230 protein-coding genes, 7 tRNA genes, 3 pseudogenes and 1 riboswitch (2 of these 241 running past the window's edge) are annotated in these 229,518 nt (G+C 43.4%); of the genes and pseudogenes, 121 read left to right on the forward strand and 119 right to left on the reverse strand.

Annotated elements, in window-relative coordinates:
- On the reverse strand, positions 1-463 hold the 5' portion of the coding sequence (gene dcd, locus UCH003_RS00615) for a dCTP deaminase (protein ID WP_039675336.1). It extends 98 nt beyond the left edge of the window; 463 of the gene's 561 nt are visible here — the first part of the coding sequence; it begins with the start codon at positions 461-463; the stop codon falls past the left edge of the window.
- A gap of 101 nt (positions 464-564) precedes the next feature.
- Here dcd and accB point away from each other — a divergent pair, with 101 nt between their 5' ends.
- Positions 565-1,047, forward strand: coding sequence for an acetyl-CoA carboxylase biotin carboxyl carrier protein (gene accB / locus UCH003_RS00620; RefSeq protein WP_060825008.1), 483 nt, complete (start codon positions 565-567; stop codon positions 1,045-1,047).
- Positions 1,047-2,378 carry an acetyl-CoA carboxylase biotin carboxylase subunit gene (locus UCH003_RS00625; protein WP_039675332.1) on the forward strand — a complete coding sequence of 444 codons (1,332 nt, stop codon included), beginning with the start codon at positions 1,047-1,049 and terminating at the stop codon, positions 2,376-2,378. Before accB ends, UCH003_RS00625 begins: the two co-directional genes overlap by 1 nt.
- A gap of 95 nt (positions 2,379-2,473) precedes the next feature.
- Here UCH003_RS00625 and UCH003_RS00630 read toward each other — a convergent pair whose 3' ends face one another.
- A complete protein-coding gene (locus tag UCH003_RS00630; RefSeq protein ID WP_060825009.1) occupies positions 2,474-3,331 on the reverse strand; it encodes a peptidylprolyl isomerase in 858 nt (285 codons plus the stop codon).
- 200 nt (positions 3,332-3,531) lie between these two features.
- Between UCH003_RS00630 and gltX the strand changes: the two genes are divergently transcribed.
- The 3 genes from gltX to upp are packed head-to-tail and all read left to right on the forward strand — an operon-like array spanning position 3,532 to position 6,846.
- Positions 3,532-4,926, forward strand: coding sequence for a glutamate--tRNA ligase (gltX, locus tag UCH003_RS00635; protein WP_060825010.1), 1,395 nt, complete (start codon positions 3,532-3,534; stop codon positions 4,924-4,926).
- Entirely contained in the window at positions 4,927-6,204 is a 1,278-nt protein-coding gene (locus UCH003_RS00640) for a malic enzyme-like NAD(P)-binding protein (protein ID WP_173636946.1), read from the forward strand.
- Complete coding sequence (gene upp / locus UCH003_RS00645) at positions 6,205-6,846, forward strand: uracil phosphoribosyltransferase (protein WP_039675326.1); 642 nt, start codon at positions 6,205-6,207, stop codon at positions 6,844-6,846.
- 32 nt (positions 6,847-6,878) lie between these two features.
- Here upp and gdhA read toward each other — a convergent pair whose 3' ends face one another.
- Together gdhA and UCH003_RS00655 are read right to left on the reverse strand one after the other, a co-directional pair.
- On the reverse strand, positions 6,879-8,240 hold the full coding sequence (gdhA, locus tag UCH003_RS00650; RefSeq protein WP_060825011.1) for an NADP-specific glutamate dehydrogenase: 1,362 nt from the start codon (positions 8,238-8,240) through the stop codon (positions 6,879-6,881).
- Positions 8,230-8,922, reverse strand: a complete 693-nt coding sequence (locus UCH003_RS00655; protein WP_060825012.1) for an MqnA/MqnD/SBP family protein — start codon at positions 8,920-8,922, stop codon at positions 8,230-8,232. The genes gdhA and UCH003_RS00655 overlap by 11 nt, the downstream gene beginning before the upstream one ends.
- A 199-nt stretch (positions 8,923-9,121) precedes the next feature.
- On the opposite strand from UCH003_RS00655, the gene UCH003_RS00660 reads away from it, so the two are divergent.
- The 8 genes and pseudogenes from UCH003_RS00660 to UCH003_RS00690 all read left to right on the forward strand — a co-directional run bounded on the left by UCH003_RS00660 (position 9,122) and on the right by UCH003_RS00690 (position 15,181).
- Entirely contained in the window at positions 9,122-9,877 is a 756-nt protein-coding gene (locus tag UCH003_RS00660) for a TerC family protein (RefSeq protein WP_060825013.1), read from the forward strand.
- Positions 9,878-9,879: 2 nt separating this feature from the next.
- On the forward strand, positions 9,880-10,887 hold the full coding sequence (locus tag UCH003_RS00665) for a rod shape-determining protein (RefSeq protein WP_060825014.1): 1,008 nt from the start codon (positions 9,880-9,882) through the stop codon (positions 10,885-10,887).
- A 182-nt stretch (positions 10,888-11,069) separates the two neighbouring features.
- A pseudogene (locus UCH003_RS13610) lies at positions 11,070-11,462 on the forward strand (arsenate reductase ArsC); the annotation flags it as partial.
- 15 nt (positions 11,463-11,477) lie between these two features.
- The gene (locus tag UCH003_RS13615) at positions 11,478-11,711 is read left to right on the forward strand and encodes a thioredoxin family protein (protein WP_144441021.1); all 234 of its coding nucleotides are present in this window, start codon (positions 11,478-11,480) and stop codon (positions 11,709-11,711) included.
- Positions 11,712-11,720: 9 nt separating this feature from the next.
- Complete coding sequence (locus UCH003_RS00675) at positions 11,721-12,680, forward strand: permease (RefSeq protein ID WP_060825015.1); 960 nt, start codon at positions 11,721-11,723, stop codon at positions 12,678-12,680.
- A 9-nt stretch (positions 12,681-12,689) separates the two neighbouring features.
- A complete protein-coding gene (locus UCH003_RS00680; protein ID WP_060825016.1) occupies positions 12,690-13,154 on the forward strand; it encodes a rhodanese-like domain-containing protein in 465 nt (154 codons plus the stop codon).
- A 122-nt stretch (positions 13,155-13,276) separates the two neighbouring features.
- On the forward strand, positions 13,277-14,713 hold the full coding sequence (locus tag UCH003_RS00685) for a sensor domain-containing diguanylate cyclase (RefSeq protein WP_039675306.1): 1,437 nt from the start codon (positions 13,277-13,279) through the stop codon (positions 14,711-14,713).
- Positions 14,714-14,728: 15 nt separating this feature from the next.
- Positions 14,729-15,181, forward strand: coding sequence for a C-GCAxxG-C-C family protein (locus UCH003_RS00690; protein ID WP_060825017.1), 453 nt, complete (start codon positions 14,729-14,731; stop codon positions 15,179-15,181).
- A gap of 6 nt (positions 15,182-15,187) precedes the next feature.
- Here UCH003_RS00690 and mnmA read toward each other — a convergent pair.
- From mnmA to UCH003_RS00760, 14 genes and pseudogenes are all read right to left on the reverse strand, one after another.
- Positions 15,188-16,234, reverse strand: a pseudogene (gene mnmA, locus UCH003_RS00695) (tRNA 2-thiouridine(34) synthase MnmA); the annotation flags it as partial.
- Between the two features lie 240 nt (positions 16,235-16,474).
- Positions 16,475-16,550, reverse strand: a tRNA-Thr gene (locus UCH003_RS00700).
- Positions 16,551-16,662: 112 nt separating this feature from the next.
- Positions 16,663-17,889 (reverse strand): aminotransferase class V-fold PLP-dependent enzyme, encoded by a 1,227-nt coding sequence (locus UCH003_RS00705; protein WP_060825019.1) that lies wholly within the window; start codon positions 17,887-17,889, stop codon positions 16,663-16,665.
- Positions 17,890-18,039: 150 nt separating this feature from the next.
- Entirely contained in the window at positions 18,040-19,308 is a 1,269-nt protein-coding gene (locus UCH003_RS00710) for a siroheme synthase (RefSeq protein ID WP_060825020.1), read from the reverse strand.
- Positions 19,305-21,587 (reverse strand): sulfurtransferase TusA family protein, encoded by a 2,283-nt coding sequence (locus tag UCH003_RS00715; RefSeq protein ID WP_060825021.1) that lies wholly within the window; start codon positions 21,585-21,587, stop codon positions 19,305-19,307. The genes UCH003_RS00710 and UCH003_RS00715 overlap by 4 nt, the downstream gene beginning before the upstream one ends.
- A 204-nt stretch (positions 21,588-21,791) precedes the next feature.
- Positions 21,792-22,193, reverse strand: coding sequence for a M67 family metallopeptidase (locus UCH003_RS00720; protein WP_060825022.1), 402 nt, complete (start codon positions 22,191-22,193; stop codon positions 21,792-21,794).
- Entirely contained in the window at positions 22,190-22,996 is an 807-nt protein-coding gene (locus UCH003_RS00725) for a HesA/MoeB/ThiF family protein (RefSeq protein ID WP_060825023.1), read from the reverse strand. Before UCH003_RS00725 ends, UCH003_RS00720 begins: the two co-directional genes overlap by 4 nt.
- Complete coding sequence (gene thiS / locus UCH003_RS00730; RefSeq protein WP_060825024.1) at positions 22,993-23,199, reverse strand: sulfur carrier protein ThiS; 207 nt, start codon at positions 23,197-23,199, stop codon at positions 22,993-22,995. Before thiS ends, UCH003_RS00725 begins: the two co-directional genes overlap by 4 nt.
- Before the next feature lie 131 nt (positions 23,200-23,330).
- A complete protein-coding gene (locus UCH003_RS00735) occupies positions 23,331-24,704 on the reverse strand; it encodes a sulfate adenylyltransferase subunit 1 (protein ID WP_060825025.1) in 1,374 nt (457 codons plus the stop codon).
- Positions 24,704-25,582, reverse strand: a complete 879-nt coding sequence (gene cysD, locus UCH003_RS00740) for a sulfate adenylyltransferase subunit CysD (protein WP_060825026.1) — start codon at positions 25,580-25,582, stop codon at positions 24,704-24,706. Before cysD ends, UCH003_RS00735 begins: the two co-directional genes overlap by 1 nt.
- A 3-nt stretch (positions 25,583-25,585) precedes the next feature.
- A complete protein-coding gene (locus tag UCH003_RS00745) occupies positions 25,586-26,281 on the reverse strand; it encodes a phosphoadenylyl-sulfate reductase (protein ID WP_060825027.1) in 696 nt (231 codons plus the stop codon).
- Positions 26,278-26,502 (reverse strand): DUF2061 domain-containing protein, encoded by a 225-nt coding sequence (locus UCH003_RS00750; RefSeq protein ID WP_060825028.1) that lies wholly within the window; start codon positions 26,500-26,502, stop codon positions 26,278-26,280. The genes UCH003_RS00745 and UCH003_RS00750 overlap by 4 nt, the downstream gene beginning before the upstream one ends.
- A gap of 136 nt (positions 26,503-26,638) precedes the next feature.
- On the reverse strand, positions 26,639-27,814 hold the full coding sequence (locus tag UCH003_RS00755; protein WP_060825029.1) for a sensor histidine kinase: 1,176 nt from the start codon (positions 27,812-27,814) through the stop codon (positions 26,639-26,641).
- Positions 27,795-28,457, reverse strand: coding sequence for a response regulator transcription factor (locus UCH003_RS00760; protein ID WP_060826903.1), 663 nt, complete (start codon positions 28,455-28,457; stop codon positions 27,795-27,797). Before UCH003_RS00760 ends, UCH003_RS00755 begins: the two co-directional genes overlap by 20 nt.
- A 79-nt stretch (positions 28,458-28,536) precedes the next feature.
- Here UCH003_RS00760 and UCH003_RS00765 point away from each other — a divergent pair, with 79 nt between their 5' ends.
- Genes UCH003_RS00765 through UCH003_RS00780 form a run of 4 tightly spaced genes read left to right on the forward strand, consistent with a single transcriptional unit; the run spans position 28,537 to position 34,164 of the window.
- Complete coding sequence (locus tag UCH003_RS00765) at positions 28,537-28,923, forward strand: FixH family protein (RefSeq protein ID WP_060825030.1); 387 nt, start codon at positions 28,537-28,539, stop codon at positions 28,921-28,923.
- Positions 28,923-30,107, forward strand: a complete 1,185-nt coding sequence (locus UCH003_RS00770) for a TolC family protein (RefSeq protein ID WP_060825031.1) — start codon at positions 28,923-28,925, stop codon at positions 30,105-30,107. The genes UCH003_RS00765 and UCH003_RS00770 overlap by 1 nt, the downstream gene beginning before the upstream one ends.
- Positions 30,104-31,090, forward strand: coding sequence for an efflux RND transporter periplasmic adaptor subunit (locus UCH003_RS00775; protein ID WP_060825032.1), 987 nt, complete (start codon positions 30,104-30,106; stop codon positions 31,088-31,090). Before UCH003_RS00770 ends, UCH003_RS00775 begins: the two co-directional genes overlap by 4 nt.
- A complete protein-coding gene (locus UCH003_RS00780; RefSeq protein WP_060825033.1) occupies positions 31,087-34,164 on the forward strand; it encodes an efflux RND transporter permease subunit in 3,078 nt (1,025 codons plus the stop codon). The genes UCH003_RS00775 and UCH003_RS00780 overlap by 4 nt, the downstream gene beginning before the upstream one ends.
- 69 nt (positions 34,165-34,233) lie before the next feature.
- Here the strand turns inward: UCH003_RS00780 and UCH003_RS00785 are convergent, their stop codons facing one another.
- The 3 genes from UCH003_RS00785 to UCH003_RS00795 all read right to left on the reverse strand — a co-directional run bounded on the left by UCH003_RS00785 (position 34,234) and on the right by UCH003_RS00795 (position 35,834).
- Positions 34,234-34,689, reverse strand: a complete 456-nt coding sequence (locus UCH003_RS00785; RefSeq protein WP_060825034.1) for a hypothetical protein — start codon at positions 34,687-34,689, stop codon at positions 34,234-34,236.
- Between the two features lie 95 nt (positions 34,690-34,784).
- Positions 34,785-35,288, reverse strand: coding sequence for an NADPH-dependent FMN reductase (locus tag UCH003_RS00790; RefSeq protein WP_060825035.1), 504 nt, complete (start codon positions 35,286-35,288; stop codon positions 34,785-34,787).
- Positions 35,289-35,387: 99 nt separating this feature from the next.
- A complete protein-coding gene (locus UCH003_RS00795; protein ID WP_060825036.1) occupies positions 35,388-35,834 on the reverse strand; it encodes a YccF domain-containing protein in 447 nt (148 codons plus the stop codon).
- Positions 35,835-35,954: 120 nt separating this feature from the next.
- Between UCH003_RS00795 and UCH003_RS00800 the strand changes: the two genes are divergently transcribed.
- On the forward strand, positions 35,955-36,584 hold the full coding sequence (locus UCH003_RS00800; protein ID WP_144440964.1) for a LysE family translocator: 630 nt from the start codon (positions 35,955-35,957) through the stop codon (positions 36,582-36,584).
- A 4-nt stretch (positions 36,585-36,588) separates the two neighbouring features.
- Here UCH003_RS00800 and UCH003_RS00805 read toward each other — a convergent pair whose 3' ends face one another.
- Together UCH003_RS00805 and UCH003_RS00810 are read right to left on the reverse strand one after the other, a co-directional pair.
- Complete coding sequence (locus UCH003_RS00805; RefSeq protein ID WP_060825037.1) at positions 36,589-38,298, reverse strand: thiamine pyrophosphate-binding protein; 1,710 nt, start codon at positions 38,296-38,298, stop codon at positions 36,589-36,591.
- Positions 38,295-38,909, reverse strand: coding sequence for a TetR/AcrR family transcriptional regulator (locus tag UCH003_RS00810; RefSeq protein ID WP_060825038.1), 615 nt, complete (start codon positions 38,907-38,909; stop codon positions 38,295-38,297). The genes UCH003_RS00805 and UCH003_RS00810 overlap by 4 nt, the downstream gene beginning before the upstream one ends.
- 161 nt (positions 38,910-39,070) lie before the next feature.
- Here UCH003_RS00810 and UCH003_RS00815 point away from each other — a divergent pair, with 161 nt between their 5' ends.
- Entirely contained in the window at positions 39,071-39,568 is a 498-nt protein-coding gene (locus UCH003_RS00815) for a hypothetical protein (protein ID WP_060825039.1), read from the forward strand.
- 25 nt (positions 39,569-39,593) lie between these two features.
- On the opposite strand, the gene UCH003_RS00820 is transcribed toward UCH003_RS00815, so the two are convergent.
- The 8 genes from UCH003_RS00820 to UCH003_RS00855 all read right to left on the reverse strand — a co-directional run bounded on the left by UCH003_RS00820 (position 39,594) and on the right by UCH003_RS00855 (position 45,763).
- Positions 39,594-39,848 (reverse strand): DTW domain-containing protein, encoded by a 255-nt coding sequence (locus tag UCH003_RS00820; protein ID WP_082709114.1) that lies wholly within the window; start codon positions 39,846-39,848, stop codon positions 39,594-39,596.
- Positions 39,838-40,227 (reverse strand): hypothetical protein, encoded by a 390-nt coding sequence (locus UCH003_RS00825; RefSeq protein WP_060825041.1) that lies wholly within the window; start codon positions 40,225-40,227, stop codon positions 39,838-39,840. The genes UCH003_RS00820 and UCH003_RS00825 overlap by 11 nt, the downstream gene beginning before the upstream one ends.
- A 169-nt stretch (positions 40,228-40,396) precedes the next feature.
- On the reverse strand, positions 40,397-41,101 hold the full coding sequence (locus UCH003_RS00830; RefSeq protein WP_060825042.1) for an ABC transporter ATP-binding protein: 705 nt from the start codon (positions 41,099-41,101) through the stop codon (positions 40,397-40,399).
- Between the two features lies 1 nt (position 41,102).
- Complete coding sequence (locus UCH003_RS00835) at positions 41,103-42,239, reverse strand: ABC transporter permease (RefSeq protein ID WP_060825043.1); 1,137 nt, start codon at positions 42,237-42,239, stop codon at positions 41,103-41,105.
- On the reverse strand, positions 42,236-43,366 hold the full coding sequence (locus tag UCH003_RS00840; protein WP_060825044.1) for an efflux RND transporter periplasmic adaptor subunit: 1,131 nt from the start codon (positions 43,364-43,366) through the stop codon (positions 42,236-42,238). Before UCH003_RS00840 ends, UCH003_RS00835 begins: the two co-directional genes overlap by 4 nt.
- Before the next feature lie 14 nt (positions 43,367-43,380).
- Positions 43,381-44,655, reverse strand: a complete 1,275-nt coding sequence (locus UCH003_RS00845; RefSeq protein WP_060825045.1) for a TolC family protein — start codon at positions 44,653-44,655, stop codon at positions 43,381-43,383.
- Between the two features lie 68 nt (positions 44,656-44,723).
- Entirely contained in the window at positions 44,724-45,383 is a 660-nt protein-coding gene (locus UCH003_RS00850) for a Crp/Fnr family transcriptional regulator (protein WP_060825046.1), read from the reverse strand.
- An 83-nt stretch (positions 45,384-45,466) separates the two neighbouring features.
- A complete protein-coding gene (locus UCH003_RS00855; protein ID WP_025346110.1) occupies positions 45,467-45,763 on the reverse strand; it encodes a c-type cytochrome in 297 nt (98 codons plus the stop codon).
- 137 nt (positions 45,764-45,900) lie between these two features.
- Here UCH003_RS00855 and UCH003_RS00860 point away from each other — a divergent pair, with 137 nt between their 5' ends.
- A complete protein-coding gene (locus tag UCH003_RS00860) occupies positions 45,901-46,476 on the forward strand; it encodes a hypothetical protein (RefSeq protein ID WP_060825047.1) in 576 nt (191 codons plus the stop codon).
- A 100-nt stretch (positions 46,477-46,576) separates the two neighbouring features.
- The gene (locus UCH003_RS00865; protein ID WP_082709117.1) at positions 46,577-47,332 is read left to right on the forward strand and encodes a winged helix-turn-helix domain-containing protein; all 756 of its coding nucleotides are present in this window, start codon (positions 46,577-46,579) and stop codon (positions 47,330-47,332) included.
- Between the two features lie 71 nt (positions 47,333-47,403).
- On the opposite strand, the gene UCH003_RS00870 is transcribed toward UCH003_RS00865, so the two are convergent.
- Together UCH003_RS00870 and UCH003_RS00875 are read right to left on the reverse strand one after the other, a co-directional pair.
- Positions 47,404-48,507: a GTP pyrophosphokinase gene (locus UCH003_RS00870; RefSeq protein ID WP_060825048.1), complete on the reverse strand. Its 1,104-nt coding sequence runs from the start codon at positions 48,505-48,507 to the stop codon at positions 47,404-47,406.
- Positions 48,508-48,527: 20 nt separating this feature from the next.
- The gene (locus UCH003_RS00875; protein ID WP_060825049.1) at positions 48,528-48,911 is read right to left on the reverse strand and encodes a winged helix-turn-helix transcriptional regulator; all 384 of its coding nucleotides are present in this window, start codon (positions 48,909-48,911) and stop codon (positions 48,528-48,530) included.
- Between the two features lie 221 nt (positions 48,912-49,132).
- Here UCH003_RS00875 and UCH003_RS00880 point away from each other — a divergent pair, with 221 nt between their 5' ends.
- The 5 genes from UCH003_RS00880 (at position 49,133) to UCH003_RS00900 (ending at position 53,831) form a co-directional block, all read left to right on the forward strand.
- Positions 49,133-49,726: an NAD(P)H-dependent oxidoreductase gene (locus tag UCH003_RS00880; protein WP_060825050.1), complete on the forward strand. Its 594-nt coding sequence runs from the start codon at positions 49,133-49,135 to the stop codon at positions 49,724-49,726.
- Positions 49,727-49,729: 3 nt separating this feature from the next.
- Positions 49,730-50,485 (forward strand): nitroreductase family protein, encoded by a 756-nt coding sequence (locus UCH003_RS00885; protein WP_060825051.1) that lies wholly within the window; start codon positions 49,730-49,732, stop codon positions 50,483-50,485.
- Between the two features lie 177 nt (positions 50,486-50,662).
- Positions 50,663-51,160, forward strand: a complete 498-nt coding sequence (locus UCH003_RS00890; protein WP_060825052.1) for a hypothetical protein — start codon at positions 50,663-50,665, stop codon at positions 51,158-51,160.
- Positions 51,157-51,600, forward strand: a complete 444-nt coding sequence (locus tag UCH003_RS00895; RefSeq protein ID WP_060825053.1) for a hypothetical protein — start codon at positions 51,157-51,159, stop codon at positions 51,598-51,600. Before UCH003_RS00890 ends, UCH003_RS00895 begins: the two co-directional genes overlap by 4 nt.
- 116 nt (positions 51,601-51,716) lie before the next feature.
- A complete protein-coding gene (locus UCH003_RS00900; protein WP_060825054.1) occupies positions 51,717-53,831 on the forward strand; it encodes a helix-hairpin-helix domain-containing protein in 2,115 nt (704 codons plus the stop codon).
- Here UCH003_RS00900 and UCH003_RS00905 read toward each other — a convergent pair.
- Positions 53,818-54,741, reverse strand: coding sequence for a phosphoglycerate dehydrogenase (locus UCH003_RS00905; protein ID WP_060825055.1), 924 nt, complete (start codon positions 54,739-54,741; stop codon positions 53,818-53,820). The genes UCH003_RS00900 and UCH003_RS00905 overlap by 14 nt on opposite strands.
- A gap of 119 nt (positions 54,742-54,860) precedes the next feature.
- Here UCH003_RS00905 and UCH003_RS00910 point away from each other — a divergent pair, with 119 nt between their 5' ends.
- Positions 54,861-55,295, forward strand: a complete 435-nt coding sequence (locus UCH003_RS00910) for a hypothetical protein (protein WP_060825056.1) — start codon at positions 54,861-54,863, stop codon at positions 55,293-55,295.
- Positions 55,296-55,305: 10 nt separating this feature from the next.
- On the opposite strand, the gene UCH003_RS00915 is transcribed toward UCH003_RS00910, so the two are convergent.
- Both UCH003_RS00915 and UCH003_RS00920 read right to left on the reverse strand, forming a co-directional pair.
- Positions 55,306-55,686, reverse strand: coding sequence for a DUF779 domain-containing protein (locus UCH003_RS00915; RefSeq protein WP_060825057.1), 381 nt, complete (start codon positions 55,684-55,686; stop codon positions 55,306-55,308).
- 51 nt (positions 55,687-55,737) lie between these two features.
- The gene (locus UCH003_RS00920; protein WP_060825058.1) at positions 55,738-57,234 is read right to left on the reverse strand and encodes an aldehyde dehydrogenase family protein; all 1,497 of its coding nucleotides are present in this window, start codon (positions 57,232-57,234) and stop codon (positions 55,738-55,740) included.
- Between the two features lie 341 nt (positions 57,235-57,575).
- Between UCH003_RS00920 and UCH003_RS00925 the strand changes: the two genes are divergently transcribed.
- Positions 57,576-58,862, forward strand: coding sequence for a DNA polymerase Y family protein (locus UCH003_RS00925; RefSeq protein WP_060825059.1), 1,287 nt, complete (start codon positions 57,576-57,578; stop codon positions 58,860-58,862).
- A gap of 929 nt (positions 58,863-59,791) precedes the next feature.
- Positions 59,792-60,514 carry a hypothetical protein gene (locus UCH003_RS00930; RefSeq protein ID WP_060825060.1) on the forward strand — a complete coding sequence of 241 codons (723 nt, stop codon included), beginning with the start codon at positions 59,792-59,794 and terminating at the stop codon, positions 60,512-60,514.
- Between the two features lie 48 nt (positions 60,515-60,562).
- Here the strand turns inward: UCH003_RS00930 and UCH003_RS00935 are convergent, their stop codons facing one another.
- The gene (locus tag UCH003_RS00935; RefSeq protein WP_060825061.1) at positions 60,563-61,057 is read right to left on the reverse strand and encodes a hypothetical protein; all 495 of its coding nucleotides are present in this window, start codon (positions 61,055-61,057) and stop codon (positions 60,563-60,565) included.
- Positions 61,058-61,248: 191 nt separating this feature from the next.
- A protein-coding gene (locus tag UCH003_RS00940) for an IS3 family transposase (RefSeq protein ID WP_144440965.1) occupies positions 61,249-62,435 on the reverse strand; the annotation gives its coding sequence in 2 pieces (ribosomal slippage) (positions 61,249-62,144 and positions 62,144-62,435; 1,188 coding nt in all).
- Between the two features lie 152 nt (positions 62,436-62,587).
- On the opposite strand from UCH003_RS00940, the gene UCH003_RS00950 reads away from it, so the two are divergent.
- The 4 genes from UCH003_RS00950 to UCH003_RS00965 all read left to right on the forward strand — a co-directional run bounded on the left by UCH003_RS00950 (position 62,588) and on the right by UCH003_RS00965 (position 65,918).
- A complete protein-coding gene (locus UCH003_RS00950) occupies positions 62,588-63,136 on the forward strand; it encodes a hypothetical protein (RefSeq protein ID WP_060825063.1) in 549 nt (182 codons plus the stop codon).
- 23 nt (positions 63,137-63,159) lie between these two features.
- A complete protein-coding gene (locus tag UCH003_RS00955; protein ID WP_060825064.1) occupies positions 63,160-63,861 on the forward strand; it encodes a hypothetical protein in 702 nt (233 codons plus the stop codon).
- A gap of 318 nt (positions 63,862-64,179) precedes the next feature.
- A complete protein-coding gene (locus UCH003_RS00960; protein ID WP_060825065.1) occupies positions 64,180-64,413 on the forward strand; it encodes a hypothetical protein in 234 nt (77 codons plus the stop codon).
- A 1,124-nt stretch (positions 64,414-65,537) separates the two neighbouring features.
- Positions 65,538-65,918 carry a hypothetical protein gene (locus tag UCH003_RS00965; protein ID WP_060825066.1) on the forward strand — a complete coding sequence of 127 codons (381 nt, stop codon included), beginning with the start codon at positions 65,538-65,540 and terminating at the stop codon, positions 65,916-65,918.
- A 52-nt stretch (positions 65,919-65,970) separates the two neighbouring features.
- On the opposite strand, the gene UCH003_RS00970 is transcribed toward UCH003_RS00965, so the two are convergent.
- Genes UCH003_RS00970 through UCH003_RS00980 form a run of 3 tightly spaced genes read right to left on the reverse strand, consistent with a single transcriptional unit; the run spans position 65,971 to position 67,548 of the window.
- Positions 65,971-66,525: a hypothetical protein gene (locus UCH003_RS00970; protein ID WP_060825067.1), complete on the reverse strand. Its 555-nt coding sequence runs from the start codon at positions 66,523-66,525 to the stop codon at positions 65,971-65,973.
- Position 66,526: 1 nt separating this feature from the next.
- A complete protein-coding gene (locus tag UCH003_RS00975; RefSeq protein WP_060825068.1) occupies positions 66,527-67,012 on the reverse strand; it encodes a hypothetical protein in 486 nt (161 codons plus the stop codon).
- A gap of 17 nt (positions 67,013-67,029) precedes the next feature.
- Positions 67,030-67,548, reverse strand: coding sequence for a hypothetical protein (locus UCH003_RS00980; RefSeq protein ID WP_060825069.1), 519 nt, complete (start codon positions 67,546-67,548; stop codon positions 67,030-67,032).
- A gap of 200 nt (positions 67,549-67,748) precedes the next feature.
- On the opposite strand from UCH003_RS00980, the gene UCH003_RS00985 reads away from it, so the two are divergent.
- The 4 genes from UCH003_RS00985 (at position 67,749) to UCH003_RS01000 (ending at position 70,892) form a co-directional block, all read left to right on the forward strand.
- A complete protein-coding gene (locus tag UCH003_RS00985) occupies positions 67,749-68,864 on the forward strand; it encodes a replication endonuclease (RefSeq protein ID WP_060825070.1) in 1,116 nt (371 codons plus the stop codon).
- A 46-nt stretch (positions 68,865-68,910) separates the two neighbouring features.
- Positions 68,911-69,147: a hypothetical protein gene (locus tag UCH003_RS00990; RefSeq protein WP_144440966.1), complete on the forward strand. Its 237-nt coding sequence runs from the start codon at positions 68,911-68,913 to the stop codon at positions 69,145-69,147.
- On the forward strand, positions 69,144-70,379 hold the full coding sequence (locus tag UCH003_RS00995; protein WP_060825072.1) for an FtsK/SpoIIIE domain-containing protein: 1,236 nt from the start codon (positions 69,144-69,146) through the stop codon (positions 70,377-70,379). The genes UCH003_RS00990 and UCH003_RS00995 overlap by 4 nt, the downstream gene beginning before the upstream one ends.
- A gap of 156 nt (positions 70,380-70,535) precedes the next feature.
- Complete coding sequence (locus UCH003_RS01000; protein WP_144440967.1) at positions 70,536-70,892, forward strand: hypothetical protein; 357 nt, start codon at positions 70,536-70,538, stop codon at positions 70,890-70,892.
- On the opposite strand, the gene UCH003_RS01005 is transcribed toward UCH003_RS01000, so the two are convergent.
- From UCH003_RS01005 to tig, 14 genes are all read right to left on the reverse strand, one after another.
- Positions 70,883-72,619: a site-specific integrase gene (locus UCH003_RS01005; RefSeq protein WP_144440968.1), complete on the reverse strand. Its 1,737-nt coding sequence runs from the start codon at positions 72,617-72,619 to the stop codon at positions 70,883-70,885. The genes UCH003_RS01000 and UCH003_RS01005 overlap by 10 nt on opposite strands.
- A gap of 95 nt (positions 72,620-72,714) precedes the next feature.
- Positions 72,715-72,799, reverse strand: a tRNA-Leu gene (locus UCH003_RS01010).
- Positions 72,800-72,814: 15 nt separating this feature from the next.
- A tRNA-Arg gene (locus UCH003_RS01015) sits at positions 72,815-72,891 on the reverse strand.
- Positions 72,892-72,909: 18 nt separating this feature from the next.
- Positions 72,910-72,986 (reverse strand) — tRNA-Arg (locus UCH003_RS01020).
- 22 nt (positions 72,987-73,008) lie between these two features.
- Positions 73,009-73,085: transfer RNA gene (locus tag UCH003_RS01025), tRNA-His, on the reverse strand.
- Between the two features lie 24 nt (positions 73,086-73,109).
- Positions 73,110-73,186: transfer RNA gene (locus UCH003_RS01030), tRNA-Pro, on the reverse strand.
- A 75-nt stretch (positions 73,187-73,261) separates the two neighbouring features.
- Positions 73,262-74,056, reverse strand: coding sequence for a thiazole synthase (locus tag UCH003_RS01035; RefSeq protein WP_060825075.1), 795 nt, complete (start codon positions 74,054-74,056; stop codon positions 73,262-73,264).
- Complete coding sequence (gene purN / locus UCH003_RS01040) at positions 74,046-74,636, reverse strand: phosphoribosylglycinamide formyltransferase (protein WP_060825076.1); 591 nt, start codon at positions 74,634-74,636, stop codon at positions 74,046-74,048. Before purN ends, UCH003_RS01035 begins: the two co-directional genes overlap by 11 nt.
- Positions 74,627-76,021 (reverse strand): bifunctional ADP-dependent NAD(P)H-hydrate dehydratase/NAD(P)H-hydrate epimerase, encoded by a 1,395-nt coding sequence (locus UCH003_RS01045; RefSeq protein WP_039673947.1) that lies wholly within the window; start codon positions 76,019-76,021, stop codon positions 74,627-74,629. Before UCH003_RS01045 ends, purN begins: the two co-directional genes overlap by 10 nt.
- Before the next feature lie 8 nt (positions 76,022-76,029).
- Positions 76,030-77,568, reverse strand: a complete 1,539-nt coding sequence (locus UCH003_RS01050; protein ID WP_039673945.1) for a YifB family Mg chelatase-like AAA ATPase — start codon at positions 77,566-77,568, stop codon at positions 76,030-76,032.
- 2 nt (positions 77,569-77,570) lie between these two features.
- Positions 77,571-78,086 carry a peptide deformylase gene (gene def / locus UCH003_RS01055; protein WP_041963775.1) on the reverse strand — a complete coding sequence of 172 codons (516 nt, stop codon included), beginning with the start codon at positions 78,084-78,086 and terminating at the stop codon, positions 77,571-77,573.
- The gene (locus UCH003_RS01060; RefSeq protein WP_060825077.1) at positions 78,083-79,165 is read right to left on the reverse strand and encodes a GGDEF domain-containing protein; all 1,083 of its coding nucleotides are present in this window, start codon (positions 79,163-79,165) and stop codon (positions 78,083-78,085) included. The genes def and UCH003_RS01060 overlap by 4 nt, the downstream gene beginning before the upstream one ends.
- 21 nt (positions 79,166-79,186) lie before the next feature.
- Positions 79,187-79,777 carry an ATP-dependent Clp endopeptidase proteolytic subunit ClpP gene (gene clpP / locus UCH003_RS01065; protein ID WP_039673939.1) on the reverse strand — a complete coding sequence of 197 codons (591 nt, stop codon included), beginning with the start codon at positions 79,775-79,777 and terminating at the stop codon, positions 79,187-79,189.
- Complete coding sequence (gene tig / locus UCH003_RS01070) at positions 79,777-81,072, reverse strand: trigger factor (protein WP_060825078.1); 1,296 nt, start codon at positions 81,070-81,072, stop codon at positions 79,777-79,779. The genes clpP and tig overlap by 1 nt, the downstream gene beginning before the upstream one ends.
- Positions 81,073-81,201: 129 nt before the next feature.
- On the opposite strand from tig, the gene folE reads away from it, so the two are divergent.
- From folE to UCH003_RS01115, 9 genes are all read left to right on the forward strand, one after another.
- Positions 81,202-81,777, forward strand: a complete 576-nt coding sequence (gene folE / locus UCH003_RS01075) for a GTP cyclohydrolase I FolE (RefSeq protein ID WP_039673935.1) — start codon at positions 81,202-81,204, stop codon at positions 81,775-81,777.
- Positions 81,777-83,081: a flagellar protein export ATPase FliI gene (gene fliI, locus UCH003_RS01080; protein ID WP_060825079.1), complete on the forward strand. Its 1,305-nt coding sequence runs from the start codon at positions 81,777-81,779 to the stop codon at positions 83,079-83,081. The genes folE and fliI overlap by 1 nt, the downstream gene beginning before the upstream one ends.
- A gap of 95 nt (positions 83,082-83,176) precedes the next feature.
- A complete protein-coding gene (locus UCH003_RS01085) occupies positions 83,177-84,367 on the forward strand; it encodes a NifS family cysteine desulfurase (protein WP_060825080.1) in 1,191 nt (396 codons plus the stop codon).
- A gap of 33 nt (positions 84,368-84,400) precedes the next feature.
- Complete coding sequence (locus UCH003_RS01090) at positions 84,401-85,387, forward strand: iron-sulfur cluster assembly scaffold protein (RefSeq protein ID WP_060825081.1); 987 nt, start codon at positions 84,401-84,403, stop codon at positions 85,385-85,387.
- A 50-nt stretch (positions 85,388-85,437) separates the two neighbouring features.
- Positions 85,438-85,659 (forward strand): MoaD/ThiS family protein, encoded by a 222-nt coding sequence (locus UCH003_RS01095; RefSeq protein WP_060825082.1) that lies wholly within the window; start codon positions 85,438-85,440, stop codon positions 85,657-85,659.
- Between the two features lie 3 nt (positions 85,660-85,662).
- On the forward strand, positions 85,663-86,109 hold the full coding sequence (locus UCH003_RS01100; protein WP_060825083.1) for a molybdopterin synthase catalytic subunit: 447 nt from the start codon (positions 85,663-85,665) through the stop codon (positions 86,107-86,109).
- Positions 86,106-87,323 (forward strand): molybdopterin molybdotransferase MoeA, encoded by a 1,218-nt coding sequence (locus tag UCH003_RS01105; protein ID WP_060825084.1) that lies wholly within the window; start codon positions 86,106-86,108, stop codon positions 87,321-87,323. Before UCH003_RS01100 ends, UCH003_RS01105 begins: the two co-directional genes overlap by 4 nt.
- A 51-nt stretch (positions 87,324-87,374) precedes the next feature.
- A complete protein-coding gene (locus UCH003_RS01110; protein ID WP_060825085.1) occupies positions 87,375-87,854 on the forward strand; it encodes a L,D-transpeptidase family protein in 480 nt (159 codons plus the stop codon).
- Positions 87,855-87,885: 31 nt separating this feature from the next.
- Positions 87,886-88,950 carry an ABC transporter substrate-binding protein gene (locus tag UCH003_RS01115; protein ID WP_082709118.1) on the forward strand — a complete coding sequence of 355 codons (1,065 nt, stop codon included), beginning with the start codon at positions 87,886-87,888 and terminating at the stop codon, positions 88,948-88,950.
- A gap of 249 nt (positions 88,951-89,199) precedes the next feature.
- On the opposite strand, the pseudogene UCH003_RS14000 reads toward UCH003_RS01115, so the two are convergent.
- Positions 89,200-89,496, reverse strand: a pseudogene (locus UCH003_RS14000) (methyl-accepting chemotaxis protein); the annotation flags it as partial.
- 1,277 nt (positions 89,497-90,773) lie between these two features.
- Between UCH003_RS14000 and UCH003_RS01125 the strand changes: the two are divergent.
- The 3 genes from UCH003_RS01125 to UCH003_RS01135 all read left to right on the forward strand — a co-directional run bounded on the left by UCH003_RS01125 (position 90,774) and on the right by UCH003_RS01135 (position 93,055).
- Positions 90,774-91,385: a Crp/Fnr family transcriptional regulator gene (locus UCH003_RS01125; protein WP_231964824.1), complete on the forward strand. Its 612-nt coding sequence runs from the start codon at positions 90,774-90,776 to the stop codon at positions 91,383-91,385.
- Between the two features lie 59 nt (positions 91,386-91,444).
- Positions 91,445-92,005: a GNAT family N-acetyltransferase gene (locus UCH003_RS13660; RefSeq protein WP_060825088.1), complete on the forward strand. Its 561-nt coding sequence runs from the start codon at positions 91,445-91,447 to the stop codon at positions 92,003-92,005.
- 210 nt (positions 92,006-92,215) lie between these two features.
- Complete coding sequence (locus UCH003_RS01135; protein ID WP_060825089.1) at positions 92,216-93,055, forward strand: universal stress protein; 840 nt, start codon at positions 92,216-92,218, stop codon at positions 93,053-93,055.
- 6 nt (positions 93,056-93,061) lie between these two features.
- On the opposite strand, the gene ybaL is transcribed toward UCH003_RS01135, so the two are convergent.
- The 5 genes from ybaL to UCH003_RS01160 form a co-directional block, all read right to left on the reverse strand.
- Positions 93,062-94,765: a YbaL family putative K(+) efflux transporter gene (gene ybaL / locus UCH003_RS01140; protein WP_060825090.1), complete on the reverse strand. Its 1,704-nt coding sequence runs from the start codon at positions 94,763-94,765 to the stop codon at positions 93,062-93,064.
- Positions 94,766-94,969: 204 nt separating this feature from the next.
- Positions 94,970-95,962 (reverse strand): ABC transporter substrate-binding protein, encoded by a 993-nt coding sequence (locus tag UCH003_RS01145; RefSeq protein ID WP_060825091.1) that lies wholly within the window; start codon positions 95,960-95,962, stop codon positions 94,970-94,972.
- Positions 95,963-95,965: 3 nt separating this feature from the next.
- Positions 95,966-98,188 (reverse strand): TonB-dependent receptor, encoded by a 2,223-nt coding sequence (locus UCH003_RS01150; protein WP_060825092.1) that lies wholly within the window; start codon positions 98,186-98,188, stop codon positions 95,966-95,968.
- A gap of 222 nt (positions 98,189-98,410) precedes the next feature.
- Positions 98,411-98,872, reverse strand: a complete 462-nt coding sequence (locus UCH003_RS01155; RefSeq protein ID WP_082709120.1) for a YqaA family protein — start codon at positions 98,870-98,872, stop codon at positions 98,411-98,413.
- Positions 98,841-100,157: an MFS transporter gene (locus UCH003_RS01160; protein ID WP_060825093.1), complete on the reverse strand. Its 1,317-nt coding sequence runs from the start codon at positions 100,155-100,157 to the stop codon at positions 98,841-98,843. The genes UCH003_RS01155 and UCH003_RS01160 overlap by 32 nt, the downstream gene beginning before the upstream one ends.
- A gap of 134 nt (positions 100,158-100,291) precedes the next feature.
- On the opposite strand from UCH003_RS01160, the gene UCH003_RS13700 reads away from it, so the two are divergent.
- The 6 genes from UCH003_RS13700 to UCH003_RS01185 all read left to right on the forward strand — a co-directional run bounded on the left by UCH003_RS13700 (position 100,292) and on the right by UCH003_RS01185 (position 104,822).
- Positions 100,292-100,462, forward strand: a complete 171-nt coding sequence (locus tag UCH003_RS13700) for a hypothetical protein (protein WP_173636947.1) — start codon at positions 100,292-100,294, stop codon at positions 100,460-100,462.
- A 36-nt stretch (positions 100,463-100,498) separates the two neighbouring features.
- Complete coding sequence (gene mltA / locus UCH003_RS01165) at positions 100,499-101,569, forward strand: murein transglycosylase A (RefSeq protein WP_060825094.1); 1,071 nt, start codon at positions 100,499-100,501, stop codon at positions 101,567-101,569.
- A 106-nt stretch (positions 101,570-101,675) separates the two neighbouring features.
- Positions 101,676-102,266 (forward strand): RdgB/HAM1 family non-canonical purine NTP pyrophosphatase, encoded by a 591-nt coding sequence (rdgB, locus tag UCH003_RS01170; protein WP_060825095.1) that lies wholly within the window; start codon positions 101,676-101,678, stop codon positions 102,264-102,266.
- Between the two features lie 104 nt (positions 102,267-102,370).
- A complete protein-coding gene (locus UCH003_RS01175; RefSeq protein WP_060825096.1) occupies positions 102,371-103,585 on the forward strand; it encodes a saccharopine dehydrogenase family protein in 1,215 nt (404 codons plus the stop codon).
- 71 nt (positions 103,586-103,656) lie between these two features.
- Positions 103,657-103,995 carry a hypothetical protein gene (locus tag UCH003_RS01180; RefSeq protein WP_060825097.1) on the forward strand — a complete coding sequence of 113 codons (339 nt, stop codon included), beginning with the start codon at positions 103,657-103,659 and terminating at the stop codon, positions 103,993-103,995.
- Positions 103,995-104,822, forward strand: coding sequence for an SDR family NAD(P)-dependent oxidoreductase (locus tag UCH003_RS01185; protein ID WP_197653524.1), 828 nt, complete (start codon positions 103,995-103,997; stop codon positions 104,820-104,822). Before UCH003_RS01180 ends, UCH003_RS01185 begins: the two co-directional genes overlap by 1 nt.
- Before the next feature lie 22 nt (positions 104,823-104,844).
- Here the strand turns inward: UCH003_RS01185 and UCH003_RS13875 are convergent, their stop codons facing one another.
- Positions 104,845-106,971 carry a methyl-accepting chemotaxis protein gene (locus UCH003_RS13875; protein ID WP_060825099.1) on the reverse strand — a complete coding sequence of 709 codons (2,127 nt, stop codon included), beginning with the start codon at positions 106,969-106,971 and terminating at the stop codon, positions 104,845-104,847.
- Positions 106,972-107,120: 149 nt separating this feature from the next.
- On the opposite strand from UCH003_RS13875, the gene nspC reads away from it, so the two are divergent.
- Positions 107,121-108,248, forward strand: coding sequence for a carboxynorspermidine decarboxylase (gene nspC / locus UCH003_RS01195; RefSeq protein ID WP_432416384.1), 1,128 nt, complete (start codon positions 107,121-107,123; stop codon positions 108,246-108,248).
- Here the strand turns inward: nspC and UCH003_RS01200 are convergent.
- The 6 genes from UCH003_RS01200 to phnX form a co-directional block, all read right to left on the reverse strand.
- Complete coding sequence (locus tag UCH003_RS01200; protein ID WP_060825100.1) at positions 108,245-109,918, reverse strand: putative 2-aminoethylphosphonate ABC transporter permease subunit; 1,674 nt, start codon at positions 109,916-109,918, stop codon at positions 108,245-108,247. The two genes, nspC and UCH003_RS01200, sit on opposite strands and share 4 nt — an antisense overlap.
- Positions 109,911-110,999 (reverse strand): putative 2-aminoethylphosphonate ABC transporter ATP-binding protein, encoded by a 1,089-nt coding sequence (locus UCH003_RS01205; RefSeq protein WP_060825101.1) that lies wholly within the window; start codon positions 110,997-110,999, stop codon positions 109,911-109,913. Before UCH003_RS01205 ends, UCH003_RS01200 begins: the two co-directional genes overlap by 8 nt.
- A 44-nt stretch (positions 111,000-111,043) precedes the next feature.
- Positions 111,044-112,063, reverse strand: coding sequence for a putative 2-aminoethylphosphonate ABC transporter substrate-binding protein (locus UCH003_RS01210; RefSeq protein WP_039673900.1), 1,020 nt, complete (start codon positions 112,061-112,063; stop codon positions 111,044-111,046).
- A gap of 62 nt (positions 112,064-112,125) precedes the next feature.
- Positions 112,126-112,659 (reverse strand): hypothetical protein, encoded by a 534-nt coding sequence (locus tag UCH003_RS01215; RefSeq protein WP_039673898.1) that lies wholly within the window; start codon positions 112,657-112,659, stop codon positions 112,126-112,128.
- Positions 112,653-113,789, reverse strand: coding sequence for a 2-aminoethylphosphonate--pyruvate transaminase (gene phnW, locus UCH003_RS01220; protein WP_060825102.1), 1,137 nt, complete (start codon positions 113,787-113,789; stop codon positions 112,653-112,655). Before phnW ends, UCH003_RS01215 begins: the two co-directional genes overlap by 7 nt.
- Complete coding sequence (phnX, locus tag UCH003_RS01225) at positions 113,771-114,586, reverse strand: phosphonoacetaldehyde hydrolase (RefSeq protein WP_060825103.1); 816 nt, start codon at positions 114,584-114,586, stop codon at positions 113,771-113,773. Before phnX ends, phnW begins: the two co-directional genes overlap by 19 nt.
- Positions 114,587-114,763: 177 nt before the next feature.
- Here phnX and UCH003_RS01230 point away from each other — a divergent pair, with 177 nt between their 5' ends.
- The 9 genes from UCH003_RS01230 (at position 114,764) to UCH003_RS01265 (ending at position 126,387) form a co-directional block, all read left to right on the forward strand.
- Entirely contained in the window at positions 114,764-117,718 is a 2,955-nt protein-coding gene (locus UCH003_RS01230; protein ID WP_060825104.1) for a type I restriction endonuclease subunit R, read from the forward strand.
- A 4-nt stretch (positions 117,719-117,722) separates the two neighbouring features.
- The gene (locus tag UCH003_RS01235; protein WP_158509025.1) at positions 117,723-118,973 is read left to right on the forward strand and encodes a restriction endonuclease subunit S; all 1,251 of its coding nucleotides are present in this window, start codon (positions 117,723-117,725) and stop codon (positions 118,971-118,973) included.
- Positions 118,970-119,107 (forward strand): hypothetical protein, encoded by a 138-nt coding sequence (locus tag UCH003_RS13665; RefSeq protein ID WP_158509026.1) that lies wholly within the window; start codon positions 118,970-118,972, stop codon positions 119,105-119,107. The genes UCH003_RS01235 and UCH003_RS13665 overlap by 4 nt, the downstream gene beginning before the upstream one ends.
- Positions 119,094-120,563 carry an ATP-binding protein gene (locus tag UCH003_RS01240; protein WP_060825106.1) on the forward strand — a complete coding sequence of 490 codons (1,470 nt, stop codon included), beginning with the start codon at positions 119,094-119,096 and terminating at the stop codon, positions 120,561-120,563. The genes UCH003_RS13665 and UCH003_RS01240 overlap by 14 nt, the downstream gene beginning before the upstream one ends.
- A gap of 158 nt (positions 120,564-120,721) precedes the next feature.
- Positions 120,722-121,732 carry a virulence RhuM family protein gene (locus UCH003_RS01245; RefSeq protein ID WP_060825107.1) on the forward strand — a complete coding sequence of 337 codons (1,011 nt, stop codon included), beginning with the start codon at positions 120,722-120,724 and terminating at the stop codon, positions 121,730-121,732.
- Positions 121,729-123,336 (forward strand): type I restriction-modification system subunit M, encoded by a 1,608-nt coding sequence (locus UCH003_RS01250; RefSeq protein ID WP_060825108.1) that lies wholly within the window; start codon positions 121,729-121,731, stop codon positions 123,334-123,336. Before UCH003_RS01245 ends, UCH003_RS01250 begins: the two co-directional genes overlap by 4 nt.
- Positions 123,337-123,439: 103 nt before the next feature.
- Positions 123,440-124,378: an EF-hand domain-containing protein gene (locus UCH003_RS01255; RefSeq protein ID WP_060825109.1), complete on the forward strand. Its 939-nt coding sequence runs from the start codon at positions 123,440-123,442 to the stop codon at positions 124,376-124,378.
- 91 nt (positions 124,379-124,469) lie between these two features.
- Positions 124,470-125,135: a response regulator transcription factor gene (locus UCH003_RS01260; RefSeq protein WP_231964791.1), complete on the forward strand. Its 666-nt coding sequence runs from the start codon at positions 124,470-124,472 to the stop codon at positions 125,133-125,135.
- Complete coding sequence (locus tag UCH003_RS01265) at positions 125,128-126,387, forward strand: ArsS family sensor histidine kinase (RefSeq protein ID WP_060825111.1); 1,260 nt, start codon at positions 125,128-125,130, stop codon at positions 126,385-126,387. The genes UCH003_RS01260 and UCH003_RS01265 overlap by 8 nt, the downstream gene beginning before the upstream one ends.
- 17 nt (positions 126,388-126,404) lie before the next feature.
- Here UCH003_RS01265 and UCH003_RS01270 read toward each other — a convergent pair whose 3' ends face one another.
- Positions 126,405-126,761: a response regulator gene (locus UCH003_RS01270; RefSeq protein ID WP_039673882.1), complete on the reverse strand. Its 357-nt coding sequence runs from the start codon at positions 126,759-126,761 to the stop codon at positions 126,405-126,407.
- Positions 126,762-126,972: 211 nt separating this feature from the next.
- Between UCH003_RS01270 and UCH003_RS01275 the strand changes: the two genes are divergently transcribed.
- The 4 genes from UCH003_RS01275 (at position 126,973) to UCH003_RS01285 (ending at position 129,145) form a co-directional block, all read left to right on the forward strand.
- Positions 126,973-127,263, forward strand: a complete 291-nt coding sequence (locus UCH003_RS01275) for a hypothetical protein (protein WP_060825112.1) — start codon at positions 126,973-126,975, stop codon at positions 127,261-127,263.
- Positions 127,264-127,451: 188 nt separating this feature from the next.
- Positions 127,452-128,540 carry a transglutaminase-like domain-containing protein gene (locus tag UCH003_RS01280; protein ID WP_060825113.1) on the forward strand — a complete coding sequence of 363 codons (1,089 nt, stop codon included), beginning with the start codon at positions 127,452-127,454 and terminating at the stop codon, positions 128,538-128,540.
- Between the two features lie 3 nt (positions 128,541-128,543).
- A complete protein-coding gene (locus tag UCH003_RS13575; protein ID WP_082709121.1) occupies positions 128,544-128,876 on the forward strand; it encodes a mercuric transporter MerT family protein in 333 nt (110 codons plus the stop codon).
- Entirely contained in the window at positions 128,873-129,145 is a 273-nt protein-coding gene (locus UCH003_RS01285; protein WP_060825114.1) for a heavy-metal-associated domain-containing protein, read from the forward strand. Before UCH003_RS13575 ends, UCH003_RS01285 begins: the two co-directional genes overlap by 4 nt.
- 5 nt (positions 129,146-129,150) lie before the next feature.
- Here the strand turns inward: UCH003_RS01285 and UCH003_RS01290 are convergent, their stop codons facing one another.
- Positions 129,151-129,489: a hypothetical protein gene (locus UCH003_RS01290; RefSeq protein ID WP_060825115.1), complete on the reverse strand. Its 339-nt coding sequence runs from the start codon at positions 129,487-129,489 to the stop codon at positions 129,151-129,153.
- Between the two features lie 274 nt (positions 129,490-129,763).
- On the opposite strand from UCH003_RS01290, the gene UCH003_RS01295 reads away from it, so the two are divergent.
- Positions 129,764-130,390, forward strand: a complete 627-nt coding sequence (locus UCH003_RS01295) for a LysE family translocator (protein ID WP_060825116.1) — start codon at positions 129,764-129,766, stop codon at positions 130,388-130,390.
- A 54-nt stretch (positions 130,391-130,444) separates the two neighbouring features.
- The gene (locus UCH003_RS01300; RefSeq protein ID WP_060825117.1) at positions 130,445-130,972 is read left to right on the forward strand and encodes a hypothetical protein; all 528 of its coding nucleotides are present in this window, start codon (positions 130,445-130,447) and stop codon (positions 130,970-130,972) included.
- Between the two features lie 49 nt (positions 130,973-131,021).
- Here UCH003_RS01300 and UCH003_RS01305 read toward each other — a convergent pair whose 3' ends face one another.
- Complete coding sequence (locus tag UCH003_RS01305; RefSeq protein ID WP_060825118.1) at positions 131,022-132,713, reverse strand: DEAD/DEAH box helicase; 1,692 nt, start codon at positions 132,711-132,713, stop codon at positions 131,022-131,024.
- Positions 132,714-133,049: 336 nt separating this feature from the next.
- Positions 133,050-135,113: a molybdopterin oxidoreductase family protein gene (locus UCH003_RS01310; RefSeq protein ID WP_060825119.1), complete on the reverse strand. Its 2,064-nt coding sequence runs from the start codon at positions 135,111-135,113 to the stop codon at positions 133,050-133,052.
- Between the two features lie 129 nt (positions 135,114-135,242).
- Between UCH003_RS01310 and UCH003_RS01315 the strand changes: the two genes are divergently transcribed.
- The gene (locus UCH003_RS01315; protein WP_060825120.1) at positions 135,243-135,815 is read left to right on the forward strand and encodes a YqiA/YcfP family alpha/beta fold hydrolase; all 573 of its coding nucleotides are present in this window, start codon (positions 135,243-135,245) and stop codon (positions 135,813-135,815) included.
- Here UCH003_RS01315 and UCH003_RS01320 read toward each other — a convergent pair.
- The 3 genes from UCH003_RS01320 to UCH003_RS01330 are packed head-to-tail and all read right to left on the reverse strand — an operon-like array spanning position 135,778 to position 137,965.
- Positions 135,778-136,677 (reverse strand): DMT family transporter, encoded by a 900-nt coding sequence (locus tag UCH003_RS01320; protein WP_041963105.1) that lies wholly within the window; start codon positions 136,675-136,677, stop codon positions 135,778-135,780. The two genes, UCH003_RS01315 and UCH003_RS01320, sit on opposite strands and share 38 nt — an antisense overlap.
- Before the next feature lie 43 nt (positions 136,678-136,720).
- On the reverse strand, positions 136,721-137,512 hold the full coding sequence (locus UCH003_RS01325) for an AraC family transcriptional regulator (protein WP_060825121.1): 792 nt from the start codon (positions 137,510-137,512) through the stop codon (positions 136,721-136,723).
- Positions 137,513-137,566: 54 nt separating this feature from the next.
- Complete coding sequence (locus tag UCH003_RS01330; protein WP_060825122.1) at positions 137,567-137,965, reverse strand: hypothetical protein; 399 nt, start codon at positions 137,963-137,965, stop codon at positions 137,567-137,569.
- A gap of 103 nt (positions 137,966-138,068) precedes the next feature.
- Between UCH003_RS01330 and amrA the strand changes: the two genes are divergently transcribed.
- From amrA to amrB, 3 genes are read left to right on the forward strand one after another with little or no spacing between them, the layout of a single operon-like run.
- Positions 138,069-138,611: an AmmeMemoRadiSam system protein A gene (gene amrA / locus UCH003_RS01335; protein ID WP_060825123.1), complete on the forward strand. Its 543-nt coding sequence runs from the start codon at positions 138,069-138,071 to the stop codon at positions 138,609-138,611.
- Positions 138,611-139,600, forward strand: a complete 990-nt coding sequence (amrS, locus tag UCH003_RS01340; RefSeq protein WP_060825124.1) for an AmmeMemoRadiSam system radical SAM enzyme — start codon at positions 138,611-138,613, stop codon at positions 139,598-139,600. The genes amrA and amrS overlap by 1 nt, the downstream gene beginning before the upstream one ends.
- Complete coding sequence (amrB, locus tag UCH003_RS01345) at positions 139,593-140,384, forward strand: AmmeMemoRadiSam system protein B (protein WP_060825125.1); 792 nt, start codon at positions 139,593-139,595, stop codon at positions 140,382-140,384. Before amrS ends, amrB begins: the two co-directional genes overlap by 8 nt.
- Here the strand turns inward: amrB and UCH003_RS01350 are convergent, their stop codons facing one another.
- The 3 genes from UCH003_RS01350 to UCH003_RS01360 all read right to left on the reverse strand — a co-directional run bounded on the left by UCH003_RS01350 (position 140,385) and on the right by UCH003_RS01360 (position 142,299).
- A complete protein-coding gene (locus UCH003_RS01350) occupies positions 140,385-141,230 on the reverse strand; it encodes an AraC family transcriptional regulator (RefSeq protein WP_060825126.1) in 846 nt (281 codons plus the stop codon).
- A 68-nt stretch (positions 141,231-141,298) separates the two neighbouring features.
- Positions 141,299-141,736: a GNAT family N-acetyltransferase gene (locus UCH003_RS01355; RefSeq protein WP_060825127.1), complete on the reverse strand. Its 438-nt coding sequence runs from the start codon at positions 141,734-141,736 to the stop codon at positions 141,299-141,301.
- Entirely contained in the window at positions 141,733-142,299 is a 567-nt protein-coding gene (locus UCH003_RS01360) for a TetR/AcrR family transcriptional regulator (RefSeq protein ID WP_060825128.1), read from the reverse strand. Before UCH003_RS01360 ends, UCH003_RS01355 begins: the two co-directional genes overlap by 4 nt.
- 155 nt (positions 142,300-142,454) lie before the next feature.
- Here UCH003_RS01360 and UCH003_RS01365 point away from each other — a divergent pair, with 155 nt between their 5' ends.
- From UCH003_RS01365 to UCH003_RS01390, 6 genes are all read left to right on the forward strand, one after another.
- Positions 142,455-142,991 carry a carboxymuconolactone decarboxylase family protein gene (locus UCH003_RS01365; protein ID WP_060825129.1) on the forward strand — a complete coding sequence of 179 codons (537 nt, stop codon included), beginning with the start codon at positions 142,455-142,457 and terminating at the stop codon, positions 142,989-142,991.
- 70 nt (positions 142,992-143,061) lie between these two features.
- Complete coding sequence (locus tag UCH003_RS01370) at positions 143,062-144,645, forward strand: aspartate:alanine exchanger family transporter (protein ID WP_041963086.1); 1,584 nt, start codon at positions 143,062-143,064, stop codon at positions 144,643-144,645.
- Between the two features lies 1 nt (position 144,646).
- Positions 144,647-145,123 carry a hypothetical protein gene (locus UCH003_RS01375; RefSeq protein ID WP_041963085.1) on the forward strand — a complete coding sequence of 159 codons (477 nt, stop codon included), beginning with the start codon at positions 144,647-144,649 and terminating at the stop codon, positions 145,121-145,123.
- A gap of 67 nt (positions 145,124-145,190) precedes the next feature.
- The gene (locus UCH003_RS01380; RefSeq protein WP_060825130.1) at positions 145,191-146,267 is read left to right on the forward strand and encodes a methyl-accepting chemotaxis protein; all 1,077 of its coding nucleotides are present in this window, start codon (positions 145,191-145,193) and stop codon (positions 146,265-146,267) included.
- Positions 146,268-146,352: 85 nt separating this feature from the next.
- Positions 146,353-146,440 (forward strand) — tRNA-Ser (locus tag UCH003_RS01385).
- Positions 146,441-146,677: 237 nt separating this feature from the next.
- Positions 146,678-147,910, forward strand: a complete 1,233-nt coding sequence (locus UCH003_RS01390) for a tyrosine-type recombinase/integrase (RefSeq protein WP_060825131.1) — start codon at positions 146,678-146,680, stop codon at positions 147,908-147,910.
- A 937-nt stretch (positions 147,911-148,847) separates the two neighbouring features.
- On the opposite strand, the gene UCH003_RS01395 is transcribed toward UCH003_RS01390, so the two are convergent.
- The 4 genes from UCH003_RS01395 to UCH003_RS01410 all read right to left on the reverse strand — a co-directional run bounded on the left by UCH003_RS01395 (position 148,848) and on the right by UCH003_RS01410 (position 151,685).
- Positions 148,848-149,087, reverse strand: a complete 240-nt coding sequence (locus tag UCH003_RS01395; RefSeq protein ID WP_060825132.1) for a hypothetical protein — start codon at positions 149,085-149,087, stop codon at positions 148,848-148,850.
- A gap of 203 nt (positions 149,088-149,290) precedes the next feature.
- Entirely contained in the window at positions 149,291-150,415 is a 1,125-nt protein-coding gene (locus tag UCH003_RS01400) for a hypothetical protein (protein ID WP_060825133.1), read from the reverse strand.
- A gap of 148 nt (positions 150,416-150,563) precedes the next feature.
- On the reverse strand, positions 150,564-151,013 hold the full coding sequence (locus tag UCH003_RS01405; protein ID WP_060825134.1) for a hypothetical protein: 450 nt from the start codon (positions 151,011-151,013) through the stop codon (positions 150,564-150,566).
- 276 nt (positions 151,014-151,289) lie between these two features.
- Positions 151,290-151,685 (reverse strand): DUF6232 family protein, encoded by a 396-nt coding sequence (locus UCH003_RS01410; RefSeq protein WP_060825135.1) that lies wholly within the window; start codon positions 151,683-151,685, stop codon positions 151,290-151,292.
- Positions 151,686-152,208: 523 nt separating this feature from the next.
- Here UCH003_RS01410 and UCH003_RS01415 point away from each other — a divergent pair.
- Complete coding sequence (locus UCH003_RS01415; RefSeq protein WP_231964792.1) at positions 152,209-152,484, forward strand: EexN family lipoprotein; 276 nt, start codon at positions 152,209-152,211, stop codon at positions 152,482-152,484.
- Positions 152,484-152,774 carry an EexN family lipoprotein gene (locus UCH003_RS01420; protein WP_060825137.1) on the forward strand — a complete coding sequence of 97 codons (291 nt, stop codon included), beginning with the start codon at positions 152,484-152,486 and terminating at the stop codon, positions 152,772-152,774. The genes UCH003_RS01415 and UCH003_RS01420 overlap by 1 nt, the downstream gene beginning before the upstream one ends.
- A 232-nt stretch (positions 152,775-153,006) precedes the next feature.
- Here UCH003_RS01420 and UCH003_RS13670 read toward each other — a convergent pair whose 3' ends face one another.
- A complete protein-coding gene (locus UCH003_RS13670; protein WP_060825138.1) occupies positions 153,007-153,255 on the reverse strand; it encodes a hypothetical protein in 249 nt (82 codons plus the stop codon).
- Positions 153,256-153,456: 201 nt separating this feature from the next.
- On the opposite strand from UCH003_RS13670, the gene UCH003_RS01430 reads away from it, so the two are divergent.
- Both UCH003_RS01430 and UCH003_RS01435 read left to right on the forward strand, forming a co-directional pair.
- Positions 153,457-153,696 (forward strand): hypothetical protein, encoded by a 240-nt coding sequence (locus UCH003_RS01430; RefSeq protein WP_060825139.1) that lies wholly within the window; start codon positions 153,457-153,459, stop codon positions 153,694-153,696.
- A 265-nt stretch (positions 153,697-153,961) separates the two neighbouring features.
- Positions 153,962-154,969 carry a DNA adenine methylase gene (locus UCH003_RS01435; protein WP_060825140.1) on the forward strand — a complete coding sequence of 336 codons (1,008 nt, stop codon included), beginning with the start codon at positions 153,962-153,964 and terminating at the stop codon, positions 154,967-154,969.
- Here the strand turns inward: UCH003_RS01435 and UCH003_RS01440 are convergent.
- From UCH003_RS01440 to UCH003_RS01455, 4 genes are all read right to left on the reverse strand, one after another.
- Positions 154,966-156,219: an ArsS family sensor histidine kinase gene (locus UCH003_RS01440; protein WP_060825141.1), complete on the reverse strand. Its 1,254-nt coding sequence runs from the start codon at positions 156,217-156,219 to the stop codon at positions 154,966-154,968. The two genes, UCH003_RS01435 and UCH003_RS01440, sit on opposite strands and share 4 nt — an antisense overlap.
- Positions 156,216-156,896 (reverse strand): response regulator transcription factor, encoded by a 681-nt coding sequence (locus UCH003_RS01445; RefSeq protein WP_060825142.1) that lies wholly within the window; start codon positions 156,894-156,896, stop codon positions 156,216-156,218. The genes UCH003_RS01440 and UCH003_RS01445 overlap by 4 nt, the downstream gene beginning before the upstream one ends.
- A 38-nt stretch (positions 156,897-156,934) precedes the next feature.
- On the reverse strand, positions 156,935-158,074 hold the full coding sequence (locus UCH003_RS01450; RefSeq protein ID WP_060825143.1) for a PAS domain-containing protein: 1,140 nt from the start codon (positions 158,072-158,074) through the stop codon (positions 156,935-156,937).
- An 83-nt stretch (positions 158,075-158,157) separates the two neighbouring features.
- Positions 158,158-158,877 (reverse strand): thioredoxin domain-containing protein, encoded by a 720-nt coding sequence (locus UCH003_RS01455; RefSeq protein ID WP_060825144.1) that lies wholly within the window; start codon positions 158,875-158,877, stop codon positions 158,158-158,160.
- Positions 158,878-158,971: 94 nt separating this feature from the next.
- Here UCH003_RS01455 and UCH003_RS01460 point away from each other — a divergent pair, with 94 nt between their 5' ends.
- Both UCH003_RS01460 and UCH003_RS01465 read left to right on the forward strand, forming a co-directional pair.
- Positions 158,972-159,178 (forward strand): hypothetical protein, encoded by a 207-nt coding sequence (locus UCH003_RS01460; RefSeq protein ID WP_039673819.1) that lies wholly within the window; start codon positions 158,972-158,974, stop codon positions 159,176-159,178.
- A 16-nt stretch (positions 159,179-159,194) separates the two neighbouring features.
- A complete protein-coding gene (locus UCH003_RS01465) occupies positions 159,195-160,169 on the forward strand; it encodes an HD domain-containing protein (protein ID WP_060825145.1) in 975 nt (324 codons plus the stop codon).
- 140 nt (positions 160,170-160,309) lie between these two features.
- On the opposite strand, the gene UCH003_RS13760 is transcribed toward UCH003_RS01465, so the two are convergent.
- The 4 genes from UCH003_RS13760 to UCH003_RS01480 all read right to left on the reverse strand — a co-directional run bounded on the left by UCH003_RS13760 (position 160,310) and on the right by UCH003_RS01480 (position 162,243).
- A complete protein-coding gene (locus UCH003_RS13760; RefSeq protein ID WP_231964793.1) occupies positions 160,310-160,528 on the reverse strand; it encodes a hypothetical protein in 219 nt (72 codons plus the stop codon).
- Positions 160,529-160,581: 53 nt separating this feature from the next.
- Entirely contained in the window at positions 160,582-161,016 is a 435-nt protein-coding gene (locus tag UCH003_RS13765; protein WP_231964794.1) for a pirin family protein, read from the reverse strand.
- A gap of 142 nt (positions 161,017-161,158) precedes the next feature.
- Entirely contained in the window at positions 161,159-161,725 is a 567-nt protein-coding gene (locus UCH003_RS01475) for a YceI family protein (RefSeq protein ID WP_060825146.1), read from the reverse strand.
- 62 nt (positions 161,726-161,787) lie between these two features.
- Complete coding sequence (locus UCH003_RS01480; protein ID WP_060825147.1) at positions 161,788-162,243, reverse strand: MarR family winged helix-turn-helix transcriptional regulator; 456 nt, start codon at positions 162,241-162,243, stop codon at positions 161,788-161,790.
- A gap of 155 nt (positions 162,244-162,398) precedes the next feature.
- On the opposite strand from UCH003_RS01480, the gene UCH003_RS01485 reads away from it, so the two are divergent.
- On the forward strand, positions 162,399-162,917 hold the full coding sequence (locus tag UCH003_RS01485; protein ID WP_060825148.1) for a hypothetical protein: 519 nt from the start codon (positions 162,399-162,401) through the stop codon (positions 162,915-162,917).
- Positions 162,918-162,925: 8 nt separating this feature from the next.
- On the opposite strand, the gene UCH003_RS01490 is transcribed toward UCH003_RS01485, so the two are convergent.
- Genes UCH003_RS01490 through UCH003_RS01515 form a run of 6 tightly spaced genes read right to left on the reverse strand, consistent with a single transcriptional unit; the run spans position 162,926 to position 171,581 of the window.
- A complete protein-coding gene (locus UCH003_RS01490; protein WP_060825149.1) occupies positions 162,926-164,908 on the reverse strand; it encodes a bifunctional diguanylate cyclase/phosphodiesterase in 1,983 nt (660 codons plus the stop codon).
- 15 nt (positions 164,909-164,923) lie between these two features.
- The gene (gene selB / locus UCH003_RS01495; RefSeq protein WP_060825150.1) at positions 164,924-166,759 is read right to left on the reverse strand and encodes a selenocysteine-specific translation elongation factor; all 1,836 of its coding nucleotides are present in this window, start codon (positions 166,757-166,759) and stop codon (positions 164,924-164,926) included.
- Entirely contained in the window at positions 166,760-168,097 is a 1,338-nt protein-coding gene (gene selA, locus UCH003_RS01500; RefSeq protein WP_060825151.1) for an L-seryl-tRNA(Sec) selenium transferase, read from the reverse strand.
- Entirely contained in the window at positions 168,094-168,768 is a 675-nt protein-coding gene (locus tag UCH003_RS01505; protein ID WP_060825152.1) for a response regulator, read from the reverse strand. Before UCH003_RS01505 ends, selA begins: the two co-directional genes overlap by 4 nt.
- Positions 168,761-170,377 (reverse strand): sensor histidine kinase, encoded by a 1,617-nt coding sequence (locus tag UCH003_RS01510; protein ID WP_060825153.1) that lies wholly within the window; start codon positions 170,375-170,377, stop codon positions 168,761-168,763. Before UCH003_RS01510 ends, UCH003_RS01505 begins: the two co-directional genes overlap by 8 nt.
- A gap of 1 nt (position 170,378) precedes the next feature.
- Positions 170,379-171,581 (reverse strand): ABC transporter substrate-binding protein, encoded by a 1,203-nt coding sequence (locus tag UCH003_RS01515; RefSeq protein ID WP_231964795.1) that lies wholly within the window; start codon positions 171,579-171,581, stop codon positions 170,379-170,381.
- Positions 171,582-171,744: 163 nt separating this feature from the next.
- On the opposite strand from UCH003_RS01515, the gene UCH003_RS01520 reads away from it, so the two are divergent.
- From UCH003_RS01520 to UCH003_RS01550, 6 genes are all read left to right on the forward strand, one after another.
- Positions 171,745-173,427: a 4Fe-4S dicluster domain-containing protein gene (locus UCH003_RS01520; RefSeq protein WP_060825155.1), complete on the forward strand. Its 1,683-nt coding sequence runs from the start codon at positions 171,745-171,747 to the stop codon at positions 173,425-173,427.
- 5 nt (positions 173,428-173,432) lie between these two features.
- Entirely contained in the window at positions 173,433-174,152 is a 720-nt protein-coding gene (locus tag UCH003_RS01525; protein WP_060825156.1) for a TorD/DmsD family molecular chaperone, read from the forward strand.
- A 129-nt stretch (positions 174,153-174,281) separates the two neighbouring features.
- Positions 174,282-174,485, forward strand: coding sequence for a twin-arginine translocation signal domain-containing protein (locus UCH003_RS01530; RefSeq protein ID WP_060825157.1), 204 nt, complete (start codon positions 174,282-174,284; stop codon positions 174,483-174,485).
- A gap of 14 nt (positions 174,486-174,499) precedes the next feature.
- A complete protein-coding gene (locus tag UCH003_RS01540) occupies positions 174,500-177,364 on the forward strand; it encodes a formate dehydrogenase subunit alpha (protein ID WP_082709156.1) in 2,865 nt (954 codons plus the stop codon).
- Positions 177,365-177,373: 9 nt separating this feature from the next.
- Positions 177,374-178,006 (forward strand): formate dehydrogenase FDH3 subunit beta, encoded by a 633-nt coding sequence (gene fdh3B, locus UCH003_RS01545; RefSeq protein ID WP_041961705.1) that lies wholly within the window; start codon positions 177,374-177,376, stop codon positions 178,004-178,006.
- A complete protein-coding gene (locus tag UCH003_RS01550) occupies positions 178,003-178,902 on the forward strand; it encodes a formate dehydrogenase subunit gamma (RefSeq protein ID WP_060825160.1) in 900 nt (299 codons plus the stop codon). The genes fdh3B and UCH003_RS01550 overlap by 4 nt, the downstream gene beginning before the upstream one ends.
- A 62-nt stretch (positions 178,903-178,964) precedes the next feature.
- Here UCH003_RS01550 and UCH003_RS01555 read toward each other — a convergent pair whose 3' ends face one another.
- From UCH003_RS01555 to UCH003_RS01570, 4 genes are read right to left on the reverse strand one after another with little or no spacing between them, the layout of a single operon-like run.
- Positions 178,965-179,276, reverse strand: a complete 312-nt coding sequence (locus UCH003_RS01555; RefSeq protein ID WP_060825161.1) for a DUF190 domain-containing protein — start codon at positions 179,274-179,276, stop codon at positions 178,965-178,967.
- A complete protein-coding gene (gene crcB / locus UCH003_RS01560; protein WP_060825162.1) occupies positions 179,273-179,662 on the reverse strand; it encodes a fluoride efflux transporter CrcB in 390 nt (129 codons plus the stop codon). Before crcB ends, UCH003_RS01555 begins: the two co-directional genes overlap by 4 nt.
- A 16-nt stretch (positions 179,663-179,678) precedes the next feature.
- Positions 179,679-180,239 (reverse strand): DUF4276 family protein, encoded by a 561-nt coding sequence (locus UCH003_RS01565; RefSeq protein WP_060825163.1) that lies wholly within the window; start codon positions 180,237-180,239, stop codon positions 179,679-179,681.
- Positions 180,236-181,423, reverse strand: coding sequence for an AAA family ATPase (locus tag UCH003_RS01570; RefSeq protein WP_060825164.1), 1,188 nt, complete (start codon positions 181,421-181,423; stop codon positions 180,236-180,238). Before UCH003_RS01570 ends, UCH003_RS01565 begins: the two co-directional genes overlap by 4 nt.
- Positions 181,424-181,628: 205 nt before the next feature.
- Here UCH003_RS01570 and UCH003_RS01575 point away from each other — a divergent pair, with 205 nt between their 5' ends.
- A complete protein-coding gene (locus UCH003_RS01575; RefSeq protein WP_060825165.1) occupies positions 181,629-181,838 on the forward strand; it encodes a TOBE domain-containing protein in 210 nt (69 codons plus the stop codon).
- 30 nt (positions 181,839-181,868) lie between these two features.
- Here UCH003_RS01575 and UCH003_RS01580 read toward each other — a convergent pair whose 3' ends face one another.
- From UCH003_RS01580 to UCH003_RS01605, 6 genes are all read right to left on the reverse strand, one after another.
- The gene (locus UCH003_RS01580; RefSeq protein WP_060825166.1) at positions 181,869-182,630 is read right to left on the reverse strand and encodes a methyltransferase domain-containing protein; all 762 of its coding nucleotides are present in this window, start codon (positions 182,628-182,630) and stop codon (positions 181,869-181,871) included.
- Positions 182,631-182,679: 49 nt separating this feature from the next.
- Positions 182,680-184,458 carry a radical SAM protein gene (locus UCH003_RS01585; protein WP_060825167.1) on the reverse strand — a complete coding sequence of 593 codons (1,779 nt, stop codon included), beginning with the start codon at positions 184,456-184,458 and terminating at the stop codon, positions 182,680-182,682.
- Positions 184,459-184,469: 11 nt separating this feature from the next.
- A complete protein-coding gene (locus UCH003_RS01590; protein WP_060825168.1) occupies positions 184,470-185,252 on the reverse strand; it encodes a class I SAM-dependent methyltransferase in 783 nt (260 codons plus the stop codon).
- Between the two features lie 89 nt (positions 185,253-185,341).
- Positions 185,342-186,364: an ABC transporter substrate-binding protein gene (locus tag UCH003_RS01595; RefSeq protein WP_060825169.1), complete on the reverse strand. Its 1,023-nt coding sequence runs from the start codon at positions 186,362-186,364 to the stop codon at positions 185,342-185,344.
- A gap of 1 nt (position 186,365) precedes the next feature.
- Positions 186,366-186,941: a hypothetical protein gene (locus tag UCH003_RS01600; protein WP_060825170.1), complete on the reverse strand. Its 576-nt coding sequence runs from the start codon at positions 186,939-186,941 to the stop codon at positions 186,366-186,368.
- 191 nt (positions 186,942-187,132) lie between these two features.
- The gene (locus UCH003_RS01605) at positions 187,133-187,906 is read right to left on the reverse strand and encodes a TOBE domain-containing protein (protein ID WP_060825171.1); all 774 of its coding nucleotides are present in this window, start codon (positions 187,904-187,906) and stop codon (positions 187,133-187,135) included.
- 264 nt (positions 187,907-188,170) lie between these two features.
- On the opposite strand from UCH003_RS01605, the gene UCH003_RS01610 reads away from it, so the two are divergent.
- The 12 genes from UCH003_RS01610 to UCH003_RS01665 all read left to right on the forward strand — a co-directional run bounded on the left by UCH003_RS01610 (position 188,171) and on the right by UCH003_RS01665 (position 200,511).
- A complete protein-coding gene (locus UCH003_RS01610; protein WP_041963049.1) occupies positions 188,171-188,617 on the forward strand; it encodes a MotA/TolQ/ExbB proton channel family protein in 447 nt (148 codons plus the stop codon).
- On the forward strand, positions 188,607-189,011 hold the full coding sequence (locus tag UCH003_RS01615; RefSeq protein WP_039673769.1) for an ExbD/TolR family protein: 405 nt from the start codon (positions 188,607-188,609) through the stop codon (positions 189,009-189,011). The genes UCH003_RS01610 and UCH003_RS01615 overlap by 11 nt, the downstream gene beginning before the upstream one ends.
- A gap of 156 nt (positions 189,012-189,167) precedes the next feature.
- Positions 189,168-189,716, forward strand: coding sequence for a hypothetical protein (locus UCH003_RS01620; RefSeq protein WP_060825172.1), 549 nt, complete (start codon positions 189,168-189,170; stop codon positions 189,714-189,716).
- Positions 189,710-190,750, forward strand: coding sequence for an ABC transporter substrate-binding protein (locus tag UCH003_RS01625; protein ID WP_060825173.1), 1,041 nt, complete (start codon positions 189,710-189,712; stop codon positions 190,748-190,750). Before UCH003_RS01620 ends, UCH003_RS01625 begins: the two co-directional genes overlap by 7 nt.
- Positions 190,751-191,069: 319 nt before the next feature.
- Positions 191,070-192,110, forward strand: coding sequence for an ABC transporter substrate-binding protein (locus UCH003_RS01630; protein ID WP_060825174.1), 1,041 nt, complete (start codon positions 191,070-191,072; stop codon positions 192,108-192,110).
- A gap of 1 nt (position 192,111) precedes the next feature.
- The gene (locus tag UCH003_RS01635) at positions 192,112-194,172 is read left to right on the forward strand and encodes a TonB-dependent receptor plug domain-containing protein (RefSeq protein WP_060825175.1); all 2,061 of its coding nucleotides are present in this window, start codon (positions 192,112-192,114) and stop codon (positions 194,170-194,172) included.
- A 73-nt stretch (positions 194,173-194,245) separates the two neighbouring features.
- Entirely contained in the window at positions 194,246-194,857 is a 612-nt protein-coding gene (locus UCH003_RS01640) for a class I SAM-dependent methyltransferase (protein WP_060825176.1), read from the forward strand.
- On the forward strand, positions 194,848-195,561 hold the full coding sequence (locus UCH003_RS01645; RefSeq protein ID WP_039673763.1) for an energy transducer TonB: 714 nt from the start codon (positions 194,848-194,850) through the stop codon (positions 195,559-195,561). Before UCH003_RS01640 ends, UCH003_RS01645 begins: the two co-directional genes overlap by 10 nt.
- A 14-nt stretch (positions 195,562-195,575) precedes the next feature.
- Entirely contained in the window at positions 195,576-196,607 is a 1,032-nt protein-coding gene (locus UCH003_RS01650; RefSeq protein ID WP_060825177.1) for an LLM class flavin-dependent oxidoreductase, read from the forward strand.
- Positions 196,600-197,619: a FecCD family ABC transporter permease gene (locus UCH003_RS01655; RefSeq protein ID WP_060825178.1), complete on the forward strand. Its 1,020-nt coding sequence runs from the start codon at positions 196,600-196,602 to the stop codon at positions 197,617-197,619. The genes UCH003_RS01650 and UCH003_RS01655 overlap by 8 nt, the downstream gene beginning before the upstream one ends.
- Positions 197,616-198,404, forward strand: coding sequence for an ABC transporter ATP-binding protein (locus UCH003_RS01660; protein WP_060825179.1), 789 nt, complete (start codon positions 197,616-197,618; stop codon positions 198,402-198,404). The genes UCH003_RS01655 and UCH003_RS01660 overlap by 4 nt, the downstream gene beginning before the upstream one ends.
- An 88-nt stretch (positions 198,405-198,492) precedes the next feature.
- Positions 198,493-200,511, forward strand: a complete 2,019-nt coding sequence (locus UCH003_RS01665) for a TonB-dependent receptor plug domain-containing protein (RefSeq protein ID WP_060825180.1) — start codon at positions 198,493-198,495, stop codon at positions 200,509-200,511.
- Positions 200,512-200,555: 44 nt separating this feature from the next.
- Here UCH003_RS01665 and UCH003_RS01670 read toward each other — a convergent pair whose 3' ends face one another.
- The 5 genes from UCH003_RS01670 to UCH003_RS01690 form a co-directional block, all read right to left on the reverse strand.
- Positions 200,556-201,497, reverse strand: coding sequence for a DMT family transporter (locus UCH003_RS01670; protein WP_060825181.1), 942 nt, complete (start codon positions 201,495-201,497; stop codon positions 200,556-200,558).
- A gap of 9 nt (positions 201,498-201,506) precedes the next feature.
- Positions 201,507-202,640 carry an MFS transporter gene (locus UCH003_RS01675; protein ID WP_039674033.1) on the reverse strand — a complete coding sequence of 378 codons (1,134 nt, stop codon included), beginning with the start codon at positions 202,638-202,640 and terminating at the stop codon, positions 201,507-201,509.
- Positions 202,641-202,654: 14 nt separating this feature from the next.
- Entirely contained in the window at positions 202,655-203,068 is a 414-nt protein-coding gene (locus UCH003_RS01680) for a MarR family winged helix-turn-helix transcriptional regulator (protein WP_060825183.1), read from the reverse strand.
- 83 nt (positions 203,069-203,151) lie between these two features.
- Positions 203,152-205,401, reverse strand: a complete 2,250-nt coding sequence (locus UCH003_RS01685) for a diguanylate cyclase domain-containing protein (RefSeq protein WP_060825184.1) — start codon at positions 205,399-205,401, stop codon at positions 203,152-203,154.
- Complete coding sequence (locus UCH003_RS01690) at positions 205,398-206,186, reverse strand: ABC transporter substrate-binding protein (protein WP_060825185.1); 789 nt, start codon at positions 206,184-206,186, stop codon at positions 205,398-205,400. The genes UCH003_RS01685 and UCH003_RS01690 overlap by 4 nt, the downstream gene beginning before the upstream one ends.
- Before the next feature lie 126 nt (positions 206,187-206,312).
- On the opposite strand from UCH003_RS01690, the gene UCH003_RS01695 reads away from it, so the two are divergent.
- The 13 genes from UCH003_RS01695 (at position 206,313) to UCH003_RS01755 (ending at position 219,495) form a co-directional block, all read left to right on the forward strand.
- Positions 206,313-206,501 carry a hypothetical protein gene (locus tag UCH003_RS01695; protein WP_039673749.1) on the forward strand — a complete coding sequence of 63 codons (189 nt, stop codon included), beginning with the start codon at positions 206,313-206,315 and terminating at the stop codon, positions 206,499-206,501.
- An 81-nt stretch (positions 206,502-206,582) separates the two neighbouring features.
- On the forward strand, positions 206,583-207,173 hold the full coding sequence (yedF, locus tag UCH003_RS01700) for a sulfurtransferase-like selenium metabolism protein YedF (RefSeq protein WP_060825186.1): 591 nt from the start codon (positions 206,583-206,585) through the stop codon (positions 207,171-207,173).
- 7 nt (positions 207,174-207,180) lie between these two features.
- Positions 207,181-208,212, forward strand: coding sequence for a selenide, water dikinase SelD (gene selD / locus UCH003_RS01705; protein WP_060825187.1), 1,032 nt, complete (start codon positions 207,181-207,183; stop codon positions 208,210-208,212).
- 131 nt (positions 208,213-208,343) lie between these two features.
- Positions 208,344-208,955 carry a YkgJ family cysteine cluster protein gene (locus UCH003_RS01710; RefSeq protein ID WP_060825188.1) on the forward strand — a complete coding sequence of 204 codons (612 nt, stop codon included), beginning with the start codon at positions 208,344-208,346 and terminating at the stop codon, positions 208,953-208,955.
- Positions 208,956-209,086: 131 nt separating this feature from the next.
- Positions 209,087-209,182: riboswitch (guanidine-I (ykkC/yxkD leader) on the forward strand.
- Between the two features lie 46 nt (positions 209,183-209,228).
- Positions 209,229-210,296 carry a putative urea ABC transporter substrate-binding protein gene (locus tag UCH003_RS01715; protein ID WP_060825189.1) on the forward strand — a complete coding sequence of 356 codons (1,068 nt, stop codon included), beginning with the start codon at positions 209,229-209,231 and terminating at the stop codon, positions 210,294-210,296.
- A gap of 24 nt (positions 210,297-210,320) precedes the next feature.
- Positions 210,321-211,142, forward strand: coding sequence for an ABC transporter permease (locus UCH003_RS01720; RefSeq protein ID WP_060825190.1), 822 nt, complete (start codon positions 210,321-210,323; stop codon positions 211,140-211,142).
- On the forward strand, positions 211,139-211,885 hold the full coding sequence (locus UCH003_RS01725; RefSeq protein WP_060825191.1) for an ABC transporter ATP-binding protein: 747 nt from the start codon (positions 211,139-211,141) through the stop codon (positions 211,883-211,885). The genes UCH003_RS01720 and UCH003_RS01725 overlap by 4 nt, the downstream gene beginning before the upstream one ends.
- On the forward strand, positions 211,875-212,594 hold the full coding sequence (locus tag UCH003_RS01730) for an urea amidolyase associated protein UAAP1 (protein ID WP_060825192.1): 720 nt from the start codon (positions 211,875-211,877) through the stop codon (positions 212,592-212,594). Before UCH003_RS01725 ends, UCH003_RS01730 begins: the two co-directional genes overlap by 11 nt.
- 10 nt (positions 212,595-212,604) lie before the next feature.
- Positions 212,605-213,216, forward strand: a complete 612-nt coding sequence (locus tag UCH003_RS01735; RefSeq protein WP_173636948.1) for an urea amidolyase associated protein UAAP2 — start codon at positions 212,605-212,607, stop codon at positions 213,214-213,216.
- Positions 213,217-213,300: 84 nt separating this feature from the next.
- A complete protein-coding gene (uca, locus tag UCH003_RS01740; RefSeq protein ID WP_060825193.1) occupies positions 213,301-216,903 on the forward strand; it encodes an urea carboxylase in 3,603 nt (1,200 codons plus the stop codon).
- A gap of 1 nt (position 216,904) precedes the next feature.
- Positions 216,905-217,762, forward strand: coding sequence for a DMT family transporter (locus tag UCH003_RS01745; protein WP_060825194.1), 858 nt, complete (start codon positions 216,905-216,907; stop codon positions 217,760-217,762).
- A 9-nt stretch (positions 217,763-217,771) separates the two neighbouring features.
- Positions 217,772-219,097: an allophanate hydrolase gene (gene atzF, locus UCH003_RS01750; protein ID WP_060825195.1), complete on the forward strand. Its 1,326-nt coding sequence runs from the start codon at positions 217,772-217,774 to the stop codon at positions 219,095-219,097.
- On the forward strand, positions 219,094-219,495 hold the full coding sequence (locus tag UCH003_RS01755) for an allophanate hydrolase-related protein (RefSeq protein WP_039673729.1): 402 nt from the start codon (positions 219,094-219,096) through the stop codon (positions 219,493-219,495). Before atzF ends, UCH003_RS01755 begins: the two co-directional genes overlap by 4 nt.
- 233 nt (positions 219,496-219,728) lie before the next feature.
- On the opposite strand, the gene UCH003_RS01760 is transcribed toward UCH003_RS01755, so the two are convergent.
- From UCH003_RS01760 to UCH003_RS01780, 6 genes are all read right to left on the reverse strand, one after another.
- Positions 219,729-221,777 carry an AIPR family protein gene (locus UCH003_RS01760; protein ID WP_060825196.1) on the reverse strand — a complete coding sequence of 683 codons (2,049 nt, stop codon included), beginning with the start codon at positions 221,775-221,777 and terminating at the stop codon, positions 219,729-219,731.
- Between the two features lie 4 nt (positions 221,778-221,781).
- Positions 221,782-222,732 (reverse strand): PD-(D/E)XK motif protein, encoded by a 951-nt coding sequence (locus tag UCH003_RS01765; RefSeq protein ID WP_060825197.1) that lies wholly within the window; start codon positions 222,730-222,732, stop codon positions 221,782-221,784.
- Positions 222,725-225,358 (reverse strand): Z1 domain-containing protein, encoded by a 2,634-nt coding sequence (locus UCH003_RS01770; protein WP_197653527.1) that lies wholly within the window; start codon positions 225,356-225,358, stop codon positions 222,725-222,727. The genes UCH003_RS01765 and UCH003_RS01770 overlap by 8 nt, the downstream gene beginning before the upstream one ends.
- Complete coding sequence (locus UCH003_RS13880) at positions 225,355-225,477, reverse strand: hypothetical protein (RefSeq protein ID WP_280937210.1); 123 nt, start codon at positions 225,475-225,477, stop codon at positions 225,355-225,357. Before UCH003_RS13880 ends, UCH003_RS01770 begins: the two co-directional genes overlap by 4 nt.
- Before the next feature lie 363 nt (positions 225,478-225,840).
- Complete coding sequence (locus UCH003_RS01775; RefSeq protein ID WP_197653529.1) at positions 225,841-226,767, reverse strand: ATP-binding protein; 927 nt, start codon at positions 226,765-226,767, stop codon at positions 225,841-225,843.
- Entirely contained in the window at positions 226,733-227,779 is a 1,047-nt protein-coding gene (locus UCH003_RS01780) for a DNA cytosine methyltransferase (protein WP_060825199.1), read from the reverse strand. Before UCH003_RS01780 ends, UCH003_RS01775 begins: the two co-directional genes overlap by 35 nt.
- A 584-nt stretch (positions 227,780-228,363) precedes the next feature.
- Between UCH003_RS01780 and UCH003_RS01785 the strand changes: the two genes are divergently transcribed.
- Positions 228,364-228,987: a lytic transglycosylase domain-containing protein gene (locus UCH003_RS01785; protein ID WP_060825200.1), complete on the forward strand. Its 624-nt coding sequence runs from the start codon at positions 228,364-228,366 to the stop codon at positions 228,985-228,987.
- 5 nt (positions 228,988-228,992) lie between these two features.
- Here UCH003_RS01785 and UCH003_RS01790 read toward each other — a convergent pair whose 3' ends face one another.
- On the reverse strand, positions 228,993-229,518 hold the 3' portion of the coding sequence (locus UCH003_RS01790; protein WP_039673726.1) for a response regulator transcription factor. 122 nt of this gene lie beyond the right edge of the window; only the last 526 of its 648 coding nucleotides appear in the window; its start codon lies off the right edge, out of view; the stop codon is at positions 228,993-228,995.

The following is a 229,518-nucleotide window of genomic DNA, read 5'->3' on the forward strand; positions in this document are numbered from 1 at the left end:
ACAGCACTTGCGCGATGCCTTCGTTGGCATAGATTTTTGCCGGAAGCGGCGTGGTATTTGAGATTTCGATGGTAATGTGACCTTCAAACTCCGGTTCGAACGGCGTCACGTTTACAATGATGCCGCAACGTGCATACGTGCTTTTTCCGAGGCAAATCGCCAAGACGTTTTTGGGGATGCGAAAGTATTCGACCGTGCGTGCCAACGCAAACGAATTAGGCGGAACAATGCAAATATCACCTTCAAAATCAATCACATTTTTATCGTCAAATTCTTTAGGATCGACCACGGTCGAATTGACGTTCGTGAAAATTTTAAATTCACGCCCGACGCGGATGTCGTATCCGTAACTGCTCACGCCGTAACTGACGACGTCGCGCCCGACTTGGTCTTCGCAAAAAGGCTCTATCATGCGCTCTTTGAGTGATTTTTCTCGTATCCAACTGTCTGCTTTTAAGCCCATAAAAGTACCTTTATCGTATTAAGTGAGTGTATATCTTTAGTATGGTATTATAACACATTTTATGTCATGCCGAAAAACGGCAAAATTTGAGGAGAAACCGAATGGACAAAAATGAAATTAGAGAGTTAATGCGAATTTTTGATAAAAGCGATATTACGAAATTAAAAATCAAAGAAGGCGATTTTAGCATTGAGCTTCAAAAGGGATTTGAAAGCAACGTCAGTTATGCAAGTGCTCCCGCGCCTATGATGTCGATGCCTACGGCAATGCCTCAAGTTGCACCGGTTGCGGCAGCCTCCGCTCCGGTTATGGGCGGAGAAGCGAGCATCAACGCCGCTCCTTCGGGGCTAAATATCAAATCGCCGATGGTCGGTACGTTTTACAAATCTCCGTCTCCCGGAGCCGCACCGTTTGCCAAAATCGGCGATGTTATCCGTAAAGGTCAACCGATCGCGATCATCGAAGCGATGAAAATTATGAACGAATTGGAAGCGGAATTTGATTGTAAGATTTTAGATATTCTCGTTGAAGACGGTCAGCCGGTCGAGTTTGACATGCCGATCTTCTTGGTGGAGAAAGTGTAATGAAAATTGAAAGAATTCTTATTGCCAATCGCGGCGAAATCGCTCTTCGTGCAATAAGAACCATCAAAGAAATGGGCAAACAAGCCATTGCCGTTTACTCCACGGCGGACAAAGATGCGCTCTATCTCCAACATGCGGATGCGAGCATTTGCATCGGCGGGGCAAAATCAAGCGAGAGCTATTTGAGCATTCCTTCCATCATTAGTGCCGCGGAGATTAGTGGATGCGACGCTATTTTCCCCGGATACGGCTTTTTGAGTGAAAACCAAACGTTTGTCGAGGTATGCCAACACCATAACATCAAATTTATCGGACCTTCTGTGGATTCGATGGTTTTGATGAGCGACAAATCCAAAGCCAAAGAAGTGATGAAAAAAGCAGGTGTTCCCGTTATTTTAGGAAGCGACGGTGCGCTCAAAGACGTGCAAGAAGCAAAAGATCTCGCAACGCAAATCGGACTTCCCGTCATCATCAAAGCCAGTGCGGGCGGTGGCGGACGCGGTATGCGTGTGGTTGAAAAAATGGAAGATTTGGAAAAATCCTATCTTGCCGCAGAAAGCGAAGCACTCAGTGCCTTTGGCGACGGTACGCTTTACATGGAAAAATACATCAAAAATCCGCGTCATATCGAAGTGCAAGTCATCGGCGATAGCCACGGAAACGTTGTGCATATCGGTGAGCGCGACTGTTCCATGCAGCGACGCCACCAAAAACTAATCGAAGAGTCACCTGCCATCGCGCTGGATGATAAAACCAGAGCGCGCCTTCACGAAGTGGCGGTTAAAGCCACTAAATACATCGGCTATGAAAATGCAGGAACGTTTGAGTTTCTCTTGGATGCGGATAAAAACTTCTACTTTATGGAAATGAACACGCGTTTGCAAGTCGAACACTGTGTCAGCGAAATGGTCAGCGGTATCGATATTATCGAATGGATGATTCGCGTTGCCGAGGGTGAAAAACTTTTTGATCAAAGCGCGCTTCATTTTAAAGGGCATGCTATCGAATGCCGAATTACCGCGGAAGACCCCGTGAAGTTTATCCCAAGCCCCGGAAAAATTACGAAGTACATCGTTCCCGGAGGGCGCAATGTCCGTATGGATTCGCATGCGTATCAAGGCTATACCGTGCCGCCGCATTACGACTCGATGATCGGTAAATTGATCGTGTGGGGCGAGAACCGAGAACGTGCCATCGCAAAGATGAAACAAGCACTCAGCGAGTTACAAATCGAAGGTATTAAAACCGTCCGCGATTTTCATCTAGCAATGATGAACAATCAAGATTTTATCGATAACCGCTTCGACACGAACTATCTTTCCCATCATTAACATCTGAACTACTCAATTCCCATAAAAAAAGGGGAGTTTGCGTTAAACCGCAAACTCCCCTTTTGGGGTACTTCTCTTTTAAACGTTTAAGAGTGTTAAGGTGCTCGTACCACTTGTATATTGGCGGAAGATTTGAGTTTTTCAAAATAATCGTCGATCGATTGTTTCTCTTTGCCGTCGGCTAATTTTCCATAAATATAATTTTTAGCGTTGTCGAACGAAATGGCTTTAACGTCATGTTTGTTTTTGACAAAAAACATCACGTAGCCTTGATCGGTTTTAACAACGGACGAAAATTTTCCGACCGGCGTTTTATTCAACAATCCGGCTAAGTTTTGATCCATTTTCGTTGCTTCAAACGTCGTATCTTTGAGCTCAACGTCGCTCATAGCACTCATAGGGTTGTTTTGAATCGTCGTTAAGCTTTGTTGATTGGCACTCGAATAAATAGAAACGTCAAAGGAAGCGGCTTGCGAAAATTCGTTTTGGTTTTCGTTGTAATACGCCAGCAATTCACCGTCGCTTAGTTGTTTCATCTTATCGCGTACGATTTTTTGATACAGTTTATCGCGTTGCAATTTTTTCTTAATCTCTTCTTTGTACTCTAAAGTATCGATATTTTTGGAACGAAGCATATTTAAAAAGTCGTAAGTGCTCATTTGGTTGTTAATCGCCAGTTTATCGATATGTTGATCGACTTCAAAACCGTCGACGCTAATGCCTTGTTTTTTAATTTCGGAATCTTCGAGTTTTTGACGAACTAAAATATCTAAAGCTTCTTTTTTGGAAATTTGAAAACGTTGAGAATATTTGAAAACGTCGAAAAGCGTAATCGGTTCTTTATTGATAATAACCGAAACACCGTCTAAGGTAGCGGCGGTCACTATCGATGGCGTTAAAAATAGGGTCACCCCTAAAGTTACCAAAGTTAACATTGTGCGTTTAAGCTTCATCCATAATCCTTTTTTTTAAGAAAAATCGCTATATAATCGTAACTGTATTAAAAATAAGAGGCCACGAATGATAACATTTTTTTTGACAAAAAAAATTAAAAAAACGGTTATTAAGCTCCTCGCGTAGAATTTTTGTGCTTCTCGTAACAAAATGATACATAATTTTTACATAATTCCACTTCAATTGATAAAGGTTAGTCATGATCGTGACACGTTTTGCCCCGAGTCCTACGGGATATTTGCATATCGGCGGGCTAAGAACGGCACTGTACAGTTATTTATGGGCAAAGAGAAACAACGGTAAATTTTTACTTCGCATCGAAGATACCGATTTGGCACGCAACTCGAAAGAGGCGGCGGAAGCGATAAAAGAGGCATTTCAATGGGTCGGGTTGGATTTTGAAGGCGAAATCGTCTATCAATCCGAGCGTTTCGATCTTTACAAACGCTACGTACAAGAGCTGCTTGATGCGGGGAAAGCGTATCGATGCTATATGAGCAAAGAAGAGCTTGATGCCCTTCGCGAAGAGCAAACGGCTCGCAAAGAACGTCCCCATTACGACGGTCGATACCGTGATTTTACGGGTACGCCTCCGAAGGGCGTTGAGCCCGTCATTCGTATTAAAGCACCGACAAGCGGAGTGATTTCGTTTGTGGACGGCGTTAAAGGCGAAGTGAGTTTTAATGCCAGCGATATGTTAGACGATTTTATTATTGCACGAAGCGACGGTACACCGACGTATAACTTCGTCGTCGTTATCGACGATGCGCTCATGGGCGTGAACGAAGTCATCCGAGGCGACGATCACCTCTCCAATACGCCCAAACAGATTATTTTATACGAGGCGTTAGGATTTGACGTTCCGAAATTCTATCATGTTCCGATGATCCTCAATCCCGAAGGGAAAAAGCTCTCCAAACGCGACGGTGCGATGGACGTTATGGCATATCAAAAAGAGGGATATTTGCCCGAAACGCTACTGAACTTTTTGATTCGTTTAGGGTGGAGCCACGGAGATCAAGAGATCTTTTCGATGGAAGAGATGATCGCCTTTTTTGATCCTTCCCATATCAATAAATCGGCTTCGGCGTACAATCAAGAAAAATTGCTATGGCTGAATTCTCATTATATTAAAGAGGCAAGCTATGAGCGTTTAATCGAAGCATTGCGCTTTTTTGACGTTGATCTTGCGCCGCATCCCAAAAAAGAGCTTTTGATCGATGCCGTGCGCGATCGTGCTAAAACCTTGGTCGAGTTTGCAACGATGATTCGACAGATCGTCGATGCTCCGAAAACCTATGACGAGAAGGCAATTGAGAAATTTTTGGACACAAAAGCCGTAGAAATTTTGAGCGAATACAAAAATACGCTTAAAAACGCTCCCACTCTTGAAAAAGCGAGTGAATTTGAAACACTGACAAAAAACTTTTTGGAAGAACGCGGCTTAAAGCTGAAAGATTTAGCGCAAGCCATACGCATTGCCATGGTCGGTAATTCCGTCAGCCCTTCGATTTTTGAAGTTTTGGAAATTATCGGCTTTGTACATGTTATCGAGAGAATTGAAGCATTAATCATTTACAAAAAAGGAGTTTAGGTGAGTAGTAAAGGTAAAGTGACGAAAGAAGAAGCATTAGAGTACCACGTCGGCGGTAAAATCGCAATTAACGTTAAAACACGTTGCGACAGTGCAAGAGATCTTTCTATGGCGTATACTCCGGGTGTTGCACATCCGTGCTTGGAAATCGAAAAAGACAACGAGTTGGCGTATACGTATACCAATAAAGGGAATCTGGTTGCGGTCATTACGGACGGTACGGCGGTTCTCGGACTCGGTGATATCGGTGCGGTTGCCGGAAAACCCGTTATGGAAGGTAAATCGGTTTTATTTAAAAAATTTGCCGACGTTGATGCTTTCGATATTGAGTTAGACGAAAAAGATACCGATAAAATTATTGCGATTTGTAAAGCCCTTGCTCCGACGTTCGGCGGTATTAACTTGGAAGATATTAAAGCACCGAAATGTTTTGAAATCGAGCAAAAACTTCAAGCAAGCGTGAATATTCCCGTTATGCACGACGATCAGCACGGTACGGCGATGATTACTTCCGCGGGATTGATTAACGCGCTTGAAATCAGCGGTAAAAAAATCGAAGAGATGAAAATCGTCGTTTCGGGCGCAGGAGCCGCAGGGATTGCGTGCGCTAAAATGTACAAACTTTTAGGTGCGAAAAATATCGTTATGATCGACTCTAAAGGCGTGATCCATAAAGGAAGAACGGACTTAAACGCGTATAAAGCGGAATTTGCGCTTGAGACAAGCGACCGAACGCTTGAAGATGCGATGAAGGGCTCGGATATGTTTTTAGGACTTTCCGCTCCGGGCGTCGTAACGGCCGAAATGGTCAAATCGATGAATCCGCATCCGATCATTTTCGCCCTTGCCAACCCGACGCCGGAAATTTTACCCGAAGAAGTACATGCCGTTAGAAACGACGTTATGATGGGGACGGGCAGAAGTGATTATCCGAACCAAGTGAACAACGTTTTAGGTTTTCCGTTTATCTTCAGAGGCGCATTGGACGTAAAAGCGACGAAAGTGACCGAAGGCATGAAAATGGCGGCGGCGGTTGCTTTGGCAAAATTGGCGAAAGAGGACGTTCCCGCCTACGTGAAAGCGGCGTATAACGGTGAAGAGTTAAAATTCGGCTACAACTATATTATCCCTAAACCGTTTGACAGACGCGTTTTGGTATGGGTTTCCGTTGCCGTTGCCGAAGCTGCAATTAAAGACGGCGTCGCACGCGTCGAAAATTTTGATCTTAACGCGTACAAAGCAAAACTTCAAGCCATCATCGATGCGGAGCAAAAATAAGTGAAAAACGTCCATGTCATCAAACATCCGTTGATTGAGCACAAGCTTTCGATCTTACGCGATGAACGAACGGAACCGTTTCAGTTTCGACTTTTGGTCGACGAAATCTCTTATTTGATGCTCTTTGAAGCGACGCGCGATTTGCCTTTGCGCGACGTGAGCGTCAAAACGCCCGTAGCAACCGCACAAACGAAAAAGCTTGACGCGAAGATCATGATCTGCCCGATTCTTCGGGCGGCTCTTGGTATGCTTGATAGCGTTTTCAAGTTAATTCCCGATGCGAGTGTGGGCTTTTTGGGATTTCAACGCAATGAGCAAACCTTGGAGGCGGAATTTTATTATGCGAAACTTCCTTCAGATCATACCGAGCGTACCGCGATTATCATCGATCCGATGTTTGCCACGGGCGGAACCGCCATCGATGCGGTGAATTTCTTAAAGTCCAAAGGGGTTAAAGATATTCGCTTTTTATCGCTTGTCTCGGCACCCGAAGGCTTGAAACGTTTTTACGAAGTTCATCCGGATGTTCCGGTATTTACGACATGTATCGATGAAGGATTGAACCAACACGGGTACATCGTTCCCGGTCTTGGAGATGCGGGAGATCGTGTTTTCAATACGCAAGGTGCTTCGGTTAAATAACCGCGTATGAGCCCTTTAAAGGGCTCATCTTCTTACACCGCCCCTTGGTCGATCATGGAGTCGGCTACTTTTCGAAATCCCGCGATATTGGCTCCGAGCATAAGGTTTCCTTCTTCGTTGAACTCTTTTGACGTGGCGTACGCAAGATCGAAGATCGACTTCATAATCGCGTGAAGCTTGGTATCGACTTCGGAAAAACTCCATTTTTGCATGCTGGCGTTTTGACTCATTTCCAATTGACTGGTCGCAACACCGCCTGCGTTTGCGGCTTTTGCAGGTCCGTAGAGGATACGGTTGGCTAACATGTAAGCGATGGCTTCGGGCGTACTTGGCATATTGGCACCTTCGTTGACCAAACGGCATCCGTTGTGATGCAAGGTTTGAATATCGCGAAGGTTAAGTTCGTTTTGCGTCGCACTCGGAAATGCCGCAAAACACGGAATCGACCAAACGCCGTTCGTTCCTTTTTCATACGCGTCGACCGGAATGTAGCGAGCGTTCGGATAGTGTTTGAGGTATTCGCTCAGTTCTTGGCGTTTGATCTCTTTAATCGTTTTAAGGGTGTTAAAATCGATACCGTCTTTATCGTAAAGCATCCCTTTGGAATCGCTACATGTAACGGGTGTCGCTCCCATTTCGTAGAGTTTTTGAATCGTATATAACGCGACGTTTCCGGCACCCGAGACCGTACAAATTTTACCTTTGAGCGAATCGCCTTGTTTGTTGAGAATATTTTCCGCAAAATAGACCGAGCCGTATCCCGTTGCTTCCGTGCGTGCTAACGAGCCTCCCCAATTCAATCCTTTACCGGTTAATACGCCGTCGAAACGTCCCGTGAGGCGTTTGTATTCGCCGTACATGTAGCCGATTTCTCTGCCTCCTACGCCGATATCGCCTGCGGGAATATCTTTGGTTTCGCCGACGTATTTGGCAAGTTCGGACATAAATGCCTGACAAAAACGCATAATTTCACCTTCGCTTTTGCCCTTAGGATCGAAATTGCTCCCGCCTTTCGCGCCGCCGATCGCCAGTCCCGTAAGGGAGTTTTTGAAAATTTGTTCAAACCCTAAAAACTTGACGATTCCCAAATTAACGCTCGGATGGAAGCGAAGGCCGCCTTTGTACGGTCCTATGGCGGAGTTAAACTGAACGCGGTAACCGATATTGGTTTGAATTTTTCCGCTATCGTCCATCCAAACGACGCGGAAAATAATTTGCCGCTCGGGAATCACGAGACGCTCTAAAACATTATTGTGAAGGTATTTCGGTTCGGATGCTAAAAGAGGTTCTAAGGATACAAGTACCTCTTCGACGGCTTGATAAAACTCGGCTTGTCCGGGCGTGCTTTGTCGCGTAGAGTGTAAAAGACGTTCGATCACGTGTTTAATCGGCATGAGACTCCTTTGAAACAAAATGGGTGTCGAGGAAGCGAGATTTTTTCAAAAATAGCGAAAGGGCTTTTTGCTCTTTCGTTGCAATCGTATAGCTGATGAGCTTTAGATATTCACGAATGTCGCGCGCGGATATGGCGCGCTCGTTTGCGTAAGTCTCCAAAACGTAGCGGGGAATTTTAATCGGAGCTTTGATAAAACGTTGGGCAAGTTTTTTATAAAACGTTTGGTGACGATTAACGCAAAAGCGTGCAAAAACAAACGGTAAATGCGTGCGCGTATGCCAAACTTCCGCCAAATCGACGTATGCGGTAGGGTTTTGCAAGTAGAGTTTGAGCGCTCTATCTCCGATAAACACTTCGCCCTCTAGACCCAAGACGCGACAGAGCATATTGGACGTTGCCGAAGCGGGGTCTGTTTTACACATACCTTGCGAAATGATCACGCTTTTAACGTTTTTTTGTGCAACGATGCCGACGTTAAGCGGCGTAACGGTTTTGCGTTTGCTCTCGATGCTGGAGATAAAAGCGGCATCGACTTTGCGTTTGCGTAATTTGCGGTTGATAACGGAAGGAACGTCTTTTTGGTGTTCGCATGAGCGTTTAAAAGCGTTAGGCAAAGAAGATCTTTTGAGAAAAACGTGAAACGGAAGAAGATTGATGTAATCTATCTTTCCAAAGACCATAACGACTCCTTTGGAATTAAAGTCAAGGGACTATTATAGCCAACCTTGAGCGGACTTCGTACGTATGGCGGCGAAATTCTTTTTCTAAGAGGCTTTATAGAACTATCTTGATACAATAGAGCTCGTAAGAACGTGTTTGTTAAAAAGTAAAAGCGTAAATGCTCAGTAAAAGATTAAAAATCGTGAGGAATCAAAAGAGATGATCGAATCGTTATTAAACGCCGAAGCGTTGATGGCATTGGTGACGCTAACGGCGTTGGAAATCGTTTTGGGTATCGACAATATTATTTTTATCGCCATTTTGGTCGGGCGTTTGCCTGCACATCAGCGCGACCGCGCACGTATTTTCGGTTTGGCATTGGCGATGTTGACGCGTATTATGCTGTTGTTGTCGCTTTTTTGGATTATGAAACTGACCGCTCCTTTGTTTACGGTGTTTGCGCAAGAGATTTCCGGCCGCGATCTTATTTTGATTATCGGAGGATTATTCTTGCTTGCCAAATCGACGATGGAGATTCACCACGACGTCGAAGAAGATCCCGAAACGGAGACCAAGGAGTTGAAAAAAAGTGCTCGAGGGTTTTTGAATACACTGATTCAAATTGCGGTTTTAGACATCGTTTTTTCGCTTGATTCGGTTATTACCGCCGTGGGAATGGCCAATAATATTATTATTATGATTTTAGCCGTCGTGATTGCCGTAGGCGTGATGATGTTCGCTTCCAAAGCCATTTCGGATTTTATCGATGCCAACCCGACGATTAAAATGCTGGCACTTTCATTCTTAATTTTAGTCGGCGTTACGTTGATTGCCGAAGGACTTGACCTGCATATTTCAAAAGCCTATGTCTATTTTGCGATGGCGTTTTCGTTGGCGGTCGAATCGATCAATATCTACAGTCGCAAGAAAAAAGCTAAGCGATCTATAAGCAGAGCAGTCAAAAAAGAGGCGTAACGATGCTATTTTCAGGGCGTTTTTCACAAGGGTTTGCGATCGATTTGGGAACCAACAATACGCTTGTGTACCAACCAAATCGCGGTATTATTTTAGAAGAACCCACGTCGATCGCGTACGATCAAAGGCGTCGCTCGTTTTTCGATTGCGGCGAGAGTTCAAAAAGAATGTTCGGAAAAAACCCAGAGCATATCGAAGTGATGCATCCGCTTTCAAAGGGTGCTATCTCCAATTTAACCGTAGCAAAGGCATATATCAAAGAGGTGATCAGACGTATGACGCCGCGTCGCTTGTTTCGACCGAATGTCGTGGTAAGCGTACCGAGCGATCTAAACGCCATGGAGCGCAATGCCGTGACCGAAGCGTGCAAAGAAGGCGGTGCACGCGATGTATTTTTGATTAAAGACCCTTTCTCGGCGGCATTGGGTTCGTTTCAAGCGATCGAGCAACCGCAGGGTGTTTTAGTTCTCGATATCGGAGCGGGCGTGAGCGATATATCGTTACTTTCGTGCAACGGTATCGTGATGAATAAATCGCTACGTATGGCGGGAAACGATTTTGATGAAGCGATCATCGAGTATTTTAAAACGCACCATCGTCTTTTGATGTCACAGCGCGACGCGGAAATGCTCAAAAAAACCTTGGGAAATCTTTGTTTGACGGAAGAAAAGCACCTTCGTATCAGCGTCAAAAATATGATAACGCGCATGCCGCAAAGCGTTGAAATCAGCTCGTACGACATTCACAAAGCCATAGTGCCCTTAGCCGACAAGATCGTCGGGTTAACGCATAAAATGCTCTCGGAACTACCGCCGATGTTCGCGCAAGATATTTACGATCAGGGCATTTTGCTCACGGGCGGCTCTTCGATGCTTCAGGGGTTGGATCGCTACATCGGCGAAAAGCTCAAAATCGATCTTCATTGCGTGGAAAATCCTCTGCACAATATTATCTTAGGTGCGGGGCGTGCGCTGGAAGATACGCGTTATGCGGTACTGTTTCATACGTAAACGATAGAATAAAGCATGAGCAGCCCGCGCACGCGATCTTAGAGGGGTTTCTCAAAAGACCGATTTTTCGGTAGCGAAACGCTATACGGGAGGCGAAAGCCCCTTCTTTATATCAATATATCTTGATATAAAGATAATTTTATGCTACCATTCTTCCGATGGTTTACATGTAAGGTTTTCTCATGAAAAAAGTTCTGATTTTATGTACGGGAAACAGTTGCCGAAGCATTATCGCCGAAGCGTTGGTCAATGCCAAGTTAGAAGGTGTTGAAGCCTACAGTGCGGGGGTAAGAGCAAGCAAAAAAGTGAACGCTTATGCAAAAAGAGTTTTAGAAGAAGAGGGTATTTGGAAGGATTCGTATCGCTCTAAAGCCTTGGATGAAGTCTTACATGTCGACTTTGATTTGGTGGTTACGGTGTGCGACCATGCCAACGAAACCTGCCCGATGTTTCCCCGTCCCTTACCTAAAATCCACGTAGGATTTTCTGATCCCGACGGTAAAGATTACGGTGCGTTTATTTTGACATATCAAGCGATCGAAGCCGAGCTTTTACCCATCATACAAGCCGAATTGAACAAGGAGAAAGCGATGAAAATCGAAGTTTTGGGAATGGGGTGTTCCAAATGCCAAGCACTCATGCAAGCTGTTAAAGAGGCGGTTGCCAAAAGCGGAAAATTTGCGCAAATCGACAAAGTAGAAGATAGTATCGCGATTATGAATTACGGCGTGATGAGCACGCCGGCGTTGGTTATCGACGGTGTCGTAAAAAGCAGCGGTAAAGTGTTAAGCGTCGATGAAATCGTCGCTTTACTCAACGTATAAGCTTAAGAGATGTTTACCTATTGGGAAAAAACGGTCGACCTTTTGGTTTACGGCTACGGAGGGCTCGATAAGACTTCGGCATTGGGAAACGCGTTGCATTTTTTTATTTACGATACCCTCAAAATCTACATGTTACTCGTTTTGATCATTTTTGCGGTTAGTTTTCTGCGAACCTATTTCAATACCGAAAAGGTTCGGGTTTATTTGCAGGGCAAAAGTGAAGTGACGGGCAATGTTTTGGCGTCGCTTTTTGGCGTCATCACCCCTTTTTGCAGCTGTTCGGCGATTCCTCTGTTTTTGGGGTTTATGCAAGCGCGCATTCCTATCGGCATTACGTTTAGTTTTTTAATCTCTTCTCCGATGAACAATGAAGTAGCGATTGCCCTTTTATTCGGGCTTTTCGGCTGGAAAATTACGGCACTTTACATCGGTTTTGGACTGTTGGTCGCGATTATCGGCGGTTTTATCGTGGGAAAACTCGGTATGGAAAAATACGTTTTGATTCCCGTCGTGCCGATGAGCGGCGATTTGGCAGAGGTTGAGATTAGGATGACGCTGCGCACAAGGCTCAAGGAGTCGTGGGCGTATACGATGGATATCGTGAAAAAAATCTATCTCTACGTGATGGTAGGTGTGGGCATCGGGGCGTTTATTCACGGTTACGTACCGACGGAATTTATCGTAAAATATGCCGGAAGCGATGCGTGGTACAGCGTGCCTTTAGCGGTTTTATTGGGGGTGCCGATGTATTCCAATGCCGCCGGCGTTATGCCGTTGATCGAGGTTTTAACCGGCAAAGGGATGTTACTCGGTACGGCTTTGAGCTTTATGATGGCGATTACCGCACTCTCCTTGCCCGAAGCGATGATTTTAAAACGCATCTTACATGTAAAGCTTATCGCGACGTTTTTCGGTATCGTGGCAGTGGGAATTATGGGGATCGGGTATCTTTTCAACGCTATTTTATAGGAAACGACTATGATAAAAACGATGCTTATTCTTTGTGCGGCGGTTGGGCTTATGTATGCGACAGAGCCCAAAAAAATAGACTTTGAAGCGTATTTACGTTCGTTTGATTATCAAGAACGCGAAACTATGAAGATCAAAACACCTGACATGTTAGTCCTTGTCGAAGAGGGGGAAGCGATTTTAGTGGATGTTCGCTTTCCTGAAGAATTTGAAGTATGGCATATGAATTTTGCTAAAAATATTCCGCTGAACGAATTACCCCAACGTTTACAAGAACTTCCCAAAGATAAGCTCATCATTACCGCTTGCCCGCATTATGACCGATCGAGTATGGCGAGGCTTTTTCTAACGCTCAACGGATATAACGCCAAATACCTCAATGACGGGCTTTTGAAAACGGCGGATTTTTTACGCGGCGACAATGCGAAAGAGTTTTTGGAAGTGTACAAGGCAACGCACACGGTAACGCCGTAGATTTTCTAAAATACCGGCACGGTTTTGGCGTCGATTGCCCTTGACTTCTGGGAAAATCCGTCAAGCGTTTTACCGTCGCGTCGATGATTTTGTGTTATAATCGCACTCTTTAAGGAGATACGATGCGATTAAAAACCAAAGTAGTTTTGATTATTTCGAGCTTATTACTTTGCGTTTCGATCGTAGGCTCGTTGATCAACTACGTCAAAAGCGTCGATGCGACGCAAGAACAGTTGCTTCACACCTCCTTACCGCTTTCGGTGGACAATATCTACACCGAAATCCAACAACGTATGATCGAGCCGCTGCTCGTATCGTCTTTAATGTCGCACGATACCTTTTTGCGCGATTGGATTATGGACGGAGAGAGCGATATGGACGGCATTGTGCGTTACCTCACCGAAATTCAGCAAAAATACGATATTTTCACGACTTTTCTCGTTTCCGAAAAAACCAAAAATTACTACCACCCGCGCGGTTTGATTGATACGATTAACGAGCAAAACAGTGCCGACGCGTGGTACTTTCGCTTTAGCAAACAAAGCGAGCCTTACGAAATCAACCTCGATCATAACGCCAATCTTAGCGATACGCTTATTATGTTCATCAACTATAAAGTGATGGATTATCAAAAGAGATTGATCGGCGTGACGGGTGTGGGCGTCAAACTCATTAACATTGAAGCCATGCTCGGTTCGTTTAAAACGAAGTATAAATACGATGTTTATTTCGTCGATCAGCGCGGAGAAATTACGCTTTTTTCCAAAGGCTTGAACAAGCGCGGCAATATCGCTTCGATCGAAGGGCTTCAAAAGATTCAAGAAGCGATTTTCAAAGGTGAGCAAAATCAATTCGAGTATAAAAACAAAGACGGCGAATACCTGCTCAATACCAAATACATCGACAAACTCAAACTCCATCTTTTTGTCGAGATCAACAAAAAAGAGTATATGGACGAATTGACCAAAACGTTTTACTTAAATCTCTTTTTATCGCTTTTGGTGACGTTGGCGGTGACGCTGATTATTGTTTATACGATCAATTTATACCAAAACCAATTGATTCAACTTGCCAGCGAAGACGTACTGACGGGGCTTGCGAATCGAAGAAAATTTAACGAAGTGTTTGAACTGTACTACAAACGCTATCCCAAAGAGATTCGCTCGCTCACGCTTTTGCTGATCGACATCGACGACTTTAAATCGGTCAACGATACGTTCGGGCACTTGGTCGGCGACCAAACGTTAGTGCATACGGCACGGATTTTGAAAGAGCAGTTACGCCAATCGGATACGATTGCGCGTTGGGGAGGCGAAGAGTTTGCGATTTTACTGAGCGATATCGAAGAAAAACATGCACTTGAAGTCGCTCAAAAGATATGCAATGCCGTTCAAAACGATGCCGCATTGATCGCATTGTTGCAAAGACCGCTCAGTGTAAGCGTAGGCGTGGGAATGCTCAGTGCTTTAGAGAGCCAAGACGGATTGGTTCATAAAGTCGATCATGCCCTTTACGAAGCGAAAAAAGCGGGCAAAAATCAAGTGATTGCGGCGTCATAAAGGAAATAAAACGTTATGAAACACGATATTGTACAAAAAGCCTTGGATTATTTCTCAAGCGGATATACCTGTAGCGAAGCGGTGCTCAAAAGCGTCGCCGAAGCCAAAGGGATCGACGGCAATACCGTCTTACCGATAGCATCGGCATTCGGAAGCGGTATGGCTCGTACGAACGGCGGCTTTTGCGGGGCATTTAGCGGCGGCGTTATGGCACTATCGCTTTTACAGGGACGTCAGGTTCCGGATGTTCCTTTGGACCGTCTGTATCGAAGTGTTGCCGACTTTAAGGAACGTTTCGAAACCCTTTTCGAGAGTTGCGAATGTGCAACGCTTTTAGGTTTTTCCCTGAGCGACGAACATGCCGGAGAGATGTTTAAAGCCCAAAATTGCAAGGTGTGTAAATGCGACCGTTTCGTGGCATTCGCCGCGGAAGAGGTGGAGAGGATTTTAACGCGTAAAGAGCCTTAAAGCCCTTTACGCTTCGATCCAACCGCCGCCAAGCACGAGATCGTCTTGATAAACAACCAAGGCTTGACCGCTTGCAATGCCGTACGCTCCTTCTTCCAACTCGGCGATAATGGTGTTGTTTTCGAGCTTAACATGTGCTTTGGCTTGCGGACTTCGGTAACGGACTTTAACGCCGTAGATGCCTTCTATAAAATCGTCCGGCAAAGAAAAGTTTTGTGCGACGACGCGTTTTTGAAGGAGCTCTTCTTTTTTTCCGGCGATGACGGTATTGGTTTTGGCATCGATCCCGACGACGAAATGGGGTTCATGCGCGCCGCCTATCGTTAAGCCTTTACGCTTGCCGATGGTATAGTGCATGTAGCCTTTGTGCTCGCCGATCACGTTTCCTTTGGTATCTTTAATGAGTCCTTTTTGATCGACGTTGAGATGTTGTTTCAAAATATCGATATAGGTATCGGTGACGAAACAGATCTCTTGCGACTCTTTGTAACTCTCAAGCGTGCCGAGCCACGGGAGTTTTTCCAAAGCCACGGGTTTAATAGCCTCTTTTTTCATCGTGCCGAGCGGAAAAACGATCTTTTCGATGACCTCTTTTTTGAGTCCGAATAAAAAATAACTTTGGTCTTTTGACATGTCAAAGGCTTCTTGGATACGACCGTTTTTAACCCTCGCGTAATGTCCCGTCGCGATCTTTTCGCAACCGAGCTCCATCGCTTTTTCAAACGCGAAGCCAAATTTCATCCGTGGATTACAAAAGGCGCAAGGATTGGGTGTGCGACCTTGTTCATACGAGCGCACGAAATAGTCGTACACATGCTCTTTAAAGAGTGCTTTGGCATCGATAACGTGCGTTTCAATGCCCAAATGGCGGGATACTTTTTCGATGTTGGCGATGTTGATCGTATGTTTGCTTTCATCGTCGTGCAATTTAAGATAAATGCCGACGACCTCGTGCCCTTCGTTTTTGAGTAAATACGCGGAGTAACTAGAGTCAATGCCGCCGCTCATAAGGAGTGCAATTTTCATAGGTGTGTTCTCTTTTATTTTATTTGATACGCTTTTAAAGCAAAGCTCTAAAAGCTACGCTAACGCTGAGTTTTCTTCGGCAGAAAGCCCACGCTACGCTTATCGACGTCTAAAGAGTAAAAGTCTTTACGTTTCGTTTGACCCGAAATTGGGCACCGTTGGTTGAAAAACACGATTTTATTTTGAAAAATACCTTGAAAACAAAACGATACGGTTCAAAATAGGCGATTTGAGACGGGAAACATGTGAGTAAAAAGTAAGAAGAGATGGAGCTGGTGAAGGGGCTCGAACCCCCGACCTGTTGATTACGGATCAACTGCTCTACCAGCTGAGCTACACCAGCAACGGTAAAATTCTACTACATGTTTACTTGTTTTATTTTAAAAAAATGCCTTTTTGAGTGAATTTTTGTTTTTTTTATTCAAATTCACTCATTTTTGAGGGCATAGCTCGTTTTAATGCACGTCAAATGCCTGATCGATGTCCAAAAGTAAGTCTTCCATGTCCTCGATGCCCACCGAAAGACGAATCATTCCCTCGTTCAAATAAAACCTCTTCTTTTGTTCGTCGGAGTATTCGGCGTAGATCGTATGGTAGGGGGCAATCGCTAAGGATTTATTGTCTTGGATGTTGGTTCCGCGACGAATCAGTTTAAGCGCGTTTAAAAAGGCATAGGTTTTCTCTTTGCTTGCTAGGCTAAACGTGACGATAGCACCGCCGCCGCTAAATTGTTTCGAAGAAGCGGCAAACGAAGCGGAACTCTCAAGCAGAGGATAATCCACGCGGATTACTTCGTTTTTAGCGTGCAAATGTTTGGCAACGGCCAGTGCATTGTGACAGCTTCTTTGCACTCTGAGGTCGAGCGTTTCCAGTCCCAAACAGAGCAGGTACGCACTTTGTGCAGTCAAAGAAGCGCCTAAATTGCGAAAGGTCTCTTTGCGAAGGCGCGCAAGAAAAGCATTGGAACCGAATTTTTTATAATAAGGTGCTAAAGTCGCATGGTTTTTCCATTCAAACGTGCCGTTATCGACGATCAATCCGCCTAAGACGTGACCGCCGCCGCTGAGGTATTTGGTTGCGGAGACGATTTCGATATCCACGCCGTGCTTTTTCGCATCGAAGATATTCCACGGCGTCATGGTCGTATCGACGATGAAAGGGACGTTACGCTCTTTAAGGATGTTTTTGAGGGCTAGAAAATCGGGCACGATCAGTTGCGGATTGCTGATACTTTCGCAAAAGAGTAAACGCGTCTTGTCGTCGATCGCGGCTTGGACGGCGATAAGGTCGTTAACGTCCACATAACGTACTTCCACGCCAAAGTCGCTCAACAGGGTCTCGAAAAAAGAAAGGGTATTGCCGAAGAGATAGTTGGTCGTGATGATGTTGTCGCCGCTTTTCAAAAGCGCGAAAAAGGTATTGGCAATCGCCGCCATTCCCGTTGCCGTAGCGATAACCCCGAAAGCACCGCTGATCGCTTTGACTTTGAGTTCAAACTCTTCAATCGTTGGGTTTGAGGAGCGCGTATAGACGTGCCCCATTTTTTGCCCTTTAAAAACAGCTTCAAGGTCTTCAGATTTTTCAAACTCAAAGGCTGAACTTTGGTAGATCGGAAAACGCATTGCACCGTGTTGGTCCTTATGTGCAGGTTTGGCGTGCAATGCTTTGGTCGTAAATCCCATACAATATCCTTCTTTAACTTTTGTAAATCAGCTTCCGAAATAAATCTTTTCAGGGCACGGTTAAGACACGACGGGAACCCCGAAACGCTCCGCTTATTCGTCCCATCGGCTTAAAGTGTTTCGTGCAGATTTTTTCTACGCGGTTTACGTTTACATGTAAATGATTTTGCCGCTATTTTCAGCGGGTACAATATTCTCTTTTGCCACACATTCACCGATGATTAAGACCGCCGGTGTGGCACATAACGCCGCCATTTTAGCCAAATTTCCCACAGTTCCTACTATCGTGATCTGATCAGGTAGGTCGATCTTTGAGACAAATGCCGCAGGAAGATAGGGGTCGATGCCTTCTTTGGCTATGGCATCTTCGATCTTTTTGGCAAAACTGTGTGCCATCAAAACAATGACCGTATGCAACGGCTGTTTTAAAATGCCCACCCAATCATCGTTAAACAGCGTTTCCCTCAGGTGTGCTGAGACAATGGTCACCCCTTTGGAAATGTCTCGAATGGTCGGCACAATGCCAGAAACGGTGCAGGAGCGAAATGCGGAGCTGACGCCGTTGATGACCTCAAAAGCGATGCCATGCTGAGCCAACACCTGTTTTTCTTCGCCCAAGCGCCCAAACAGAAGTGCTTCGCCCCCTTTAAGGCGTCCGACGACGAGTCCTTGTTTGGCGTATTCGACCAAAAGCGCGTTGATTTCGTCTTGACTTTTGGAGTGAAAGCCTTTCTTTTTACTCACGTCGACCACTTTACATGTAAGGGGAATGAGAGAGCGAATCTCCTCAGAAACCAGCGCGTCCACCAAAGCAACATCGAGCAGTTCAAAGGCGTTTAAGGCGTCTAACGTAAGGTTGCCCACATAGCCTGTGCCACAGCTGATGAGAAAAACTTTTCCCACACCCGCTTCAGCCATGCCGCGCAGTTTTTCGAGGTCACGGTCTGGTTTTTGACGTTCATTTTTAAGACGCTCAATCAGAGATGTGAGATCGCGCGGTAAAATTTTCTCGATTTTGTCACGAATGACTTGCGCCAACGTGGGCGAACTGCCACCACTGCTGACAGCGACTTGAATGTCCCCACGACGCGTCAACGCGCTGAAGTAAAAATCACACAGTTCGGGCACATCGACGACATTGAGCCAAAAGCGCAGGCGAGGCTTCAAAGCCACGAGACAGTTGGTTACCGCTTCATTGCCCGTTGCGTCGATAATCACCTCAAAACCCTCAGCATCAGCATCTTCAAACGCTTTACATGTAAACGTTTTGGACGCAAAATAGTCGTCCAAAACCTCAGTTGCTACAATCTCATAGGCAAAATCAAGGCTATCGAGCACGCGCGCTTTCTGGGCGGCGACTTTGCCAGCACCAATGAGAAGCGTTTTTTTGGGCGTTAGCGCGATGCCTAAGGTACTCATTTTTTCACGATCCTAACGCGCCAGCCGTTACCCTCTTTGGTGGTGGCTTCGACTTTGTGACCTTCTCCTGCGACGGATTTGGGTACGTTGTCGATCGGTGCGCCATCATCAAGTAAAATCTCCAAAACTTCGCCGCTTCCGATTTTGGAGAGCTCCATCTTGGTTTTCACAAAGTTCATCGGACACGCCACACCGCTGAGGTCTTTAAAATGCACCGCTTTTTCTTCTTTGACTTCGGCAGCGGCCGCAAGCTCTTTTTCTTTCGCAAATTTAAGTGTGTGATCCATGCTCGCATAAAGCTTCATCACCTCTTCGGCAAGCTCAATCGATTTCTCATCGGCATCACCCTCTAGCATCGTGCCAAAGTAGGCATTCAACAGTGTGGTGTCGATAAAATGCGTTTTAAACGCTTTCAAAACGCCCGCTTTATCGCGCGCATCTTCCCCACGTGTCACAAGAAGCATACGAGCGGAGAGTAAACGAATGAGTTCAAAATCTTTCTCTTCTTTCTCAAGCGCCTCTTTCAGGGCTTTTTTATCGGCTTCGATGAGGTCGTACATACCCGCACTACATTCGCCCACGCCTCTTCCTTTTAAGGAGAAGAGCTCGACCGCGTTGTAGTCAAAGTACGGATTTTTGTCGTCATTAAATGAAGGAATTTCCACGTATTTTTTAGAAATCTCTTCGACGATTTTCAGTCCGCCATCGTCAATCCAGTCAGCAAAACTCTCGTATTTTTTTACATGCTTAAGCCATGTATCTAACACTTCTTCGACAAAAGCAGGGAGGTGGAATGCCGCAACATCGCCCGCTTTTTGCGCAAACACTGTGCCTTCCCCAGATGTCCTTGTGCCTGCTACGACGTTGTAGGCTGGGTAGGAGTAGCCCTCGTTGCGTTGCACTTTGCCAAAAAAGCCAAGATCGCCGATAAGGTGTTTACCACAACTGTTTGGACAACCCGATAAATGGATTTTAAAACCTTGAAGTGCGTCATAATCGCGTTCGTCTAAGAGTTTGCTCAAACGCTTCTGAATCGCATCAACGGCACCTCTGGGACGAGCAATGCCAAGCTGACATGTCGCCGCTCCCGTACACGCAACCATATCGCCAAAGAGCGTTGGGCGCACGACGTCTTTAGAGAAGTGTTGCAAGATGTCATGCAAGCTTGCCATTTGTGGAGCTGTTAGGTTACGAATGTAGAGGTTTTGATCGCCTGTAAAACGAAGCACATCTTCACCAAAAGGAAGCAGTGCGTTGGCAAGGGCGCGTGCATGGTTAAAATGAATATCGCCCAAATGCACTGGCACTTTGCATCCGTAAAGTCCTGCTTGTTTTTGCGCGTAAACGTAGCGATTCCACCATTTTGAGATAGATGCAGGCACGTTAAAAGGCTCACTTTCTGTGTTGCCAATGGTTCGCTCAATCTCTACAATCGGCAATTCCCAGTCACCTTTGGCTTTAATTGCTTCGATCTCAACATTGACGAGCCTTCTAAACTCGTCCATGCCCAACTCTTCGATCAAGAAGCGAAGGCGTGCGGCGTGTTTGTTTTTGCGGTTACCGTTTTGGTCAAATACCTGTTTGATCGCTTGAGCGTACAAAAAGACTTCAGTGTCGGGTACAAAATCAAGAAATTTGCTTCCCACGCGAGACTTCGCACCCATGCCGCCTGCGACAAAGAGTTTAAAGCCCTTCACACCGTTTTCGATCTTGGCAATAAAACCGACATCATGGATGGTTGCATAACCACGATCGGCCTCGGAGCCGCTAAAGGTGATTTTGAATTTGCGTGGCAATGCAAATGAATCTTTTTGCTCCAACATTTTGGTCGTCAAAGCAAGCGCGTAAGGTGAAACGTCAAAGACTTCATCGGGCGCAGTGCCTGCTAGAGGGTCTGCTGTGATATTGCGCACGGTGTTACCGCCGCCGCCACGACCGCTCAGACCAATGCTGTGCAAGGTTGTGATGATGTCGATGATGTCTTCGATCTTAACGTAGTGAAGCTGTGCGCCACCGCGTGTAGTGATGTGAATCGCCTCATGTGCGTATTTTTCCGCCAGATCAGCCAAAGTCAAAAGCTGTGTGGGGGTCAAAATACCGCCAGCGAGTTTGATGCGCACCATAAAAGTGTTGGCTTCGCGTTGCTCGTACACGCCAAAAGGCACGCGCATCGTTTTAAAGGTCAGCTCATCCAGTGTGCCTGCTAAAAAATCGGCATGGTTTTTTTTGAAAACTTCGAGGTCATCGTAGACAAGTTGGGGGATAATATAATGGCTCATAATCGTAACTCCTTTGATGTTACATGTAAACGTTTTGATGAAGAAGATGCGTAGAAAAAATATAAAACAGCTTTCAAAACAAACCTTCATGCAACACGGTTGAGACACGACGGGAACCCCGAAACGCTCCGCTTATTCGTCCCATCGGCTCAAAGTGTTTTATTCAGGTTGTTTCTTCGCGTTTTATAGACGCGTTTTCATTAATCAATCTTTTATTATTTCAATTTCTTCTTTTTCAACCGTTTTATTTTTAATGATAAATGACTTCATATCAGGCGTTTCACCTGCGAGTGAGACGATGATATAGCTAACATTTGGGTCATACGCCAAACGAATATCTTCTTCACTTGGGCGTGCGGGTGTTTCGGGGTGCGAATGGTACACCGAAATCAGTCTAAGACCCTCTTTTTGCGTCTTTTTAAACGCGTCAAACTGCTCTTGCGGATCAAAGCTGAAGTGCTCGTTGCTTGCGTCCCTGTTTTTCATAGGGATGGCATACTTCACTTCGCCATTGATCCCCGCAAGATAACCGCACGCTTCAATGGGTGTATCTTTTAAGGCGTGTGCGACGATCTCATCGTACACACTTTGAGGAATTTTAATCATAGCTTTGCCTCACACACAACCGCTTCATAATCTCGTATCTCTTTGATGCCTTCCCCTCCGCATACACGGCATTTAGGATTTTTCTTGAAATTGACATTTCTAAAGTTCATGCTTTTCGCATCAAAGGTTAAGAGTCTGTTGTAGAGTGGCTCACCTACTCCTACGATGTATTTGAGCGCTTCCGCGGCTTGAATGGTTCCAAGCATACCCGCAACCGCACCTAAAATGCCCGCACTTGAGCAGGTCGGGATAGCGTTTGCTGGAGGTGGGCTGTCAAACACACACGCGTAACATGCGCTCTCATTGGGTTTGATCGTCATTGTTTGTCCACCAAAACGCAAAATACCACCGTGAGAGTAGGGAACATTGGCTAAAACACACGCGTCGTTGATGAGAAATTTGGACGAGAAATTGTCTGTTCCATCGATGACAAAGTCATAGCCTTTCACGATGTCCAAGATGTTCGACGCGTCTAAAAATTTTTGATAGACGGTCACTTTGACATTGGGGTTGATCGCTTCCATCTTCGCTTTGGCTGAGAGCACTTTGGGTACGTTTACATCTACTGTTGTGTGAATAACTTGACGTTGAAGGTTTGAAAGATCGACCACATCGCCATCCACAATCCCGATCTCACCCACACCCGCCGCGGCTAAGTAAAGGGCTACGGGAGAACCAAGTCCGCCCGCTCCGATGACCAAAACTTTAGAATTTGCGATCTTCTCTTGACCCTCAATACCTACATCTTGGAGGATGATATGGCGTGAATAACGCTCTAATTCCTCATCGCTAAAATCTCTCACGCGCCACCTCCCATAAAGTATAAAAAGTTGATTTCATCGCCTTCTTTAAGCGTTGTTGTTGCATAGGTGTCTTTGGTTAAAAACTCGTCGTTAAGTTGTACCGAAACCATGTCAGGTTGCTCCACATCTTCAATGACCAACAATTCTGAAAGAACGATACCGTCCTTAATCTCTTTTACATCGCCGTTAATGGTTAATTTCATAGTTGTCCTTTTATATCAAATTTAAAAGCACCAAGGGTGCGCGGGCATTCCGCCGAGGAAAACCCAGTGTTAACGTAGCTTTGAGAGCTTTGCCCTCAAAGCGTGTTAAGAGTTCTTATTAGGACTCGCCTTTAATGGAACTGATGGGGAAAATGTTTTCTTAAAAGCGCAAAAAGCTCTTCTTCAAATTCCGCATTGCTACTTGCTTTGTCGACTAAAACATCATTTACATGTAAAGATTTCGTGCGACGGTTGGTGTACTGCTCCAACACTTCGGTGATGATACCACCTCCTGCGATGTCAAACTCATCGACGATGACAAAACGACCGAGTTTTTGGTTCTCCGCGAAAAGCTCCATCGCTAAAAGATCATGCACTCTAAAAACCACGCACGCTGCTTCGTGACGTCCCACACTTGGTTCATCGGCACGATCTAGGGTATCGCCATCGATGACACGTTTGATCTCTTCAAGATAGATCGTGCTTTGCGCTGAGCCGATCTTGATTTTATACGGTTTATCGAGCTCCAAAGGTTTTGCGCCCAACCAAAAAAGATTGGCTTCAAAACGATTACTCACCTTTGGCGCACTTTGATCGGCACGTGCGACCACTTCGCCGTTGCGCACGTAAATTTGCGTTTGAAGCGTAAAGCCAACGGCTTCGCTCTCTTTGACACTGCTTTTCACAGGCGTGTTAAAACTCTCGATACTCGCGACACGTGAACGTTTCAAAGAGGGGTAAAAGATGACTTCATCGTTTACATGTAACTCGCCGCTCGTCACCGTTCCCGCATAAATGCGTCGGTCATCGTTGTCGCGTGTAAATTTGTACACGTCTTGCAGAGGCATTCTAAAGTCTTCGTTCGCTTTTTCTTCCACACTGGTGAAACTATCCAAAACCTCTAAAACGGTTGGTCCTTTGTACCACGCTGTCTGTGTGGAATGCTCGATGAGGTTCACACCCTCACGCGCGCTGATAGGGATAAACACATCGGCTTTCACGCCCAGCGTTGCGAGGTATTCGCTGTACTCGATTCTGAGCTTATTAAAAGCGACTTCGCTAAAGTTCACCAAGTCCATTTTATTGACCACGATCGCGACTTGTTTGATGCCCAAAAGGGAAAGCAACATACCGTGACGTTTGGAGTTTTCGGCTACACCCTCTTTCGCGTCGATAAGCAAAAGTGCCGCCTCAGCACGTGACGCCCCACTGATCATGTTTTTCAAAAATTCGATGTGACCGGGTGCATCGATAATGATGTACTCACGTTTTTTACTCTGGAAAAAGACACGCGCGCTGTCAATGGTAATGCCTTGCTTTTGCTCATCGGCAAGTGCGTCAAGCAAGAAGGCGTACTCAAAAGGACGTGCATTGTTTTCGCACATCTTTTTCACACTCTCTAGTTTTCCTTGTGGCAATGAGTCAGTGTCGGCAAGTAGACGCCCGATGAGCGTACTTTTACCGTGATCGACGTGCCCTGTGATGACAATATTGAGTCTTTGCATTACATGTATCCTTCTTTTCTTAGTGCCTCTAACGTTCCGCCGCCGTCTTTATCTTGAGCGCGACCTGAGCGTTCCGCGATGTCTTTGAACTTCCCAGAGGTCAGCTCTGTGATGATCTCTTGAGGATTTTTCGCTTCCGAATCGACAGGCGCCGTACACGGATAACATCCCAAAGAGCGGTAACGTTTGCCATTTCCTTGGTTAAAATAGAGATTGATGATAGGAATGTTCTCCCGCTCAATGTACTCCCAAATATTGAGCTCCGTCCACTCCAAAAGCGGGTGAATGCGCACATGCGTTCCTGGGGCAAAGTCCGTTTTGTACTGGTTCCACAGCTCTGGCGGTTGCGTACTGGCATCCCATTCGCTCTTTTCATCACGCGCTGAAAAGACGCGCTCTTTGGAGCGGCTTCCCTCTTCATCCGCTCTTACGCCTACGATAACACCCGTGTAAGGGGCTCCGTTTAACTCATCTTCCCAGACTTTTTTGTAAGGGTTCCATTTGCGGCGCGCCCATGTACCATCAAGTGTGTACTTGAGTGCGTCGCTTTTAAGCTTTTTACAACAACTAAGCCTGTCCAGTCCATTGACAAACGTTTCACCCTTGGCTAGCGCTTCTTTGTTTTGTCCAACCACCAGGTTTAAGTCCCATTGAATCGCTATTTCATCGCGGTAGCGAATCATCTCTGGAATTTTAAACGCTGTATCAATATGTACCAATGGGTAAGGTACATGGGAAAAAAATGCTTTTCGTGTGAGCCACAAGAGTACCGTGCTATCTTTTCCGATGCTCCAAAGCATGGCAAGATTTGGGAAGCTACGGTAAGCTTCTCGCAAAATGTAAATACTCTGAGCTTCGAGTCTGTCTAAATGATCCATTAGTTACTTCTCCTTATGCAGATGCAATCCGCACTCTTTGTGTTCAGGGTTTTCCCACCACCATCTGCCTGCTCGTATATCTTCGCCCTCTTTTATGGCGCGTGTGCAGGGCTTACAGCCAATACTTTTAAAGCCTTTGGCGTACAAGGCATTGCTTGGAATCGCGCTTTCGCGCATGTAACGTTCCACCTCTTCATCGCTAAAGTGCGCAAGTGGGTTGAATTTTAAAAGTTCAAATTTTCCGTCAAACTCAACTAATTTTGTTTCGCTCCTTGTCACAGACTGCGCGATGCGAATTCCGCTGATCCAACCGTCATACCCATCAAGTGCCTGCGCCAAAGGAATCAGCTTGCGTACATGGCAACACTCTTTGCGTAGCTTAATATCATCGAAGATGCCGTACTCGCCGACTTTGTCTTCCAAGGCTTTGATCGCTTCATCGTTGGCACTAAAGCGTTTGATCGTGATGCCAAAAAAAGCTTCGACCTCTTTTTCATAGGCGATGGATTCATCAAAAAGCTTATGCGTTTCAAGTGTAAAGACATCAAAATCGATGCCTGCTTTTTGTGCCAAAGCGATGTTGATGGCATCTTCGTTTTGATGACTAAACGCCAACGTCACCTTGAGCGATTTGCCACCGATGAGTTCTTGCAAAAGATGAATAGACTCTGCGATTTTTGTTTCGTATGCGAGGCTCATATCTGATACTCCAACTCTTTTTGGCGACCAAAATTGATCTTGTTCCATGCCCGCTCATGAAAATAATAAAGCAAGGTTTTAGTGATGAGCTCAAATCCACCGATAGAGACAGCCGCAAGCGGACTTCCCGTGACGATAAAACTAATTAACATGGTATCAACAGTGCCAAGTGTTCTCCACGAGATTGCTTTTGCAACACTTCTTTTTTTATGTTCTACCATGTCGACTCCTTTTAAATTTTCAGAATAATATCGGGTTTTTTAAATAATGTCAAGTAATATTATTAAAAAAGTCAAGATTAAAATCAGAGCAAAATTTTTTATACATATCTAAACCATAAGTGACGAAAAAAATAGTTTAAAAAGAGATGCTAAACGTTGAACCTTCGCCTTTGGTGGAGCTGATTTCAAGCCTGAAACCATTGGTTTTGCAGATGGTATTCACGATGTCCAAACCGATGCCAAAGCCGCCTTTATCGCTGTTAGCGCGTTTATAACGCTTGGTGATGTCGCCTAGTTTTGAGCTTTCGATGCCGATGCCATTGTCTTTGACACGTAATTTTTCAGAGTCAAGCGTCACTTCGATGCTCCCCTCAAAGCGATTGTATTTGATGGCATTTGAAAGTAGGTTGTCGATGAGTTTACTCAGGCTCTCTTCGTTTACATGTAACGTTTTCTCTTCCAATTTGAGCGTTAAGTTGATCTGTTTGCTCGACATTAAATCCGCAAAGTATTCGAGGCGTTCAACGATTAGTTTTTTCACATCGACATCGCTTTTTTCCTCGTTTTGTTTGTCGTGAAGAAGCATGTAGCTGAGATTTCCGTACAAGGTTGCGATGCGTTTGGCACTCATTTCAATGCGTTTGCGCTTCTTTTCGTCCACGTTTTTGAGCGTGCTAATGCTCATCAAAATCGCCGTAATGGGTGTGTTAAGCTCATGCGTTGAGTCTTTGATGAAGGTGTCGAGCGTTTCGATCTCCGCTTTGATGGGCTTAAGAAACTGTTTGGCGAGCACGTAGCCTAAGAGTGTTGCAAAGGCAAGGCTCAAAAGAAGGTAAAGCACAACCTCTTGCTTGATCGCGCTGATAACACCCGAGACGTGAGCTTTTTTGATGACAATGTCATGGACGCCAAGATGGTGTTCTGCGCTACCGTCCACATAAAAAAAACTGTCATCTTTGAGGTAAAATTTTTGCGAAAAATCGACATCGTCATTGAAGGTTACATGTAAAGGTTTGTGCTTTGCTCCAAAGAGCGCTACTTGGTAGCCTTCATCGATGCTAAAGCACTGTTCGATGGGCTTTTGATTAAAACAGCTCTCAAGCGTGTTGTCTTCCATCATGTGCGCGGAGATGATTTTGTGCGAGATAGAAGAGGCGGTAGCACGCATTTTAAGCGCGTCATTTTCACGCATATTTTTCATCTCAATGGTGTAAAACATACCCGCTAAGATGAAGATAAACGTGTAGATGGAGAGCAGGTAAATGAGTAAAAAACGAATGAGGGAGCGTTTTTCATAGTGACTTAAAGACATACCCGACCCCTTTTGTGTTCTCAATCAACGCTTCAAGCCCGTAACTGCGCAGGTTTTTGATGTAAGTACGCACCGTCGCATACGTCGGCACTTCTTCAAAGCGCCACACCTCTTCGATGATCTCTTCAAAACTGAGCACACGGTTTTTGTTGTGTAAAAAATACTCCAAAAGTTGCGCCTCTTTTTTGCGAAGTTTATACGCTGTCTCAGGCGTGATAATCTCGTAATTAGCAGAGTCAAAAAAAAGCTCAGGGGTAAGTGTGATGCGCTCGTTTGTATCGATATTGTGCAGTTTTTTCGTACGCTCAATGCGCACTAAAAGCTCTTCAAGGTCAAACGGTTTTTTGAGGTAATCCTCCGCACCCAAAGCAAAGCCTTTTTTCACATCGCTGATCTGGTCAAGTGAGGTTATGAAGATGACAGGCGTGCTAATGTGGGCGTTTTTGATCTCGCTTAGAAGCTCAAAACCGTTCAGGCTTGGGACGTTGATGTCAAGAAGCAAGAGGTCAAACTTGTCCTCAAAAATGGCATGAAGTGCCTCTTTGCCATCAAAAAAGAGTTTTACATGTAAACCATGTTCACACAAGAACTCTTCGATAATTTCGCTAAGAACGGGGTCATCTTCTAAGAGTAAGATTTTCATAAGAAGCATTATACACGCATTCCACAAATATTCCACACACACTTTTTATACTGCTTGCATTATTTCACAAGGAGTATGAATGAAAAAGCTATTCGTAGCGATTTTTGCGGTGTTGTTAGGACTAAGCGGGGCATTTGCCGCTGAAGCGTTGTCTAAAAAGGGTATGGCAGGTCCATTGGAAGTGGAGTACAGCAGTGAGAAGCCTCTAACGCAGGGCATGAATATGATCAACATCAAAGTCAAAGAGAACGGCAAAGAGATCAAAGATGCGAAAGTAAGCGTTACCGCTTCGATGCCAGCGATGCCGGGTATGCCAGCGATGGAGCAAAGTTCTGAGGCGATGTTTATGAATGGTGCGTATATGGCGCATGTGGTCTTTTCAATGAACGGAACGTGGCAGCTTAGCATTGTCATCGAAACCGCTGATGGCAAAAAACAACGCTTAAAATCAAGCGTTAACCTCTAATGAAACGCGTCATTTTAACGCTCGTAGCCCTTGCGGGCTACGCTTTGGCGCAGAGTGAGCTGACTTCGTTAGCCTTTAGTCACAACCATGAGCTCAAAGCCCTTGAAGATGAGGTGAGCGCGCTAGAATATGAGGTTGATCTAAGCAAGATTTGGGAAAACCCTATGCTCTCTCTTGGGGTCAACGACATCTTTTTAAATGAGCCGCTTGTTCGAAATAAAGATGCCCAAAATGAGGCGATCTCTCTTTCTCAGAAGATTCCAACGGGTGGAAAGCTCGACATCAAAGAGTCGATTGCCATGCAAGATGTGGCGATCAAAAAGCTAGAACTCAAAGCCAAAAAACTGGAGATGCAACAAGAGATCGGTGTATTGGAGCAAAACTACATTCGTATCAACCAAGACTTAGCATTAGTTGCAAAGTATGAGAAAATCTTGGAAGATCTCAAAAACGCCCACCTTGCTTACAATACCACAGCCGCGCACTATGTCGATACGCTGAACAATACGATTTTGCAAAAAAATCTAGCCATCGAGAAAAAGACATTGCTTCGTGACAAATCGTCCATAGAGCGAAAGTTAGAGAGCATCATCATCGTTCCTGTGCCAAAAATGAGCGGAAATGAGGGCTTGTTGCCTTACACGCTGAGCGATGAAGAGAAACTTTTGGAAAAGACGCCAAAGCTTCAGATACAGACGTTGCAAAGTGCGAAAGAGTTACTCAATCTACGCTATGAAAAAGCAAATAAAACGCCTGATGTCACGGTAACTTTGGGCTACAACCGACGTGAAAGCAGAGATGACTATGCGTTTATCGGGTTTTCCATACCGCTTCCGATTTATGGCAAAGAGAACGCTTCCATTCAAAAAGCCACACTCACGCATTCTGCTTCGGAGCAAAGTGTGCTTAACACGCACAAACAGCTGCTATTTGAGCTAAAAGACGAGCTTTTGAACAAAGAGCTTCAGTACGACAAACTCTCGCTTGCCAAAGAGGTGTTGCATGAAAACGAGAAGATGTACGAAGTGCTTCAAAGCACCGCACTGTCTCAAAACGACGCACTTTTGAGCCTTTTAAATGTCCTCACTCAGATGCTTGAAGCGCAAAAACAGATCAACGCTTATAGCTTCGCGTATAACGAGTCTATCATCAAAATCTACACGCTTTTAGGAGAGCCGCTATGAAATTGACCACTCTTTTTTTAACCGCACTTTTGTGTTTAAGCGCGCCGCTAAGCGCCAAGCAGGCTTTCAATGTCAAAACCGTCGAAGTGAAAAAAGTCCTTGAAGGCTCCGCGAAAGAGTTTTACGGCTACACCAAAGCCAATGAAGAGAGTGTGAAAGAGATCGCGCTTCGTTATGACGCGTTTATTGAGCAACTCTATGTGAACAAAAACTTTTTACATGTAAAGAAAGGCGAACCGCTTGCGAAGCTCTATTCGCAAGAGATTTACACCGCGGAGTTGGAGCTTGTAAACGCTGGACGCATCAAAAGTGAGAGCATGGTACAAAGCATCGCGCAAAAGCTTAAGCTCTTAGGGGTCGATGAAAAAACCATCTCGAAGATTATGGCAGATAAAAATGTGCCTGAGTCCATCACCATCGTTTCGCCTTATAGCGGCATCGTCACCCAAAAAGCAGTCAATCAAGGCGCGTTCGTTCCCAAAGGAATGAAACTTTACGAGATCAGCGACTATACGAGCTTATGGCTCATCGTCAAAGTCTATGAAAAAGACCTAGAATTCGTCAAACGTGCACAAAATGCGGACATATTTTTTGATATGAGCTCCAAGCCTTATAAAGCCAAAATCGATTTTATCTACCCTAAGGTTGATCCGCAAACCAAAAGCGTGGATGTGCGTTTGGTGATAGAGAATAAAGAGCTTGAAATCTACGAAAACGCGTTTGCTAAAGCACGTTTTGGAACCGCCAAGCGCGAGTACCTAGCCCTTCCAAAAAGTGCGGTGATGACCAAAGGGGCTAAGACGAGTGTATTTGTCAAAGGCGAATTTGAAGGCGAGTATGAGCCTAGAGAGATCGAAGCCAAACGGCTGAACAATGACACTTTTGAGATTCTCTCAGGACTCAAAGAGGGCGATGTGGTAGTTGCCAACGCGCTTTTCATGTTTGATGCCGACGCGCAAAACAACGGTGGAGCAATGCAATGATAGAGTCTATCATTGAAAAAAGCGTCAAAAACAAAGCGCTTTTACTGATCGCTTTGCTCATTGCCGCATTTGTGTCGTTTTGGGCGATCAAACAAACCCCACTCGATGCCTTGCCAGACCTCACACCACCGCAAGTCATCGTCAACGTCAAGTATTTGGGGCAATCCCCCAAAATCATCGAAGATCAGATCATTTATGAGCTGACCAATGCTCTTTTGGCGACTGCCAAAACCAAAACGGTGCGCGCGTTTACCTCGTATGAAAATGCCATCGTTTACATCATCTTTGAAGAGGGAACCGACCTTTACTGGGCTCGGGATCGGGTCAATGAAGTCATCCAAAATGTCTCCAAAAATGCCCCTAAAAACGCGACCATCAAGCTAGGTCCTGATGCGACGGGCATTGGGTGGGCGTTTGAGTATGCGCTTACGTCTAAAAACAGAAGTCTAGATGATCTACGAAGCATTCAAGACTACCTTTACCGCTACGCGCTTTTAGGCGTTGAGGGCGTGAGTGAAGTGGCGAGTGTGGGCGGATATGTCAAAGACTATGAAGTCACCTTGCGTCAAGAAGCGCTTTACAAGTACGACCTGAGCATTGACGATCTGATGAACGCACTGTCTAAAAACAACAATGACCTCGGCGGGCGCGTGGTGCTTGAAAACGGCTTTGAGCAGATCGTTCAAGCCCGTGGTTTTGCACGCTCATTGGACGAGATAGCAGGCATTACCATCAAAACGGTGAATGGCATTCCACTCAAACTCTCCGACATCGCCGATGTGCGTGTAGTTCCAACTTATCGCAGCGGCATGGCAGAACTCAACGGCGAGGGTGAAGTGGTCGGCGGTGTCGTCGTCGTGCGTTACAAAGAGAACGCGTACAAGGTCATTCAAGCGGTCAAAGAGAAGCTCGCTTCGTTACATGTAAACGATGTGGAAGTGGTCACGACGTACGACAGGAGCGATCTCATCACCAAAGCGATCAACAACCTCAAACGTGCCCTTTTTGAGGAGAGCATCGTGGTTTTGGCGGTGGTGATGCTTTTCTTATTGCACTTTAGAAGCGCACTGGTCGCCATCATTGTTCTGCCCCTTACCATTGCTTTGACCTTTTTGTGTATGAAGCTTTTTGGGCTGGAGTCAAACATTATGAGTTTGGGTGGCATTGCCATTGCCATTGGTGCGATGGTCGATGCGTGCATTGTGATGATCGAAAATGTCCATAAAAAACTCTCGCACGGCGAGATCAACGATGAGGCGGAGCGTAAAGCTATCATCATCGCTTCGTCGAAGCAAGTGGGTCGCCCGATCTTTTTTGCACTTTTGCTTATCGTGGTGAGTTTCTTGCCCATCTTTGCTCTGAGTGGTCAAGAAGGAGCGCTTTTTAAACCGTTGGCGTACACGAAAACCTTTGCGATGCTCATCGGTGCGGTGCTTTCCATCACCTTGGTTCCGCTTTTGATGCTCTTTTTTGTCAAAGGAAAAATCCTTGAAGAGCATAAAAATCCGCTCAATCGTCTGTTTATCTGGCTGTACGCACCGCTTTTAAAACTGCACATGCGTTTTTGGTACGTGGCGATAGTGGCGTTTGTTGGCTTTTTGGTGCTGGGTTATCACACCTACACCAAACAGCGTTGGGAGTTTATGCCCCCACTCAACGAGCAGACATTTATGTATATGCCGGTCACTCCTTTTGGCATCAGCGTTGAGCTTGCCAAAGAGTACGCACAACAAAGCAATGCGATTATCAAAAGTTTTCCAGAGGTGGAGAGTACCTTTGCCAAATCAGGGCGCGCCGAGAGTGCGACAGACCCTGCGCCGCTTTCGATGATCGAGACGATCATACAGCTTAAGCCCAAAGAGCAGTGGAGGGCGGGTATGACGTACGAAAAGCTTCGAGACGAGATGAATGAAGCACTGCAACTGCGAGGGCTGACCAACTCATGGACGTATCCGATCCGCGGGCGCATCGACATGCTCATCACAGGCATACGCACACCGCTTGGCATCAAACTCTACGGCGATAATGACCAAGCCTTAGAAGAGAGTGCGAACAAGATCGCTAGTGTGTTGGCGAACTATGCGGGAACGAAAAGCGTTTTTGCCGACAAAGCCAACAGTGGTTACTACTTGAATTTAACGCTGAAACCTGAAAACATTGCCGCGTACGGTCTTACGAAAGAGGAAATTCTAAATTTTGTCGACAACGCCATCGGCGGCTCAAAGATGAGCACGTTTTACCAAGGCATTGAGCGTTATGCGATCACGCTAAGGCTGGAAGAGCAGAGTCGTAAAGACCTGAATGCCATCAGCGATTTGACCATTAAAACAGCGTATGGTTTCCAACGCTTAGGGCATTTTGTAGAGCTTAGTTACGATGTGGGGGCGAGTGAGCTCAAGTCCGAAATGGGCAAAAAGGTCAACTACATCTACATCACGCTTCAAGAGGGTTTTTCGTCCAAAACCTATAAAGATGAAGCCAGTAAGCTCTTAAAAGAGAGTGTGGAGCTTCCAACAGGTTTTTACATCGGTTGGGCAGGCGAGAGCGAGTACCTAGAGAGTGCGATGGAGCGTTTGCAGTTCATTCTTCCTTTGACACTGCTCATCACATTTATGCTCATCTACTTAGGGCTTGGTTCGTTTAAAAACGCGCTTTTGGTCTTTTTGACCTTGCCACTCGCGGCGGTGGGTGGGTTTTTGTATGTGGACTACCTAAACTTTAACCTCTCCATTGCCGTCATCGTAGGCTTTTTAGCGCTCATTGGCATCGCGGTGGAAACGGCAATCGTGATGATCATCTACCTTGAAGAAGCGATGTTACATGTAAAAGAAAGAACGGCAAAAAACATTCAAGAAGCCATCTTTGAAGGTGCTGTTTTAAGGGTACGCCCGAAACTAATGACCGTTTTCGCCATCCTTGGAGGACTTTTACCCATTATGTGGCTGGATGGTGTTGGAAGCGAAGTCATGCAACGCATCGCCGCCCCGATGATCGGCGGCGTGGTCAGTTCGGCGATACTCACGCTTTTGGTGATTCCCGTTTTGTATTATAAGATGCAGAAAATCGAGGAGTGAAAGGGGTTTACATGTAAGGATTTTTCCTTACATGTAAAGAATTAGTTCAAAGATAAACTTTTATATTTTCTATTGCTTTTGTTCTTCTTTCCGCTTAAAGTATTCTGCCAATGTATCTAATTTCTTTACAGTTTTATTTTTACAAAAAAGTTGTGCAACACTATAGAGAAAAACGACATAAATAATGATTGGGATCATTAGTAAAAAAGCTGAAAAAAGCATTAATGCGTAAAGTACATCAGTCACATTTTTTAAAAATGGCACATAGTAATGAGACCCTTGCATATTACCTTCATTCCATCCAATGGCATTAAAAAAAAGCAGAAAATTAATCGCAAGAATAATAGTAAAGGTGTATTTGCAAACTTTTGGTTTGTATTTTGCAATGAGAAAAGTTATAAAGGCTATAAAAATATCTATGATTAATAATGTCAATAATCCAATAGAATCTTTTCCAAAGTTGTCTAACCTAACGATAATGATAGATCCTATGAGGCATAATATAACGACTACTAAATTTTTCATCTAAATTTACTCCTTAGATAAAGAATAAAAAAAGCATGTTTAAATTTTTGTATGTTTAAGATTTATTCCTTTCTTCCAACGAACAAAAACCACCCTTACCTCTGTGAAATCCCCACAAATTGGCTTAAAATTCTTCTCAAGCTTTCCTCTTCGATGGGTTTGTCGTAGGTGGCAATGATCTCTCTGGGGGCTACGATGGCGCCGAGTTTGGAAAATTGCGTGCGCATCGCGTTGCACACGTCGTTACCGCCGCTTCCCGAATGTGTGGCGAGTTGAACGTATTTGAGCGCAAAGAGTTCGCGAAAACTCTCGCCGCTTCTAGAGAGCCATGCGACGATGTTGGTTAAAACGGGCGGGATGGAGTAGTTGTATTCGGGTGCGACGATGATGTAGCCGGTCGCTTTTTTCATTGTCTCGGATAGGGTAAGGACGGCACTTGGAATCCCCTGTGCGGCTTCTTTGTCGGTGTCGTACATCGTCACGTTCAAATCGACCACGTTAATGATCTCGCTTTTGAGGTGCATCGTTTCTAGCGTTTGTCGGATTTTGCGTGCTAAGTTCATATTTTCATTTAAACTTGCGACTAAAATGGTATACATGTTCAATCCTTCTTCGTAAAATAGAATACGTACATTGTACTCCCGCTAGGTCATGGCGCAACTAAACTTTGTGCGTAATCGTTTTTTTAAAGGTTTCTTTTAGCGGCTTTGCCTTTCATTGACGTCTCTTTGACGAAGGATTTCCGCCGTTTGTGTATCGATGACGCTCATACCGATGGGTGCTAACGAGATGATTGCAAGCTTTACATGTTGGATGGCAAAAGGAATGCCGATGATCGTAATCGCACACGCAAACGCGGACATGATGTGACCGATAGCCAGCCAAAAACCCGCAAAAATGAACCAAAGTACATTGCCGATAAGCCCCCACGTTCCGGTTCCGATATCCTCTTTTTGATGGAGCGTTTTACGGCTGATCGCCTCTTTGCCGAAAGGGAAAAAGGTAAACTGAGCGATGACGAAGCAGGCTTTCGCCCACGGTATACCCACAATGCTCACAAGTGCGAAAAGTCCGAAAAAACACCATGCCAGTCCCATAAAAACGCCGCCGAATAAAAACCAGATGATATTGCCTAAAAGTCGCATAGGATTGCCTTTTGTTTTTGCGTATTGTAGCAAAACTCAAACCTAACATGTCGGTACGTTTTTTAAACGTTTTTTCGCGTCGATCTGGGGTATAATGCCCTTTTGATTAAAGGATTTTACGTGATTTTCGCAGTTGATTTTTCGATTATGGCACTTTTTCTTCCCACCTTCTTTTTTGTCTCGATCACGCCTGGGATGTGCATGACGCTTGCGATGAGCCTTGGCATGAGCATCGGTCTTAAGCGCACGTTTTACATGATGGCGGGTGAACTCATCGGCGTGGCGATCGTAGCACTCTCTTCGGTTATCGGCGTGGCGGCGATCATGATCAACCATCCTGATATTTTTACGATTTTTAAGTACGCGGGCGGGCTTTACCTTGGCTATTTGGGTGTACAACTCTGGCTCAATCGCGGTAAGATGGCACTCACGGAGATGCACTGTACGCCGAGCATTTCCGCTTTTTCGCTTGCGACGCAAGGTTTTATCACCGCTATCGCCAACCCCAAAGGCTGGGCGTTTTTCATCGCACTTTTACCGCCGTTTATCAACCAAGCCAAACCCCTCATTCCACAAGTGTCGGTGCTTTTAGCGATTATTTTGGTCTTGGAATTTATCTGTTTGATCATCTATGCGAGTGGTGGCTCTACCATGCGCAAATTCTTGCAAAAGAGCAACAACGTGCGGCTCATGAATCGCGTTGCGGGCACGTTGATGCTCGGTGTTGGGGTGTGGTTGGCGTTTGGTTAAGTCGCTATGCGTCTTCGTATCGCATGTAAGGTCCTACGTCCATATCTTTGTACGACGTGCCGGGGCGAACGACCGGATAGAGGACTTCTTCTTGGTCGGTTATAACTTCCAAAAAAGCCGAACCGGGAGTCGCTAGAAACGTACGAAGAGATGTTAGAAGTTCGCTACGTATAGCGATGCGCCGCGCGTACGTAAAATTGCAACAGCGTGCAAGGGCAGAGAAATCGACGTCGTAAATTCTTCGCGAGGCGAAGTGTCGCCCTTCACATGTAACATTTTCCAGATTGTACACCATACCGTCGCTTCGGTTATTGAGCAGGAGAATCTTGATCGGTAAGGCTCTTGAGCCGATGGTGTAGAGTTCCGCCATATTCATTTTAAAGCTTCCGTCTCCATCAATGACCAAAACGGTAGCATGCGGGTTGGCGTAGTGCGCACCTATCGCATTTGGCATCGCAAAGCCCATTGTACCGAAGCTTCCCGAAGTTAAAAAGTGTTTAGGGTTTTTCATTTTGAGGTATTGCGCCGCTAAAAGCTGGTGATTGCCCACGCCGGTCGTGATAATCGTCTCTTCGTCGATCAAGGTATTGAGCATTTCCGTTACTTCGGCTTGCTGAAGAAGCGGGGCATGTTTCTTGTAATTGAGCGGACGATCTCGTTTGAGACGTTTGGCTTCGTCTTGCCACGCTTGAATATGAAGCGTAAGGGCATGCGTTTTGGCATAACGCGTCAAATCGTTGAGAGCGATGCTCGCATCGCCGATAAACGAGAAATCCACACGGCGTTCATTGCGTATTTGGCGTACTTTCTCCGCATTAATATCAATGTAGGCAATTTTTGCATCGATGGCAAATCCGACTTTATCGGCAACTCGATCGTCCCATCTCACGCCGATAGCAAAGAAAAAATCGTTGGATTGGATGATCGTATTGGCATAAGGCGTACCGAACATACCGAGCAATCCCATACATAAATCGTCGTTTTCGTCGATGACGCCTTTCGCCATCAGCGTGTTGACCGAAGGAAGGTTGAAGAGGGCATTAAACGCTCGAATTGCTTCACTTCCTTGCTTGGAATTCAGCCCACCGCCCAAATACAAAAGCGGACGTTTTGCCTCTTGGAGTAAACGAAAAAAGCTCTCGCATTGCGTGTCCGATAGGTGCGCTTCGTGCGTATAAACAGCTTGATGCGCTTCAATCGGCGTCGCATGATACGTCGCGTCGTTTTGGAGAAGATTGACGGGTATGTCGATGACGATGGGACCTGGCTTTCCCGATAATGCAAGGAAATACGCATCTTTGATCGCAGGTTCGATGTGTTCGATTTTATCGATAGCGATGACTTTTTTCGCCGTCGCTCCGAAAACGGCGGCAACGTCGATATGTTGAAACGAGTCCGTACCTATTTTATGCTCGGGCACTTGCCCTGAGATAACGATGAGCGGAATACTGTCGGCATACGAGTCGGCGACCGCCGTGAGGGTATTGGTAATCGCAGGACCGGAGGTGACGACCGCAACACCGACGCAACGGCTTGATCGCGAATAGCCCGCCGCGCTAAAAGCGGCCGATTGTTCGTTGGAGTTGACGACCATCGTAATGCTACTACGTGCAATGGCGTCGATAGCCGGTAAAATCGCCGCTCCCGTATAGCCGAAAACGTAGCGAACGCCAAGGTCTTCTAAACTTTTAACGACGATGTCCGCTCCTTTCATAAGACCTCCTTGGTACCGAGTCCTGCCAAAAGCAGTTGCATAATTTCGTTTGCAACCTCTTTGGCGTTCAAATCCAATCCATCGATGGAACTTTGTGCATGCATATTTTTGCGTAACTTGGAGGTCGCCGTGTACATGTTCATCGTTCCGACGATCGTCAAATAGATGACAAAAACGGGATGATCTTTAAAAATCCCTTGCGCCTTTCCGAGCTCTAAAATGCTCTGAAGCAGCGTCATATTGCGCAGTAAAATCGCTTTAACGTCCATAGAAAGATTGACGCCGTTTGAGGCTAATTCGCGCAACATCAAAGGTGCCATATGGTGGTTGTTTTTAAAATTTTCTCCAAAAGCGTAGATAAACGCATAGAGTTTAGCATGAGGCGTCGTCTCTTTGTCGACGGCACTCGAGACTCTCGCATAAAAATTTTTCAAAATGCCTTTAATAACCTCTGCATAGAGCCCTTCTTTATTTGGAAAATGGTAGTAAAGCGAGGCTTTATTGACGTTAGCTTCTTTGGCGATATCGTTCATACTGCACGACTCGAAGCCTTTGAGCGCAAAAAGCGCGTAGGCGGTCGTTAGGATTTTTTCTTTCGTGTCTTCTTTCATCGATCCCTCTTTTTCTCTCGATATTTAACCAACCGGTCGGTTAAAAAATTAAAGCAATAGTAGAGCATAATCGATTAATTTAAGATTAAAAACGATGGAATTTGCACACGCAAGCAGGCGAGCTTACTGTATAATGACAGATCCATTTCACAGGAGTTTTTATGCAAGATCACCGTTTTCAAGACGCAAAAGCACTCAATACGTTAAAAATCCTTTGGTTTACGATGTTAAATGCCCTTTTCGTTTACGGGGCGATTTGCTATTTTTTGATGGCGTACGCCGCCTACAAGCCGCGTTATATGCCTGAAGTTTTGCACGCGCCCGCCTTTTTAGGATTGACGTGGCTTACGGTGATTTATGCTCTTTCCGTGACGGTTTTGGCAATCGGTATGTTACACTTCAACCGTGTTTATAAAGCGTTGGTTGCTTCCATGAAAACACAAACGTTTGAGAGTGAAGAAGCGGCATTGACGTTTTTTAGAAAAGCTTATACGACGCAGATGTTCGTGCACTTGGCGATTTTTGACGCCGTCGCGATTGTAGGGCTCGTCGTTTTTATGCTGACGCTCGATTTTTCGACCTTGGTCAATCTCCTCATCATCGCTTCGGTCGGTTTTTTCTTCGTGATGCCCAGCCAAGCCAAATTTGCCTACCGTTAAACGAGACATCGCTATGCTACGTTTTTCAGGTACGAAGGTGCGCGATACGCTTTAGTTGATACTCGACCATCGCGTGAAAAGGCGTTAGAAACGCTTCACGTTGTGCGGGCGTGATCGTTTCGATTTGCCATTGCGTCAAAAGTTCCAAAACCCTTAACGCGGATTCGATCGTCGAGAGACAATAGGGCGAGGGTTGCTCTTTGATCTTAAATTCCGAACGTTTCGCGGCATCAAAACTGATGTGCGAAAGCCCATGTAAATTTTGGCTCTCACGCATCATTTACCGTGCTTGAATCAGATTCGACGTATTGTTTTAAGGTCACAAAGAGCTGTTTCTCTTTTTTAAAATAGACAAACGTACAATTCACGGCTCGATTGTCATTGTAGATCGTGACATCGCAAATTTGAGTATCGCTAGTTTTGATTTTCGAAGTCTCTCCCGTAGCGTTTGTCGTCCAATGGGCAGACCAATTTTGAACAAAAAAGTCACTGAGCTTGTCATAAAGTATTTTTTTTGTACTTTCATTGCTCGGTAGATTGAGCGCTTTAATAATGGAGTCGATAACATTTTTTTGCTCCGCGGGCATTGAACTCACAGAATCTAATGCAAGAACATTGCAGAAAAATCCCACTAAAAGTGACATCAACAATTTAAGCATACTTTTTTCTCCTTTCGTTTAGATTTTTATTATAATAAATGCGTTTTGATAAAACAAGTTCAAAAATGAAGCGAAAACAGGAGGTTTTGTGTCAGAAAAGTTTTTACATGTAAAGATGTTTCTCTCTTCTTTTCATGCTCTTCTACTCGCTAAAGTGTCATCGCTAACGTCACGATTTAGCCTCTTCGCTCACATATCCATCATTTACACGAATAATTCTGTCAAACAAGGGAATCATACGCTCATCATGCGTGACGACCAAAATGGCAACGTCTTGTTCGGTGGCAAGTTTTTTGAGTAAACGCATAACGGAAAGGGCACGTTCTGCGTCCAATGCGGCTGTTGGTTCATCGGCTAAGATGATTTTGGGATTATTGGCGAGCGATCTTGCGATGGCGACACGTTGACTTTGGCCGCCTGAAAGCTGTGAGGGCATAGCGGCAAGTTTGTTTTCCACCCCCAAATACTCCAGCAGCTCTTTCGCTTTGAGCGTTGCTTCTTTGGGATTGGTATTATTCATCAGCGGAACGAGTGTTATGTTCTCTTCGACGTTTAAAAAGGGGATGAGATTGTGCGATTGGAAGATAAAGCCGATTTTTTGACGTCGTAATTTTCGTGTATCATTGATGCGCCAGTGTTGATCAAAAATGAGTTCTCCATCCAGATATAACTTTCCCTGTGTCGGTTCCGTGATGCACCCTATCATGGTGATAAGGGTTGTCTTTCCCGACCCGCTTGGTCCTAAAAGCGCAACGGTTTCTCCCTTGAAAATTTCAAATGAGCATTCTTTGATGGCCATAACGGCATTTTCGCCTTTGCCATAGGTTTTGGCAAGCTGTTCCACTTTAATGACACTTTGATGTGATGATGGCATATTACCCTCCTATAGCGCTAGCAGGATCGATTTTGAGTGCTGAACGCACACCAACAAGTGAACCTAGGATACTCACAATAATGACAATCACCAAAAGGCTGAACGCATCTGTGCTTATCAAAATAGTTCGTTTGGGAAATAAGTCCATTAAGCTGTGGGAAAAGAGCATGCCGGCGATAAACGATAAGATACCTAAAAGAACGGATTGTTGCACAATCATTTTGATAATCTCTCCATTGGAAGCGCCGATGAGTTTCAAAATGGCGATTTCTTTGATTTTTCCCATAGTCATCGTATAAATAATGAGTGAGATAATCACGGAAGCTACGAGCAATAAAATCACGGTAAACATACCGATCTGTTTGGCGGAACGCTCGATGAGATTTTTGGTTAAGAGCGAGGATTGTTCCTCTTGAGTAAAGACCTTGACGTGTTTCCATCGTTCGATTTCTTGCCCGATTGTCTTAAGATCAGCACCTGCTTCTACGGTTGCAATGATTGCATTAATGGTTGTTGTGTCGGTTGTTTTAATGCCTCTGGCACGGTCATTGCGAATTTGTTCATTACTCGATAAAAATTGAAGTTTTTGTGCGTCAGGCAGTGAAAAATAGACCATCAAATCGCCGCTGGATGAGACCGCGTCTTTCGTAATGCCGACGACGTTGAAAACATCTCGTCCAATGACAATTTCATCATGCAATTTAAATCCTGTTTTTTGATCGACAATCATTTCAAAATGATTCGCCAGAATCGGTCTGCCTTCGATGAGGAGATGAGGCGTGTAAAAAGAATGAATGTCGTACCCCATCGCAAAAACCCGTATGGGCTGATTGTTGCGGTAAAGTTGAAGGTTTTGAAAGGTCAGGGCTGAGACATCTTTGATGCCTTCAAAAGCTTTGATTTGGTATTTGACGTCTTCATGCAGACGCGAATTTTCAGCAAAAGGACCTAAGGTGTCTTGTTGCACAATCCATAATTTGGCTTGGGTGTCTTTGAGTAAAATATTGGCATCATCCACCAATCCTCGATAAACTCCAATCATAATTAAAACAACCCCTAAAAGCATTCCAATGCCCGCAGATGTTGTGAGAAATTTACCCAGAGAATGGGCGATGTCTCTTTGTGCTAAACTAATCATAATTGAATCCGCATACCCTCAGTCATGTCGCGCCCCGCGGGGATAAGAATGGTATCTTTCTCCGTGACGCCTTCGGTGATAATGATGAGACCATTGGCACTAACCGCCTGAAAACTTAGCGGTTTAAAATGCGCATGTCCTTCGTTGGCAAGCCAAACGCCTTTGACACCTTGGTGTGTTGTAAGCGCTAAGAGGGGAAGCGTTAAAACACGGGTGTGTTGCGCCAGCTCAATCGTCGCTTCCGCTCGTTCTCCCACGTAAAGAGGTTGTTGTGGTTGATCAAATGCAATGTCGACCTCTCGCTCTTCCGTGGTTCGATCACTCTCCAGCCCAATGCGAGCGATGTGCCCGCGATAAGGTGTTGAAGGGTGTGAACGCAACATAATCGACGCAGACTGGCCTACATGTAACGTTCCGCTTTGTCGTTCATTGATATAGATTTTGACCCAAATGGAGTTTGGATTGATCAGTCGAAAGACAGGTGCGCCCGAAAGAACGGTGCTACCCACTTCAGCATCACGCGAAAGAACGACCATCGTCTCAGGGGCTTTGAGCGTCAGATCTTCAATTTTAGCGTTGCTGTTTTTCACCAGAGCTTCATTGCGCGCGATATCGGCTTGCATAAGGTTTACTTGCCACGTTGCATTTTCCATTTGAGCTTTGGCGCTTTGTTCGGCTGAAAACGCTGTATCTAACTCAGCTTGTGCTACAAAACCTTCTGAAATGAGGTGCTGATAGCGTATCAGCGTTGTATGCGCTAGCGTATATTTGGCTTCCAAATCTTTTAGGAGACTTTGTTGAGAAAGCAGTGACATCTGGCTTTTTTTCATTGCCATCAAGGCTTCTTCCTTGGACGCAAGCAGATCAGAGGGATCCATTACCGCAAGAACTTTTCCTTTCACAACGATTTCGCCTTGATCCGCAGAAAGTGATAGCACTTTAGCCGTTGTTTTAGGCGCTAATACAATCGTCTCTTTCGCTTCAATCGTTCCGACTCCAAATGCCGTTTCATTGACATCTTGAACTATGGGCGAGATCGAAGCAAAGGTGATTTTGGGTAGATACACTTTAAAATAAAAAAAGCTTCCGATCGCCATTATCGCCACTAAAATCAATGTATTTTTCATAACAGACGCCCTGTTCATAGCGAAGCTCCTTTGGGAATAAGTCTTTTAATATGGGCTAAAGAGGCTATTTTTTGCAACATGGCTGCACTTTGAGCAACCGTGGCATTGTCATAGGCGCGTTGGGCTTCGAGCACTTCAATGTACGTGGCCAATCCCTCTTTGTAACGCCCTTTGGTAATGGCGACCGTTTTGGAAAGTGCCTGTGCTGCCATTTGTTTGGCTTCAATGGTTGTGTCTAAGCGCTTTGTATCTAAAATGGCTTCATATAACTCTTGCCAAAGCGTTAATTCACGCGCTCGCAATGTTTCTTCAGCCACTAAAATACCGACTCTATCTTTTTCGATTTGATGGGAAATCCTCCCGCCGGTTAAAAGAGGAATGGAGGCTTTAATGCCAATTTGATTGCTTGAATAAGAGGAGATGGATGTATCACTTCCTAAAGAACCCGCGGAAAGGATGGTTCCATAATGTTCTGCTTTTGATGATTCATAGAGGGATTGACTTTGCTTGATTTTAGCGCCTAAGGCTTCAAGTTCAGCATTATACTCTTTGAGCATTTTTCGCCATTGTGCATCAGGAAAAGAGGGTAAAGTGGTGTGCGAAAGTGCTGTAAAATCATCTTCAATACAAATGTCTTGTTCTAAAAAGCCGGTGAGCATGCTCAGTAAATGGGTATATTTACGCTCTTCATTGCGGCTGGTTTCCAGTAAATCTTTGGCGTCCAGTACGGAAGCATAAAAGCGTTCACTATCGGCTTCGGTTTTGAGTCCCACATTTTTCATTTGACGGGATTGATCGTACAGTGCTTGGTAAAAGGCCAGAGAGAGGGCATTGGCCGTGTTGACGCGTTGAAGGTATGCCAGCGAATAGTACGCTTGCCAGACTTTTTCACCGAGCAATGCTTTGGCGTTTTCATTCAGCGCTAAAGCAGACTCTGCATCTTGCTGTGCCGCATCAATGCGTTTTTGCGTACGCCCAAAATCCCACAACGTATAGGTCATCGTCACATCTAAATGCGTTGCAAAATGATCTCTGGTTACAAAGTTGCCATTGTTTTGCGAAACGAGCGTTTTGGTGGGATAATATTCTGCATTTACGCTGAGCTCAGGATAGGTGGCTGCTTTGGTGATGCCAAGCGTTTCATACGCCATGTTTAATTGATACAGTGCAAGCTTAGCATCGGGATGCGTTAAAAGCGTAGCGTCAATCGCTTCTTGCAATGAAAGTGTTTTCCCAAACAGTGTTTGCAGTGCCAAAAGAATTACAACAACGGTTCGCAGTAGTGTCATGATAAGCGCTCCTCTCATTTACTCTAAGGCATTGTACACCATACCATGTGTCCTTGACTTGATATGAATCAATTTTGCATAATGGTATGATAATAGGTTTGAAGAGCTTCTTTTTTTTGTAAAGTGATGATGTGCTTGGTGTCAATATGAATCAATCCTAAAGATTTGAATTTTGAAAGCATGCGCGAGAGTGTTTCAGGCGTTGTATTGAGGATGGAAGCTATTTCGATTTGTTTAAGTGTTTGAACAAGGGGTTCGTTATCGAGTAAAAATTTTGCAACTTCCGCTTCTGTATTGGTACTAATTTCATTATGGATGACATTTAAAAAAACTCTTTGTTTTTTTGTGAGAGATTGGATGATATGGAAGTTTAAAATAGCATTGTTGAACATCTCTTTTTGGATAGGGAAAAAATTTATCTTAAGCACTTCTCCTTCGGTGACAAATTGTGCAGTGTTAGGATAAGGACTCTTGGCATACAAAGCGTAATCTCCGATGATTTCACCCGGTTGTGTCAAAAAAAGAATGAAAATATGATTTGCTTTGGCGGTTGTTTGATACACTTTAAGCGTACCTTTTAAAAGAATGTAAAGATACTGTGGTGTTTCGCCTTCGTAAAAAAGTATATCATCAGAGGTATATTTTTTAAGCGTGCAACATTTTTTTATTTTTTCAAGTTCAGTGCGATTGAGATGCGAGAAATAAGGAAGATTTTCAATACAAATCATTGTAGGTTTTTGTCGAGAAACAATCAGTGAATCTGCGCAGATAAGAAGAAGTAAAATCTACTTCTCCCTTATCCGTCAAGCGACTATTTGTAAGAAGCGATGGTTGCAGCAACTGCTTTTAAATCATCATCACTGAGACCTGAAGCGATAGGTTTCATAACGCCTTTCATTGCGCCACCTTCGCCATTTTTATAACCATTGACAGAAGCGATGATTTTTTCTGCATCCCATCCCGCAATAATTTGAGATTTGTTGAGTGCTGCTTTAGATGCTTTATCCCCGTGACAGGAGAGACACTTTGCTTTATAAATTTCAGCACCGTCTGCCGCAAATAGAGTTGAAACAGAAGCGAGGAGTAAACCTAAAAGAACTTTTTTCATAATGTTTCCCTTTTTGGATGAACTTTTAAAAATATATAATAAATAGAAAATTATGTCCTTGACAGATGTCAAGAGTGCTACCAAGAGTTTTGCGACAGAGCATCTCTTTAAGCATAACCTTTGTACACTAAGCTTATGTGAATAAACTTCCGATCGATTTTCCGCTCTCTTTAGCGATGACGTACGCCGGCGCGCACTACGATACCCCGAGCGTTGCGGGTAACGACGATGCGACGTTGTACGGATTTAAAGTCTCAACGGCACTCAGCGGCGTGAAGTTCAATCTTGCCTATACGACGATGGACGATGAAGCCAATTTCCCCGGAACCTTCGGACATGTTCCCGATACGATCGCGTATACCGACATGTTAACCAATAACGCTATTTTTGCGGGTGTCGACGCTTATTCGATCGAAGCACTTTACGGTTTCGGTATTGCCGGCTTTAACTCGGGACTCAAGTTTGCGCACTATACCCAAAGCGAAAAAGGGTATATGAACAGCGGTACGACCGGAACGATTGCAACGTCGGGCAGGGTAGGCAATCGTATGTACCTTGACGATGCCGACGAAGTCAATATCGATTTGACGTACGCCTTCAGCGGAGCACTCAAAGGACTTTCGACGCGCCTTTGGGCAGGATACGGCACGTATGACGTTCCGGGCGAAGACAGCTTTACGTACGCCCGTTTTTACCTGTCGTATAAGTTCTAAAATAATATTTTTACACAAGGAGTATGATATACTTTCGTACTCCTTGGCATCATCATGAACGTGCCGTGCATCAAAATACACTTACTGTGAAAGGAGAAAAATGAAAGTTCTTTTTCTTGAACCGGATCGAGTATTGGCAAATAGCATTGATATTTTTATGAATCGATTGCGTCTGAAAATGAGCATAAAAAAGATATATCAAGAGGAAGATATTTTCAAAGAAGGGTTTGATCTCTTAAGTTACTCTTTGTTTATTCTGAACCTTAAAAATCCTACCGATCCTTCGATTATGAAATTTATCAGGCAAGCGGGCAACGAAGCGCCTATCTTATTGATTTTGGAAAAAGAGACCGATCCTACCATTATGAAGACGCTTTATTATCTCTCTTACGGCGATCTTATCGTCAAAGATTTTGCTTTTGACGAGATCGCGTTTCGTATTTATAAGTTGTGTCATATTTGGAACGATGACGTGTTTTGTTTTACGAAAGACGTCTGTTTTGATTTTAAAAACGCTTTATTCCTGTTCCACGAGGAGAAGATTTTTTTAGGCAAAAAAGAGGCACTGTTTCTCAAGTACCTTCTTGCCAAATCACCGCATGTCGTTACGTTCGACGAAATCGAATGCTACGTGTATCATAACGAAGTCATCAGCCAAGAAAGAGTGCGATCTCTTGTTCGACAATTGCGTGCCAAACTTCTGCCGCTTCATCTGATCGAAACGGTCAAAGGCGAGGGCTATAAAATCGTCAAAACTAAAATCGAAGAAGAGGTAGACGAAGGCGGCGGAGTTGATCTTGTGAAATTTTGCTTGCCATTACTACCTTTAGGCGAGTACGGACTCTCGCTTTTGTAAGGCTTGGCTTTCAAAAGACTCAAAGTTACGTTTTTGCACTTTGAGTCTTTTTGACATGTCAATCATTGCTCTTAGTTTGCGTGCGTAATTTCTCTGTAGAGTTTCATCGCTAATGCGACGGCTTCGCTTTTTGCTTGAAGGGAAGCGCTTGGAAAAAATGCGGCAAGCCCTTCGGTATGGTTGGTTTCTAAAAACTCGAGCATCAGTGCATAACCGATGATAAATCCGTCTTTTTGCTCAAAATTTTCGCGAAAGCGTTCCAACAATACGCCTCTGGCATGCGCCCAAGAGACAATAAACTTTTTGATGCGCTCTTTGTTTTTTTGAAGAGAGTTTTGAATCTCTAAAACCTCTTTAAACGTGGTAAACGTGTTGATGATATTTAAAAAAAGGCTGATGTTCGCCGATTGCATCTGCTCCGAAAAGGAGAGGTTTTTCAGTGCCAACGCGTCGATGACATACGCTTCGATCTCTTCAAGGTCGTTTGATTGTTCGATGAAAAGCTTGAGACTCTCGGCGTTAATGTCGATGTTTTCAAATCCTTGTTTGGAGATGGTCTCTACGTAGTCGTGGATGTCTCGTTTCAGTTGGCTAAATTCGTCGTCGGCAATTTCTAAAATGCTCGCAATACGTGAAAACTTTCTACGAAATTCACGTGGAACGGCGATGTTAGACTTGTACCCGATGTCGTGCTCTATCTCCGCCCATGCGTGCTGCAAAATGGTACGTACCTGAATTTCAAATTTGAGGTCTTTGTAGTTTTGATACTCCCGAAGTGTAGCCCGCTCATCGCTGATGGAGCAGATGATGTGGTACGAGAGATACCCGAAACGGTCGGGGTCTAGCATTTTCTTTTTGTCGATGGAGTTTTCTTCGTCGATTTTGAACTCTTTGGAAAGAAGCGCTACGATTTTTTCGACGTCGATTTCGAAATAACTGATGATACGGCACCCCACGATGTCGGTGATTTCGCTTAGATTTTGGTACTTGTTTTTACCGTCGATTTTTTTGGAAAGACTGTTTTTCTCTTTGACTCGATTTTCGATGGAGTGGTAGGAGATATGTTCTTGCCTCAGAAGCTCTTTGAGCAAAAGATGCATTTTATCGCTGAAACTTTCATAGTGTTTGAGGTCTCTTTCAAACTCGGAAATGAGGCGGTGTTTGTTGTTTTCCAAAGCAGTTCCTTATCGTCGTATTAAAGCTCTTTGGGATCGGATAATTTGGCTTCGCATACGTTTTCTTCGCTAAACGATCCGCACTCTTTGACATACTCGATCCCCCATTCGAACATCGCTTTAAGCACGGGACGAAGTTTTTCTCCGACGGGCGTTAAGGAGTAAACGACGCGCGGAGGAATTTCGGCGAAAACAACGCGTTTGATCAATTTTTTTTCTTCCAAATCGCGCAGTTTAACCGTGAGCGTTTTTTGCGTGATGTCGCGCACTTCCTCAAAAAGGTCTTTGTAACGTTTTTCGCCTTCGAGTAAATGCCAAATAATCCCTAGTTTCCATTTGTCGTTGAAAATATCTTGGGCAATAGCGACGGAGCAGACGTACTCCTTGCCGTTAACGCGGTACATGGCATTCCTTTGGTCATTGTTTTGTTATCGGAATTATAGCATAGTATAAAATATTTATCCTTACATTACTAAAGTATCGTAAGGATATTTTAAGTGCAAGCTTTTTATACTTTTATCGTTACATGTCAAAAAAAAGCACAAAGCGTTTGCCGAACAAAATTCGGCGTTAGGGTCATTGAGCAACGCAGAGTCTTTACTAAAATACCCTCAAAAGGAATACCGTGAAAAACGTACTCATCATCAACGGACACCAATACTATCCGCATGTCGCGGAGGGAAAACTGACGCAAATCTTTATCGATACGGCGGAGGACTTTTTAAAAAGCCGAGGCTTTAACGTGAAGCATTCCAAAGCCCAAAGCGACTACGACGCGCTTGAAGAGGTTGAAAAATTTAAGTGGGCGGATTATTTCATCATTCAATATCCGGTCTATTGGATGGGCGTTCCGTGGATGATGAAAAAGTACATCGACGAAGTCTTCTCCGCAGGCGCGAATAACGGCATTTACGCCAATGACGGACGTAGCAGAAGCGATGCGAGCAAGCGTTACGGTAGCGGCGGCTTGATGCAAGGCAAACGCTATATGCTCTCCTTGACGTATAATTGTCCCATCTCTGAGTTTAGCGACAAAGAGGGCTTTTTTGACGGCTTGAGCTTGGATGAAGCCCATATCGCGACACACAAAACATGGCAGTTTTGCGGCGCGACACCGATGAAAACGTTTTCCGTTCACGATATTTTCAAAGGCGATCTTAACATCGAAGCGGAGAAAAAACGACTGATCGAAGTGTTGAGCGAAAATTTTAAAGGATAAATTATGGAAAATGCGATGTTGAGTCTTTTACAAAATCGAAAATCGATCCGCCATTTTACGGGTGAGCACGTGAGCGAAGAGGATTTGCAAACTATCTTCAAAACCGCACAACGTGCCCCCACCTCTATCAACGGGCAGCAAATTAGCCTTGTTTATACACGCAATAAAGAGAAACTCAAAACCATCGCAGAACTTTGCGGCGGGCAAGCGCACATCGCCGAGGCGGACGTGTTTGTGGGCATCGTCATCGACTTTAACCGCACGAGTGCTATCGTCGAGAGCGTAGGGCGTAAACACGTTATCGAGCAGAGTGCTGAAGGTATTATGGTGGGCGCGATTGATGCGGGCATTATGATAGACCATCTTCAAAGTGCCGCAGGTGCGTTAGGATACGGCACAACGTGCATCGGAGCGGTACGCAAAAATTCGCCGGCGTTTACCAAGCTTTTTAACCTTCCTCAAAAAACCTTTTTAGCCTTAGGATGTACCATCGGCGTACCGAGCGAGCGCGCCAAGAGTGCTCCTTTAAAACCGCGCGTCGCTCTCGATACGTTTGCCATGGAAGACGTGTATGACAGCGATAAAGTCAAAAAAGGCGCATTGGCATACGAGCACACGCTTAAAGCATTTCGCGATAAAACCGGTAGTGGCTCGATGCCGACCTACGCCGAGATCACGACCAGTTACTACGCCGATGTCTATTATCGTAGCACGGCAAAAGACCTCGAAGCGCAAGGATTTGCGTTTAAGGATGAGTAGCTTTGAAATGGACTGTGATATCGATTATTTAATATATGAAGTGTGAAGGAGTAGCTTCATTTGATATAAAAATACATATGATAAGATAAACATATCGAAATAAATGTATAAATCGTAATCTTTTTAGCTACAATAAGAAGTATCTTAAATATTAAATTTTATTTAAAGGTATTAATTGTGTTAAAAAGATTCTTGTTTTTGACTATAGTTATATTTTTACAAGGGTGTGCCGAACACGCAATGCGTGTAACGCCAGAGGTTCCTTTTACGGAGAGTTTAACAAATTCTATCGAATGTAACGTTCACTACGATGGAAATACTGCGTATCTTCCTTCTTTATTAGTTCAAAATTCAAATAATGATTGCCAAGTCATATATTCTTATACTATTCACTACATCAACGGTAGTACGGATTGGGATGGATTAAATCTTTTTAATCCATTACTCATAGTTGGATTTCCCATGAGCCAAGAAAGTGTCATAGTTGAAGGAAAATTAGAATGGACAAGTCCCAATAAAGAAAGTCAAATCTTTACAGCATCTTGCATTGCAACAAAAACGAGAAACTTATTTCAAACGGGTGGAAGTAGCGAGCCTCGAAAAGAGTGCTTATTTGCAGTTCGAGATAATATTAATAAGCAGTTAACGTATTTTAATAAAGGAGTAAGTCAATGAATAAAGCTAAAATTTTTAGCATCATTGTTGCTATGGGGGGAGCAATATTTTTAAGTGGCTGTGGGGCATCTGGACAACAATTCACACAATTTGCAAAACCACAGCCCGATCTAGGGCTTGTGTATGTTTATAGACCAAGTGCTTTTTTGGGTAGTGGTGTTTATTATGATGTTCATGTTACAAACTCATCAACACAAGATTATGTAGCCGGTGAGTTGGTGAATGGAAGTTATGTACAAGTAGCTGTACCTGTCGGTGAAAATGAAGTTTGGGGTCAAACCGAATCTAAAAGTTCTGTAACGTTAGATGTCAAACAAGGCGAAACGTATTGTGTTAGAGGAAGTGTCGGAATTGGATTTATTGTTGGCAGACCAAATCTTGAAATCGTAGATATGGCAACATGTCAAGCACAAATTGTCGAAACAAAAGCTACTAAATAAACAAAATTCTAAGGCATATATTCGTGTGTGCCTTAGATAATACGAGTTTCTCAAATATTTTTTACTACAATACCCTCTCCAAAAATCTTTACATGTAAAACCAAAAAAGAGACATTATGAACCCACTTATTCCCATTTTAGTGCAAAAAACTGGCATTACCAAAGAGCATATTATCAACATTTTAAAGCTGTTAGACGAGGGTTCGACCATCCCATTTATCGCGAGGTATCGCAAGGAGATGACGGGTGGGGCGAGTGATGAGCAGTTACGCGAGTTTGAGAGCATCTATGCGTATGCGAAAAAACTGCATGAACGAAAAGAGGAGGTTTTACGCCTTGTTGCTGAAAAAGCCCAGTTGAGCGATGAGGTGAAAAAAGCGGTTGAAAAAGCACAGAGCCTACAAGAACTTGAAGATATTTACCGACCCTATAAAGAGAAGAAAAACACCCGTGCGGCGGTGGCAATAGCCGCGGGTTTAACGCCTCTGGCAGACATCTTGGAGCGCGCTGAGTTAGAACAAGAGGCGTTTGAGAAGAGGGCGCAGAGTTTTGTCAATGAAAAGGTCGGAAGCGTAAAAGAGGTGATAGCAGGAGCGCAAGACATTATCGCGGAGCGCTATTCCGATGAGCCTAAAGAGCGGGAGTATTGGAGGGCACAACTGCATGATTACGCTTCGTTTGAGATCAAAGCGAGTAAAACGCTCAAACCCGATGGACTCTATGCCAAACTTGCAGGCAAAAGCGAGCGCATCGCGTCCATTCCCTCTCACCGCTACCTTGCAATGATGCGAGGTGTGAGCGAAAAAGAGTTACATGTAAAGATTTCCGTTGAGATGGAAAGAGTGGAGAGTGCGATAGAGCGCTACCGCATTCCGCGTAATGCAAGAAGTTCCAAAAGCTACCTTTTAGAAGCGTATTTGGATGGATTTAAACGCCTTTTGTTTCCTTCGTTAGAGCGCGAGATTCATGCCATTGTGAAAGAAAAAGCGGATACGCAGGCGATTGCCACCTTTGGAAAAAATCTCTCTCAGCTTTTAAACACACCACCCGTTACTAAGCGCGTGATTTTGGGCGTTGATCCGGCGTATCGCACGGGATGTAAACTCGCCGTTGTGGATGAACACGGCACGTATTTGAGCCACGCAGTCATCTACCCGACACCGCCGCAAAGCGACTATGCGAGTTCTTCTAAAGTCATTAAAGAGCTAGCGCAGAAGTACCGCATCACCGCCGTGGCGATTGGCAACGGGACGGGCTCGCGCGAGAGCCAAGAGTTTTTTGCGCGCCTGAACCGTGAAGAGGGGCTGAATCTTGCCTATACGGTTGTGAGCGAAGCGGGTGCTTCCATCTACTCGGCATCGAAAATCGCCACCGAAGAGTACCCCAATTTGGACGTGACAATTAGGGGCGCGATCTCCATCGCGCAACGTCTGCGCGACCCGATGGCAGCGCTTGTGAAGATCGACCCAAAATCCTTAGGCATCGGGCAATACCAACACGATGTCGATCAAAAACAGTTGGAAAAGAAACTGAGCGAAGTGACCGAAGACTTGGTCAATCGCATTGGGGTTGACCCTAACAGTGCGTCCATTTCGCTACTTTCGTACGTCGCGGGCGTGGGTGCAAAAATCGCTAAGGCGATTGTGGAATATCGTGAGAGCAAAGGGGCGTTTACATGTAAGTCTGAACTTTTACATGTAAAAGGTTTAGGTGCGAAAGCGTATGAGCAATGCGCAGGGTTTTTCCGAATTCGTGAGGGAAAAAGCGTGCTTGATAACACGGGTGTTCACCCTGAAAGTTATACGATCGCACAAAAGCTTTTAGCGCGTGCTGATTTAGCAACACTTTCCAAAGAGCAGATTATCACTTTGGCCAAAGAGCAGGGCATTGGCGAAGCAACATTTCAAGACATTATCGTCGAGCTTCTCAAGCCGGGATTTGACCCCAGAGAGAGTTTGCCACCGATTGCCTTTCGTTCCGACTTAACGGATATTAGTGAACTTAGCGAAGGAAGCATCGTCTCGGGCGTGGTGCGCAATATCGCCGATTTTGGCGCATTTGTGGACATTGGGCTTAAAAATGACGGACTGATTCACATCTCGCAAATGAGTGACAAGCGCATCGCACATCCCTTGGAAGTTCTCAGCATCAACCAGCAGTTAAGCCGCATTCGTGTCATCGAAGTGGACAAAGAAAAAGGCAAAGTGAGCCTTAGTCTTAAAGAAGGTTGACATAATCTTCGATATGCGCGATACAGGCCTCTCCCATCGCTAAAATACTCTCTTTTGAGTTACCTCCGACGTGGGGCAGGCACATAAGGTTAGGCAGGTCGATCAGCTCCCAATCGGAAGTCGGTTCTTCCAAAAATGCTTCCAAGCCGGCTCCGGCGATTTGTCCTGTTTTTAAAGCGACTTTGAGTGCTTCCTCATCGATGATGCCTCCGCGCGCCGTGTTGATAATGTAGCTTGTCGGCTTCATCGCCTCAAATTCGGCCGTGGAAAAAAGGTTTCGGCTCTCGTCGGTTAAGGGCAGATGAATCGAAACAATGTCCGCTTCACGTAAAATTTGAGCTTTGCTCGCAAACGTAATGCCGTAACGCTTTGCCTCGTCTTCATCGTGCGTTCGGTTGTAAACGAGAATCGTACATGAAAAAGGTTTGAGCAGTTCGATGACACGCTTGGCGATATTTCCGAAGCCGAAAAGTCCGATCGTTTTGCCGCTGAGTTCCATGCCGCCGTTTACTTTCCACGTATGCTTTTTAAGCAGCGTCGAGGCGATGTAGGTGTTGCGTATTAATGCCAACATAAAGTACAAGGTGATCTCGGCGACCGAATTGCGATTCGTTCCGCCCGTCCAACCGAGTTTGACGCCGTATTGTTGCATCGCTTCGAGGTCCAAATTGTCCAGCCCGACACCGTATCGCGAGAGCATTTTAAGCGCGGGACATGCTCTCAAAACTTCCGCGTCGATCTCTTCTCGTCCGACGATAGCAACTTCAATGCCGTCTAAAAATGCGATGAGATCGGCTTTGGTTTTAAGAGCGTTGTCGGCATTATGTTTGACGTTTCCAAATCGTTCGCGCATCTGCTCCATCAATTCGGGCGATCGCGAAAACAAAGGCGAGATAACGGCGATTTGCATACGAGTCCTTTTACGGGGAATTTAAACGAAGTATAACACGCTTTTTTACTCTCAATGATTTAAATTTTATTAACGTATAAAAGATATAATAAAATAATAATTATCGATAAGGACAAATCATGACGATTAAAAAATGGCTTTTCGCGATGCTGTTACCCGTGTCGCTTCTTGCGGACGTTTTGCAGGAAAACGGCATCTTCCCAACCCTAAAACTGAAAGATCAGTTTGAAAAAGAGGTCGTAATTAATGTCCAAACCAAGCAGATTATTATCGCGTTTACCAAAGCGCAAGGCGAAACGATGAAGGCATTTTTAGAAGCAAATCCAAACTATTTAAGCGACCATAACGCACTTTATATGATGGATGCTACGGAAGTCCCGAGTGTGATTATGAGCATGTTTATGATGCCGAAGTTTAAAAAATACGGCTATTCGGTAGGGCTGGTCGAGGATAAGCAAACGGCACAAACGCTTCCGAAACAAAACGATAAACTCACCGTTTTATCGTTAGATAACCTTCGTATAACGCAAATTGACTTTAAAGAAGCTCTTTAACAAGAGGGGATCAGTTTTCCTCTTGTTCTTTTAACAGGCGATTTTCTTCATCGCTAAAGATGCGCGAACGTGTGATAAATTGATACCCCTCGTCGATTTCAAGCGAAAACGAGTTACCAAAAGCACTCTTTTCTTCCTTGACGTCCAAAATAATCTGCGAGTAACGAAAATACTCAAACTGATCCGGATCGATAAAAAAATCGCAACCACCCACCGTACCTAATTTGACGTTACGGGAAGGAACGTGAAAATCTTTTTTTTCGTAACACATCGGCGCGGTGCCGTCGCAACAGCCGCCGCTTTGGTTGAAAACCAGTTCACCGTATTCGTTTTTGAGCATTTCGATAACTTTGAGCGCTTCGGAAGTCGCGCTCAGACGATGAATCGTCATAAAGGACTCCTTGAAAAAAAGGCATGGGCAAAAGCCCATGCATCAAACAATTTAAAAAAATCCGAGTTTATTTTTGTTGTATGACGTCAAAATGTTTTTCGTATGGCGATACGCATTGAGCATCATCATATGCGTTTCACGACCGATACCCGATTTTTTGTAGCCGCCGAAAGAGGCATGAGACGGATAGAGGTGGTAGCAGTTGACCCATACGCGTCCGGCTTCGATGCCGCGTGACATTTTGTGGAGTTGATGTGCGTCTCTAGACCAAACGCCTGAACCTAAACCGTAGATCGTATCATTCGCGATGGCAAGGGCTTCATCTTCGTCTTTAAAGGTTGTGACGCATAAAACGGGCCCAAAAATTTCTTCTTGGAAAATGCGCATTTTGTTGTGACCTTTGAAGATCGTCGGTTGGATGTAGTTACCTTTCGGGAATGTTTTGTTCTCGTACGCTTCACCGCCGATAAGGCACTGCGCACCTTCTTCTTTGCCGATGCGGATATAATCTAAGATTTTCTCTTTTTGATTGACGGAGGCTTGCGCACCCATTTTCGTGGTCGGATCGAGCGGGTTTTCCTGCGTGATGGCTTTGACACGCTCTAAGACACGTTTCATAAACGGCTCATAGATGGACTCTTGAATCAATGCGCGAGACGGGCACGTGCAAACCTCGCCGCTGTTAAAGGCAAAGAGTACGAGACCTTCGATTGCTTTGTCGAAAAATTCATCGTCTTTTTCCATGATGGATTCAAAGAAGATATTGGGGGATTTTCCGCCGAGTTCCAAGGTTGAGGGGATGATATTTTCGGTAGCGTACTGCATAATGAGCTGACCGGTTGTCGTCTCGCCCGTAAAACCGACTTTTTTAATATCCGGATGCGTGGAGAGGTGTTTACCGATTTTCCCGCCTGCACCGTTAATGACGTTGACGACGCCTTTGGGTAATACGTCTTGAATGGTTTCCATCAAGAGTAAAATAGACATCGGCGTCGCACTTGCCGGTTTGATTACGACGCAGTTTCCTGCGGCAATGGCGGGAGCGATTTTCCATGCCGCCATCAAAAGCGGAAAGTTCCATGGAATAATTTGTGCAACCACACCGAGAGGCTCATGGATCTCTTGAGAGACTGTGGTTTCGTCAAGATCGGCAACCGTACCAGCTTCGCTTCTAATGACGGAAGCAAAATAGCGGAAATGATCGACGACAAGCGGAATATCGGCCGCGAGGGTTTCGCGTACGGCTTTACCGTTGTCTAGCGTTTCGGAGATAGCGAGAAATTCTAAATTTGCTTCGATTTTGTCGGCAATTTTATTGAGCATATCGCTTCGTTGAACGACCGACATGTGTTTAAAAGATTCAAATGCTTTTTTAGCCGCCGCAACCGCCATATCGACGTCTGCCGTGGAAGAGCGCGGTATCTTGGTGAGAAGTTCACCGTCAACCGGAGAAAGATTGTCAAAATACTCGCCGCTTAAGGGTGGAACCCATTCGCCGCCGATAAAATTTTCGTAACGAGGCTTATACGTTGGTTTTGAATATGCCATTTTTGCACCTTTCTAATTAAAGTAAAAGATAAAAATATCTTTAGAAAAAACTCTAGTGCAGATCTCTTTAATCGCCCATTAAAAATTATATTAATTTGTAGATAACGTTTTCGCTTTATATGACGTTTGCTTTTTATTTACAAACGATTAAGAGGTCGTTTATGCTATTGTCCTATACTTTCACTACCAAGACACCTCCTTTTTAAAAATCACTCAACCTTTTTTCCTTGAACGCTCGAATTTGCCCGATTCGAGCGTTTTATTTCATTTTGAAATAGTTCCCAGCTCTTTTTTTCGTTTAGCCTATAATCCTTTTGAATGTTTAAAGACAAGGACGGCGCGTGATTATTCATTTGGATTTGGATTGTTTTTTTGTTTCGGCGGAGCGTACCCGTACCCCTTTTTTGAAAAATAAACCCGTAGTAGTGTGTAAAAGTAGTGATACGAAGATTTTTTCGCGTGAAGACACCGAATGCGTTATGACCGAATCGGTCGGTGGATTTAACGGGCTTTTTCAACATAAAAAAGCGTTTAACGGTTTTGATAAAACGGCATGGAAAAAAGAATTTATCAATGAAGAAGGGCATATACACGGTATCGTCATTGCCAAAAGCTATGAAGCCAAAGCCTACGGAATTAAAACGGGAACGCCTTTGCGCGACGCTTTGGCGATGTGTCCGAATTTACTTGTCGTTTCGAGCGACCATCTTTTCTATCAACTCCTCTCTACGCAATTAAAAGCGTTTTTAAAGACGAAAATTCCTGTCTTGGAACAGTACAGTATCGATGAGTTTTGGGGAGATTTACACGGTTGGGTGTGCGAAGAAAAAACGTATGATTTTATCCATACGTTACGACAAGAAATAATGGATACGTTTGATTTGCCCGTCTCCATAGGTGCATCGACGTCTAAGTGGATTGCTAAACTTGCGACCGATTTTGCAAAACCTTTTGGTCTTAAAATCGTTCCCAAAGAGCAGATCGTCGCTTTCGTATCGCCGCAACCGATCGAAAATTTTCCGGGTATCGGGAAAGTCTTATCTCGAAAATTACACGAATACCGCATCGAAACTTTGGGCGATTTGATTGCGTATCGTCGGCTGGTCAGCGGTTGGGGAAAAATAGGAAAAGAGTTGTATGCTAAAGTGGTCGGAGAAGACAACGAACCCGTTTGTACCGATCGTGCGAGAAGTTCCATCGGCATCGCACGCAATTTTGCACCGATTAAAGATCGAGAAGAACTCAAACGGCGTATGATTATTTTGGCGCGCCATCTTTCGCATACGATGATGAAGCTAAGCCTTCACCCTACAACCTATTTTTTCAAGATTCGTTATGAAAACGGAGTCAAATCTCAAGGTTCGCTGAGCGTCGATCGTGCTTTTAGCGAGTCTTTTTATCGTAACTTGGCGATAGACTTTCTCGTCAAGCTCGATACCCTACCCAATGAACGCGTCCATCATCTCGCACTCCATGCTTCCAACTTCGTATCGCGTTCACATGTCAAAATATTTTCACTTTTTTCGTCCGATGAAGATAGCAAAGCAAAACGCTTAAGTGAAAAACTGACGCAATTGCGTGATAAATACGGTGTTGATATTGTCAGAACGGGCATTGAAAAATTATGATTTAGCGACTTAAAGCTTGTAAACACGCTTCAAACGTTGATGCGAAATTGTTTAAAACAGTAATCTATAATTTCATTACCAAGACAACCTCCTCTTTGTAAAGAATCTAACCTCTTTAAAACACTTCGATTGCCCGGTCGGAGTGTTGCTTTTTTTCAGATACCATTTAATACCCTTTGGTCTAAACACTACCTATTTTTCCTTGTATTCTTTTAGATCTTACGTTAGAATAAATGACGGTTTTGGGGTCATACTGGGCAAGGGAGTTGTTAAACAGTGGGCTAGGCTATTTTCTACAACAATCACGACTTTGATCCAAAAATCATTTTATACAATCATGCTTTAACACATTAACTGATATTTTCTTTTATATTTTTCATTTTCTATTCATTACTGCTTTTGTCGGCGTGCTTACTTTGAGAAAAATCCAACATAAAATCCATAAAACTGTTTAAAATCTAATAATTTTTAGTTGATATAAAACAAATATTTAACTATATTCATGTCTTCCATGAGGGCTTTTCGCACAAGTTCCCTGATTAGCACTTAAACTTGAATGTCCACAAAATTTACATTTATAACTACCACTATGTTTACTGATATAGAGATGCTTTTTATGTGGGCTATATGTACATGATCCTGAACTGGCACTTATACTTGTATGACCGCAATATTGACAAAGATAGCCACTAGAATTTTCATTCATATAAATATGATTTTTACTTGGTGAAGATGCACAGCTACCACTGCTTGCCCCCGCACTTTTATGTCCGCAACATTGACAAATATATCCCATATTAATACCTTCTATTCATAATATTAAGTAAATTATACTTCTTTTCCATTATAATCTTAGCCTAGAAAAAAGACAGAATATTGTCTTTTTAATATGTTATAGTAAGCTTATAAATGACAGGTAGGTTTAAAGAATGAACCCTAAACAACAGCAATTAGAAGTATTGTATGAAAAAAAATTTTATAAAAACGATGTGATTACAAGTCTTTCATCACCATACTTAATAAGCTTAGAGGTGCAAAACCAAAATCCTAATGTAATGATTGTTGGACAAGAGACAAATGAATGGTTTTATGATTGGGAAGTGTTTAAAAGAATTGGCATTCAAGCGCAAATGAAAGTCTATAAAGACTACCATGATAACCATAAAGAACATAATCGATTGTATTTTGCATATGTCAAGCACGTTATGGGATCAGACGAGATGGTACCAGTCTTTAATAATATGTTCAAATTCGACCTAGGCGATAAGAGTAAAACGAAAAACATCTCTAATGCCAGTGATGAGCAACTCAAAGAACTCCTTGCGTTTCACAAAGGCATCTTAGCCAAAGAGATCGAGATCATTCAGCCTAAAATCATTCTTTTTTTCACCGGACATGTCTATGATAAGCTCTTCATTGATCCGATTATCAAACAAGAAGGTGATTACCGAAAGCTTTATAAAAAAATTGATGCATTAAACGTGGATGAATGGAAATGCTGCCACTTAGATCTAAAACAGTTTCCAGGATTTGAAAACTTTAATGGCATTGCCTTTAGAACCTATCATCCAATGTACCTTAATCGTAAAGCCAATACTTATGGAAAAGAAATCCTTGATTATTTAAAGCAACAAGTTGCCAGCGTTATCTAAAGCTCTCTACACAAGAGCTTTAATTCTTTTTTGGACAGATTATATCAGCTATTTTCTCAATACTGAGTTCAAATAAGACGTAAAAATATACTTGATACTAGGAAAAAGCATACTACTCTTATCCTCAAAATCAATGATATTTCTATAAAACTGCTCTTTTGAAGCGGGTCTGTCAACATAACTTTGAAATGAATCAAGTTCAATGACTTTGCCATAGTTCATCCATGTATAAAGCACTTTAAAAAATGTTTTTTTTTGAAGCGGTTCATGATCTTCGTCTTCTTCACACTGATCGGTATCTTCTTTATAAAAATCATCCAACGCTTCTGGTCTATAGTGCTCTAGTATCTCATGAAATGTGTCAGATATACCGTAAATACTAAGCTCCCCTTTCACAAAATGCTCTTCTATAACATCAGCATATTCATCATAGAGCATTGCGATGGTATAAAGCACGGCATCCCGTCCAGGAAAAGGAATGTTGTCTGTTGGTGTAAACAATGTGATGATCTCATCATCACTATACCGTCTTTTTAAAAACATCAATATATCATACAGATGCCAATAGGTCAGCTCAAAATCTACATGTCGCGTGATAAGCGAAGTGTCCAATAATGCTGATTGCAAATAGCTGTTATTGTTAAAGCATCTCAGGATCAGATGAATCATCCCTATAGAGATTTCTAGTGAGGTTTGATCTGTCAACAGTTTATGATACACAGAAAAGAAAATGTCTAAGCACTGATGTTGTTTTGTAACAAGTATCTATTTTCAAAATCTACCGGAGATAAATAGCCATTACTTGAGTGTAACCTCTGTCTATTGTAAAACACTTCAATATATTCAAATATTGCTTGATTGGCTTGGCTCCTTGTTTCAAATTTCATGTGATGTGTCAGTTCGGTTTTTAGCGAGTGAAAAAAACTCTCAGCAACAGCATTATCGTAACAGTTTCCCTTAGCACTCATACTCTGAACGATGCCATATTCCTTAAGTAAGGCTTTGTGAGCATCAGAAGCATATTGACTGCCGCGATCGGTATGCCAGATAACACCATGAGGAGGATTACGCTTTTTAAGTGCCATAAATAAAGCATCATTGACAAGCATGGAACTCATATGTGTATCCATAGACCACCCGATGACTCTTCTCGAATATAAATCAATTACAACCGCTAAATACAGCCACCCTTCTTGTGTCGGAATATAGGTGATATCGCCCACATACATTTGATCGGGCGTTGATGTATAAAAGTCTTGTTGTATTCGATTAGGGGCAATGGCATACGTATGATTGGAATTGGTGGTAAGCACTCTAAAACGACGTTTATTGCGACAACTGAGTCCTAATTTTTTCATAATCCTTGCAATTCGTCTACGAGAAACGATCAAGCCATAGAGTTGCTCAAGTCTTTTTTTTAGACGACGCGTGCCATAGGTTTGATAGGTTCCAAGAAAAATATCCTTGATCATCGTATTTAAAAAAGTATCTTCTTGTTTTTCAATACGAAGCCATCGATAATAACAGTTCCTTGATACCTCTAATATATGACACATTGATGCAACATTGAATTCGTTGCAATGCTCTTTGATCCAGGCGTACTTCAATGAGCTTCGTTTGCGAAGAACGCCGCTGCCTTTTTTAAGATATCTCTTTCCATCTTTAAACGGGCATTCTCTTTACGCAAGCGCTTGTTCTCTTCTTCCACGCTCTCTTTGGCATGATGGTTGATTGAAGAACGTACAATCATTGGAGATTCCAAATGATGCTTCTGACGATATTGACGTAACCATGCATATAAAGTCTTCTCACTCATCCCCAACTCTTTGGCAATTACCATCGCAGATTTCTCACTGTTTAATGCCAACTGTATCGCTGAATCTTTAAATTCTTGGGTATATCTTTGTACTCTCCCTGACATACGTTTATCCTCTTTATGATTTACAGAAATTCTATCATCTCTGTGTATCATTTAGTGTAACCAGATCAAGGATGAGTTTCATCAGCATTTTGAAAATACCGTTATTCTTGAAGACGGTATGCCTTTTAACATTTGATATATGAGGAAAATCGATGCAAAAAATAAATGAAGAACGCTTTTTAACCTTTGAGAATATTTATCAAGAAAATCGTTATAGAGGCTATCAAATCCATGATTTAACAGAATTTAAAAGTGAAAGTATTGATATGGAAATGGAAAATATTAGAGAGGATATTCTCTCCAATATCAATAACTATTTGAATATTGAATCAGATAAAAGTTTTTTCACGTATCATCAAATTAAGACCACAGTAGAAGGTACTTTCTCTTTAGACTATATCATTGAAAAAGTTGATGTAGTTTTTCGTGATCATTATATGTATAACTCATATAGCAAAGACCCTGCTTTATCGACCCAACTGTACGATGATTTGTATTTTCAAAAGACAGAAAAAATGGCAGATGACCTTCGCCAATTGGATCGTGATTTGAGTCAAGAACAACTTGATGCTCTTCATGAAGAAATGCAAGAATTAATGGTTGATACAGAGGACTATATTGCAGATAACGAAGCATGTTATTTATCAAATTATTACTATACTGTCGATGTTCAAATAACACTCAAAAAAGCTATATTTTAAAACACGCACTAAAGGATATAAATATGGAAGACGCATTCAAGTATTTCAAACTAGCAAAAAAATTGAACGAAAAATACAAGGATAAACTTAATGAAATAGACGAAGATAATCAGGGCAAAATGCACTGCCGTGGCAATGTGAAAGGGATATCACTTGTATCATTAGACTCAAAAACACCAGAAATGGGATATTCTGGTATTAAAACAGAAGAAAAATTTATGACACTTATATCTCCTAAAAAAGTATTAGAAGAACCAAAACGAAAAACTCCTGAAAAACTTTTGCAAGCAATAATTATCGACAAGGCAATGGGTCACCCTTCTCATCTATTACCGTTTGGAGATAATATTCAATTTATTACATCCGAGTTAGTGATGTATGATCTAGCAAATCAAAAAATTGTCAATGATATTTTAGGTTTTAGCAAAAATAATGAACTCTATATTATTGAACTAAAATCTTCAAGGTTTTTAACGGAACTTCAAAAACAAGTAAATGATTTTGAAGTTATTGTCAAATATCAAGCAGATTTTTTTTACGACTTACTGAAAATCTATGGATTAGAATGGGATAGATGCTCCATTCAAAAAGCTGTTGTTTGGCCTAAATGTCATTCTAAAAATAAAGTATTTCAAAATGACGTTATAGAATTTACGTACGAAAAAGAGATACTTGAACAAGAAAAACAATCGCAATTAATCATTGAAGAAGCTCAATGCGTTTAAGCTCCAAGTATTGATTAATCTCAAAAATGACTAATTTTTCATTGTGTATTAGGTTTTATACACTCTAGTTAAGGATTCAGACATAATAATGTCCAGTTTTATAGTTATGCTTCTACCATTAAATTATAAAATTGGAGCACTCAATGAACACGGAACAACTCTTCTTAAGACTCACCGCGCATGCTGAAGATAAATCCCTTCTTATAAAGCCTAAAAAACTCTTGAGATGAAAACATTGATGCAAAAATTTGATATTAGCCTTAAGAAGCGACTCTGTTTACCTTTATCTTGCAAAAATTTGTTCAAAATGGGCGAAGCGTGGCTTTGGATGAAACAGAAGATGATGAGCTTGATATTAAAGTAGGAAACAACAACTATCTCAAGCTTGTTAAATCACTTAAAGGGCTACTTGACAAAGATTTAGTTACCACTGAAGCAAGAAGAAATAGAAGTGCATTGATGAATCCAAATATCAGCATTGATGAAAGTATTTTTTCACAAATCGTTTTTGGAAGCGATACCTTAGATCATGTAAATTTTAGTGATGTTTAGGGCATACTTCTCCGCTCTTGATATTATATATTTTCAGATTTTAATTCAAAATGTTATAATTCCATCGTTTCGATCGGTCGGTCGTTTCGCCTCTTCGCCTTTTTCACGCTCGTGCGAGAGCACATTTTCAACTGTCGGTTGTGCTGTACAGTTTGTTCCCTGTCCATATATTAGAGTTTTGGATTTAGGTCAATGTGAGAAGGTGATGAGTGCATAGTATCATCCACAGCGCCACTATCTGCGTGTAGTCGATTCCTCTTTTTGTTTCCATGTGAGAACCAGCCGCAACCGTATCAATTTCTACTTTTTATTCAATATATTAGGTACTTATTATGCTTTTAACTATGATATTGCACATAAATGATATATCTACTTCACCAGACGCTTGATAATACGCCTATCAGTTTTTAATATTGAAATTTGATTGAGTGAGGAACAGGTACCAAGTGTCCCAGTTGAATTACTCAACGGGAAGCCAGAGATGACTTCCTTCACATGGGCGTGAAAAACACTTGGTACCCCGTTGAATAATTTTAACGGAGGTAATCATAGATTAAAAAAATAGGAATGTTAATAACGGATTTTTTAGCTTTCAATATATGTCATATGTGATGAAAAAATATCATTTTGTTTCATTTGAGTTCAAAGATATCTTAAGAAAAATCAAGAGACTGAAGTTAAAAAATTAGTAATGGAAATTTATTAATAGAAAAGATTCATACTTGTAGTAAAAAAGTAGTAAAAAGATGTTTTACGTGATTTCTTAAAAAAGAGGGAAAAGCTTTTGAAGTTCCCTATTTAAGGGATGGTGCGGATAAAGAGACTCCGTAACCAATTTTTAATGTGCCTATATTTAGGGCTTTAGTGAGTTTATAACCTTAAAAGTGCAACAAATTGTGCAACATTATATAGCGAATATTGTAGCTTTAAAAACTTTATCTTTTCTAAAGGTATGAATGGTGTAATTAAAAAAATACTCAAAAATTCTTATATATCTTTATGAAGGATCAAATTTATATTGATAGCTTTTTAAGTTCACTTTTAATATAGTTATTATGATTAAGGTTATTAAATACTATTTATTACTTTAGTCATGAAATGAAATTAGATTGGAGAAGATTCGTATGGGTACACTTAGTATTGGGCATATTTTAGTTTTATCAGTTATATTCTTACCTATATTAGCAATAATATTGCATTTGAGACAACCAAAAGTAGTATTGCAACACCCTGATTCACATAAAGTGAAAGTGATTCCGTTGGTGTATTCATGGTCAGGAAGTGTATTTGGTCCTATTGTGCCTTTGTTGCGAGGTGACATAGCTTGGTTTTTTATATATTTAATTATTGGTGGTATTACCTATGGCTTAGGGAATATTGTATTATCATTTTTTTATAATAAAAAGAGCATTTCAGCACTAATTGCTGACGGATATATCCCTCTAGACGATAGCTCAAAACAGTTACTAATATCAAAAAATATTATTGTAGCAGAACAAGAATAAACTAAGTATAGCGGGGGGGGGGAGAAATATTTCTTCCCCACAAGAATATTTTTTAGAGGCTACCTCGAATATACTCTACTCCAACTTCGGGGTTTTCATAATCACCTTTTATCAGAATATTTCTAAGTTCTTCTTTGAATTTTGGTTCACTGCTAAGAACCTCTTCTACACTCCACAAAGGAACTAAAAGCATTCTTTCTTTAAAAAACACAGCTTCCAAATTAGCCGATTCGACATGAATAAAGCGTTTACATTTCATATCTAAGTCTTTGACTAAAGGATAGCAATAACTTCGTAAATCTTTGTAATTTGTTATTGGAGTACCTTCTAAGTTATTAATATTTTCATTAATAAGAGCGAAATAAGGATACCCTAATCTTTGTGCTTCATGTGCAATGGTGAAAATTGCATTTCTAGTATTTATATCTGAGCCGTGTTCATATTGTTTTCTTGGGCTTATTACTGAATCAACCCATATTTTTACAACAGTCTTATTATCGTCAAGATATTTGGTACTAACTTTTGTTGGCAAAGGTTGCTTTTGAGCACAACCGCTTAATCCTAGAAGAAGACCAACTAAAATGATACTAGATAAGATTTGCTTCATTTTATTTACCTTTACGTGCAATGTAATTTTTTTGCTCTTCTTCGAGCATAGCTCTATATTGATTTTCTTCCAATCCTTTATCAACTATTAAAAGAGATATTAGAGCAGTTGCCTTATTTGTATTATCACTATACACACGAACGAGCATATATTGATTATCTTCTTTATACTTATCAATACTAAATTGGATAAGTCCAAAAGCTAAACCTATTCCGAGTCCCGCTCCGACATTTTGTAAACCAACTCCAACATTGCCAGCATTAAAGGCTTTTGATCCTGCATTTAATCCGTCCAAAGTTCCTGAAAGTGTAGAATGGCTTAATTTCGCTAATGAAATGGTGTATTCACTTCTTCGCCCACAAAAAATCTCTTCTTTGTTAACAAAGCTATCATTAATTTCAATTCCCATGGTATTGACGGTAAAAAGCTGATTATCTTGTGCAAAAGATAAAACAGAAAATAGCATAAATAATAGTATTTTTTTCATACTCTGTCCCTATTAAATTATTTTTTTCTTTCTTCAAATGTTAAAACTTCTACATATACTTTTTCAAGATTGTCAGTAAGTTGACCTTTATATGTAACATTGTAAGTCAAATTTGTATCAGCGGATAGTGTATACACTGCGTCTGCTTTACATTCAACCAAATGTAATTCTTTATCTTTTTTCGTAGTTAAAGTATCAACAAGTGAAAATTTTGAATCTTTAAAAGCAATGTCAACTTTTTCCATGATAGCTTGTTTTTCTTCAGGGGTTAAAAACATGGTTGCCATTTTCCCAATTTCGCCCATAATCATATCAGTCATTGGTCCCAAAGTATTTTTATCTGAGTTTTTTTTCTTTTTTTCTGCAACAAAAATTTTACCCGCATAATCATTTTTAACCTGAGGTTCAGTAAGTTGATAAACTAGGTCTTTAATTGAAGAATCCCCACAACTAATGTCATTTTTTTCTTTTGTTTCAAAACAACCAGTAAAAAAACAACTAATTATAATGCCCGATACAATAATACCAATTCTCATACCTACTCCTAAAATAATTTTGTAAATTATAATAACTTATGCTTTATTCTTCATACAAATTGCACAAATTTAAAAATATTTGCATTTTTTAACACTTTTTTTCCAAGATCGCATTTTTTTTCATTTGAGCACCCTATAACGTTGTAGAGAAAAATTTTAACGAAACTCCTTTTAGGTTTTGAAAACCAAAAGGAGAAATTATGAAGTCAATCTATGCAACTAAAAAACTGCAAAGTACAGAACTCTACCAAGAGCTACAACACAATCTAAAAGATTACTTTGCTGTAAGCCTCTCCAAAGAGCAAAAACAAAAAGAGTATCTATCACGCATTGATCTATGCAATATAAGCACGGGTGAACTCTTTAAACTTGATTATGACTTTGAGCTAGAGTATAAAAAATACACCAAACTGATTGAGCAAAAAGTCTCCTCAATCGAACACATTGCCAAAGAGCTAGAGTATATCAGCGTTTTTATGACCTTTACACTTCCTTCACGCTTTCACCCCTTTCAATCCATACAAAGAGGCGATAAAAGGCTCTACGTTTCATTGAATGAGCGTTTTGAGTTTGATACGATTACTGAGGCTATCACTAAGGGCTATAGTTTTTTAAATGAACTGATTAGAACATTTTACAAGCGTGTTAAAAACTATGTTGGTGACGAGTTCTTTTACGTGAAAGTTTACGAGCCACATAGCACAACCATACCTCATGTGCATTATTTAGTGTTTTTCCCATGTGAGCACCTTGACGCTGTAAAAGCAACCTATAAACGTGTCGTTGCATTGTATGAATTAAATCAGTCTGACTTTGAAGAGCCAAAATTTAGAGAAAACATTAATTATGCTTCTCGCTATTTATTGAAGTATGTCACAAAAAACCTACAAGACGGACAAGACTATTTTTGTATTAGAGCTATGGACGGTTGGAAACGTACCCATAAAATTAGAGTGATTACAAGCAGTGATATTGGACTAACACAATTCCTCTATAAAAAGATTTATTACTCGCTAACACCTGACATTAAGTCTAAGATTGATTCGATAATTAAAGAGTTGGGCATTCCCTATTACCTCTATTTGCAAAACAATACCTATATTAAAAAGTATGTCACACACATAGAATCTAAAACAACCAAAACCGTTAAAAGCACGCAAGGAAGCCAAAAAGCACTCTTTACAATAGAAATAAAATCCAACAGAATACGCGCACCCGATGGAAAAATTTTTTATCGTATAACAGATTTAAGCATAAAACACAAGAGAAAGTTGCTTTATAAAAAAGCCAATCTAGTAAAAATTCAAACACATTAAAAAAGGAAATATAACAATGACAACAATAACAATTAATGGGAAAATCATGGCAGTAGTCGAAAAATCATTCGAGGGTAAAAAAACAACATACGCACAATTTTTAATGGAAAGCGAAGCAAAAGGTATGGAAGTTATCAAAGTTAAAATAACCATAGATTCTGATATACCACTTCTTCAAAAGGGTGAATTTGTTTCAATCCCTGTGAGTGTTGTTTCAGCCAATGGTAATTTATACTTTACGCAAAGTGAAGCTATGAAAAAAACTGAGGTTAAAAGAGCATGATAGAAGGTATTAAGCTTTTTATTTTAGACGTAATGATTAGGGGCTGGTTGCTCCTAATCACTTATGTTGCCATAGACAAGGTTTTTCAAGTAGAAAATATAAGATTATATGCCTATATTATTTTAAGTGCTCTTATTGTTGAGCGTATTTTACACTATAAGAAATATTGGGATTTTATCACTATGCCATATTCGCTCAAACTCATAACACGACCAACAAGTGAAGCCAAAGAGGGCAAAATTTATTTAGATCAGTTTACGCACTATGATAAAAAGCATAATGTTGCGTATTTCTATAATAGAAATGCCATTAAATGTGAAGAGTATCAGATACAAAGATTATCCGAGATTGTACATTTTTTGGGAATCCATGATAAACCCATTGAAGTAGATATAAAGCCTCACAAATCCAAAGAAGTCAAACTACAATTTTATAGACTGCCTCTTTTTATAGAATGCAATAACCCTTTACTATCGTTAGAGCATGGCAAAATCTTCTATGGATACTATAAAGAGGGTAAATATCTCGTATCTCTTGAAAAGCAAACCCATATGATAACAGTGGGTGAAAGTGGAAGTGGAAAGTCTAACTTTATGAATTTGCTTATCATGTCATTGCTCTACAATGAAAGTATGATAGATCATATCGTTATGATAGATTTGAAAGCTCCTGAACTCTCACGTTATCAGTATATTAGCAATGTATCTTTTATCGATAGCGTGGAAGCAGTCGATACGCTTTTTCAAAAGCTTAAAGAGCTTATGAATGAACGTTTTCAGTACATGAAAGAACATAATGAGCTTGTTTATAGTGGTAAGCCTATCTATGTGATATTTGACGAAGTGGGTACCGTTGGCACGCACCATGATAAAAAGCTCAAAGATTCGATCTTTGCCAATATGATTGAGCTTTTTCAAAAGGGGCGAGCTGCCAAAATTATCTTATTTCTATTTGCCCAAAAGATTGATAGTACCAATATACCAACGAATGTGCTTACTAATATCCAAAGTAAGGTTTTAATGAAAACAGATAGTGATTTTAATGTCAATAATACTATCGGAACACAAGAAGATATACAGCTCATTACAAAGACGAAAGTTGCAGATTTTAATAAGGGTAGGGCAATCGTTAAAGACGGTATCACGAGTGAAAAGCACTTGATACAAGTGCCTTATTTAGCAGAGAAAACACAAAATTTAATGATAAGGTATTTTGAGGCTACAATAGAATGAATTTGAAGTGAAGCCAACCGACCCAAAAGTCGGTGGCTCACTTCCCTTGACTTATTTTATATAAAGTGTCAGGAAATTTTAAAAATTTATAAATAATGAAGATTCTTCTATAATTAATATATAATATTTCATAAAATTATTATTTGGTGGGTTTATATGAAATATTTGAGTAGTTTTATTATAAGCTTTTTTGTTCTTATTCTTTTTTCTGCATGTAGCTCAAAAGATATGAAGCAATTTGGTGGGAATCTAGCAGTTGCCAATAATAGTGGTGAGCCTATTTCTACAGTAGTAACTGTAGCTACAGGTGGAATTATATATGGCATTGGTGCACTATCCGAAACACAAGAAGAAAAAGAAGCAGAAGAAAAACGAAAATCAGCTAAACCCCTTTTCCCCGAAGAGCCTTTTGACGAAAATAATCCAGTGATTATTGATACGCTAAAAGTTCAAGTTTCTGACGTAAAATATGAAGTAGTACAAGAGTCAAACACTACCTTGAATCAAGAGTAGTGTTTTTTGAGTTTATTTTCAAGCTCAGAGATATTAAGATCATAACTGCATTTGGAAATAGTTTCCAATAATATTTTCATTTCGCCTCCCTTATAGCTATAACCTTTAGGTGATTCATGTCCCATACATTCGTCACGGACACTGTCTGCAACTTTTCCTTGTAATGAGCTATTAAAATTATGTCTGAATGAATGCAAATCAAGCATAATTACTTTGGCTTCCATTTTTTCAAGTGTCTCAGCAGAAAGCCACTCTTTTTTAAATGGTTTTTTATTAAAGAATCTAGAAAATGCTTGTCCGTAACCTTTATTTTTTATATGATATAAGTCTTGAAATAATCGCACACAACCTTTTTGGCGTTGATTTTCCACAAATTTTAAAAACCCATATTCAATAAGCTTAGGGTGAATAGGAACTTTGCGATCACTGCTGATATTTTTTAATTTTTGATCAGCATATTCGGAAGAAATTTTAAATATAGGAATATTTTCTCTTTTGGTGATTTGATCTAGTCTAATTTGGGCAATTTCATTAATTCTAAATCCATGATAGAGCAAAATCAGTGGTATCCAAATTCGTGAAGGGCGAGTAGAAATATTTTTTTCGAAATCTTTCGTGTAAGCACTTGATTCATTAAAGAGTTTTTCTAGTTGCTCATTTGTGTATGCTTTGCGAATATCATTTTTCTTGTCATGTGCAGGGTTTGGTTTTGTAATCTTGACTTTTGTTTTGAGGCGGTTTGTATCTAAGAGTTCACTGGAAATGGCATAATCTAAAAACGCATTGATATTAGAGAGCTTCATAGAGAGAGTTTTAGGAGATAAAGTTTTAAAATGCTCTTCTTTTGAACGCGCAGAGATGATTTTCAGAGGGGTTTTTTTATAAAGTGCAATATACTCTTTTTCTTTTGGTGGTAAATATCTGAAATCTTCTAAAAAAGTATTAAGATCGTCGTGTGTGATTTCAATTAAATATTCTTTGTCGGTTAATTCAATGAACATTTCTATATCACGCTGATTACGAAAAAATTCTTTATTTTTGAGTGTTTTTAAAGCAGCGTATTCTTCTAAGCACTTCTTAGCTGTTTTGGCAAAATAGTTTTTTTCTGGTATTTGTCTCAGAGTATCTTGTGGTGGCGTTACCACAGAAGAAAAGGAAGGTGCGACATTAAAATTTTGATATTCATTAAGGCGTTTTTGATTACGTTCTTTATCGTAGTTTAGGACATTAAATTCCGCTTTGATTATTTCAAAGATAAAATCCTTTCGTTCTTGCTCGGTTAAGTTTGTAAGATCACTGGATTTGATATTGCTTCGCTCTAAAATGCTTTGAGCAAAACTATGAAGTTCCGTGTCGTCTTCGGGGCGTTGGAGAATTTCGATAATATACTCTAAAGCTCTATCAATCGCTTTTTCGCTATGCCCTCCAAATTTTTTGCCTTCTTCGTCCATAAAGTTAAATGCTGTATGTCTCGCATTTTCTAATTCCGAATACTCGATAATGGCTTCTTTAATGTAAGTTTCAATCAGTTTCTTAACATTTTCGCTATACATGGGGTTAGCCTTTAAATAGATAAAAAGTTTATGGATTCTAGGGGTTATCATAGCTAAAAGGGTTTTAGCCACAGATAAACTATCTGTTTGCAGAGAAATTACAATATTATCCGCTGTAAAGGGACGTTTACGTTTAAAGAAATAACGATTTTTTTGAAAGTAGAGATAGCGCACTTTGAGACCTTTCGAATGAAAAGTGCAACAAAAAGTGCAACATTTTAAAATACTAAGCTCAGGAAAGTCGATATATAGGGGATTTTAGAAAAAAGTGGTGCGGATAAAGAGACTCGAACTCCCACGCCTCTCGGCACCAGATCCTAAGTCTGGCGTGTCTACCAATTTCACCATATCCGCACATAAGTATTAAGGTGGTACGCCCTACACGATTCGAACGTGTGACCTACGCCTTAGAAGGGCGTTGCTCTATCCAGCTGAGCTAAGAGCGCAAAGTCTCGGCTTTAAGGTGGTGCGCTCGAAAGGAGTCGAACCTACAACCTACGGATCCGAAGTCCGTTGCTCTATCCAATTGAGCTACGAGCGCATAAACTGCACTTTAAAAATAATGGGGTGGGCGATGGGGATCGAACCCACGACCCTCAGAACCACAACCTGATGCTCTAACCGACTGAGCTACGCCCACCATCATTTTTATCATTATTTTACATGGTCGGGGCGAAAGGATTCGAACCTTCGACCCCCTGGTCCCAAACCAGGTGCGCTACCAGGCTGCGCTACGCCCCGACGTTTAAAAAAACAAACTGGTCTTTTTAAGGCTGAAATTCTAGCCAAATTCCAGCCTTTTGTCAAGCTAAAAGATTAAGCTTTGGGAGAAAATTCTATGAGACCTTCGGTGGGCGAACTTGCCGTAGCGAACGGTTTTTTGGCGATACGTCCGGCGAGATAGCTTGCACGTCCCGCCAATACGGCATATTTCATGGCTTCAGCCATTAAAATCGGGTTCTTGGCTTGAGCAATCGCCGTATTCGTTAAAACGCCGTCTGCACCGATTTCCATTGCAATTGCCGCATCACTGGCACAGCCGATACCTGCATCGACGATGACGGGAATGCTCACGGCTTCTTTAATAAAAAGAACGTTATAACGGTTTTGGATACCAAGACCGCTTCCGATCGGAGAGGCCAAGGGCATTACGGCAGCACTTCCGGCGTTTTCCAAACGTTTTGCCATAATCGGATCATCGTTGGTATAGGTCATAATCGTAAAGCCGTCTTTGGCTAAAACTTCACATGCTTTAAGCGTTTCCATCACATCGGGATAAAGTGTTTTTGCCGTATCGCCGATGACTTCGAGTTTAATCAAGTCGATTCCCGTAGCTTCCCGTACCATTCTAAAAAGTGTGATCGCATCTTCGGCGGTCGTACAGCCGGCGGAATTTGGGAGCAGTTTGATGTCCGTACCCTTGAAATAATCCAATAAGTTTTCTTCGTGAGGATTGGTAATATTGACGCGGCGAACGGCGACCGTAATTAACTTTGAGCCGCTAGCAACCGTGGCGTCTTTCGTGGTTTGAAAATCGGGGTATTTGCCGCTTCCGACGATCAAACGACTTGCAAATTCGATATTTCCGACTTTTAGGGTATCATGATTCATGGTGTGTCCTATCCAATAAATTTTTGACGGTTAGAGGAAGCAGTTCATGCTCTAAAGCGTGAATTTTAGCTTCAAATGCTTCAAAACTCATCCCTTCCGTCTTTTCAAAACAACGTTGCGCAACGATTTTGCCGCCGTCAAGTTCTTCATTAACGTAATGCACGCTAATGCCGGCAACCTTCATCGGCGAATCAAAGCTTTCCTTTATAGCATTGCCTCCCTTAAAAAGCGGAAGCAAAGAGGGGTGTAAATTGAGTGCTTTAATATTTTGCGTAAAAACGGGCGTTAAGAGGCGCATAAAACCCGCTAAAACGGTTAATTCGGCACCGCTGGCACGAATAGCGTGCACAAGTGCTTCATCGAACGCTTCGCGATTAGCATACTGCGTATGGTCGAGAATTAACGGTTCAATTCCGTAACGGCGGGATTTTTCAATGCCTTGGGCATCGGGACGGTTGCAGATGGTCGTTGCTACTTCGATACGACAGTGTTGAAATGTTTTGTGATGTAAATCGGCGAGGAGTTTTTCGAGGTTACTCCCTGTACCGCTAAAGAGAATCGCAATTTTTTTTATAACCATTTAAGACCTTTACAAATGTCGACGGGAGTGAGGGCAAAATTGTTACATGTAAGTTTTCGCGAGACGAGTGCATGGGCTAAAGAAGCCTGAATAGCCGCTTCTTTGAGTGCATATCCTTGTGCGATAAGTGCTCCGATCATGCCCGCGAGTACGTCGCCGCTTCCGCCTTTGGCTAAAGAAGGTCGTCCGTATGCGTTAATGAAAAGTTCGCCTTGATAGGCAATGATCGTATTGGCTCCTTTGAGAACGAGGACGATATGTTTAAAACGTTCACTAAAGGTTTTTGCATAAGCAAAACGGTTGGATTGAATCTTTTCGACGTCGGCCTCTTCATCGCAGAGCAGTTTTAAAAGGGCACTAAACTCTTTGGGGTGCGGCGTTAGCACAACGGGTTTGCAAGACGCAACGATCTCTTTAATGAAGGGATGGTAGCATAAAGAGGCATCGATGACGAGTGGAAGATCGTTGTCTAAAAGCCGTTGTTTGATCGCAGACGTATCGAAATCGAGCAATCCCATACCTGCAACGACAACGTTGGCGTTGTGCGGTATGGAAGCGTCGTGCATCAGATAAACGGGTAATCTTTTCGGTTTTTCGCCGACTAAGGTTACCAAACCGGCACCGAAATGAAATGCACCCATACCCGCAAGCCGTGCCGCTCCTTCTTTAGGGCCTTGCAGCACCGCAACATGTCCGAAAGTGCCTTTATTGCTATTTTTGGAACGACGAAACGGTAACTTCAAATCTTTTTTCTGTATCAAAACGTAAGGACTCGGTACGTCGTAAAACGTATGGGCGATACCTAAGGTCGCAACTTTAATTTTACCGACGACGTCTTTGACGTTATCGTGAAGCAGCGCAAGTTTCAATGCGCCCATCGTTACGGTTTCGTCGGCACGAAAGAGGGTATCGCTTAAAGCGAGATTGCTTTGAATCCCGCTTGGAATATCGCAAGCGATTTTGTAGCCTTTTTGAGCGTTGATTGTTTCTAAAAGCTGACATGTAGGTATATCTAAGGGTCGATTGAGCCCGGCTCCGAAAAGTGCGTCGACGTAAACGTCGGCATCGATCAATTCCGAAACGACGGGTACGCCTAGTTTTTGCGCACGTTCGTATTGGAGCCGCGCAAGCGGCGTTTTGAGTTCGAAAGGACACAAAATCGCGACATCGCATGTGCCGTGAAGCAACCGTGCCGCCACGATGCCGTCCGCGCCGTTATGACCGCTTCCGCAGATAAACAGTGCTTTTTTATTCCACGGCAATCTCTTTTGAACCGCTTTAGCAAGTGCTAATCCTGCGTGTTCCATTAAAATTTCGGAGCAGAGCGCAAATGCATCGTAACAACGAGCGTCTAAAAAATCCGTTTTTTCGTAAATATAGCGCATGGTTTCTCCTAACGTTTGCGAAAACTTAAAGCTTCGACCATATGTTCTTTGGCAATGAGTCGAGCTTGCGCCAAATCGGCGATCGTGCGCGCAACACGTAGCACTTTATGCAGGCTACGAGCCGAAAGCCCTAAACGTTCCCTTGCCGTTTCCAGACTTGCTTGTGCTTCGTCGTCTAAAAGGCAGTAACGCATCGTTTCGGCTTCGGAAAGTTTGCCGTTTAGCTCTTCTTGCCCGCGTTCCTTTTGCATCTTAAAGGCGTTTAAAACTTGCTCAAACATCTCCGAAGAGCTCAATCCGCTCTCTTTGGAATGCTCTTCGCTCATTTGTACGTATAAATCGAGTCGATCCATAATGGGTTCTGAAATACGATTTTTATAGCGGGCAATTTCCGTTTCGCTGCAACGACACTCGTGCGTGCGACTCAGTAAATTTCCGCACGGACACGGATTTTGTGCGGCGGCAAAAAGAAATTTGGTAGCATAACTAACTTTCGTGTTGACGCGCGAAATTAAAACGCGATGATCTTCTAGAGGCTCTCGAAGACTCTCTAAAACGGTTTTGGAAAAGTTTGGAAATTCGTCGAAAAATAAAATGCCGTTATGGGCTAGTGCCACTTCTCCGGCTCTACTTTGCGACGATCCGCCTCCAAAAATGGAAGGACGCGAAGAGGTGTGGTGCGGCGAACGAAAAGGGCGAAGGGCACAAAGTGCCGTCTCTTCGTTTTCCAAAGAAGCATAAGCGTTGGATTCTAAAATCTCTTCGATGCAAAGCGGCGGTAAAATATAGCGTAAGCGTTTAATGCTCATACTCTTTCCGCATCCGGGACTACCTTCCATGAGAAAATTGTGCATTCCTGCCGCGGCGATCGTAAGCGCACGTTTGGCGCGGTGTTGTCCCAAAACATCGCTAAAATCGAGCGGAAAACGAGCTTCGTAAAAGTACTCTTTGCCGCCGATGCTCATACTATGTTCGCATAAAAAAGATTCGTTTAAGATCGGAGTAGTTTGCTCAAAACGTTTTTCTTTGAAAAAAAGAAGGGCATCGTGAAGCGTTTCAACGCCAAAAGCATGAATACCCGGAATATGCGCTATTTTCCGTAAAAGTTCGTCGGGAACCAAGACGTGAAGGTCTTTTTGCTGAGACGCAAGCGATAAAACGATCGGAAAGATCGCATTGCTTTTTTTGACCCTGCCGTCCAAACCCAGTTCGCCAAAGACAAAAAAATCCTTACATGTAAAGCGTTCTTTTTGCATTGCGATCAATAAAGCAATGACCAAATCGAAATGGCTTCCCTCTTTTTTAAGATCGGAGGGTGAAAGATTGACGGTAATTTTTTGCGCCGGAAAGTGAAAATCGATGCTGGAAAGTGCCGATTTTATACGTTCGCGAGACTCCAAGATGGCCGTGTCTGCGAGCCCGACGATAGAGAATCCCGGAAGTGCTCGAACGAAAGTCGACTCGACGTCGACGCGATAGGCTTTATTGGCGTAAAACGTTGCGCATTTGGCATGCTTGACGTTGGAAAGCGCAGAAGCTTCTTCCATCGTTACGCCTTTTCTTTTTGTTTTTTCTTCCACTCTTTTTCAAATTTTTTGCGTTTTAAATAGGAGAGCTTTTCAATAAAAAGATGCCCTCGAAGATGATCCATTTCGTGTTGAACGGCAATTGCCATCAAATCGCGAAACTCCTCTTCATGGCGTTGTCCGTAGCGGTCGTAATAGGCTAATTTGATGTGGGCGGCACGTTCGACTTCATCGTAGTATCCGGGGACGCTAAGGCATCCTTCCTGATAAACGACGGCACCGTCTTTTTCTAGAATTTCGGGGTTGAGAATCTCATAAAGGTTCTCTTTTTTTTGCAATCCGTCTTCGTCGACGAGATTGATTAGAAGAGCGTTTAACGGGAAGCCGACTTGGATAGCCGCCAATCCGATACCCTCTTTAAATACCATCGTATCGTACATGTTATCCAAAAGCGTATGCAAGGTACTATCAAATACCGTGACGTCTTTGGATTTTTCGCGTAAAAGTTTATGGGGATAGACTAAAATCTCTAAAATCATTCTTCCTCTTCCTGTAAAGAAGGCGTACAGACCACGTAAGGGATAAATTTTTTACCCGTATGCGGTAGCCCTTCGAGCGTTGCCGCTAAAAATTCTTCGGCGCTGTATTCGGGTTGCAATGCCGTGATGGAAAGTTCGATATCGGTTTCAATTTCGGATGTTCCGACAAAAAAGCTGGTTTGATAAACCAAATCGCTGATACGATCGCATGCTTTTTTGGCACCCGTTAAGTCGGTATGCTTTAAAATCATCGCAAAAATACCGTCTCCGAAATGCGCGACGATATCGCTTCGGCGCGATGTTTTCAGTAAAAGCTTCGCAATATTGCGTACGACGGTATCTTTGTCTTTTTTGACCGCAATCGAATCAAGAACGCTCTCTTTGACGCGAGCCAACACCAAAGAGCTCGGATGCGCGTAATTTTGAATAAGTTTCAGTTCGTCTTCGAGTGATTTTAAAAGATAACGTCGGTTGTAAACGCCGTATTTAATATCGAAAATGGATTGGTTATCGACCTCTTGTAAAATGGTCGTCGCTTTTTGGTAATACTCTTTCAAAAGATCCAATTGTTTGGTCGTGAGTTCGAACATTTTGCTTAAATCCGTCGTGAAAGAAGCGATAATATTTTGCAACGTTAGCGCGTTCGGATTGGTTTCCAATTGGTTGGAGCGTTTTTTCACGATATCTTGCATAACGCCCAAGTTGCGATAAACGGTTGAGACGACTTGCATAATATTTTTAATTTGAGAAAAACCTTCTTTAATTTCGCGCTCGATTTTCACGTGATTTTCGTCGTTGTTGGTCGTTTCAAGGTCTAAAAACTCGTTAATACGCTTCTTAAATGCGGCAGGTTTGTTTTCCAAGAGCTTGTCAAAGTAAATTTGAAAATTACTCGGTGTCGGAGGAATGTTTTCATCCCCCAACACTTTAAGGACTTGGGCGGAAAATTTCTCAAGTTCGGCGTTAGATTGTTGCGGAACGACGGGCTCTTTGATAGTCGGGGCTACCGTTAAGGCATCCTCTTTCGTATCGATCGTATAAACACCCGTTGCACCCTTTTCTTTGTTGAAACGAACCATAACGCGCCTTCTTATGAAATATTATTTAAAGCTCTTATCCAATACTTTATCGATAAGACCGTATTCGCAAGACTCTTCCGCGCTCATGAAAAAGTCGCGTTCGGTGTCTTTGACGATTTTGGGCATTTTTTGATTACAATTTTTTGCCAAAATTTCATTTAACACTTGTTTCATGCGTAAAATTTCTTTGGCTTGAATCTCAATGTCGGTTGCTTGTCCCTGCGCGCCGCCTAAAGGTTGATGGATCATGATGCGTGCGTTGGGAAGCGCGTAACGTTTCCCTTTTGCACCGGAGCTGAGCAAAAAAGCTCCCATCGAAGCGGCTTGCCCGATACAAATCGTGCAAATATCGGGTCTGACGTAGTTCATCGTATCGTAAATACTAAAGCCGCTGGTAATCACGCCGCCCGGGGAGTTGATGTAAAGATAAATATCTTTTTCGGGGTCTTCGGCTTCCAAAAAAAGCAGTTGCGCAACGATGGAAGAAGCGACGACGTCGTTGATTTCGCCGCTTAGCATAATAATACGATCTTTTAAGAGGCGAGAGTAAATATCGTAACTTCTCTCACCTCGACCCGTTTTTTCAATAACGACAGGGACATAATAGCTCATTATTTACCTTTAGTAAAAAGCTTGTTGAAGAGTTTTTCTTCAATGATGGACATTTTAATTGCCGGAAGAACGCCTTGTTTCTCGTAGAATTCAAGGTATTCTTTTGGGTTGGCACCTTGTTGCATTGCTTCAAAGTAGATCATTTGAAGCACTTCTTGATCGCTGACGTTGATGCCTTCGGCACGAGCAAGCTCATCGACGATAAACGTTAGTTTAACGCTTTTCTCGGCATCGTTTCTAAATTCTTCGCGTTTTTCTTTGATTTTTTCGGGATTGGAAGAGTACTCTTTGATCTCATCTTCGCTGAGTTTTCCGAAAACGCTTCTCATCTGAAGATCAATCTCTTGATCGACGATGTTTTCGGGAAGATCTAATGCGATTTTTTCCAAAATCGTTTCAACGAATTTGGGTTTAACCTCTTCGTTGAAAAGTTTTGCCAATTTTTCGTTACGAATTTCGGTTTCAATTTGCTCTTCTAAGGTCGTAAGCGTAGGGTTTTCGACGCCCGGAAGTAAGCGTTTGATCATCTCTTCGCTCGGAGTTTCGGGAACGTCTTTTACTTTAATCTCTTTAAGTGTTACTTTAAAGACGGAGAGTTTACCGGCGAGTTCTTGTTTGCCGTAATTTTCGGGGAAAGTTACTTCAATGTCTTTGCTTTTGCCGGCTTTCATACCGATAATGCCGTCTTCAAAACCGGGAATAAACGAATGGCTTCCGATTTCAAGCGTATAATTTTCGGCTTTGCCGCCCTCAAACGCTACGTCGTCGATAAAGCCTTCAAAATCGATAACGACGAAATCGCCCGATTTTACCGCTCTTTTTTCTTCAACGGTTTTAAGATCGGCAACGAGAGCCAAGGTTTTTTCAAGACGCTCGGAGATTTCTTTTTTGGTCACTTTGGGTGCTTTGTATTCGGGAACGCACTCTTTGTATCCTTCTACGTTAACCGTCGGTCTGAAAGAGAGTTTCATGACAAGCTCTAAGCCGCCCTCTTTTTCTTCAAATTTCGTAAAACTAGGCTCTCCGACGACGAGTTCGGCTTTAACGTCTAATGCTTCCAATGCTTTGGCGTAAAGTTCGCGTAAAGCGTCTGTTTGTGCGTCTTCTTTAATTTTTTTGCCGAAGCGTGCTTTTACAAGATGCGTAGGTACTTTTCCTTTTCGAAATCCGTCAACTTTCATAGTGGACGCCGCCGATGCGAGCATCTTCTCTTCTTTTTTTTGCAAAAGCGCCGGTGAAATGGTTGCCTCGACGGCAGCATTAGCACTATTGGTACGGTTAACTTTAATTTGCATAAAATCCCTTTTCGATATAAAATTTTGCTCAAATATAGCAAAAATTAGCTTTTAACTCGCTTTTTATCCATTAAAAAGCAAAAAGCGGATAGAATAAGTCGTCTTAATTACGAAATAAAGTGAAGAAAAATGCACAGACAAGAAGAGTTTGAAAATGCCGTTAGAACGATGCTTGAAATCATCGGCGAAAACACAAAGCGCGAAGGGCTTTTAAAAACGCCGACTCGCGTCTTTAAGGCCTATGAATATATGACGCAAGGCTATACACAAAGCCCCAACGACGTTTTAGGCGAAGCATTGTTTGAAAGCGATAACAATCAAATGGTTCTCATTAAAGATATAGAGTTTTACTCTATGTGCGAACACCATCTTTTACCGATTATCGGACGTGCACATGTCGCTTATATTCCTAACGGGAAAGTCGTAGGGCTTTCCAAAATTCCGCGTATGGTCGACGTGTTCGCCAGACGCCTTCAAATCCAAGAACAACTGACCGAACAAATCGCTAAAGCGATCGACGACGTTATTGCACCTAAAGGGGTCGGCGTCGTGATTCAAGCGCGTCACATGTGCATGGAGATGCGCGGCGTAGAAAAAACACATTCCAACACTACGACATCGGCATTACGTGGGCTTTTTCTGAAGCCTGATACGCGCAAAGAGTTTTTTGATATTATCAATGCACCGCAGGCGAATCGTTACTAATGCCGCTCAATCGTCTACGCGAAAAACTGCAAAGCAAAAGCCTCTCTCCGATGTTCGGCACGATTACCAAAATTAGTGCGACAACTATCGAAGCATGCGGACTTAGACCTAGCATCGGCGATATCGTCAAAATCGTCTCCTTGGACGGACATAAAAGCGAACTCGGGATGATTACCGAAGTCAATCGAACGACATTCTATATTTCACCGTTCGGCTTTATCGAAGGGTTTAAAATCGGCGATAAAGTCTTTATCAGCGAACAAGGCATGATGATTCCGGTAGGCGAAGAGCTTTTAGGGCGCGTGGTCGATCCTTTCATTCGACCCAAAGACGGCAAAGGAACAATAGGTGCAAGTTCGCAAGCACCGATCATGAAAGCGCCTTTAGACGCGATGAAACGAGGGTTGATCAACGAGCCGTTTCGCGTCGGCGTCAAAACGATCGACGGACTTTTGACCTGCGGAAAAGGGCAAAAAATGGGTATTTTTGCCGGAAGCGGCGTCGGAAAATCGACCTTGATGGGCATGATCGTCAGAGGTTCGGAAGCCCCGATTAAAGTGGTTGCGCTTATCGGCGAACGGGGACGCGAAGTTCCCGAGTTTATCGAAAAAAACCTCGGCGGCAATTTGGAAAACACCGTCATTATCGTCGCAACCAGCGATGATTCGCCGTTGATGCGAAAATACGGAGCCTTTAGTGCCATGAGCGTGGCGGAATATTTTAAAAACCAAGGACAAGACGTCCTTTTTATGATGGATTCGGTGACGCGCTTTGCGATGGCGCAACGGGAAATCGGTCTTGCTTTGGGCGAACCTCCGACGTCCAAAGGGTATCCGCCTTCGGTGTTGGCATTGCTACCGCAACTGATGGAGCGTGCCGGAAAAGAGGAGGGCAAAGGTTCGATTACGGCGTTTTTTACCGTTTTGGTTGAGGGCGACGACTTAAGCGATCCGATTGCCGATCAGTCCCGAAGTATTTTGGATGGGCATATCGTTTTAAGCAGAGAGTTGACGGATTACGGGATTTATCCTCCGATCAATATTCAAAACAGTGCTTCAAGGGTTATGGGCGACGTGATCGATAGCGATCACAAAAAGGCGGCGATGCGTTTTAAGCGGTTAAACTCGATTTTAAAAGAGAACGAAGTGCTCATTCGCATCGGAGCGTATGAAAAAGGTAACGACAAAGAGTTAGACTTGGCGATTAGCAAAAAAGAGAAGATGAATCAATTTTTACAACAAAACCCCGAAGAAGCGTTTGCGTTTGAAGCGACGATCAATGATCTGAAACAAATAGTCAATTAATGGTTAAAAATTTTTAGTTTTTTTTAATAAAGAAAGTAATAGTATTCAAAAAAATAAATTAGGATAAAGTTTATCCTATTCGGACGGAGAAATTTATGCGAGTCTATTTAGATAACAATGCGACAACGATGCTCGACCCCGAGGCATTCGAGTTGATGAAGCCTTATTATTGCGAAAAATACGGCAATCCGAACTCTTTACATCAATTCGGAAGCGAAAGCCATCCGGCGTTACGCAAGGCGATGGATCAACTTTATGCGGGTATTAACGCCGGCGACGAAGACGATATTGTTGTTACGTCTTGTGCGACCGAGAGCAATAACTGGGTCATCAAAAGCGTGTACAACGACTACATTCTGCATGGCGATAAAAATCATATCATCACGAGCGAAGTGGAACATCCTGCCGTCGGAGCATCCTGTAAATTTTTGGAGAGTCTGGGCGTTAACGTGACCTACCTTCCGGTCAATACCGACGGCGTCATTAACGTGGAAGACCTTAAAAACGCGATTACCGATCAAACCGCATTGGTTTCCATTATGTGGGCAAACAACGAAACGGGTATGATTTTCCCCGTCGAGGAGATCGGTGCCATTTGTAAAGCAAGAGGCGTTTTGTTTCATACCGATGCGGTGCAAGCCATCGGTAAAATTCCCGTCGACGTTAAAAAAGCCAATGTTGATTTTTTAAGCTTTTCCGCACACAAATTTCACGGTCCTAAAGGAATAGGCGGACTTTACATTCGTAACGGGCAAGCCTTAACTCCGTTTTTTCACGGCGGCGAGCATATGGGCGGACGCCGTAGCGGAACGCTTGACGTTCCCGGTATCGTCGGTATGGGCAAAGCGATGGAGCTTGCCGTTGCCGCTCTTGATTTTGAAAAAAGCAACGTTAGACGCCTTCGCGATAAACTCGAAGACGCATTGCTAAAAATCCCCGAGACGTTTGTCGTCGGCACCAAAGAACAACGCGTACCCAACACGATTTTAATCAGCGTCAAAGGCATTGAAGGCGAAGCAATGTTGTGGGACCTCAATCAAAACGGTATCGGTGCGAGTACGGGAAGTGCGTGTGCCAGCGAAGCATTGGAATCCAATCCAGTTATGGAAGCCATCGGCGCGGAAGCCGACCTTGCACATACCGCACTTCGACTTTCGTTATCGCGTTTTACGACCGATGAAGAGATTGATTATGCTATCAATGTGATTTACAAAGCCGTTGAAAGATTAAGAGCAATTTCCAGTACGTACGCTTATGCGCCCGAGTGGCACGTGAGTCGATTGTAAAACCTTACATGTAAAGATTTTAAAGGATAAAAAATGGCAAAAGACAGTTTGATCGGCGGCTCTATTTGGGAAGAGTACAGCCAAAAAGTTCAAGATTTGATGAATAGCCCAAAAAACATGGGTGAGTTAACCGAAGAAGACGCTAAATGGATGGGCGGTAAGCTTATCATTGCCGATTTCGGTGCGGAGAGTTGCGGCGATGCCGTGCGCCTTTACTGGATCGTCGACGAAAAGACCGAAGTTATTAAAGCGGCGAAATTTAAAAGTTTCGGTTGCGGTACGGCGATTGCGAGTTCGGATACGATGGCGGAGCTTTGCATCGGCAAAACCGTCTCCGAAGCAGTTAAAATTACCAACATCGACGTTGAAAAAGCAATGCGCGATACGCCTGACGTTCCGGCCGTTCCGCCTCAAAAAATGCACTGTTCGGTCATGGCGTACGATGTTATCAAAGCCGCCGCCGCTTCGTTTAAAGGCGTGGATGCGGCTTCGTTTGAAGACGAGATCATCGTGTGCGAATGTGCGCGCGTCAGCCTTGGGACGATCAAAGAGGTAATTCGCATCAACAACCTTACGACCGTCGAGCAGATTACGAACTACACCAAAGCGGGTGCGTTTTGTAAATCCTGTATCAAACCGGGCGGTCATGAAGCACGCGAGTACTATTTGGAAGATATCTTACGCGATACGCGCGCCGAGATGGAGCACGACCGTTTGCTTGCGATGTCCAACGTTAAAGTCGAGGGCACGCATACGGTTAATTTCGACGACTTGACCGTCGTTAAGAAATTCCAAGAGATCGAAAAAGTGATCGATGAAAATATTCGTCCGATGCTTGTAATGGACGGCGGCAATCTTGAAATCCTCGATATTAAAGAAAGTGAGGGTATGAGCGACGTTTATATCCGTTATTTGGGCGCTTGTAGCGGATGTGCGAGCAGCTCTACGGGGACGCTTTTTGCTATCGAAGCGGTTTTACAAGAGAAATTAAGTAAAAATATACGAATATTACCTGTTTAAATCGTTAAAGGCTTTTGCCTTTAACGCCTCTTTATTTGGAAGGATAGTGCGTGGCAAAAGTCGAATTTTTAGGCCCGATAGGCCGAGCAAGCATCGAAGTCGATATTCAAAACCTCAGTGAACTCAAAAGCTTTTTCAAAGAAGACAAAGAGCTTCAAGAATGGCTTAGCATCTGCGCCGTAGCCATCAACGATACTTTGGTCTGCGAGGCGGACGTGCCCGTCTCTTCTCACGATAAAATCTCCTTGCTTCCTCCTGTTTGCGGAGGTTGAAACATGCTGGAACTTCACGAGGGATCCTTACATGTCAAAAGTATTTTGGCTTCTTGGTACGATCAAATTAGCGATAAAAACTACGGTGCGTTCATTCCTTTTGTGGGCATCGTGCGCGACGAAGATGGCATTGAGGGGCTGAGTTTTGACATTTACGAGCCCATCTTAAACAGCTGGTTTAATGCTTGGCAAGAAAAAGCCAAAGCGCAAAATGCTTACTTTTTGATGGCGCATTCACGCGGAGACGTGCCCAATCACACCTCTTCTTATATCGCCGCTGTCGTCTCCCCTAAACGCAAAGTCGCTCTTTCGATGATTAATGATTTTGTGGAAGACTTTAAAGCCAATGCTCCAATTTGGAAGTACGATCTTATCGGCGGAAAGCGTGTGTATGCCAAAGAGCGTTCGCATCTGCTTCAAGGACACGGTCTTTTAAAGGCGGATGCATGAATAACACGCATTTTCCCCCTTTTGACGAAACGCTTCAGGCGTTAGAGGCTTCGATCGATTGTGAGTTCGGGTGTGAAAATCTTTTTGTCGCGGATGCTTTAGGGCGCATCTTAGCCGTCGATATTGTCGCCAAAGAGAACAATCCGACCCATGAAACTGCTTCGATGGACGGCTATGCGATTCGATTCGTCGATCAGCAGTTGGGTAAATTGACGATCAGCGATTACGTTCCTGCCGGAGAGGAAGCACGCAACGTCGTGACCAAAGGTCAATGCGTTAAAACCTTTACCGGAACGCTGATGAGCGAAGGAAGCGATACGCTGATTCCCATCGAGAACGTCGAAGTCGAAAACGACGCGATTCGCATTACCTCCGCCGTTTCCAAAGGTTTTGCGGTACGTCCTATCGGCGAGAATTACAAAGCGGGCGAAGTGCTGATTAAAAAAGGTACCAAGATCGGCTTTGCACAGATTGGTGTGATGGCAGAGCTTGGCATGGTGCAAGTTGAAGTCTTTATGCGTCCTCGCGTTGCCATTCTCTCCACAGGCAATGAAATCTTAGATTTTGGTGAGCCAAAAGTCTCTAGTGCCCAGATTCGCAGTTCCAACCATGTCACTGTTGAGGCGATTTTGCGCCAACTAGGCTGTGAGTGCATGCGTTTTAAACTGATCCGCGATGATCGCGCACTCATCGAGCAACAGCTCAGGCAAGCCTTGATGTGGAGCGACATCGTCATCACCACAGGTGGCGGAAGTGTGGGGGATTTTGACTTTATCCAGAGTATTCTCACCGATATGAAAATCGAAAATATCATCGATGGTTCGTACATGAAACCCGGACGCCATATACGTGTTGTTAAAACAGGTCACAAATACATTTACGCGCTTCCAGGCTTTCCTTACAGCGCTTCGGTGTGTACGTTTTTATTTATCGCACCCTTGCTTCGTAAAATGCGCGCACAAACGTTCGCACTGCCAACGATCAAAGCTTACATGGGCGAACTCTACAAAAAACGCTCCAAATTCGTCGAATTTACCGCTTGCAATCTTCGTTTTTCTGAGGGACAACTCGTGGTTGACTTAGAAGGCAAAAAAGAGGGCAGTAGCGCCATTCTCAACAATCTTTTAGACAATCCTGTGCTTTTACGCGTTGAAAAAGACGTGCAAAAAATCGAAAAAGGCGAGATGGTCGACGTGGTGTTGCTGGATATTTAAACGTCTGGCAATACCATTTTTTACATGTAAAAATTTTAAATTTGGAATATTATGAAGTTAGTATGGTTGATGTTAACACTTATCTCTTGTTCTTTATTTTCCATGGAAAAAGCTGATTTGGTTATTGTGAAGAAGCAAGAGAAAACGCTTACACTTTATAAAGAAAATCATCCTATAGGAACTTATGCCGTAGTGTTTGGCTCCAAGCCTAGTGGTCACAAACAGCAAGAAGGCGATAAGCGAACTCCTGAGGGTTTTTATACACTTGATTATAAAAAGCAAGATAGTGCATTTTATAAAGCTATTCATATTTCTTATCCTAATAAACACGACAGTGAGATTGCCAATAAGTTGGGCGTCTCTCCTGGTAGTGCTATTATGATTCATGGACAAAAGAATGGTTTTGGCTGGGCTTTTTTTATAATGCAATTTTTCAATTGGACCAATGGATGCATTGCTCTCAAAAACAGTGATATGGATTTAGTTTGGAACTCTATTGACGAAGGAACACCAATTGAGATTCGACCATGAGTGATAGTAAAATACTTTACATGTAAACAGTATGAATGAAACCTCTTTACCGTTGGAGCGCATTATGAAGCAGGGTATTTATATCTTTTTTATGCTATTGATTGGCTACGTGTCTGCTTTTGCCCAGCAGACTTGGACTGATGCTGCCAATAACAGTGTAAGCTTTCCTCATTCGATAGAGCGTATCGCCGATGCGTGGCCTGCACATAATGCGATTGTGACGATGCTAGGATCGGGTGATAAAATCGTAGCCACTATCGTTACACCGCAGATGTGCCCATGGCTGTATAAAATCAATCCACATATGCAAAAAGCTACGGTAGCGTTTAGTACAGATTCTGGGGCAATGGGGTCGATGGAAGAGTTGCTCAAAGCGAAGCCTGACGTCGTTTTTGTCTCTTCCGGCAATAAAAATAGAGAGCTTTTTAAAAGCCTTGGGCTGAATGTTTTTGAGCTTTCATTAACCGATTTTTTCTCCTTGAAAGAAACGGTCTTACTCACTGGAAAAGTTTTGGGGCAAAAAGCACTGATCAAGGCAGAGGCGTATGCTACGTATTTAGAAGAGGTAACACGCTCCATAGAAGCAAAACTCAAACCCATTCCACAAAATCAAAAGCCGAAAGTTTTACATCTAAGCGGGATAGGAGCGTCGTATGTTGCCGATGGTTCAGATTCGATGATGGATGCTTGGATACGTTTGGCAGGAGGAATTAATGTCGCAAGTGAACTCAAAGGCGCCAATAAGGTAGTTTCGATGGAGCAAATTGTTGCATGGAATCCTGACATTGTCATTATCGGAGCATCTTCTAGAAGTGTTCAAGCGAGTGATTTTTTAGACAATCCCGTATTTAAAACGCTTGCCGCAGTGCGAACAAAAAAAGTTTATATCAACCCTAAAGGAATGTTTTTTTGGGACAGATACAGTGCCGAAGCAATTTTACAAGTGCAATGGGCGGCACAAATCTTCTATCCTGAACTATTCAAGACATTCGATATTGAACACGAAACCATCTCCTTTTACACACGATTTTTTGATTATCCTCTCAGCAAAGAAGAGGCGAAAATGATCATACAAGGTATTCCACCACCGCGATAAACGAGAGTTACATGTAAGAAATTTTCGCTCAAAAATTCGCTTTGGCAGTTATATTTTATAAATCGCGATCTCTTCTTTGAGCTCAACATTCATATGATACAAGGTGTCTGCTGAGGCGGATATTGCTTCGGCACTCTTCGTATTTTCCGTGGATAAGCCGCTTACGACGTTAATGTGGTGCATAATTTTCCCTGTTGTGAGTACGTTCTCTTTGGTATCGTCGTAGAGCTTTTGGATAAGATTGATCGTATCTGTTAGGGTATATGTGGTGGTATCCGTGTGCTCATTAACCGTAAGCGACGAGTTCACAAGATTTTGGATGCGCTCGATGTTGTGGTTCATTTTTTCTGAAATATCGCCGACGGATTGAACGATGACGTTGATGGTTGCGTTAGTATCGACCAAGCTTTTTTGCGTTCGTTCGGCAAGTTTTCGCACTTCATCGGCTACCACGGCAAATCCTCGCCCGTGTTCTCCTGCCCGCGCGGCTTCGATGGCGGCATTGAGTGCCAATAAATTCGTTTGATCGGCAATATCCGAGATAATCGTAATAATCTCTTTGACTTGGCTCGCTTCTTGGGAAAGGGTTCGAAGATGGGTGTTAATATCGGATTCGATGTTCGACGTCAGACTGAGCTGTTCGATGGTAGAGGAGAGTGCTTTTTTGACTTCTTGCATATTGTCTTTGGTTTGAATCGCTTTTTCTAAAACTTTTTGTGCCTCATTTGATGAAACTTCCATTCCCTCTTTCATACTATCAGAATGCGCCATAATGGTTTGAATAACCTTTGATTCTTGATCGACTGAGTGCTGAATCGATGAGGTCGTAGAAGAAAAAGTTTCTGAGACGGTGAGGTTGTTGCGAAGTAAAACGTCGATAGTGTGGAACGATTGGCGTAACATAGCGATCAGTTCATTAAGTTGAATGCTCATGTGTGCCAATTCGTCTTTGCCTTGAATGTGCAAGTTTTGCGTAAAATCTTTATAGCGAGTGATGTTTTGAATGCTTCGCCCTAAATTCTGAATGGAGGAGACAATCTTGATGGCAATGACGTAAAACACACTCATCGTCACAAGAATACTCACGACAACAATGCTTGAAATTGTGATGGAACTCTGTTTCATAATCTCAAGGTTACTTGTTTGAATATACTCTAAAAGGGTGTCCTGAGCTTCTTGAATGGAGTCTTTAAGAGCATTGGATTGGCGTGTTAAGTCTGTGAGTTTACGGTTCTCTTCGCTTTCTTGAAACGCTTTGGTTTTCATGCGGTCTTTATTTTGTATGACGATTTCGGAGATGGCATAGCGAATGGCATTCCACTCTTTGTATTGATGTGATAAATCTACGAGTTTCTTTTTGAGGCTCTCTTGATCTAAAATGCCTGAAAGCTCTTCGAGTTGGAGAACGATTGCATCGGAATCTTTTTTAAACTTATCCAAAAACTTCTGGTCTAAAAAAAGTCTAAATCCACGTAAATCTGCGGAAGTTTCGCTGGCGAGTGTCTGAATTTCACCTACTTTTAACAATCGCATTGTGATTGTTTGTGCTTTTTGATTGTTTGTGTACGAGATGTAACCTATCGACGCGTAGGTTATAAAGCATAAAACGGATAAAAAGGCTAGTTTACTTTTAATGGTACTAAGATCAATCACATGTATCCTTTTTTTAGTGTCGGTATCATTAAAAGATTTTAACAGCTAAAAAGGAGAAAGTAGAGAGAAACGAATCCAATAAATTTGCCGATGCGGACGATAAACTTTAACGCAAAATGCGTTAAGATGGGAAACAATCGAATCTTTTTATCCAAGGAGGCTTCTTGATCGTGACGACTTTGATTTCACGCGAGCAAGCGTTGGACGCTCTTTACCGCGCATTAACGCCAATCTCTTACTTACCCATGCCCGTTTGGGAGGAGGCGACATGTTATTTTAGCCTTAAAGCACTCCCTAAAGGAGCGCATCTGTTCGACATCGGCGATAAAGTGAAGGATTTTTATTTTTTGGTTGAAGGGTTGGCTCGTTACTATTACATCAGCGAAAGCGGCAAAGAGTTCAACAAGTCGTTTGCGGAAAAACCGGGGCATCTTTTAAGTAGTATCTCTTCGATTTCTATGAAAGACGAGGTGTCTCCTTTTGGTGTTGAGACACTCAGTGAATTTACGGTGCTTTTCATCAGCTATGAAGACTTTCGTGCTCTTGGTGCGAAGCATCGTGCGTGGAATGACCTGATGCTTTGCATTTACGAGCGGCTCATTGTGAAAAAAGAACGTAGGGAAGCGGATTTTTTACTCCTAAGTGCTAAAGAGCGTTACCTTAAATTTCTTAGCGACTACTCGATGATCGAGAGTGCGGTGGCAAATTATCATATCGCCTCGTATTTGGGCATCACGGAAGTTGCACTTTCTCGTATCCGAAAAGCGATGAAATTAACCTAAGTTAATGACAACGCCTCTTTTTAGCGGTATGATGGCACATCATATTTTAGGAGCGGTGCATGCACTATAAAATTGCCGATATCAACGATATTGAAGGTATCTTTACCCTTCATTCCAAATACCAAATCGACACGATTTTAGAAGAAGACAAAAAAGACGGTTTTGTCACGACGGCGTTTAATAAAGAACAACTGGGCGAGATTATCGAACACGAACAAGGCATTTTTGTTGCGATTGAAGAGGGTGAAGTGATCGCTTACGTGATGTCCGCTTCATGGCAATATTGGTCGGCATGGCCGATTTTTGCGCATATGATCGAAAACCTCCCCAATCTTTCGTATCTCGGACAAACCCTTAGCATTCACAACTCCTATCAATACGGTCCGGTGTGCGTCGACAAGCGCGTACGCGGCAGCGGCGTTTTGGAAAAGTTGTTTGATTTTGCGTTGGAGAGTATGCAAAAACGCTATGCGATTTTGGTAACGTTCATCAACAAGATTAACTCACGTTCGTACGCGGCGCACACGCGAATGGGACTTGAGGTTATCTGCGAATTTTCGTTTAATGCAAACACCTACTACGAATTGGCTTACGACACGTCTAAAAGAGTTAGCTCTTAAGACAAAGCGCAACAAAGGGCTTTTCGGCACGAGTATTACATTGACACGCCTACTTAAACCCGTTATAATGACGTAGCACGCCAAAAAGATACGTGCGTCGCCAATGGAAGATTAGCTCGTATGCAAATCGCGTACGCGGCTTGGTTATTCTACCTCAGTGTTCAAATCCTCATCATGAGTATTCGCAACAGCAACCTAAAGGAGAAGATCATGCATCATTCTACGATTTTAGTAGCGACCGATTTTTCGGAAGGATATACGACTGTGCTTCAAAAAGCCATTGATTTGGCATTTCAAAAACAAGCGAAGCTTCATATCGTTCATGTTGTTAAAACGACGTTTTTTAAAATAAAAAATCTTGATTATATCAAAGAGCATTGCTGGAATAACCTTCTTTGCCATTATCCGAATATTTCCAAAGAACAATTTCATTGCGTTGAAGGTAATCTTGATAAAGTCATCTCTATCGTAGCGCAAACGATTCATGCGGAGATGATTATTATCGGAGATAATCGCGACAAGCATCCTATAGAAGCTATTTTTTTGGCTTCCGACACGAAAGCGATTATTAAAGAGTCGCGTATTCCCGTTTTAGTCGTAAAAAACTATCAGCCGAGCGAAACATACAAGACCGTTTTAATTCCGACGGATTTATCGGACAATTCTTTGAAAATGGTGCAAAATATCGTTAAACTTTTTCCCGAAGCGTATTTGATTTTGTTGCATCTCTACAGTGTGCCGTTTGAGTTTCGGCTTAACATGTACGGTTTTAACGACGATGAAATTACGAATTTTCAAGAAGAGAGTCGAAACAATGCCGAAGCGGAATTGAAGAATTTTATGCGTCAATTGAATGTTCCGGATCAAAAAATGATTCCCGTTGTCCGAAAAGATTTTTTAAGTTCGGAGCATTTTGAGAGCAATCATAAAGATCTAAAAGCCGATTTGATTGCGATTCACACGACGGGGTATATTAGCTTTTTTGCATTCGATCTTCTTGAAAAAACGCAAAACGACGTGCTTATTTTCAATGTGGTCGAATCTGCTTAAGGCGTTTTACGCAGGAACAAAACGTTTTAGGACGTGATGGCTCATGCCTTTGGCGAGCTCTTCTTCTCCGAAAAAGACCGTTCCGATATTTTCGGATTGAAGCAAGGTTGCTTCATCCTCACTGTGCGTACGAAGTACCAATTCGATCGCGGGATTTAACGCACGCGACACTTCGGCTATTTTTCGTACGTTGATTGCATCGGGTGTTGCTACTATCAACATAGATGCATTACCGATATGGGCATTCCGTAAAATATCCGGATCCGTTGCGTCGCCTGAAATCGCTTGAATGCCCGTATGTCGTAGAGATTCGACGGCTGTTCGGTTTTGCTCGACGATCATATAAGGCAAATGCTGTTTTTGAAGCACTTCGGAGATGCGTTTTCCCACGCGGCCGTAGCCGACAAGGATCACATGTCGTTGGGTCAATGTTGGAGTTTGAGTCGGCTCGTTTTCGGGAAGCTTACTGTAGGGATCTTTGCGCTGATCTAGATGACGGGCATACGCGGAGTGCTTTAAAATCCATCGGCTAACGGGGCTGAGTGTATTGAAGATAAAAGGATTGAGCGTAATCGAGATAATCGCGCCGGCTAAAATCAAACTGTACCCTTCTTGTGGAAGCAGGTTCAACGACATTCCCAAGCTTGCTAAGATAAATGAAAACTCTCCGATTTGTGCCAAGCTTGCCGCTACCGTGAGTGCCGTATGCAAAGGATAGCGTAATGCTAAGACCAATAATGCCGCGGCAATCGATTTTCCGACGATAATGATGGCGACGACGCAAAGAACATGTAAAGGTTTTGAAACGAGAATTTGCGGCTGAAACAACATCCCCACTGCGACAAAAAATAAAACGGCAAACGCATCGCGCAAAGGAAGCGACTTTTCTGCCGCACGATGGCTAAATTCCGATTCACGTAGCACCATACCCGCAAAAAAAGCGCCGAGTGCAAACGATACGCCGAATAAGACCGATGCCCCGTACGCAATGCTCACGGCGAGTGCGATCACGGAGAGTGTAAACAGTTCGCGAGAACCCGTGCGCGAGACTTGCCAAATGCACCACGGAATGACGCGTTTACCCACAAAAAGCATGATAACGATAAAGGCAGTGACTTGCAATAAAGTCTTGCCCACCGTCAGCAATAAGGAGCCCTCATCGGGGTGTATCGCCGCGGTACCGCCTAAAAGATTTGCTAAAGGCGGCAATAAGACTAACACCATAACCGTAGCAAGGTCTTCCATTACAAGCCAACCGACGGCAATACGACCGTTCATTGACTCTAAAATATTGCGTGCTTCCAAAGCTTTGAGTAAAACGACGGTGCTGGCGCACGATAAGGAAATGCCGAAAACCAAAGCCTCTCCGAAACTCCATTCCCAACCCCATGCCAAGACCGCGCCGAGTAGCGTTGCGACGCTCATTTGAATGACGGCTCCGGGTACGGCAATGCGCCTGACCGATAAGAGATCGTCCAAAGAAAAATGAAGCCCTACGCCGAACATCAACAACATAACACCGATTTCGGAAAGTTGAGCGGCAATGGTCATATCGGCAACGAAACCGGGTGTCGTAGGACCGATAAGAATACCTGCAAATAAGTAGCCGACAAGCGCCGGAATACGTAATTTGATAGCGATAAAGCCGAAAATAAGTGCTAAACCAAAGCCGAAAGCAATCGTGCTGATTAACGATACGTTATGTTCCATTAGCATTTCTCCTTGGTTGATTGAGGGTTGTTCGGTAGCGTCTTAATATTACACTAAAATATTTAATATTTTTTAAACTCTTTCTCCTCAAAAATAAGCAAAGTGCGTCATGCCCCGCTAAGCTTGGGAATAAAAAGAGAGTGTAGCATAAAAAGAGGGCAAATTTTCAAGTGTCCGCGCTTCCAAACAAGGCGGACGATCGTTTTAAGGGTTGAGAATCTTGCCGACGTGCTCCTCATCGAGTGTGACGCCGAAGAAGGTTGTGTAAAACGATACGATCTCTTGTGGGATCGATACGTCTTGAAACGCAAGCGGAAAGAATTTTTCGGCAGCCCACAAAACCGCCAAAGGTTGTTCGGGCGTATAATGCGTCCATACATGTGAACCCATCGGCATCGCAAAAACCTTTTGATTTTGGATCGCATTGAGTCCGAAAAGGCGTTTATCGCGATAGATTGCCTCTTTTTCTTGTGTATTCCATACAAATAAAAAATCCGGATTCCACGTTAAAAGTTGCTCGATAGAAATCGTCGCATGGTCTTTGACGTTTGCGGCAACGTTGATACCGCCCGCATGTTCGATCATCCATGTCGCGGTCGATACCATCGGAAGCGAAAAGTTGGTATAGCGTAAGTAAAGTGCCTTAGGTCGATGTGAAACATGAGCAACTTTTTGCGCTACGAAACGAAGCGTACGATCGTAATAGTCGTTATAAGCGGCGGCTCGATTTTGCAAGCCCAAGATTTCACCCAAAAGCGTCATCGTCTCTTTGACGCTATAGGGTGTCGACCATTGTAGTGCGACGACGCAAAATCCCTTTTGGGCTAAGGATTCGGCACTGTTTTGGTTGACGACAAATACGACGTCGTGCGCTATCGTATGAAGTGCTTCGACGTTGATGTCCCATTCGGGTCCGCCGTTGGAGACCGTAGGTAACGAGGCAAGTTTGGGCGCAAAAAGGGTTTGCATTTTCCAATTCTTGCCGTCGATCGCTCCGGGTAAGCCGTTGGTGATGGTATCTTGAGCACCCAAGGCAAACACAAAAGAGTTCACGGCGGGTGTTCCCCCTGCCGTCACGACACTGTGTACGGTTGAAGGGATATTTACCGTTCTTCCGTACATGTCGACAATCGTTTTGCTCTCAAATCCGAAAGCGACATGTAAGCTAACGATAAGGAGAAAAAAGAGTGCTTTCATCGGTTAAAATTTGAGCGTTATGCTCGCTACGGCCGTAAACGGCGCACCCGTATAGTAACTCGTACCGCCCGTTCCCGTGTCGTCTAAGTCGTTTTTGATAATGGCGATGTATTTTTTATCCAAGAGATTTTGCAACGAAACGGAGAAAAGTGCCTCTTTAAATCCGTAAAAATTCTTGGCAACGTAGCCGGTTTCAACGTCCACGGTATAATAAGAGGGGATCGATTCGATGTTTTGAATATCGCCGTAACGTTTATCGACGTATTTCAGTGCCGGAGAGACGTAAAAGCCGTTTTGTCTGTAGGTCGTCCCCACTTTTGCTAAAATTTTCGGCGCATCGGGGACTTGGTTGCCGCTGATTGCCAACGTTGCTCCGCCCGTCGTTGTGAGATTGTCCGTGAATTTCAATTGGTTGTACGAAAAGGCGCTAAAGAGCTCAAACGAGCGCGACAACTCGTAGGTTGCGCTCAGTTCAAAGCCGTTAGCTTCTGCTTTAGCGTTATTTTGGTAGTAGGTTAGATTGACGGCTGGATCGTACGCCGTAACTTGTTTATCGTTGTAAACGATATGATAAAGCGTCGGTACGATCATCCAGTTCTCGCCTTTAATTTTTGCTCTGACGTCGAATTGATCGGACGTTTCCAACTCAAACTTATCCCAAATATCTTGAAGCGAGATACCTTTAGCTCTAAAAGTCGCATTATTGCTTTTATAGATCGAGAACAACGGTCCGATCCAAGGGCTCGCATATCCTTTGGCATATCCGGCGAAAAGATCGACGCTCTCGGAGAGCGTGTATTTGAAATTGAGGCTCGGAAGCGTTGCACTGAGCGTCGTGTCGTCCGCATAAAGATACGGTATTCGCGTACCGTGCGCAATGGCTTCACCGTCGGAGACGTCGCCCGAAGTCGTCGTATAGCTTTGGACGCCGCCTAGCGTCATGCGCATGTAACGAATACCTGCTTCGACTTCAAGTTGATCGAACTCTTTTGTAACGCTAAGAAACGGACTGTCGATTTCTCGGTTTCCGACGTCGTTGAGCATCGACCATGAGCTAAAAACCAACTTACCGTTAACGATGTTGTATGACTTATTGGCGGTCGGAGGCGGGATAGATTCGATCGATTGGTACCAATACCCCACCTTTACGTCGGCATCGGCTATTTTCTGAACGTATTGGGCGATAAAGCCGTTTTGTTCTTGCTCCATCTCGGTTTTCGTAACGGAATTGCCCGATTGATTGTACGCGTAACGATAGCCGTCCGTATCGATATGGTAAGGTTTGAACGAGATCGTGCCCTCAAACAAAGGCGCTTCGAAAGTCGCTTGGGCGAGGTTTTCTTTAAAGTGTTGTCGGTTGAAATCGTAGTAATATTTATTGTTGGCGGCACTGGAGGTAAGCGTGGGATTAAAGTCGTAGTTATAATACGTTCCCAAGTTTTTTGCTTGAGCGTACGTCAAAGCCCGATAGTCGTTACGTTCGATGTCGTTATGCGCCAATAAAATGTCGGTTTTGATTGTATCGAACAATAACGTACTTAAACCCGCTTCGACGTTTTCTCGTTGCGTATCGCCCGAGCCTTTCCACTTATCGGCTTGCGATGAGGAAGCAGAGAGAAACATTTTCGTATTTTCGCTAATTTTGCCCGAGTCAACCCGCATAAACGTGCGGTAAAAATCTTCGGTTCCGACGCTTTGTTTGAGCATGACGCCTAAGGTGTCGCTTGCTTTTTTTGTTCGCATATCAAGCGAACCGGCGTTATTTCCGAAACCGAATCCCGAGTCGGCTTTGGATGCGCCCATCGTGAGGTTCATCGCTTCGATATTTTCCATATCCAAAATGCTACCCATCGCTCCTTGTCCGACGTTGACAACGGAGGGAACACCATCAGCGGTTAATGCCAAGCGGCTAAACGTATCGGCGTACAAACCTCGAATCCGAAAGGAGTTCTGATCGAGAGAAAGTCCGTAGCTATCGACTTGTCCCGTGTGAACGGAGGCTAACATGTCAAGGGCTTTGTACGGATTGGTTGCTCCCGGCCCCACGCGTTTGTCGATACTCTCTTTTGATACCGCCACGTTATTGGCGGCATCTTGTGTTTCGACGAGTGCATGCGCCTCATCGGAAGTGACGGAAATGCTAGAGAGCGTATAAGCCTCGGAATTTGCCCAGCCGTAAACGGATAAGCATGCGAGTGCAACAAGCGATAAACGGATACTTTTCATTCGTTCAATCCTTTTAAGTGACGAGAATTAGCGATCAAATTTTTATCAATGAAACCCAAGCGCGGCACAGAGGTATCAAGAAGTCTGCAACGCATCGGTAAAGGGGTGGTGTGACGTTCGTCTATAGCATATCGTGAGAAATAACACTATTTTGCCCCGAAATAATTATATATTTAAAAATATAACGAATGGCTTAGCGATTCTGAATTTAAAAAAAGCAGCTTAGGAGGCAAGGGAGAGCCATGCTTGATAAACGAAGAGGTAACGTACGCCTTTGGCAAATCCGACGATGAGTATGAATTTTCGCCAATCGTATCGTAGCATACCCGCAACAAACGTTAAAGGATCGCCGATGATCGGAAGCCATGAAAAAAGAAGCGACCATGCGCCGTATTTCGCAAACAACGATGATGCTTTTTGAAGGTGAGCGGCTTTCATATAGCCTTTTTTAAGAGCAAAGTCGAGCGCGTATTTGCCCAAGACGAAATTGACGAAAGCACCTGAGGTATTTCCAAGCGTTGCGACGCACAAAAGTACAAAAGGATTGAGCGATTCGCTAAGGAGGTAAAGAAAAAGTGCCTCGCTACCGCCCGGTAAAAGCGTAGCGGAGGCGAAGGCAATGCTAAATAACGAAAAATACGCCACCGGCGAGTTACGAAATAACGGCTTTGATGGTCTCCGCATCGGTCTCTTTCGAGTCGTATTTGACGATGAGGAGGCGTTCGCTTTCGTTTCGGTACCATTCGATGACGCCCTTAACGTGGTTGAGGTGCATCATACGTGTTAAATCGATCGTATCGAAGGGTAGATAGAGGTTTTTATTGATGCTCGGATTTTTAAGCGTGGCGATGAGTACGAGCCAAAAGATACAGGCGATAAAGATGACCCATGCAATTTCCATAATACCGAAATGTTCTAAAAAGAAACCGCCGAAAACGCCGCCGATAAACGTTCCAGCGTAACCGAAGGTATTGAAAACGCCGAGTGCCGCGCCTTTTTGGTGGACTTTGGCGTATTTGCTTGCCATCGATTGCATCAACGGTTCGTGCATGTTAAAGCCGATGAAAAAGATGACGACGCCGACGATAAACCACGAAGCGCTTTTCGCGTATCCCATCATGACGTAGCTGATCGCAAATAAAGCGATGCCGATCATAAGCATCTCTTTGGCTTTATGTTTTTTCTCTCCCATGATCGCCGAAGGACCCATCGCCAAGACGCCGCAGATCATAGCGGGTAGGTAAACCATCCAGAGTTCTTTCTTGACGAATCCGAATTCTTGAAGCATCAAAATAGGAATTACCATAAACGCAAGCGTCATCATTCCTTTTTGAAGCAAGTTGGTAATGTTCATTTTCATCAAATCTTTATCTTTTAAAATCTCTTTCAAATCCGTCTCGTCCGCACCGTAGTGGTGGACGATTTTCGGTGGATTGGGCACTTTAGTATAGAGTACGATCATGGAAAAAACGGAGAGTGCGGCGGTAATAAAAAAGAGTTTATCGACGCCGTAATAGCCTCCGATCAACGAACCCGCCATCATGGAAATCGCAAAGCTTGCCGCAATCGTTCCGCCCATCAATGCCATCGCATGACCGCGCACTTCTTCTTTGACCATATCGCTGATCATCGCCGTGCCGACCGCTCCGATCGCGGCAGCACCTTGTAAGAAGCGTCCGAACATTAACATGTAGATATGTTCGGAAAAACCGCAAATCAACGAGCCGATCAGAAAAATGACCAAGCCGATAAAAATCGTGATTTTTCGCCCGAGCTTGTCGGACATAATACCGAAAGGAATTTGTAAGAGCATTTGCGTCGCGGCGTATCCGCCGATGGTAATACCGACTAAAAGCTCGCTGGAACCCTCCAAATGCAGTGCGTAAACGGAAAGGACGGGAAGAACGATAAAAAGACCTAAAAAACGAAGTGAAATAATCAAATTTAAAGGCATAAGCGTTTTGAACATCGGTGAAAAAATCCTCGTAATAGTTTTGTGACATATTCTACACTCCCTAAACTTTGAAAATTCTATGAGGTTTAAAGCAGTTTAAGAAGCTTCTTTTATGTTATAATTTTTCACGTCATTTCAAAGGATGCATTATGGAACTCAATATTTCTCATATTTTAGGTTTTCTTGGATGCGTGTCGGCTTATTTTATTTCGCTCTATTACGTCGGGTTGAACCACTGGATCGTGATGGAACACAATAAAATTTACGACGAGTTTGATGCGATTAAAAAAGAGTTGGCGGGACTCAAGAAATCTGCCTAAATCAAGAGGCGATACGCCTCTTTTCACCGGATATGTATGCGCTATTATTTTTCTTTCCTCGTTTGTTGCGTGTTTGTGTTGAGCGGTTGTGCTCCCAAAACGGCTCCTACGCCCCAAGACCAAGCTTTCGTCGATTCTTTAGAAGGTAGCAACGCCCGCTTTGAAGCGTTGAGTCAAAATGAAAACTTCGATCAGCTTTTAGAGCTTTTTAAAGAGAACTGTAAAGCTCCTTTGACGAAAAAAGTCTATGCAAACGTCTGCCGTCAAGCCAACGATGTTCAAGACGCCAAGAGTTTTTTCAAGCACTCTTTTACCTTGAAAAAAGTCGAACCCAACGAACAACGTTCCATGCTGACGGGGTATTACGAGCCGCTATTGCACGGCAGTTTAAAAAAGACGGAACGCTATAAATACCCCGTTTACGGCAAACCGAAAGATTTGGTTATGATCGTCGGCGAAAACGACAAAAAGATGCGCGGACGCTCCGTTAAAGGGAAAATGCTTCCGTATTACACGCGCGAAGAGATCGGCAAACGTAAACTCAATGCCGAAATTTTATGCTACGTTGACGATAAAATTGATCTATACGTGATGGAAATTCAAGGCTCTGGGCGTGTTGAACTCGAAGACGGACGGGTTATTTTCATCGGTTACGCCGATACCAACGGACATCCGTACAAATCGTTGGGACGAGAGATGATCAACCGCGGCATTTTCGCCAGCGTAGACGAAGTGTCGATGCAAGCGATGAAAGCGTGGTTATTGGCGCATCCTACGCAAATCGATACGCTTTTAAATACGAACCCAAGCTACGTTTTTTTCCGCCGAATGGAACAGCGTGCTACGGGAAGTTTAGGCTTGGTCTTAACGCCGGAGCGTTCGGTGGCGGTGGATAGAAGCTTCATTCCCTTGGGTTCGCTCTTGGCGATTCAAAGTTGCTCCGAAACGTACGACGTCGATCGCTTCGTTTTTGCGCAAGATACGGGCGGCGCGATCAAAGGGCCTAACCGAGCCGATATGTTTATGGGGTATGGACAAAGAGCGGAGTATGTCGCGGGACAGTTGAAAGCCCCGCTTGAAGTGTGGATTATGGAACCTAAGTTTTAAACTAAAAAAAGGTAAACTAAACCTAGAATAACCCTCCATCGAAGCGGTTGATTTTCGCCGTGAACGAAGATAGCCGCGCTTGGAGCTGAGGATAACGGAGTAAGGTTTGAGAATTATTTTAGCAACGTCCAATCAAGGCAAAGTAAGAGAGTTTCAAGCATGGATCGGTGAGCATGAAGTGCTTGCGTACAGCGACGTCATAGAACCTTTTGAGATTGAAGAGACGGGATTGAGTTTTAAAGAAAACGCGCTGATTAAAGCGCGCGCGGTGTATGAGCGGCTGGGCGATAAAAATGTTTTGGTGTTGAGCGACGACAGCGGTATTAGCGTGCCCGCTTTGGGAGGAATCCCCGGTATTTACAGTGCGCGTTTTGCCGGAGCAAATGCCGGAGCGCAAGAGAATTTACACAAATTGATTCAAATGCTCAAAGACAACGCTCTTACCAAAACACCTGCGTTTTACACGGCGGCGATTGCGCTCGTGTGCGCCAAAGGCGAGTTTTGCGTGCACGGATGGATGCACGGCGAAGCGATTGCGCAGGCTCGCGGCAACAACGGTTTTGGATACGACCCGATGTTTATACCCGAAGGTTACGATAACACGTTGGGAGAGCTTGACGAAAGCGTGAAAAAAGCGTTTTCGCACCGAGCGCGAGCACTTGAACTCGCGCATATCGTCATCAAGAGTTTGAAATAAATTTGAAATAAAAAAATCGTACAATACATTAGGCTTTTTTGATAATGGCTATGAGACATAGCTCTTATTAAAGAAGCCTCATAATGAACTCCAAAAGGAAAATCATGGCAACAGTTTTAATTATCGGAGCGGGTGGTGTCAGTCGCGTGGTCACCAAAAAATGCGCGATGAACAGTGATGTGTTTTCACACATAGTTTTAGCAAGCCGTACCAAATCCAAGTGCGACCAGATCGCTCAAGAGATCAAAGAATCTTTACATGTAAACATCGAAACGGCTGCGATTGACGCGGATGATGTCGATGCGTTGGTCGCTCTCATCGAGAAAGTAAAGCCCGCTTTGGTGCTTAACATCGCACTTCCGTACCAAGACTTAACCATCATGGACGCATGCGTCAAAACCAAAGTGCCTTATCTAGATACGGCAAACTATGAGCATCCAGACCTCGCAAAATTTGAATACAAAGAGCAATGGGCAAGGGATAAAGCGTTTAAAGATGCCGGCATTATGGCGCTTTTAGGAAGCGGTTTTGACCCGGGCGTTACCAATGTCTTTTGTGCGTATGCACAGCAGTATCTTTTTGATGAGATCAACTCTATCGACATCTTAGACTGTAACGCGGGCGATCACGGCTACGCGTTTGCAACGAACTTTAACCCAGAGATCAATCTTAGAGAAGTGAGCTCCAAAGGGCGTTATTGGGAAGAGGGCAAATGGATCGAAACCGAGCCAGTGTCTGTGAAAATGGTCTGGGATTACCCTGAAGTTGGGCCCAAAGACAGCTACCTACTTTACCATGAAGAGTTAGAGTCTCTCGTTCAAAACATCAAAGGACTCAAACGCATTCGTTTCTTTATGACGTTTGGTCAAAGTTACCTCACGCATATGAAATGTTTGGAAAACGTCGGTATGCTCAGAATCGATGAAGTCGAACACAAAGGCATGAAAATCGTCCCGATGGAATTTTTGAAAACCTTACTTCCCGATCCTGCAAGTCTGGGTCCTCGAACGGTCGGCTTTACGAACATCGGTTGCGTGATCGAAGGACTTAAAGAGGGAAAAAAACGCAAAGTCTATATCTACAACGTCTGCGATCACCAAGCATGCTACCGTGAAACGGGCGCGCAAGCAGTTAGCTACACCACGGGAGTTCCTGCAATGATCGGCGCAAAGATGATGTTAGAGGGTAAATGGGCTGGCAAGGGTGTTTTCAACATGGAACAATTCGACGCCAAGCCGTTTATGGACGAGCTCAACACCCAAGGGCTTCCGTGGAAAATCATCGAAATGAAGCCTGAAGAGACTTACGAAGTCAAATAAATCTATCTCATCAAAAAACCTTACATGTAAGGTTTTTTGATTTCCTCTTTTTTACATGTAAAAGGACTCACATGTCACGAAAAGCAAAAATTCTCTGGACAACCGACAACAAAGAAACCTCTCTTCATATGGTCTGCCTGTACGCTCACAACGCTCTTTTAAAGGGCTGGATGGACGAAGTCGAAGTGCTCGTTTGGGGTGCTTCACAACGATTGATCGCCGAAGATACCGAGGTGCGAGCCAAGGTCGAAGCGATGATCAAAGACGGTGTCAAAATGGTCGCGTGTCTCAAATGCGCCGATACGATGGAGCTGAGCACTTCGTTGCAAAGCTGTGGCATCGATGTCTTTTACACGGGCGAACTCTTAAGCGCGTGGATTCATTCCGGCGAAACCGTTGTGAGCGTATGATGGCTCAAACGATTTTGATCACCGGCTGTTCGAGCGGTATCGGCTATACGTGCGCACACGGACTCAAGAAACTCGGTTACGACGTTTTTGCGACGTGCCGCAAAGAAGAGGACGTCGCTCGCTTGAAAAAGGAAGGACTGAACGCATTTAGGCTTGATTTGTGTGACTCGCAGAGTTTACATGTAGCCCTTGCGTGGATGCTCTCTCAAACGAGCGGTCGCATCGACGTGCTTTTCAACAATGCCGCGTACGGGCAACCCGGTGCCGTGGAAGATTTGAGACGTGAGGTTTTACGAGAACAGTTTGAAACCAACGTTTTCGGTACGCTGGAGCTAAGCAACCTCGTTTTGCCGTACATGCGCGCGCAAAAAAGCGGTCGCATCGTCTTTAATAGTTCCATTTTGGGTTTTGCGGCGATGAGCTATCGAGGGGCGTACAACGCTTCCAAATTTGCGATCGAAGGCTTTGCGGATACGATGCGTCTGGAGCTAAAAGGTAGCGGCGTGGAGGTTGTGCTCATTGAACCAGGACCCATTCGAAGTGCTTTTCGCAAAAACGCTTTAGCCAAATTTTTACGCAACATCGACCAAGAACGCTCCGCCCACAAAGACGTTTACGCTAAAACGTTAGAACGTCTCCAAAAAACGGGCGATGCGCCTTTTACGCTGGGTGCGGAGGCGGTTTTAAAAGTTTTGGTGTGTGCCCTCGAATCCAAACACCCCAAAGCGCGCTACGGCGTAACCTTTCCTACAAAACTTTTTGCACTACTCAAACGCCTCTTGCCTACGTGCATGATGGACGTTATCGCACGCAAAGCGGGAGAGTAAAAGCCTTTTTGAGGCTTTTACGTTAGGTTCTAAATTTACTTAAAATGGCGTTGAGTTTTTCGGTGAGGTCGTTGAGGTGCTCACTGGCTCCCGCGATTTCTTCGACGCTTCGCGTATTTTGGTTGGCGAGCGTGTTAATCTCTTCGATTTTGACGACGATGGTGTCGATTTGCTCGCCGGTGCGGATGTAGTCGTTGACCGTTTTTTCGTTAAGGCGGGTTGCCGTATTCATACGCTCGACCGTTTGGTTTATTTTGGCTTCGACGTCGTTCGCGACGCGGTTGAGTTCTTGGATCTCTTTGGAGTTGCGATTCATCTGTTCGCTACTGTCGTTAATGGCTTGAACGATGACGTTAATCGTCGCATTGATCTCCAAAAGGCTTTTTTGCGTTCGCTCGGCGAGTTTTCGCACTTCATCGGCAACGACCGCAAAACCTCGTCCGTGTTCGCCCGCGCGTGCGGCTTCGATGGCGGCGTTCAGTGCTAAAAGATTGGTTTGATCGGCAATGTCGCTGATAACGGTTAAAATGCTTTTGACTTGTTCGGCGTCATTGCTTAATTGTTGAATTTTGTTTGCGAGATCCATTTCGGTCGCTGCGCTGTTCTCTACGCGATCTCCCAAGTCTTGGATAAAACCGCGTGCGGTTTGGAGTTCAAGGTTGGCTTTGACGATCTCTTCTTTGGAGGTTTTCGCTTCATCGACGGAAGTAACGATCTCTTTTTTGGTCGCACTTGACATGTCGGTTGCTTGAGCGATAATCAGCGAAGATTCTTCGACGCGTTTGCCGACTTGTAAGGTCGTTGCGGAGAGTTCGTGCGCGATGGAGGCGTTTTCGCTGCTCGTATTTTTAGCAAGCGCGATGGTAGAGCGTACTTTTTCAATGAAATCGTTGATTTCCAAAGAGGCTTCGCCGATTTCGTCGCGGTGTTTGACTTCGAGTTGTTTGGTCAAATCGCCGTCCCCCGAAGCCAAATTATTGGCGGTCGTTTTGAGGTTCACAAGCGGTTTGGCGATCAAAGAGTTGATAAGAAAATAGATGCAAGCGATCGCTATGATTGCCATCAAACTTCCAAGAACGATCGTATCGGAGATCATGGAGTTGATATTGGCATTGATTTTATCGCTCTTTTGTGCGACATGCGTATCGATATGTCCGATGTAAACACCTGAAACCAAGACCCAATCCCACTCTTTATAGTACCTAGCGTACGTGAGTTTGGGTTCGTCTTTTTTGGTTTCCGGATTCATAAAATTATACGTGATAAAGGCTCCGTCTTTCGATCCCGTTGCTCCTTCGATGATCTGTTTTCTAAAAGGGCGTCCTTGGGAATCTTTCCCGTCAATCGGAATCTCTTTGCCGATCCAGTCGTGATTGACACCGTGAAATGCGTAGCTATAGCCTTTATCGGTTTTTTGAATACCGTAAAAATAGCCGTCTCCCGCATAGCGAAGCTCTTGCAGTAGCTTAATCGCTTGCGTTTGAAAATAGGCTTTTATATCCGAAGCATAGTCGCCCGTGCCGATAACGATGTCAAGCGGCTCGTAATAAAAATTGTACGAAAGTTTGGGTTCGTCTTTTTTGCTGAGCGGATGAGGCCAGATAAAACGCGTGACGCCGTTTCCTTCTTTTGCCGCCTTAATGAGGTCTTTGATAACGAAATTTCCCTCTTTGTCTTTCATCTCGATCAAGTTTTTTCCGACTAAGGCTTTGTTGATCGGGTGGACGACGTTAATGCCCTCGGTCGTATAAGCGTAAAAATAGCCTACGTCGTTGTTGTAGCGATACCCCTCAATGAGGCTTAAGAGCATCGTACGAAGCTCTTCTTTGGAAAGCTTGTCACGATTGTTTTTGTACATGTCGTCTAAAATTTTTTTAAACGTCAAAGCGTCGTTTTTGATTTTTGCGGCAATCTGTTCTTGCGAAGACGAGGCTTTGTAAAAGGCGTCGATCGCCTTTTCCGCCATCATCGTGTAGGCTTTAAGTTCATTTTGATTGGTCTCTAAGATCAATTCTTGCTCGTCGGCGACTTGCGCTTTGGCTAATGCGTGAGACTTGTAAATTGTGACGCACAGTGAACTTGCCGCAACAAAAAAAATCCCCGCGATAAAGAGCATCAACGTTTTGACTCGAATACTTAAAGCATTCATTACATTTCCTTCTTTTTCATATCGGTATTTATAATAACGCAATTGTGCCAAAAGTTTGCTCTAAAAACGATATAGGGCATTATTAAGAGGAAAAATGTTACATTAAATTAAGTTATTTTGGGAGAAGCGCCGTGGAAAAACAAAGCCAAATAGAAACGATTATGAAACAGATCCAAACCCCCGCATACGTCTGTGAGGAGGCACTTTTAGAGCAAAACTTAAAGCTTTTAAACGACGTCAGTAAACGCTCGGGTGCGACCATCTTACTTGCCCTTAAAGGCTTTGCGTTTAAAGCACTTGCCCCGTTGGTAGACCGATACCTTAGCGGTTGTACATGTAGCGGACTTCACGAAGCTAAATTTGCCAAAGAATTTTTCAAAGGCTCGGTGTGTACCTATTCACCTGCGTACAAAGAAGCAGACATCGACGAGGTCATCGCTTTGAGCGATCATCTTATCTTTAACTCGTTTAACCAATGGGAAAAATACAAGCATAAAGCCATGGGTAAAACCAGTTGTGGTCTGAGACTCAACCCTGAGGTCTCTTCCAGCCCCGTCGATTTGTACAATCCTTGCGGTCTTTATAGCCGTTTGGGCATCACCAAGGAAAATATGCAGTACGACAAACTAGAGGGCATCGAAGGGCTTCATTTTCACGCCCTGTGTGAGCAAGACGCGAGTGCTTTAGAAGAGGTCTTAAAAGGGTTTGAAGCGCGCTTTGGCGACTTGATCCCTCGCATGAAATGGGTCAATTTCGGCGGAGGGCATCACATCACGCGTGATGGGTATGATGTGGAAAAACTCATCGCGCTGATCCAAGATTTTAGAGCGCGCTATAACGGCATTACGGTTTATTTGGAGCCGGGTGAAGCGGTAGGCTGGCAAACAGGCCCGCTCGTGGCAAGTGTTTTAGACATCGTACACAACGGCATGGACATCGCTATTTTGGACATCTCCGCGGAAGCACATATGCCCGATACCCTTGCCATGCCTTACCGTGCCGCTATTCGAGGGGCTGGAGAAGTCGGTGAAAAACCTTACATGTACCGCCTTGGAGGCCCGACGTGTTTAGCCGGCGACATCATGGGCGATTACAGTTTTGATGCACCGCTTAAGATCGGCGATAAGCTCATCTTTGAAGATATGATCCACTATACGATTGTGAAAAATACGACCTTTAACGGTGTCAAATTGCCCGATCTTGCCGTGCTTCACAAAGACGGACGCTACGAAGTAACGAGTCGGTTCGGGTACGACGAGTACGCAAGACGCAATTAACGCGCCTTGCGCCATTGTTGACTTTGTTTTAAAGCGACATGTGAAAGCATGTCAAAAGCAAGCGTGATAACAAGCGAAGTGGCGACGATCACGCTTGCCATCGCCGCGGCGGAGCTGATGTCTCCCGCGTCGTCCATATTTAAAACCGCGACCGATGCGAGCGTCGTAGAGGGCGCATAGAGAAAAACGACTGCGGAAACCGTGGTCATCGCATTAACGAAAAAGTAACGCGCGATGTGCAAGATAGAAGGCGTTGCGATCGGGACGATGACTTTGAAAAACGTTTCGTAGCAGGCAACACCCATCGATTCGGCGACGTCTTCAAATTCGTCGTCGATTTGTTTGATCGTCGTCGTTGCGGTGATAAAGCTTGCGGTAAAAAAGTGTGCGACCGTACACACGACCAAAATGCCCATCGTTTGATACAACGCGTTTAAGGGATTGTCGGGGTGGTTGAAAAAAAAGATATACCCAAGCCCCAAGACCAAGCCCGGAACGGCCATAGGAAGCAGTGCCAAAAGCTTTAAAAATGCGCGTAAGTGCGGGAAAACCTTTCCGCGTTCGACAACATACGCGGTCGTAAAAACCGCAATCGTTCCGAGCAAAGCACTCCAAAATGCCAAAGAAAGACTGTTAAAGTACGAATCCCAACCGCCGCCGTCCATCGACGAAAAGTCGTAATGCTTGAGGACGAGGCTGAGATCGTAAGGCCAAAATTTAACGAACGAAGCAAAGAACGAAACGCCTAAGACGATAAGAAAAAACAAGGCGATTACAAGCGCGAAAATCAACATCGCGGTATCGAAAATCGGAGCTTTTTGGGGCACGTAAAGAACGAATTTCGAGCCTAAAACCGCCTTTTGTTTGCGTTGCACGAAGCTATCTACGATAAACGTAACGACGGAAGGAACGAGCAGTAAAACGCCGACGGTCGCCCCGAGCGCAAAGTTTTGCTGACCGATGACATGTTTGTAGATTTCCGTCGCCAAAACGTTAAAATCGCCGCCGATAACTTTAGGAACGCCAAAGTCGGTAACGACGAGCGTAAAACTCACTAAAGTTGCCGAAACGAGCGCGTATTTGAGTGCGGGAAGCGTGATCGTAAAAAATTTTTTTAAACTGCTCGCACCCATACTTTGTGCCGCTTCGTAAAGCCGTGCGTCGGAGAGCGAAAGCGCGCTTAAAAAGATCATCACGATATGCGGAAAAACGTAAAAGCATTCGCCCAAGACGATGCCCCACGCCCCGTAAATCGTACTGCCGCCCATCCACGGTTTGAAAAAGCCTTGGTGTCCGAAAAGATACACGAACGAAATGGCGGGAAGCAAGGACGGAGCGAGCAAAGGCAAAAACGCGACATAGCGAAAGAAAGGTTTCAACGGCATGCGCGAACGCATCAGTGCATATGCAAAACCAAATGCCGAGGGTACGACGATCAGCGTGCTGGTTAAAGCGACAAAAAGGGAATTGCGAATGAGGCGTAAGGATTTTTCTTGCGAAAGGTAGTCGATGAAATTGTCTAAAAAGACAAATCGATGCGTCGCATCAAAAAAGCTTTGCGCCAAAATCTGAACCAGAGGCGCTAAAATCATCACGCACAAGCCAAGCGTCAGCAAAAGCGTGAGTGCGCTTAAAACCAAACGGTTGGAGTCTTCCCAAACGCTACGCATGCGTCGGCTCTAGAAAATAGCGAATATCTTTAGGGGCGATCGCCAATGTGATCGGGCTTTGTTCTCGAATCGCGTCGCGCAGTAAAAGCTTGTGCGGCAGATCGAGCAGTAAAACGTTTTCCAATAAACCGTTAATCGAGACGAAAAGCCGGCAAAAGCTCCCTAAAAACGTCATCTTAAGCACGATACCTTCGATGATATTTTCCGCTTCGGCGTCGTAGAGTTTAATGTCTTCGGGACGAATCAGCAGTTTTGCGGCTTGATCTTCAACGGGGAGGGCGTTTTCTTCCAGATGCACGCTAAACGAAAGCTTACCGACGCTAAAAAGATTTTCGCCTCGATAAAGGGCATTGAGAAGATTGATTTTACCGATAAAATCCGCTACGAAGAGCGTTTTTGGATGACGGTAAATCTCTAAAGGCGTTCCGATTTGCTCAATCACGCCGTGGTTCATCACGACGATTTTGTCGGCGATGCTTAACGCTTCTTCTTGATCGTGCGTGACCATGATCGTCGTAATGCCGAGGGTTTTTTGCAGTTCCCGAATCTCTTGTCGCAGGTGTTCGCGCACCCGTGCGTCTAATGCCGAAAGCGGCTCGTCCAGCAACAACAAGGAGGGCTTGGTCGCGATGGCTCTGGCAAAAGCGACGCGCTGTTGTTGTCCGCCGCTGAGTTCGCTGGGGTATTTCTCTTCGCTACCGCTTAGTCCCACCAACGCCAAAAGCTCTTTGACGCGCTTTTTCGTCTCCTTTTTTTCCATCCCTTTTTCCCGCAATCCGTATCCGATGTTTTTCGCGACGGTAAGGTTGGGAAAGAGGGCATAGCTTTGAAAGACGATACCGTAGTCGCGTTTGGAAGGCGGAAGCTGCGTTACGGTTTTGCCGTACTGGACGATTTCGCCCTCATCGCAACTCTCCAGCCCCGCGATAATGCGAAGCAGCGTTGTTTTACCGCAACCGGAAGGGCCTAAAAAGCAGACCAATTCACCTTTTTTAACTTCTAAATGAATCGCCTCAAGAGCGCGGAAGGTTTCAAAGCGTTTGGAAACATTGTAAATGGCAAGAGCCGTCGTATCGGACACGTTTTTTCCTTACGCATCGGGGAAAAATTCCCCGTTAGCGTCTGTTATTTTTTGGGTTCGGATTTGGATTCGTAGCGTTTAGACCACTCTTTGAGAATGCTCTCTCTGTTTTTTGCCGACCATGCAAAGTCGTTGTCGATCAGCATCGAAGCGTAGTTGGAAGGGATAAATTCAATCGGTTTGGAAAGCCCTTGATACGCGACGACGGCAAAGTTTTCGGCGTAAAGTTTGTTCGCGTCTTCTCCCGTTGCCCAGTCGACGAAGGTTTTAGCGGTTTTGAGGTTTTTCGTTCCTTTCATGATCGCCGTGGCTTCCAAATCCCAGCCTAAACCCTCTTTGGGGAAAACGACGGCAATCGGCGCGCCCTCTTTTTTAGACTTGGCGGCACGGTATTCGAAGCTGATACCGATGGGAAATTCGCCCGATGCCGCCATTTTGCACGGTTTGGAACCCGAATGGGTGTACTGACCGATATTGTCGTGGAGTTTGTCCATATACTCCCAGCCTTTTTGTTCGCCGAAGATTTTAAGCCAAGCGGTAACGTCTAAAAAGCCCGTGCCCGAACTTGCGGGATTGGGCATAACGATTTTGCCTTTATAAACGGGGTTCGTTAAATCTTCCCAACTCGTAGGAATCGGTAGGTTTTGTTTTTTAGCTTCCACTTCGTTGACGCAAATCGCACTGCCCCATACGTCGTTGCCGACCCATGCCGGAGGTGTTTTCGTGTCTTTGAATTTGGCGTCAATGTGTTTGAGTGCCGCGGGTGCGTACGGCTCAAGCATACCGTTTTGCTCTAAGAGTACCAAACTGGTCGCGGCGGTTCCCCAGACGACGTCGGCTTGAGGATTTTCTTTTTCGGCAAGGAGTTTAGCGGTGATGATACCCGTGGAATCACGTACGATTTTGACTTCGATGTCGGGTTGCGCTTTTTTGAAAGCTTCTAAATAGGGCTTAACTTGATCAGACTCCAACGCGGTGTAAACCGTGATGCTCTCTTTTGCCGCGAACATGTGCGTCGCCAACATTAACCCCGTTACTGCCAAAATACTTTTTTTGAGTACCATCGTTTCCCCTTTGGGTATAAATTATCGTAGCGACATCCTAACGCGAGATCGCCACAAATTGGTTACCGTAACCGTTTGGTAACGATAGCCCTGCTTGTTTGAAAAAGAATGTAACTGTAAATGACGTTTGTCACGATAAGTCCGACAAATACGACCGTGCGCTCGTGCTCATACCATGCTACATGTAAGAAAAAAAGATTGGCGACGAAGATCAAGGCGTAGTGTAAAAAGCTGACGTCTTGAGGGGAGAGGGCACGGTAACTTTTGTACGCTTGCGCGATGCCGCCGATGAGGTTGAACGAGCCGAGCAAGGCTACGGCAAACACGCCCAAATCTTTTTTGGAAAAAGCGACGCGACGCGCGTGTTTGTAGATGTATGCAAAGGTGAGCGTGTGTAAACCAAGCTCCAAGATTTTCGCCGTACCGATCGTGCTTTTTGCCCACGCGATGTAGCTCAAAAGCGTGATAAACGTGACGAGATAGCCGTTTAAGGCGATCCCGTCGCTTTGTTTGGTGCGAAAGATTTTGTAGAGTTGCGCAAAGTATGCTAAAAAAACGAAACTAAAGCCGATCTCTAGGGCATAAGGAATTACCAAAAAATAGCCTCTTGTACCGCTTTTAGCAAGCGCGTAATGTCTTCGGGAAAAACGTGACCGATCGTGCCGATGCGAAAACTTTCGACATGTGAGACTTTCCCGGGGTAAATCACGAAGCCTTTTGCTTTGAGGCGCGCGTAAAAGGTCTGAAAGTCGTACGAAGCACTTTTAGGACTGTAAAAACTCGTAATAATAGGACTTTGCAAGGCTTTCTCCACCACGCATTCAAAGCCCAAGGCTTCCATACCTTCGACCAAAAGGCGTTGGTTGGTGCGGTAACGCGCATATCGCGCCGCGACGCCGCCTTCGTCTTCAAGTTCGCACAAAGCTTCTGCAAAAGCGCGCACGACGTGGGTCGGCGACGTAAAACGCCATTTGCCGCCGCCGTTTTCCATTGTCGCGTATTGTTCGTACGCATCAAGGCTCAAAGAGCGCGCATTGCCCTGACATGTCGCTAAGGTCGTCTTTTTAAAGAGCATAAAGCCAAATCCCGGAACCCCTTGAATGCACTTGTTGGAGCTTGAGATCAACACGTCGGCGTCCAACGCGTCAAGGTCGATTTCGATGCCGCCGAAACTGCTCATCGCATCGACGATCAACAGTTTGTGGTGCGCTTTAACGATGCGCGCGATCTCGACAATGGGATTTAAAATGCCCGTCGTTGTTTCGCAATGTACCACGGCGACGGCACGGATAGACGGATCGTTGCAAAGCAGGTGTTCAAGGGCTTCGAGCGAAAACGTCGTCGTCTCTTCAACGTTACATGTAAGGCACGGAATTTTGGCGTACGAAGCGATTTGCGCGATGCGTTCGCCGTACGCGCCGTTGGTTAAGACCAGCACTTTCGCGTCGATCGGCGGAAGAAGCGTCGTCACGGCGGACTCGACGCTAAACGTGCCGCTTCCTTGCATCAACACGGCGGTATAAGCACCGCTTTTGGACGCCAAAGCGACCAAACGGGAGCGAATCTCCTGTACGACGTCGTTGTACTCCTTGTCCCACGTACACCAATCTTTCAGTAAAGCCGCGCGAACACGTTTACTCGTGCTTAAAGGACCGGGTGTTAAAAGAAGGTATGGGTTGTCCGGTATGAGTGTCGGATCGATCGTATTTAGGCATGAATGCGGCATGGTTTTTCTCCGTTTTTGATCTTTTCTTCGATGCGTTCAAGAACCTCCAACGCGTCCCAAATACCGTCGATGACGTAGTGCGCTCCGGCATTTTCCAGCTTCTCTTTCGCTTGGCGGCGTTTTTCGTCCAAAACGGATTTGGGAAGGTGCTCGTACGCGTCGTGCGAGATGCCCGTTTCGTTGCCGCTCAACGCCACACCGATGCTCCAACACCCCGCGTTTAAGCCCTCACGTATATCGCTTAAGGTGTCGCCGATTTTCACGATGGAACTTAACGGATAGATTTCTAATTCGATGGCGTTTTTGTAGATCATAAAAGGGTGCGGACGTCCGGGAAGATAAGCCGATGGGCTCACGTAACAATCCGGTTTGTAACCGTGTTTTGCCGCTTCGCGCGTCACGACGTCCATCATCGAAGCGGTATATCCCGTCGTAGAACCAAGCTTTATCGAGCGTTTTTTCAACGTTTCGGCAAACGCCACCGCACCTTTGATCGGCACGCTATGGCTTGCTAAAACGTCAAAAAGTGCCGGTTCGAAATACGCGTAAATCGCGCGCGCGTCCTTTTCGTCCGGAAAGCGTCCGAACTGCTCCGAAAAACGCTCTTTTGTCAACTCTAAAATTGCTTGGGTATGGTCAAACTTAAGCATTCCCATAAACGTCCGAATCTCTTCAAAATTCACGCTAAACCCGAAACGATCGAACGCTTCGGCAAACGCCGCAACCGGAGAGAGCGACCCGAAATCCACCGTCGTCCCCGCCCAATCGCAAATAACCCCTTGAATCCCTGATTTCATAAAAACCCCTTCATCGTTTTAGCGAATCGTAGTACGAAAGAGTTTCCAGACGGTTACATGTAAGGCAAAAACTGCCGCTTTGCGCGGTTTCATGGGCTAAGACTTTAAGTAACAATCTAATAAAATATAAAACTTACTAAAATATGCCATGTTAGAACATCATCGGGAACAATCATTATGACCAAAGAAGCACAAATCGAACAAAACTTCATTCGAAAATTAAGCGATTTAAAGTACGTTTACAGAGATGACATTCGTGATAAACAATCCCTACATAACAATTTCCGTCAAAAATTTCAAGAACTCAACCAAGTGCATCTAAGCGATGCCGAGTTTGCGCGATTGATGGACAGCATCATCACGCCCGATGTTTTCACTTCCGCTAAAATTTTACGTACAAAAAACACCTTCATCAGAGACGATGATACGCCTTTAGATTACACGCTTGTCAATATCAAAGATTGGTGCAAAAACAGTTTTGAAGTGATTCATCAGCTCCGTATCAACACGGACAACAGTCATCACCGTTACGATGTCATTTTGCTGATTAACGGCGTGCCTGTGGTGCAAGTTGAGCTTAAAAACTTGGAAATTAGCCCACGACGTGCAATGCAACAAATCGTTGATTATAAAAACGATGCGGGAAACGGCTACACCAAAACGCTCCTCTCTTTCATTCAACTCTTCATTATCAGCAATCAAACGAACACATGGTACTTTGCCAATAACAATACAACCCATTTTAGTTTTGATGCCGATGAGCGATTTTTACCCATCTACAAATTTGCCGACAAAGACAACAACAAAATAACCCATCTCGATAGCTTCTCAGAGCACTTTTTAAGCAAGTGTGTCTTAGGCGAGATGATAAGCCGTTACATGGTGCTTGTTGCCGTGGAGCAAAAGCTTTTGATGATGCGCCCGTATCAGATTTATGCGGTCAAAGCCATCGTGGATTGCATTCATGAAAACTGCGGTAACGGCTACATCTGGCACACTACGGGAAGCGGTAAAACCTTGACCTCGTTTAAAGCCTCAACGCTTCTCAAAGACAATCCCGACATCGAAAAATGCCTCTTTGTCGTTGATAGAAAAGACTTAGACAAACAAACCAGAGAAGAGTTTAACCGATTTCAAGAAAATTGCGTCGAAGAAAACACCAATACCGAAGCACTGGTTAAAAGACTTCTATCATCTGACTATGCCGATAAAGTCATCGTGACGACGATCCAAAAATTAGGACTCGCCCTTGATGATACGAACAAAAAGAACTACAAAGAGCAGTTAAAACCTCTTAGCGATAAACGCATCGTTTTCATCTTCGATGAGTGTCATCGTTCGCAATTTGGCGAAAACCATAAAGCCATCAAAGCATTTTTTCCCAAAGCGCAACTGTTCGGTTTTACGGGAACGCCTATTTTTGAAGAAAATGCCGTCCAAAAGCAGGTCGAAGAGACTGAAAAAACATTCATTACCACCGAAGATGTCTTTAAAAGAGAACTGCACGCCTATACCATCACGCATGCCATTGACGATGAAAATGTTTTACGCTTTCACATCGACTATTATAAGCCAGACGCTCAGGTTTCTAACGGTTCTCCTATCACGCAAAAAGCCATCGTTGAGGCGATTTTGGAAAAACATGAGGGCGCGACATCGGGGCGAAAGTTTAACGCTATTTTAGCCTCTGCTTCCATTAACGATGCCATAGAGTATCACAAACTTTTCAAAGCATTGCAAGCTGAAAAAGTAGCTCAAAATAGCGAATACACACCGCTTAATGTTGCGTGTGTTTTCTCTCCCCCTGCTGAGGGTAACAAAGACATTAAACAGCTCCAAGAAGACTTAGACCAAGAGCGCAAAGACAACGAAGAAAACCCTAACGAGAAAAAAGAGGCGTTAAAAGCCATCATCGCAGACTACAACGCACGCTATGGCACAAACCACACCATCAACACGTTTGATCTCTACTACCAAGACGTGCAAAAGCGCATTAAAGATCAAAAATACACCAACAAAGACTACGCGCACAAAAACAAAATCGACATCGTCATCGTGGTCGATATGCTCTTAACGGGCTTTGACTCCAAATACCTCAATACCCTCTACGTCGATAAAAATCTCAAATACCACGGGCTCATTCAAGCCTTTTCACGCACCAATCGCATCTTAAACGACACTAAACCCTATGGCAATATACTCGATTTTAGAGGGCAACAAAAAGCCGTGGAAGACGCCATCGCTCTGTTTTCAGGCAAGTCGTCAAAACCTGCCAAAGAGATATGGCTCGTTGATGCGGCTCCAAAAGTCATCGACACTCTCAGTCACGCCATGCAAGCACTAGATACCTTTATGACCTCGCAAGGACTCAGTGCAAAGCCTGAAGCCGTGGCAAATCTCAGAGGCGATGAAGCCAGAGGGCAGTTTATAAACCTTTTCAAAGAAGTGCAACGCCTTAAAACCCAACTCGACCAGTACACCGACCTAAACGACGAGCATAAAAAACGCATAGAAAGCATCATCCCTTTAGATACACTAAGAGCATTTAAGGGTATGTATCTCGAAACTGCTGCACGCCTTAAGGAAAAACAAGGCAAAAGCGAAGCACCAAACAGTACCCTAGAACAGCTTGACTTTGAGTTTGTGCTCTTTGCTTCAGCGGTGGTGGACTATGACTTCATCATGCGCCTCATCGCCAAATACACCCAAAGCACCAAAAAGCACAAGATGACCAAAGAACAACTGATGGGCATCATCGAGTCCGATGCGAAGTTCATCGATGAAAAAGAGGAGATTCGCTCTTACATCGACACCCTAGAAGTGGGTGCGGGTCTGAGTGAGGACGCCATCAAAAAAGGCTACGAAGCTTTTAAAGCAGAGCTTGCAACCAAGCAACTTGACGCCATCGCCAAGCGTCATGGCATCGACAAAGAAGCGTTGCATACGTTCGTCGAGCGCATCATGCACCGTATGATTTTCGATGGGGAACTTTTAAGCGACCTCTTAGCACCTCTTGAACTGGGCTGGAAAGCACGAGCACACAAAGAGCAAGAACTTATGGAAGAACTCGCACCCTTTTTACGAAAATTGGCGGGAGAGAGCGATATATCGGGGTTAAAAGCCTATGAGTAAGACGATGAAAAATATACCCAAAGTGCGCTTTCCTGAGTTTCGAGATACGCCTGCGTGGGAGGAAAAAAAACTAGGTGAAATAAGTACCTATGTGGATTATAGAGGACGAGCTCCTATTAAAACGGAAATAGGTTATTTCTTAGTAACAGCCAAAAATATTAAAAAAGGATTCATTGATTACAACTGTTCAAAGGAATATGTGGCAGAAGATGATTATTTAAATGTAATGAGTAAAGGATTACCTGAAATTGGGGATATTTTATTTACAACCGAAGCACCCTTAGGAAATGTCGCTTTAGTAGATAACAAAAATATTGCACTTGCACAAAGAGTAATAAAATTTAGAAACAAAGAAATGCTTTCAAATATTTATTTACTTCAATATATGCTTTCAGATGTTTTTCAAAAAGCAATATTTTGTAAATCAATTGGATCAACTGTTCAAGGAATTTCAGGAAAAGAATTACAACAAATTAAATTATTGATCCCCTCACTTAAAGAGCAACAAAAAATTGCGGAGTGTTTAAGCTCACTTGATGCGCTGATTTTGGCGCAAAGTAGTAAAGTCGAAGCGCTCAAAGCGCATAAAAAAGCCTTGATGCAACAGCTTTTTCCCGCCGAGGGCGAAACCACCCCCCGCCTCCGCTTTCCTCAATTTCAAAACGCCTCCGAGTGGGAGAAAAAACCGTTAGAAAATTTCTTTGATTTTTTACGAGGTAGTTTACTTTCAAAAGCGGATATTGTTCAGAATGGTGTAAGCAAATGTATTCATTACGGCGAATTATTTACTATATACAAAGAAAAAATATCTGAGATAAAATCATCTACAAATCTTGAGAATGGACAATTTAGCCAAAATGGTGACATCTTAATGCCTAGTTCAGATGTAACTCCCGAGGGATTGGCAACAGCGAGTGCAATATTTGAAACTGGAGTTATCATCGGCGGTGATGTGAATCTTTTGAGACCTAAAAACCAAATCAATTCCTTGTATATATCGTATTTATTGAATTTTAGTAAAAAAGAAATCATGAAGTTGGTTACAGGTACAACTGTAAAACATATATATAATAAAGATATTGCCAAACTTGAAATAAGAATACCGCAACAACTAGAAGAACAACAAAAAATCGCCGATTGTCTTAGCTCTCTTGATGCACTGATTTTGGCGCAAAGTAGCAAAGTCGAAGCCCTAAAACAACACAAAAAAGCGTTAATGCAACAACTTTTCCCTACATGTAAGGTCACTTCATGAATGAAAACAACATCATCATCTGCAACACCGATGACGGTAGAACTTCCGTTTCTCTTTTAGCCAAAGATGGCATGACGTGGCTGAATCAAGCTCAGATAGCAAAAAAAGGAATGTACAAAAATGAGCATAACTAGAAGTAACGACTATGTTATATCTCTCATTAAAGAGTTGATTAAACAGCCAAATGAAACGGAATGGTTGGAGTTTAAACACAACAATGATGATAAAGAGATGATAGGCGAATATATAAGTGCCTTATCAAACTCGGCAGCACTCAACAGTAAAACAAATGCCTATATGATTTGGGGAGTTGATGATGCAACACACAAAATACTTGGAACTACTTTTAAGCCATCGGCGACAACCAAGGGCAATGAAGCTTTAGAAAACTGGCTATTAAAGCTTCTAACTCCAAAAATAGATTTTAAATTTTATGAAGTAACGATAGATGAGAAGGAGGTGGTATTGCTAGAAATAGCACCTGCCAATATCAACCCTGTTACTTTCAGCGGGGTGGAATATATACGGCTAAACTCTCACAAAAAGAAGTTAAAAGAGTTGCCAGAAAAAGAAAGAGAACTCTGGAGAGTATTTGATCGAATTCCTTTTGAAAAGCAGATAGCAGTGGATAATATCGATGATAGTGAAGTTTTAAATTATTTAGAATATACAAAATATTTTGAACTGTTAAACTTGCCATTGCCAGAGAACAGGCAAGCTATTTTAGAAAGCTTAACAAATGATGACCTCATAAAGAAAACAGAAAATGGAAAATACTCCATAACAAACTTAGGGGCTATTCTTTTTGCAAAAAATTTAAATAGCTTCAGCAATCTAAAGCGCAAAGCGATTAGAGTTATACAATACAAAGATAATACAAAATTTGAAACTATAAAAGAGAGAGAGGGTACTAAAGGATATGCGGTTGGATTTGAAGGCTTAATCGATTATATAAATAATATATTGCCTTCAAATGAAGTTATCAAACAGGCATTTAGAGAAAATGTAAGAATGTATCCTGAACTTTCAATTAGAGAGATTGTAGCCAATGCCATTATTCATCAAGATTTTTTTCAAACAGGCAGTTCTGTAATGATTGAAATTTTTTCAAATCGTTTTGAAGTGACTAATCCTGGAACTCCACTTGTTGATACCGATAGATTTTTAGACTCTCCCCCAAAATCACGAAATGAGGCTTTGGCTTCTTTTATGAGACGAATTGGTGTTTGCGAAGAGAGAGGCAGTGGTGTTGATAAAATAGTAATGCAAAGCGAAATCTATCAACTTCCCGCTCCTATATTTGAAAAGACCAATGAGCATACGGTAGCAATATTATTTGCTCACAAAGAACTTAAAGATATGGATAAGTCAGATAAAACACGAGCTTGTTATCAACATGCGAGTTTAAGATATATTCAACGAGACTATATGACGAATACTTCTTTAAGAGAAAGATTTGACATAGATAAAAAAAATATTTCTATGGTTTCAAAAATCATTAATGAAACGCTTAAAGAGAAAAAAATCTTTATCTATGATGAGAGTGTTGGAAGCAAAGCAAGAAAGTATATACCATGGTGGGCAAAATGATTTTAAATTTGTTTCACCGTTGTTTCATTGAGAACTTAAATTTTACTGATCATAGATATAGAACAGCCTATAACAAGGGTTTTCCCGTGATAAATTTGCTTGATGGTTGTTTGATTTACAAGAAAATAATAGCAAAATAATAGGGACAATTTTAAATAATGACGAATCAAATCAAAACAAATATCATCATCTACAACACTGCTGATGGCAAGGCTTCCGTTTCTCTTTTAGCCAAAGATGGCACGGCATGGCTGAATCAAAGCCAAATTGCCGAACTGTTTGCAACATCCATCCCAAATATCAGTATGCACATATCAAATATATTTGACGAGGGTGAGCTGGATAAAGATTCAGTTGTTAAGGATTACTTAACAACTGCGAGTGACGGCAAAAACTACTCTGTTGCTTATTATTCCCTAGCGATGATTTTAGCCATAGGCTTTCGGGTGCGAAGCAAACGTGGTACTCAGTTTCGCCAATGGGCAAATAAAAACCTGAGCGAATACATGATAAAAGGCTTTGTCATGGACGACGAACGCCTTAAAAATCCAGACGGCAGACCTGATTATTTCGATGAGCTTATCGAACGCATTCGTGATATACGGGCGAGCGAAAAACGCTTTTACCAAAAAGTGCGAGAGCTTTTTGCGCTGAGTCGTGATTATGATGCGAGCGATAAAGCGACGCAACTCTTTTACGCCGATACGCAAAATAAGCTTTTATTTGCCATCACCGGACACACTGCCGCCGAGATTATTACCCATCGCGCCGATGCGTCAGCTCCCAATATGGCACTAACAAGCTTTCAAGGCTCAAAGGTGCGAAAAAGCGATATTTATACCGCAAAAAATTATTTGACCGAGGACGAACTCGATAGCCTCAACCGTTTTGTCGTTGTATTTTTAGAAACGGCAGAATTAAGAGCCAAAAACCGTCACGATCTCAGCATGGATTTTTGGAGAGAAAACATCGACCGTATTATCGAGTTTAACGATAAAAAGCTCCTCAAAGGGCATGGAAGCATCAGCAAAGAGCAGATGGAAAAGATGGTTGAGCAGGTGTATGCCGTTTTTGATACAAAACGAAAAAAAGAAGAAGCTATCGAAGCCGATAGGCAAGACTTGGAAGAACTAAAGCAACTCGAAGAAAAGGTGACAAAGAGAAGATGAGCGAGACAGAATACCAAGAATTAGGAAAAACCCTTTGGAGCATAGCCGATAATCTCCGTGGAGCAATGAATGCCGATGACTTTCGTGATTATATGCTCTCGTTTTTATTTTTGCGTTATCTTTCCGACAATTACGAAAGTGCCGTCCAAAAAGAACTCGGAAGTGACTACCCTGACAATACTAAAACCCCTAGCATCACACCGCTTCAGTTGTGGTATGATGCCAACAAAAGTGATGTCAAAGCCTTTGAAGCGCAAATGCGTAAAAAAGTGCATTATGTCATAGAGCCGCGCTTTTTATGGAAAGCTATCGCTGAGATGGCTCGCACACAACACACTGACTTGTTACAGACACTAAGAGACGGGTTTAAGTATATCGAAAATGAATCGTTTGAAAGCAGCTTTCAAGGACTCTTCTCCGAAATCAATCTTGATTCTGAAAAGCTCGGAAGAAACTACGCTCAACGCAATGAAAAGCTATGCGTGATCATCCAAAAAATTGCCGATGGCATTGCGAGTTTTTCAACCTCTAGCGATATTTTAGGCGATGCGTATGAGTATCTCATCGGTCAGTTTGCCGCAGGTTCAGGCAAAAAAGCAGGAGAATTTTACACCCCTCAACAAATTTCGACCATTTTATCGTCCATCGTTACACTCGATAGTCAAGACCCAACAACGGGCAAAAAGAAAAAACTAGAGCGAGTCTTTGACTTTGCGTGCGGTTCAGGCTCTTTGCTTTTAAATGTTCGTAAACAGTTAGGCGCGCATGGCATCGGGAAAATCTACGGACAAGAAAAAAACATCACAACTTACAACCTTGCACGGATGAATATGCTTCTACATGGGGTCAAAGACTCGGAGTTTGAGATACACCATGGCGACTCACTCTTAAATGACTGGGAGATGCTCAGAGAGTCAAACCCTGCTAAAAAGATGACCTTTGATGCCATCGTCGCCAATCCTCCTTTTAGTTATAGGTGGGAAGCCAATGAAACGATGGGTGAAGATTTTCGTTTTAAAAATTATGGGTTAGCGCCTAAGTCTGCGGCGGACTTTGCTTTTTTACTGCACGGGTTTCACTTTTTAAAACAGGACGGTACGATGGCGATCATCTTGCCGCACGGTGTACTCTTTCGTGGTGGAGCAGAGGAGCGTATACGCACAAAACTCCTCAAAGATGGACACATCGACACGGTTATCGGATTGCCTTCCAATCTTTTCTTTTCAACAGGTATTCCTGTGTGTATATTGGTGCTTAAAAAGTGTAAAAAATACGATGATGTGCTTTTTATCAATGCGGCGGAACATTTTGAAAAAGGAAAACGCCAGAACCGTTTGCGTGAAGAGGACATCGAAAAAATCATCGCGACGTATCAGTACAGAAGAGTAGAAGAGAGATACGCTCGTCGTGTTTCCTTAGAAGAGATCGAAAAAGAGGGCTACAACTTAAATATCTCTCGCTACATCAGCACTGCCGTGCAAGAAGAAGAGATCGACCTTAATGCCGTACATCAAGAACTTGCGGAAGCGGAGAAGAAAATCGTAGAGGCTTTAAAAGAACACAATGCCTTTTTAAAAGAGTTGGGACTGCCGCTTTTACCGTAATAAATCTTTACATGTAAAAACTTTTTCGATGTTACCCACCGTTTACCGCTTTGGCGTTAGGATTGCTATCGGGAAATTCCCAAGCCAAAAACAGGAGGAGAAGATGACGCTTAGCTCAAATTCTCTTTACGGAGCGTCTTTGGGCGCAACGTACGGTTACGGTACTAAAAATTCCGCTACGTCCGAGTCCTCGTTCGCAGAAGCGTTGCTTACTTCTATGGACAGCGATTCAAGCGGATCAATCGATAGTGCCGAGTTTAGTAGTGCCGCTTTGGCGCTTTCCATCAGTGACGAAAGTGCTATCAGTAGTGCTTTTACTGCTATGGATAGCGACGGAGACGGTTCCGTTAGTTTTGATGAGTTGAACTCTACGCTAGCGCAAATGTCTTCTTCGGCGGCAGGTTCTATGCCCCCACCTCCGCCGCCTTCATCCTCGTCTGAGCACGATACCGGATTGAGCGAAGAGGAGATGACTTCTTTATTGAAAGAGGTTTCCTCTACGGACGATCCTTTGGCAGATTTGCTCTCTTCGGTGGTCGAAAATTTTGACGCCGCCGATGCCGACGGAGACGGAAAAGTGACATTTGCCGAAGCGATGAGCTATCGTCAATCGAGCGAATCGAGCACCGATACGACGGAGATGAGTACCGTATCTGCGGCAGGAGGCACGCCCCCGCCCCCACCGCCGCCTTCTTCTTCTGAGGAAGAGGATACGGGCTATACCGAAGACGAACTTTCGGCTATGGCAAATGACGTTTCTTCGACAGATAGTGCTTTATCTTCGCTTTTTGAGACGCTGGCTTCGAACTTTGACGATGCCGATGCCAACGGCGACGGTAAGGTAAGTGCCGCAGAAGCACGTGCTTATCGGGATTCACAAAACTCAAGCGATACGACGACAAATACTTCCGAGGTAGCCTCTACGCAAGAGCGTACGATGGATCGCAACGACGAGATGATGAAAACGCTTTTAGCGCAAATCATTTCGAACTATGCTTCTCAAAATACCTTGTCGGGAATGTCCGTTAGCTTTAACGCTTAGTTTAGGAACCGCGCTCTAAGCAAGGCGCGGTTTTTGTGTTACTCTTCATTTACTTGCGCTTTGCTATAATCAAGCCATGATTAAGATTTTAATGATCGAAGACGACGTCGAATTGGGACAACTGCTTCAAAACGCGCTTGAAAAAGAGCAGATCGAAACGCTCTTGACATGTACGCCTTTGGAAGGACTTGTCGCGTTGCAAAACGAAAATTTCGACGCCTTGGTGCTTGATCTCTCTTTACCGCAAATCGACGGACTTGAAATTTGCCGTATCGTTCGCGAAACGTTTCCTTCCCTTGCGATTATCATCTCTTCGGCGCGCTCCGATATGAACGATAAAGAGATGGGTTTTGCGCGGGGTGCGGACGACTTTTTACCCAAACCTTATGATCCTAGAGAATTAGCCTTTCGCTTACGGGCTATTTTACGAAGAGGCACGACGAACGGTACGCATCACGAAGCGACATGTCAAACGTTTTGTATCGACGAAGAGCGTCATACGGTCACGCGAGCCGATCGCGAGCTACGTTTAACCATGGCGGAATACGACATCGTTTCGTACATGTTAAAAAAAGAAGGGTTTGTGATTTCCAGAGAAGAATTGCTCTTAAACATCGGTTCGATCAAATACGAAAGCAGTCTAAAAAGTATCGACGTGATTATGGGTAGAATTCGCCAAAAAATAGGCGATGATCCTAAAAAGCCGCGTTTTATCGTCTCCGTAAGAGGAGTCGGGTATAAATTCGTCAATGCGTAAAGCTTCTATCTTAACGCTTATCTGCATCTTTTTTGCCTTAACGTTCACGGTCATTAACATCGCTTTCATGATCGAATACAAACGCCAGCAAAGCGATTTGCGGTACTTTACGTTTCAGCGTTTTATTATGGCGGTTAAAATCTTACACGATCATCCCGACGATCAAGACGCATCACTCGCAAAACTCGGCGTCCGCATCTCTTTGCTCGATAAACACTTGCTCGATAACGTGGGAGAAAAACTCTTGGAAGATCCGTTTTTTCATATGGTACTTTTTGAAAAGCGACTCTTTTTCGTTCCCAATCCCCCTCCGCCGCCTCCGCCTTTTGCGAAAGAACATCCGATGCCTTTTGATGCGCCCATGAAACCGAGGTTTGCGGAAGAGTCGGTTTTGGAAAATACCGAAAGCTACTCACCGTACCGTTTATGGATTTTAGGCGGCGTGATTAATGTTTTATTGCTTCTTTTTTTTACGATGGTACTTCAAAAGTTACTTCGTTTGCGGCAGCTGAAAAGCGACATTCGGCATGTGGGCGAACGAAAAAAATTTCACCCTATTGCGATTGAAAGCGAAGACGAGTTAGGCGAAATCGCGGTCGAGTTTAATCTGGCGATGGAAAAGATTCACATGTTAAAAGAGGCGCGAACGCTTTTTTTACGCAATATCCTTCACGAACTCAAAACGCCGATTATGAAAGGGAAGCTGCTCTCAAACACTTTGGAAAACAATCAAAAACAAGAACAGATGGAGCGTATTTTCGAGCGTTTGGAAACGCTTTTGGGCGAAATGGTAAAAATTGAGAAGTTGAGTTCCAACGAATGGGTGCTCGAAGCTAAGGAGTACCGTTTGGTGGACGTGCTCGATCATGCGATGGATTTACTGTTGTGCGATACGAAACGTATTCACTTTCGCTACCACGAAGAAGCCCCTTTGATCAACGTCGATTTTGAGCTTTTTGCGACGGCGGTCAAAAACTTGCTTGACAACGCTTTGAAACATTCGAGCGAAGCGATTGAGGTTGATGTTGACGTGCACGCTTTAACGGTGGGAAGTTACGGCGAGGCTCTTTTAGAGAGTTGTCGCGATTTTTCACGCCCGTTCAATCGCACGACGGAAGGATCGAGCAACGGCTTGGGACTTGGTTTGTACATCGCAAACGCGATTGTCGAAAAACACGGGTTTCGTTTGAGTTATCTTTACGCGGAAGGGCAGAATTTCTTTACGATTCATTTTGATGCCTCGGTATCATAACCGAGGCTTTTTAGATTTTAGACGATGTCTTTGAGTTTTTCTCTTAAAACAAATGCGGTAAAAGGCTTGACGATATAATTGTTCACGCCTTCTTTGATTGCGGTAAGGACTTCTTGCTTGCCGCCCTCGGTCGTTACCATAATAATCGGCGTTTTTTTATACTCTTCCATCGCTCGGAGTGCTCGTACCAAATGCAGTCCGTCCATTCGCGGCATATTCCAGTCGGTCATAATCACGTCGAATTTTTGATCTTTCGCTTTTTCCAGTGCATCGATTCCGTCTTCGGCGGCCGTGGTCGTATAGCCGATACTGTTGATGGTATTGCACAAAATTCTACGCATGGTTGAGCTATCGTCAACAACTAAAAAATGCATCGAGGTATCCTTTAAACTGAGTTTTGATGTTCGTAAGCAAAAAGCGTTCACTCTTGTAAATTATATAAAATTTTTGGTATATGTTTACTATATTAATTAAAGATTTTGTAAAGATTTATTGGACGGGAGGTATAAAAAACGGAAAATGACACATTGTTTATGAAATCGGAGTACAATGCGATTTTATTTTTCAGTAAGGAGAGAAAAGGAGATGTTCAAACGTTTCTTCGCAGTTTTAGTCAGTCTTTTAGTTTTAAGTTCAGGCGTTTATGCAAGCGGTAGCACTACAAGTGATACGGTTCAAACCAAAAAACATACGGTTAAAGAAAAAGCCCATAAAGCACCTCAAAAAAACGTCAAACATGCAACGCATTCCGCATCAAAAGTAGCATCGAAAAATACGCCAAGAGCTCATAAACCAACGCAAAAATCTTCTAAACAAGCCTTAGCCGCGGCTAAGAAAAAGAGCGTCAAAAGCCATAAGAGCGCAACCGTTTCTTAAGCAAATTAAACCGTTTAGAGTTTTCGTTTTTAGAAAAACTCCAAACGGTTTTTTTAAGCAAACTCACTGTAGAATCCTCTCAATGCACGACGTCTAAGGCTTAGACAAACATAATCGCAACAACCATACTTTATGACTTCTTTTATGTTTTTCCCCTCTTCGTGCCACTTTACATGTAAGGATCTTTTATGCAAAGAAGAACGTTTATGAAAGGCTGCGTAGCTCTAGGGGCTAGTTCGGTCATCCTCCCTCAAGTTTCGATCTTAGAAGCGAGTGAACCAAAGAGCAAAACGCGTATTTTTTTCGTCAAAAACAGTTATAACCTCAAACACGAAAACAAAAACGGTTTAACCAAATTGTGGGTTCCGCTTCCTCAGGAAACAAGTTATCAAAAAGTGAGCGATTTTAAATTTAGCTCCAATGCAACGAATGCCTATGTGACGGATAAAAATGCTTATAAAGCTCGAACACTTTACGCTGAGTGGAAAAATGGCGGCGAAAAAGTGCTTGAAGTCACTTACACCATCACAACCAATGAGCGCAATGCCGATCTTAGCAAAGCAACCGCTTCTACCAAATACCCTAAAGATGTCGCACACTACCTCAAACCAACGGCGCACATCCCAACGAGCGGTAAAGTCAAAGAGTTAGCGCTTAAAATCACCGCGGAGGCTAAAACGCCCCTCGATAAAGCCAAAGCGATCTACGCATGGGTCACTGAGAATATGTACCGTGACAACGCTGTTGTGGGTTGTGGCGTGGGTGATGCAGGCAAAGCGATCGAGCAGAACATCATGGGTGGAAAATGCACCGACATCAGCTCTGTTTTTGTGGCACTTCTTAGAAGTGTAGGTGTTCCTGCGCGTGAGATCTTTGGTATCCGTTTAGGCAGTTCTCGCTACTCCAAAGCGTGCGGAAGCAGTGATGAAAACGGACTCGCGAAGATCACGGGAGGTGAGCACTGTAGGGCAGAGTTTTACCTTGATGGCGCGGGCTGGGTTCCATGCGATCCTGCCGATGTCGCAAAAGTCATCTTGACCGAGAAAATGACGCTAAACGATCCACTTATCAAAGAGGTTCGTGAGTATTTCTTCGGCAACTGGGAGATGAACTGGATGGGCTACAACACCGCGCGTGACTTTGTACTCTCACCAACACCAGCGCAAAAACCACTCAATATGTTTGGCTACCCGTACGCGGAAGTGGAAGATGATGTCTTAGACTACTACGCACCAGCGGCATTTGCGTACAGTTTTGTCTCACAAGAAAAACTCTAAGCGATGAAAAAAGAGATTCTAGGCGTACTAACAGCTCTGCTTTCAGCGGTTGGGGCAACCGCATGCTGTCTGCCTCCACTGCTGTTTTTACTCTTTGGTATCTCTTTTGGATTTTTAAGTTTTTTAGAAACACTCACTCCTTTTCGTATACCGCTCTCGCTTTTATCGCTCTTTGTTTTGTGGCTTTCATGGCGAAGTTACGCGCATCATACCTTTACATGTAACCCTCAAAAGAGAAAGCGTTATATCTGGTTTTATTCGATACTTCTAGGCGTTATTTTAGTCGTATTGTTGTATCCTGAATGGGTTAATTTATTGATAGGAAGCGATGAATGAAAAAATGGTTGATACTCCTTTTACCGTTGATGCTCTTTGCCAAAGAAGAAGTGGTCATAAAAGTGGCTGAAATGCACTGCCCGATGTGCACCACAGCGGTCAAAAAAGCACTCAAAAGTGTTGAGGGTGTAGAAAATGCCAAGGTGACATTGGAGACAAAATTAGCCGTCGTTATCGCCAAAGATGGCATCGACGATAAGACATTTTTAGAAGCGGTAAAAACGACGGGGTATGAGGGCGCGATGGTGTCACGCACCTCAAAAAAGTAATTTACTTAATCATCTATATTACAAACTTTATTGTAATCTTTAAAATTAAGAAATATATTGTGAATCATTTTACTGTCGTCAGTAAAATTAAATTCAAAATTAATATAGTTTCCAAATTCTTTTATGATTTTTTGTCTATTGTTTTTGTTACAACCATTTGTTGCTTCATCTAATATTTTATATAACTCATATAAAAAATCATATTTTTGCTTACAAACCATTAATCTATCAATAATCCCTGAGTTAATGCCATTTTCTTGTAATGATCGTCTAAAAAACCAACTTAGTTCACCTATTGGATGTTGCTTTAGTACTTGGATGAATTTTAAATCTCTATCGATCATTTTATCTCTTTTATGATATCTAAATTTGTTTAGATATTATAGTAGCAAAAATAAGTTAAAATTTATAATCATAAACTGATAGGTGAAGAGTTTTATTAGTGTATTAGGGCTCTGGGCTAAACTTTTAACTTTTCTCTTTACATGTAAATATTTTCCAAGAAATCCTATCAAAAAAACCATTTAAACAACCTCTCTTATCTCGCTATCCACATTCACATGCTAAACTTTCATAAGCCAAAATTCTGGTAAAAATTTTTACATGTAAAGGCACATCATGGGTGAATATGCTTTTCTTTTAGCGATAGCAACGGTATTTATGTTAGGGACGATGAGTCCGGGACCTAGTTTTATCTTGATCGCCAAAACGGCTGTTTCAAAGTCTCGCAAAGAGGGGTTTGGGGTGGCGATCGGTTTGGGGATGGGTGCTGTGGTTTTTTCGCTTTTAGCCATTTTTGGACTCTACGCCATTTTAGAAACCGTGCCTTTTTTATACGGCGCTTTAAAAGTAGCAGGAGGGATGTATCTGGTCTATTTAGCCTATAAAATGTGGAAATACGCCGATACACCTTTGGAAACCACACTTAGTTTGGAGCAAAAACCCAAGAGTTTTTTCAAAGCTGTTTTATTTGGGTTTGCGACACAGATGAGCAATCCAAAAACCGCCATTATCATCGGAAGTATCTTTGCTGCGTTGCTTCCAAAAGAGGTGCCGCCTTTTGGAACGCTGTTTATCTGTCTCATCGCGTTTATCATCGATGCTACGTGGTACTCGTGTGTTGTAGGTCTTTTATCGACGCAAAAAGCGCAAAAGATTTACTTGCGCACGAAGAGATACATCGACAGAATCGCAGGAAGTGTGTTGGGGTTGTTAGGTCTTAAATTGGCGTTTGATAGGGTGTAGCGTCAAAAACGGTTACGGTACGTTACGCCGTAAATTGAGTATATAAGGTTTGATATGAAGAAGATAGTATTGGGTTTGGCGGTTCTTCTGGTCGTTGCGGCGGGAGTGCTGTTTTTTTTGAAAGGTAAAGATACGTATGCGGGACAGACTGCTTCGGTGTCGCTAAGCGATGGATTGAATGTTGGATCAACGATCTCCTACACCCTTTTCGATCAATTTGGAAAAGCACATACGCTGGACGATTCGATTCATACGTTGATTTTAGTGTTTGCAAAAGATACGGGGCATACGGTCAAAGCGTATCTTGGAGCACAAGGTGCGGATTATTTAGAAAAGTATCATGTCGCATTTGTGGCGGACATCAGTCCTATGCCCGTGGTTATACGCAATACGTTTGCGCTTCCCGATCTTAAAACACAACCCTATAGTGTCAATCTCATTTTGGATGGAGCTATAGCTGAAAAGTTTAAAAAAGGTGCGAAAATAGACGGTATTACGCTTGTGTCTCTCAACCATAAACAGGTCGAAAAAGTAGAATATGTGGGAGACAGTGAAGCATTGAAAAGAGCTATCGAGCAGTAAATATTCATGGAAATGACGGCGTGATTGTTTCACGCCATCTTCTTAAAAATTAGTCTTTTTTGTAAGCGTTTCTCGGTGCGGCTTTGGGTGCGCGTCCTGCGTCAGAGCGCGGTGCGCCGCTTGGTTTGGCCCCTCTGGGTGCACGTGGAGCTCTGCTCTCGCCGCCGTCGCGATTGCCTTTGTATCCGCCGCCTTCTTTGGCAAACGGGTTACGGCTTTCGCCTCTTGGAGGACGCGCGTCTTTGCTTCCGCCATCACGTGAGCCTTTGTAACCGCCGCTATCGCGTGAACCGCCCTCACGACTGCCTCTGTAGCCGCCGCCCTCACGTGAAGAACTTCGGTATCCGCCGCTTCTGCTATCGCGTCTGCCGCCGCTTCTTCCGCGACTGTTTTCGCGCTCTTCGATATTTTTGACGACGTTTTCGAATGTTTTTTTATCCAAACCGATTTTATCCGGTCCTACGGGACTGTTTTCGCGTAAAAGGTTAGAGAGTAGTTTAAGCGCGATTTGCGACATATCCATCTCTTCTTCCAAAAGGGCTAAAAGTTTGCTTGCACTGTCGTTAACTTCGGCATTTTTGATCTCGTCGGCAATTTTGACGAGCTTGTTTTCTTTGACGTCTCGAAGACTTGGAACCATGCGGTGTTCCATTTTTGAGCCGACTTTTTTGCCGATACGTTGCATAGAGTGAAATTCGATCGGCGTGACAAGCGTAATCGCCGTTCCTTTTTTACCCGCACGTCCGGTTCTGCCGATGCGGTGAACGTAGCTTTCCGGATCAAACGGCATATGGTAGTTGAACACGTGGCTGATGTCGGCGACGTTCAAACCGCGGGCGGCGACGTCGGTTGCGACTAAAATTTCGATTTGGGAATTACGAAAGCCCTTAATGACGCTTTCGCGTTGGTTTTGTTCCATATCGCCGTGTAAGCCTTTGGCCGCATGTCCTACTGCCATCAGTTGCGTTGAAAGGCGGTCGACCTCTTTTTTCGTACGGCAGAAAACGATGGCTTTTTCAGGCTCAAGCGCATCCAAAAGGCGAATCATCGCATCGTCTCTTTCGTATTCGTTAATAACGTAATAGAGTTGTTCGATGTCTTCATTCGTCGTGTGGTCTTTGGGCGTAATGCTCACAAATTGCGGTTCGTGCAAAATCTTGGTTGCAAGACGTTTGATGGGATCGGGCATGGTTGCTGAAAAAAGAAGGGTTTGACGTTCTTTGGGAAGGTAGGTAAAAATCTCTTCGATGTCTTCTAAAAAGCCCATATCGAGCATTTCGTCTGCTTCGTCTAAGACAACCATTTTAGGGGCAAAACCGGGTAATTTACCGTTTTTGAGAAGATCAAGCATTCGTCCCGGAGTAGCGACGATGACGCTAGCCCCTTTTTCGATCAAACCGATTTGACGGGAATAGGAACTTCCTCCGTAAATCGTAACGGTTTTAATACCGCAAAAACGACCGAGCGAATAAAGTTCGTCGCTGACTTGCGTCGCGAGTTCGCGTGTAGGAGTAATGACTAAAAGTTGGACTTTGTTCAGGTTCGCATCGATCATGCTCATGGTCGGAAGACCGAATGCCGCGGTTTTACCCGTTCCGGTTTGGGCTTGTGCGACGATGTCGTGACCTTGGAGAACCAAAGGAATGGCTTGTTGTTGAACGGGACTCGGTTCTTTAAAACCGGCCTCGGTAATGGCTTTGAGAATATCTTGGTGTAAACCGAAAGATTCAAATGTTTGCATAATGTATTTCCGTTGTGATTAATTTTTCAAAACAAACTTAAAGTGCGGCGCGGCACAAACTCGTATACATAAAAATTTAATGGGGAGCAACCCGTCAATATCGTATGTAAAAACCTACATACTCACTGAGGATATCCCAAATCCGGTAGGTTTTCGTTGAAGTTCTTTTTTCTCGAAGTCTTGAATTGGAGACATTATAGTGAAAATAGATTAAAACGAGGTTAATACTTTTTTTAAGGTATACCGCTAAACTTCGAGAAACATTCGTCGTACCGAAACGATCTTAGCATCAATCGATGTTTTAAGTAAGATCGTTTCGGTGTCGTACGCAGTGTTTTAAAGGTTGACGACTTCGACCTTGATCGACTTAAATGCCGCCGTGAGCGTGAAGACGTCGCATCGGTCGCCGAAGAGTCGGTTGATGTCGGCATCGGCGTGATGAAAAGTACAAAAAAGCGTTTTGGGTCGAACTTTGTCGGTCAATTGAACTTTTAAAGGCGCACTTTGTCCGAATTCGGTTTTTAAGACGACTCTTTCGCTTGTAAAATCCGCCGCATCGGCTTCATTGACCAAGAGCACCGTCTCCTCGTAACGCTTGGCGAGCTTTTCACAGCGCAACGTTTGCGAAGCGTTGTTGTACAAAGCCAGCGTTCGTCCGGTCGTCAAATAATAACCGCTTAAACGCTTTTCATGCAACGCTTCGACCATGCCTCGAAGTTCGTACGCGTGGTAATGAAAACGTCCGTAACCGTCCTCGGTACGAAAATCGAGCTGGTGCAAAATGGGCGTGTCTTCGGTATGGACGGGCCATTGAAGTCCTCTCACGCGGTGTCGCTCCAGTCTGCTGTAACTCGCACCCGAAAAACGGCGGTATGCCACTTCGCGCACTTCGTCCCATATCTGTTTCGAATCGGCGTAGGCATACGTTCCTTTGATCTTTTTTTCTAACAACTGGATCACTTCCCAATCATCGGGCAGATCGGTTCGCACCAAGGGTTGCGAAAGGTGCAGGCGTCTCATGGCGTTGATGTAAACGCCCGTTTTTTCGTAAGCGGATTTGACGCCTACGACGATGTCGGCGTATTCGGCGATTTTCGTCATAAAGAGTTCTTGTACGAAGATCAATTCGGTCTTTTGAAGTGCTTTTTCGATTTTAGCGGTATTGGGATGAACATGCGTCAAATCTTCACCCATATTGATCACGGCTTTGATGCGCCCGTCGATCATTTCGTCGATCAATTCGGGCGTCATCAATCCGATCTCGTCGGGCATTTGATAATCGGGAGCGTAATAGGGCAACATTCCCATATCACAGGCACCTTGAACGTTGTTTTGTCCGCGAAGCGGCATCAGGCCCGCTCCTTGCTTGCCGATATTTCCCGTCATCAACGCCAAATGCGTGATCGCCATAACCGCAAACGATCCGTCGACATGTTCGGTTACACCCAAACCCCAAAAGATCATCGATTTTTTGAGTGCGTATTCGCGTGCGACTTTCGGGATCATTTTGCTCAAATACTCGTATCCTTCGAGCTTTTCGAAGTATTTCGGATTGGCAAACGGGTCGTTTAAAATGCGCTCTTTAAAGTCGTTAAAACCCAGCGTTCGATCGGCGATAAAATGTTCGTTGTAAAGCTCTTCGGTGATAATCACGTACGCCATCATATTTAAAATCAGCAAATTGGCTTCGTGCGGAATAATGCCTTTGTACTTTGCCAAACGGTGCAAGGTAATCTCTCGGACGTCGAACACCGCAAGGTTGTCGTGCTTGGTCGCCATATCGACGATACGGTTGGAGATGATCGGGTGCGCTTCGGTCGTGTTAGAGCCGATGACGACGATAAATTCGGCATGGTAAATGTCGTTATACGGATTGGTCGCCGCACCCTCGCCGATGGTCGTTCGCATACCTTTAAGGCTAGGAGAGTGGCAAATGCGCGCGCAATTATCGACATGCGGCGAACCGAGCGTAAAGCGCGTAAATTTTTGTAAAAGATAGGAGCTTTCACACGAGGTTCGCGCTCCTCCGATCGCACAAATGCTTTTGTTACCGTAGCGTTTTTGCACTTCTTGGAGTTTCATCGCGCATGCCGTCGTAGCACCCTCCACGTCGGTTTCAAACCACGTTTGATCAAGCGATCGGAGCCTTGAGGCTATCGCTTGGGCGATTTTTGGGTTCTCTTTTAAAAACTTTTTTTTAATACGCGGCACTTTGAGCCGGTCGGGTGCATTTAAAAATTCGTAGCCGTACTTGCCTTTGACGCAGAGTTTTCCCTCGGATACCACGCCTTCGGCATGAGCGAAAATACTTTCAATCCGATTGTTTTTGACGTTTGCCGCGATGTCGCATCCCACACCGCAATACGTGCAAACACTGTCGATGACCTCACTGTTTTCCATGTTGTTTTGCCTTCTTCCGCCTGTTGTCGTGTGCGAATTATATAAAATCACGCCTAAATCAAAAGCCGCTACGGTGTTATTAATTGTGTTTTGATTACAATACGAAAATGAACTTTTAAAGGAGCGCTTATGATTATTTACATCCACGGATTCGGCTCAAGCGGAGAAGCGAACAAGGCAAAATTGTTGCGTGCGCATTTTCACGAAAAGGGCATTCGCTTTATTGCGCCATCCTTGCCGACGATTCCCGATCTTGCGATTCACACGCTTGACGAATTGATCGAGTCGTATCTCGCGAACGAAACGGTTTATTTGATGGGTTCTTCTTTGGGCGGGTATTACGCGCTTTATTTGAGCGATAAGTACCATCTCAAAGCCGTCTTGATCAATCCCGCGATCAATGCACCCGAAACTTTAGATCGCGCCATCGGACACGGAGTCAATTATTACGATAACTCGGCGTATGAGTGGAACGCTTCACATGTCGAAATGCTAGAGAGTTACGAGATCGAAGAGCCCAATCTCAAAAACCTCTTTGTTTTGCTTCAAAAAGGCGATGAGGTCTTAGACTACGAAGAGGCGTTTGATGTTTTAGAGGGAGCGAAGATGATTGTCGAAGAGGGCGGCACTCACAGTTTTGAGGGACTTGAGCGCCACTTTGAGGCTATTCAACGTTTTTTCGGCGTCGCTTTAAAATTGTAATATTGTTGAGCAATTTAACCGCATAAAGCGTCAAAACGGTTCCTAAAATGATAAAGACGTCCAGCTTCTCGTCCAAAAAGAGCGCACTTAAAATAATGGCGGAGAAGGGCACGAAAAAGACGAACGAACTCACTTCCGCGGCACCGAGTTTTTCAATGCCTAAAAAATAAATGGTATTGGCAAACGTGGACGCGGCGAGTGAAATCAACGCGATATTGATCCAAAAAACACGATCGAACGACGCAAAAGGCAACGCGCCGATATCGGCAAAAAAAACCCAATCGAGCACAACCGTAACGACGTACATGTAAAACGTAAACACGATCGGCGAAATCTTGGTCGACTTGGAGCTGATAATCGTGAGCACCGCCCACAAAATCGCCGCCAGCAAAAAGTAAAGGTTGTGGATCACCCAGATATGCGCCGGATCAAACGTCCAGATGTGCAACATCGTTAAAACGCCAAGCGCGCCTATCATCAATGCAAACGCATCTTTGCGCGTGACTTTTTTCGTTCCCAAAATCGCTAAAAAGACAAACGTCAAAATCGGAATCAGCGTCGTAACCATCGCACCGCCCAAAGACGCCGTACCGAATTTCGTACCGAGATAGTAGTATTTGTTGTACAAAATGAGCGTCACCGAGACCAAAACAACCAAACCGAAGCTTTTAAGGTCGATTTTAAACGAGTGTTTTAACCAAAGAATGATCGGAACCATCGAAACGGCGGTAATGCCGAAACGCAACCAGATCATCTCGTAAGCCCCGACGTAATGTCCTATGATTTTGACGTTGACCCACGAACCGCCCCACGCGACCATTGCAAGAAAGAGTAAAAAGAAAAAAAGATTTTTATGTGCCATAGCAAGCTCCTTGCGTGAAGTGTACCGTTTTTACATGGAGAAGTTATAGAATAAAATTGCTTTTTTGCAACGTCTTGGGCGAATAGCCGTAGATCTTGCGAAACGCTCGGATAAAATGCGACTGGTCGCTAAAGCCCGCCTCCAACGCGACATGCGAAAGTGCCTCGCCTTGCATCACCAACGTTTTGGCTTTGCAAACGCGCTTGGCGATGATGTACTGATGCGGGGTCAGTCCCGTATGGTTTTTAAACAGCCTGAGAAAATGGTATTTGCTCACATGTGCGGTTTTGGCGAGTGCGTTTAACGTGATGTCCGTTTCGATGTTATCGTGGATGTACTCGATGACCGTCGACATCGCTTTAGGCTCGTGACATGTCGGTGGGTAGGGTGCCGCTTTTCGTGCATAATGCGCGATCAAATAGCCAAGTGCATCGATGAGTCGAGACTCCACGACCATCGCGGCTTCATCGGTGTAAACGGCTTGAAAAAAGGCGATAAGATGTCTAAAAAGTGCTTCGTCTTCGATGATATGTCGCTCGAAAATCGGCATCTTTTTCTCACCGTACATCTGCTCGTACAGCGTGCTTAAAAGCTCGGCGTCGGGATAGAAATTGGTGTATTGCCACGCATGCGACTCTCCGCCGTGAATTTCGCCCGGATTGATAATGCGCGCGGTGTGTTCGTACACCGGAATAATTCGATGCTCGTAATGCGACGTAAATAACCCTCGATACGTTAGCCCGATCGTGTAGGTGTCGTGAAAATGGAACGCGAAGTTATCGGTCGAATCGGCGATATTTTCAAACGCCGTATCGCTAAGAAGTGGAAGTTTCATAGCACAAGTATAACGCAATTTTGCACGTTAAAATAGTACAAAATTGCGCATCATTTAGTAATGCGTAAATTTAACGGCTTGGGCTTTGCCCTCGATGCCGTTCAGTCGATTCCACGAAGCGCCGAGCTTTTCGTAGCGTACGAAAATGAGCGCGTCCGCACCTTTTTTGAGAGCTTCTTCTTTGAGCTTGGCTTCAACGTCGGCTTGTTTGGGCTCGTCTCCCCACGGGTTGAGTTTGGTGACGCTAGCACTCACTTCGCCCATGTTTTTATACGGGCGATCGGCAATATCGAGCTCGTACATCAAAACCGTCGGTTGTAATTTGAAACGAACATCTGCCGCTTTTGCCTCTTGTTTAGCGGGTTCGGGTGCTTTTTGACTCCAAAAATTCCAATTCATACTGCACCCTGAAAAAAGAGCGACACCTACGATCATTGCCATCCATTGTTTCATTCACTGCTCCTTAAAATTCTTACGATAGTCTAGCAAAACTGTGTTAATGTTTTACATGTATCAGCCATTTTATTCTATAATGAGGCTCTCATAAGGAGTTGCCATGCACAATGTGATTCTTGCTCTTGCAAAACAGGCGATCCAAGACGGTTTGGAGCACACTTCGACGATTGATACCAACGCACTTCTCGCACAATTTCCCGAATTTTCAAAGCCCAAAGCGACCTTTGTAACGCTCACGCTTGACCGCCAACTTCGCGGCTGTATCGGCTCGCTTGTCGCGCATCGCCCTTTTTTAGACGACCTCATACATAATGCCAAGGCCGCAGCATTTGATGACCCTCGTTTTTACCCGCTAAGCCCCAAAGAGTTTTTACATGTAAAGATCGAAGTCTCCCTTTTGAGCGCGCCTGAAGCGGTTGCGTACCGTGACGTTGAAGAGTTGAAGTCGAAAATTTGCGTGGGAGAAGATGGCATCATCTTGCAAAAAGGGACGCGAAAAGCGACCTTTTTACCCCAAGTGTGGGAGCAACTGCCCAGTTTTGAGCTCTTTTTTTCACACCTGTGTCAAAAAGCGGGACTGGAAGCGGGGTGTTTGGAGAGTCATCCCGATATTTGGCGTTACAAGGTTGAAAAGGTAAAATAATGACCTACTTTAAAGCGGAAGGTTCTCGTCTGGTGTGCTTGCTCTGCGCGCATTATTGCCGTCTCAAAGAGGGACAAAGCGGCATCTGCGGCGTAAATAAAAACGTGCAAGGCGTCATCCAAAATCTCGTCTACGCTCATCCCGCGGCGTTACATGTAGACCCTGTGGAGAAAAAACCGCTCTACCACTTTTTACCGGGCACGAGGGCACTCTCTTTAGGAACGATCGGCTGTAATTTCAAGTGTCCGTTTTGCCAAAACTGGAGTATTTCTCAAGAAAAAACCTTACATGTAAAAGAGTTCATCACGCCTGAGCAGATCGTCGAGATGGCACTGCATTACGAATGTGCTTCCATCGCCTACACCTACAATGAACCGACCATCTTTTACCCCTATGCCCGTGACATCGCTCTTTTGGCGCACAAAAGGGGCATTAAAAACATCTTTGTGACCAACGGTTTTGAATCAAGTGAAGTGATCGATGATATGAAAGGTGTCATCGACGCGGTCAATGTCGATCTTAAGTCATTTAACCACGACTCCTACAAAAAAAATCTAGGCGGCAGCCTGGAGATCGTTTTGGAAAACCTCAAACATTTCAAGCAAAACGGCATCTGGGTCGAAGTTACCACTCTCGTCATTCCCAGCCAAAACGACTCCGATGAGGAGCTCTCTTCCATCGCTTCGTTTATCGCCAAAGAGTTAGGAGAGCAGACCCCGTGGCACATCAGCGCGTTTCACCCTGATTATCATGAGCTTTCACTGCCTACAACGCCCCTCCAAACGCTAGAGCGTGCGCAAAATCTTGGTAAAAAGGTCGGACTGAAACACATCTACATCGGCAATGCAAACTTTGAAAACCCAACACGGTGCGTTACATGTAACGCTGTTTTGATCAAGCGTCACCGCTTTGAAGTCACGGCAAACTCTTTGATCGAGGGATGCTGTCCAAAATGCCACACCAAACTCGCAGGAGTTTTTGATGACTAAACGAAAATCAGCCGTTGCCGGCATGTTTTACCCCGAAAGTTGCGCTGAAATCCAACGCTATATCGAGCACTTTAATCAAGCAGCCCTCAAGCCGACTTTCGACGTTTCGCCAAAAGCGCTTGTCGTGCCGCATGCGGGCTACATTTACAGTGGCTACACCGCCAATCTTGCCTACCGCTACGCCGCTTTAAAATGCCCCGACATCAAACGTGTCGTGGTCATCGGTCCTAGTCATCGCGTCTACATCGCAGGTGCTTCCGTCGCGTTGTACGAGGCGTATCACACGCCCTGCGGCGAGCTGGAAATCGACCTTACGTACACTCATACGCTCCAAAAAGAGTTTGCTTTTTTAGATTTTCACCCCAATGCACACGAAGAGCACTCCACCGAAGTGCAGATGCCCTTCATCCGTCACTACTTCAAACACGCCAAAGTCGTCGAAATCGTCTACGGCGACCTTGCGCATACGGAGCTTTCACGCCTCATCGACACCGTACTTCGCGAAGAGCAAACCTTGCTTGTCATTAGCACCGATTTAAGCCATTTTTACACGCAAGAACGCGCCAACGCGCTCGATCAAACGTGCATCGACGCTATTTCACAGCTTAGCCTCCAAAAACTCTCGCACGGCTGTGAAGCCTGTGGACTCACGGGCGTGAAAGCACTGGTGCAAAGTGCGCCAAACTTTGGACTTAAACCCTACTTTTTGGACTATCGCACCAGTTACGATCGCACCAAAGACGCAAGCCGTGTCGTCGGTTACGCTTCGTTTGTGTTGGGGTAATTACACTATCGGCACGTAAATCTCGGTGCGCAAGTTCTCAGGTTTCGTGCGTCTAGGGTCGCGGTTGAGGTACTTTTCAAACAAAGGTGCGTCTCGAAGCCCAACACCTTCACCAACCACCCAATCCATAATCTGCGCGTAGGTTAATTTGAGATTTTCATACGCACCTTTATGCAAAAACACCGCGCACTTTCCGCCCTCAAGCACTTTTTTGAAGACTTCGCCTTTAGGCTCGATGCTCTCATCTTCGCAAGTAATGCACGCGTCATAACGCAGTAAATTTTGCTCGACCAGACTCGGGTTATCGTGACCGACACCAAAGTGCATCGTCGCTTTGCCCATAATATTTTTTCCAAACTTCATCTTTTGCTCATACGCAAACGCCATCAAAACACTCCACGCCTCGCACGAAGAGGTTTCGTACGCTCCCGTTTTTCTCACGTAAAAAACACTCAAAGGTTTGAACTCGACAAACGTTGGTTTTAGCATCACCACTCCTTTTTTCGCTTTGAGCTGAGTCGCATACGCACGCGGACTCATGCCAAAACGGTTTTTGAACGCTTTAGAAAAAGAGGCGTTGGTCTCAAACCCACACGAGAGCGCTACATCGGTGATCTTAGGCTCAGTTTTGAGCTTCCACGCCGAATAAACCAGCCTTACCCGAGCGATAAAATCGCCGATGTTTTCACCCGTCACGGTTTTGAAGATGCGATGAAAATGGTACTTTGAAAACCCCGCTATACGTGAAAGCTCCTCAAGACTGAGCTCTTTGTCCGCATTTTGCTCGATGTAAAAAACAACTTTATACACCAAGCGAACGTAGTCTTCGCGGGTACTCTCTTTCATCTTGCCTCTTTTGCTTTGCGTTTGGAGTATTGTAGAAAAATCGGGGAATTAAAACTACTCCGATATTGCTAAGTTTTAGAAATTATTTTTTTAAAACCTTTGACGTCAACATCATATCCAAGTGATCGATAAAAAGAATGTGCACCTTCTCTACTAGATGAAGAAACCAACATTATATAGTGACAATTTTCAGCTAATGCCTTTTGCTCTAAAGCTCTAACAAGTTCTTTACCAATCCCTTGGCCTCTGAATTTTTTTGCGACCACCACATTTTCTATTACCATAAAAGGTTGACATTCTCCCACTAAATCAAAGCAAATAATCCCCATTGCTGAAGCTACAAATTCATTATTGACTGTAGCTCCTAGCACAACATAATTTTGATTTTGCATCATCAAATCTAAGCTTAATGACATTTTTTCAAGATTACTGAAAATACCAATAAACTCTTTAAATAAAATCGATAACTCTGGCAAATCTGCCTTCGTAACGTTTGCTATTGTCATCTCTTCCTCTCAATATGCTCTATCAACTCTTCGATTACATCAACATAATCCTGCGCATTTCCACTTGCTTTAGCCGCTAAAATGGCACCTTCAATGGTTGAGGTGATGAAAAGTGCAAGCTTCGTTGTATCGCACGGTTTCATCTCTTTAACTTCGATGGCTTTGTCCAAAATGGCTTTAATATTCGCGCGAAACGCTCCGTAGATGGACTTCATGAGCGTATTAAAATCTTCATCAATGTTGGACATCTCTTGGACGATGTTAGCGATGGGGCAGCCTCGTTTGAAATCTCGCACAGAGGTGTCATGCAACTGCTTGTAAAACTCCTCCAAAAAGCCGCTGGTGTAGGTTTCGACGTAGCGGTATTTGTCAGCATTCTTTTTGAGGATCGTCTCTTCGATGGCGGCTAAGGCCATCTCTTTTTTATTGGCAAAGAAGTGGTACATGGAGCCTTTGTGCACGCCCGCTTTGGCTAAAATGTCGGCAAGCGACGCACCTTGGTAACCGTGTGAAAAAACCTCGTCAAAGGTAGCGTTTATCAGCTTATCGCGTGTTGTTTCCATCGTATCGTCCTTATGTTTCTAACGTATTATAGCACAGTTCTTTGAGACTTGACTAATCGGTCAAATTTTGTTAGAATGCGTCTTGACTAAACGGTCAAGTTATCCAGTCGCGTTTAAACGCTCGTATCGACACCATCATTTTCAAAGGAAACATAATGCCATTGATTCAAACGATCAAACCCGAAGATGCCACGGGAGAATTGGCGGAACTTTACGGAAACATTACGGCGATGCGCGGGCGCGTGAGCAATTCGGCGCAAATTTTTAGCGCAAGCCCCGAACTGATCAAACAGCAAATGAGCTTTATCGAATACTACATGTTAAAACAAAAAAGTCTTTCGATGCCTTTGCTAGCTAGCATTCGTATGCTCATTTCCGATAAAAACAGTTGCAGCTACTGTGTCGATATGAACGCTTCCATTCTGATTAACATGTTAGGCTGGACGCCCAAAGAAGTCGAAGCGATGCGCGCCGATCCGCAAAATGCCAAGCTGGATGAAAAAGAAAAAGCGATGCTCCTTTTCGTTTTAAAAGCCGTTCGAACCCCACACGATGTGGAAGCCAAAGACGTCCAAGCCTTGCGCGATCTTGGCTACAGCGACGGTGAAATTTTGGATGCAACCAATCACGGTGCGCGTATGTCAGCCATCGACATTATCTTCGATGCCTTTAAAATCGAAAAAGATTTTTAGTCACGTTTGCCTTAAAAGTAACGGCTAATTAAGGTATAATACGCCTAATTCTTTTAAGGCATTTTTATTTATGATCAATAACGAAATTTTCTATCTTTTTGCCATTATCTCCGTCGGTTATATCTTAGGCAACGTCAAAATCAAAGGTTTTTCACTCGATGTGACCGCGATGCTTATCGTAGCACTCATCGCGGGGCATTACGGTATGGTTATTTCCGATGCGTTTCAGTATTTCGGTTTGGCGATTTTTATCTATGCGGTCGGGCTACAATCCGGTCCCGGTTTTTTTGACACGATCAAACACGAAGGTCTCAAACTCAATCTTTTAGCGGCACTTTTGCTCGTTGTTTTGTTTGTGATTATCTTCGCTACCGGACATTTTTTGCATATGCCCAAAACCATTATCGACGGTATTTTTACCGGTGCGTTGACTTCCGTTCCGGCATTGGCGGCGGCTTTGGAGATCAAGCATACGCCCGCAACGTCGGTTATGTTTGGTTTGGTGTACCCTTTCGGTATCGTCGCGACTGTTTTGTTTATACGCCTTTTGCCCGTTTTTTTCCGCGTTGATTTGCAAAAAGAGGTTGAAGCGTACGAAGCGGCGCAAAAGAGCCGGTTTCCCGATATTTTGACACGCAACTTTCGCATCACGAACGAAAATTTTAAAACCACGCAAATTAAAAAATCGCAAATCGAAGCCATGACTTCCACGGTGATCGAACGCATGAGCACCGAGAAAATCGATAGCACCGAAGACGACGACATTTTGCTTCGCTACGGCGACGTCATTCGCGTCTGCGGAACGGAAGAACAGCTTGGCAACCTTAGCATCGTTCTGGGAGAGAGTATCGGCGAAGAGCATGTTTTTGACGACAATATGATCGTTTTACGGCTTTTAACGACGTCCAAAGAGATCATCGGTAAAAAAATCGGTACGGTCAAAGAGCTTAAATCGCTTCGCGCGGTTATTACGAAGGTTCGACGTGCGGGTATCGACATCGCGGCTTATCCGAATTTGACGTTGCGCTTGGGTGATAAACTCCATGTCGTCGCTCCCGAGATGTACGCCGAAAAAGTAACGAAAATCATCGGTAACGACCTTTTAAAATACCCCGCGGCAGACTTTTTACCGATAGCCCTCGGCGTCGTCGTCGGCATTCTTTTGGGAAGCGTTCCGCTTGCGTTACCGTTTGTCGGAACGATTAAGCTCAGTTTCGTGGGCGGCATTTTGATTTCGGCATTGGTGCTCGGACGACTCGGGCGCGTCGGACCGATCGTGTGGAATCTCTCGCCGCACTCGACGTCGCTTTTGAAAACCTTGGGACAGTTGATCTTTATGGCAACGCTCGGTACGAATGCGGGTAAATACTTGGTCGAGTCTTTAGAAAATAACGGGTTTATCCCTATTTTGGTCGCATTGGGCGCATTGTTGGTCGCGCTTGCCGTGGTTGCGTTGATTTGCCGTGCGATTTTTAAAATGAACTTTATCGATATTTTGGGACTTCTCTCCGGAGCGATGACCTCGACGCCGACCTTAACGATGGCGAACAACATTACCAAAACCGATTATCCCTCCATCGCATATGCCGCCGTCTATCCTTTAGGGCTGGTCTTGGTTATCGTCTTGGCGCAATTGGGTATGAAGATGATGTAACATGCAGATGAACGTCCTCACGCACAACCATTGGCTCAACCACTATGTTTTAAACAAAGAATTGAGTCTGCTTGCAGGGATTTCATCGAACGCTTATCGTTATTGGAAAGGCGTGGAAGCGGCAAAATTCGACGATGCTCGGGTTGTTTTTTTACGTAAAGAGAGCATCTTGCCCAAATATCGATCTATCGTTGCCAAATGTACCGATCTTAGCGGTATGGTGCAATCTCAAGCCTTTTGCAAATACACGGGGCTAGCTCCCTCACACCTTATCGAAGGCAACAACTCTTGCATCTACAAAGCACTCAATATCATCGACGTTTGCGATATTAAATTCGTCAATCTCAAAAAATTTTACGATGATTTGAACTTGGATTACGGCTACCACATTTATATCGAAAAATGCCGCTATTTCGGACCCTCGCCCTTGGAAAAAAAGATTCAGCTTAGTAGTGGAATTTGTGTAGGATACTATTAAGGATGTAACGCAAAAATCACGTTGCTTGCGTTATAATACCACTCGATAAAACGCAAAAGGGGCAAGGATGTTTGGTTCAAAACGAATCGCAGAGCTGGAAAGCGAAAACCAACGCTTAAAACAAGAACTTCAAACCGCACGTCAAGAGGTTGAAACGTACCGTCTTGCACAACACGATCTTCAAACGACGTCGCTTAACGAGTCGGTAGACACGAGCAAAGAAGAGCTTCTTTCTATTTTACTCGGAAGTTACGAAGACGGTATGAATTTTTTACAAAATACCATTGAAGAAAGCCTGACGATGCTCGGCGAAATCAACACGCTGAACGATGCTTCGATGCTCGGCGGTCAAAACGTCGAGAAACAAACCCAAGAGATTTTAACGTCGATGGAAAAAATCCAACTTCTCACGCAAAACTTTACGCGTGACGTGGAAAATCTCTCAAGTAGCGTTTCGGCGATTAGCGATATTATCAATTTGATTAAAGATATTTCCGATCAAACCAATCTTCTTGCACTCAATGCCGCGATCGAAGCCGCACGGGCGGGAGAACACGGACGCGGATTTGCCGTCGTTGCCGATGAGGTACGAAAACTGGCGGAGCGCACGCAAAAAGCGACTTTGGAAGTCGAGTCGAATATCAGCATTTTGAAACAAAACACCAACTCTATGGCAGATACGAGTGAAACGTTCCAAACCGAATCACGCGCTTCTATGGCGATTTTGGATAAATTTTCCGTCGAAATTCAAACGGTGCTTTCCAATTCGACGAGCATTACCAATAAATGCGACAACGTCACCAACGAAATTTCCGTCAGTAACGGTAAAATCGACCATATTTTACTCAAACTCAGAGGCTACAATGCCGCATTAAAGCGTCAAAATACCGACATTATGGGACACACGTCATGCCGCTTCGGCAAATGGTTTACAAACGTGCAACAGTTACTCAATACCAACATCGTTCATGAAGTGGGCGATCACCATATGCGTGTACACGAAGGGCTTAAAAAAGCCGTTGAAATTTTTGCGACAAAAAACAGTACGTCCGAGGGTATCGAAGCGTTTAAAGCAGTTGAAAAATCAAGTAAAATCGGCTTTGAAAAACTCATTGAAGCGTTTAAGGCGATTCGTAAATCGTAAAAAAGAAGGATTAATGGCTTGACATGTCAAGCCATTAATCCTCAAATAAGCACAAAATCGTTATACTTCCAGTTCTTTCAAAAATAGAGAGGTGTCCGAGCGGTTGAAGGAGCACGCCTGGAACGCGTGTGTGGGGCAACTCACCGAGGGTTCGAATCCCTTCCTCTCTGCCAGTATATCCTCAAACCCCCATAAATAGCCACTTTCAAGAGATTTTAGATTTTAATAATTTAAAGTGTCCAACTTTTTGTCCAACACCTGTCCAACACAACACAAAATACCTTTATAAAAGAAATAATGTTTATTACTTTAGTAAGAAAATTCATAACATTCCTTACAAAATCTCTTTAAAAAGTAACAATTTAGAATATTGTATAATCCTAAGAGATAAAATTTTAAAGAATTTAAATATGCAAAAACAAGAAGAAACAATAGAAATTATTTTACAAAAATTACAAGAAAAACAAGAAAATTGCATAAAACTACAAGATGAGATAAATTCATTACAAGAAGAAAAAGAAATAAAAAAAGAAAAATTGCAAGAGATACAAACACTTTTAATACGGGGGAAAAATGCAAAAGAAAAAAAAGAACTACTAATTAAAACATTAGATTTGGCTCAAGAAAATAAAACATTAAAAAAAGACTATCAACATGAAGCAGCAATTAATCAATTATCTCAAAAAATGGATTTTTTGCTTAAAACAAATGAGTTAAAATTTATAAATTTTGAAACATTATATAATGAATTTTTGGAAAAGAAAAAAGCAGACGACGATGTGGGGATTGAAAGTTATCAAAGCTATCAAGGTACTTTTAATTTTACAAAAAAGTTTTTTGAAAATAAAAATTTAAATGAGTTAAATTACAAAAATCAAGATGATTTAAAAATCTATTTGCAAAATACAGAAAGTGAAAGCAAGGGAAAACTATTAAGTAAAGTTACTTTAAATAATCACATTCAAACACTTTCAAGTTTTTTTCATTTTGGTGAAGATAGAGAGCTTTTAGACAAGAATTTTTTAAAAAATATCAAACAATTCAAAGAAGAAAAAGTTGAAAAAGACAACTTTACAGATGAACAACTTTTAAAAATTTTAGCAATAGATAAAGACAAATTTTATTCTTTTAATAAGCAAAGACAAAAAACATTTAACTACTACAATTTATTCAAAATTGCTATTTATAGTGGTTGTAGAATATCAGAAATTCTCAAACTAAAAAAAGAGAATGTAGAAACAGATAGATTTATTGTTAAAGATGCAAAAACAGAGAATGGTAATAGAACAGTTCCAATTCACCCACTTTTGAAAAAAAGGGATTTTACTGACTTGATAGATAATTTAAAAGTAAAATACAGAAATGAAAAAGAAGAAAAAGAAATAATAAATTATCACACTAAAAATTCCAACAAAATTCTAAAAAAATTAGATATTAGTTTACTAGAAAAACAAACTTTTCACACTTTAAGGAGTACATTTATACAAAAGCTTGTAAATAAAGATATTAGTAAAAAAACATTGGTACAAATGATGGTGGGACATTCTATCCCAGATGAAGACAAATTAACATTACAAACATATGCAAAAAAAATCAATTTTGAAATTTATAAAGAATTGATGGAACAATTTGAATTAAAATAAGTCAAATTTGAGCATTTTTTAGCCCTTAAATGGAATGATTTTGTAAAAATTGTATAAATGTAGGGATTTGCAAAAAACAATAGAAAAAGAGCTATTTAGAGTTGTAAAGTAGATTCTACTCTTATAACTAATTTTTGTATATAAAATAATAACTATTTTATTATATAGTAATAATACTACTCTTTAAAACTACTCTCTATTAAACATATTAGTTATAAATTAGAATACCTTGTATTCTAATTTATAACACAACTTGTTAGTATATTTACGCAGTAAATTACTAACAAGTTACACTATCCAATAAACTTTAAAATAGTTATTATTTTTATTAGTAGTACACTTAAGTATATATAATATATAGTAGTTAGTAATAATATTCTTAGAAACTATCAAGTATTGAGAAATATACAACACTTAAAAACTTGTGCTTGACCACAAGTTTTTAAGACCCTTTTGAAAAATGGGCGAAGCCCTTTCTCTTTAGAGCAAGAACAAAATAGGTATGTTGTAAACTTTAGATTTTCAAAATAAATGTTTCAAAAATATAATGTACTAGAAGTTTCTTATATTTTTTACACATTCTTGTTTTGTTAGCTAGAACTTAAAATATAGTAAATATATGAGAAATATACAATATACTAAGAAACTAATATACATTGAGAAATATATTTTCAAATAAGAATTTTTGAAATAAATATAGTTATTGTCAAGTCAGAATTATTACACGTATTAAAATTTGGGCTCAGCCCTAGGTGGTGGAGGGTACCTCTCAGCCCAAAAAAATTAGAGAGAAGTTAAGTTGAAGTATAATGCTCCCCCTGAATTCCCTGCACCCCCTCATTCAGAAAATGGGGTTTTTAGCCTAGTTTTTTTAAAACTGTACTTTGAGTGGGATTTCTTAAAAAAGTGTCTAAAAAGGGCTATAAAACCCCTTTATTTACTTAATTTCAAGGTCGTTACCATCCCTCTCTCCTTTTTTTTCAATTTTTTCGTGTAGAGCTTGAAAAAGTTCAAGGTTAAACTTGTTTCTTTCTTCTTGGTCCATAGCTATTTTTTTAGCCAATTCTTTGGCTTCCTCAAAATCTTCTTCCTCTAGCATTTTTCTTTCTTTTAAAATTAAAAGGAAATCTTCGTCCAAGTTTTCCAATATTTTAAAAAATAGTTTTATTAAAATCATAGTAACTCCTTAAATTAATTTAAACTTAATTATAACTTAAATTTTTATAAAATGCTATTTTTTCACAAAATTTGTGAACTATGCTCTAAAGAGGGCTAGCCCCTCTTTTAAACGGAGCGAGAGCGACAACCAGCGAAGCGGTTATATATACAATCACAAATAACTCAAGAAAGAATGATAATATCATCCTAATTTGCGTTATTTTATCTATCTATATTTTTGTTTTTTGAGCTCATTTTTGAGGCTTGTAATTGATTATTTAAATTGGCAATAATTGTATTTTGTTCAGATAATTTTTTATTCAAATTCTCATTTTCTTGTTTCTCAATTTTTAGTTCTTGTCTCAAAATATTGTTTGCAGCTTCACCCCTTTTCACATCATTTTTTAAGTTTTCATTTTCTTCATTTATATCATTATTTTCAAATTTTTCTAGCAATTTTATAGCTTCTTTTTTAATTTCTAATAACTCCAAATTTTCTTTTTTTAACATATCAATTTGTAATTTTTGTTCATCAAATTTTTTAATTTTCTCTTTGTCACTTTTGGGTACAAGGTCAAATTTTAGGGCTTTTAAGACCTCTTTTTTAATGTTTTGTTTTAGAAGATTGGTATCTAATTTATTGCTAAAAATGCCTTTTTCTGTAGAGCTATGAATAACATTTTTTACACTAGTATCTAAATAATTATTTATATCTTTTATTACTTCTTTCTTACTTGAAATATAATATTTTCTCTCAAGGTGGTCCTTCCCCTTGACCTCTTTTTTTTCACCCCTCACAAAATCAAGACCACATTTTTTAAAGCATTCTGCAGCCAAATCTTGAAACTTTGCAAAATCATCTTTTTTGAGAGTTCTTAATACACTTTTTTCTTTTTCAAAATCAAAATTATAAAAGCATAAGTGGGCATGAAAATTGTGTATATTGTCTGCCCCATTTTTATACCCCTCATCACCATGGAAAGCATAGAAAATATTGGTAAAACCATACCTTTTTGATATTTCTTCCATTGTCATTTTTAAGGCATTATTTAATTTTTCATAACCATCTTTTTCTTTTAAAATTTTTTCTGTTTCTTCCCTTGACAATGCACATACAAATTCCACAATAGTGTTTTCTTTTGCTTGTGCTTTTGTGTTTTTTTTAGCCAAAATGTGGGCTTTTTGGCTAGATAAATCTTCAAATTTTTCAAATTCATAGTTAAAATTTTTGTAATTTGAATATTGAAGCTTGTAAGTTACATTACTTATTCTAAAGTCGTGTTCATAAATGTGTTTGTAGTCATTTGATTTGTAGTATTTTGCGTGTAGTGAAATGTAGTTGCTCATATAAATCCTTTTTAGTTATATGAGCTTAATTAGTTGTTTTTAAATTTTTTTATGAGTTTATTGGTTTTATTGTTTAGCATACTTAGCACCCCACAAGGGGGATGCGTATGCAAGGGTTACACCCTTAACCCCTTTTAACTATGTAGAATTATTTATATTTTACTGCTGTACCTGTATAAAAATACTTTACATTTGAATTAACAGTTTTATCATTTTTATTAAATACATTTGTCTCAGTATAAACATTTGTAGAAGTAACTAATTGAAAATTCACAATTGCATTTGCATCCATTTCTTGAGCTTGTTCCAGACATTTAACAATAGCTATATGTTGATTATTTGCTGAACCCTCAACCATACCCAATGCAATATAATTTCTTCCAATGTCAGATGTATTAAAAAGTGGGATTTTTTTAGATAGTTCATTTCTTCTTGCTTTTGCATTTGAAATATCAATTGCTTGTGATACAATTGAAACTATCCATAGAAGTACACCACCTAGTATAATTTGAAGAACTATTGGTATCTTATCAAAATAACCAAAATAACCAAGAGCAGCATATGCCAAAACTAAAACTATCATACTGTTTATAATCATGTATCTTCCTCTTTTAATTTCTATAAAATATTAACTTAAAATTATTATTATTTCAATAGTATTAAATATTCATTAATTGTGGGTAAAATAGGCTATGTCAATTTTAAAAAAACAAGGAATAAACTATGAAGAAAAAGAACTAAAAAAGCTAGTAAATAGCTTACTTATAGGAGTTTTGAAGAATTTAGAAAAAAGTTTAAAAGTGGCGGGTAGAAGTAGTGAGTATGTAAGGGTTACACCCCCTAATTCCTTTTGAGGTTGAAGATGAAAAATGCTTTATCCTCTTGCTACTATTGCATTATCTAGGTTAGTTTTGATAATATCAAAAAACTCTTTATTAAAAGTTGTAAGAGCCTCACTTTCACCACTTGATGTTTGAAGAATTAAAATATATTTAGTTCTTTTTTTATAAAAAAATTTTGCTATTAAGGCAAGAACAATCCCTAATATTAAAAAATTTATTAAAGTTGCTAGTTTTGTCAAAATCAAACCAATCATAGATATGAGGAAAATAAATAAAATTAAAGTTCTAACAAAATCACTATTAGTTACTATAAAAGAAGATGCTTTTATACTTGTAATACCATTCAATAAATATGTTTGATTTCCATTTATAAATCTTATATTAGTTATTTTAAAATGACCATTATCAAAAAATACCTTTTCTTCCATAAATTACCTCTAATAATTTTAGATTGTATTGTACTACAAAATGAATAGAACTTAAATTTCTTTTCAATGAAAATTTTAAGTGTCCAACTATTTGTCCAACATTTTTATGTTATAATTTAATCAAAAAAGGAATAAGATGTTAGCAAATCCCCCAATTAAGGGGTTTTGTGGATATAATAAATTTTGGCAAATTTTCCCTTCCTCTCTGCCATTTCTTCCTACAAGAGAGTTCAAATCCCATCAAATAAAATATTGAAACACCTATAAATAGGCGATTTAAAGCTTTTATTCCTCTGAATTAAATTGATGTTATTTAATTAAAAATAAGATTTTTTACAGTAGTTTTTACAGTATAATAAACACTGTCTATAGTATCTCAAAAAACTACTGTAAAAAAGGTGTTAACAATGCCTAAAAAAGTTCTACCACTCACAGATATTGAATTAAGGAAAGCTAAGCCACAAAGTAAATCTTATCGCCTCACAGACGGTGGCGGTCTTTATTACATTTAAAGGAGAGCATAGTGAAAACTATCCTATTGGGGTTACTAAGTCTAAGTGCGTTGATACTTCTAACGGGTTGTGGCGAGGAAGCGAAAACCAAAGAGTATTACTCTCAACACATAGACGAAGCGGAAAAAAGAGTTGCGGAATGCGAGAAGTTGGAGAAATACAATGAAATCCAACAACTTGATTGCAGAAATGCAAAACGCGCAATCGAATTTAATCCTAACGCAAAAAATCCGTTTGACACCCACAACGACCCTAAGTCGTTTGCAAAATTACCGGGAGCGAAATAGTGAAAACTATCCTATTGGGGTTACTAAGTCTAAGTGCGTTAATACTTCTAACGGGTTGTGGCGAAGACGCGAAAACCAAAGAGTATTACGATGCACATTTAGAAGAAGCAAAAATCAGGGTACAAGAGTGCAAAAAATTGGAGAAATCCAATGAAATGCAAGAACGTGAATGTCAAAATGCACAACAAGCTATTTTTGATAATAAACAAAATAGAAAAAACATTTACGACACAAACGAAAATATGCAAGATTTCGTTAGAAAGCCAACAGAAAACCCTTACAAACAATAAAAACAATAATTTAACCCTAGAAAGAGTAAAATTTTTAGTAAAATATTTACTCTTTCTTTTTCTTTTTTCTTCCCCTCTTTTTGCGATTGAAAGTAGCACAAGTGTACTAAAAATAATAGATAGCGGATTACAATCGTGGATACCGACCGTTAAGTCTGCATCTTTATGGGTTTTTACCGCACTGACTCTTATTAATTGGGTGTGGTCTTTCGGTCTTATGGCTCTAAGCGGGTTAGGCATAGTGTTCAATGCCTATCAATTCATACTCTTCTTGAGTGAGTTCTCGACCAAGTATGCTTTTTTTCAATGTTTCATCATAGCTTATCAAATATGCTTTTTTATTGGGGTAAACAATATAATTACCACCATTGGGTAATTCATCTGCATGTAAAATAACGTCTTTACCCTCTTTGTGTAGCTTCAAAGAAAGCCCCTCAAACGCTTTACCGCTTAATACTTCATCTAAAAGTTCTTCATTCATTTTTTGCTCCTTACATGTAAAGGTAAACAACACCCCAAGAGGTTTTAGACTTTTCATTGTGCTATAATAATGACACCTAAAATTTTATCGAGCAAAATGCTTTCTTGTGGTCATCACAAGTTATATTATAGCGTTAGAAACTTTCAAAACAGACAATCGCTTTTTGTAAAATTATTGACATGTAAGCAAAAGGAGTTCACAATGGCAAAAGTAATTTTTCCCGAAGTACACAGCTTTGAGGAGAGCGTAGCAATCCTCAATAAGTATAAAAACCAACTCACAAAAGAGCAATATGACAGCATTAAATCAAACATTGGTACTCATTCGATTGAAGATATTTACTTAAACGAGAGAGATATTAAAATGTTGGTTGATATGTGTGTTCATCATCTAAGCTCTGAAGAGGCTATTCAAAGAGCGAGAGAGAGGGGCGAATTTTGAACATTTATTTATTACAGTAGTTTTTACAGTATGTTTTTTAAATATTTTATTTTTATCCCATAAAATAGAGATTTTCAAATCCCTTCCTCGCCATTTCTTTCAAAAATTCTTTTTCAATTCATCGTTTGATTGTTAGATTTCCCCTTTTTGCGTACTATTTTAATGCTGACATGTAAAGATTTTTCGTAGAAATTTTTTCACGCACATTCGTTACAAAAAGCGATATACTTAAGACTTTCAAACCATACGATACACAAGAAGTCTTATGAATTATATCGGCTCGAAATACAAATTATCCTCTTTTTTGAAAAAGACCATTACAGATGTCCTCGGTTGCGACTTATCCCAAAAAGTGTTTTGCGATCTTTTTGCGGGTACGGGAATCGTGGGAAGAAGCTTCAAAAATGACGTCAAGCAGATCATTAGTAACGATCGCGAAGCGTACAGTTTTGTGCTAAACAAGCATTACATCGAAAATTGCGAAACGATTGCCGAGCAAGACGCGTTGATCGAAGAGCTTAATGCCCTTGAACCTATCGATACCGGGTTTATTTACACCCATTATTGCATAGGAAGCGAAAGCGGTAGACGCTACTTCAGCGATGAAAACGGTCAGAAAATCGATGCGATACGCACGCAAATCGAAGCATGGAAAACCGCGGGCACGATCAACGACGCGGCATACTACTTTTTAATCGCCTCTCTCATCGAAAGTGCCGATAAAATAGCCAATACCGCGTCCATTTACGGCTCTTTTTTAAAAGAACTCAAAAAACCCGCCGCACGGAAGTTGGTTCTTGCTCCCGCCGATTGCGAGCTTGGCATCAGCTCTCACGTCGTTTATCAAAAAGACGCTAACGTGCTTATCAAAGAGATCAAAGGCGATATTTTATACCTTGATCCGCCTTACAATCACCGAGACTACGGAGCGAATTACCACCTGCTCAATACGATTGCCCTATACGATACGTTTACGCCCGAAGGCATTAGCGGGTTACGCGCCTACCAGAAAAGTAGCTATTGTAAGAAAAAAGAGGTTTTTCGTGCATTTGAAGAGTTGATTAAACAGGCTCGATTTTCTTCGATTTTTTTGAGCTATAACGACGAAGGGCTTATGAACGCCATCGACATCCGCAAAATCATGTCAAAATACGGCCGTTATCACTTAGAAAAAAAAGCGTATCGTCGTTTTAAAGCCGACAAAACGGAAAATAGAAATCACAAAGCCGACACGACGTACGAGTATTTACATATTTTGGAGAAAGCGTATTAAAGAGGTGAGGGTGTTTCATTTTTAAGCCAAATCGTAAAAATATTCTTTCCCTTGTCGTGTTTGTACTCTAACTTCATACCGTGTAGGCGAATGACATGCCATGTGATAAAAAGCCCAAAGCCAAGGCCGCGCGAGCTTTTTTGCTTTTTCCCTTCTAAAAAATAGGGTTTTGCGTAGTCTTCGAGTGCACATTCCAAAGCAGGTGCTTCGTTGCTGACGGAGATGCATTTTGTATCGTTGTAAAGCGTGACATGGGCATCTTTGGAGTAGGTAACGCCGTTGTCGAGCAGGTTTTTCAGTGCAACGCCGAAAAGTTCAAAATCGACGTTTAGATCGATCGGCAAAAGCTCACATGTGATATGTTCTTTCTTATCGGCTAAAAGATCCAAGGCAAAATCGACGATATCTTCGACGTGATAGGCTTTGATGTCGAGTTTTAGCTCATCGGCGCTGAGTTTTTCGATACGCGAAAACTCTTCCAAAAGAGCTTCTTGGCGTTTAAAAACGTTTTGCAAAATTGAAGCGTAGGTCGTATCTTCGAGCATTTCCGCCGCCAATTTTCCTTTTGTAATCGGCGTTTTGAGTTCGTGCATAATGTTGCGTAAAAAGAGTTGTCTTGAATCGCGTAAGGACTTGATTTTGGTAACGGCCGCGTCAAATTCGTTCGCCAAAGCGGCGATTTCGTCGCGTTTTTTACTTTTACATGTGATGTCGTAATGCCCGTTTGCGAAGCGTTTGATCTGTTCGCGCAAATTTTTGAGCGGCAGAAGGCTTCGGATGATGCCGATGTAGAGTATCACGACAAACGCCAGTGCTAAAAGCGGAAAAACGATACGCGGCAAAATCTCTTTTTTAAAAGGTGCTTCTAAAACGATAGGCGGCATATCGCGGTTGAGCAAGATCGTATAAATATGCATACCGTAAGGCACGCAATCGACTCCGTAGCGAAAACGCTCTTCCATCCGTTTCATCGGAAAAGGTTTGGGCGGACGAGGGCGGTCGAGAATTTTGTCTTTGAGCATTTCGTCGGTGACGAGTGAAAAGCCCATCTCTTCCAATTTACCAAAATCGAGGTTTTGCGTTTGTCGATCAAAAGCGGCACGCAAGGCGACATGAGAGTAATCGACGACGGTTTGCACGTCGCGTAGGGTTTCGTAACGTGCGACAACGAAAAAAATAGCACTCATGCCCGCAAGTGCGAGCGCGAAAATCAGCGTTATGCGAACCAGAAGCGAGTGGTACCACTTCATGCTTGGAGCCTATAGCCGATTCCTCGGACGGAGTGGATGAGTTTGGGCTCTTTAGAGCTCTCACAAAGTTTGGTGCGAATACGGCTAATCAGTACGTCGAGGCTTCGGCTTTCGTTCTCTTCGTTGAGGCTTGGAGTACTGCCCAAGAGTTCGGCTCTTGAAACCACACAGTTGTTTTTTTTGATTAGGTACGCAAGCACGTCGTACTCGGCGGGTGTGAGCGTTAAGGGTGCGTTGCGAAAGAAAATCGTGTGGCTCTCTTCTTTGAGATTTAGCTCGGACGTTTCGGACTCGTTGGTACTTTGAAGACTTTTTTTGTACCGTCTTAAAACGCTCATGATGCGCGCGTAAAGCTCTTTAGGCTCGTAGGGTTTAGGCAAATAGTCGTCGGCTCCGAGTTCCAAGCCGATAATTTTATCTTCCAAATCGCTGCGCGCGGAAGAGATGATAATAGGAATATTGCTTTTGGCACGGACTTCTTTGCAAATCTCAAGTCCGTCGAGTCCGGGAAGCGAGAGGTCTAAAATCAGTAAATCGTATTTGCCGATGCTTAAAGCACTAATCCCTAAATACGGATCGTCGTAATTGGTAACGTTGATATTGTAACGTTTTAAAAACGTACACAAAATATCGGCCAGCTCGACATCGTCTTCGATCATCAGTAAATTGGGTTGCATCGTCGTATCCTCGAAGAATTGTTTGATTCATCATACCTTTAGAGTTTGAACGATTTGTTAATGCAAAAACCGCCGATGACCTTATCGGCATCTTGAGTATCGACGATAAAGGTATAAACCTCAAACGTCACGACGAGACCTTCTTGCGTCGAAAGTTCAAGCGTATGGTTAAAGCGGTTTTCAAAAAAACTCAAGCGATCGATATCGTCGATCGTATCGGCTGTTTTAGCGTCGAAAAGTTCGTGCGCGGTTTTGGACTGCCATGTTTTAAATCCGAGGAATTTTTGAAAAGTGCGGTTGAGGTAAAGATACGGACCTTGGCGATTTTTGATAAATGCCAAAACGGGGAGCTGTTCAAAAAAGGCGGCGTAACGTTCATTTTCAAGCGTTGTGTTTTGAAGTGCCGCTTTTTCATAGGTGATCTCTTTGAGCGTACCCACCATACGAATTGCTTGGTTGCGTTTGTCGCGAATCGCTTTGGCTTTAACGCGAACCCATTGCAGCGGATCGCTTTGACGAATGCGGTGTTCGATGCTAAAAATATCGCTTTTGCCGTCAAGATGCGCTTTAAGACGCTCATTGACGACGGCCATATCTTTGGTGTGCACCAAATTGAGCCATGACGAAAGCGTCGAGGGCGTTTCATTGGGCGCATAACCCATGATGTGCTTCCATTTGGGTGAAAAAAAGACGCTCTCCGTTTGAATATCCCAATCCCAAAAAGCCTCGTCGTTCCCCTCTAATGCAAGTTCCAAACGCTCTTTTTGGTGCAAAAGGTTTTCTTTGTTTTTTTGAAACGAAGAGATATCGACGATAATACCGCTGTAACCGATAGGCGTATTTTCTGAACCGAACAGGGTTGAAAACGAGATCTGAACGCTTTTGCGTACGTCGTTGTCGAACGTCAGCTCTGTGGTGACGCTTCCTTTTTTTGGAAAGGTTTCGATATGGGCTAACGCCTCTTTCGCATGCGCACCGAAAGCTTGCGCAAATGCTTTGTTGCAAACGCTCTGAGATTCTTTTTTGTAAAAGGAAGGAAGTGCTAACGTATAAAAAACAAGATCGTTTTCATACGAAACGGAGGGCTTTTGAGTGCGTTTTACACGTTGAGACGATGTCATGAAAAAAAAGACTATACTTAAAAGAACGGCTAAGGCAAGAAAAGTCGGTAAGCTCATCGTTTCTCTTTTGTGATCGCTGGTATGCTTAAAAAGCAAAGTTTTTCATGCCGCTTGAAGTTTAAGCGGCATGAAAATCGTGTTTATTTTAACAGTTCTTTTTCCCGTACGATAAACGGAACGCCTTTAATACCCGCTCCGAAATATTTTGCTTTGAGTTCATCGATATGAGCGACTTCTTTATCGCTAATTTTTTGGTCGTATTTGACCGATTCGTCGTAATATTTTTTCAAGATTTTAATCTTTTCGGCATCGCTTTTAACTTTGGACGTTTCGTTGTAAATCAAGACGGATTTTTCCAACGAGCTTCTCTCATGCACCGGCGTGAAGATTAAACGAAGGTTATGCGTCGTTAAACGTTGTTCGATTTGAGCGAGTTCTTGACGACAATAAGGGCACTCCGGATCGGTAAAAACGACGAGGGTGTCTTTTTTCGGATCGTTACCGAGTGCAACGATATTTTTCTTATCCTCTTTTTGGTACAAAGGAGAGAGTTTCTTTTGAAGCTCTGCCATTTCCATCATCTCTTTAATGCTTCCGCCTTGTTTGATGCTAATGACATCGGGGAAAATAAGATCTTCTTTGGTGAAAATGCTCAATTTTTGAGAACGTTTTCCGTCGCTTAGGTTCAGCGTCACAAAATCCATTCCGTCGATGCCGTCGACTTTTTGGCGGGAAACCACTTCGATGGTAATGTTGGGGACTTGAATCGTTGATTTGAAATGTTCAACGATTTCGGCATCGGTTGCGGCAAAAAGGGATGAGGTAAAGAGCGCAACGAGCCATAAAAGATGTTTTTTCATTCATTTTCCTTATGATTTGCAGTTTGTAAACTGCATGAAATGTTAGGTATTGTACAATAATTTTTATCATATTTTGTTAACAAAAGGTCAACGAATGGCTGAGAACGCCGATAAAACGCAACTAATTCGTGACATTGAGACGCTGATCGAGTCCGATCCGAATGCGCCGATTGCGTCTTTTGCGATGCTTGAATTTTTGGAGATCGACGATTTGGCGTCGATCAAAGAAAACCTTCTCCGCTCCAAGTCCAACCGTTCGCACGAAAATGAACAATGGTTTAACGAGCTATGCAAAAAGTAAGTTTCGAGGTACAACGATGAAACAAGTTTGGCCCTATCTCAATGAGTTGAAAGAGCGTCGCATTGCGGCAGTTTACATGTTAAACAATCTCGTCGAGTTGGCTTACGAGGTTGAAGGGCGTACGAAAAGCGTTACGTTTTCTTTTGAGACCGAAGGCGGTGCAATGGGCTATATAGAGTCGTTTTACTGCGACACTATCCCTTTGCCGCCGTCTAAGGTTTTGCATCCGCTTAGCGGAACGTTTCACGTCCTTAAAGAGTGCCGCCTGTACGTTAGTGAGAGCGGTTGGGAACATTTTGAAGAGTTGGAACTCGTTACCGATCAAGGAAACTATCTGCTCTTTTTCGACACTGCGGACAACAAAGAGCATTATGCCGCGATGCAAAAAGGCAAATCACCGACCTTGCCCTTAGCAACGCCGAAGGAAGTTTTTTTGCCGCAAGAGCTTTTTAACGTGGACGATTTTCGCGAAAATCTTGCGTTTGCCCTAAAAGCGCACGGTGAACAGAAAACGCCCCACGGGTTGCCGTATGTGATGCATCTTTTAAGCGTGACGGCAGAGGTCATCAACGCCTTTTCGCGAGAGCCTTTGAGCTACGACGAGCATAACGTAGCGATCGCGTGTGCGCTTTTACACGACGTGAACGAAGATACGCCGATTTGCATTACGAAAGAGAGTCCGATCGCCGGACATAAAGAAGTCATCGCTAAAGGCGTATACGCGCTGACGAAAGATAAAAACCTGCCTTCCAAAGAGGCACAAATGCGCAAGAGCCTCGATCAATTGAAAAAACGTCAAAACTGCGTTGCTTTGGTGAAACTTGCCGATCGCATCGTCAATCTCGGTGAGCCTCCAAAACATTGGAATAGCTGTAAAAAACGTACTTATCTCGAAGAAGCGAAACTCATTTTAGCCGAGTTGGGGTATGCGCATGCCTACTTAGCTTCGAAACTTCAGGATAAGATTCAGGCATATTCGTTTTACATGTAAGCATGCTACGGAACTAAAAATGCTTAGCGTACGCAAAAACGAAAGGATACGCTATGCGTGTTTGGATCACTTACGTCAAATATGCCCCTGAGATTATCGCTTTGATCGCAACTTGTATCGTGCTTGCGCGTTAAACGTTTTTAGAGCATCGCTACGTCAAAGAGAAGAATCCGCGAGGATTGAGTCGCTTTGATTTCGTACGTTTTATCCTCGGTAATCTGCACTTCGTCTCGCGCTTCCATCAAAACGCCTTCGATTTCAACGCTTCCCTCGACGATAAAAACGAGCCTGCCGCGATTGGGTTCCGATGAAGGAAGAAGAAGGGTTTTTCCCTCGTTAAGTTGTGCCGTCTTGATCAAGGCATCTTGACGAATCGCAATGGAGTGATCTTTACCGTTGGGTGAAACCAGCGTTAACCAGCGATCGGGACGTATGTCGTTTCGAAAATCGCGTTGCGCGTAAAGAGGTTGAGCTCCTTTTCGATCGGGTTGAATCCAGATTTGAATAAGGCCGCTTTGCCTTTTCCGGAAGCAAATTCGGAGTGTAAAACACCGCTCCCCGCACTCATATACTGAATTTCGCCCGCATGAATTTCGCCGCGGTTTCCCTCCGAGTCTTGATGAATAAGAACGCCTTGCGTCACGATGGAGACGATCTCCATATCGCGATGCGGGTGCATACTAAAGCCTTGTCCGGCTTCAATGATGTCGTCGTTGATGACGCGAAGCACGCCAAATCCCATGCGTGCTGGGTCGTAATATTCCGCAAAGGAAAAGCTAAAACGGCTGTGAAGCCAACCATGCTCCGCTTTGCCTCTTTGGTTGGCTTTGTGAATCGTAAATGCCATGGTTGACTCCTTTACATGTAAACTATTGTGACACGCTTTTAAAGCAAAGCTTTAAAAATGACGCTACGCCGCTACGGCACTCAAGCTAGCCTCTTTCGAGGCAGAAAAATACTTACGGTGTTGCAAGAATGCTAGCAAAAAACTATTTTTGCAAAATACCTTCTAACGCGACGTCGATTTTAACCTCTTCGCCTACGATGACGCCGCCCGTTTCAAGGGCTTTGTTCCATGTGATGCCAAAGTCTGATCGGTTGATTTTACCGCTAAGACCAAGTCCTACGCGTTTGTTGCCGTAAAGATCGGTTGCGGCTCCGCCGTTTTCGTAAGCTAACACAACGGGTTTGGTCACCCCTTTCATCGTGAGTTTGCCGTAGGCTTTGTCGCCTTTGATTTCATCGAGCGTAAAGCTAATCGTCGGATATTTGGCAACGTCGAAAAGATCGGCGGAGCGGAGGTGATCGTCTCTGTCTTTGATACCGGTATCGATGGTTGCCGCTTGAATCGTTCCGTTGAGCGATTGAAGCGTTTTGCTAGCTTCATCGTAAACGAAGCTTCCGTTAAATGTTGCAAAATTCCCCTTAACCGTTGAGATCATCGCGTGTTTGACGCTAAAGTCCGTACTGGAATGGCTAGGGTCGACGTTGTAATTTCCGGCAAAGAGGGCAGTGCCTGCCAAGAAAGAGCTTGCGAGTAAGGTTTTGATTTTCATAAGGGTTCCTTTTTTACTAATTAGTAATATTAGAGCAAAAAAATAGCTGACTTACACGAAGTCTATTGCGCTTTTTGCAATTTTCGTAACAGGTCGTATAACGTGACCAACTCTTCATCGCTCAACATGTCAAAATAACTCTTAAGATTGGCTGCGTGTTCGGTAAACATACCGCCGATAAGTCCGCGTCCGCTTTCGGTAATGCTTACGATACGCACACGGCTATCTTCAAGGGACGGAAGCGTTTGAACAAGACCGTCTCGCGTAAGATTTTTGACAACCACGGTGACGTTTCCCGGAGTGCTCATAATCAACTTGGTGATAGAACCTATCGGTAAATCGCCGCGATGGTAAAGGACTTCCAAAATTTCAAACTGATTCATACTCAAACCGGATGCGTTGATGTATTTCAACTCTTTGGCACGGATTTTTTGAAATGCGCGCAGGATTTGAATCCATGTTTGCATGCTTTTATCGGTGCGTTCTCCGTAACTTTTGACGCCTGAACGTAGTTTCATTTTTACCTTCCTTTGCCGAAATTATATTACTAATTAGTAGCAATGTCAAGACCATTCTAAAAAGAAAACAAAAACGTCACTTTTTGGTTGACATGTAACGTCTTCTTCTTTAAATTGTACTATAATTGCGCCGAATTTTACGGATAGGGAAACGTATGGAAGAAAATCAAACGGAACACGAAGCGAAAAACCTTTCAAGCAAAGTGTTCGCGCTCAATCAGTTTTTTGAAATTAACGTTGAAAACTTGTTGCTCAATATTTTAAATATCGCGCGGTATATTTTTATCGTGATGATGATCGTCTATTTGGGGCAATGTTTCATTAGTCTGGGCTATAAAATGGTATCGTTTACGATTTCGCAAGGTGCGCTCGATTTTAATTCGATGAAAATTATTTTGACGGACGGCTTGTTTATTTTGATCGTCTTGGCGATCGTGAAGACGCTTTTTATTCAAGACGGGTTTGACTACGCGGTGACCTTTCTTGAAATTTCGTTCGTCGTATTGGTGCGAAAGCTCATTTTGTTGGAGACCGATCCTTCCGAGACCTATTTATTATTCGTGTTGGGCATTACCTCCGCACTCTTTTTTATTTTGATCGTTTATATCAAAGGAATGAAGCATAAATGGGAGCGGGAAAAGTGCGAAAAGTGTCTTCAAAATAAGGAAAAATAATAGTGCATTTACGTGCGGAACGTTCTTTCGGGTTTGCCGAAATAATAGCCTTGAAAAAGATCGATTTGAAGCGCTAACGCCTCTTCGTACACTTCTTGGGCGTAGACAAATTCCGCGACCGTTTGAATGCCGATTTTTCGGGAAAATAAAACGATCGCCTGTACCAAAGCAAGGGCTTTTGGATCGTGCGCGATATGTTGAATCAACGAGCCGTCGATTTTGATAAAATCGGGGGACAACTCGAAAACGTAAGCGTAATTGGAGTAGCCCGATCCAAAATCGTCGATGGCAAAACGAACGCCCAAGGTTCTAAATTTTTGTACGAAAGCTTGAACCGTCGCATAATTTTGAACGCCTTGGGATTCTAAAAACTCGACGACCAGCAACTCGCCCGTAGCGGTTGCTTCGATATGCTCGTAAAGTTCTTTGCAAAACGGGGTATTGATCAGATCCAAATAACTCATATTGAGCGAGATACATGTGCGCGTTTTTGCGGCAATATCGATGCTTTTAAAGAGCATCATACGTGAGATTTCGGAGTATTGGTGGGTTTTGATCGCCGTTTCCAAAAAATCGTTCGGAGCGTAAAAACGTGTCGGATCTTCATCGTCTTGCAGGCGCATTAATGCTTCGTATTTGACGATTTTTCCGTTTGCGGCGACGATGGGTTGAAAAAAGGGCATAAAAAGGTCGCATTCAATCCCGCGTGCAATTTTATTTTTCCAATAAACGTTTTTTTCTATCTCTTGTTTGATGGCGTGAATATCGCGGTAAAAGACGACATGCGTGTGCGTCTTTTTCGCTTCATTAAGCGCAATGTCGGCAGTGCCGAGTACGTTCTCTTTCTCGAATGAAACGCCGATGCAAATATCAAGATAAAGAGGCTCTTTGAGCGATCGCACGCGGATCGTATGCTCTTTGACGCGGGTAAGAAGTTCTTCGATCATTTTAGAACATGCATCGCTATCATAGGAGCTATCGGAGCGTAAAATGACGAATTCGTCTCCGGAAAGTCGGTAAAGATCCAAACGGTGGCGTTTTGTAAACTCTTGCAGCAGCGTGGAAAAAAGTACCAAGACTTCGTTACCGACTTCCACGCCGTAGAGTTCGTTGATGGTGCGAAAAGCGTTAATATCGATCAGCAAAACGGCGGGTGAACGCACCAATGCGATGTCTCTTAAAAGAGCGGTTCGGTTGTAAAGTTTGGTCAGATGGTCGACGTAAAGTCTATTTTCCAACTCTTTGTAGAGTTGAATGATCTGTAAAACGATTTTATAAATTAAAAAAGAGACAAGGGTGAGCGTGAGTGCGATCAGAATGATTTCTCCGACATAGTAGTAACGATCTTCGCGCACTTTTTGTTCTTGAAACGTTTCAAGATAGCGATTTTCGGTCTCTAGCGCAGTTTCGACTTCGATCTCGTAACGGCTAAGGAGTGCAGAGACGACTTGGTTTTCGCCTCGAATGTGAAACGCCAAGGTATTGAGGTCGGGATGATTTTGCGCAAAATAGCGATCGCGCGTCTCTAGGAGTTCTAAAATACGGCGTAATTTTTCTCGAATCTCTCCGTGATGAAACAAGAGCGTTTGCGGCGATCCTAAAGAGAGTGAAGGCGTATAGGTTTTGGTAACGCTTTGCGTGCTATTATGCGATAAGGGGATACTCAGCGTTCCGCCTTGTGCAAGGGTCGTGTTTTTTTCAAGAAGGCGATCCAAAGTCGCTTCGATCGATGCTGCGATTTCGAGGCGTTGTTTTTCGGTTTTGGTTGCGGCGGAAAGTCCTAAGAAATTGATTTGAAGCCGATGAATGTCTTCGAGCAAAAAGCGGGTAATGTCGATTTTTTGACGCAAGTTGTCTGATTTGCGATCGAGCGTACGTGAGAGCGTATGAAAAAACTCATGCACGCCGATTACGAGAATCCCGCTTGCGATAAAGCATGAAAAAAGCCATACGAGATATTTAAACAGTACTTTGTTGACGATATACCCCATCGGCTCCTCCTGTGTTTAGATTAAAATTCTCCGCGTGTCCTCTTTTTTAACGTCGTCAAAGTTATCGAGATAGTCAAGGTAAGCGATCAAATATTTACGGCTCATTTCGAAATGTTCTTTAAAGGATTTAATATCGATCCCTTTTTCGTTGCGCATAATGTCTCGCATATGTTTAACCATTGTACTCAAAGCCGTAGCACTAACGAAAAGATTGTGTTCCAAACGGATCACTTTTTTTGCACGCGTGAGGCTTTTAAGCGCATCGTCGCCCATTTTTCGATCGATGTCGAGTGCATCGTAGATATTGTACGGTGCGTCGGGCGTGAATGCCGATTTTTCCAAAATTGCGTAGAGTTTTTCTTCGATCAAGGCTTCGATATTGTCGATGTCGATTTGCGCGTTTTTATAGACGCCGCCGACGAAATCCAGCACGCCCTCGTCGCAGAGTTGTTGTAAAACGCTCTCCACGAGTGCCGTACTTGCCCATTTGAGTTTGAGCGAAATGGAGCTTGCAGAAAGAAGCGCATAGGCGTTTTTAGCGTAGATCGTTTTGATAATCCCCTCAAGTTCCGATCGAATCGAATCGGGGTAGAGTACCAAGCCTTTTTGATCGACGAAAATACCTTCCATTGCGTCGGCAATCTCGATAGCTTCGTCATGGTTGAGTCCGAAGCGTTGGTTGGAAGAGATGAGCCCGAAACCGTGTTTGTGCATCTCAACCAAAAGGGAAAAAGCACTTCGGTAATCTTTGACATGTAAGGCGTGAAGCAGTTCCAGCTTCGCTTTTTTCTTCATCGGGTCGTTGATAGGATTGAGCACGCGTCCGCCGCCGACCGTTCGCCCTCCGATCGCCAAGATAAAAGGTTCGCCGTAGACCAAAAAGAGTGTTTTATTAAAGTGCAGTTTCGCGTAGCCTTGTGTAAAACTCTCTTCGTTTTCGTAGCTCAAAAGCCGTGCCTCGACTTGCTTGGTTCCGACGAAAAGGTTGAGTTTGGCGTTGTGTTTGAGCGTGTGTCCGCCGATACTTTCAACCCAGACATCGGCAACGTCGAATCCTCGGATAAACCCTTTTTTACAAAAGAGCAAGCCTTTTTCAAACGAGGCTTTTTGCGCGCTTTGAATGTTAATCGCGGTTCGTTGCGAACTAAACGCTTCGGCAACGTCTTGCTCGTGGACTTGGAGGTTTCTGACGGTAAATTCTTTATCAATTTCGGGAGCGTAGAGTTTCTCGCCGACTTTGATCGTTCCGTCTAGAACCGTTCCGGTCACGACGGTTCCGGCACCTGCGATCGAAAACGAGCGATCGACGTAGTAGCGAAACAGACCGTTACTTTTTTTAGGCTCGCAAGGCAAGGCAAAGAGGGTGTTTTTAAGTGTCTCGATCGAGGAAGGCTCATAAATGCTTACCGGAACGATAGCCCTTAGTTGAAGGTGTTTGAGCGTTTCAAAATAGCTTTCGATCTCTTCGCGTCGAAGCGCAAGCGTTTCGCCGGAAGCCAGGTCTTTTTTGCTCAAAGCGACGACGATGTGTTTAAGCCCTAAGAGATTGAGAATCTCCAAATGCTCTTTGGTTTGGGGCATCATACCTTCATTGGCGTCGATGACGACCAGTCCCGCGTCAAAGCCGAAAGCTCCGGCGATCATATTTTTTAACAGTTTTTCATGGCCCGGTACGTCGATAAACGCAACGTTGGTCGTGTTGTTGTGCATGGAAGAAAAACTCAGGTTGATGGTAATTCCGCGGCGTTTTTCTTCTTCTAAACTATCGCCCTCAAATCCCGTCAGTGCGGTAATAAGAGCCGTTTTACCGTGGTCGACGTGACCGGCGGTTCCGACGATGATATACTCCATTTAACGTCCTAAAAGTGTGGTCATAATTGTGATAAGGCGTGTTTCGTTACTCGGCAGTATTGTACGAAAGTCGAGTAAAAACGCGTCGTTTTCGATGCGCCCGATCACGTGATTTTCGCGAAAAGCACGCTCTAAATGCGTTGCTTTTCCTTTGATACGTAAAGCGACGGTCGGAAAACGTCGGTTGGGAAGCGTGCCTCCGCCCATATAGGTTTCGCTTTCCACGACCTCGCAAAGCGTTTTGCCGACTTTGTTCCGCACGAAAGCGGCGCGTTTTTTAAGCTCTTCGACGCTACGGAAAAGAAGCCAAAGCGTCGGAATCTCTTCGTAGGCTTCTTGCAAATAGGCTTTGATGCTCTCTTCGAGTAAACTCAAGGTGATTTTATCGACGCGAAGCATGCGTAAGAGTTGGTTTTTTTTCAATGCGGCGATCAAATCCGCGCGTCCGGCGATAATGCCCGCTTGCACGCTTCCAAAGAGCTTGTCGCCGCTAAAGCTGATCAAAGAGGGCTGACATGTTAGAATTTGCGAGAGCGAATGTTCGCGGTTACCAAGGTGATAAGGCAGTTTGGGAACATACCCGCTTCCAAGATCGTAATAGTCCAAAAGACCGCGGTTGGCGGCAAGGTGTCGCAGGCTTTCGTAATCGACGCTTTCGCTAAATCCTTCCATCGAAAAGTTAGACTGATGCACTTTCATCAACATCGCCGTACGGTCGTTGATGGCATCGGCATAGTCAAGGATTTTCGTTTTATTGGTCGCACCCACTTCGCATAAAATCGCACCGCTTTGCTTCATGACTTCGGGAATGCGAAAACTTCCTCCGATTTCGACCAATTCGCCGCGGGAAACCACGACTTCTTTGTTTTTGGCAAAGGTGTTGAGTACCAAAAAAACGGCGGCGGCGTTGTTATTGACGATGAGAACGTCTTCAACGTTTAAAAGACGTTTGAGATGATTCCCGACATGTTCGTAACGTTCTCCGCGGCACCCAAGTTCCAAGTTGTATTCTAAATTGGAGTAGTTGCAAATGACTTCGCTTGCGCGATTTAAGAGTGTTTTGGAGATAAGGCTTCGGCCCATATTGGTGTGTAAAATGACGCCTGTTGCGTTAATGAGCGGTTTTAGCGAAGGCTCTAACGCTTCGTCGTAAGCCGCTTTGATGGAGCGGATTAACGCCTCTTCGTCAAAACCGTGAACCGTTTGATTGATCAGTTTTGCGCGTAAATCGTCGATCTTTTGACGAATAATCTGTACCAAAAGATGTTCGTTAAGTCCTTGTAGCACGGGATGCGCTAGGCATTTGTCGACTTTAGGAAGGGTGCGAAGCGGATTCATGCTTCCTCCGGTAAGGGAAGTTTGGTTTCGTCGAAAAGGTATTTTTTGTTTTGTATTTTGGTCAAAATCCCCTGATCGCCGAGCTGTTTAAAGAGTTTGATGACGGTCGGTTTACTGACGTTGACCTGCTCCATAATTTCGCTGTAGGAGTAGTTGAGCATATTGTCGTTATCGAGATTTTTGATGATAAAACGGATAATTTCGACTTGCTTGCTGTCGGTGACCGCGGAGATGGTTTTGATGATGTTGTACGAACGCTCGATCTCTTTGGCCTGAATTTTCGGCAGTAAAACGTCGTGCAAGGCGTTAAGCAGTTCTTTGATGTTGACGGGCTTGATCAAATAGTTATCGACGTGAAGTTTGATAGCATCGAGAAGGTATTCGGTGTCGCTAAACGCGGTGGTGACGATGGAGGGCATTTCGATCTCCAAATCGTGTTTGAGCGTTCGCAAGAAGTCGAGTCCGTTGCTGTAGCGAAGGTGAATATCGGCGATAATAACGTCGATTTTTTCGGTTTTGATGATCTCTAACGCTTCGTCGATCGTTTGCACCGGATAGATTTTTTTCACGAAATCTTCCAAGACCGAAGTCGTATGTTTGAGAAGATCCGCTTCGTCTTCGATATACAAGACGTTAAAAGTGCCTAAAAGTTCGAAATTACGCTTATTCATCCTCTGCCTCGCCTAAATCAATCTGTTTTTTGGGTATTTCGATCGTAAACATGGTGCAATCGAAAAAATCTTTCGTCCCGAGTTTGTGGCGAAGGTTTTTACATGTAATCTTTCCGTGCATATGTTTTTCGACCATTTGTTTTGACATGTAAAGCCCGATTCCCGTGCCTACGCTTTTGTGTTTTGTCGTAAAATAGGGGTCGAACACTTTGGGTATTATATCACTTTTTATTCCGCCGCCGTTGTCGATGACGTTGACGAAAATACTCTCTTCATTTTGTTTGGAAATAATGTGAATGATCTTTTCGTGCAGTTCCGTTTTACCCGCTAAAATGTCTTTAGAATTTCCGATAAGGTTTAACAACACGTGAATCAGCTCGTTTTTAAAGCCAAATGCTTCAATGTCGTTGCGAATGAAAAACCGTAGCGTGATCTCTTCTTTTTCCAGTTGGTATTTGGAAAGATCGATCGCTTTTTGGATCACGTTTTGAATGTGAAACGTCTTTTTACTTTTATTAGGGTTGAAGAACGTCCGAAAATCTTCCAAAGTTTCGGACATATTTGACGAGAGCAGTTCGGCGTCTTTGACGCGAGAGCTTACGAACGCTTCATCGAGTTTTCCCGCGTAGAATTTACTCTCAAAACTTTGAATAATCATCATCAAAGAGCCTAAAGGTTGTCGCCATTGGTGCGCGATATTTTGAAGCATCTCTCCTAAAGAGGCGAGGCGGGCTTGTTGGAACATAATATTGTCTTTTTTACGGCTGTTCTCGACTTCGCGCTTGATGCGTTGCTCTAGCGAGTTGTTCAAGTCTCTAAGTTCATGCGTCTTTTCGGCGATATTTTCTTCCAAGTAGTTGTGAATGTTCTTAAAATGGTTGATGATGATTAAGAGCACCATCGTGATAAAAAAGAAGATCATACCGATGAGTAAGATGAGCATATAGGTACTGGTTTGAAACAGGCTGTCGTTGATCTGCTTTTCGGAGATCGATTGTTTGAGGTGGCTCGTAATCAAACTGGAAAGATAGATGTTTAAAGAGTTGGTCGAGAGCATAATCGAGTCGATCATCGCCGCGGCTTCTTGGGTTTTTTGCGCTTTGAGTCGATCAATCAAAAGCGTGATTTGCGCGTCCAATTCGTCCATTTTGAGGGAAATTTTTTCGACGATACCTTGCTGAAAAACGTTTTTCTCGGGTTTGTTCGGCGTCACCAAGAAGAGGCTGAGCCAACGACTCGCAAAGTAGGGAACACCTCCGATATGCATATTGGCGGCTTTTTGATAACTTTGCCACTGTTTTCGAATAATTTGTTGCGAAAGGTAAATGACCTCGATCGCATCTTGGCTACTGATTTGTTTGTCTTTGATGTCGCTCAGGGTTTCGGAGATATTAACGCGGTAGATGTCTTTGATCTCTTCCAAATCGACCTGCGGAAGTGTGTGCTTTTGAAACAACGTTTCGTAGTCGTACTTGAGCGCAAAAATAGAAACGAACATCAAAAAGCCGATGGTCATTGTGCCGCTGAGAATAATCGTAATGAGTATTTTCGTTTTATTGCTAAATTTGATCGTTTCGAGTTTTTGGTTGATAAACTGAACTAGCGTCATCTTAATACTCGTATTTTTGGATGATTTCAAATTTACCTTGACGGTAATTGGACAGATAAACGTTATTGAGCAGTTGGGAATTTTTATAGTGTAAAGGGATATTGTCCAGACTGTTCTTTGGTAAGGTTTTGAGGGCATGCAGGAATTTAGATCGGCTTAAAGGCCCTTGTACCGCTTTTAACGCTTTGACGAGTGCTTTTGCGGACAAATAGGCTTCAAAAGAGACTAAAGAGGGCTTTTCTTCGGGGTAGTAAAAGCTAAGATGGTCTAAATACTCGGCCGCTTCTTTAGAGTAAAAATCATCGTACGAAGGGACGGTTTGCGAGAAAAGAATATTCTCTCCGTTGCCGTGAAGCTCATGCATCAAAGCATCGGCATTGACAAACGAAATCGGGCAGAAGATGATTTTTTGAGGGCAGCACTCTTTCACTTTCTCGATAAAACGTGCTGTCGGTTTGTATGCGCCCACCAAAATGATGGCTTCGGGTTTTGCCGCTTCGATTTCATGAATCGCATGGCGAATGGAGAGCGTATTGCGTTTGTACGTTCCTTCGGCGGAGAGTATCAAGTTGCGTTTGGAAAGTGCATGCGAAAGAGCGATATAACCCTCTTCGCCGTAATCGTCGTTTTGGTAAAAAATGGCAAACCGCTTTACGTTTAAAACGCTGGTTAGGTGTTCGACCAACGCATCGACCTCTTCTTCGTAAGAACTGCGAAAATTCACGATATTGTTCGCCTCTTCGGTGCGTAAGAAAGAAGCACCCGTGTAAGGAGCGATGAAAGGCGTACCGCTCTCTTCGACCAACGGTAAAACACGTTTCACCGTCGGCGTACCGACAAAGCCGAAGAGAGCGAAGACATTGTCTTTATTAAGTAAGGTAAGCGTGTTACTCCACGTGTTTTCAGGTTCGTATTTATCGTCGTAGCTGATGAGCTCGACGTTCTTACCTTGGATGCCGCCTTTGGCGTTGGTGTAGCTAAAATAGGTATTGGCACCCACGACGATGTCTTTGCCCAAATGGCTGTTGATGCCGCTGAGCGGTAGAGATGCCCCTAAGACGATCGATTCTTTGGGCATAGCAGAGTGATAGAGCGTAAAAATTCCCGTAAGCGCGACAAAACTGACTAAAATAACGGTAGCGACTAGGAAAACTTTATTAACCAATGGTAGCCTCTGTGCGTTGGGATAAATGATTATAGCCATATGAAGTTTAATCTCTCCCTAAGTTCGCAAAACGCCCCTGCGAACGTTGTATAAATTAATATATAACTATAAGTAAACGTGATAATTTTTGTCTTGTTAAGATCGCTTTAAAGGTTTTATGCTTACAATACGGTCAATAAACATTTACCAACTGGACGTTGAAATGCATCAAGAATTTGCTTACTTTAGTACAACACCGCTTGACTTTCCTCTAGGCGACGAGATTGACGTCGTAAACGCTTCAACCGAAGCGGAGTACATCGTTTCTAACGATCCGTGCGTCAACGCGGTTATTTATGCTCCTGAAATTAACTTCTATCTTACACGCTCCAAAGACGTTTTGGCTCAAAAAATTCGAAATGTTTCCAAATTGTATGCCATTCGCGCCGTCGGATTTGACTACGCGCAAGACCAAGACTATGCCCAAGAGGTCGGCACAAAGTTACTTATCGTAACGGAAGATCGTGAAAAAGAGGCATTAAAAGATATATTGTCGGCTGAAGGTTATAGCGTTGTTACGCTTTTACCATCAATGATTTTAGACGTGAACGGGCATATCGGCGACTTAGTCGTGGTTTTGAAAAAAGACGATGCGATATTAGAATTGAACTGCGATCAAATACTTTGGTGGAACGCTCCGAGTTTTGCGATGAAACAAAGCGGCGTTTACGATCCTTCGCTGCTCGGCGAAGAGGCGGCGTTGAAAAAAATGCGTACGAATACCGGTACGTATCGCTACAAAAACTTTATCAATTACGACAGTTCGATTTGCCAATACCATGAGCGTCGCGAAGAGGTGTGCGGTAAATGTGCCGAAGTGTGTCCGACGGTAGCCATCTTAAAAGAAGACGAAACGAAGCATTTAGTTTTTTCGCATATCGATTGCCACGGTTGCGGCGGCTGTATTAGCGTTTGTCCGAGCGGTGCTTTGGACTATACGCAGATGCCAAGACGCGCATTTTCTTATATGAGCGAATACTACGAAGGAACGATTCCTTTAATTATTCCTCAAAAAATGGATTTGGAGTCTATTACGATTCCTTTGGAAGAAAACGTTTTACCGATGATGATCGAAGGCGAAAAATACCTTCACGAAGCGCATATGCTCAATTTGCTTCAAACATGCGGCAATCCGATCGTGTTTTATACCGATTTTATCTCCAAAGGTACGGGCGACGTTATTCGCATTATCAATGAAATTTTTGAACGCAAATACGCTAAAAAAGCAATTTTCGTTTGCCAAAACGCACAAGAATTAAGTCACGCTTTCGAGACGATGCAAGCTTTGCCGGAGTGCCGATACGGCATTAACGAAGAGGGTTTACGCAAACGCGAAATCTTTTCGGCGCGTTTGGCACATTTGGTCGGCGATGAGGATTTGGGTACGGTTCGAACCGGCGAACATGTCCATTACGGCGATATTCGCATCGATGCGGAAAAATGTACGTTGTGTTTAAGCTGTGTGGGTGCTTGTAACGTTAGAGCTTTGACGGCGCATCCGGAAGATAATTCGTTACGTTTCAACGCATCGATTTGTACGAATTGCGGTTATTGCGAAGCGACCTGTCCGGAAAAAGAGTGCTTGAGCGTGATTAAAGATGAACTTCGACTTAGCCCGACATGGTTTTCCCAACGCATCATGGCGCAAGACGAACTTTTCAAATGCACCGAGTGCGGCAAAGAGTTTGCAACGGCAAAAGCGGTACGTAAAATAGCCGCCATTATGACGCCTCTGTTTTTAGGCGATCCGGTAAAACTCAAGACGCTTTATTGCTGTCCCGATTGCAAAGCAAAGGTTATTTTTAGAGCTTCCGTAGAAGCAAACGTTAACGAAACGGTAGGGTAAACACGATGCAAACCAATGATCAATCCATCCATCAAGCAAGAGCGTTGTATTACACGTTTTTTGCAAAAATATTAAGTTTCAATGCTCAGGCAGACAAATATGCGAATCTAGCAGATTTATTGAAGATTTTTATCGCCAATCCACTCGATGAAGACTCCGATGCGGCGTTTCGTTCAATCGATTCGTCTTTACGTGCCAAAGGGGGTTGCGAAGCGCTCAAACAAGAATACGACGAGGTGTTCGTCTCTCCTGAAAGCTCGTTCATTCCGATAAGTGCATCGTATTACGACGAAGGGCGTGATGATGGCCAAAAAAGGGTCAAAGCGGCAGGTTTGGTCTTTCGTTCCAAATTTCGTAAAAACGATTCGGTATGCAACGATTCGGAAGATCAAGTGCTTTTCTTATTTCAGTTGATGAGCCGTTTGATCGAAGCGGGTGTTGCGGGCGATGAAGAGAGCTTAACATTGGCGAAAGAGGTTTTTGCCGAAATCATCAACGATTTTATCGACGAGTTTACCGCCTTGTTATTTCAACACGAAAAAAGCTTTTTCTATCAAAATACGGCGATCGTTTTAAAAACATTTATTGCTTTTGAACGCTTGTTCTTACATATCGAAGCTTCGCATAAAATCGCCAGCGAAGAGAGGGCAAGTGCGGTCATTCAAAAAGACAGAAAACCTTTAACACAAAGGGTAAGACGTAACTTGGACGAAATCGTCTTGTGATTTTTACGCGCTATGAATATGCCAAAATCGCATATTCATAGGGGTTTCCAAAGCACGCGCGTGCTTGTTTTGAAAACTCTTTTTAAGAGTCGATACGAAAACCTATTCCTAAACAGGAGGTCTGAGAAGATGCACGAGAACAGAAGGGACTTTCTAAAAAAAGCCCTCGGGACGACGGCAGTGGTAGCAACTGCCGGTGCAAGCGGCGTTTTGGCAAGCTCGAAAGAGAGTGCCAAAGGCGCAAACGGTGTCGTTTATGGGAAATCTCCGAAAAAAGAGATTTTGTATAAAGAGACGGATGCATGGAAGCTCTACTATAAGAGATCCTATTAATCACGGGAGATGAGATGAGTAAAACAGAAAACCCCATACTCTCCTCTAGCAAAATCGGAAGACGCTCATTTTTAAAAATGGCGGCTCTGGGAAGTGCTAGTTTTGGAGCGGGAAATCTTCTAGCCAAAGAAGATGCGATCAGAGAGGCGAGTGCGGAAGAGGTTAAAAACCCGTTCCCAGGCTCAAAAACGGTTAAAACGATCTGCTCGATCTGTTCGGCAGGTTGCGGCATCAAAGCCGAAGTGCATAACGGCGTATGGGTAAGACAAGAACCCGCACACGACCACCCGATCAGCGAGGGAAGCCACTGTTGTAAGGGTACGGATCAAATCGATTTGACCAAGTCCAAACAACGTATCAAGTACCCGATGAAAAAAGAGAATGGACAATGGAAACGTTTAACGTGGGAACAAGCGTTAAATGAGATCTCTTCTAAAATGTTAAAAATTAGAGAAGAGAACGGTCCTGACACATTGATGATGTTGGGTTCGGCTAAATTTAACAACCAACAATCGTATTACTTTAGAAAATTTGCCGCGTTTTGGGGCACAAATAATATCGATCACGTAGCTAGAATCTGACATAGCGCTTCTGTTGCCGGTGCGGCAAATACATGGGGTTATGGTGCTATGACAAATCACTTTGGTGATGTTGTTGAGAATTCTAAGTTAATTATGATGGTCGGAGCCAACTCTGCCGTTGCCAATCCAATCGGATTTAAACATTTCCTACAAGCCAAAGATAGAGGCGCGAAGTTGATCGTCGTCGATCCTATCTTTACAAGAAGTGCTGCTAAAGCGGATATTTACGTGCGTATTCGTCCTGGTACTGACATTGCGTTTGCCTATGGACTTTTACATGTAATCTTTAAAAACGGTTGGGAAGATAAAGATTTTATCGAGCATAGAACTTATGCGATGGATCAAATCAGAGCCGAAGCTGCTAAATGGACGCCTGAAGAGACCTCCAATGTTACCGGTGCTTCTATTGAGCTAATCCAACAGGTTGCAGAACTTTACGCTAAAACCAAACCCGCAAGCATTGCATGGTCACTCGGTATTACGCAACACTCTGTAGGAAGCTCCAATACGCGTATCCTTCCAATTCTTTCACTTGTTACTGGTAATGCGGCACGTCCGGGAGGCGGATGTAATATTATCCGCGGTCACGATAACGTTCAAGGTGCTACCGATATGGCAAACCTCTCTGACAGTTTACCGGGGTACTACGGTTTGGATAAAGCCGCATGGCAGTACTATTGTAAAACATGGGGTGTTAGCTTCGAGTCTATGCAAAACCGTTTCCACCCTGATCTTGACGATAAGGGTGAGCGTAAATGGATGCACGCCAAAGGTTTCTCACTTGCGAAGTGGTGGCAAGGTGTTTTACAAGAAGAAAAAACGACCTCTTCCGCTCCGATTCGCGTGCTTTGGGTACAAGGAACGGGAATTACCTCGATGTCTCAGCAGGTGAAAATCAAAGAAGCCATCGATAAGCTTGACATGTTAATCGTAGCCGAACCGTTTGTGAATGAAGCGGCAATTATTACCGATCGAAAAGACGGTATCTATATCTTGCCGGTTGCAACGCAATTTGAGTGCGAAGGAACGCTTTCTGCTACCAATCGTTCCGCCCAATGGCGTTCCCAAGTCGTTAAGCCGCTGTATGAAAGCAAAGCCGATCATGAAGTGATGTTCGAGTTTGCGAAAAAATTCGGATTTTACGATGAGTACGTCAAGGGTATGAAAATGCGTGCCGAAAACGGTAACGTCGTTCAGTATAAAAACGATTTTGTATGGCCGGACGATGCGGTACGTGAGATTGCTCGTACGGTTAAAAGTATCGGACTTTCCGGTTGGACGCCCGAGCGTCTGCGCAAACATCAAGAAAACTGGCATCTCTTCGATCCGTTGACGCTCAAAGGTCGCGGCGAAATGGAAGGCGAATATTACGGACTTCCGTGGCCGTGCTGGGATGAAAAACATCCGGGTTCGCCGATCCTTTACGATGCCTCTAAACCGGTCAATGAAGGCGGCTTGGGCTTTCGAAATCGTTTCGGTGTTGAGCATAACGGTGATAATTTACTTGCCGATGAAACCGTGACGCTTCCGGGACAAAAAATCCAAGGCGGTTACCCACAACTTACCAAAGCCAATATCGAAAAAGTGCTCGGTATTACGCTTAGTGAAGAAGAAAAAGCGCAAATGGGACCAAGTTGGGCGATGGACTTTAGCGGTATTATTCAAAAATACGCTCGAGAGTATGGCGTTTGCGTCTACGGAAATGCAAGGGCACGTACGATTGTTTGGGAATTCCCAGATCCCGTACCGGTTCATAGAGAGCCTATTCACTCTCCACGTTGGGATTTGGTACAAAAATATCCGGCACTACCGGATCAAGCCAATAACTTTAGGGTTGCAACACGTTACATCTCTGAGCAAACCAAACAAGACTGGTCCAAAGAGTTCCCGACGATCCTAACGTCTATGCGCTTAGTCAACCTCTCAGGGGCTGGTATGTTAGAGCGAACGAGTAAATACCTCTCAAGCATTACGCCGGAGATGTTTGCCAATATTCACCCAGATCTTGCTTCCAAATATGGCATCGAAGATAAGGGAATGATGTGGATTCACGCGCCTCAGGGTACGAAGATTAAGGTACGGGTTCACTACAACCGTAGCGTAACGCCGGATCGTATTTGTATGCCGTACAACTTTGCGGGTATTATGCAAGGGGTCGATTTGAGTGCAAATTATCCTGAAGGCGCACGTCCGTATACGATCGGTGAAAGTTCCAATACGATCGTTAACTACGGCTTTGACCCGATTACCCAAATCTCAGAGTTCAACGCGGGTCTATGCCGTGTGGAAAAAGCGTAAGGAGACACCATGGAAAATACCAATAGCCGATTAAAATTCTATTGCGATACGGATCGCTGTATCGAATGTTTTGCATGTGTGGTTGCGTGCCAAAATGCTCACGAATTACCCGTGGGCATTGCCCGCCGTAAAGTCGTGACGCTGGGCGACGGCGTCGAAGGTCAAGAGACGTCGATCTCGATTGCGTGTATGCATTGTGCCGACGCACCGTGCTCGCAAGTCTGTCCGGTGGATTGTTTTTATATCCGAGCCGACGGTATCGTGCTTCACGATAAAGAAAAATGTATCGGATGCGGATACTGCTTGTACGCATGCCCGTTCGGTGCTCCGCAGTTCCCGCGTGATGGCGTTTTCGGCGCCAAAGGGGCGATGGACAAATGTACGATGTGTGCCGGCGGTCCATTAGAGACCAACTCCGAACACGAGCGAGAACGTTACGGTCAAAACCGTATCTCGGAAGGTAAAGTACCCGTATGTGCGGCAATGTGTTCGACCAATGCGCTTCTCATCGGAACTTCCGAGAAAGTGTCCGAGCTTTACCGTACCCGTGTGCTCGCTCGCGGTCAAAGCAAAGAGGCGAACAACTCGTATATTTGGAATATGGCGTATAACAAACAAGGTAGAAAGGGGCTAACGCAATGAAGAAACGATGGATAGTACTTTTAAGCACACTGCTAAGTATGTCGTCTCTTTATGCCATTAGCGTGAGTCAATTCGATAGTCCGTTGTACGGAACGGCGATGCTCAATGCGATTCCCAATTACCATGCGTTTGGAGAAGTGTTTACGCTTCTTCAACGCGAATGGTTCTGGAAAGGCTTTTTGATCGCACTGTTTCTGGTTCCCGTTGCGGGAGGCATTCACTATTTACTGATCGGACCTAAAGTGTTTTCGCATCACGGAAAGAAGGTTTTTGCGTTTAGCGTTTTGATGCGCGTCATGCACAATCTTGCGGCCCTTTCGTTTTTAGTCATCGTGCCTACGGGCTTTGTTATGGCATTCGGAGATTTTTTCGGCGGCGGTATGTTTGTGAGGATTTGTAAGAACTTACACGGTTTGGCAACACCCGTGTTTGCGATTACGGTTCTTCCGATGATTATTGCTTGGATTAGGGATATGTTCCCTAATAACGACGACGTAAAATGGATGATGATCGTGGGCGGTTACCTCTCCAAAGAGAAAAAACCCGTCCCCGCAGGTAAGTTTAACGCCGGACAAAAAGCATGGTTTTGGATCGCGATGCCAGGCGGTATCGTGATGATTATTACCGGAGCGTTGATGTTCTTTTTAAACAAGGATCTCTCACCGGTTGCTACGATGTTGGGTATGAGCCAAATCGACCTGCTACGTCTCAGTGCGATCGTTCACAATATCTTAGGTATGGTCGTCGCTACGTTCTTTATGGTGCATGTCTATATGGCGGCGATTGCCATCAAAGGTGCGATTCATTCGATGATCACGGGTTATAAAGAAGAAGAGGAAGTCGCCATCCTTCACAGCTCTTGGTACAAGAAGCTCAAAGAAGAGGGCAAGGTTTAATTAGCCTTACATGTAGGCTTACATGTCAAAGAACGAAGCGATTTTTTTCTTCGTTCTTTGATTTAAATTGTTCCAAATTCAATGGCGGTTTTGGTGTAAAAGATCCCCAAATTTTCTTCACTTAAAAGTGCAAAAAGTTTTTCACACTCTGCTTCGTCTACATTCATAATCACTTCCACGGGCTCATCGGCCAGTTCAAAAAAAGAAGACGAGTGTAGTTTTCCGTCGCGTCCGATACCTTGCGCGGCATTTAAAAGCGTCACACCTTTAATCTCCAATGCTTCCGCGGTTTTCATCAACCAGCGGCTAATCGGTTCTCCGTTAGGGTGTTTGCGACTTTGTAGGGTTGAAAATACGAGCTGAAATCCTTTCATAAACTTCCTTTGTGTATTAAAGTATAGCTGGCAATGCCTAGAAGCGTCATAGCGATCGAACCCATGACATGTAAGAAAATTGCAAAAAGGCTTATGCCTAAACGTCCCGATTGAATGAGCGTGACGATCTCGGCACTGAAGGTACTAAACGTCGTGAGTCCCCCTAAAAATCCCGTGATAATAAAAAGCCGCCATTCGGGAGCAAGTGCCGTATTGGACGCAAAAAAAGCGATAAAAAAACCTATGAGATAACCGCCGAGTAAATTGGCTCCCAGCGTTCCGAGTGGAATAGACGGCGTGAGACTATTGAGCTTTGTGCCTAAAAACCAACGTAAAAGCGCACCGAAACCCGCACCCGAAAAAATAGCCAAAACAGTGTAAAACATTTTAAATGACCTTATCTTAAGAGCGATATTTTTCAACAAGCGTTTGAATACCTCTAATAAACATATTAAAGCTTATCGAAGTATTAGCAGCTATATTCAAATGTGGAGCAATGTCTCTTGATCCTCCAACTTTTTGATAAAGCTTTTTTGTAATTTTTTCAAGTTCCTCAGCTGCATTTGCCAATAGGTCTGGATTGCGAAATTTAGTGCTTGTTTGCGATTGTTGTAATTTGATTTTTAGACCTTTTTCAACAGCCCCTAAATCACCTAAATACCAACTTTCAAGCTCATGACAAGCTATTCTCACAAGAGTGTCTTCTCTGCCAGCATTTTTGCATTTTGCAACCAAGTTTTGTTTAATGACTTCACAATCACCAGAATCTTGGTCTCGCAAAACAACAAAATATGAATCAGGTGTTTGCCATCCTTTTATTTTAAGTTGTAGACGCTTTTCAAGATCACTTTTTCCTTCAAAAATGATAAATTTCGTATGAATTTCAGAGGGTAAAAGCCGTGGTAAAATACCTTGAATCATCTCTTTTGCAGATTGCTCTTCGAGTAGAAAAACCAAAGTCATTGTGGATCAACTCCCTCAAAAAAACCTTCTTTCCACAGATAACCAAGTTGATCCCCCAGTTTTATATATTCGCTAATTTGTTCATTTTCAGCAGCGCGTTTAATCTTTGTATAACCCTTTTCTTTCACTAGCCAAAAGACTTCTTCTAGCTTTGCAGAATTGAGAAAATCGGGGGAATGTGTTGATACAAAAACCTGCCCACCGCGATTAGCATAGGCTCTAAATTCTTCAGCAAGTTCAGCAAGTAGTTTAGGATAAAGTTGATTTTCCGGTTCTTCGACACACAAAAGAGGATGTGGTCTTGGATCATGAAGTAAGATAAGATAAGCTAACATTTTAATAGTCCCATCAGAAACATAACGCGCCAAAAAAGGATCTTCAAATGAACCATCTTGAAATCGTAAAAGGACACGACCTTCTTCCGTTGTTTTTGCATCGATATTTGATATACCAGGGATGCGATGGGCTAATTTTGAAAGAATTAAATCGAAAATATCTTTGTGTCTTTGGTAGAGGTATTGTGTTACTAAAGAAAGATTTCCACCTTCTGTTGAAAGGTGCTCTGCGTAGCCAGCCTCTTGTTCGGGTCTCGCTTTACTAATATGAAAATCTGAAATATGCCAATTTTCAATTAGCTCACCTAATGCTTTTACAACAGGAAATTTTTCAAATTGAGCAAGACCTTTAACTGCCAAAATATCAGGTGATTTGAGTGTTTGTTCATCTCTACGTAGTTCAGATTCATCGGTAATTTGGTCAAGTTCATTGGTAACGGCATAACCTTTTCCTTCGGAAAAATCCAAAAAGTTCCACGGTTTACCTCTGCTTTTTCGGCGGTATTTTAAAACTTCTCTTTTAACGATTGGCAAGCCATCTTTTTCACCAATAATCAGCAAATATGTTGCTAAAGGGGAATTTGGTGTAACGCGAAATTTGAGCTCAATTTCAATATCTTTTTTTTGCCCTCTAGATCTCATCTCGGAAATCCCCTTACTACCGCCTTGTTTCGTCAGGGCAGTGTGAATATTTGTCGTAAAAGCATCTCTCAAAAAGCCAAATACATTGAATAAGGTAGTTTTTCCCGTTCCATTAGCACCAACTAGAATACAAAAATTTGGAATATCTCTCATTTCTACATCTTGAAATGCTTTAAAATTTTTAAGTCTTAAATATTCTATTTTCATTTATTTTCCTTTATTGAGCATACATAGATCATTGAGAGCAGCATATGCAAAGAGCTATAATGGGTCTTATGGTTGATTAATAATGTTACCACAATAATTCTTCAAAGAGAAGAGCCAAAATAATCTTTACATGTAAAGCGTTTGGAATTGACAGGTTATAAGGCTTTGGAGTAGGATTTTCATACATTAACCCAAGGAGTTTCCAATGAAATACGGTGCACGAAACGAGATTGTTGCAACGGTCAAAAAGATCAAAAAAGGCGAAGTGATGTGCCAAGTCGATGTGGGCGACATTTTAGCCGGTAAAATGAGCTCGGTTATGACGATGGAGTCTATTGAAGAGATGGGGCTCAAAGAGGGCGACAAAGTTAAAGTCGTTGTTAAAGCGGTAAACGTCCTTTTGATCAAAGAGTAAAAAGTCGGCGAAGATGCGTAGGCATCTTCGTCACTTATACCATACGACGATGCCTTTTTCCGCTTTGGTCGTAATATGCACTTTGTCTTGATCGCTGCTATTGGCTGCCAATAAACGTTTGATCACACTTTCTTGCGGCGTAATTTCGCGCCTTTGGAGTTGCTCGTACGCATACTTTTTTGCCTCTTCCGGCGTATAAATTTCCGTCCATGAGGTCTCAAAGAACGTGTGGTGATAACGCATCGATTTTTGTTCTAAACGATCCATAAACTGGCGGGTTTTAAAACACCCGTTAGAGCTACAGTCGTCTTCGATACCGTGCGCTTGCATGAGTGCATCGACGAAAAGGTTGGTTCGGTAAGAGCCCCAACCGACGTAAATACCCATCGTATCGGAAGATGCCATCATCTTTTCTATTTTTTCTTCCGAGTTGATCGCAGGCGTCATCGAGGCTAAAACGATGTCGTAGGTATTTTCGTCCGCGAACGCTTCCCAATCGCTTTGATGCGTTTGAATCGCTTCGTGAACGCCGTGTGCATGTGCGTCTTCGCGTAAAGCTTTTAACATACCGCTAGAGACGTCTACGGCAGTCACGCGCGCTCCTTTAAGTGCTAAAGGAATGGCGATCGTTCCCGTTCCCGATCCGATGTCTAAAATGCTTTTATTTTCAAAGCAAACCCCTTTATCCTCACACCAGTTTAAAATAAATTGGACGTCTTTACGCATAGAATCGTCGTAAAAACGCGGATAGCGTTTTGCCATCGCTTCCCAAACAGCATTTTTCTCTTCCATGAAACTCCGTTTTTTTTGATGGGCACTCACGCCCTTTTCGTAACGCTTATTATAGTCGATTTAAACGATGAGCGCGACTGGGTTTTGCAAACGAACGGTTGAGCATCGATGCTTCAAACGTTTGGCGATAAAATTGTTTGTAAAAAAGCGTCGCTTCGTGATGAATATCGAAATGAAAAATCTCGGGATGGAGCATATCGGCGATATACATCAACCCCAAAATCCACCGCGGGCTTCCAAAATCGAAACAGGGATAAGGGTGCGTATACACGCGATGTTGCTTGATTGCTTCGACGTCGATTTGCTCTTCGCGACAGGCGTCGTAAAACGCTTCTAAAGGAGAGTCTAAAAACGAAGAGATAAAAATGACGTCCGGATTGAGTTTAAGTAGCTCTTCGCGCGTAATTTTGCGTCCCGGACGACCGTCTAAAACCAACGTTTTATTGAGGCTCATACCTCCTACCAATTCGACCAGTTGGTTTTCTAGGCGCGTATCTTCGAGTGCAAACAGAGGTTTACCCATCACGTAGTAAACGCGAGGGCGTTGCGTGACTTCTTTGAGGGCATCGACGATCGTATCGATTTTGTTGCGCATGTAAGCGATCAACGCATCGGCATTTTCTTCTTTTCCGACGATACGCGCTAAAAAAAGAATCGTAGCGGCATAATCGTCGAAATTTTGAATATCGACATGAAGCTTTTTAAGGCCGTTATCCGCTAAAAGTTCTTCCCAACAGCGTGTCACGTCGTGTTGATTGTCGACGCCGAGCGCGACCAGCGTTCCCTCGACGATCTCTAGTGCACGCGTCATCGGATAGCCGCCTTCAAAGCCCTCTTCGTCGAAAACGTTTTGAGAAGGAGCACCCGTAATCGCAAGCGTGTGAGCGCATTTCGTGCATCGACCGTCTTTAAAATGGTGGATGCGTCGTAGCTTGGATCCCATCGGTCCGTAAAAATCGCGTTCGAAGACAAGCGCACCGCAGGCAGGGCAATAGGTATGAATACATTCGCTTCCGGGGGAGTTAAACAAATAAACGTAATCTAAACGGCTTTTGAGCGTTTGATAAAGCGTTTCCGATTCTTGAATGGAGGGTTCGTCCTCAAGTGCGGCATCGTCGATCGGAATAAAGCGCATTAATTGCAACGGTATGCTTTTCGAAAGCGTTGCCAAGTGCTCGGCAATGGCGACGACTTCGCTTTCATTGCCTTTTTTGTGAATGCACGCAACTTCGACGTGAACGCCTTTTTGCACCAGATATTCGATATTGCGCAGTACCGGTTTATAGCTATTTGCGTGACAGCTACGGTAGATTGCGTTGCTTAGCCCTTTGAGCCCGATGTTGATAAAATCAAGGTAAGGGATTAACATGTCAAGCGTCTTCAACGTAAAATAGCCGTTACTCGAACAGCCCGTCACGAGTCCTGCTTGTTTGGCGAGTTTGCAAACTTCCAAAAACGTGAAAAACGATGCCAACGGGTCGTTCATCAAAAACGCGATGCCCGTGCAGTTAAGGCTTTGCGCTTTTTGAACGATTTGTTCAGGGCTCAGTACATGTAAAGCTTTGGAGTCCGTATCCATCTCTTTGGCGACGACCGTGGAGATGCAACCGTCGCAATCGAAATTACAACCCGTGGTGCTGATTTGTAAAAATTTGGCACGCGGGTGAAAGTGCAAAACCGGCATCGTTTCCGCCGAAATAGGTGCCGTAACCAGATAGGTATGGGCAAAGCGTTCGTGAATCGCACCCTCGCGGCATTCGTAACGATGGCATTCCCCGATACTTCCTTCTTCCATATGACAGCGTCTTTCGCAAATAAAGCAGACCATGAAGCGACCTTTTAAATATGTTTGGGGCAAGAAGAGGGGTATTTGGAAAACAACACCATCCCTTTTTCGGCTTGCGTTTCGATTTTGACCGTTTCCTCGTGCATAAAATCGCGAATAATCGCATCGACTTTGCGCTCATCGGGTGAGAGATTTTTTCGGGCAAGCTGCTCCGCGGCATACGTTTTAGCTTCGTCGTACGTGTAGGTCTCTTCCCATGCGGTTGTGAAAAATTCGTAACTATATGTGAGCTCTTTCGTGTCGAGGTAATGCATAAAATCGGCAACTTTGATGCAGCCTCCCGACATTTTTTCGGGGGCATCGTGCGCTTGCATCAACGCTTCGAGAAAAGCGTTGGTTTTGTAGCGTCCCCAACCGACATAAAGCCCCATCGCATGGGTTGCGCTTAACATTTTATCGATATGGCTTTCTTGGGAAATAGCAGGCGTCATAGAAGCAAGAACGATGTCGAAGGTTTGCGTGAGCGGAAAACTTTCCCAATCGCTTTGATACGATGTGAGATAGGCACGAAGCTTGAGAGCTTCGGCATCGCTCTTGAGGGCATCTAACATACCGCGTGAAAGGTCAATCGCGGTGACGCGAGCCTTTTCAAGGGCTAAAGGGATCGAAACCGTACCGGTTCCGCAGCCGATGTCCAAAAGAGAGCGGCCGTTAAAATCGAGCCCTTGACTTTTTGCCCATGCAAGAACGCGTTGCACGTCCTTTTGCATCGCAGGATCGTCATAATGCGGATAACGCTCCGCCATCGTATCCCAAAACGAGTGATTGAATTCCATATCGTGTCCTTAAATTTCGCTATATTGTTGAAACTATAACGAAATTTTCCTCTATCTTCAAGCTATTTTTTCATCATTGGACGATTTTTTTAGAGACTAAAATAGGTTTTAAGCTCTTCGTCCCGCAGTTCTACCTGAAAAAAGAGACGATAAAACGCTCTTACTTTTTCCTGAATGGAGTAAGGATAACGCGTCGGGTAGAGTTTGCTCGCAATCCAGTGTGCTCCGATAATGCGCATAAAAGAGGGCGGTCTGTCCGTCCAGTTAAAAGGTGTTTTCGGTACTAAATAGACACGCTTGTTTTGAACGGCTTTGAGCATTTGCCATTTGGGATCGGTAAACACCGTTTTGAAGAAGACGGGGCTTTGCACGATGATGACTTCGGGATCGTAAATCAAGACTTGCTCAAAACTGACCTCTTGCATTCCGATGACGCTGTTTTGAACGCATTTGTGCACCAAGTTGCCGCCGGCTAAAGCTAAAGGTTCGGAGTGAAACGAAACGTCGCATTCGGTTTGAAGCCCTAAATCACCCTCGGCGTAATAGACTTTCGTGCGTTCTGCCAAAGGAACGGAGCGGACGAAGTGCTGAAGCTCTTCAAGGTACGTTTGCGCCATATCGGCAAGCGCGTTAGCGCGTTCTTCTTTTTGAAGCACTTTTCCTAACATCCGAAACACTTCCGGATAGCGCGTCGAATCGTCGATGTTGACTTTAAGGGAGGGAATGGAAATGCGCTCTATATCTTTAGCCGTTTTTTCGTTAAGCAAAGGCGTGTCCCACGTGATAATCACTTGAGGATGCGCCGCAACGATGGCTTCGAGATTGGGGATATTATTTCCGTGCCAACCGCCTAAAATAGGAAGTTTCATAAAGCGTTCGCTTAAAAATCGATCGCCGTTTTGGTTGTCTTGGTTGGTTTGAGGAAAATTAACGCCGATGAGCGATCGGTCGTCGATGACGTATAGCATAAACGTAATCGGAGGCGCAGAACCGTAAACGCGCGTCATATTTTCGGGTAAAACCACGGGTTTGCCGTTAATATCGCTAAACGTACGATCGGCATTTGCCGACAAGAAGCTTATCAACGCTAATAAAGCTAAGAGGTATCGCATCTTAGCTCCTTTCGTCAAAATAAGAACGTATCGACTCAAACGGATAGCGTTTCATAGCGTCCATCGTCGTACGGCGATTGACGAGTCGCATCGACAAGGCCTCGACCCATTCCCAAATTTCGGGAAGCAGTTCTTTGGGAAAACGGGTTATTTTTAACGCTTTGCGAAAACACATCAGCCAAATATCGCGTCCGATTTCGGTGATTTCAAACGGAAAATGGCGTTCGCGCAGCTTGGGATGACCTTGCGTTGAAGTATACAAGGTTTCGCCTCCGAGCATTTGCACGAAGAAATCTTCGATTTTAAGCGCGGCGGCTTGAAATTCATTCTCGTCTTGAGGATAAAGCGATGCGATTTTGCTTTCGCGGATCAGGTCGTGATGGACTTGAACCAGCTTTCGAATCGCCTCTTCGCCTAAGCTTAAGAAGATGTGATTGGAAGGAAAATAGACTTCGGGGTAAATGACGTCGATCTTGGGATGACCGCGTCTTGGTTTTTCATCCGCTTTAGGAAAGGGAGCCTTGGTATCGCATTCGCTAAACAGTTGTACGTTGACACCGTCAATCGTCACGGGCATTTTTTCTCCTTATGAAGTGTCGTAGAGCTTTGAATACAGAGCCTTCGGCACGATTTCGATATATTTGTAAAAGTATAATGGTAACGGAAAACAAGAGAGAAAGCAAGCTATGGAATGATTAAAAAAGAATATTTTACCGATAATGCAACATGAAGATACGTACTAACAAGAAGGCGTATAACGTAAAAACGTTAAACGCCGACGATAATTTGAGATGCTTTGAAAAATGCATAGGCCTCATCGCCTACTTTAATGCCTAAGCTGTCGAATGTTGCGTGAGGAATTGTTGCCGTAATCGTACTTAAGCTCGGTAATTCGAGCGTGACTTCCGTACCGGAAGCGTCGCTTAAAACTTGTACGACTTTGCCGTGCAAAAGATTTTCACATGTAGAGGTCGGTTTGGTTTTAGAAAGGGTAACCGAACTGGCTTTTAAAATCGCAATAATGGAATCACCGACGCAAAGTCCCAAATCGGCGTAACTGTTATGCGTAATGGAAGCGTAGAGTTTTTCCGCGTCTTTGATCGTAATCTCGAGCAAAACGTTGACCGTGTCTTCTTTGATGTCGGTAACGATACCCGTGAGTTGATTGCGTGCGCTGAGTTTTAAGGAGAGCCGACTGAGGGCTTTAACGATCGTGCCCAAATCTTCGCTATCGGAGAAGAGGTCTAAAAATTGTCGGTGTTTTTGCTCTAAGGTATGAAACGCTTGAATAATTTCTTCGCCTTTTGCCGTCAGAAGCGTTCCGCCGCCGCCTTTGCCGCCGCTGGTTTTTTGCACTAAGGGCTCGTCGGAGAGGTTATTCATCGCATCAACCGAATCCCAAGCGGCTTTATAGCTCATTTTCATCGCTTTTGCGGCGGCATGAATCGAGCCGTGATGTTTAATGCGTTCCAATAACTCGATACGTCCTCGACCGAGAAAATTTTTATCGCTTTTTTTGATCCAAAGACGGGCTTCTAACATCGGTATTTCCTTCTACGGGTGTAAGTCAAAATGATCGGTACAGTATAGCACAAGGGAAGCAAAAAGGGAAATGTGGTCATTTATTGAGCAAGATGATGCTACTTAGTGTATAAAAAATAGTATTAATGACGTTGTATTTAGATAAATATTACGTTATAATGCAAGGTTGTTTCTTGTTGTCGGCTCTTTTTCGCTCGCTCGTTATGTAATATAAGTACATATCGAAAGAGCGGAAGAGAGGCTTTTTGGAAAGGAAAATTGGGAATGTTAAGTGAAAAGTTTTTATCGTTTGCGTTACTTGGAATCGATCCGGTATTGTGGGTTTTAGTCGCCATGAGCGTCATCGCTTTGGGCGTGATGATCGAGCGGGCGTTGATTTTTTGGCAAATTGAAAAATATTATAAAGAGATGGATGCGTACACGCTCAAACTCAGCCTTGACGCAAGGCTCGGAATTTTGGCGACGTTCGGAAACAATGCCCCGTTTATCGGGCTTTTCGGTACGGTGTTAGGCATTATTCAAGCATTTCACGTCATCGGAAATAACCACGCTTTTGACGTTCAACCTATTATGCAAGGTATTTCCGAAGCCTTGATCGCAACGGCTACGGGGCTTTTTGTGGCGATTCCTTGCGTGGTGGCTTACAACTACTTTATCCGACGTGCGAAAACGATTATGATCAAACATGAGGCGTACTGCCATGGCAAGTAGCCTTGAGGTCGAAAACGAGATTGCCGACATCAATATGACGCCTTTTGTCGACATCGTGCTAGTGATCTTGGTTATTTTTATGGTCACCGCAACGTTTGTAACGCAAGGCAAAATTCCTCTGAATCTCCCGCAGGCAAGCAGCGCCGAAAAACAAAAAGAGGAACAAAAACCGATCGTCATCTCTTTGGATAAAGAGGGCGTTTTTTATTACGAAGACGTCGCGATAGAGCCCGATGCGCTCGAAGCGAAGATTGCCGCATTGGATGCTACTGATCGTACGATTATTCTTCGTTCCGATGCGCAAACGCCCTTTGAGTACGTCGTAAAAATTATCGATACATGTAAAAAATACCGTATTACGTCGTTTGCGATTCAAACCGCGGATCGCCGATAAAATTAGACATCTTGCAAAACTCATTTTGCAAGAAGAAAAAGTACCAAGGTGCGTGGGCTTTGCGCCGAAGAAAACGCAGTGTTAACGTAGTCTTTAGAGCTTTGCTTTAAAGACGTGTCAAAAGTTTTGAAAGAACTCTAATGAAAGGAAATAGCTATGTGTCAGTCCCTCGAAAACGCTTTGATTCAAGACGTTAAACGCTCCAATGCCTCTCAAAAATTACGTTGGAGCGCAAGCAAAGAGCATATGCGTTTTCCGCCCATCGTGAAGCCCGAAGAAAATTTTTTAAAAGCCGTAGGCGAAGAGAATCTCCTTCGTATGGTGATTCATCATCATCGGCTACTTCAAAAAAGCGAAATTGCTTACATGTATCCGATCGATGAAGAGGCTTTTATGGAAGGCGTGCATAAAGCGGCGCATTTTTTTATTCAAGCTTTAGGCGGCGGTAACGTTTACACAAAAGCCTACGGTGCGCCTTCGATGTGCAAAACCCACTCACCTTTTGCCATCGATGCCCATGCGCGCGAAGTGTGGCTGAGGTATTATGCGCAAACGCTTCAAGAGATAGCATTTCCTAAAGCGTATTTGGAGCAGTTTTGGACGTGGATCGAGACGTTTTCGCTGCGTATGATTAACCGCGCCGCTCCCAATACGTATGCAAAACGGCTTTTTTTTCATGACGTGCAAAAAGAATACGGATGGTAACGGCGATGTCTTTTTATCGATTTTCGATTCGCTTTTTAATCCTTTTTTTCGGCTTGGGCGAACTTCTTTTAGCGCGCAGTATCGTCGATATGAGCGGACAGACGCTCGAAGTTCCCGATACGATAAGTAAACTCTACGCCTCGTCGCCGCCTTCGACGTATATGCTCTACACGATCGATCCTTCGTTGATCGTGGGCTTAAATTTCGATCACGCTAAAGGCAATAACGAATCGTCGAATATGCTTGACCCTCGTTTTACGTCGCTTCCGGTGATCGGAGGTTTGCAAGGCGGAGCCAATAGCATCAATCGCGAAACGCTTTTGGCGTTGCACCCAGACGCCATCATCTCGTGGAATACCGACGCTTCCAGCGGTCTTGCGGCATATTTATTCCAAAGCAGTCACATTGCGACGATTAACGTCAATTTGGAAAGTATCGACGATCTCGCACGAGCGTATCGTTTTTTAGGTGAATTGCTGGATAAAAAAGAGCGTACGGAACCTTTGGCACTCTATGCCCAAGAGGTGACGCGCCAAACAAGAGCCTTGGTAGAACGTCGCGTTTCGAAACGCCCTGTCGTTTATTATGCCGAAGGTACGGACGGTTTGGCGAGTGAATGCGACAGCTCTTCACATTACGAAGCGATCAAAGTCGCCGGCGGTATCAATCCCCATTTGTGTCAACCAAGCGGCGGTAAAGGAATGGAGAAAGTGACGCTCGAACAGGTCATTTTGTACAATCCGGACGTCATTATCGCACAGGAAAAAGAGTTTGTTCAAAATGTTCAAAACGATCCGAGATGGCGTTTTGTTGCGGCGGTACAAAACAAAAGAGTCTATTTGGTTCCGAAAAAACCGTTCAACTGGATCGATAGGCCGCCTTCGTTTATGCGCCTTTTAGGGCTTCAATGGCTGACGCACGTTTTATACGACGAACCGAATGCCTCGGAGTTTGAGACGCGTATGCAAGAGTTTTACCGCTTGTTTTTAAGAATCGATCTAAACCAAACGCAACGCCAAGCGATTTTGGATTAAAGATGTCGGCATATGAGCCTTACATGTCAAGAATGCACATACGTAATATAAAAAAATATACCTTTTGTTTCGTAAAGAAAAGCACCGAAGGTGCGCGGGCACTCTGCCGAAGAGAACTCAGCGTTAGCGTAGCTTTTAGAGCTTAGCTTTAAAAGCGTGATAAAGATCAAAAAGCACCGAAGGTGCGCGGGCACTCCGTCTTGGAGAACTCAGCGTTAGCGTAGCGTTTAGAGCTTAGCTCTAAAGGCGTGATAAAGATCAAAAAGCACCGAAGGTGCGCGGGCGTTGCGTCTGAAAAAATAAACCTAAAGAGGGAAGAATGGCCTCAAAATTATATCTTTGGATGATAGGAGCGTGTATGGGTGTGAGCGTATCGGCGTACGGTGTCGTGGATATGGCGGATAGGAACGTAACAATCGATAAAACGATCCACAAAGTCTACGCCCCTTCTCCCTATGGAAGCTATGCTTTATATGCGATGGCTCCTTCGATGATGAGCGGTTGGGTGATGAGCATTGCAGATAAAAACAAACCGTATTTAGACCCGATTGCCAGAGATTTACCCGTTCTAGGCTCGATTAGCGGACAAGGACAAACCTCGGCAATCGAAAGCATGTTAAGTCAAAAACCCGATTTGATCTTAATGTGGTCGGCTTCACCGGTAAGTCCTATGTCGCAAACGAATCAAAAGCTAGAGCAACTCGGTGTTCCTTACGTTTACGCCGTTGCGGAAGATATGAATGCCTATCCGAAGGTGTTTCGCTTTTTGGGTGAAGTGTTGGATAAGCGTGAACGAGGCGAAAAGCTTGCCACTTTGATGCAAACCGTTTTAGACGACGTTAAAACGGCCGTCGATAAAGCGACGTATAAGCCTAAAGTCTATTATGCGGAAGGAACGGATGGACTTTCAACCGAATGCGACGACTCGATTCACGTACAGATTTTGAAATTATTGGGCGATGTGAACGTCCATCAATGCCATACTTCTAACCATAAAGGCTTTGAGAAAGTGACTTTGGAGCAGATTCTTCTTTATGATCCGGACGTTATCATTACCCCTGAAGAGATTTTTTGGAACAGCGTTCAAAATCATCCGCAATGGAAAGAGGTGAGAGCGGTGCGCGAAGGTCGCGTGTATCTTATTCCTTCGACGCCGTTCAACTGGTTTGATCGACCGCCCTCTTTTATGCGTTTTATCGGCTTACAATGGCTAGCCAACCTTTTATACCCGAATGAATATCCCATTGATATCCAAGAAGAAACCAAACGTTTTTATGCCAATTTTATGCACGTCTCATTAGACGATGCCTCTCTTAACGTCATCTTATCACCAAAGTCTTTGGCAAAGAAAAAGGAGTAATATGTCAGTTTTTAAGCCGCGTTTTGGTTCGCTCGTCGTAGCGTCCTGTTTGTTTCCTTTATCGCTCGTTGCCGCCGATACGGTCTATCAGTTAGATCCGGTGAGTACGACGGAAAATACCGAAGGTACGCCGCGCGTCGTGCGTGAAGACCTCAAACCCGATAGCATCGTCAATCCCAATAAAGTCGAAAGTAGTTCTCAAGCGGGCGTTGAGATTTTTACGCAAGAAGATATTCGGGATTTGGCACCTAAAGATATGTTCGATCTTTTGAGCAAAGCAACGGGCGTGGACGTCACGTACCACGGACGTAAAAGTCCTTATTTTGTTAACGTGCGCGGCGGCGGTTCACTGACGTATATTATCGACGGGGCGATTTTACCTTCCACCGCCAATAAGATTCTTCAAAAAATACCGATGAATGCGATCGAAGAGATTCAAATCGTTCGCGGTTCTTCTTCTTTGACGTTAGGTCCTTCGATTAATATCGGCTCTTCTAATTCCGGCTCGGGCGTTAACGTCGGTTATATTATTATCAAAACCAAACAACCGAAAAAAACGGAAGCGATTTTACAAGGTTCCGTGGAAAAAACGGAGAGTTTCCCTACGGCAAATAAAGAGAGTCTTTATTTGGGAACGCGCATCGATAACGAAGAAGGAAGTGCTTTTGTCGGCGGATTGGTTTCGGGGATGCATCGCGATAGTACCGATCGCTATTTTGACGGACAAACGGCCGATGCGAGAATGGCAAACGCCGGATTTTCTTACGGCAAACTCAGCGGTAAAATTATGGCATACAAAGACGAAGGGCGTTTTGAAATGCAACGCGGCGTTACCGTGACGGGTGCATTAGATAACTCAAAATGGTATTACGATCCGATTACCACGGAAATCGTTAGCGGCGATGCGACCGTTCAATGGAACGAAAACCACGCGACTTTGGCATCGCTTTTCTCCACGCGCTACGAGCACACCGAGTATAGCAATGAATCGTTTGCAACGACGGCAACGGGCGTTGCTAAACCGTATTGGGAAGAGACCGAGGGTGTTAGTTTACGTCACAATATCCGTTACGGCGATACGACCGTGATGTTAGGCGTGCAATCGACCGACGACGAGGGATTCGGAGCCAACAATAGTGCGAGCTATAACCGCTTCAAAGTAAACGTGCTAGGTTGGTCGGGATCGGCGGAACAAAAACTCTTTGACGGGGCGTTGATTTTAGACGGCGGTTATAGAGAAGATCAAAAACATATTGATTATTCAAGTACGAGTGCTTCGAAAAACAGTGCCAACAACGATGAAGATATGGCACCGGCTAAAATCTACGCCTTCGGTGCCAAATGGAATATCACGTCGATTTATGCCTTAAGTGCGCGCTATTTCAATGCCGATCAAGGAACGATGGGCGATTTTGACGTCAAAGCACAAACGGGAACGTTACATGCCGAAAAACAAGAACGTTTCGAAACCAGTTTGGAAGCCAATTACGACAAGATGTTTACGCCTATGTTTACATGGTTTAAAGTGAAAATCGATAATGAAAAAATCGCCAGCAACACGACGTACGTCCAAAACGGTCAAACCTACTATTATTATACGGAATCCGATACGGATCGCGACGGAATCGAGCTTTTGTTAAAAGGATATTTTTCAACGGGTACGAGTTATAAAGCCAGTTATACGCGTCTTTTGAATTACGATTCGATTAGCAGTACCGGCGTTACGACGAATAATATCGGCGGCTCGAATCCAAGAGACCTTTACACGCTTCAAGTAACGCAAGAATGGGATAAATACCGTGCCAACGTATCGCTTCAAAAAGAGAGCGGATGGCATACGTCCACCTCGGCGATGGGGACGGCGTACGATGTTAATTTAGGCGATTTTACGCGGGTTGACGCCAATATCATGCGGGATTTTAAAACCGCCGGAAATACGACGACGACGTTAATGCTTTATGCTAGAAACATTACCGACGAGAAGTATGCGACGCGTTATACGACGGGGTATTACTACGATCGCGGTCGTGTCGTCGGTCTTGACGTCACGCTGAAATATTAACGTTTTGGCACAAGGATACGAAACGCTCAAGCGGGTTTGACGCTTGCTTGGGCTTTACATGTAAGGACAAAAGATGGATGTAGAACACTACGATCGACAATCGCGAACGGTTAAAAAACCTTTGTACACGTACTATGCGCAAAAAATTAAAGATCAAACGCGGATGATCGAAGGCAAATGTTTAGACGTCGGCGCGTGCGGCGGTTATTTGGGACTGGAATTGGCAAAAATGACCAACCTACATGTCACGTTTTTCGACCTCAATGCGGAGGCTTTGGAAAAAGCGGCTTTGCATCTGGTCGAGGACGGTTTAGAAGAACGCGGAGCGACGCTTGTGGGCGACGTTCACGCGATTCCTTTAGAAGACGAGACGATGGATTTGATTATTTCCAGAGGTTCGATGCCCTTTTGGGAAGATCCGGCTTTAGCATTGCAAGAGATTTACCGTATCTTGAAAAAAGGCGGTACGACGTTTGTCGGCGGAGGCAAAGGAACGCCCGAAATTAAAGCGCAAATTATCGAAAATATGCTTGCCGAAGGTCAAGAAGTCGATCTTGAAGCAATGGATAAAATGCACGGGGACGGGATGAAACGCGATTACGATGCGTTGCTGAAAAGTAAAGGCATTGAAAATTTCGTGATTCATCGCGCACAAGACGGTATTTGGATACAGATGTGGAAATAAGTGTCTCCAAAAAGCGTACATTTTCATCGATAGCCGTTTTCGGAACCGTTCTTGTGCATGCGTGTTTGGTGTATGCTTTGGCGGCGATGCCCAAAGTGTTTGAGTCTGCGGAAGAGAAAGCCGACATCGTGCATATTAGCCTGATCGACGACGAAAAACCTTCCGCACCGCCTAAACGCGAAGAGCCTCAACCTCCGATTGAGCAGCCAAAAATTCCGAACGAAGTTCCCAAAGAACAACCAAAGCCTCAAAAAAAACCCGTCGTTGCTCAAAAACCTATTGCCAAAACCGCTCCTTCTCCCGAGCCTTCTCCTATCGTAGAAGAGACGGTAACGCCGCCTCCGCCTTCTTCGCATCAGGCGCTATCCGCTTTAGAGCAACCCTCTCAAGCCTCACGTGCGTCTCAAGCCAACGAAGATGCCTTGTCACGGTATTTAGCAAAAGTTCGAAAAGCGATCCAAGCCAATCTTCAATACCCGATGATGGCAAAAAAGATGGGTATCGAAGGCGAAACGACGGTGCAATTTAGCATTCAAGCCGACGGTACGGTCGATAAGCGAACGCTAAAAGTGTTGCACTCTAGCGGGAAAAAGGTTTTAGACGCCAATGCCCTCAATGCCGTCATTGACGCATCGCCGTTTGAAAAGCCTCCGCAAGAGGAGCTTTTTATTAGCGTTCCCGTCGTTTTTAAATTACGTACGTAAAAGGATTATGAAGTATGAAATGGGGAATTTTTTGTCTGTTTGAACGGTATGAAACCGATGCATGCGAGGCGATTCATGCACAGATGCGTTTAGTGGAGCAAGCCGAAAAAGAAGGCTTGGAAGAGGTCTGGTTCGGGGAGCATCATTTTAATGATTTTAGTATCTGTCCTTCTCCTACGGTTTTGCTTGCCAACGCGTGTGCGAGGACGCAAACGATTCGTTTAGGGTGTGCGGGCTTTTTAGCACCTTTTTACGATGCGATACGCTTAGCCGAAGATGCGGCGATGTTGGATATTTTAAGTCGCGGACGGTTTAATTTGGGACTCGCCAAAGGTGCGTTCGCGCCCGATTCCAAGCATTTCAATACGACGACCGAACAGCTACGCCCTAAACTTTTGGAGTGTGCGCAAGCGGTAGATTCACTCTTAAATACCGGTGCTCATCCCGTTAGTTTTCACGGAGACTTTTTTGATTTTACGGAAGTAGACGTCGAGCCGAAAACCTTGCAAAGCTCCATTCCGACCTATATCGCAACGTTTGCCTCGGAAGAGACGATCGCGTTTGCGGCACGCAAAGGCTGGGGTTTGATGCTCTCTCAGGGCGTCGATTTGGACGAGTGCGAACGCGTGAGTCGCTATTATGCTTCGATCGCCGGATATGAGCCCGAGATCGTTTTACTGCGTACGTTTTACGTGGCACAAAGCTATGAAGAAGCCTTTGCCAAAGCACGTCCGGCGATCGATCATTTCGTCAAATCCATGCGCGCGGCATCGTCTTTTAACAAATCTCCGCAATTTGATCAAACGCGCTATCAAGCGTTGATTCAAGAACGCAACGTCTTTTTCGACGGTCAGAAATTCTTTGAAAACGGCATTATCGGCGATGCGCAACGCTGCATCGATACGTGTTTGACGATTCAAAAACGTTTTCCGAAAGTACATGTCGCTTTAAAGCTTTTGGGAACGAATGAAAACGAAAACGCCCGTTTGCTTCACGATTTTACGCGGCTTGTACGTCCGTTCGTCGATAAGGCGCATCATGGTTAAAACGTCTCTTTTGTTTGCGATTGCTTTCGTGCTTTTGATCGCCTCGTTTTTTGCTTCTATGTGTATGGGACGCTACGAGATCGATTTTTCGACGCTAGCGCATTTTTTGAGCTGGAAATGGTTTGATATCGGGGCGATGCCTCGTGATGCGACCTTGCTTTCGAACATCTTATTCGATATTCGCTTACCGCGGATCGTCGCGGTTATTTTGGTCGGAGCCGCGTTGGCGGTTTCGGGCGGTGCGTTTCAAGCCATGTTCGTCAACCCTTTGGTCTCTCCGGGAATTTTAGGCGTGTTGGCCGGCTCGTCTTTTGGTGCGGCATTGGGGATTATGATTTCGGATAGTTGGATCGGCGTTCAGCTTTTTTCGTTTGCTTTCGGATTTCTTGCGGTCATGTGTGCACTTTTAATCGCGCGTATTTACGGTAAAAATGCTCCGACGACGATTTTACTGGTCTTGGGCGGGGTAATCTCCAGTGCGCTTTTTTCGGCACTACTCTCTTTGGTCAAGTATATGGCGGATCCGTACAATAAACTCCCTGCCATTGTTTATTGGTTGATGGGTTCGTTTAGTGCCGTCGATATGAAAACGCTTTTAAACGTTAGCGTTCCGCTGGTTTTGAGTATGATCGTTCTTTCATTGATGGGCAAATACCTCAATATCTTAAGTCTCGGCGACGACGATGCCAAAGCGTTGGGCGTGCGTGTTAGCTTGGTACGCAATACGGCGATTTTACTGGCGACGCTTTTGAGTGCTCTTACGGTCGTCGTCGCGGGAATGATCGGTTGGGTAGGACTGATCATTCCGCATATCGCACGCTTTATGGTCGGTGCGGATAACCGCGTGATGTTGCCGATGTGTCTGCTTTTGGGCGGAATTTTTTTACTATGGGTCGACACCTTGTGTCGAACGGTTTTAAGCGTGGAAATTCCGGTAGGTATCGTGACCGCATTGGTGGGGATTCCCATCTTCGTGCTAGCACTCAAAAATGCTAAAAAAGGGTTCGCATGAGTTTTTACGAAGCGCGAAATATCCATTTTTCGTATCAGCAAAAAAAAGTTTTAGACGGTGTAACCGTTTCCATTCCAAAGGGAAGTATCGTCTCGTTGCTTGGCGCAAACGGTGCGGGGAAAAGCACTTTGATGAAGATATTGTTGGGACTGCTTTCTCCCGATCAAGGCGAGGTCATTTTAGAAGAAAAAAACCTTGCCGATTATTCGATTAAAAAGCGTGCAGAGCATATCGCGTATGTGCCCCAAAGTACGAAAATCGTCTTCGCGTTTAGCGCATTGCAAATCGTCTTAATGGGACGTATCGCGTTTGAGGCGTGGTTCGCAAAAGCGAGCAGCGAGCATGATAAGCAGGTGTGTTATGCGGCGATGGAGCGGCTCGGTATCGCTCATTTGGCGGAACGTAATTATCAAACCTTAAGCGGCGGCGAAAAGCAGTTGGTGTTGATCGCGAGAGCCTTAGCGCAAGGGGCAAAGATTTTAGTCATGGACGAGCCGATTTCGGGGCTTGATTACGGCAATCAACTTAGGCTTTTAGAGGCAATCTTAACGCTTTGTAAAGAGGGATACACCTTTTTAAAATCGACACACTTTCCTGAGCATGCTTTGATGTTAGAAGGGCAAACGTATGCTCTAAAAGACGGAAAAATTCTTGCAAACGGCGATACGAAAAGCGTGGTAACGGAAGAATTGATCAATACGTTGTATCAAACAAATATTACTTTATTTACGACGCATTTCGGTTATAAGGCTTGTGTGCCCAATTTTTTAAATCAACGTATCTAATGGATATGATTTGAAAGAAATGACGAAATATTTAGCATTATATAAAAATATATATAATAAGATAGCGTGACATTTTAAAGGAGGAAAGATGAGAAAACAAATGTGTTTAGGAGTGATGCTCTCTTTGGTAGCATCTTCCATGCTTTTAGCGGAAACGTTTGAGCTGGGGAAAATAGAGGTAACATCGGAAAAAGATATTAGTGCCAATCCTAGCGTCGAAGTCGTCACGAGTGAGACGATAAAAGAGACGGATGCAAAAACCGTCGTCGACGCATTGCAAAGTACGCCGGGCGTGTATACGGACTATACGGGGGCTAGGGGCGAGTCAAAAGTACGCGTACGCGGCTTTTCAAGTAATCGCGTGCCGATTTACATCGACGGTATTCCCATTTACGTTCCGTACGACCACAATATCGATTTAGGACGCTTTAAAACCTACGACATCGGCGAAATCGACGTTTCCAAGGGCTATGTCTCTCCGATGTACGGGGCTAACACGATGGGCGGTGCGATCAATCTGATTACGAAACAACCGACCAAAGAACTTGAGGGCGAAGTGGGTGTGGGTGCGTTTAGCGGAGACGGATACGAAGAGTACGCAACGATGGGTACGAAGCAAGAGCTATACTACGGCTTGATCTCCGTTTCCAACGTCTCTAGAGATTATTATAAAATCTCAAGCGATTACGATCCTGCGGGTCATCAAGAGGGACATAAACGCTCCAACTCCGAATCCGGCGATAAAAAGCTCAATCTTAAAGTCGGCTATACGCCCAATTCAACCGATGAATACTCTTTCAACTACATCGTTCAACGCGGCGATAAAGAACAACCGTGGTATGCCTCGGCACAAGGCTCCACCGGAGGCGGCGTGTATAATCGCAACTGGGATTGGAAGGATTGGGATAAGACGAGTTATTACATTATTACTAAAACGGCTATCGGCGAACATTTTTTAAAAACACGTTGGTATTACGATGAATTTTACAACAAAATTTTATTTAAGGGCACGCCTCAAACTTCGGCTCAAAATACCGTTACGGAAATCTCCGAGTATGACGATAACACGTTTGGCGGTATTATCGAAGGCGATATTAAAATTGCCGACAACCATCTTTTGAAGCTTTCCGTCTCTCAAAAATACGATAATCACAAAGACATTAGCTCAAAATCTTCGGGTGCCGATCTCAAAGACGAAAGTAAAACCTTATCTTTGGGTGCGGAATATTCATGGCAAATAAGCGATAAATTGACATGGACACTCGGCGGTAGCTACGATAAAAACGAGGTCACGCAAGCCGAGTATCGCAATAACGCCGGAACACGAATAGCCGGAGAATTCCCGAAATACGATTCGGATGCTTTCAATCCTCAAACGATTCTTTCGTATCAAGCGACGAAAGATTTGTCGTTTTACGGCAGTATCTCTCAAAAAAGCAATATGCCGACGTTGAAAGATCGTTACTCTACACGCTTCGGCGATTATATCTTAAATCCAAATTTGGACGCCGAACGTTCAACGACGTACGAAATCGGTACCGATTGGGCATTCGTCGAAGATCATCATGCCAAAGTCGCCCTTTTTTATACGAAAACCAAAGACTATATTGCAAGCGTTAGCGGTTTAACCAATACGAATTCGACGTTAGGTTGTACGGGTACAAACTGCAAGCAAATGCAAAACTTTGACCAAGAAGAGCACAAAGGTGCCGAAGTCAGCTTGAATTCGCAATGGAGTGAACTGCTTCGAAGTACGGTCTCGTATACGTATATCGATGCGACGATTGAAGACAGCAAAACCGCCAATGCTAAATATACGACCGATACGCCTAAACACAGTTACTATGCGAGCTTAACCTATTCGCCGATCCATTCAGTTGATATTACGCCGATCGTTCGCCATGAAGGGAAACGATACTCCACGGTCAGCGGTAGCGAAGAGAGCAGTGCTTACACGGTAGCGGATATTCGCGTGGCATACCGTCCGGTCAAAGATCTTGAATTGGCGATCGGCATCAAAAATCTCTTTGACGAGTACTATTACTACAACAACGGCTATGCGCAAGAGGGACGAAACTATTACGCCAATGCGCGCTATACTTTCTAACGATCTCTTTACATGTAAAGGCTAAAGAGAGCCAAAAACTCTCTTTAGCTCTCCTCTTTTTGAAACACGATAAAGAAAAAAAGACCGATAAAAACCAATCCTATGCCTAAAAACGCACTCCAAGGCGGCATAGGAGCTTCCAAAAAAAGAACCTCTCCGATCAGCGCAAAAATGACTTCGGCGGCTTGCGTCGCATCCACCGCGGCAATTTCGGCACTGGTTTTAGCGCGACTTCTCGCATATAAAAAGAGTGTTGTCGCAACGATGCCCGAAAAAAAAGCGACCGCGGCGGTATTCGCGACTTGCGAAATCGAGGGCGGCGGCGGAGTTGCGCAAACGATCAACACCAACCAAAAAGGAACGGAGCCTAAAGAGAGTAAGAGCACTTTGTGAAATGCATTGTGCATTAAAGGGTCGTCGATATGCGGAATCCATGAATGGGTTTGATGTCTGGCTTCCCACACGAGTTGATTGCCGATCGGATAGCAAAATGCCGCGGCTAAAACGGGTAGAAAACCTTTTAACAGTTCATCCCACCGAAAATGCGTGATCGAGGCAAGGTTGACCAAGGTAACGCCGAGTAAAATCAATGCGCAAAAAAACCAGATGCGTTTGGCAAAACGCTTTCCAAAGGCGATCAAAACGATGAGCGAAGCGATTACGGTCATTTGCCACGTCGTTGCGACGACCCAGCCTTGCGCAAAGTCGGCAGCGTAACACAAAAATGCGTAAAAGCCTCCAAAACCGATGCTTCCCGCGACGATCCAAAAACGCCAAAAGCGTCTAAAAAGAGCTAAAACGCCTTTGAGCGTCGGAACTCCTTCCCAAAGAGCGATGACGAGTGCCACCATGACAATCATAAAAAAATAGCGGAGCGACGCCGACCAAACCCAGTGTCCGTGCGCTAAACTCATCATACGGTTGAGCAGAAACGTCGTGCTGAAAAACAGCGCCGAAAGCATTCCTAAAAAAAGTAGAGCCGGCATAGTTCTCCTTTAGCCGTGGCGTCGTGAACGAACGATACAATAAAAAGCGATTCCGCAACCAAGCGCGGCAAGCAGGTAGGGCAGTTTCGCTCCGAAATGTTCACCGATGATTCCGGAAGCTATCGGGGCGATGGCCGCACCGCTCCAGCGAAGAAAGTTATACCCGCCCGAGACGATGTTACGCTCAAAACGGCTTTGCATCACGTAAGTCGTTAAAAGTGAATTAATGATGCCGGATAAGAGACCGCTGATGACGATGAAAATTGCCATACGGGTTAAAGAGTCGCTAGCCATGAGTGCCAGTAAAACAAGGCTGAACGCACCGAGTGTCGGCGGAATAATTTTTTCGACGCGCCATCGTCTCTCTAAGAGATCACTCAGAACGATCGAACCGAGTGCCAAAGCGACGCCCCAGCCGAAGAACAAGAGTCCGATCTCAATCGGATTCATCGGTACGACCAAAGGCGAATACGCCAAAACGACAAAGAACGCATAGTAATAAAACAGTGCGCCGATCGAGATTTTTAAGAATTTGACGTCGCAAAAAAGTGCTTTAAGGTCGCTCCAACCGGCAGATCGTGCCGTGTTTTTTTTCGGCGGCTCTTGAACGAAGACGAGCACGAGTAAAAAGGCGATCAGACTCAAACATCCCGTGATAAGAAAAGGATAACGCCACGAATAGTGCCCGACAAATCCGCCCAGAAGCGGACCTGAAGCAATGCCAAAGCCGATCGCTCCTTCAAACAAGCCGACGGCTTTATGGTAGTCGGGCGATAAGGCGATCAATAAAATCAGTGCCGTTGCAAAAAAGTGGGCGTTACCGTATCCCCAGCCCGCGCGAAAGAGGGCAAGTGCGGTAATATTTCCGGCCGAGGCACATAAAAGCGCAAAAAGGGCAACGACGAACAGTCCAAACGCCATGATCTTTTTATCGCCGAATTTTCCGGCAAGCATTCCGGCGGGAATCATCACAAACGCCATCATCAGGATATACGTGCTAAACAAAAGTTCGACCTGCCACGCGGTTGCACCGAGCTGTTTGGCAATATCGGGTAAAATCGGATCGACGACGCCCATTCCCATAAAGGCGAGAAAGGTCGAAAAAGCGGTAATTTTTTGTGCGAAAGCATAGGAGGAACGCATGTACATGTAAGACCTTAGGAGAGTTTTTCTAAAAGACTAAAAAGCGTGTTTTTTTCTTCGAGCGTAAGCCGATCGGACAAACTTTTGCGAAACGCGAGAACGGTCGCTTCGGAGCGTTGGAGTACGTCGTATCCTTCGTGCGTCACTTCGATGAGGTTGGCGCGCTTATCGTGTTCGATCGATTTTTTCACGATCAGCCCTTTTTTCTCGAGCGAATCAAGGGTACGGCTGATCGTTGCGGGACTTTTGTTGAGCATGGCGCAAAGCGTTATTTGGTTGACATGTTCGCATGTCGTTAAGATTTCAAGCAAAATGCGCTGTTCGGGTGCAATCCCTTCCACGCTTAAAAGCGTCGTGATCGTTTGGTTGATTCGATTGGCGGTACGTGCGATACGAAAAGCGATGCTGTCGTTGACGGGTAGATTCATGAGCCGCTCCAAAATAGTTGCATATGAAATTATTGCATATACAACCTTATGAATCGCTCCTCGTTTTTGCCTCAAAAATTCTCTTAAGAATGTGCCGCATCGTCGCGAAAATAAATCCGATTGCGTCCGTTCGTTTTGGCTTGATACATCGCCGAATCGGCTTCTTTTAAAATAGCGATTTCGTTTGGATGCGTATCGCTCGTAAAAAGAACACATCCGATACTAGCACCTATGGTATAGTTACCTTCTAAAAGAGCGTAAGGTTCACACAGATGCGTTAAAATTTTTTGCGCAACGCCTTGTGCGAGGTAATGCGCCATACCGTAGTGGTTGCCTAATTCGCACAGCACGACGACGAACTCGTCTCCTCCGAGACGTACGGCAAGGTCGCTTTTGCGAACGGCATCTTTGAGTCGTGCGGAAACTTGCACGAGCAACATGTCGCCGGCATCGTGCCCGTAGGAATCGTTGAGCGTTTTAAAATGATCCAAATCGATAAACAAAAGCGCATGGTAATTCGGTTTGTTTTTGCCTTCATGCAATAAATGTTGCATCGTCTCATCAAGGACTCTACGGTTGGCAAGGTGTGTTAAAGGGTCGTAAAACGCCATCTCGCGAATCTGATCTCGTGCGACTTTATGTTGCGTTATATCGCTGAGATTGGCAATATAGTGCGTGGTTGTCCCTTCTTTGTTTTTAATGGCGGTAATCGTCAAAAATTCGGCGAAAATTTCTCCGTTTTTACGTTTGTTCCACATCTCGCCTTGCCAAAATCCTTTGGAAAGGAGCTCCTGCCACATAGCGGTATAAAACGCTTTGCCATGCTTGCCCGATCGGAAAAAACGAGGCGTTTCGCCGATAATTTCGCTTTCGCAATAGCCTGTAATTCGCGTAAACGCTTCGTTGGCTTTGAGGATTTTTTCGTTTGCGTCGGTAATCAAAATAGCTTCTTGCGCCTCGAAAGCAACGGCATTTAGGTGTAAATGTTCTGCTTTTTTTTGTGCGTCGATGTTGATATAAACCCCCGTTAAAAGCTTCGGTTCGCCCTCATCCGTCGTTTCGATCGCTTTGCCCCTGACTTGAACGTAAACCCATTCGTTGCGGGCGTTGAGCATACGACGTTCGATCACGAAAGCATGTTTTGCGATGATCTGTTCCTTGATAGCAAAATACATCGTCGCCGCTTCGTCCGGATGGGTCAATTGGTAGATTTTTTCCAAGCTGATCTCAAAAGCGTCGGGTGCGTACCCTAAGAGTTTAAAACATTGAGGATCCCATGTGACGCGATCGTCGCTAAGGTCCCACGTCCAAAGCCCCGTTTGCGTCGCTTCCATGGCGATGCGAAACTGCTTTTCGTACGTCAATTGTCTCTTTTGGCGTTCGTTCTCCCTCAAATAGCGAATCACGAGGGTCGTAAAAAGAACGCCTAAACATAAAATGAGTGCGGCATTGAGCCATAAAATTTTACGACGCTCTTTATCGCCGTAGGTTAAGACGACCTGTTCGTCGGTTTTGATTTCGACGATAAAACCAAACGTGTGCGCACTGCGAAAGACGTTAAGCGTATGGTGTACGTAGTGTTTGACATGTTCGTAAAAATCTTCGTGATCTTTAGGATGTTGCGGCGTGTAGTGCGACAAAGCTAAAGGCTGTGTTCGATCGCTTGAAAAAAGCAAGGTTCCGTCGATGCGCCAAATCGAAAGCGTCGTACCTTGTTCCGGCGGCAAAATCGAGAGGTAGCGACGGTAAAGATAGTCCGTATTGATCGAAACGGCAACGTAATACGGGCGATTTTCCAAAGTTATTTTTTTGATAACAGGCAAGAAAAAGACGCCGTTGGCATCGATCGCTCGATAATCGCCGTTGGATTTTGAGGCGAAAAAATCCCGTCCTTCTTGCGGAATGCCGATGCGCAAAAGTGCGTCGTCTCCGAAAGGAATCGGCAAAAAGGTGTGAAGGTCGACTGAACGGTCGATATTGTTAGAAAGAGAACTTGCGATGATTTTTCCCGTCTCGTCGCTGATCGAAAACGAACGAATATACGGAACGTTTTCGCATAAGGAATGCAGAAGCGGCGATAATGAGGCGACTTCTTTTTGCGAGACGCTCAGTTGCATTAAACGATCGATCGAAAAATTGAGATGATGGAGCATTTGCGAAAAATGCTCTTCAAACGTATACGCATACAATTCGGCGATGCGGCGATGCGTATCCATCGCTTCTTGGCGAAGGTCTTTGAGTGTCGTCGCCATCAAAAAGATCGTCAGCGCGATGATAAAAAAGCCGATTGACGCGTAACGCAGTACGGTCTTGTTGAGGTAGGTCGGTTTCACGGCGGCGTTACAACCACGATAGGATCAAGCGCGTACCGCTTTGCGATCGTTTGCAAACGACCGTCGCGTTTAATCGTTTGCATAAACGCCTCGGCACGAGAGTATAAAGCCTCTTCATTTTTATCCAATGCCCATGCGTAGGAAGTTGGATGGAAAGAAGAGGTGGGTGCGATGCGCTTTGCCCACTCTTTTTCGACCAGCAGTTGCGTGCTAAAAGGGTAGTCGCTCATCATCACGTCCGCGCGTCCGGATTCGACTTCTTGTTCGCGTGCACGCAACGAATCGACGACATGTAAAGAGGCTTTACGCAAGGCGTCTTGCATCAGTTTTACATGGTAGGTTCCTTTGGCGACGGTGACGACGACACCGTCTTGGTCGATGTCGTCCCATGTTTGAATGCGGTTATTGCTTTTGGATACGATGGCGTATATATCACTTTGCAGGTGCGGCGACGTGAACCGTAAATATTTTTGACGCTCCGGCGTAATGCCGATCGCAAACATCGCGATGTCGCATCGATGCGATAAGAGGTCTTGAACCAAGGTCGCAAACGAGCTTTGTACGAAGCATGCGCTTACGCCGAGTGTTGAAGCGAACTCTTCGGCTAAATCAACGTCAATACCGGAAAGTTTTTGCGTGCGGGGATTGAGGTACGAGATGCCGTAATATTCGGGCCAAATACACACGCGAAGTTGTTGGGTATGCAAGACGGTATCTAAAAGGTCGGCAAAAAGAAAGGAAGGAAAAAGCATTAAGGCGATGTAAATTCGCGGAAACACTCCCATGGCGTGACCTTTTTATGACATCAAAACATACGGTTTTAAAGTATAGCACAAAAATGCGATTGCTATTTTGAATTTACAAAAATCGTGCTACAATGAGGGCAATTATCAGATCAAGGAGTTACGAATATGTTTGTCAGATTAAACGATCGCGTCTACCTCAATGCCGATCGCATTACGCGTATTAAAATCGACGAAGTGCAAGACGGTATCCGCGTGCGCTTTTACGAAGGTCAAAACCAAGTCGCCAAAAGTCAAAAATTTCCGTCCGTCGCCGAAGCGAGCGCATGGATTGAAAAAACGATGAATCAAAAATAAGAAGAGCGCCTCGGCTCTTCCCCCTTTTTTCCAAGGTCTACGGCGTAGACGCAACACTTTTTAAATACGGAGAACAATACCATGAAAATCGATTGCAGCGGTTTGGCGTGTCCCGAACCGGTTTTAAAAACAAAAAAAGCTTTGGAGACGCTTCCGAACGACTCGATTTTAGAGATCGTCGTCGATAACGTTGCTTCGCGAGAAAACGTTTTGCGTTTCGCACAAAATAGCGGTTACGACGCAAGAGTCGAAGATTTACAAGACGGTAAAAGCCTGGTTACGGTCGTGAAAGGCTTTGCGTGCGCGGTTGTCGCTTCTTCTAAAGAGGAAGCGTTTTTGGACAAAACCCTCTTTTTGAAAAGCGATAAAGTAGGCGAGGGCGAACTCGGTGCTAAACTGATCGTCGGGTTTTTGAAATCCACGTTAGAACTTCCCAAGCTTCCCAAACGCATCGTTTGCGTCAACACTGCGGTGCATTTAACGACCGCCGATGAGACCTCTCCCGTGATCGAGATTTTAAAAGGCTTGGAAGCCAAAGGCGTTGAAATTTACTCGTGCGGCGTTTGCCTTGAATTTTACGGTGTGAGCGACCGGCTCAAAGTCGGTAAAATCGGCAATGCGTACGGCACGATCGAGATGCTTTTCGGCGGAGAAGGCACTATTAGCTTATAGGAACGCTATGAACAACGAAGCAAAATTGACCAAATACGTCAAGGCTGCGGGTTGTGCTGCCAAGCTAGGTCCGGGGGATCTCACAGAAGCGATCGGCAGCCTTTCTTGCACGCATGAAAACGTATTGGTCGGAATGGACACCAGTGACGATGCCAGCGTATATGCACTTGATAGCACGCGTGCGTTGGTTCAGACGGTCGATATTATTACGCCCGTCGTGGACGATCCGTTTGTTTACGGACAAATCGCCGCCGCCAATTCGTTAAGCGACGTTTTTGCGATGGGCGGAGAAGTCGCAACGGCGATGAATATCGTCGGATTTGACGGTTGCCATCAACCCCGAAGCGTGCTCAAAGAGATTTTAGCGGGCGGGGAGAGTAAAGTACGAGAATGCGGCGGCGTCATTATCGGCGGCCATACCATCGAAGCACCCGAAATGACCTACGGTTTAAGCGTTGCGGGGTTTGTTCATCCTCAAAAGATTTACCGAAACAATACGCCCAGAATCGGCGACGTGCTCGTTTTGACCAAACCGTTGGGCATGGGTATCTTAACGACGGCGATCAAAGCGGATATGCTTCCAAACGATGCGGTCGAAAAGGTCGCGTCGATTTTGGCAACGTTGAACCACAAGGCGTCGCGCATCATGCAACGCTACGACGTGAGCGCATGCACCGACGTAACGGGATTCGGACTTTTCGGGCATGCGTACGAAATGAGTGCCGATCGCGTGAGTATTCTTTTTGATATCGACGCGATTCCTATCGTCGAGGAAGCTAAGGCATTGGCGGATATGGGGATTATTCCCGCCGGAGCGTATACCAATAAAGCCTATTTGAGCGATAAAGTCGCCGTTAACAAAGCGCATCGAAACGAGATCATGCTTTACGACGCGCAAACGTCGGGCGGCTTGTTGATCGCGGTTGCGCAAAACGACGCGCCAAAACTGCTCGAACACCTTCGAAACGAAGGAGTGGAGTATGCGGCAATCATTGCGGAAGTCAAGGCGTTTTACGATAAACCGTTAACGTACATGTAAGCTTAAGGGTGTGTAAAAACGGCGTTTGTCGACATGCTATCGTGCGTTTCGCCTTGGTTTTACCAAACGGGTATGGATTTGCTTTCGACTTTGTTGTATGATAATTGTATCTTAAATTGACGCGGGTAAGAATGGATTGTATCGGAAGTTTTGTCACGATTAAAGGGCATGATTGGTATTTTAACGGGTGTTCTACATGTCAAGGTTTTTGCTGTGACGGAGCGCACGGCTTTTCGCTAGCGCCTTTGATTTTGGAAGACTTTGAAGCGGTTTACCGTTATTTTCCGATTGTTTTTAGTTTTCTCGAAGATAGCTTGGGCGTTTTTGTTTTGCTCAACGACGGAGAGAACACGTGTCGCTATCTTGATCATAAGCGTTGTTCGATCTACGATGCCCGCCCGCCCGCATGCCGACTCTATCCCGTGAGCCCTTACTTCGAACATCTTTTGGTGGATACGAAATGCCCTTCGCTAAGCCGTACGCAAGGACGGTTATTGTGCAAAAACGGTGTTTTGGAATCGGCGTTTTACACGAAACGTTTGGAAAATTTTGTCGCTAAAAAAGAAGAAACGCGTCTTTTTTTAGAGCGCATTAGCGATCGAAACGACTTTGAATACGTCGGAAAAATAGCCGATGCTCCGCTGTACGTTTATAAACAAACCTCTCATAACCGATACTTAAGTATGCATTTAGAATCGCTCAAATTCCTGACGTCGTATCTCAAAACGCCTTATAGCGCATAAGCGTTTGTTTTCAAGGCTTTTGAATTAAGTGCTTAAATTTTAATCAATTGAGTGTTTATTCGTTTTCAAAAAATCGGTTATACTTTCGGCAGAAAACATGTCATTGGGGCGAAAGCCTCACTGCTAATCACTGAAATGACGGCTAGGGTTCCGGCACATCGTGCGTCTGGTCCAAGAGCTGTCGCCTCTTGAGTAGAGGTTCACGGAGGGATAAAAGCCCGGGAGGTTTTCAACCTCTTGGCGTGTTTCCCAAATTCTACTCAGGAGTCTTCCATGACCTCTATCTTTAACTCTGTGCTGAAGCTTTGTGTTGCCTCTATGGTGGCTACGACGATGATGAGCGTCTCTTTAATGGCTCAAACCAAAGAGAAGTTCCAAGTCGCGTGGACGATTTACGTCGGATGGATGCCGTGGGACTATGCGCAACAATCCGGCATTATCGATAAATGGGCGAAAAAATACGGCATTCAAATCGAAATGGTTCAAGTCAACGACTATGTCGAATCGATCAACCAATACACCGCCGGAAAATTTGACGGATGCGTGATGACCAATATGGACGCACTCACGATTCCTGCCGCGGGCGGTGTGGACTCCACTGCCGTAATTATCGGCGATTTTTCCAACGGGAACGACGGTATTATTCTTAAAAACAAAAAAAGCCTTGCCGAAATCAAAGGTCAAAACGTCAATCTCGTCGAACTCTCCGTCTCTCACTACCTTTTAGCACGCGGACTTGAAAGCGTTGGGCTTAAAGAAAAAGACATCAAAGTCGTCAATACCTCCGATGCGGACATCGTTGCGGCATTTGCTTCACCCGAGGTCACCTCTTTGGTCACTTGGAATCCGCAACTCAGCGAAATCAAAGGGATGAAAGGCGCTTCTTTGGTATTTGACTCCAGCAAAATTCCCGGCGAAATCATCGACATGTTAGTGCTCAATACCGAGACGATCAAAGACAATCCCAAGCTTGCCAAAGCGTTAACCGGCGCATGGTACGAGATGATGGGCTTGATGAAAAATAAAGACGCCAAAGCGATTGCGGCAATGGCAAAAGCCTCCGGAACGGACGTTGCGGGCTTCAATAGCCAACTTAAAACGACCAATATGTTCTACGACGCTAAAGATGCCGTAGCATTTAGTATTAGCACAGAGCTCCCCAAAACGATGCAAAAAGTGAGCGAATTCTCCTTTGAGCACGGTATTTTAGGAGACGGTGCCAAAGATGCGACCTTTGTCGGTATGGCGTTTCCTAACGGCAAAACCTACGGCAGTACCGGAAATATGAAACTTCGCTTTACGGACGAATACATGAAATTGGCGGCTGAGGGAAAACTCTAAAATTCGTATACAAAAGAGGATAGGATGAAGCGACTGATCAACCGAAAACCCAATCGCGGGAACGCCTTGCTATTAGGACTGCTCCCGTTTGTCATTCTCGTGATCGTGTACGTGTTTGCTTCCCATTCGAGGTTAGCGGACAATGCCGAGGATAAGCTCTTACCCTCGATCGCGCAGATGGCGCAAACGATGGACAAGTCGGCACTGAGTCCGAGTAAACGAAGCGGCGAGATCATTTTTTGGAACGATACGCTCGCTTCCTTGCAGCGTTTAGGATTGGGGATTGGCATTAGCGCGGCGTTGGGATTGATGCTCGGCGTGCCTTTGGGGTTGATTCCGCTCGTTCGAGCGGGTTTTTCCCCGTTTATCGCCGCCTTTTCGATGGTGCCGCCGATTGCGATCTTGCCGATCCTTTTTATCGTCTTTGGAATGGGAGAGGTCGCTAAAGTCGCATTGATCGTTATCGGCGTAACGCCCATCATCGTGCGCGATTTACAGCATCGCGTCGAGGAGTTTCCCAAAGAGCAGCTCATTAAAGCGCAAACTTTGGGAGCCAGTTCGTGGACGCTTGCCATTCGCATTATCGTCCCGCAGATGTTACCGCGTCTTTTAGATTCGGTTCGATTGACCTTGGGAACGGCGTGGATTTTCTTGATCTCCTCCGAAGCGATCGCCGCTACCGAGGGACTTGGGTATCGCATCTTTTTGGTCAGACGTTATTTGGCGATGGATATGATTTTGCCCTATGTTTTATGGATTACGGTGTTGGCGTTTTTAGCGGATTTTATCCTCAAAAAAGTGACATGTAAGGTTTTCCCGTGGTACGCGAAAAAGGATGCCCTATGAGTTTGATTACGATCAAAAATCTATGGAAACGCTACGGGGATAACGTCGTGTTGGAAAACCTCTCTTTGGAGATCAAAGAGGGCGAGTTTTGCACGTTGGTAGGACCTTCAGGCTGCGGTAAGAGCACGTTTTTAAAGATGTTGCTCGGCGAAGAGAGCCCGAGTAAAGGGCTTTTTCTCTTTGAGGGTAAACCGTTTCAGAGCGAACCGAGCGTGGAGCGGGGCATCGTGTTTCAGCGTTATTCGCTTTTTTCGCATTTAAGCGTTTTGGAAAACGTGATGCTCGGCATTGAATTGGGAAAAGCGCCTTTTTTAGGCAAACTCTTCGGTCGCGCTAAAAAAGAAGCACGCGCCGAAGCCGTCGCGATGCTAGAAGCCGTGGGCCTTGGAAGCGTGCTTCATCACTATCCGAGCCAATTATCCGGCGGGATGCAACAACGCCTTTCCATCGCGCAGTCTTTGGTTAAAAAGCCTAAACTGCTTTTATTGGACGAGCCTTTCGGGGCGTTGGATCCGGGCATTCGAGCCGATATGCACGCGCTTATTTTGGATTTGTGGAAGAAAAACAACTTAACCGTCGTGATGGTCACGCACGATCTTCACGAGGGCTTTTATTTGGGAACCAGAGTGTTGGTGTTCGATAAGGTTCGAAACGATCCTCAAGCACCCAACGCGTTTGGCGCAAAAATCACGTACGATATTCCGTTATTGCGTGAGAAAAAGGAAGAAAAAAATGATAGATAAAAACAAGATTGTTTTGGAAGAGCGTATCGTTGGGGGTGCGAAGTGGTCAAAGATCATCAAACGCGGCGATAAAATCCGCATTTACGCTAAAGATGCCAATGCGAGTGCGAGCATCATGTTCTACAACGCCGATAATTTCAGCGAGCGTTACAACTCTGCCGATACGGTCAAGATTCAGTGGAACGCCTTTTTAGGCAAAGGTAAAGTGCTTTTCTCTGAACTCGGGCACGTGCTTTTGTCGATTACGGATGATACCACCCAAGGGCTTTTGGATACGATGGCAGGCATGAGCAATGCACGCATCATCGAAAAAAACTTTGGAATCGGCACGTACGAGAAGATGCGCAATGCCTATTTCAAAAGCGACCGTGAAAACTTTTTGATCGAGCTTGGCAAATACGGCATGGGCAAACGCGATATGATTCCCTGCCTCAACCTTTTTCGCAAAGTCGACGTCAAAGAGGGCAGTTTGTTGGAACTTTCTCCCAAACGTCCCAAAGAGGGAGATTACATCGAGTTTCGTGCCGATATGAACGTGCTTTTGGTGCTTTCCAATACGCCGCACGTCATGGAAAAAGGAACGTATGCGCCAAGCGAACTCTCCGTCGTTATCTATCACGGAGCGGACTTTAGCGAAGATGATTTTTGTTTGAATTTTAGCGAAGAAGCCAGACGCGGTTTTGAGAATAACGCGCGTTATTTTGCCTAAGGAGACAACGATGGAAGCAAAAGAGATATTCAACGAGCGCGTCAGTTCGGGTGTGCCGTTTTACCGTGTCGTTAAAAAGGGTCAAACGATTCGCATCGTCGATTTGGAGGGGTGTCAAGCGGTCGATACGCTTTTTTACAACGCGAACGATCACGAAGAGCGTTACAGTGCAAGCGACACCGTTCGCGAGCAGGGCAGTATTTTTATCACGACGGGAACAAAACTGCTTTCCAACGACGATAACGTGATGCTCGAAGTCGTCGCCGATACCTGCGGAAACCACGACACTTTAGGCGGGCATTGCAGTGCGGAGAGCAATACGGTGCGTTTCGGACACGACAAAAAGTACATGCACAGTTGCCGCGACAACTATCTTTTAGCGATCGGCGAACTTGAAATGCACCCGCGCGATTTGACCAACAACATCAACTTCTTTATGAACGTTCCGGTCGAAGAAGACGGTCATTTGGCGATTGTAGACGGTATCTCCAAAGGCGGCGATTACGTCGAAATGAAGGCTTATATGGACGTTTTGGTGCTCATTTCCAACTGCCCGCAACTCAATAACCCGTGCAACGGTTTCAATCCGACGCCGATTCAGATCATCATCAAAGAAGCCTAAGCGCGTTTGCGCCTTTTAAAGGACGACCTTTAAGAGAAAAATAGTTTTGCGGGACGACCCGCGAATTTTTTGCAAGGATGAGAGATGTTTACAAAAGTTCTGATTGCCAACCGCGGCGAAATCGCTTGCCGCGTCATCAAAACCCTCAAAAAAATGGGCATCGTTTCGGTGGCCGTGTACACTGAAGCCGACAAAGATTCCTTACATGTAAGCTTTGCGGACGAGGCATATTGCATCGGCGAAGGATTGGCGAGTTCAAGTTATCTTGAGGGCGAAAAGATCTTAGCATTGGCGCAAAAAGTCAGTGCAGAGGCAATTCATCCGGGATACGGTTTTTTAAGCGAAAATGCCGCTTTTGCGAAAGCGTGTGAAACCAAAGGCATTGTCTTTATCGGTCCAAGGGCTGAGCATATCGAAGCTTTTGGTCTCAAACACACCGCAAGGTCTCTCGCAGAGTCTCATCACGTGCCTTTGCTTCCCGGTTCATCCCTGCTTGATAGCGTCGAAGAAGCGTTAAAAAGTGCTCAAGAGATCGGTTATCCGGTCATGCTCAAAAGCACCGCGGGCGGCGGGGGCATCGGTATGCAGCTGTGTTACGACGACCGAGCGCTCCATGAAGCGTACGCTTCGGTCAAACGTTTGAGCGAAAACAACTTCTCCAACGGCGGTCTTTTTTTGGAAAAATACGTCGCCGCCGCGCGTCACATCGAAGTACAGATATTTGGCGACGGCAAAGGCGTGATAGCGACCCTTGGCGAGCGAGACTGCTCGATTCAACGCCGCAACCAAAAAGTCATCGAAGAAACGCCAGCCCCCAATCTTAGCGATGAAACGCGACAAGCACTCTATGAAGCCGCAACGCGTCTGGGACAGTCGGTCAATTACCTGAGTGCCGGAACGGTCGAGTTCGTGTACGATACGACGACGAACGATTTTTACTTTTTGGAAGTGAATACGAGGCTTCAAGTCGAACACGGCGTGAGTGAAGAGGTCTGCGGCGTGGATTTGGTCGAGTGGATGATTCGCCAAGCTTACGGTCGCAACGACGCGCTTTATGCTTATGTTCACCGCCCCGTAGGGCATGCGATTCAAGTACGCGTCTATGCGGAAGACCCGCTTAAAAATTTTCAACCTAGCTCCGGAATGCTTCATAACGTTTCGTTTGCGCCGAATATTCGCGTCGATTCGTTTATCGAAACGGGTGTGAGCATCGCCTCGTTTTACGATCCGATGATTGCCAAATTGATCGTCAAAGCTCCTTCGCGAGAGGAAGCTTTGACGAAGATGCAAGAAGCGATCGCCCAAACGCGCATCGACGGCATTACGACCAATCTTTCGTATTTGGGTGCGATCGTGGGAAGCGACTTTTTTCGACATGCGACGCATACGACCAAATCGTTAGCCGGTTTTGCCTATTCGAGTAATCGTATCGACGTCTTACGCCCCGGAACGCAAACGAGCGTGCAAGATTTTCCCGGACGCGTCGGCTATTGGGATGTGGGCGTACCGCCTTCGGGTCCTTTTGATGCGCTTCATTTTCGCTACGCCAATACGCTTGTGGGCAATGCCAAAGAGGCTTCCGGACTGGAGATCGCGATCACGGGGCCGACCCTTCGTTTCAATCAAGCAAGCGTCATCGCCCTGTGCGGCGCGCGTATCGATGCGAGCATCGACGGGGAAACCGTGGCGATGAATCGCGCGATACATGTCAAAGCCGGAAGCATGCTCAAACTCAAAAAAGTACACATGCAAGGCTTTCGTACGTATCTTGCGGTACGAGGCGGTTTGGACGTGCCGTTGTATTTGGGTTCGCGCTCGACCTTTACGCTTGGGCATTTCGGCGGACATGCCGGACGTGAATTGATCGCGGGAGATGTTTTACATGTAAGCGCGATGATCGCCCAAGAGCCGCTTAGCGAACCGCTGAATGTAGCCCACGCAATCACGAATACGTGGGAGATCGGCGTGTTGTACGGGCCGCACGGCGCACCGGAATTTTTCACCGAAGAAGACATCGAGGCGTTTTTCGCCGCGACGTGGGAAGTGCATTATAACTCCAACCGTACGGGGGTTAGGCTTATCGGCCCTAAGCCTTCGTGGGCGCGCAAAGACGGCGGAGAAGCGGGACTTCATCCGTCCAATATCCACGATAACGCTTATGCGATCGGCGCGGTAGACTTTACCGGCGATATGCCGGTCATTTTAGGGCCTGATGGTCCGAGCTTGGGCGGGTTCGTCTGCCCCGTAAGCGTCGCGAGTGCCGAACTGTGGAAAATCGGTCAGCTTCGCGCCGGCGATAAAATCCGTTTTGTACCGATCAGCCATGACAATGCGATCAAAATGCTTCAAGCGCAAGAGGCGGCATTGGAAAAAGGCGTCGCGTTTGATGCGCGGTCTTTCTTACATATAGCACCGCTTGGCTCGACGATTTTGTATCGCGATGAGGGCAAAAACGATTTGCCGAGCATCACGTTTCGACAGTCCGGAGATGCTTATTTGCTGATCGAATACGGTTTGATGCAACTGGACATCGCCCTTCGCTTCCGCGTCCACGTCTTGATGGAAACGCTCAAAAAAGCTTGCATTGCGGGAATAATCGACATAACGCCGGGCATACGGTCGTTGCAGGTGCATTTTGACCCGTTAGCGTGCGACCGAGCAAAGCTAATCGAGCAAATTGCGACAATGGAATGCTCGCTTCCGAGCATCGACGACATCGAAGTTCCGACGCGCATCGTGCATTTGCCGCTTTCGTGGGACGACGTGCAAACGCGCATCGCGATCGAAAAATACATGAAAATCGTCCGTCCCGATGCGCCGTGGTGTCCGAGCAATATCGAATTTATCCGCCGTATCAACGGGCTTGACACGATAGAGGACGTGAAAAAGATCGTCTTTGATGCCAATTATTTGGTTATGGGACTAGGAGACGTCTATTTGGGAGCGCCCGTCGCCACGCCGCTGGATCCGCGCCACCGACTCGTCACCACCAAATACAACCCCGCTCGTACGTGGACGCCGGAAAATGCCGTGGGTATCGGCGGGGCGTACATGTGCGTGTACGGTATGGAAGGCCCCGGAGGTTATCAGTTTGTCGGTCGTACCGTGCAGATGTGGAACAAATACCGCCAAACAAACGACTTTAAAGAGGGCAAACCGTGGTTGCTTCGCTTTTTCGACCAAATCCGATTTTACGAAGTGAGCCATGAAGAACTGATGCAGATGCGCGAAGATTTTCCGCGCGGCAAAATCAACCTCAAAATCGAAGAGAGCACGTTTAGTTTGAAAGCGTATAAAGCCTTTTTAGCGCAAAACGGCGAAAGCATCGACGCGTTTGTGACCATGCAACGTCGGGCGTTTGAGGAGGAGCGTTTGATGTGGGAAAAAACGGGACTTGCCAACTTTTCGGCGGAACACGAAGCCGAAGTCGCGCACGAAAACGAGGTCGTGGAACTCGGCGATAACGAAGGCGTGGAAGCCCCCGTTCAAGGCAATTTATGGAAAATTAACGCTAAGATCGGCGATACTGTGAAGGAGGGCGATGTTTTGGCGATCGCCGAGTCGATGAAGATGGAGATCGCGATCGAAGCTTCCGAAAACGGAAAGATCGTCGCGGTCTTGTGCGAAGAGGGCGAGAACATTCATGCGGGTAAATTGCTTTTTATCATCGAGCCGATCAAGGCTTAAAATGAGATCGCACCTTCCCGTAATCGTCCTTTTTTCAGCTTCCATTCTCTGGGGGCTTTCATGGTGGCCGTTGAAACAGATTCATGCATTGGGCATTGAGGGAATTGCTCTTATTTTCGGTGCGTACGGCGTATTGGCGTTGGTCTATTTGCCTCTAACGCTAAGAGGATTTTCGCGCCGATACGCAACGGGACTCGGTGCGATAGCCCTTTTAGGAGGCGGAGCAAACCTTTGCTTTACCTATGCGCTGATTAACGGCGACGTGGTGCGCGTGATGGTGCTCTTTTACCTTTTGCCCGTGTGGGGCGTGCTGGGCGGTTACTTCTTTTTGCATGAAAAGCTCAGCCTCGCTAGAGTCGGGGGAGCATGGCTTGCCGTTGCGGGTGCTTTTTTGATTTTGGGCGGAGTCGAAACCTTACATGTAAGCTTTTCGACGATCGATCTGATCGCTTTAGCGGCGGGGATTTTTTTCGCGCTCAACAACATTTTGTTTCGCTCGTTGAAAGAGGTACATGTCAACGTCAAAGTCGGAGCGATGTTTTGGGGATGCTTCGTGCTTGCTAGCACGTTAATACTACTAGACGTCGAGCGTTTTCCGAGTGAGGTCGGTGCTAGGGCATGGGCGGCATTGCTGGCGTACGCTCTTTTATGGTTACTGCTCGCCAATATCGGTTCGCAATGGGGCGTCACGCAGATGCAAGCGGGACGCTCATCGATCATTATCATCATGGAGCTGGTAACGGCCGTGGTATCTGCCGCTTACATCGGCGATCGGGCATTGAGTTTTAGCGAATATACCGGCGGTGCATTGGTCGTTTCGGCGGCATTGATCGAAGCTCTGTCATCTCAAGAAGAATAGGAACATACGATGGATAGAATGACTCTTAAAAAAGCGTACAAAGAGGGGCTAAGCCCTCGAACGCTGGTCGCGACGATTAAAGAGACGATAGCACGGCACGCTTCCAATCCGATTTGGATTTACGTGTTAAGCGATGAAGAACTCGAACCGTACCTTGCGCGTTTGGAGACGCAAGAGGTGCATAGCCTTCCGTTGTACGGTATCCCGTTTGCGATTAAGGATAATATCGACTTGGCGGGGATTCCCACGACGGCGGCATGTCCCGATTTTCGTTATGTTCCCCAAACGTCGGCATACGTCGTCGAGCGTTTGATCGAAGCGGGAGCGATTCCGATCGGTAAAACCAATCTCGATCAATTTGCGACGGGGCTTGTCGGTACGCGCTCGCCTTACGGGGCGTGTCACAATAGCATCGACGCACGCTATATTTCCGGCGGCTCTAGCTCGGGCAGTGCGGTCAGCGTGGCTTTGGATATGGTCGTTTTTTCATTGGGTACCGATACGGCGGGTTCGGGCAGAGTGCCGGCGGCGTTTAACGCCTTGGTCGGTTTTAAGCCTTCCAAAGGCGTCGTGAGCACGAGCGGCGTCGTACCGGCGTGCCGCAGTTTGGATTGCATCTCGTTGTTTTGCCAAAACGCGCAAGACGCGAGCTTTATTTTTGACGTGATGGCGGATTTTGACGCGGGCGACGTGTATGCGAGAGCGTTACCCGCTCGGGTGCGCGACGTGCCCGAACATTTTTATTTCGGAGTGCCTAAAAAAGCAGATTTGGCGTTTTTCGGCGATGAGGAAGCCAAAGCTTTGTTTGACGCAAGCGTAGAGCGTTTGATCGCTCTGGGCGGCACTCTCAAAGAGATCGATTTTGCGCCGTTTTTAGAAGCGGCCGATTTGCTTTATTTTGGCCCTTGGGTTGTGGAGCGTTACGTGGCGACCAAAACACTTTTGGAAAGTTCGCCTCAGAGCTTTTTAGACGTGACCAAAGGCATTATCGAGCAAGGAAAAAGTAAGAGTGCGGAAGCGTATTTTGAAGCGGAGTACCGATTGAAGGCTTATCGAAGAAAAGCCGAGGAGGTTCTTGAAACGGTCGATTTTATCGTGACGCCGACGACGGGGACGATCTACACGATCGAAGAGGTCAACGCCGATCCGATCAGGCTCAATACGAATTTGGGGTACTACACCAACTTTATGAATTTGCTCGATTGCGTCGCGTACGCGTTGCCCGCAGGTCGAAGAAATAACGGTTTGCCGTTTGGCATCACGATCTTTGCGGATCATTTTAACGATAAAGCGCTCCTTGCGATGGGTGCGCGTTACATGAAGGAGAACGTATGAGTCAGTGGATCGAAGTGGGCGTTTGCGGCGCACACATGCAGGGTTTGCCTTTAAACCATCAGTTGGTTGCTTTGCAAGCGACGTACGTCAAAACGTGTAAAACGGCCGTAGGATACCGCTTGTTCGACGTTCCCGAAAAAGTGCCGCCGCGTCCGGGACTGCTCAAAGATCGCACAAGCCCTTATGCAATCGAGCTGGAAGTATGGCAAATGCCTTTGGAAAACTTCGGAGCGTTCATGGTGCAAATCGCCTCGCCTTTAGGCATCGGAACGCTTGAACTAGACGACGGAAGCAGCGTCAAAGGCTTTATCTGCGAATGCGACGCGGTAAAAAATGCAAAAGAGATCAGTGAATACGGAGGTTGGAAAGCATATATCGCAAAGGCTCAACACGTTTGATCGTAAAACGACGGAAGCGTTCAAGGAAAATCGATTGTGAAGTACGGCGAGAGGGTGTAGGAATCGAACCTCTCACAACTCTCGATTTATTTTGAGGGTAGACTCAATAACGCTTTAAATTAATGATACAATTTTAGGAGCTACTCGGTGTTGACACAGAATTTTGAACACTCCCAACCTACCAAGAGACAGTCAACCGTCCCCCCCATAGTCTGTCTTCGTGTTGAAGCTTATTATTCTAGGTGTAATATGTTTAAACCATCTTTTTTTGCATTTTCATATAATTCGTATAAAATTTTTGATTGTTTGACTGATGGTAATGGGATAAGACCTAATGAATATTTGTTTAAAATATCTAATTGCATTAAAGAAACACTTGATTTAATTTCATCGCGACTGTAGTATTCACTAAGATTTCCCCAAGAACTTTTTGGTGTTTTCACAATGAATGACTGTATCTCTATATCTGAAATTATTTTTTTCTCTTTTTTATCTTCCCTTTTATCGTATTTCTCATCTTCTGTATCAATTAATAGCTCTTCGCTAATATCAAGATTTAAATTCAAGCTTTTTACGCTATCCCAACATAATTTTTTCTTGCACCATTGACCAATATTTGCATTACCTTCAGGAGGATTAGTTATATTTTCATAAACTGCTTCTGCAACAATTTGAATTATATTCGACAAAGTTTTTGGCAAATGTTGTTCTTCCCAAATAATACTGAAATTTAAATATTGGTTGTTACTTTTTAAAAAATATGATAAATAAGATAATGTATAGGCTACAGCTTGTGCTCTATACCCTCCATCATACCAAGGTGCTTCAGAAACCATTTTTTCTGTTTCTTTAAACATTATGATTCTTGAAATTGAGTCTTTGAAATATTTTTCTGTAATAGCAAGTTTGTTGTCTTCTAGTTTTTTGACAACTTCTTCAGAATATTCTGCAAAACTATATTGTGCACCTTTTGAAACAATATCAGGTTTTTGATCCCAAACATTTTCACTTTTAGATAGATATGTTTTATCAATAACCTGTTTTCTTGGATTTTCTAATTCAAACTGCTTTTTACCTGATGGAGTTAAATAAGCTTGTTCATTAAGGTATTCACCTCTTACACGCTCATAGAACCAATGAGTGCGTCTTTGTGATCCTTTTGTTGCAGGTGCCCATACTCTTCGCGAATATTCCTTAAAATCTTTATGCAATAGCTCATTAGAATCAAAGTCAGAGTTATTGATTTTATTCTGAGTATTTGCATATCGCGAAACATCTTGAACAAAAATATTTTGTTGTTCTTTATTTTTAACCACAGATAACTTCATTTGTACATTTACATATGATACATCTAATTTACTATTTTTATTTGCTGCATAAATGGAAGATGTTGTTTGTCCACCATTTACAATTTGAAAATCCTTAATTTTAACAATATTCCCTTGTCCATTTAATTCAACCTCAGATGCAGTTGCTGTAATCCCATTGTTATATGCAAAAAACATTTGAGGTCTATTATTAATTGTTTTCCAGAGTCCCTTATTGACATTCCCTTTGAATTGTAAAAACGTTCTTACATTCTGTTCAAATAATTTTTGTCCAAATTTTTCATATATAGCTACTAAAAGATTGCCATTTAAGTATGTTAAATACGAAGAATATTCATCTGAATTAGTTTCTATTGGCAAACATGGTAAATCGACTTCTATTTCAAAACCTCCACCTGTATGAGTTGAAAGAAAAATTTTATATAAATATTCGATATCGATTACTAAAAATTCTGTTTTAATTCCCTGATTTTCCTCTGCTGGTAATTCTAACAAGTTTCTTGTAGCTTTTCCATCTGTAATGATGATAAGCTTTAGTTTTTTAATTTTATTTTTTAAATAGTAATCATGTATATTATAAGACATAGAATGGTGTTCATATGCAGAATCCATTTGATGATACAATCCATCTAAACTTTGCATAAAAAAAGATTTTAATTTTTTGAATTTGGACTCTATTTGGCTCATAGTCAATGTTTGAATAGTATCTTCTTGATTAAAATGATGAACTAAGAGTGAAAAAATTTGACGCTCTTCATCATAATCATATCCATAAACTTCTAATCCTTTTTTGTTATAATCTGCAACAGTATAGTTTGTTGACAAATCCCCAATGGCAACTAATTCTTCACAAACATTTTCAAAAAATGCTTGAGCTTTGAGTAGACCTCTACTTTCTGCATCAGAAAAAATTGATTGTAAAAAATCCTGATGAAATTCTTCCAAAGTAACCATAATATTAATCCTTCAGACTACTTAATTTGATTTCAAATGGTTTACATTTAAGTAAATCTATTTTGTATTTAACTTGTAAGATATCATTATGTAATTGAATAGGCGTAATTTTAGGAAAATCACTTTTTATATCATAAGCGTGTATTGAATCAATCAAAAAAGAATATAATTTTTGGATTTGACTCGAAAAATAGCCATATTCTAATAATTTTGTTTCAAATAAGTTGAAAATTTCATAATCTGTCTCTTTGAGATATTGTTTAATATCATTAATAAGTTCGACAATAGTTTTTCCATTTTTTGACGGCGATATACCATATGCTATTAGAAATAATGGCTTTTTTTCACTATAAAGCTGATAGGCAGAAGATATTGTGATAATAGGTGCTTTGCTTGTTTTATAAGTTTTGACTTCAAACACTTTTTGAGATAGCAAAAAATCTTGTTTATCAAAATCCGGTCCAACCCAAGATAGGATAGCATTCTTAATCCCTTCTTGTGGAATTACAAAATCAAGCATACATTGCAATTCACCAAAAAGTCCCATTTGAACTTCAATACCAAATTCATAGCTACCTTTTAATTTGAGAAATTGATGCCATTTTGTAATTCGTTGTTCAACGATTTCAATTAAATAATTTTTGTTTGTCTCTTTTGAAATAACATCAATTAGATCTTTGCACAAAGTAAAAAAGACATCTAAATACTCGTCAGGATGTTCTAAAAACAAAATGAGTTCACTTTGTTCAGTGCTACAGCGCCTTGTAATAGAAATGCCTTTTAGGTTATTAATCAGCTCCTTGTTAATATGATGATTTATGCAAGTAAGATTTACATAGAAGCCACAACGTGAATTAATGTCTTTTAACCAAAACAAGCCATGGGTATCTATTCCACTTACTCGTCTTTGAGAATTTAAAGGCATTTCATCCCATGGATAATGTGCTTTAATCATCAAAATCCATCTCCTCAAATTCGTTAATTTTAATCATAACTGTATTCATAGTAAGTTCAACTGTTTGTGTGCTGTCTAATCCATTATCTGGGAAACATACACCAAATGCAGGTAAAAACTTAACAAAATCCGTATTTAGAATGTGAAGCATTAATATAGGGTTTTTGAGCCTTTTTCTTATAAATTTTGTTTGTTCTTTAGGTTCTGTAAAAGATTTTTTTTTCATTTCTTGAATATCAGAATCTCCAAGTAAAATCACCTCTGGTGAACCTGAAGAAATTTTTCGTTGTCCTATTTCATAGTAATCATTTGATTGTTGATATTTTTTTCTCAATTCGGTAGGAATTATTAAATTAGCGATTTGACACTCGGTAGACGCTCCTGTATATAAAACAATATCCCATTTTGTATCAATTGTTTCTGCATATTTTTGAATGTGTAATATAGGCATAATTCCCTGTATGCCTCGTGCATCATATATTTTAAAATTCTTAAGAAAATCAGCTACAAATGATTTGTCTTGACCTCTCCAAATATATTTACCAGATTCAATTTTAGGGAGTTTTCTGATTAATTGTTCCATTAAATCAAAATTGTATTGGTGAATTTCTAAATCTTTAGAAAACCTAACAGTTTCTTTTAAATGCCCATTTAGATTCATCGAATGAAGAAACTTTTTTGTATTTTTTAGTTTATTTTTTGCAGTAATTTGTAAAAGGCTATCAGGATGTTGCCGAACAGCTAACCCAAAGTCTAATGGTGTTAGCTTATAAGTAGCCATTAATCTCAAGTTTTGTATTAAATCATCTGTTGCTTCAATAATTTGAGTAAAATTGTCCATCATTTCTTCTGACATATAAATTTTACATAAATCTTCGTATCCATCTCTATAACCAAACCAACGTCCCATCTGCATTAAAGTATCATAAAAGACAGTGTTCCGTAAAAAATAACTAATACTTAATCCTTCTAACGTAAAACCTCGTGCAACGCTTGTACCACCAATAACAATAGCATTTGTTGGTCTATCTTTACGATATTCTAATGCAATTGTTCTTTTTTGATGTACTTCTCTCACAATAACCGTTTTTGTTGAGTAATGTAATTGCTCTTTAATTTCAGTCCAACCAAACTCAATATTCATATAATATTTTTCAAAAGTTATTCGTAAATCTTGTATATTTGCACTTTGTTCTTCGGCATTTTTTAATAAAATATAAGAAGATATATCAGATTTAAGTAATGATAAATAATTTTCAACAAAAAGAGATAGTTTTCTGTGGACATCTGTAAAACGTGTTGCGTGAATTAACATACTATTGTGTTTTTGTTCTTGACCTCTTTTCCATCGAATAGCAATATTTAATAAAAAGAGCCTAATAGCTTCAAAAATGCTCTCAGGAAGAAATTGAGGTACAAAATCTTTTTTATGTCCTAATGGTAAAATATTTTTATAGTCATTTTCTGGTATTGAAATTAAATACCTTTTGTCTGATTCTATAAAAATTTTTTTTGCACCAAAATAATTTGTTGGTGCATCTAACGTATAGATAAAATCACGAGGAAATAGATCTTCACCATATTTATCATGATTTACCTCATGGTTAATAAAAATATTGGCAAAAGGTGTTGCTGTATAAGCTACATAGCAACTTTTGTGAAATAGGCTAAGTAATTTTCTAAGTCTTTCATTAATCTTCGTTGGATCATTTTCATCATTTGTATTAATAGAAGCATAATCTGATTCGTCATCGATCAAGAGCATTGCATGATTGGAAATTTTATTTCTATATTGATTTTCGAGCCAAGAAATTACATTTTGAATCGTTGTAGTATTTTTTTTAATTACTAAAAGAATGGGTGTCGTATTGGTCTCAAAATTTGTTCCTTGTGAATTTCTTCTTGCATCATTTATATTAAAATCATTTTCAATAGTGGTTAAACTAATAGGTAATTTTTCAAGTGGAGCATTTCCTATACCAGCACCAATTTGTTGCCCTTTGTCTACTCCAACAAAAGCTTCATTTATTCTTTCTTGTGTTTGATTGCGTAAATTATTAATTCCTCCAGCTATAACAACGATAAACTTATAACCTGCATCTGCCGCTTTGCATATTAATGATGAATAATTTGCTGTTTTGCCAGATTGGACATGCCCAACAACCATACCATAAATATTAAATGTATTATTTTCTGGATTTTCAAGATTGTCTATAACCATATCAGAATCTATATCAATTGTTTTAATCACTTCTTCAGGCAAAGATTTTTTTAAATAAAGTTTATATCTGCCCCAATAAAAATTTTCAGATTCTTGCTGTTTTTGTCCTGTCCACCATGTAGTATCACGTTTTTGTTGTTCATCTCCCTGAATAAGAATCCCTTGATCCATTCGTATATTAAATAATGTTTCTAACTCATTCCTCATTCGACTTAAATCATTATCTGATAAATGAACAACATCAACATTAAAAATAGCATTGAGAATAACTTTTGGAAATGATATTAAAATTTTTACATTGTTAAATTCATCATCTAAATCATCTTTATCTAAAAGACCTTTTTCGCTTTGTATTTCTTGTAATTTTCCAAAAAGATAGGTTTTAATTTTTTGATAATCATTCACTGTAATAATTCCTTTCTATCTTTATAAAGTTCAGTTTTCAATAGTTTTTCAATGTATTCCTGACTTAATCCTATCTCTTTAAGTTTATGTGCCAAATCTTTAATTTCATCTTCCGACATAAGTTCATCTTGATTTAATTGATGTGGTTGCTGTTGCTGATAAGATTCAATCGCAGCTAATGGTAAGAAAGCTTCTAAACTTTTAAGATAAGAATTAAATAAAAATTGGGTTTCAGGGGATATCTGGTTTATTATTGTTTGATAAATAGGATGTTCTTTATTAATTCCAAAATAAATTTGATTATTTTCTGGAATAATATTCCAAAATCGTGTAATAGTTTTATCTTTTATACTTGATGCTCTTTTTATAAAAGGTTTAATACCTTCTTTAACAACTTCATGAATGATTCTTTTTAAATCTTGCTTGATTTCAGGTACAGGATTTGCAGTGGATTTTTTAATGTCAATTCCCCAAAATGTATCTTAATCATTAGAAATATCAATTTTAATCCTGACGAGTTTATGTGCATCTGTTGCCTTATGCAACCCCCACCAAGTACCATATATTAAAAGTCGATTTCCTCTATAAAAATAAAAACCTTGAGACTTAATATATCCATCTTCCGTGCCAAATTCTTCCCATTCTTGCTGCGAAACATTTTTATGGTGAGGTAAAATATATGGTGTAATTTCAATAGATGAGCCAAATAATTTTATTTTCTCTGTGCTAATTTCTCTTGTAAATTGATTCATTGTATTAAAGGGATTAAAAGGAATCAATAGACTCTTGTTGACAAAAATTTTTAATTTTTTAGCTCCAGGTATACCTTCTACATATCTATGAAATACCAATGATAAGTGTTTTTTGAGCTTATCAATTCTTTGTGCGAAGCTCTCCTTTTCATAACGATCAAATTTCTCCCATATAACAAGTGTCCCAGATTGATTATTTTCTAAATTTTGAACAAGAGGATAATATTTATATTCGGAATATTCTGGTGTTAACAATTCCCATTCATTTTGCAATGATATATGTTCTAAATCCCATTGTTTTATGTTGATCTCATTGTTTTTTTTAGAAATTAATGTCAATTTCATACATTGAGAAAAAGAGGCAGTTTTTAAACCTAAACCAAATCTACCTAAATCATGTTTTTCTCTTCTTAAATCAGGGTTTTTAGTTGCCAATCTCATAGCTTCCACAAGTTCTGAGTCTGTCATACCGCAACCATTGTCTAACATACAAAATAATAACTCAGGTTTAGCGATTGCATGTATATCAATTTGAGTAGCTTCTGCGGATATACTATTATCTAATACGTCTGCGACAGCTATTTCGAATGTATATCCTACATCCCGAAGTGATTTAATAAAATTATTTAAATTTGGACGAACAATAGTTATTTTCATTTAAAACTTTACCAATTTCTTTTGCAATCTTTTCTACCATAGGGACTACAACAGAATTGCCAGCTTGTTTATACAAACTTACACGAGAGATATTAGAAGGAAGTAAAAATTTATTTGGAAAGCCTTGTAAATTAAAACACTCTTTTGGAGTTAGTCTACGGGGTATACCATTATCCAAAATAATAGGAATATTATGGCCACCTCCTCCCATATTTGCAGTTAAAGTTGGGCATACAGCTGATTTATTTGCTCGAACATAATAACGTCTATATTGATAGACAACTTGTGTGTTAATTACTGCTTCTTGGATTTTTAGATGAATAGGATTAGATAAGTTATTATACAGGTCGGATTCTAACACTGTTGTTTTATCCAAAAATGAATGAATTTCTCTTCTTGGTTTTATTTCTTTTTTAGGAATAACAAATGAAGATGAAAATGGTGCAAAGATCGAAGAGTTAGGGTTTATATTTGCTTTAATTGGTTTTGCAAAACTATATTCAGCCTCATCTTTGAATCCGACGATATAAATTCTCTCTCTTCCTTGAGGAACATCGGTATGTTCTGCTGCATTCAAAATAAATGGTATAAATGAATATCCAACTTCTTTCAATTTATCTCTAATAATGGCAAATGTTTTTCCATTGTTATGAGTTGCTAACGTTTTGACATTTTCTAAAAAATACGCTTTTGGTTGTAAGTCATTTAAAAATCGTATAACTTCAAAAAAAAGTTTTCCTCGTTCATCATCAAATCCTTTTCCATGACCAGCCTGAGAAAATGGTTGACAGGGAAATCCTGCTGTTAAAACATCAATTGGAGATAATTTCTTCGTATTTAAACTTTGAACATCCTGATCGAATAAAAGAGTATCAGTGTGATTGAGTTTGTATGTAATACATGCTTTATTATCAAATTCATTTGCCCATATAACACTAAAAGAAGCATTTTTGAATGCTTGGCACACTCCTCCAACACCGGCAAATAAACTTCCAACAGAATAATTGTTCATATAATAACTTTACAAAAAATATTTTTTATGATTATAGTGGCTTTATTGTTTTATAGCAATACAATATTTTGTAATTATCAGACGAAGTTTAGTCCTATTAGTTGGAAATAATTTAAGCATAGTATTTTGATTTAAAACTTGATATAACTAAGTTAGATTGGTTAAATCGCCTTCACAATTTCATGGAGATGAGTTCAGTGTTTAAAAAAGTCATATTAATGATAATAAGAAGTTTTATACCGAGAGATTGAAAAAGAGTATTATTGTAAAGAACTTGCTAAAGAATTTGCTATTTGCAATAGATTTGTAAAAAAAATAATTTCAGCATAGGATTTTTTATTTCGTAGCTTTTTTCAAAGTTATAATTCGTAAAAACCGATTGTGAAGTACGGCGAGAGGGTGTAGGAATCGAACCTACCGGCAAACGGTCAACCGCCCACCCGATCGGCTTTGAAGGCCGTGGTGCACACCAGAGTCACATACCCCCCTCAAGAGGAAAAATATTTTAACCAAGATATGCTTTAGTGAGAATAAAGTTTGCTTTATTTATAATGAAGCAAACGTGAAAAAAGGAGGAAAAGGATATGGTACGTCACATCCTATTAGTGCTTTTTTTTCCTCTTTTTTTATGGGCGGCGCAAGCCAATCAAAGTGAAAATATTTGGGTGAAAGTCGGGCAAATTTACGGTATCGAGCCGCGCTTGCTTTATTCTATCGCCAAGGTAGAAAGCGACTTGGATCGTTACGTGGTTGCTTTCAGTGCTTCCAAGATGACACCGAAACAAGCCCAAGAGTTACAAGCGTTTTTGAAGCAAAAAGGGATTGAAAGCAAGCAGTATTCGCAAGTGATTGCGATTAAAAGCAAAAACAAGTACGAAGCAAGCCACGTCGTGCATTTTCTCTACACGCGCAACTACCCGCGTTTCGATATGGGCATTATGCAGATCAACTCGATTCACAAACCCTTATTAGACAAGGCAAATATCTCTTTGTACGATCTGTTTGATCCGAAAATCAACATTCAAGTCGGAGCGTATATTTTAGCAACCTGTTTTGAGCGCCATAAAAATACCAAAGACGCCATCAATGCCTACAACGGCAAGATCGACGACAATCCCTACTCCGCCAAAGTGTTTAAAGAGTTTAAAAAGCTCTACAGTTCGTACCAATCCGGTAAAACGCAGCTTTACTACCGAAATCCCTCCTAAGCGGCTTATATTTCGCCCAGACGATAGCCCATCTCTTTAATCATCTCGATCGCACCTTCGGGGAGTTTTTTACGTAAGCGTTTGATAAGGGCACGCATATTTAAGATGTTGGTCTCTTCGCCTTCCCAAACGTACTCTTCCAACTCGTTAAACGTTACGACGCGATGGCGGTCTTTGATAAAAAGGTCCAAAAACATACACTCTTTTTTAGCGAGCTTAATCTCTTCGTTTTGCGGATCGAACAAGCGGTGGTTGAGATAATCGTAGGTATATCCGCTCCAAAACGAGAGGGTTTGCGAGGGTTTGTGGCAGAGTTTTTTGACCTTTTGGACCAACTCGTAGATAAAAAACGGTTTTTTGAGGTAGTCGTCGCAACCGATTTCGTACGAGGTTTGGATTTTTTCGAGATCGTGGTTGGAACTGATGATGATGGCGGGAACGTCTTTATGGTAAATGCGGATCGTCTCCAAAATGGAAATACCGTCGATAGAGGGAACGTTAATGTCCAAAATGAAACAGTGGTATCCGCGG

Source organism: Sulfurospirillum cavolei (assembly GCF_001548055.1).
In the GTDB taxonomy this organism is placed as follows: domain Bacteria; phylum Campylobacterota; class Campylobacteria; order Campylobacterales; family Sulfurospirillaceae; genus Sulfurospirillum.

Excerpts from the sequence above, each read along its gene's own strand:
- accB (WP_060825008.1), top strand. The coding sequence starts at position 565 with ATGGACAAAAATGAAATTAGAGAGTTAATGCGAATTTTTGATAAAAGC.
- UCH003_RS00625 (WP_039675332.1), top strand. The coding sequence starts at position 1,047 with ATGAAAATTGAAAGAATTCTTATTGCCAATCGCGGCGAAATCGCTCTT.
- UCH003_RS00630 (WP_060825009.1), bottom strand. The coding sequence starts at position 3,331 with ATGAAGCTTAAACGCACAATGTTAACTTTGGTAACTTTAGGGGTGACC.
- gltX (WP_060825010.1), top strand. The coding sequence starts at position 3,532 with ATGATCGTGACACGTTTTGCCCCGAGTCCTACGGGATATTTGCATATC.
- gdhA (WP_060825011.1), bottom strand. The coding sequence starts at position 8,240 with ATGCCGATTAAACACGTGATCGAACGTCTTTTACACTCTACGCGACAA.
- UCH003_RS00655 (WP_060825012.1), bottom strand. The coding sequence starts at position 8,922 with ATGGTCTTTGGAAAGATAGATTACATCAATCTTCTTCCGTTTCACGTT.
- UCH003_RS00660 (WP_060825013.1), top strand. The coding sequence starts at position 9,122 with ATGATCGAATCGTTATTAAACGCCGAAGCGTTGATGGCATTGGTGACG.
- UCH003_RS00665 (WP_060825014.1), top strand. The coding sequence starts at position 9,880 with ATGCTATTTTCAGGGCGTTTTTCACAAGGGTTTGCGATCGATTTGGGA.
- UCH003_RS13615 (WP_144441021.1), top strand. The coding sequence starts at position 11,478 with ATGAAAATCGAAGTTTTGGGAATGGGGTGTTCCAAATGCCAAGCACTC.
- UCH003_RS00675 (WP_060825015.1), top strand. The coding sequence starts at position 11,721 with ATGTTTACCTATTGGGAAAAAACGGTCGACCTTTTGGTTTACGGCTAC.
- UCH003_RS00680 (WP_060825016.1), top strand. The coding sequence starts at position 12,690 with ATGATAAAAACGATGCTTATTCTTTGTGCGGCGGTTGGGCTTATGTAT.
- UCH003_RS00685 (WP_039675306.1), top strand. The coding sequence starts at position 13,277 with ATGCGATTAAAAACCAAAGTAGTTTTGATTATTTCGAGCTTATTACTT.
- UCH003_RS00690 (WP_060825017.1), top strand. The coding sequence starts at position 14,729 with ATGAAACACGATATTGTACAAAAAGCCTTGGATTATTTCTCAAGCGGA.
- UCH003_RS00705 (WP_060825019.1), bottom strand. The coding sequence starts at position 17,889 with ATGGGATTTACGACCAAAGCATTGCACGCCAAACCTGCACATAAGGAC.
- UCH003_RS00710 (WP_060825020.1), bottom strand. The coding sequence starts at position 19,308 with ATGAGTACCTTAGGCATCGCGCTAACGCCCAAAAAAACGCTTCTCATT.
- UCH003_RS00715 (WP_060825021.1), bottom strand. The coding sequence starts at position 21,587 with ATGAGCCATTATATTATCCCCCAACTTGTCTACGATGACCTCGAAGTT.
- UCH003_RS00720 (WP_060825022.1), bottom strand. The coding sequence starts at position 22,193 with ATGATTAAAATTCCTCAAAGTGTGTACGATGAGATCGTCGCACACGCC.
- thiS (WP_060825024.1), bottom strand. The coding sequence starts at position 23,199 with ATGAAATTAACCATTAACGGCGATGTAAAAGAGATTAAGGACGGTATC.
- UCH003_RS00735 (WP_060825025.1), bottom strand. The coding sequence starts at position 24,704 with ATGCAAAGACTCAATATTGTCATCACAGGGCACGTCGATCACGGTAAA.
- cysD (WP_060825026.1), bottom strand. The coding sequence starts at position 25,582 with ATGGATCATTTAGACAGACTCGAAGCTCAGAGTATTTACATTTTGCGA.
- UCH003_RS00745 (WP_060825027.1), bottom strand. The coding sequence starts at position 26,281 with ATGAGCCTCGCATACGAAACAAAAATCGCAGAGTCTATTCATCTTTTG.
- UCH003_RS00750 (WP_060825028.1), bottom strand. The coding sequence starts at position 26,502 with ATGGTAGAACATAAAAAAAGAAGTGTTGCAAAAGCAATCTCGTGGAGA.
- UCH003_RS00755 (WP_060825029.1), bottom strand. The coding sequence starts at position 27,814 with ATGTCTTTAAGTCACTATGAAAAACGCTCCCTCATTCGTTTTTTACTC.
- UCH003_RS00760 (WP_060826903.1), bottom strand. The coding sequence starts at position 28,457 with ATGAAAATCTTACTCTTAGAAGATGACCCCGTTCTTAGCGAAATTATC.
- UCH003_RS00765 (WP_060825030.1), top strand. The coding sequence starts at position 28,537 with ATGAAAAAGCTATTCGTAGCGATTTTTGCGGTGTTGTTAGGACTAAGC.
- UCH003_RS00770 (WP_060825031.1), top strand. The coding sequence starts at position 28,923 with ATGAAACGCGTCATTTTAACGCTCGTAGCCCTTGCGGGCTACGCTTTG.
- UCH003_RS00775 (WP_060825032.1), top strand. The coding sequence starts at position 30,104 with ATGAAATTGACCACTCTTTTTTTAACCGCACTTTTGTGTTTAAGCGCG.
- UCH003_RS00780 (WP_060825033.1), top strand. The coding sequence starts at position 31,087 with ATGATAGAGTCTATCATTGAAAAAAGCGTCAAAAACAAAGCGCTTTTA.
- UCH003_RS00785 (WP_060825034.1), bottom strand. The coding sequence starts at position 34,689 with ATGAAAAATTTAGTAGTCGTTATATTATGCCTCATAGGATCTATCATT.
- UCH003_RS00790 (WP_060825035.1), bottom strand. The coding sequence starts at position 35,288 with ATGTATACCATTTTAGTCGCAAGTTTAAATGAAAATATGAACTTAGCA.
- UCH003_RS00795 (WP_060825036.1), bottom strand. The coding sequence starts at position 35,834 with ATGCGACTTTTAGGCAATATCATCTGGTTTTTATTCGGCGGCGTTTTT.
- UCH003_RS00805 (WP_060825037.1), bottom strand. The coding sequence starts at position 38,298 with ATGAAAGGAGCGGACATCGTCGTTAAAAGTTTAGAAGACCTTGGCGTT.
- UCH003_RS00810 (WP_060825038.1), bottom strand. The coding sequence starts at position 38,909 with ATGAAAGAAGACACGAAAGAAAAAATCCTAACGACCGCCTACGCGCTT.
- UCH003_RS00815 (WP_060825039.1), top strand. The coding sequence starts at position 39,071 with ATGCAAGATCACCGTTTTCAAGACGCAAAAGCACTCAATACGTTAAAA.
- UCH003_RS00820 (WP_082709114.1), bottom strand. The coding sequence starts at position 39,848 with ATGATGCGTGAGAGCCAAAATTTACATGGGCTTTCGCACATCAGTTTT.
- UCH003_RS00825 (WP_060825041.1), bottom strand. The coding sequence starts at position 40,227 with ATGCTTAAATTGTTGATGTCACTTTTAGTGGGATTTTTCTGCAATGTT.
- UCH003_RS00830 (WP_060825042.1), bottom strand. The coding sequence starts at position 41,101 with ATGCCATCATCACATCAAAGTGTCATTAAAGTGGAACAGCTTGCCAAA.
- UCH003_RS00835 (WP_060825043.1), bottom strand. The coding sequence starts at position 42,239 with ATGATTAGTTTAGCACAAAGAGACATCGCCCATTCTCTGGGTAAATTT.
- UCH003_RS00840 (WP_060825044.1), bottom strand. The coding sequence starts at position 43,366 with ATGAAAAATACATTGATTTTAGTGGCGATAATGGCGATCGGAAGCTTT.
- UCH003_RS00845 (WP_060825045.1), bottom strand. The coding sequence starts at position 44,655 with ATGACACTACTGCGAACCGTTGTTGTAATTCTTTTGGCACTGCAAACA.
- UCH003_RS00850 (WP_060825046.1), bottom strand. The coding sequence starts at position 45,383 with ATGATTTGTATTGAAAATCTTCCTTATTTCTCGCATCTCAATCGCACT.
- UCH003_RS00855 (WP_025346110.1), bottom strand. The coding sequence starts at position 45,763 with ATGAAAAAAGTTCTTTTAGGTTTACTCCTCGCTTCTGTTTCAACTCTA.
- UCH003_RS00865 (WP_082709117.1), top strand. The coding sequence starts at position 46,577 with ATGAAAGTTCTTTTTCTTGAACCGGATCGAGTATTGGCAAATAGCATT.
- UCH003_RS00875 (WP_060825049.1), bottom strand. The coding sequence starts at position 48,911 with ATGTACCGCGTTAACGGCAAGGAGTACGTCTGCTCCGTCGCTATTGCC.
- UCH003_RS00885 (WP_060825051.1), top strand. The coding sequence starts at position 49,730 with ATGGAAAATGCGATGTTGAGTCTTTTACAAAATCGAAAATCGATCCGC.
- UCH003_RS00895 (WP_060825053.1), top strand. The coding sequence starts at position 51,157 with ATGAATAAAGCTAAAATTTTTAGCATCATTGTTGCTATGGGGGGAGCA.
- UCH003_RS00900 (WP_060825054.1), top strand. The coding sequence starts at position 51,717 with ATGAACCCACTTATTCCCATTTTAGTGCAAAAAACTGGCATTACCAAA.
- UCH003_RS00905 (WP_060825055.1), bottom strand. The coding sequence starts at position 54,741 with ATGCAAATCGCCGTTATCTCGCCTTTGTTTTCGCGATCGCCCGAATTG.
- UCH003_RS00910 (WP_060825056.1), top strand. The coding sequence starts at position 54,861 with ATGACGATTAAAAAATGGCTTTTCGCGATGCTGTTACCCGTGTCGCTT.
- UCH003_RS00915 (WP_060825057.1), bottom strand. The coding sequence starts at position 55,686 with ATGACGATTCATCGTCTGAGCGCGACTTCCGAAGCGCTCAAAGTTATC.
- UCH003_RS00920 (WP_060825058.1), bottom strand. The coding sequence starts at position 57,234 with ATGGCATATTCAAAACCAACGTATAAGCCTCGTTACGAAAATTTTATC.
- UCH003_RS00930 (WP_060825060.1), top strand. The coding sequence starts at position 59,792 with ATGAACCCTAAACAACAGCAATTAGAAGTATTGTATGAAAAAAAATTT.
- UCH003_RS00935 (WP_060825061.1), bottom strand. The coding sequence starts at position 61,057 with ATGTTTTTAAAAAGACGGTATAGTGATGATGAGATCATCACATTGTTT.
- UCH003_RS00950 (WP_060825063.1), top strand. The coding sequence starts at position 62,588 with ATGCAAAAAATAAATGAAGAACGCTTTTTAACCTTTGAGAATATTTAT.
- UCH003_RS00955 (WP_060825064.1), top strand. The coding sequence starts at position 63,160 with ATGGAAGACGCATTCAAGTATTTCAAACTAGCAAAAAAATTGAACGAA.
- UCH003_RS00965 (WP_060825066.1), top strand. The coding sequence starts at position 65,538 with ATGGGTACACTTAGTATTGGGCATATTTTAGTTTTATCAGTTATATTC.
- UCH003_RS00970 (WP_060825067.1), bottom strand. The coding sequence starts at position 66,525 with ATGAAGCAAATCTTATCTAGTATCATTTTAGTTGGTCTTCTTCTAGGA.
- UCH003_RS00975 (WP_060825068.1), bottom strand. The coding sequence starts at position 67,012 with ATGAAAAAAATACTATTATTTATGCTATTTTCTGTTTTATCTTTTGCA.
- UCH003_RS00980 (WP_060825069.1), bottom strand. The coding sequence starts at position 67,548 with ATGAGAATTGGTATTATTGTATCGGGCATTATAATTAGTTGTTTTTTT.
- UCH003_RS00985 (WP_060825070.1), top strand. The coding sequence starts at position 67,749 with ATGAAGTCAATCTATGCAACTAAAAAACTGCAAAGTACAGAACTCTAC.
- UCH003_RS00990 (WP_144440966.1), top strand. The coding sequence starts at position 68,911 with ATGGCAGTAGTCGAAAAATCATTCGAGGGTAAAAAAACAACATACGCA.
- UCH003_RS00995 (WP_060825072.1), top strand. The coding sequence starts at position 69,144 with ATGATAGAAGGTATTAAGCTTTTTATTTTAGACGTAATGATTAGGGGC.
- UCH003_RS01000 (WP_144440967.1), top strand. The coding sequence starts at position 70,536 with ATGAAATATTTGAGTAGTTTTATTATAAGCTTTTTTGTTCTTATTCTT.
- UCH003_RS01035 (WP_060825075.1), bottom strand. The coding sequence starts at position 74,056 with ATGAATCATGATACCCTAAAAGTCGGAAATATCGAATTTGCAAGTCGT.
- purN (WP_060825076.1), bottom strand. The coding sequence starts at position 74,636 with ATGGTTATAAAAAAAATTGCGATTCTCTTTAGCGGTACAGGGAGTAAC.
- UCH003_RS01045 (WP_039673947.1), bottom strand. The coding sequence starts at position 76,021 with ATGCGCTATATTTACGAAAAAACGGATTTTTTAGACGCTCGTTGTTAC.
- UCH003_RS01050 (WP_039673945.1), bottom strand. The coding sequence starts at position 77,568 with ATGGAAGAAGCTTCTGCGCTTTCCAACGTCAAGCATGCCAAATGCGCA.
- def (WP_041963775.1), bottom strand. The coding sequence starts at position 78,086 with ATGATTTTAGAGATTTTAGTCTATCCCCATAAACTTTTACGCGAAAAA.
- UCH003_RS01060 (WP_060825077.1), bottom strand. The coding sequence starts at position 79,165 with ATGGTTCGTTTCAACAAAGAAAAGGGTGCAACGGGTGTTTATACGATC.
- clpP (WP_039673939.1), bottom strand. The coding sequence starts at position 79,777 with ATGAGCTATTATGTCCCTGTCGTTATTGAAAAAACGGGTCGAGGTGAG.
- tig (WP_060825078.1), bottom strand. The coding sequence starts at position 81,072 with ATGCAAATTAAAGTTAACCGTACCAATAGTGCTAATGCTGCCGTCGAG.
- folE (WP_039673935.1), top strand. The coding sequence starts at position 81,202 with ATGCACAGACAAGAAGAGTTTGAAAATGCCGTTAGAACGATGCTTGAA.
- fliI (WP_060825079.1), top strand. The coding sequence starts at position 81,777 with ATGCCGCTCAATCGTCTACGCGAAAAACTGCAAAGCAAAAGCCTCTCT.
- UCH003_RS01085 (WP_060825080.1), top strand. The coding sequence starts at position 83,177 with ATGCGAGTCTATTTAGATAACAATGCGACAACGATGCTCGACCCCGAG.
- UCH003_RS01090 (WP_060825081.1), top strand. The coding sequence starts at position 84,401 with ATGGCAAAAGACAGTTTGATCGGCGGCTCTATTTGGGAAGAGTACAGC.
- UCH003_RS01100 (WP_060825083.1), top strand. The coding sequence starts at position 85,663 with ATGCTGGAACTTCACGAGGGATCCTTACATGTCAAAAGTATTTTGGCT.
- UCH003_RS01105 (WP_060825084.1), top strand. The coding sequence starts at position 86,106 with ATGAATAACACGCATTTTCCCCCTTTTGACGAAACGCTTCAGGCGTTA.
- UCH003_RS01110 (WP_060825085.1), top strand. The coding sequence starts at position 87,375 with ATGAAGTTAGTATGGTTGATGTTAACACTTATCTCTTGTTCTTTATTT.
- UCH003_RS01115 (WP_082709118.1), top strand. The coding sequence starts at position 87,886 with ATGAATGAAACCTCTTTACCGTTGGAGCGCATTATGAAGCAGGGTATT.
- UCH003_RS13660 (WP_060825088.1), top strand. The coding sequence starts at position 91,445 with ATGCACTATAAAATTGCCGATATCAACGATATTGAAGGTATCTTTACC.
- UCH003_RS01135 (WP_060825089.1), top strand. The coding sequence starts at position 92,216 with ATGCATCATTCTACGATTTTAGTAGCGACCGATTTTTCGGAAGGATAT.
- ybaL (WP_060825090.1), bottom strand. The coding sequence starts at position 94,765 with ATGGAACATAACGTATCGTTAATCAGCACGATTGCTTTCGGCTTTGGT.
- UCH003_RS01145 (WP_060825091.1), bottom strand. The coding sequence starts at position 95,962 with ATGAAAGCACTCTTTTTTCTCCTTATCGTTAGCTTACATGTCGCTTTC.
- UCH003_RS01150 (WP_060825092.1), bottom strand. The coding sequence starts at position 98,188 with ATGAAAAGTATCCGTTTATCGCTTGTTGCACTCGCATGCTTATCCGTT.
- UCH003_RS01155 (WP_082709120.1), bottom strand. The coding sequence starts at position 98,872 with ATGCGGAGACCATCAAAGCCGTTATTTCGTAACTCGCCGGTGGCGTAT.
- UCH003_RS01160 (WP_060825093.1), bottom strand. The coding sequence starts at position 100,157 with ATGTTCAAAACGCTTATGCCTTTAAATTTGATTATTTCACTTCGTTTT.
- UCH003_RS13700 (WP_173636947.1), top strand. The coding sequence starts at position 100,292 with ATGGAACTCAATATTTCTCATATTTTAGGTTTTCTTGGATGCGTGTCG.
- mltA (WP_060825094.1), top strand. The coding sequence starts at position 100,499 with ATGCGCTATTATTTTTCTTTCCTCGTTTGTTGCGTGTTTGTGTTGAGC.
- UCH003_RS01175 (WP_060825096.1), top strand. The coding sequence starts at position 102,371 with ATGGCAACAGTTTTAATTATCGGAGCGGGTGGTGTCAGTCGCGTGGTC.
- UCH003_RS01180 (WP_060825097.1), top strand. The coding sequence starts at position 103,657 with ATGTCACGAAAAGCAAAAATTCTCTGGACAACCGACAACAAAGAAACC.
- UCH003_RS01185 (WP_197653524.1), top strand. The coding sequence starts at position 103,995 with ATGGCTCAAACGATTTTGATCACCGGCTGTTCGAGCGGTATCGGCTAT.
- UCH003_RS13875 (WP_060825099.1), bottom strand. The coding sequence starts at position 106,971 with ATGAATGCTTTAAGTATTCGAGTCAAAACGTTGATGCTCTTTATCGCG.
- UCH003_RS01200 (WP_060825100.1), bottom strand. The coding sequence starts at position 109,918 with ATGCGTAGCGTTTGGGAAGACTCCAACCGTTTGGTTTTAAGCGCACTC.
- UCH003_RS01210 (WP_039673900.1), bottom strand. The coding sequence starts at position 112,063 with ATGGTACTCAAAAAAAGTATTTTGGCAGTAACGGGGTTAATGTTGGCG.
- phnW (WP_060825102.1), bottom strand. The coding sequence starts at position 113,789 with ATGCCGCATTCATGCCTAAATACGATCGATCCGACACTCATACCGGAC.
- phnX (WP_060825103.1), bottom strand. The coding sequence starts at position 114,586 with ATGAAATCAGGGATTCAAGGGGTTATTTGCGATTGGGCGGGGACGACG.
- UCH003_RS01230 (WP_060825104.1), top strand. The coding sequence starts at position 114,764 with ATGACCAAAGAAGCACAAATCGAACAAAACTTCATTCGAAAATTAAGC.
- UCH003_RS01235 (WP_158509025.1), top strand. The coding sequence starts at position 117,723 with ATGAAAAATATACCCAAAGTGCGCTTTCCTGAGTTTCGAGATACGCCT.
- UCH003_RS13665 (WP_158509026.1), top strand. The coding sequence starts at position 118,970 with ATGAATGAAAACAACATCATCATCTGCAACACCGATGACGGTAGAACT.
- UCH003_RS01240 (WP_060825106.1), top strand. The coding sequence starts at position 119,094 with ATGAGCATAACTAGAAGTAACGACTATGTTATATCTCTCATTAAAGAG.
- UCH003_RS01245 (WP_060825107.1), top strand. The coding sequence starts at position 120,722 with ATGACGAATCAAATCAAAACAAATATCATCATCTACAACACTGCTGAT.
- UCH003_RS01250 (WP_060825108.1), top strand. The coding sequence starts at position 121,729 with ATGAGCGAGACAGAATACCAAGAATTAGGAAAAACCCTTTGGAGCATA.
- UCH003_RS01255 (WP_060825109.1), top strand. The coding sequence starts at position 123,440 with ATGACGCTTAGCTCAAATTCTCTTTACGGAGCGTCTTTGGGCGCAACG.
- UCH003_RS01260 (WP_231964791.1), top strand. The coding sequence starts at position 124,470 with ATGATCGAAGACGACGTCGAATTGGGACAACTGCTTCAAAACGCGCTT.
- UCH003_RS01265 (WP_060825111.1), top strand. The coding sequence starts at position 125,128 with ATGCGTAAAGCTTCTATCTTAACGCTTATCTGCATCTTTTTTGCCTTA.
- UCH003_RS01270 (WP_039673882.1), bottom strand. The coding sequence starts at position 126,761 with ATGCATTTTTTAGTTGTTGACGATAGCTCAACCATGCGTAGAATTTTG.
- UCH003_RS01275 (WP_060825112.1), top strand. The coding sequence starts at position 126,973 with ATGTTCAAACGTTTCTTCGCAGTTTTAGTCAGTCTTTTAGTTTTAAGT.
- UCH003_RS01280 (WP_060825113.1), top strand. The coding sequence starts at position 127,452 with ATGCAAAGAAGAACGTTTATGAAAGGCTGCGTAGCTCTAGGGGCTAGT.
- UCH003_RS13575 (WP_082709121.1), top strand. The coding sequence starts at position 128,544 with ATGAAAAAAGAGATTCTAGGCGTACTAACAGCTCTGCTTTCAGCGGTT.
- UCH003_RS01285 (WP_060825114.1), top strand. The coding sequence starts at position 128,873 with ATGAAAAAATGGTTGATACTCCTTTTACCGTTGATGCTCTTTGCCAAA.
- UCH003_RS01290 (WP_060825115.1), bottom strand. The coding sequence starts at position 129,489 with ATGATCGATAGAGATTTAAAATTCATCCAAGTACTAAAGCAACATCCA.
- UCH003_RS01295 (WP_060825116.1), top strand. The coding sequence starts at position 129,764 with ATGGGTGAATATGCTTTTCTTTTAGCGATAGCAACGGTATTTATGTTA.
- UCH003_RS01300 (WP_060825117.1), top strand. The coding sequence starts at position 130,445 with ATGAAGAAGATAGTATTGGGTTTGGCGGTTCTTCTGGTCGTTGCGGCG.
- UCH003_RS01305 (WP_060825118.1), bottom strand. The coding sequence starts at position 132,713 with ATGCAAACATTTGAATCTTTCGGTTTACACCAAGATATTCTCAAAGCC.
- UCH003_RS01310 (WP_060825119.1), bottom strand. The coding sequence starts at position 135,113 with ATGGAAAACAGTGAGGTCATCGACAGTGTTTGCACGTATTGCGGTGTG.
- UCH003_RS01315 (WP_060825120.1), top strand. The coding sequence starts at position 135,243 with ATGATTATTTACATCCACGGATTCGGCTCAAGCGGAGAAGCGAACAAG.
- UCH003_RS01320 (WP_041963105.1), bottom strand. The coding sequence starts at position 136,677 with ATGGCACATAAAAATCTTTTTTTCTTTTTACTCTTTCTTGCAATGGTC.
- UCH003_RS01325 (WP_060825121.1), bottom strand. The coding sequence starts at position 137,512 with ATGAAACTTCCACTTCTTAGCGATACGGCGTTTGAAAATATCGCCGAT.
- UCH003_RS01330 (WP_060825122.1), bottom strand. The coding sequence starts at position 137,965 with ATGAAACAATGGATGGCAATGATCGTAGGTGTCGCTCTTTTTTCAGGG.
- amrA (WP_060825123.1), top strand. The coding sequence starts at position 138,069 with ATGCACAATGTGATTCTTGCTCTTGCAAAACAGGCGATCCAAGACGGT.
- amrS (WP_060825124.1), top strand. The coding sequence starts at position 138,611 with ATGACCTACTTTAAAGCGGAAGGTTCTCGTCTGGTGTGCTTGCTCTGC.
- amrB (WP_060825125.1), top strand. The coding sequence starts at position 139,593 with ATGACTAAACGAAAATCAGCCGTTGCCGGCATGTTTTACCCCGAAAGT.
- UCH003_RS01350 (WP_060825126.1), bottom strand. The coding sequence starts at position 141,230 with ATGAAAGAGAGTACCCGCGAAGACTACGTTCGCTTGGTGTATAAAGTT.
- UCH003_RS01355 (WP_060825127.1), bottom strand. The coding sequence starts at position 141,736 with ATGACAATAGCAAACGTTACGAAGGCAGATTTGCCAGAGTTATCGATT.
- UCH003_RS01360 (WP_060825128.1), bottom strand. The coding sequence starts at position 142,299 with ATGGAAACAACACGCGATAAGCTGATAAACGCTACCTTTGACGAGGTT.
- UCH003_RS01365 (WP_060825129.1), top strand. The coding sequence starts at position 142,455 with ATGCCATTGATTCAAACGATCAAACCCGAAGATGCCACGGGAGAATTG.
- UCH003_RS01370 (WP_041963086.1), top strand. The coding sequence starts at position 143,062 with ATGATCAATAACGAAATTTTCTATCTTTTTGCCATTATCTCCGTCGGT.
- UCH003_RS01375 (WP_041963085.1), top strand. The coding sequence starts at position 144,647 with ATGCAGATGAACGTCCTCACGCACAACCATTGGCTCAACCACTATGTT.
- UCH003_RS01380 (WP_060825130.1), top strand. The coding sequence starts at position 145,191 with ATGTTTGGTTCAAAACGAATCGCAGAGCTGGAAAGCGAAAACCAACGC.
- UCH003_RS01390 (WP_060825131.1), top strand. The coding sequence starts at position 146,678 with ATGCAAAAACAAGAAGAAACAATAGAAATTATTTTACAAAAATTACAA.
- UCH003_RS01395 (WP_060825132.1), bottom strand. The coding sequence starts at position 149,087 with ATGATTTTAATAAAACTATTTTTTAAAATATTGGAAAACTTGGACGAA.
- UCH003_RS01400 (WP_060825133.1), bottom strand. The coding sequence starts at position 150,415 with ATGAGCAACTACATTTCACTACACGCAAAATACTACAAATCAAATGAC.
- UCH003_RS01405 (WP_060825134.1), bottom strand. The coding sequence starts at position 151,013 with ATGATTATAAACAGTATGATAGTTTTAGTTTTGGCATATGCTGCTCTT.
- UCH003_RS01410 (WP_060825135.1), bottom strand. The coding sequence starts at position 151,685 with ATGGAAGAAAAGGTATTTTTTGATAATGGTCATTTTAAAATAACTAAT.
- UCH003_RS13670 (WP_060825138.1), bottom strand. The coding sequence starts at position 153,255 with ATGAATGAAGAACTTTTAGATGAAGTATTAAGCGGTAAAGCGTTTGAG.
- UCH003_RS01430 (WP_060825139.1), top strand. The coding sequence starts at position 153,457 with ATGGCAAAAGTAATTTTTCCCGAAGTACACAGCTTTGAGGAGAGCGTA.
- UCH003_RS01435 (WP_060825140.1), top strand. The coding sequence starts at position 153,962 with ATGAATTATATCGGCTCGAAATACAAATTATCCTCTTTTTTGAAAAAG.
- UCH003_RS01440 (WP_060825141.1), bottom strand. The coding sequence starts at position 156,219 with ATGAAGTGGTACCACTCGCTTCTGGTTCGCATAACGCTGATTTTCGCG.
- UCH003_RS01445 (WP_060825142.1), bottom strand. The coding sequence starts at position 156,896 with ATGCAACCCAATTTACTGATGATCGAAGACGATGTCGAGCTGGCCGAT.
- UCH003_RS01450 (WP_060825143.1), bottom strand. The coding sequence starts at position 158,074 with ATGAGCTTACCGACTTTTCTTGCCTTAGCCGTTCTTTTAAGTATAGTC.
- UCH003_RS01455 (WP_060825144.1), bottom strand. The coding sequence starts at position 158,877 with ATGAAAAAACATCTTTTATGGCTCGTTGCGCTCTTTACCTCATCCCTT.
- UCH003_RS01460 (WP_039673819.1), top strand. The coding sequence starts at position 158,972 with ATGGCTGAGAACGCCGATAAAACGCAACTAATTCGTGACATTGAGACG.
- UCH003_RS01465 (WP_060825145.1), top strand. The coding sequence starts at position 159,195 with ATGAAACAAGTTTGGCCCTATCTCAATGAGTTGAAAGAGCGTCGCATT.
- UCH003_RS13765 (WP_231964794.1), bottom strand. The coding sequence starts at position 161,016 with ATGGCATTTACGATTCACAAAGCCAACCAAAGAGGCAAAGCGGAGCAT.
- UCH003_RS01475 (WP_060825146.1), bottom strand. The coding sequence starts at position 161,725 with ATGAAAATCAAAACCTTACTCGCAAGCTCTTTCTTGGCAGGCACTGCC.
- UCH003_RS01480 (WP_060825147.1), bottom strand. The coding sequence starts at position 162,243 with ATGAAACTACGTTCAGGCGTCAAAAGTTACGGAGAACGCACCGATAAA.
- UCH003_RS01485 (WP_060825148.1), top strand. The coding sequence starts at position 162,399 with ATGGAAGAAAATCAAACGGAACACGAAGCGAAAAACCTTTCAAGCAAA.
- UCH003_RS01490 (WP_060825149.1), bottom strand. The coding sequence starts at position 164,908 with ATGGGGTATATCGTCAACAAAGTACTGTTTAAATATCTCGTATGGCTT.
- selB (WP_060825150.1), bottom strand. The coding sequence starts at position 166,759 with ATGGAGTATATCATCGTCGGAACCGCCGGTCACGTCGACCACGGTAAA.
- selA (WP_060825151.1), bottom strand. The coding sequence starts at position 168,097 with ATGAATCCGCTTCGCACCCTTCCTAAAGTCGACAAATGCCTAGCGCAT.
- UCH003_RS01505 (WP_060825152.1), bottom strand. The coding sequence starts at position 168,768 with ATGAATAAGCGTAATTTCGAACTTTTAGGCACTTTTAACGTCTTGTAT.
- UCH003_RS01510 (WP_060825153.1), bottom strand. The coding sequence starts at position 170,377 with ATGACGCTAGTTCAGTTTATCAACCAAAAACTCGAAACGATCAAATTT.
- UCH003_RS01515 (WP_231964795.1), bottom strand. The coding sequence starts at position 171,581 with ATGGCTATAATCATTTATCCCAACGCACAGAGGCTACCATTGGTTAAT.
- UCH003_RS01520 (WP_060825155.1), top strand. The coding sequence starts at position 171,745 with ATGCATCAAGAATTTGCTTACTTTAGTACAACACCGCTTGACTTTCCT.
- UCH003_RS01525 (WP_060825156.1), top strand. The coding sequence starts at position 173,433 with ATGCAAACCAATGATCAATCCATCCATCAAGCAAGAGCGTTGTATTAC.
- UCH003_RS01530 (WP_060825157.1), top strand. The coding sequence starts at position 174,282 with ATGCACGAGAACAGAAGGGACTTTCTAAAAAAAGCCCTCGGGACGACG.
- fdh3B (WP_041961705.1), top strand. The coding sequence starts at position 177,374 with ATGGAAAATACCAATAGCCGATTAAAATTCTATTGCGATACGGATCGC.
- UCH003_RS01550 (WP_060825160.1), top strand. The coding sequence starts at position 178,003 with ATGAAGAAACGATGGATAGTACTTTTAAGCACACTGCTAAGTATGTCG.
- UCH003_RS01555 (WP_060825161.1), bottom strand. The coding sequence starts at position 179,276 with ATGAAAGGATTTCAGCTCGTATTTTCAACCCTACAAAGTCGCAAACAC.
- crcB (WP_060825162.1), bottom strand. The coding sequence starts at position 179,662 with ATGTTTTACACTGTTTTGGCTATTTTTTCGGGTGCGGGTTTCGGTGCG.
- UCH003_RS01565 (WP_060825163.1), bottom strand. The coding sequence starts at position 180,239 with ATGACTTTGGTTTTTCTACTCGAAGAGCAATCTGCAAAAGAGATGATT.
- UCH003_RS01570 (WP_060825164.1), bottom strand. The coding sequence starts at position 181,423 with ATGAAAATAGAATATTTAAGACTTAAAAATTTTAAAGCATTTCAAGAT.
- UCH003_RS01575 (WP_060825165.1), top strand. The coding sequence starts at position 181,629 with ATGAAATACGGTGCACGAAACGAGATTGTTGCAACGGTCAAAAAGATC.
- UCH003_RS01580 (WP_060825166.1), bottom strand. The coding sequence starts at position 182,630 with ATGGAAGAGAAAAATGCTGTTTGGGAAGCGATGGCAAAACGCTATCCG.
- UCH003_RS01585 (WP_060825167.1), bottom strand. The coding sequence starts at position 184,458 with ATGGTCTGCTTTATTTGCGAAAGACGCTGTCATATGGAAGAAGGAAGT.
- UCH003_RS01590 (WP_060825168.1), bottom strand. The coding sequence starts at position 185,252 with ATGGAATTCAATCACTCGTTTTGGGATACGATGGCGGAGCGTTATCCG.
- UCH003_RS01595 (WP_060825169.1), bottom strand. The coding sequence starts at position 186,364 with ATGCGATACCTCTTAGCTTTATTAGCGTTGATAAGCTTCTTGTCGGCA.
- UCH003_RS01600 (WP_060825170.1), bottom strand. The coding sequence starts at position 186,941 with ATGCCCGTGACGATTGACGGTGTCAACGTACAACTGTTTAGCGAATGC.
- UCH003_RS01605 (WP_060825171.1), bottom strand. The coding sequence starts at position 187,906 with ATGTTAGAAGCCCGTCTTTGGATCAAAAAAAGCGATAAAAATTTTCTC.
- UCH003_RS01610 (WP_041963049.1), top strand. The coding sequence starts at position 188,171 with ATGTTAAGTGAAAAGTTTTTATCGTTTGCGTTACTTGGAATCGATCCG.
- UCH003_RS01615 (WP_039673769.1), top strand. The coding sequence starts at position 188,607 with ATGGCAAGTAGCCTTGAGGTCGAAAACGAGATTGCCGACATCAATATG.
- UCH003_RS01620 (WP_060825172.1), top strand. The coding sequence starts at position 189,168 with ATGTGTCAGTCCCTCGAAAACGCTTTGATTCAAGACGTTAAACGCTCC.
- UCH003_RS01625 (WP_060825173.1), top strand. The coding sequence starts at position 189,710 with ATGGTAACGGCGATGTCTTTTTATCGATTTTCGATTCGCTTTTTAATC.
- UCH003_RS01630 (WP_060825174.1), top strand. The coding sequence starts at position 191,070 with ATGGCCTCAAAATTATATCTTTGGATGATAGGAGCGTGTATGGGTGTG.
- UCH003_RS01635 (WP_060825175.1), top strand. The coding sequence starts at position 192,112 with ATGTCAGTTTTTAAGCCGCGTTTTGGTTCGCTCGTCGTAGCGTCCTGT.
- UCH003_RS01640 (WP_060825176.1), top strand. The coding sequence starts at position 194,246 with ATGGATGTAGAACACTACGATCGACAATCGCGAACGGTTAAAAAACCT.
- UCH003_RS01650 (WP_060825177.1), top strand. The coding sequence starts at position 195,576 with ATGAAATGGGGAATTTTTTGTCTGTTTGAACGGTATGAAACCGATGCA.
- UCH003_RS01655 (WP_060825178.1), top strand. The coding sequence starts at position 196,600 with ATGGTTAAAACGTCTCTTTTGTTTGCGATTGCTTTCGTGCTTTTGATC.
- UCH003_RS01660 (WP_060825179.1), top strand. The coding sequence starts at position 197,616 with ATGAGTTTTTACGAAGCGCGAAATATCCATTTTTCGTATCAGCAAAAA.
- UCH003_RS01665 (WP_060825180.1), top strand. The coding sequence starts at position 198,493 with ATGAGAAAACAAATGTGTTTAGGAGTGATGCTCTCTTTGGTAGCATCT.
- UCH003_RS01670 (WP_060825181.1), bottom strand. The coding sequence starts at position 201,497 with ATGCCGGCTCTACTTTTTTTAGGAATGCTTTCGGCGCTGTTTTTCAGC.
- UCH003_RS01675 (WP_039674033.1), bottom strand. The coding sequence starts at position 202,640 with ATGCGTTCCTCCTATGCTTTCGCACAAAAAATTACCGCTTTTTCGACC.
- UCH003_RS01680 (WP_060825183.1), bottom strand. The coding sequence starts at position 203,068 with ATGAATCTACCCGTCAACGACAGCATCGCTTTTCGTATCGCACGTACC.
- UCH003_RS01690 (WP_060825185.1), bottom strand. The coding sequence starts at position 206,186 with ATGGGAGTGTTTCCGCGAATTTACATCGCCTTAATGCTTTTTCCTTCC.
- UCH003_RS01695 (WP_039673749.1), top strand. The coding sequence starts at position 206,313 with ATGTTTGTCAGATTAAACGATCGCGTCTACCTCAATGCCGATCGCATT.
- yedF (WP_060825186.1), top strand. The coding sequence starts at position 206,583 with ATGAAAATCGATTGCAGCGGTTTGGCGTGTCCCGAACCGGTTTTAAAA.
- selD (WP_060825187.1), top strand. The coding sequence starts at position 207,181 with ATGAACAACGAAGCAAAATTGACCAAATACGTCAAGGCTGCGGGTTGT.
- UCH003_RS01710 (WP_060825188.1), top strand. The coding sequence starts at position 208,344 with ATGGATTGTATCGGAAGTTTTGTCACGATTAAAGGGCATGATTGGTAT.
- UCH003_RS01715 (WP_060825189.1), top strand. The coding sequence starts at position 209,229 with ATGACCTCTATCTTTAACTCTGTGCTGAAGCTTTGTGTTGCCTCTATG.
- UCH003_RS01720 (WP_060825190.1), top strand. The coding sequence starts at position 210,321 with ATGAAGCGACTGATCAACCGAAAACCCAATCGCGGGAACGCCTTGCTA.
- UCH003_RS01725 (WP_060825191.1), top strand. The coding sequence starts at position 211,139 with ATGAGTTTGATTACGATCAAAAATCTATGGAAACGCTACGGGGATAAC.
- UCH003_RS01730 (WP_060825192.1), top strand. The coding sequence starts at position 211,875 with ATGATAGATAAAAACAAGATTGTTTTGGAAGAGCGTATCGTTGGGGGT.
- UCH003_RS01735 (WP_173636948.1), top strand. The coding sequence starts at position 212,605 with ATGGAAGCAAAAGAGATATTCAACGAGCGCGTCAGTTCGGGTGTGCCG.
- uca (WP_060825193.1), top strand. The coding sequence starts at position 213,301 with ATGTTTACAAAAGTTCTGATTGCCAACCGCGGCGAAATCGCTTGCCGC.
- UCH003_RS01745 (WP_060825194.1), top strand. The coding sequence starts at position 216,905 with ATGAGATCGCACCTTCCCGTAATCGTCCTTTTTTCAGCTTCCATTCTC.
- atzF (WP_060825195.1), top strand. The coding sequence starts at position 217,772 with ATGGATAGAATGACTCTTAAAAAAGCGTACAAAGAGGGGCTAAGCCCT.
- UCH003_RS01755 (WP_039673729.1), top strand. The coding sequence starts at position 219,094 with ATGAGTCAGTGGATCGAAGTGGGCGTTTGCGGCGCACACATGCAGGGT.
- UCH003_RS01760 (WP_060825196.1), bottom strand. The coding sequence starts at position 221,777 with ATGGTTACTTTGGAAGAATTTCATCAGGATTTTTTACAATCAATTTTT.
- UCH003_RS01765 (WP_060825197.1), bottom strand. The coding sequence starts at position 222,732 with ATGATTAAAGCACATTATCCATGGGATGAAATGCCTTTAAATTCTCAA.
- UCH003_RS13880 (WP_280937210.1), bottom strand. The coding sequence starts at position 225,477 with ATGTCGGAAGATGAAATTAAAGATTTGGCACATAAACTTAAAGAGATA.
- UCH003_RS01775 (WP_197653529.1), bottom strand. The coding sequence starts at position 226,767 with ATGAAAATAACTATTGTTCGTCCAAATTTAAATAATTTTATTAAATCA.
- UCH003_RS01780 (WP_060825199.1), bottom strand. The coding sequence starts at position 227,779 with ATGAACAATTATTCTGTTGGAAGTTTATTTGCCGGTGTTGGAGGAGTG.
- UCH003_RS01785 (WP_060825200.1), top strand. The coding sequence starts at position 228,364 with ATGGTACGTCACATCCTATTAGTGCTTTTTTTTCCTCTTTTTTTATGG.